This is a genomic window from Gallibacterium trehalosifermentans (assembly GCF_042433055.1).
Lineage (GTDB): Bacteria > Pseudomonadota > Gammaproteobacteria > Enterobacterales > Pasteurellaceae > Gallibacterium > Gallibacterium trehalosifermentans.
Genome location: NZ_JBHLWB010000001.1, coordinates 390,290 through 588,426, shown reverse-complemented (window position 1 = coordinate 588,426; position 198,137 = coordinate 390,290). Strand labels below are relative to the sequence as shown.

159 protein-coding genes, 1 tRNA gene, 1 other RNA gene, 2 CRISPR repeat arrays and 2 riboswitches (1 of these 165 cut by a window edge) are annotated in these 198,137 nt (G+C 37.7%); of the genes, 68 read left to right on the top strand and 93 right to left on the bottom strand.

Annotation, left to right across the window (positions count from 1 at the left end):
- Positions 1-258: 258 nt before the first annotated feature.
- The gene (gene pepA / locus ACFFHK_RS02510) at positions 259-1,764 is read right to left on the bottom strand and encodes a leucyl aminopeptidase (RefSeq protein ID WP_382368801.1); all 1,506 of its coding nucleotides are present in this window, start codon (positions 1,762-1,764) and stop codon (positions 259-261) included.
- Positions 1,765-1,945: 181 nt separating this feature from the next.
- On the opposite strand from pepA, the gene lptF reads away from it, so the two are divergent.
- Together lptF and lptG are read left to right on the top strand one after the other, a co-directional pair.
- Positions 1,946-3,043, top strand: a complete 1,098-nt coding sequence (gene lptF, locus ACFFHK_RS02505) for an LPS export ABC transporter permease LptF (RefSeq protein ID WP_382368798.1) — start codon at positions 1,946-1,948, stop codon at positions 3,041-3,043.
- A 5-nt stretch (positions 3,044-3,048) separates the two neighbouring features.
- Entirely contained in the window at positions 3,049-4,119 is a 1,071-nt protein-coding gene (lptG, locus tag ACFFHK_RS02500) for an LPS export ABC transporter permease LptG (RefSeq protein WP_382368795.1), read from the top strand.
- A 63-nt stretch (positions 4,120-4,182) separates the two neighbouring features.
- On the opposite strand, the gene apbC is transcribed toward lptG, so the two are convergent.
- Positions 4,183-5,301 (bottom strand): iron-sulfur cluster carrier protein ApbC, encoded by a 1,119-nt coding sequence (apbC, locus tag ACFFHK_RS02495; protein ID WP_382368792.1) that lies wholly within the window; start codon positions 5,299-5,301, stop codon positions 4,183-4,185.
- Positions 5,302-5,497: 196 nt separating this feature from the next.
- On the opposite strand from apbC, the gene metG reads away from it, so the two are divergent.
- Together metG and rsmC are read left to right on the top strand one after the other, a co-directional pair.
- Entirely contained in the window at positions 5,498-7,525 is a 2,028-nt protein-coding gene (gene metG / locus ACFFHK_RS02490; RefSeq protein WP_382368789.1) for a methionine--tRNA ligase, read from the top strand.
- 399 nt (positions 7,526-7,924) lie between these two features.
- Positions 7,925-8,929, top strand: a complete 1,005-nt coding sequence (gene rsmC / locus ACFFHK_RS02485) for a 16S rRNA (guanine(1207)-N(2))-methyltransferase RsmC (RefSeq protein ID WP_382368952.1) — start codon at positions 7,925-7,927, stop codon at positions 8,927-8,929.
- A gap of 20 nt (positions 8,930-8,949) precedes the next feature.
- Here the strand turns inward: rsmC and yggU are convergent, their stop codons facing one another.
- From yggU to yihI, 5 genes are read right to left on the bottom strand one after another with little or no spacing between them, the layout of a single operon-like run.
- Positions 8,950-9,243 carry a DUF167 family protein YggU gene (gene yggU / locus ACFFHK_RS02480; RefSeq protein WP_382368786.1) on the bottom strand — a complete coding sequence of 98 codons (294 nt, stop codon included), beginning with the start codon at positions 9,241-9,243 and terminating at the stop codon, positions 8,950-8,952.
- Complete coding sequence (locus ACFFHK_RS02475) at positions 9,243-9,800, bottom strand: YggT family protein (protein WP_382368783.1); 558 nt, start codon at positions 9,798-9,800, stop codon at positions 9,243-9,245. Before ACFFHK_RS02475 ends, yggU begins: the two co-directional genes overlap by 1 nt.
- 15 nt (positions 9,801-9,815) lie before the next feature.
- Positions 9,816-11,183 (bottom strand): oxygen-independent coproporphyrinogen III oxidase, encoded by a 1,368-nt coding sequence (hemN, locus tag ACFFHK_RS02470; protein ID WP_382368780.1) that lies wholly within the window; start codon positions 11,181-11,183, stop codon positions 9,816-9,818.
- Positions 11,184-11,202: 19 nt separating this feature from the next.
- Positions 11,203-11,637, bottom strand: coding sequence for a DUF2489 domain-containing protein (locus ACFFHK_RS02465; RefSeq protein WP_382368777.1), 435 nt, complete (start codon positions 11,635-11,637; stop codon positions 11,203-11,205).
- 2 nt (positions 11,638-11,639) lie between these two features.
- Positions 11,640-12,194: a Der GTPase-activating protein YihI gene (gene yihI, locus ACFFHK_RS02460; protein ID WP_382368774.1), complete on the bottom strand. Its 555-nt coding sequence runs from the start codon at positions 12,192-12,194 to the stop codon at positions 11,640-11,642.
- A gap of 124 nt (positions 12,195-12,318) precedes the next feature.
- Between yihI and ACFFHK_RS02455 the strand changes: the two genes are divergently transcribed.
- Together ACFFHK_RS02455 and gyrB are read left to right on the top strand one after the other, a co-directional pair.
- Entirely contained in the window at positions 12,319-12,816 is a 498-nt protein-coding gene (locus ACFFHK_RS02455) for an HI_0449 family lipoprotein (RefSeq protein ID WP_382368771.1), read from the top strand.
- Positions 12,817-12,944: 128 nt separating this feature from the next.
- Positions 12,945-15,365 carry a DNA topoisomerase (ATP-hydrolyzing) subunit B gene (gyrB, locus tag ACFFHK_RS02450; RefSeq protein WP_382368768.1) on the top strand — a complete coding sequence of 807 codons (2,421 nt, stop codon included), beginning with the start codon at positions 12,945-12,947 and terminating at the stop codon, positions 15,363-15,365.
- 178 nt (positions 15,366-15,543) lie between these two features.
- On the opposite strand, the gene ACFFHK_RS02445 is transcribed toward gyrB, so the two are convergent.
- Positions 15,544-15,633 (bottom strand) — tRNA-Ser (locus ACFFHK_RS02445).
- A gap of 242 nt (positions 15,634-15,875) precedes the next feature.
- On the opposite strand from ACFFHK_RS02445, the gene dinB reads away from it, so the two are divergent.
- The 3 genes from dinB to ACFFHK_RS02430 all read left to right on the top strand — a co-directional run bounded on the left by dinB (position 15,876) and on the right by ACFFHK_RS02430 (position 18,513).
- Positions 15,876-16,940 carry a DNA polymerase IV gene (gene dinB, locus ACFFHK_RS02440; RefSeq protein ID WP_382368765.1) on the top strand — a complete coding sequence of 355 codons (1,065 nt, stop codon included), beginning with the start codon at positions 15,876-15,878 and terminating at the stop codon, positions 16,938-16,940.
- Positions 16,941-17,040: 100 nt separating this feature from the next.
- Positions 17,041-17,904, top strand: coding sequence for a protease HtpX (gene htpX, locus ACFFHK_RS02435; RefSeq protein WP_382368762.1), 864 nt, complete (start codon positions 17,041-17,043; stop codon positions 17,902-17,904).
- Between the two features lie 72 nt (positions 17,905-17,976).
- Positions 17,977-18,513 (top strand): elongation factor P hydroxylase, encoded by a 537-nt coding sequence (locus ACFFHK_RS02430; protein WP_382368759.1) that lies wholly within the window; start codon positions 17,977-17,979, stop codon positions 18,511-18,513.
- On the opposite strand, the gene can is transcribed toward ACFFHK_RS02430, so the two are convergent.
- Entirely contained in the window at positions 18,510-19,208 is a 699-nt protein-coding gene (gene can / locus ACFFHK_RS02425) for a carbonate dehydratase (protein WP_382368756.1), read from the bottom strand. The two genes, ACFFHK_RS02430 and can, sit on opposite strands and share 4 nt — an antisense overlap.
- A 124-nt stretch (positions 19,209-19,332) precedes the next feature.
- Here can and ACFFHK_RS02420 point away from each other — a divergent pair, with 124 nt between their 5' ends.
- The 11 genes from ACFFHK_RS02420 (at position 19,333) to ffs (ending at position 29,770) form a co-directional block, all read left to right on the top strand.
- Entirely contained in the window at positions 19,333-20,274 is a 942-nt protein-coding gene (locus tag ACFFHK_RS02420) for an ABC transporter ATP-binding protein (protein WP_382368949.1), read from the top strand.
- A 1-nt stretch (position 20,275) separates the two neighbouring features.
- Complete coding sequence (locus ACFFHK_RS02415; protein ID WP_382368753.1) at positions 20,276-21,046, top strand: ABC transporter permease; 771 nt, start codon at positions 20,276-20,278, stop codon at positions 21,044-21,046.
- 25 nt (positions 21,047-21,071) lie between these two features.
- Positions 21,072-21,791 carry a molybdate ABC transporter permease subunit gene (modB, locus tag ACFFHK_RS02410; RefSeq protein ID WP_382368750.1) on the top strand — a complete coding sequence of 240 codons (720 nt, stop codon included), beginning with the start codon at positions 21,072-21,074 and terminating at the stop codon, positions 21,789-21,791.
- Positions 21,784-22,851, top strand: coding sequence for a molybdenum ABC transporter ATP-binding protein (modC, locus tag ACFFHK_RS02405; RefSeq protein ID WP_382368747.1), 1,068 nt, complete (start codon positions 21,784-21,786; stop codon positions 22,849-22,851). Before modB ends, modC begins: the two co-directional genes overlap by 8 nt.
- 26 nt (positions 22,852-22,877) lie before the next feature.
- Positions 22,878-23,636: a molybdate ABC transporter substrate-binding protein gene (gene modA / locus ACFFHK_RS02400; protein WP_382368744.1), complete on the top strand. Its 759-nt coding sequence runs from the start codon at positions 22,878-22,880 to the stop codon at positions 23,634-23,636.
- Between the two features lie 246 nt (positions 23,637-23,882).
- On the top strand, positions 23,883-24,836 hold the full coding sequence (locus tag ACFFHK_RS02395) for an ABC transporter permease (protein ID WP_382368741.1): 954 nt from the start codon (positions 23,883-23,885) through the stop codon (positions 24,834-24,836).
- Positions 24,829-25,794, top strand: a complete 966-nt coding sequence (locus ACFFHK_RS02390; RefSeq protein ID WP_382368738.1) for an iron chelate uptake ABC transporter family permease subunit — start codon at positions 24,829-24,831, stop codon at positions 25,792-25,794. Before ACFFHK_RS02395 ends, ACFFHK_RS02390 begins: the two co-directional genes overlap by 8 nt.
- Complete coding sequence (locus ACFFHK_RS02385) at positions 25,785-26,546, top strand: iron ABC transporter ATP-binding protein (RefSeq protein WP_382368735.1); 762 nt, start codon at positions 25,785-25,787, stop codon at positions 26,544-26,546. The genes ACFFHK_RS02390 and ACFFHK_RS02385 overlap by 10 nt, the downstream gene beginning before the upstream one ends.
- Before the next feature lie 35 nt (positions 26,547-26,581).
- Positions 26,582-27,499, top strand: a complete 918-nt coding sequence (locus ACFFHK_RS02380) for a siderophore ABC transporter substrate-binding protein (protein ID WP_382368732.1) — start codon at positions 26,582-26,584, stop codon at positions 27,497-27,499.
- Positions 27,500-27,648: 149 nt separating this feature from the next.
- Positions 27,649-29,571 (top strand): ABC transporter ATP-binding protein, encoded by a 1,923-nt coding sequence (locus tag ACFFHK_RS02375; protein ID WP_382368729.1) that lies wholly within the window; start codon positions 27,649-27,651, stop codon positions 29,569-29,571.
- 101 nt (positions 29,572-29,672) lie between these two features.
- An RNA gene (ffs, locus tag ACFFHK_RS02370) (signal recognition particle sRNA small type) lies at positions 29,673-29,770 on the top strand.
- A gap of 36 nt (positions 29,771-29,806) precedes the next feature.
- On the opposite strand, the gene ACFFHK_RS02365 is transcribed toward ffs, so the two are convergent.
- The 4 genes from ACFFHK_RS02365 to ydiJ form a co-directional block, all read right to left on the bottom strand.
- Positions 29,807-32,455, bottom strand: a complete 2,649-nt coding sequence (locus ACFFHK_RS02365) for a PqiB family protein (RefSeq protein WP_382368726.1) — start codon at positions 32,453-32,455, stop codon at positions 29,807-29,809.
- A 66-nt stretch (positions 32,456-32,521) separates the two neighbouring features.
- On the bottom strand, positions 32,522-33,493 hold the full coding sequence (gene hemH / locus ACFFHK_RS02360) for a ferrochelatase (protein ID WP_382368723.1): 972 nt from the start codon (positions 33,491-33,493) through the stop codon (positions 32,522-32,524).
- Entirely contained in the window at positions 33,493-33,924 is a 432-nt protein-coding gene (locus tag ACFFHK_RS02355; protein ID WP_382368720.1) for a PaaI family thioesterase, read from the bottom strand. The genes hemH and ACFFHK_RS02355 overlap by 1 nt, the downstream gene beginning before the upstream one ends.
- Positions 33,924-36,992, bottom strand: a complete 3,069-nt coding sequence (gene ydiJ / locus ACFFHK_RS02350; RefSeq protein ID WP_382368717.1) for a D-2-hydroxyglutarate dehydrogenase YdiJ — start codon at positions 36,990-36,992, stop codon at positions 33,924-33,926. The genes ACFFHK_RS02355 and ydiJ overlap by 1 nt, the downstream gene beginning before the upstream one ends.
- A gap of 367 nt (positions 36,993-37,359) precedes the next feature.
- Here ydiJ and ompA point away from each other — a divergent pair, with 367 nt between their 5' ends.
- Together ompA and ACFFHK_RS02340 are read left to right on the top strand one after the other, a co-directional pair.
- A complete protein-coding gene (ompA, locus tag ACFFHK_RS02345) occupies positions 37,360-38,385 on the top strand; it encodes a porin OmpA (RefSeq protein ID WP_382368714.1) in 1,026 nt (341 codons plus the stop codon).
- Positions 38,386-38,620: 235 nt separating this feature from the next.
- Positions 38,621-39,052 (top strand): YbjN domain-containing protein, encoded by a 432-nt coding sequence (locus ACFFHK_RS02340; protein WP_382368711.1) that lies wholly within the window; start codon positions 38,621-38,623, stop codon positions 39,050-39,052.
- Positions 39,053-39,112: 60 nt separating this feature from the next.
- Here ACFFHK_RS02340 and ACFFHK_RS02335 read toward each other — a convergent pair whose 3' ends face one another.
- Positions 39,113-40,285, bottom strand: a complete 1,173-nt coding sequence (locus ACFFHK_RS02335; protein WP_382368708.1) for an MFS transporter — start codon at positions 40,283-40,285, stop codon at positions 39,113-39,115.
- A 66-nt stretch (positions 40,286-40,351) separates the two neighbouring features.
- Positions 40,352-41,152 (bottom strand): MOSC domain-containing protein, encoded by an 801-nt coding sequence (locus tag ACFFHK_RS02330; RefSeq protein ID WP_382368705.1) that lies wholly within the window; start codon positions 41,150-41,152, stop codon positions 40,352-40,354.
- 1,092 nt (positions 41,153-42,244) lie between these two features.
- A CRISPR array of direct repeats spans positions 42,245-43,053; the repeat unit is 28 nt; unit sequence GTTTACTGCCGTATAGGCAGTTGAGAAA.
- A 172-nt stretch (positions 43,054-43,225) separates the two neighbouring features.
- Here ACFFHK_RS02330 and ACFFHK_RS02325 point away from each other — a divergent pair.
- Positions 43,226-43,474, top strand: coding sequence for a type II toxin-antitoxin system HicA family toxin (locus ACFFHK_RS02325; protein ID WP_382368702.1), 249 nt, complete (start codon positions 43,226-43,228; stop codon positions 43,472-43,474).
- A complete protein-coding gene (locus ACFFHK_RS02320; RefSeq protein WP_382368699.1) occupies positions 43,471-43,812 on the top strand; it encodes a type II toxin-antitoxin system HicB family antitoxin in 342 nt (113 codons plus the stop codon). The genes ACFFHK_RS02325 and ACFFHK_RS02320 overlap by 4 nt, the downstream gene beginning before the upstream one ends.
- Positions 43,813-43,979: 167 nt before the next feature.
- A CRISPR array of direct repeats spans positions 43,980-45,448; the repeat unit is 28 nt; unit sequence GTTTACTGCTGTATAGGCAGCTTAGAAA.
- A gap of 260 nt (positions 45,449-45,708) precedes the next feature.
- Here ACFFHK_RS02320 and ACFFHK_RS02315 read toward each other — a convergent pair.
- The 4 genes from ACFFHK_RS02315 to ACFFHK_RS02300 form a co-directional block, all read right to left on the bottom strand.
- Positions 45,709-46,101, bottom strand: coding sequence for a cytochrome b562 (locus ACFFHK_RS02315; protein WP_382368696.1), 393 nt, complete (start codon positions 46,099-46,101; stop codon positions 45,709-45,711).
- An 86-nt stretch (positions 46,102-46,187) separates the two neighbouring features.
- Positions 46,188-46,589 (bottom strand): SufE family protein, encoded by a 402-nt coding sequence (locus ACFFHK_RS02310; RefSeq protein WP_382368693.1) that lies wholly within the window; start codon positions 46,587-46,589, stop codon positions 46,188-46,190.
- On the bottom strand, positions 46,590-47,795 hold the full coding sequence (locus ACFFHK_RS02305; protein ID WP_382368691.1) for an aminotransferase class V-fold PLP-dependent enzyme: 1,206 nt from the start codon (positions 47,793-47,795) through the stop codon (positions 46,590-46,592).
- Between the two features lie 8 nt (positions 47,796-47,803).
- The gene (locus tag ACFFHK_RS02300; RefSeq protein WP_382368688.1) at positions 47,804-48,484 is read right to left on the bottom strand and encodes a thermonuclease family protein; all 681 of its coding nucleotides are present in this window, start codon (positions 48,482-48,484) and stop codon (positions 47,804-47,806) included.
- A gap of 87 nt (positions 48,485-48,571) precedes the next feature.
- Between ACFFHK_RS02300 and ACFFHK_RS02295 the strand changes: the two genes are divergently transcribed.
- Together ACFFHK_RS02295 and ACFFHK_RS02290 are read left to right on the top strand one after the other, a co-directional pair.
- Positions 48,572-48,985 (top strand): CidA/LrgA family protein, encoded by a 414-nt coding sequence (locus tag ACFFHK_RS02295; protein WP_382368946.1) that lies wholly within the window; start codon positions 48,572-48,574, stop codon positions 48,983-48,985.
- The gene (locus ACFFHK_RS02290) at positions 48,982-49,674 is read left to right on the top strand and encodes a CidB/LrgB family autolysis modulator (RefSeq protein WP_382368685.1); all 693 of its coding nucleotides are present in this window, start codon (positions 48,982-48,984) and stop codon (positions 49,672-49,674) included. Before ACFFHK_RS02295 ends, ACFFHK_RS02290 begins: the two co-directional genes overlap by 4 nt.
- On the opposite strand, the gene ACFFHK_RS02285 is transcribed toward ACFFHK_RS02290, so the two are convergent.
- The 6 genes from ACFFHK_RS02285 to potA all read right to left on the bottom strand — a co-directional run bounded on the left by ACFFHK_RS02285 (position 49,671) and on the right by potA (position 55,951).
- Entirely contained in the window at positions 49,671-50,105 is a 435-nt protein-coding gene (locus ACFFHK_RS02285) for a GNAT family N-acetyltransferase (RefSeq protein ID WP_382368682.1), read from the bottom strand. The two genes, ACFFHK_RS02290 and ACFFHK_RS02285, sit on opposite strands and share 4 nt — an antisense overlap.
- 119 nt (positions 50,106-50,224) lie before the next feature.
- The gene (locus ACFFHK_RS02280) at positions 50,225-51,394 is read right to left on the bottom strand and encodes an MFS transporter (protein WP_382368679.1); all 1,170 of its coding nucleotides are present in this window, start codon (positions 51,392-51,394) and stop codon (positions 50,225-50,227) included.
- 507 nt (positions 51,395-51,901) lie between these two features.
- Positions 51,902-52,921: an extracellular solute-binding protein gene (locus ACFFHK_RS02275; protein ID WP_382368943.1), complete on the bottom strand. Its 1,020-nt coding sequence runs from the start codon at positions 52,919-52,921 to the stop codon at positions 51,902-51,904.
- A gap of 294 nt (positions 52,922-53,215) precedes the next feature.
- Positions 53,216-53,989, bottom strand: a complete 774-nt coding sequence (gene potC / locus ACFFHK_RS02270) for a spermidine/putrescine ABC transporter permease PotC (RefSeq protein ID WP_382368676.1) — start codon at positions 53,987-53,989, stop codon at positions 53,216-53,218.
- Positions 53,989-54,849, bottom strand: a complete 861-nt coding sequence (potB, locus tag ACFFHK_RS02265) for a spermidine/putrescine ABC transporter permease PotB (RefSeq protein WP_382368940.1) — start codon at positions 54,847-54,849, stop codon at positions 53,989-53,991. Before potB ends, potC begins: the two co-directional genes overlap by 1 nt.
- Positions 54,830-55,951: a spermidine/putrescine ABC transporter ATP-binding protein PotA gene (gene potA / locus ACFFHK_RS02260; protein WP_382368673.1), complete on the bottom strand. Its 1,122-nt coding sequence runs from the start codon at positions 55,949-55,951 to the stop codon at positions 54,830-54,832. Before potA ends, potB begins: the two co-directional genes overlap by 20 nt.
- 270 nt (positions 55,952-56,221) lie before the next feature.
- On the opposite strand from potA, the gene pepT reads away from it, so the two are divergent.
- From pepT to matP, 5 genes are all read left to right on the top strand, one after another.
- Positions 56,222-57,463 carry a peptidase T gene (pepT, locus tag ACFFHK_RS02255; protein ID WP_382368670.1) on the top strand — a complete coding sequence of 414 codons (1,242 nt, stop codon included), beginning with the start codon at positions 56,222-56,224 and terminating at the stop codon, positions 57,461-57,463.
- 588 nt (positions 57,464-58,051) lie between these two features.
- Complete coding sequence (sohB, locus tag ACFFHK_RS02250) at positions 58,052-59,140, top strand: protease SohB (protein ID WP_382368667.1); 1,089 nt, start codon at positions 58,052-58,054, stop codon at positions 59,138-59,140.
- Between the two features lie 16 nt (positions 59,141-59,156).
- Entirely contained in the window at positions 59,157-59,348 is a 192-nt protein-coding gene (locus ACFFHK_RS02245) for a YoaH family protein (protein WP_382368664.1), read from the top strand.
- 80 nt (positions 59,349-59,428) lie between these two features.
- A complete protein-coding gene (locus ACFFHK_RS02240) occupies positions 59,429-60,181 on the top strand; it encodes a YdcF family protein (protein WP_382368661.1) in 753 nt (250 codons plus the stop codon).
- 125 nt (positions 60,182-60,306) lie between these two features.
- Complete coding sequence (matP, locus tag ACFFHK_RS02235) at positions 60,307-60,753, top strand: macrodomain Ter protein MatP (RefSeq protein WP_382368658.1); 447 nt, start codon at positions 60,307-60,309, stop codon at positions 60,751-60,753.
- On the opposite strand, the gene ACFFHK_RS02230 is transcribed toward matP, so the two are convergent.
- The 6 genes from ACFFHK_RS02230 to ettA all read right to left on the bottom strand — a co-directional run bounded on the left by ACFFHK_RS02230 (position 60,745) and on the right by ettA (position 65,659).
- Positions 60,745-61,368 (bottom strand): LysE family transporter, encoded by a 624-nt coding sequence (locus ACFFHK_RS02230; protein WP_382368937.1) that lies wholly within the window; start codon positions 61,366-61,368, stop codon positions 60,745-60,747. The two genes, matP and ACFFHK_RS02230, sit on opposite strands and share 9 nt — an antisense overlap.
- Before the next feature lie 15 nt (positions 61,369-61,383).
- On the bottom strand, positions 61,384-61,893 hold the full coding sequence (locus tag ACFFHK_RS02225) for a phosphatidylglycerophosphatase A family protein (protein WP_382368655.1): 510 nt from the start codon (positions 61,891-61,893) through the stop codon (positions 61,384-61,386).
- A complete protein-coding gene (thiL, locus tag ACFFHK_RS02220) occupies positions 61,865-62,845 on the bottom strand; it encodes a thiamine-phosphate kinase (protein ID WP_382368652.1) in 981 nt (326 codons plus the stop codon). Before thiL ends, ACFFHK_RS02225 begins: the two co-directional genes overlap by 29 nt.
- A gap of 97 nt (positions 62,846-62,942) precedes the next feature.
- On the bottom strand, positions 62,943-63,368 hold the full coding sequence (nusB, locus tag ACFFHK_RS02215) for a transcription antitermination factor NusB (protein WP_382368649.1): 426 nt from the start codon (positions 63,366-63,368) through the stop codon (positions 62,943-62,945).
- Complete coding sequence (ribH, locus tag ACFFHK_RS02210) at positions 63,368-63,838, bottom strand: 6,7-dimethyl-8-ribityllumazine synthase (protein WP_382368646.1); 471 nt, start codon at positions 63,836-63,838, stop codon at positions 63,368-63,370. The genes nusB and ribH overlap by 1 nt, the downstream gene beginning before the upstream one ends.
- Positions 63,839-63,988: 150 nt before the next feature.
- Positions 63,989-65,659 (bottom strand): energy-dependent translational throttle protein EttA, encoded by a 1,671-nt coding sequence (gene ettA, locus ACFFHK_RS02205; RefSeq protein ID WP_382368643.1) that lies wholly within the window; start codon positions 65,657-65,659, stop codon positions 63,989-63,991.
- A gap of 179 nt (positions 65,660-65,838) precedes the next feature.
- Here ettA and ACFFHK_RS02200 point away from each other — a divergent pair, with 179 nt between their 5' ends.
- Both ACFFHK_RS02200 and ACFFHK_RS02195 read left to right on the top strand, forming a co-directional pair.
- Positions 65,839-67,017, top strand: a complete 1,179-nt coding sequence (locus ACFFHK_RS02200) for an ATP-grasp domain-containing protein (protein ID WP_382368640.1) — start codon at positions 65,839-65,841, stop codon at positions 67,015-67,017.
- 11 nt (positions 67,018-67,028) lie between these two features.
- Positions 67,029-67,781, top strand: coding sequence for an esterase family protein (locus ACFFHK_RS02195; protein WP_382368637.1), 753 nt, complete (start codon positions 67,029-67,031; stop codon positions 67,779-67,781).
- Positions 67,782-68,189: 408 nt separating this feature from the next.
- Here the strand turns inward: ACFFHK_RS02195 and ACFFHK_RS02190 are convergent, their stop codons facing one another.
- The 3 genes from ACFFHK_RS02190 to ACFFHK_RS02180 all read right to left on the bottom strand — a co-directional run bounded on the left by ACFFHK_RS02190 (position 68,190) and on the right by ACFFHK_RS02180 (position 69,845).
- Positions 68,190-68,507 carry a HigA family addiction module antitoxin gene (locus tag ACFFHK_RS02190; RefSeq protein ID WP_382368634.1) on the bottom strand — a complete coding sequence of 106 codons (318 nt, stop codon included), beginning with the start codon at positions 68,505-68,507 and terminating at the stop codon, positions 68,190-68,192.
- 86 nt (positions 68,508-68,593) lie between these two features.
- Positions 68,594-69,073 carry a type III toxin-antitoxin system ToxN/AbiQ family toxin gene (locus ACFFHK_RS02185; protein ID WP_382368631.1) on the bottom strand — a complete coding sequence of 160 codons (480 nt, stop codon included), beginning with the start codon at positions 69,071-69,073 and terminating at the stop codon, positions 68,594-68,596.
- Between the two features lie 457 nt (positions 69,074-69,530).
- Positions 69,531-69,845: a hypothetical protein gene (locus tag ACFFHK_RS02180; protein ID WP_382368628.1), complete on the bottom strand. Its 315-nt coding sequence runs from the start codon at positions 69,843-69,845 to the stop codon at positions 69,531-69,533.
- Between the two features lie 181 nt (positions 69,846-70,026).
- Here ACFFHK_RS02180 and ACFFHK_RS02175 point away from each other — a divergent pair, with 181 nt between their 5' ends.
- The 4 genes from ACFFHK_RS02175 to ACFFHK_RS02160 all read left to right on the top strand — a co-directional run bounded on the left by ACFFHK_RS02175 (position 70,027) and on the right by ACFFHK_RS02160 (position 91,575).
- The gene (locus ACFFHK_RS02175; protein WP_382368625.1) at positions 70,027-70,446 is read left to right on the top strand and encodes a type II toxin-antitoxin system HicB family antitoxin; all 420 of its coding nucleotides are present in this window, start codon (positions 70,027-70,029) and stop codon (positions 70,444-70,446) included.
- Positions 70,447-71,547: 1,101 nt separating this feature from the next.
- Entirely contained in the window at positions 71,548-88,611 is a 17,064-nt protein-coding gene (locus ACFFHK_RS02170) for a YadA-like family protein (protein ID WP_382368622.1), read from the top strand.
- Between the two features lie 253 nt (positions 88,612-88,864).
- On the top strand, positions 88,865-90,574 hold the full coding sequence (locus tag ACFFHK_RS02165; RefSeq protein ID WP_382368619.1) for a DUF262 domain-containing protein: 1,710 nt from the start codon (positions 88,865-88,867) through the stop codon (positions 90,572-90,574).
- 89 nt (positions 90,575-90,663) lie between these two features.
- Positions 90,664-91,575, top strand: a complete 912-nt coding sequence (locus ACFFHK_RS02160; RefSeq protein WP_382368616.1) for a LysO family transporter — start codon at positions 90,664-90,666, stop codon at positions 91,573-91,575.
- A 40-nt stretch (positions 91,576-91,615) separates the two neighbouring features.
- On the opposite strand, the gene mrcB is transcribed toward ACFFHK_RS02160, so the two are convergent.
- The 5 genes from mrcB to rplY all read right to left on the bottom strand — a co-directional run bounded on the left by mrcB (position 91,616) and on the right by rplY (position 98,022).
- Positions 91,616-94,006: a penicillin-binding protein 1B gene (gene mrcB / locus ACFFHK_RS02155; RefSeq protein ID WP_382368613.1), complete on the bottom strand. Its 2,391-nt coding sequence runs from the start codon at positions 94,004-94,006 to the stop codon at positions 91,616-91,618.
- A gap of 34 nt (positions 94,007-94,040) precedes the next feature.
- Positions 94,041-95,699: a SulP family inorganic anion transporter gene (locus ACFFHK_RS02150; protein WP_382368610.1), complete on the bottom strand. Its 1,659-nt coding sequence runs from the start codon at positions 95,697-95,699 to the stop codon at positions 94,041-94,043.
- Between the two features lie 183 nt (positions 95,700-95,882).
- Entirely contained in the window at positions 95,883-96,773 is an 891-nt protein-coding gene (gene accD, locus ACFFHK_RS02145) for an acetyl-CoA carboxylase, carboxyltransferase subunit beta (RefSeq protein ID WP_382368607.1), read from the bottom strand.
- An 89-nt stretch (positions 96,774-96,862) separates the two neighbouring features.
- Positions 96,863-97,660 (bottom strand): tRNA pseudouridine(38-40) synthase TruA, encoded by a 798-nt coding sequence (gene truA / locus ACFFHK_RS02140; RefSeq protein ID WP_382368604.1) that lies wholly within the window; start codon positions 97,658-97,660, stop codon positions 96,863-96,865.
- A gap of 77 nt (positions 97,661-97,737) precedes the next feature.
- Positions 97,738-98,022, bottom strand: coding sequence for a 50S ribosomal protein L25 (gene rplY, locus ACFFHK_RS02135; protein WP_382368601.1), 285 nt, complete (start codon positions 98,020-98,022; stop codon positions 97,738-97,740).
- A 334-nt stretch (positions 98,023-98,356) separates the two neighbouring features.
- Here rplY and ACFFHK_RS02130 point away from each other — a divergent pair, with 334 nt between their 5' ends.
- The 7 genes from ACFFHK_RS02130 to ACFFHK_RS02100 all read left to right on the top strand — a co-directional run bounded on the left by ACFFHK_RS02130 (position 98,357) and on the right by ACFFHK_RS02100 (position 106,606).
- Positions 98,357-98,950, top strand: a complete 594-nt coding sequence (locus tag ACFFHK_RS02130) for a DedA family protein (RefSeq protein ID WP_382368598.1) — start codon at positions 98,357-98,359, stop codon at positions 98,948-98,950.
- A 248-nt stretch (positions 98,951-99,198) separates the two neighbouring features.
- Positions 99,199-99,933, top strand: a complete 735-nt coding sequence (bioD, locus tag ACFFHK_RS02125; RefSeq protein WP_382368595.1) for a dethiobiotin synthase — start codon at positions 99,199-99,201, stop codon at positions 99,931-99,933.
- 109 nt (positions 99,934-100,042) lie between these two features.
- On the top strand, positions 100,043-100,810 hold the full coding sequence (locus ACFFHK_RS02120; RefSeq protein WP_382368592.1) for an ABC transporter ATP-binding protein: 768 nt from the start codon (positions 100,043-100,045) through the stop codon (positions 100,808-100,810).
- An 11-nt stretch (positions 100,811-100,821) separates the two neighbouring features.
- Positions 100,822-101,706, top strand: a complete 885-nt coding sequence (locus ACFFHK_RS02115) for an ABC transporter substrate-binding protein (protein WP_382368589.1) — start codon at positions 100,822-100,824, stop codon at positions 101,704-101,706.
- Positions 101,700-103,646, top strand: a complete 1,947-nt coding sequence (gene fhuB / locus ACFFHK_RS02110) for a Fe(3+)-hydroxamate ABC transporter permease FhuB (RefSeq protein ID WP_382368586.1) — start codon at positions 101,700-101,702, stop codon at positions 103,644-103,646. The genes ACFFHK_RS02115 and fhuB overlap by 7 nt, the downstream gene beginning before the upstream one ends.
- Before the next feature lie 27 nt (positions 103,647-103,673).
- The gene (locus ACFFHK_RS02105) at positions 103,674-104,474 is read left to right on the top strand and encodes a DUF4198 domain-containing protein (protein WP_382368583.1); all 801 of its coding nucleotides are present in this window, start codon (positions 103,674-103,676) and stop codon (positions 104,472-104,474) included.
- Between the two features lie 44 nt (positions 104,475-104,518).
- Complete coding sequence (locus ACFFHK_RS02100) at positions 104,519-106,606, top strand: TonB-dependent siderophore receptor (protein ID WP_382368580.1); 2,088 nt, start codon at positions 104,519-104,521, stop codon at positions 106,604-106,606.
- 66 nt (positions 106,607-106,672) lie between these two features.
- Here the strand turns inward: ACFFHK_RS02100 and uspE are convergent, their stop codons facing one another.
- Both uspE and fnr read right to left on the bottom strand, forming a co-directional pair.
- Positions 106,673-107,611 (bottom strand): universal stress protein UspE, encoded by a 939-nt coding sequence (gene uspE, locus ACFFHK_RS02095; protein ID WP_382368577.1) that lies wholly within the window; start codon positions 107,609-107,611, stop codon positions 106,673-106,675.
- Between the two features lie 72 nt (positions 107,612-107,683).
- On the bottom strand, positions 107,684-108,454 hold the full coding sequence (gene fnr / locus ACFFHK_RS02090) for a fumarate/nitrate reduction transcriptional regulator Fnr (RefSeq protein WP_382368574.1): 771 nt from the start codon (positions 108,452-108,454) through the stop codon (positions 107,684-107,686).
- Positions 108,455-108,594: 140 nt separating this feature from the next.
- On the opposite strand from fnr, the gene ACFFHK_RS02085 reads away from it, so the two are divergent.
- The gene (locus ACFFHK_RS02085; protein WP_382368571.1) at positions 108,595-108,750 is read left to right on the top strand and encodes a hypothetical protein; all 156 of its coding nucleotides are present in this window, start codon (positions 108,595-108,597) and stop codon (positions 108,748-108,750) included.
- A 100-nt stretch (positions 108,751-108,850) separates the two neighbouring features.
- Here the strand turns inward: ACFFHK_RS02085 and ftnA (ACFFHK_RS02080) are convergent, their stop codons facing one another.
- The 3 genes from ftnA (ACFFHK_RS02080) to folM form a co-directional block, all read right to left on the bottom strand.
- Positions 108,851-109,345, bottom strand: a complete 495-nt coding sequence (gene ftnA, locus ACFFHK_RS02080; protein ID WP_382368568.1) for a non-heme ferritin — start codon at positions 109,343-109,345, stop codon at positions 108,851-108,853.
- A gap of 23 nt (positions 109,346-109,368) precedes the next feature.
- Positions 109,369-109,854: a non-heme ferritin gene (gene ftnA / locus ACFFHK_RS02075; protein WP_382368565.1), complete on the bottom strand. Its 486-nt coding sequence runs from the start codon at positions 109,852-109,854 to the stop codon at positions 109,369-109,371.
- Positions 109,855-110,027: 173 nt separating this feature from the next.
- Entirely contained in the window at positions 110,028-110,753 is a 726-nt protein-coding gene (gene folM / locus ACFFHK_RS02070; protein WP_382368562.1) for a dihydromonapterin reductase, read from the bottom strand.
- Between the two features lie 281 nt (positions 110,754-111,034).
- On the opposite strand from folM, the gene topA reads away from it, so the two are divergent.
- From topA to moaE, 5 genes are all read left to right on the top strand, one after another.
- Positions 111,035-113,641: a type I DNA topoisomerase gene (topA, locus tag ACFFHK_RS02065; protein WP_382368559.1), complete on the top strand. Its 2,607-nt coding sequence runs from the start codon at positions 111,035-111,037 to the stop codon at positions 113,639-113,641.
- 66 nt (positions 113,642-113,707) lie between these two features.
- Positions 113,708-113,849: riboswitch (molybdenum cofactor riboswitch) on the top strand.
- On the top strand, positions 113,837-114,850 hold the full coding sequence (gene moaA, locus ACFFHK_RS02060; protein ID WP_382368556.1) for a GTP 3',8-cyclase MoaA: 1,014 nt from the start codon (positions 113,837-113,839) through the stop codon (positions 114,848-114,850). It overlaps the preceding riboswitch by 13 nt.
- A gap of 17 nt (positions 114,851-114,867) precedes the next feature.
- Entirely contained in the window at positions 114,868-115,344 is a 477-nt protein-coding gene (gene moaC / locus ACFFHK_RS02055; RefSeq protein WP_382368553.1) for a cyclic pyranopterin monophosphate synthase MoaC, read from the top strand.
- A 2-nt stretch (positions 115,345-115,346) separates the two neighbouring features.
- Entirely contained in the window at positions 115,347-115,592 is a 246-nt protein-coding gene (gene moaD, locus ACFFHK_RS02050; protein WP_382368550.1) for a molybdopterin synthase sulfur carrier subunit, read from the top strand.
- Position 115,593: 1 nt separating this feature from the next.
- A complete protein-coding gene (gene moaE, locus ACFFHK_RS02045; protein WP_382368547.1) occupies positions 115,594-116,061 on the top strand; it encodes a molybdopterin synthase catalytic subunit MoaE in 468 nt (155 codons plus the stop codon).
- A 21-nt stretch (positions 116,062-116,082) separates the two neighbouring features.
- On the opposite strand, the gene yfbV is transcribed toward moaE, so the two are convergent.
- Positions 116,083-116,529, bottom strand: coding sequence for a terminus macrodomain insulation protein YfbV (gene yfbV / locus ACFFHK_RS02040; protein WP_382368544.1), 447 nt, complete (start codon positions 116,527-116,529; stop codon positions 116,083-116,085).
- A 194-nt stretch (positions 116,530-116,723) separates the two neighbouring features.
- On the opposite strand from yfbV, the gene ACFFHK_RS02035 reads away from it, so the two are divergent.
- Both ACFFHK_RS02035 and pta read left to right on the top strand, forming a co-directional pair.
- Positions 116,724-117,932, top strand: a complete 1,209-nt coding sequence (locus ACFFHK_RS02035) for an acetate kinase (RefSeq protein ID WP_382368541.1) — start codon at positions 116,724-116,726, stop codon at positions 117,930-117,932.
- 64 nt (positions 117,933-117,996) lie between these two features.
- Entirely contained in the window at positions 117,997-120,135 is a 2,139-nt protein-coding gene (gene pta / locus ACFFHK_RS02030; RefSeq protein ID WP_382368538.1) for a phosphate acetyltransferase, read from the top strand.
- A 251-nt stretch (positions 120,136-120,386) separates the two neighbouring features.
- Here pta and ACFFHK_RS02025 read toward each other — a convergent pair whose 3' ends face one another.
- The 4 genes from ACFFHK_RS02025 to ACFFHK_RS02010 all read right to left on the bottom strand — a co-directional run bounded on the left by ACFFHK_RS02025 (position 120,387) and on the right by ACFFHK_RS02010 (position 125,177).
- A complete protein-coding gene (locus ACFFHK_RS02025) occupies positions 120,387-120,653 on the bottom strand; it encodes a DUF5339 family protein (RefSeq protein WP_382368535.1) in 267 nt (88 codons plus the stop codon).
- 185 nt (positions 120,654-120,838) lie between these two features.
- Positions 120,839-121,969, bottom strand: coding sequence for a class Ia ribonucleoside-diphosphate reductase subunit beta (gene nrdB / locus ACFFHK_RS02020; protein WP_382368532.1), 1,131 nt, complete (start codon positions 121,967-121,969; stop codon positions 120,839-120,841).
- Between the two features lie 60 nt (positions 121,970-122,029).
- Positions 122,030-124,300, bottom strand: coding sequence for a class 1a ribonucleoside-diphosphate reductase subunit alpha (gene nrdA / locus ACFFHK_RS02015; RefSeq protein ID WP_382368529.1), 2,271 nt, complete (start codon positions 124,298-124,300; stop codon positions 122,030-122,032).
- Between the two features lie 466 nt (positions 124,301-124,766).
- Complete coding sequence (locus ACFFHK_RS02010; RefSeq protein WP_382368526.1) at positions 124,767-125,177, bottom strand: H-NS family histone-like protein; 411 nt, start codon at positions 125,175-125,177, stop codon at positions 124,767-124,769.
- A 159-nt stretch (positions 125,178-125,336) separates the two neighbouring features.
- Positions 125,337-125,516, top strand: a riboswitch (Lysine riboswitch).
- Between the two features lie 85 nt (positions 125,517-125,601).
- Between ACFFHK_RS02010 and ACFFHK_RS02005 the strand changes: the two genes are divergently transcribed.
- From ACFFHK_RS02005 to ilvN, 3 genes are all read left to right on the top strand, one after another.
- Complete coding sequence (locus ACFFHK_RS02005) at positions 125,602-127,146, top strand: Na+/H+ antiporter NhaC family protein (protein ID WP_382368523.1); 1,545 nt, start codon at positions 125,602-125,604, stop codon at positions 127,144-127,146.
- A gap of 212 nt (positions 127,147-127,358) precedes the next feature.
- Positions 127,359-129,077 carry an acetolactate synthase 3 large subunit gene (locus ACFFHK_RS02000; protein ID WP_382368520.1) on the top strand — a complete coding sequence of 573 codons (1,719 nt, stop codon included), beginning with the start codon at positions 127,359-127,361 and terminating at the stop codon, positions 129,075-129,077.
- A complete protein-coding gene (gene ilvN, locus ACFFHK_RS01995) occupies positions 129,077-129,574 on the top strand; it encodes an acetolactate synthase small subunit (protein WP_382368517.1) in 498 nt (165 codons plus the stop codon). The genes ACFFHK_RS02000 and ilvN overlap by 1 nt, the downstream gene beginning before the upstream one ends.
- 44 nt (positions 129,575-129,618) lie before the next feature.
- On the opposite strand, the gene ACFFHK_RS01990 is transcribed toward ilvN, so the two are convergent.
- From ACFFHK_RS01990 to erpA, 4 genes are all read right to left on the bottom strand, one after another.
- On the bottom strand, positions 129,619-130,983 hold the full coding sequence (locus tag ACFFHK_RS01990; RefSeq protein WP_382368514.1) for an L-serine ammonia-lyase: 1,365 nt from the start codon (positions 130,981-130,983) through the stop codon (positions 129,619-129,621).
- Between the two features lie 96 nt (positions 130,984-131,079).
- On the bottom strand, positions 131,080-132,372 hold the full coding sequence (locus ACFFHK_RS01985) for a serine/threonine transporter (RefSeq protein WP_382368511.1): 1,293 nt from the start codon (positions 132,370-132,372) through the stop codon (positions 131,080-131,082).
- Between the two features lie 199 nt (positions 132,373-132,571).
- Positions 132,572-132,946 carry a YacL family protein gene (locus ACFFHK_RS01980; RefSeq protein WP_382368508.1) on the bottom strand — a complete coding sequence of 125 codons (375 nt, stop codon included), beginning with the start codon at positions 132,944-132,946 and terminating at the stop codon, positions 132,572-132,574.
- 63 nt (positions 132,947-133,009) lie between these two features.
- Positions 133,010-133,354, bottom strand: coding sequence for an iron-sulfur cluster insertion protein ErpA (erpA, locus tag ACFFHK_RS01975; RefSeq protein WP_382368505.1), 345 nt, complete (start codon positions 133,352-133,354; stop codon positions 133,010-133,012).
- 148 nt (positions 133,355-133,502) lie between these two features.
- On the opposite strand from erpA, the gene map reads away from it, so the two are divergent.
- Together map and glnD are read left to right on the top strand one after the other, a co-directional pair.
- Complete coding sequence (gene map, locus ACFFHK_RS01970; protein WP_382368502.1) at positions 133,503-134,312, top strand: type I methionyl aminopeptidase; 810 nt, start codon at positions 133,503-133,505, stop codon at positions 134,310-134,312.
- A gap of 99 nt (positions 134,313-134,411) precedes the next feature.
- Positions 134,412-137,042 (top strand): bifunctional uridylyltransferase/uridylyl-removing protein GlnD, encoded by a 2,631-nt coding sequence (gene glnD, locus ACFFHK_RS01965; RefSeq protein WP_382368499.1) that lies wholly within the window; start codon positions 134,412-134,414, stop codon positions 137,040-137,042.
- A 212-nt stretch (positions 137,043-137,254) separates the two neighbouring features.
- Here glnD and ACFFHK_RS01960 read toward each other — a convergent pair whose 3' ends face one another.
- Together ACFFHK_RS01960 and ACFFHK_RS01955 are read right to left on the bottom strand one after the other, a co-directional pair.
- Positions 137,255-138,298 carry a Gfo/Idh/MocA family oxidoreductase gene (locus ACFFHK_RS01960; protein ID WP_382368496.1) on the bottom strand — a complete coding sequence of 348 codons (1,044 nt, stop codon included), beginning with the start codon at positions 138,296-138,298 and terminating at the stop codon, positions 137,255-137,257.
- 14 nt (positions 138,299-138,312) lie between these two features.
- Positions 138,313-139,701, bottom strand: coding sequence for an MATE family efflux transporter (locus ACFFHK_RS01955; protein WP_382368493.1), 1,389 nt, complete (start codon positions 139,699-139,701; stop codon positions 138,313-138,315).
- Positions 139,702-139,775: 74 nt separating this feature from the next.
- Between ACFFHK_RS01955 and ACFFHK_RS01950 the strand changes: the two genes are divergently transcribed.
- Positions 139,776-140,387, top strand: coding sequence for a riboflavin synthase subunit alpha (locus ACFFHK_RS01950; protein WP_382368490.1), 612 nt, complete (start codon positions 139,776-139,778; stop codon positions 140,385-140,387).
- Between the two features lie 76 nt (positions 140,388-140,463).
- Here the strand turns inward: ACFFHK_RS01950 and purR are convergent, their stop codons facing one another.
- The 14 genes from purR to thiI all read right to left on the bottom strand — a co-directional run bounded on the left by purR (position 140,464) and on the right by thiI (position 158,827).
- Positions 140,464-141,474, bottom strand: a complete 1,011-nt coding sequence (gene purR / locus ACFFHK_RS01945) for an HTH-type transcriptional repressor PurR (RefSeq protein ID WP_382368487.1) — start codon at positions 141,472-141,474, stop codon at positions 140,464-140,466.
- Between the two features lie 244 nt (positions 141,475-141,718).
- The gene (locus tag ACFFHK_RS01940) at positions 141,719-143,776 is read right to left on the bottom strand and encodes an AAA family ATPase (RefSeq protein WP_382368484.1); all 2,058 of its coding nucleotides are present in this window, start codon (positions 143,774-143,776) and stop codon (positions 141,719-141,721) included.
- Positions 143,777-143,984: 208 nt separating this feature from the next.
- Positions 143,985-145,826: a DUF262 domain-containing protein gene (locus tag ACFFHK_RS01935; RefSeq protein WP_382368481.1), complete on the bottom strand. Its 1,842-nt coding sequence runs from the start codon at positions 145,824-145,826 to the stop codon at positions 143,985-143,987.
- A 1-nt stretch (position 145,827) separates the two neighbouring features.
- On the bottom strand, positions 145,828-147,162 hold the full coding sequence (locus ACFFHK_RS01930; RefSeq protein WP_382368478.1) for a DUF262 domain-containing protein: 1,335 nt from the start codon (positions 147,160-147,162) through the stop codon (positions 145,828-145,830).
- 60 nt (positions 147,163-147,222) lie between these two features.
- On the bottom strand, positions 147,223-148,053 hold the full coding sequence (locus tag ACFFHK_RS01925; RefSeq protein ID WP_382368475.1) for an SIR2 family NAD-dependent protein deacylase: 831 nt from the start codon (positions 148,051-148,053) through the stop codon (positions 147,223-147,225).
- A gap of 59 nt (positions 148,054-148,112) precedes the next feature.
- Complete coding sequence (locus tag ACFFHK_RS01920) at positions 148,113-148,859, bottom strand: PP2C family protein-serine/threonine phosphatase (RefSeq protein WP_382368472.1); 747 nt, start codon at positions 148,857-148,859, stop codon at positions 148,113-148,115.
- A gap of 89 nt (positions 148,860-148,948) precedes the next feature.
- Entirely contained in the window at positions 148,949-149,935 is a 987-nt protein-coding gene (locus ACFFHK_RS01915) for a helix-turn-helix transcriptional regulator (RefSeq protein WP_382368469.1), read from the bottom strand.
- Between the two features lie 107 nt (positions 149,936-150,042).
- Positions 150,043-150,849 carry a tryptophan synthase subunit alpha gene (gene trpA, locus ACFFHK_RS01910; RefSeq protein ID WP_382368466.1) on the bottom strand — a complete coding sequence of 269 codons (807 nt, stop codon included), beginning with the start codon at positions 150,847-150,849 and terminating at the stop codon, positions 150,043-150,045.
- Between the two features lie 2 nt (positions 150,850-150,851).
- Positions 150,852-152,045, bottom strand: a complete 1,194-nt coding sequence (gene trpB / locus ACFFHK_RS01905; RefSeq protein ID WP_382368463.1) for a tryptophan synthase subunit beta — start codon at positions 152,043-152,045, stop codon at positions 150,852-150,854.
- A gap of 11 nt (positions 152,046-152,056) precedes the next feature.
- A complete protein-coding gene (gene trpCF, locus ACFFHK_RS01900; RefSeq protein ID WP_382368460.1) occupies positions 152,057-153,481 on the bottom strand; it encodes a bifunctional indole-3-glycerol-phosphate synthase TrpC/phosphoribosylanthranilate isomerase TrpF in 1,425 nt (474 codons plus the stop codon).
- Between the two features lie 15 nt (positions 153,482-153,496).
- Positions 153,497-154,498 (bottom strand): anthranilate phosphoribosyltransferase, encoded by a 1,002-nt coding sequence (gene trpD / locus ACFFHK_RS01895; protein ID WP_382368457.1) that lies wholly within the window; start codon positions 154,496-154,498, stop codon positions 153,497-153,499.
- 44 nt (positions 154,499-154,542) lie between these two features.
- Complete coding sequence (locus ACFFHK_RS01890) at positions 154,543-155,124, bottom strand: aminodeoxychorismate/anthranilate synthase component II (RefSeq protein ID WP_382368454.1); 582 nt, start codon at positions 155,122-155,124, stop codon at positions 154,543-154,545.
- A gap of 12 nt (positions 155,125-155,136) precedes the next feature.
- Positions 155,137-156,675 carry an anthranilate synthase component I gene (trpE, locus tag ACFFHK_RS01885; protein ID WP_382368451.1) on the bottom strand — a complete coding sequence of 513 codons (1,539 nt, stop codon included), beginning with the start codon at positions 156,673-156,675 and terminating at the stop codon, positions 155,137-155,139.
- 703 nt (positions 156,676-157,378) lie between these two features.
- Complete coding sequence (gene thiI, locus ACFFHK_RS01880) at positions 157,379-158,827, bottom strand: tRNA uracil 4-sulfurtransferase ThiI (RefSeq protein WP_382368448.1); 1,449 nt, start codon at positions 158,825-158,827, stop codon at positions 157,379-157,381.
- A 132-nt stretch (positions 158,828-158,959) separates the two neighbouring features.
- Here thiI and xseB point away from each other — a divergent pair, with 132 nt between their 5' ends.
- The 3 genes from xseB to dxs all read left to right on the top strand — a co-directional run bounded on the left by xseB (position 158,960) and on the right by dxs (position 162,070).
- Positions 158,960-159,229, top strand: coding sequence for an exodeoxyribonuclease VII small subunit (gene xseB, locus ACFFHK_RS01875; protein ID WP_382368445.1), 270 nt, complete (start codon positions 158,960-158,962; stop codon positions 159,227-159,229).
- Between the two features lie 68 nt (positions 159,230-159,297).
- Positions 159,298-160,185 carry a (2E,6E)-farnesyl diphosphate synthase gene (gene ispA, locus ACFFHK_RS01870; RefSeq protein WP_382368442.1) on the top strand — a complete coding sequence of 296 codons (888 nt, stop codon included), beginning with the start codon at positions 159,298-159,300 and terminating at the stop codon, positions 160,183-160,185.
- A 25-nt stretch (positions 160,186-160,210) separates the two neighbouring features.
- Entirely contained in the window at positions 160,211-162,070 is a 1,860-nt protein-coding gene (gene dxs, locus ACFFHK_RS01865) for a 1-deoxy-D-xylulose-5-phosphate synthase (protein ID WP_382368438.1), read from the top strand.
- Between the two features lie 33 nt (positions 162,071-162,103).
- Here dxs and smrB read toward each other — a convergent pair whose 3' ends face one another.
- Positions 162,104-162,631 carry an endonuclease SmrB gene (gene smrB / locus ACFFHK_RS01860; protein WP_382368435.1) on the bottom strand — a complete coding sequence of 176 codons (528 nt, stop codon included), beginning with the start codon at positions 162,629-162,631 and terminating at the stop codon, positions 162,104-162,106.
- Between the two features lie 103 nt (positions 162,632-162,734).
- On the opposite strand from smrB, the gene prmB reads away from it, so the two are divergent.
- Entirely contained in the window at positions 162,735-163,697 is a 963-nt protein-coding gene (prmB, locus tag ACFFHK_RS01855; protein ID WP_382368432.1) for a 50S ribosomal protein L3 N(5)-glutamine methyltransferase, read from the top strand.
- Positions 163,698-163,789: 92 nt separating this feature from the next.
- Here the strand turns inward: prmB and gloB are convergent, their stop codons facing one another.
- The 6 genes from gloB to mepM form a co-directional block, all read right to left on the bottom strand.
- Positions 163,790-164,488: a hydroxyacylglutathione hydrolase gene (gene gloB, locus ACFFHK_RS01850; RefSeq protein WP_382368429.1), complete on the bottom strand. Its 699-nt coding sequence runs from the start codon at positions 164,486-164,488 to the stop codon at positions 163,790-163,792.
- Entirely contained in the window at positions 164,460-166,418 is a 1,959-nt protein-coding gene (recD, locus tag ACFFHK_RS01845; RefSeq protein WP_382368426.1) for an exodeoxyribonuclease V subunit alpha, read from the bottom strand. The genes gloB and recD overlap by 29 nt, the downstream gene beginning before the upstream one ends.
- Before the next feature lie 3 nt (positions 166,419-166,421).
- Positions 166,422-169,994 carry an exodeoxyribonuclease V subunit beta gene (recB, locus tag ACFFHK_RS01840; RefSeq protein ID WP_382368423.1) on the bottom strand — a complete coding sequence of 1,191 codons (3,573 nt, stop codon included), beginning with the start codon at positions 169,992-169,994 and terminating at the stop codon, positions 166,422-166,424.
- A gap of 64 nt (positions 169,995-170,058) precedes the next feature.
- On the bottom strand, positions 170,059-170,415 hold the full coding sequence (locus ACFFHK_RS01835) for a DsrE/DsrF/TusD sulfur relay family protein (protein ID WP_382368420.1): 357 nt from the start codon (positions 170,413-170,415) through the stop codon (positions 170,059-170,061).
- A 9-nt stretch (positions 170,416-170,424) separates the two neighbouring features.
- Positions 170,425-171,732, bottom strand: a complete 1,308-nt coding sequence (locus ACFFHK_RS01830) for an NCS2 family permease (protein WP_382368417.1) — start codon at positions 171,730-171,732, stop codon at positions 170,425-170,427.
- 148 nt (positions 171,733-171,880) lie between these two features.
- Positions 171,881-173,275, bottom strand: coding sequence for a murein DD-endopeptidase MepM (gene mepM / locus ACFFHK_RS01825; protein WP_382368414.1), 1,395 nt, complete (start codon positions 173,273-173,275; stop codon positions 171,881-171,883).
- 188 nt (positions 173,276-173,463) lie between these two features.
- On the opposite strand from mepM, the gene znuC reads away from it, so the two are divergent.
- Genes znuC through ACFFHK_RS01805 form a run of 4 tightly spaced genes read left to right on the top strand, consistent with a single transcriptional unit; the run spans position 173,464 to position 176,028 of the window.
- Positions 173,464-174,258, top strand: a complete 795-nt coding sequence (gene znuC, locus ACFFHK_RS01820; RefSeq protein ID WP_382368411.1) for a zinc ABC transporter ATP-binding protein ZnuC — start codon at positions 173,464-173,466, stop codon at positions 174,256-174,258.
- A 9-nt stretch (positions 174,259-174,267) separates the two neighbouring features.
- Positions 174,268-175,053, top strand: a complete 786-nt coding sequence (gene znuB / locus ACFFHK_RS01815) for a zinc ABC transporter permease subunit ZnuB (RefSeq protein WP_382368408.1) — start codon at positions 174,268-174,270, stop codon at positions 175,051-175,053.
- Positions 175,054-175,056: 3 nt separating this feature from the next.
- Entirely contained in the window at positions 175,057-175,476 is a 420-nt protein-coding gene (locus ACFFHK_RS01810) for a group III truncated hemoglobin (RefSeq protein WP_382368406.1), read from the top strand.
- A gap of 3 nt (positions 175,477-175,479) precedes the next feature.
- Positions 175,480-176,028: a DNA-3-methyladenine glycosylase I gene (locus tag ACFFHK_RS01805; protein ID WP_382368404.1), complete on the top strand. Its 549-nt coding sequence runs from the start codon at positions 175,480-175,482 to the stop codon at positions 176,026-176,028.
- A gap of 271 nt (positions 176,029-176,299) precedes the next feature.
- Here ACFFHK_RS01805 and nanA read toward each other — a convergent pair whose 3' ends face one another.
- The 10 genes from nanA to ACFFHK_RS01755 form a co-directional block, all read right to left on the bottom strand.
- Positions 176,300-177,181, bottom strand: a complete 882-nt coding sequence (gene nanA, locus ACFFHK_RS01800; protein ID WP_382368401.1) for an N-acetylneuraminate lyase — start codon at positions 177,179-177,181, stop codon at positions 176,300-176,302.
- A gap of 24 nt (positions 177,182-177,205) precedes the next feature.
- Positions 177,206-178,072, bottom strand: coding sequence for a MurR/RpiR family transcriptional regulator (locus ACFFHK_RS01795; RefSeq protein WP_382368398.1), 867 nt, complete (start codon positions 178,070-178,072; stop codon positions 177,206-177,208).
- 16 nt (positions 178,073-178,088) lie between these two features.
- On the bottom strand, positions 178,089-178,556 hold the full coding sequence (nanQ, locus tag ACFFHK_RS01790) for an N-acetylneuraminate anomerase (RefSeq protein WP_382368395.1): 468 nt from the start codon (positions 178,554-178,556) through the stop codon (positions 178,089-178,091).
- A 9-nt stretch (positions 178,557-178,565) separates the two neighbouring features.
- A complete protein-coding gene (locus ACFFHK_RS01785; protein WP_382368392.1) occupies positions 178,566-179,450 on the bottom strand; it encodes an N-acetylmannosamine kinase in 885 nt (294 codons plus the stop codon).
- Between the two features lie 11 nt (positions 179,451-179,461).
- Positions 179,462-180,139, bottom strand: coding sequence for an N-acetylmannosamine-6-phosphate 2-epimerase (locus tag ACFFHK_RS01780; RefSeq protein WP_382368389.1), 678 nt, complete (start codon positions 180,137-180,139; stop codon positions 179,462-179,464).
- A gap of 171 nt (positions 180,140-180,310) precedes the next feature.
- A complete protein-coding gene (gene cysB, locus ACFFHK_RS01775; RefSeq protein WP_382368386.1) occupies positions 180,311-181,282 on the bottom strand; it encodes an HTH-type transcriptional regulator CysB in 972 nt (323 codons plus the stop codon).
- A gap of 18 nt (positions 181,283-181,300) precedes the next feature.
- Positions 181,301-182,203, bottom strand: a complete 903-nt coding sequence (gene rluB / locus ACFFHK_RS01770) for a 23S rRNA pseudouridine(2605) synthase RluB (RefSeq protein WP_382368383.1) — start codon at positions 182,201-182,203, stop codon at positions 181,301-181,303.
- A gap of 41 nt (positions 182,204-182,244) precedes the next feature.
- On the bottom strand, positions 182,245-182,868 hold the full coding sequence (locus tag ACFFHK_RS01765) for an L-threonylcarbamoyladenylate synthase (protein ID WP_382368380.1): 624 nt from the start codon (positions 182,866-182,868) through the stop codon (positions 182,245-182,247).
- Between the two features lie 72 nt (positions 182,869-182,940).
- Positions 182,941-183,789 (bottom strand): PHP domain-containing protein, encoded by an 849-nt coding sequence (locus ACFFHK_RS01760; RefSeq protein WP_382368377.1) that lies wholly within the window; start codon positions 183,787-183,789, stop codon positions 182,941-182,943.
- Between the two features lie 19 nt (positions 183,790-183,808).
- Complete coding sequence (locus ACFFHK_RS01755) at positions 183,809-184,351, bottom strand: hypothetical protein (protein WP_382368374.1); 543 nt, start codon at positions 184,349-184,351, stop codon at positions 183,809-183,811.
- Positions 184,352-184,564: 213 nt separating this feature from the next.
- Here ACFFHK_RS01755 and ACFFHK_RS01750 point away from each other — a divergent pair, with 213 nt between their 5' ends.
- Complete coding sequence (locus ACFFHK_RS01750) at positions 184,565-186,421, top strand: SLC13 family permease (protein ID WP_382368371.1); 1,857 nt, start codon at positions 184,565-184,567, stop codon at positions 186,419-186,421.
- Between the two features lie 60 nt (positions 186,422-186,481).
- Here the strand turns inward: ACFFHK_RS01750 and mukB are convergent, their stop codons facing one another.
- The 3 genes from mukB to mukF are packed head-to-tail and all read right to left on the bottom strand — an operon-like array spanning position 186,482 to position 193,041.
- Positions 186,482-190,957, bottom strand: coding sequence for a chromosome partition protein MukB (mukB, locus tag ACFFHK_RS01745; protein ID WP_382368368.1), 4,476 nt, complete (start codon positions 190,955-190,957; stop codon positions 186,482-186,484).
- Positions 190,957-191,679, bottom strand: a complete 723-nt coding sequence (gene mukE / locus ACFFHK_RS01740) for a chromosome partition protein MukE (RefSeq protein ID WP_382368365.1) — start codon at positions 191,677-191,679, stop codon at positions 190,957-190,959. The genes mukB and mukE overlap by 1 nt, the downstream gene beginning before the upstream one ends.
- Before the next feature lie 21 nt (positions 191,680-191,700).
- Positions 191,701-193,041 (bottom strand): chromosome partition protein MukF, encoded by a 1,341-nt coding sequence (mukF, locus tag ACFFHK_RS01735; protein WP_382368362.1) that lies wholly within the window; start codon positions 193,039-193,041, stop codon positions 191,701-191,703.
- Positions 193,042-193,309: 268 nt separating this feature from the next.
- Here mukF and ttcA point away from each other — a divergent pair, with 268 nt between their 5' ends.
- On the top strand, positions 193,310-194,230 hold the full coding sequence (gene ttcA, locus ACFFHK_RS01730; RefSeq protein WP_382368359.1) for a tRNA 2-thiocytidine(32) synthetase TtcA: 921 nt from the start codon (positions 193,310-193,312) through the stop codon (positions 194,228-194,230).
- Positions 194,231-194,320: 90 nt separating this feature from the next.
- Here ttcA and ACFFHK_RS01725 read toward each other — a convergent pair whose 3' ends face one another.
- The 4 genes from ACFFHK_RS01725 to ACFFHK_RS01710 all read right to left on the bottom strand — a co-directional run.
- The gene (locus ACFFHK_RS01725) at positions 194,321-194,908 is read right to left on the bottom strand and encodes an FtsZ/tubulin family protein (RefSeq protein WP_382368356.1); all 588 of its coding nucleotides are present in this window, start codon (positions 194,906-194,908) and stop codon (positions 194,321-194,323) included.
- A gap of 229 nt (positions 194,909-195,137) precedes the next feature.
- Positions 195,138-196,160: a BspA family leucine-rich repeat surface protein gene (locus tag ACFFHK_RS01720; protein ID WP_382368353.1), complete on the bottom strand. Its 1,023-nt coding sequence runs from the start codon at positions 196,158-196,160 to the stop codon at positions 195,138-195,140.
- A gap of 190 nt (positions 196,161-196,350) precedes the next feature.
- A complete protein-coding gene (locus ACFFHK_RS01715) occupies positions 196,351-197,640 on the bottom strand; it encodes a BspA family leucine-rich repeat surface protein (protein ID WP_382368350.1) in 1,290 nt (429 codons plus the stop codon).
- Positions 197,641-197,834: 194 nt separating this feature from the next.
- Positions 197,835-198,137, bottom strand: the 3' portion of a protein-coding gene (locus ACFFHK_RS01710) for a hypothetical protein (protein ID WP_382368347.1). Its footprint extends 168 nt past the window's final position; 303 of the gene's 471 nt are visible here — the last part of the coding sequence; its start codon lies beyond the right edge, outside the window; its stop codon occupies positions 197,835-197,837.

Here is a 198,137-nt window from a genome sequence, read left to right as displayed (position 1 = left end):
GAGATAGCAAGGCACTAGGGCGTGTTTTTTTTTGCCCACTTTTCTTTGCACGAGCAATAACAAAAAGCATTGCTTTTTGAGCGCTGCTTGCAGCGACCCGTAGGGTGAGCAAGTGAGCTGAGCGAACTTGCGAATAATAGTGGGTCGCCCTTTAGGGCGAAACCTAAATCTAGAGTTAGTTAAGAATAAGATAAAAAAGGTTTATAGTGCTTATCAAAAACTAAGGGAAAGTAATACTTTCCCTTTATTGATATATCGCTACTCAAATTTAATATTGGCACGATTTAATAAGAATTGAACTAAAAGCGAGACTGGACGACCTGTTGCCCCTTTATTGGCACCTTGTTGCCATGCTGTTCCCGCAATATCTAAATGTGCCCAATTATATTTTTTGGTGAAGTTGGCTAAGAAACAGGCGGCAGTAATCGCCCCACCCCAACGTCCACCAATATTTGCTAAATCAGCAAAATTGGATTTTAGCAATTCTTGGTATTCTTCATTCATTGGCAAACGCCATGCTTTGTCAGTTGAAAGATCGGCGGCATTTTGCAGTTCATGAGCTAAGGTATTTGTTGGCGAGAATAGTCCATTATTTACACTACCTAACGCAACAACACACGCACCAGTTAATGTTGCAATATCAATCACCGTATCAGGATCAAAGCGTTCGACGTAGGTTAATGCATCACATAAAACTAAACGCCCTTCCGCATCAGTATTTAGTACTTCCACGGTTAACCCTGACATGGTGGTTAAAATATCCCCTGGGCGATAGGCATTGCCACCTGGAAGATTTTCACAGCCTGCTAATACCCCAATGATATTTAGTGGTAAATTTAACTCCGCAACCGCTTTCATCACACCGTATACCGTAGCCGCACCGCACATATCATATTTCATCTCGTCCATACCATCAGCAGGTTTAATGGAAATCCCACCAGAATCAAAGGTTAATCCTTTACCGACTAAGACAATCGGTTTTGCTTGTGGATTAGGGCTATTTTTAAATTCAATGATGGACATAAAGGCTTCATTTTTTGCACCTTGCGAAACGGCTAAATAAGATTTCATGCCTAATTTTGCCATTTGTTGTTCATCGATAATATGGCTTTGAATGGTGCTGTAACTTTCTGCTAACTCAATGGCTTTATCGGCAAGATAACGCGGAGTACAAACATTAGGAGGGGTATTGGCGAGATCTTTTGTAACTTTAATTCCTGCACTAATTGCTACCGCGTGTTGAATAGCACTTTCTGCTAATGGTAATTCACGGCGAGATGGTACATTAAACACAATTTTGCGTAATTCACGACGAATTTCTGGTTTAATGCTCTTAAAATCATTAAAACTATATAAAGCTTCTTGTGCTGTTTCGACCGCAAAACGGACATTCCAATAAGTATTGCGCCCTTTAATGTGTAACCCAGTAAGATAACAGACAGCCTCCATTGAGCCAGTTTCATTTAAGACTTTAACAGTTTGTTGAATAATTTGTTTATATTGACGATCTGTTAGTTCTCGCTCTTTACCACAACCAACAAGTAGAATACGATCGGCTGAAATATTAGGCACATGATGTAATAATAAGGTTTGTCCAACCTTACCCTCAATATCGCCTCGACGTAATAACGCACTAATGTAACCTTCACTAATATTATCAAGTTGTTCCGCTGAACTTGAAAGACGGCGAGGTTCAAATACACCAACGACTAAGCAAGCAGTACGCTGTTTTTCAATACTGCCATTTTTGACACTAAACTCCATATTCATATCCTTATTATGATTTCTATTGTTGTTAGGCATTGAAACAAGGTATTATATGCCGCTGTAAATAATGTTTTACTGCAAAACAAAACAGCATAATCAAACTAAAATGGTCTTTTAAAGTATCGTTTTTTGTAAAAAAATCAAGTTAAAAATAGAGAGAAAACATAGGCCAAACAACGTGATTTTAACAAAATATCTAATCAGAGAAGTATTAAAAAGCCAACTGGCTATTTTATTCATTTTACTTGTTATTTTTTTAGCGCAACAATTAGTCCGAGTGCTTGGTTCTGCCGTAAATGGTAATGTTCCAGTTGATGTTATTTTACCTTTACTCGGTTTGGGAATGCCAACAATGGCGCAATTAATGTTGCCGCTAAGTTTATTTCTCGCATTATTGCTAACTTTTGGTCGATTATATAGCGAAAGTGAAATTACGGTGATGCAGGCGTGTGGAGTAGGTCCAGCAACCTTAGTAAAAGTGGGGTTATTACTGTCTGTGATTACGGTAAGTGTTGCCGCATATAATTCACTTTACTTAACGCCTTGGGCATTAAAAAAACAGGTGGAAGTGGTGGAAAACGCCAAGGCAAATCCTACTGCTTCGGTCATTATTCCTGGACAATTTATTTCATCAAACAAAGGGGATTTTGTTTTGTTTGTGGAGAAAGTAAAAGGTGAAGCGTTATCTGATATTTATTTGTTCCAAACAAAACAGGTCGGTAAAGTTAAACCTTCGGTAGTGGTAGCTGAACAGGGAAACTTTACGATTGGAGCAGATGGCGGGCAGGTTTTATCACTCAAAAATGGTGAGCGTTTTGAAGGCAGTGCAACTTTGCCAGAATTTCGTATTACTCATTTCACTGATTACTTCGCTTTTTTAGCGTTTAATCAAGCAAAAAGTGATGCGTCCGATTTAGATATGCAAGATAGTTATACGCTCCTGACAGACTCATCAACAAAAGCAAAAGCTGAATTGGTATGGCGTGTTACCTTATTTTTAGCGGTGCCATTAATGATGTTGATTGCGATACCGTTGAGCCGCGTTAATCCGCGTCAAGGACGTTTTGCGAAAATATTGCCAGCGTTGTTGCTGTATTTAATCTATTTCTTATTACAAAGTTCATTAAAAACGGCAGGTATTAATGGCAAACTTGTTGCGCATCATTGGATAATGCTTGTCAATATTGCTTTTTTAGGTTTGGGTATCATGTTAAATATGCCAACATTACGCGCAAGACTCTTTCAACCATTTAAACGTAAAGTCGCAAGAGGGTAGAGAGTATGTTTAATGCCTTAGATCGTTATATAGGTAAAACAATTTTAGCCACTATTTTTGTTACGCTATTTTTATTGGTTGGCTTGTCGGCAATTATTAAATTTGTTGAACAGTTCCGTGCGATTGGTGAAGGGAATTACGATACCTTAAAAGCCATTGCTTATACTTTATTAACGATTCCAAAAGATATAGAAACTTTTTTTCCAATGGCGGCGTTACTTGGCGCATTGATTGGCTTGGGGTCATTGGCGTCAAATAGTGAATTAGTCGTGATGCAAGCGTCAGGATTTTCACGTTTTAGTATTGGTATGGCGGTAATGAAAACTGCAATTCCGTTGATTATTCTGAATATGGCATTAGGGGAGTGGGGGATTCCTCAAACAGAACAATTTGCTCGTGAGATGCGTTATAAATCCTTAACTGGGGGATCATTACTTTCGGTTAAAGGCTCGATTTGGGCAAAAGATGGTAATAGTTTTGTTTATATTCAAAATGTGCCAAAAGAGAATGAATTAACGGGAATCTATATTTATCAATTTGATGCAGAGCGTAATTTGAAAAAATTAAGCCAAGCAGATCGTGCTGTGTATAAAAATAATACGTGGTATTTTACGCGTCTTTCTGAATCACTCTTACATGAAAATCAAGTAACGAATAAAAATTACTTAAATATGCCATGGAAAACAAGTATTACACCAGATAAATTAGGGATTGTTTCTTTGCGCCCAAGTATGTTGTCAATTAGCGGCTTAGCAGAATATATTCAATTCTTAAAAAATACAGGACAAGAGACAAAAACATTTGAGCTTACCTACTGGCGCAAGATTTTACAGCCCGTTTCAATTAGTGTGATGATGTTATTGGCGTTATCTTTTATTTTTGGTCCATTGCGTAGTGTAGCACCAGGAGTGAGAGTTGTTACAGGGATCTGCTGTGGCTTTACTTTTTATGTTTTAGATGAGGTATTTGGTCCATTAAGTTTAGTATATAGCATTCCACCAATTATTGGTGCATTAGCACCAAGCGTCTTTTTTACCGCGATTATTTGGTGGTTAATGGTATATAAACGGCACTAAAATTTAGGTAGCAAATAAAAAAGCTTCATTCTGTGATGAAGCTTTTTTGTTACTAGCCGACAATTATTTCACTTCACGAATCATAATTTCTGCAGGAATGGTTTCACCTTGCCAGTATAGTTCTGCTGCAACAGTTTGCGCTAACTCAAGGAATGCTTGAGTGATTTCATTCTCTGGCGCAGCGATAACCGTTGGCTTCCCTTGATCAAGATCTTCGCGTAAACGGATATGCAATGGCAGTTGTCCTAATAATTTGATTTGGTATTTTTCAGCAACTTTTGCCGCCCCGCCAGTACCAAAAATTGCTTCGTGATATCCACAGTTTGCGCAGATATGCACACTCATATTCTCAATAATACCCAATACAGGAACGGAAACACGATTAAACATTGCTATTCCTTTGATCGCATCAAGTAATGCAATATCTTGTGGGGTGGTAACAACTAATGCGCCCGTTACAGGAATTTGCTGGGAAAGTGTTAACTGAATATCTCCTGTACCTGGAGGCATATCAATCACTAAATAATCTAAATCTGTCCACCAAGTTTCATTGAGTAATTGACTTAATGCACTACTTGCCATTGGACCACGCCAAATTGTCGCGCTGTCTGCGTCCATTAAATAGCCAATCGAATTAGATTGTAAACCGTGCGCCACGATTGGCACGATATGTTGATTATCAGGCGAGGTTGGTCGTTGCCCTTCTGCACCTAACATATAAGGAATAGAGGGACCATAAATATCGGCGTCTAGAATTCCAACTTTCGCCCCTTGTGCTTGTAATGCTAATGCTAAATTTACCGCAGTTGTTGATTTACCTACGCCACCTTTGCCAGAGGTTACCGCAATAATATTTTTCACCCCATTGACTGCAGGCTGATTATTTGCGCGTTTTAGGGTAGCAATTTGGTATTGTATTGACCATTCTACTTCAGAAACTTTTGCTAATTGAGCAAGAGGGGGAGTGAGTGTTTGTTTCAACTCAGCAAAACCACTATTCCAAGCAAATGGCATCGTTAAGGCAATTTTTAAAGTATTCTCTTCAATAGAAAGTTGTTTGATGGCTTTTAGACTTAATAGATCTTTTTGCAAAGTAGCGTGTTGGAATTGCTGGATTTTTTCTGCAATTTGCTGTGCAAGCGTTTCATCTATATTAGAAAAAGTAAAAGTTAAATTACTCATCTATCTATCCTTTTGTAAGTTATTGAGTGAATTTGCTCGCTTATTTAACCACGCAAGCTACCACCTGTTAAGTAAAATATTGTGCGAATTAAGAAAGTTACTCGATAGGGTTAGTATGCTGGAAAAATTAAGGGCAATAGAGTAACATTAGCCGTTATTTTATAAATTGAAAAAAATGATTATAGAAGGAAATTGTATGTTTAGTTGCCGTCAAATACTTGTTACTTGTGCATTACCTTATGCTAACGGCCCGATTCATTTAGGTCATATGCTTGAACATATTCAAGCAGATATTTGGGTACGCTTCCAAAGAATGCGAGGAAATGAAATCTATTTTGTTTGTGCCGATGATGCACACGGCACGCCAATAATGTTAAAAGCCGATCAAATGGGGATTTCACCAGAACAATTAATTGCCGATGTGCAACAACAACATATTTCTTCTTTTGCGGGATTCAATATTAGTTATGACAACTATTATTCAACGCATAGCCCAGAAAACAACGAGTTATCCAACCTTATTTATCATAAATTAAAAGAGAATGGCTTTATTAAAAGCCGCACGATTTCACAATTATTTGATCCTGAAAAAAGTATGTTCTTACCAGATCGTTTTGTGAAAGGAACTTGCCCAAAATGTAAAGCGGAAGATCAGTATGGCGATAATTGCGAAGTGTGTTCAGCAACCTATAGCCCTACAGAACTGATTAATCCTCGCTCGGTTGTGTCAGGTGCAACACCAGTATTAAAAGAATCAGAGCATTTTTTCTTTGATTTACCTGCTTTTGAGGCAATGTTAAAAGCATGGATTAAATCAGGTACATTGCAAGCAGAAGTGGCGAATAAAATGATGGAATGGTTTGAGTCTGGCTTGCAACAATGGGATATCTCACGTGATGCACCTTATTTTGGTTTTGAAATTCCAAATCAACCAGGTAAATATTTTTATGTTTGGTTAGATGCACCAATAGGCTATATGGCATCATTTAAAAACCTTTGTACGCGCCAAGGTATTGACTTCGATCGTTTCTGGAATCAAGCAAGTACTACGGAGCTTTATCATTTCATCGGAAAAGATATTGTCTATTTCCATAGCTTATTCTGGCCAGCAATGTTAGAGGGCGCAGGTTATCGTAAGCCAACCAATATTTTTGTCCATGGCTATGTAACGGTGAATGGTGAAAAAATGTCAAAATCTCGAGGGACATTTATTCAGGCGAAAACCTATTTAAACCACCTAGATCCTGAATGTTTGCGTTACTACTATGCGGCGAAATTGAGCAATCGAATTGATGATTTGGATCTGAATTTGGAAGATTTTGTCCAACGCGTGAATAGCGATATTGTGAATAAATTAGTCAATTTAGCTAGCCGCAACGCAGGTTTTATTCAAAAACGCTTTGCAGGTAAATTAGCAAGCCGTTTACATGACCAAGCATTATGGCAAGCATTCTGTGAGCAAGCCGAACAAATTGCGCAATATTATGAGAATCGAGAGTTTAATAAAGCGATTCGCGAAATTATGAACTTGTGTGATAAAGCGAATAAATATGTCGATGAGATGGCGCCATGGGTAATTGCGAAAGATGAAGAGCGTGTGCAAGAGTTACACGAAATCTGCTCAATGGGTATTCAACTATTTCGTATGTTAATGGGCTATTTGAAACCTGTATTACCGAAGTTAGCGGAACGTGCAGAAGCCTTTCTCAATGATCAATTACAGTGGGCAAATTTAGCGACACCATTACTTGATCATCAAATTGCACCGTTTAAAGCTTTATTTAGCCGTTTAGAGATGAGCCAGATTGAGGCATTAATTGAGGCTTCAAAAGCTGAAAACGCAGCGGTGAATGCTACACCAAGCAAAGTAGTTGATAGTAATATTGATCCGATTGCTGAGACGATTTCAATCGATGACTTTGCAAAAATTGATTTACGGGTGGCAAAAATTGTCAAAGCAGAAGCGGTACCCGAAGCCAATAAATTGGTGAAATTAACTTTAGATATTGGTAATGAAACGCGCCACGTGTTTGCGGGCATTAAATCAGCCTATAAACCAGAAGAGTTGGAGGGACGTTTAACCGTGATGGTGGCAAATTTAGCACCACGCAAAATGAAATTTGGTGTGTCTGAGGGAATGGTTTTAGCAGCAGGACCTGGTGGCAGCGATATTTTCTTATTAACACCAGATCAAGGTGCAACACCAGGAATGCGAGTTAAATAATTGTTTAATTATGATGAAAAATAGCGATCTTGGTGTCGCTATTTTTTAGCTTGTTAACATTATATAAATTAGCATTTATTGTATTCTTAACTAAGTTTAGATTTAGGTTTCGCCCTAAAGGGCGCCCACTTTTTTTTGCTCGTGCAAAGAAAAGTGGGCAAAAAAAAGCACGCCCTAGTGCCTTGCTATTTCCTCATTCTGTCAAGATTTTCCGAGCGGCAAAAAACTGATATTTTTCTGCGAAAAATTAGACGTTTTTTGCCTGAAAATCTTTCCTGCATTCGGGCAAGGCACAAGGGGATCTTTAGCATTTATAGAGATTTATTCTTGAAGTTAGGTTTGTTAGTAGTTTACTCATTTTTTATTTTAATCAAGAAAATATAGAGGAAATATCCCGTGATACTCACCCCAGAAAGCCAAGTATTAGCCCGTCATCTCGATTTATTTGTAAATAAAAAAGTACTATTTCTCGGTAATATACAAGATGATTTTCCTGCAATATGCCAACAAACTGCGCGTGAAGTGCGGGTAGTGAGCAGTTATTTCGATTATGTACAACGTGCAAAATTAGCGTCTATTTTTGCCCTAGAAGCAGAATATCAAGTAGAAGACTTAATCGTCTTTTATTGGGGAAAAAATAAACGAGAGTGCCAATTTCAACTACAACAGATTTTATCGCAAGTGCCAATCGATCAATCAGTGTTGATTGTGGGCGAAAATCGAGGGGGAGTTCGTTCAGCAGAAACGTTCTGCGAAAAATGGGGAAATATTACCAAAATTGACTCTGCTCGCCGTTGTGGTTTATACCATTTGGCATTACAACAACCACCTCATTTTGAGTTAACAGCATGGTGGCGAGAATATACCTTAGCAAAATATGCTGATTTAACAGTTTGTTCGTTACCTGGTGTATTTAGTGCAACAGAATTAGACCAAGGAACAGCGTTGTTATTGAGTACGTTGCAGCAACCCATTCAAGGAAGTGTGCTTGATGTTGGGTGTGGTGCTGGGGTAATCGGTGCTTATTTGAAACACCAAAACCCAATGATTGAATTAACGATGACGGATATTCATGCGATGGCATTGGCATCAGCTCAACAAACATTAGCTAAAAATCATTTAGCGGGAAATGTGATTGCGAGTAATGTATTTTCTGCCATTCCGCAAAAATTTAATTTGATTGTGTCTAACCCGCCATTTCATGCAGGCATTGATACTGCATTTGATGCGGTAGAAGCATTAATTCGTGAAGCAAAAGCGCACCTATATAAAGGTGGTGAATTGCGTATTGTAGCTAATGCATTTTTACCTTATCCAGATGTGTTAGATCGTTATTTTGGGTGTCATCAGGTGTTAGCGAAGACAGGGAAATTTAAAGTATATCAGGTGGTAAACAATAGTTAATTCGAGTTAAGTAATAGTAATTAACCAGTTTCCAGCAGCGTGAGAATTTCGCTAGGAATCACTTTGGGATCAGTAATAAAAATTTGTTTATGTCGAGTTAATTCGCCTTTACGTAATGCAATTTGGCTTTTAGCGACTTTAAATTGTTTACTGAGAAATTTAATTAAATGCGCATTAGCTTGCCCATCAATGGGCGGTGCAGTGATGGTGATTTTTAATTCATCAGCATGTAAACCAACAATTTGATCTTTACTTGCTTTGGGCTGGAGATAAATATTTAGCAACAGCCCATGCGTAGTTTGTTGAACAGCCATTATGCAATTAACCAAAGCTGTCCGAAAAGATCTAAGAATATATTGTTTAATAAAATCAGTAGGATAGCGAGCGCCATAACGGAAAAATCTAACATTCCTGTATTTGGCAAAATGCGACGAATAGGGGCAAGTAGTGGTTCACTAATTTGATAAAGGACATAATCAAGTGGATTATTGCCACGACTAAACCAGCTCATAATGGCACGTAAAAAGATTGCCCAAAAAATCATTTCGCCCCATGTTTTAGCTACTGATAAAATGCCTAATAAGGCAATGAACACAAGATCTAAAGATAACCGCTCAGACATGAGCCAATAGAGGATTGGTAATTTAATAGCCCCTAAAACAAATGCAACCAAGAGCGCAGCAAAATCAATGTTGAATTTCATTGGCACCACTTTGCGCAGCGGCGCTAACACAGGGTGGGTTAATTTGATCAATGTTTGTGAAAGTGGATTATAGGCATTTACACGACAATACTGTAACCATGTTTTGGCAACTAAAATAAAAATATAAATACCAATAATGGTTTGCACGAGAAATTGTAATGTATTCATTAACTCTCCTTTAGATTAAATAATACGTGAAAATTGTTGGCGTTTGGCTTGTTGACGTGAATAGGTGTCAAAGCACATACAGATATTACGAATTAATAAGCGTCCTTTAGCGGATACCGTAATATTATCTGCATTGATGTGTAATAATCCATCTTCAACTAATGGCGCGAGTAATGCTAAATCTTCAGCAAAATGCTGTTTGAAATCAATTTTGTATTGTTGTTCAATCGCAGTAAATGGCAATTTGAAATTACAAATTAACGCTTTAATCACATCACGACGCAAGCAATCTTCATTGGTTAACACTAAGCCTTTATGTAATGCGATACCACGAGTTTCTACATCTGCATAGTAACTTTTGAGCTCTTTTTGGTTTTGTGCATAGGTATCACCGAGTAAACTAATTGCCGAAACGCCTAAACCGAGTAAATCACACTCTTCTTGAGTGGTGTAGCCTTGGAAATTTCGGTGTAATACGCCATTTGCTTGGGCGAGGGCTAATTCATCATCAGGTTTGGCAAAATGATCCATGCCGATAAATTGGTAGCCTGATTGTTGTAAAAATTCAATAGTATTTTGCAAGATAGCAAGTTTTGTTTCAGGTGAAGGTAATTGTTCTTCTTTAACTTTACGCTGTCCTGCAAAGCGTGTTGGTAAATGGGCATAATTAAATACACTTAATCGATCGGGGTTTAGCTCAATCACTTTTTGCAAGGTAAACAGAAAACTATCAAGTGTTTGTAGTGGTAAACCATAGATTAAATCGATATTTGTTGATTGAAAGCCTAACTCTCTTGCGCGTTGCATTAAGGCAAAAATAAAGTCTTCATCTTGCTCACGATTGATGGCTTTTTGTACATTTTTATTAAAATCTTGTACTCCCATACTGATGCGATTAAAACCAATATGGTGTAAATGTTCAAGCATCGAGAGTTCAATCTCACGCGGATCCATTTCAATGCTAATTTCGGCATCATCACTAATCGTAAAATGCGTGCGTAACATCGCCATCAAACGAGCAGATTGTTCTTCCGTAAGATAGGTTGGCGTACCACCGCCCCAGTGAATTTGGGTTACAGTACGTTGCTTGAAGAGTTCTGCACGCGTACTAATTTCTTTTTCTAAATAATCTAAATAGATGTCTGCTTTATGCTGATGACGTGTAATCACCTTATTACAGGCACAGAAGTAACAAAGTTTATGGCAAAAAGGAATATGCACATATAAAGATAATGGGCGAGAAGGATAGCGTTCTGCTGCCATCACAAAATCATCGTTGTTATAAACTTCATTAAACTCCAATGCAGTTGGATAAGAGGTATAACGAGGTCCTGATTGGTTATATTTACGAATCAGGTTATGATCCCAGAGTATTTCAGACATAATTCATTCCCACGATTAATTATTTGATAGCCTCAATGAGTTGAGGTAACTCCAATTTAATTGGTTGTTCTAATTTTGCTTCACTACTTTCACGAGTTAAATCCAATTTACGGCGTTCTTTTTTGGCTAATGCTTGGCGTTCTTCTTTGATTGGCATATCTCGTACTGTGAGATAAAGCTGATACATAGCTGGATAAGCATTCAGTTGAATTTTTCCATAGGCCTCAAGCAGTGGTTTTAAACGTAACACTCCCTCAGAATGATTACATTCATCTGTCATCATTGCTTTTGCAATAATAATAATGCTTTCTTGTAAACGATCTAAGCGCTGTTGATAAGCTGCTTGAATAGTACGTTTTTGTTTTTGAATGGCAAGAAGTAACCAAATGAGATAGCCAACCATGCCAATGACAATTAAACTGCCAACACTAAATAATAAAATAGAAAAACTCATAATTATTTAAATTGGTTAAGATTGATATTTTCAAATTGTTGATAGAGATCTTGCTCTTCATCATCTTCTTCAATACCTAATTCTTGCATCAATTCTTCAATTCTTATTAGGCATTGATCAACAAATTGTTGATCTTGTTTTGATAATGTTTTACCTGCATCTAATTGATCAAGTAATTCATTGAGAGCAAGATTATTTTCTAATTCAAATAACTCTTGTTCTGGTGAAATCACTTTGTTCGTTACTTTTACATTCTGCTCAACAACAACAGTTTGACGATTCACTTCTTCAATAATAAGAGGTATTTTTTTACGGCTACCAACGCGAGGATCTTTAGTGGCTTGAAGATTATTCTCCTGTTTTTCGCTTGCTGGACTATAACGATTTCCTGCTGGGCGACCTTTATGTTTTTTCTTACGTTTTTCTTCCCAAGCTTTGTTATCTAATTCATAACGAGTTGGTTTTTTTCCTTTTTTTGCAGGGGTAACTGCTTTTTGATCTTGCTTTCGAACAGGCATTAAATCACTAATTTTGCGTGTTTTCTTTTGGCGACTCATAGTAAATAGTAATAATAAATGATTATAAAATGATGATTTGGGTTGCGATTATACCATTGAATTGTAAAATTTAGCACCTACTGCTTGAGGTATATTCGTGGAAATCAATTAAATAAAGGAAGAGATGATGAGGAGAAAAATAGGTTATCTGATATTGGTTTTAGGATTAACAGCTTGTACAAGTAAAACTGTCAATAAACCTGTTATTGAATTAGCGCCAGAACAGATTGTACAAACTTCCTATGCACCAGCCTATGAAGCAACGCAACAAACGTATCAAGGGCGTGTAAATAATAAATTTTATGTTGATTCTTTTACGCATGGGGTTATTGATTGGTTTAACGGTAAATATAAGCAACCTATTGCAGAGTTGAAATACCAATTATATGAGCAAGGTAGAGGCTTCGATGCGTATGTCTATGATTATTATAGTGGTATGATTTTTGCTGCAGATTTACAAGCTAATTTCCAATATTTGCATTGCTGGCAGGGTGTGGATATACCAAGTTTACAGCAAGGCATTTATGACGCATTACGTGATTTGCAAGCACAGCGCCCCACAAATAATAGCGATTGGATTGTACAAGGCAGTGAAAAATTTGCAACGCAGTGTCGCCCGTAAAAGGATTTATATGGTGAAAATTAATGGCAAAAAGGTCAGCCTTAACTTGAGGTATTTTCTAGGATTTAATGCCCTTTTCTGCTATAATCTCGCCCAATTTTTTGAGTAAAAACTAGAGAATAAAAATTATGTCAGATCAAACGTCAAATTCTTACGATTCATCAAGTATTAAAGTATTAAAAGGGCTTGATGCAGTACGGAAACGCCCTGGAATGTATATTGGTGATACAGATGATGGTACAGGGCTGCACCATATGGTGTTTGAAGTGGTCGATAATGCGATTGATGAAGCATTAGCAGGATATTGTAAAGATATTATAGTAACCATTCATGAAGATAATTCTGTTTCTGTACAAGATGATGGACGGGGAATTCCAGTTGGTATTCATGAAGAAGAAGGAGTATCTGCAGCTGAAGTGATTATGACAGTGCTTCATGCGGGCGGTAAGTTTGATGATAATTCTTATAAAGTATCAGGTGGCTTACACGGGGTAGGGGTATCTGTCGTGAATGCGTTATCTGATAAATTACAATTAACGATCCGTCGTGAAGGACACGTCCATGAACAGTTCTATTGCTTAGGTGAGCCACAAGCACCGTTAGCGGTTATCGGTGAAAGCGATAAAACTGGAACAAGTGTTCGCTTTTGGCCTAGCCCAAGCATTTTTAGTAATGTTGAATTCCAATATGAAATTTTAGCGAAACGCCTAAGAGAACTCTCTTTCTTAAACTCAGGCGTTTCAATTAAATTATTCGATAAACGGACGGATAAATCCGATCATTTCCATTATGAGGGTGGGATTCAAGCCTTTGTTGAGTATCTCAATCGCAATAAAAATCCAATTCACCAAAAGCCATTCTATTTTATGACTGAAAAAGATGGCATTGGTGTAGAAGTTGCCTTGCAATGGAATGATGGCTTCCAAGAAAATCTCTACTGTTTTACCAATAATATCCCACAACGTGATGGCGGTACGCACTTAGCTGGTTTTCGTGGTGCGATGACCAGAACGCTAAACAACTATATGGAAAAAGAGGGGTATAACAAGAAAACCAAGATTTCGATGGCTGGCGATGATGCACGAGAGGGCTTGGTAGCGATAGTTTCAGTGAAAGTGCCAGATCCAAAATTCTCTTCACAAACAAAGGATAAACTTGTTTCTTCAGAAGTAAAAGGCGTAGTGGAATCGGCAATGGGCGAACGCTTGCAAGAGTATTTATTAGAAAACCCAGCCGATGCCAAAATTATTGTTGGCAAAATTATTGACGCCGCAAGAGCAAGAGAAGCAGCACGTAAAGCAAGAGAAATGACGCGTCGTAAAGGTGCGCTCGATCTAGGAGGTTTGCCCGGTAAATTAGCGGATTGTCAAGAGCGTGATCCTGCACTTTCTGAACTTTATATCGTGGAGGGAGATTCTGCGGGAGGATCAGCAAAACAAGGACGCAACCGTAAGAATCAAGCGATTTTGCCATTAAAAGGTAAGATTTTGAATGTTGAAAAAGCACGTTTTGACAAAATGCTGTCATCACAAGAGGTTGCGACACTCATTACTGCATTAGGCTGTGGGATTGGGCGAGATGAATATAATCCAGATAAATTGCGTTATCACAGCATTATTATTATGACCGATGCGGACGTGGACGGCTCACATATTCGTACACTATTATTGACATTCTTTTATCGTCAAATGCCAGAGTTAATTGAGCGGGGGCATGTTTATATTGCTCAACCACCGTTATATAAAGTGAAAAAAGGTAAACAAGAGCAATATATCAAAGATGATGAGGCGATGACACAATATGAGTTATCGATTGCTTTAGATGGTGCTGCATTATATGCACACCCAGATGCGCCAGCAATGCAGGGGTTACCATTAGAAAATTTAGTGGCGGAATATAATCGTGTGAATAAAATGATTCAACGCGTATCTCGCCGTTATCCAGCAGCAATTTTACAAGCACTAGTTTATCACCCTGATTTAGATAAGGCGTTAATGCAACAAGAAGCGACAGTGCAACAATGGGTTGACAGTTTGGTTGAAACGTTAACGAAGCAAGAATTACATGGCAACCATTATGCCGCGAAAGTACAATATAATGCAGAACGCCATTTATATGAGCCAGTAATTACGGTTCGTACGCATGGTATTGATACAGATCATGCCCTTGATTTTCAATTTGTTGAAGGAAGTGAGTACACCTTAATTCGTAAATTAGGACATCAGTTGCGTAATTTACTGGAAGAGGGCGCTTATGTAATGCGTGGTGAGCGTCGCCTAAATGTTACCAGTTTTGCCCAAGCGATTGAATGGCTGGTGAAAGAATCTCGTCGTGGTTTATCTGTACAACGTTATAAAGGGTTAGGTGAAATGAACCCAGAACAACTGTGGGAAACGACAATGGATCCAGAAGCGCGTCGTATGTTAAAAGTATTAATTCGTGATGCAGTAGCCGCAGATCAAATCTTTACTACCTTAATGGGTGATGAGGTTGAGCCACGCCGCGACTTTATTGAAACCAATGCACTATACGCAAATTTAGATGTTTAGTATTATTGCAAAATAAGTATAAAAGCCGCACATTTATTGTGCGGTTTTTTATTATTCTATTAGCGCTTTGTACTAAATAGGCATCTAGCCTGTATTGTTTGATGATAAATTGAATTGATTTATTCCATAAAAGCAAAAAACCGTAAGTGTAGTAAACTTACGGTTTCTTAGAATTTGATGGCGGAGGAAAAGAGATTCGAACTCTTGGAGGACGTAAATCCTCGCCGGTTTTCAAGACCGGTGCCTTCAACCACTCGACCATTCCTCCGCAGTTGTTGGCTTAACTAAGCGGGGCTAATCATACGGATTTCAGCAGGGGAAGTCAAGCAAGGAAAATACATTTTTTTATGAATGCTTCAATATTAGGCAAAAATTGTTGGTTAAATGATCTGGCAGGTAAAAAATAGAAAAAATATTGGCGGCGCTCTCTTATTTTAGTGTTTTTACTGTATTTATATACAGTATTTTGTTAGACTAATTATCTCTGTAAATTTGTATTATTGAGACAGCATGAGTCAACGAAAAATTATCCATATGGATATGGATTGTTTCTATGCCGCGATTGAAATAAGAGAAAATCCCAATTTAGCTGATAAACCCGTTGCTGTTGGTGGGGCGCCGCAACAGCGTGGTGTCTTGGCGACTTGTAACTATGTTGCTCGTCGCTATGGTTTACATAGTGCGATGTCTTCAGCACAAGCATTAAAACGTTGTCCTCATTTAGTTTTATTACCAGTCAACATGGCATTTTATAAACAAGTCTCACAACAGATTCAGCAGATTTTCCAACGTTATACTCAAATTATTGAACCCTTATCTTTAGATGAAGCTTATTTAGATGTAACAGACTCTCGCCAGTGTTCTGGTTCAGCTACTTGGATCGCGGAGGCTATTCGGCGCGATATTTGGCAAGAGTTACGTTTAACCGCTTCAGCGGGGGTAGCACCATTAAAATTTTTAGCCAAAATTGCTTCAGAACAAAATAAACCTAATGGACAATTTGTGATCCCACCAGAAAAAGTTGCTGAATTTGTTTATCGCTTACCATTATGTAAAATTCCTGGGGTAGGAAAAGTTGCAACCAGTAAATTAGCTGCTATGGGATTGGCAACCTGTGGCGATGTACAGCGTTTTCCTCGTCATATCTTACATGATCAATTAGGCAAAATGGGTGAACGTATTTGGCAATTTAGTCATGCGATTGATGAACGACAAATTCAACCACACCGAGAGCGTAAATCAGTGGGAGTAGAAGAAACATTATTAACTGATTTAGCTGTACCAGAACAAAGTCAGGTGATAATGGACAAGCTTTATCGACAGCTGCAGCAGCGTTTACAAAAGTATTGTTTAAATTTTACTGATCAAACGTTTAAATTAGGGATTAAGTTAAAATTTGTTGACTTTCAAACAACAACAGTAGAAAAAACAGGATTATTGTGTAATTTAGAACAGTTTTGGCAATTATTAGAGATTGCTTGGCAGCGAAGTCGAGGGCGTAAAGTACGCTTGATAGGTTTACATATCTATTTGCCCGAAAGTCAGCAGCAGCAACAAATGTCATTATGGGAATAATAAAAAATTAATCTACAGTAATGCCTTGAAATTGATTGAATAAATACAATATAAAGGAACGTTTTTGCTGAGCATCATTATTAAGGGAGGAAATGATAAAATGATGAGGATTATTCTATTTTTAATCACAAATATGGCTGTGCTATTTGTGTTTAATATTATTTTGACGTTAATAGGGATCCGTTCGCAAGATACTGCAGGATTACTGATTTTTGCTTTACTCTTTGGTTTTAGTGGATCACTCATTTCTTTGTTTTTATCTAAAACCATGGCGAAACGTTCTGTGGGGGCTGAAGTCATTACTACGCCACGCAATGAAATGGAACGTTGGTTAGTGAATACGGTTAAACAACAAACAGAAAAGTTAGGTTTACCAATGCCAGAAGTGGCGATTTATCATTCAGCAGATGTGAATGCCTTTGCAACAGGCGCGAGTAAAAATGACTCTTTGGTCGCCGTTAGTACAGGGCTATTAAACAGTATGAGTCGTGATGAAGCGGAGGCGGTGTTAGCTCATGAAGTGAGTCATATTGCTAATGGGGATATGGTAACCATGACCTTGTTACAGGGGGTGTTAAATACTTTTGTGATTTTCTTATCACGTCTTATTGCAAGTGTGGCAGCACAAAATCGTAGTAATGATGAAGAGAACAGTTCAAATTCAGGAATCTATTTCCTTGTCTCGATGGTACTAGAAATTGTATTTGGTGTTTTAGCAAGTATGATTGCTATGTGGTTCTCACGTTATCGTGAATTCCACGCCGATGCGGGTTCAGCGCATTTAGTTGGAAAAGAGAAAATGATTGCTGCGTTACGTCGTTTACAAGCCATTCACGAACCTGAAGAATTAACTGGGCAATTAGCCGCCTTTGCAATTAATGGCAAAAGAAGTGGTTTGGCAAGTTTATTTATGAGCCACCCACCACTAGAAAAACGTATTGAAGCGTTACAAAACTTAAAATAGTGAATGAGATGATAATGTTTTAATGCCTTAATTATTGCAATTAAGGCATTACTTATTTTTTGGAGTAAGGGAATGGAACACAAAATAGATGATTTAATGGTGATTTTTAATCGCTGTTTTTATGAGGAATATAATACAAAATTAGAAAAGGGGGGAGATGAGCCAATCTATTTGCCCGCAACGGTAGAACGTCCTTATCATGCCATTTATTTTGCACGCGGTTTTTATAGCAGTGGTTTGCATGAAATTGCCCATTGGCTAGTTGCAGGGAAAGCGCGTCGAGAATTAGAAGATTTCGGTTATTGGTATGAACCAGATGGGCGCAGTGAAGCGCAGCAACGGGAATTTGAAAAAGTAGAAGTAAAACCACAAGCATTAGAATGGATTTTGGCGAATGCAGCAGGATTTCGTTATGTTGCGAGTGCCGATAATCTAAATGGCAATCCAGGTGATACCGCGCCATTTAAACAAAAAGTTTATCAACAAGTATGTGAATATGTGGCGAAAGGATTGCCGAAAAGAGCGGAAAAACTGCGCTTAGCATTAGCAGAGTTTTATCAGCGACCAAAAGAGATTGATTTAACGGAGTTTGATTTAACGAAGATTTAATCTTGCGGAAACTCAGGTTGAACCGTAGGCATAGTCTCTAGTTCACTGTACTCCAGTAATAATTTAGCAATCGCTTGGCGATAGGTAATTTCGAGCGTTTCTCGGCTGGTGGCAATCACCCCTTGATCAATCAAGAAACCATCGCTGACATCATAAACCCAACCGTGCAAGGAAAGTTTTTTACCTCGATGCCATGCAGAACGCACAATAGAGGATAAACCTAAATTGTAAACTTGTTCGGCAACATTAATGCGAGTTAAGGCATCAGCACGTTTTTCTGGCGGGAGATTGCCTAATAGATGGCTATGTTTAAACCAAATATCACGAATATGTAATAGCCAGTTATTAATTAAACCTAAATCTTCATTGGTCATCGCCGCGTGAATCCCACCACAGTTGGTATGACCACAAATAATAATATGTTCAATGTCGAGTACATCGACTGCATATTGGACGACAGAGAGGCAGTTTAAATCGGTATGAATCACTTGATTAGCAACATTGCGATGTACGAACAGTTCACCTGGTCCTAAATTGGTGAGTTTTTCAGCAGGAACACGGCTATCGGCACAACCAATCCATAAATAGGTTGGTTTTTGATGTTCGGCGAGCTCAGCGAAATAATCGGCGTGTTGCTCTTTCATCTCCGTAGCCCATTTAAAGTTGTTGGCAAATAATTGTTCGATTTTCTTCATTTGTACACCTCAATCTTGAAGAGATATGCTATATTGTTGCGCGTTTTGCATTATACCGATAAAAACCCTCCTGCCTATGACCTTTTAATTAAATTGATGAAAAAAATAAAATGTAAGGATAATGATGTTTGCATTAGAGATAAATCAATTAACAAAATCGTATAGTAATGGCTTTAAAGCCTTACATGGGATTGATTTGCACGTTAAAGAGGGCGACTTCTACGCTTTACTTGGACATAATGGTGCGGGTAAATCAACAACGATAGGAATTATCAGTTCATTAGTCAATAAAACCAGTGGTGAAGTAAAAGTTTTTGGCTATGACTTAGATACGCAACTCACAGAATTGAAAAAACAGTTGGGCGTTGTACCACAAGAATTTAATTTTAATAACTTTGAAAAAGTGATTGATATTTTGACTAATCAGGCGGGATATTATGGCGTGCCACGTCAGGAAGCCTTGCAGCGAGCAGAATATTGGTTAAAAAAATTGGATCTTTGGGATAAACGTCAGCAAAAATCGATGCGTTTATCGGGCGGAATGAAACGCCGTTTAATGATTGCTCGTGCGTTAATGCATAATCCTCGTCTATTGATTTTAGATGAGCCAACCGCAGGCGTGGATATTGAGTTGCGCCGCACGATGTGGCAATTTTTGCAAGAGTTGAACCAGCAAGGTACAACGATTATTTTAACGACCCATTATCTAGAAGAAGCGGAAATGCTTTGCCGTAACATTGGTATTATCCAGCAAGGGCGTTTAGTGGTGAATACCTCAATGAAAGATCTGTTATCAAAATTAGAAACAGAAACCTTTATTCTTGATTTAGCACAAAATGGCTCAGAGATTAAATTACAAGATTATCGCTTTAAATTGGTTGATGCGATGACGTTAGAGGTTGAGGTCTATCGTGAACAAGGGTTAAATCCGTTGTTTGCTGAATTAACAAAGCAAGGCATTACGGTATTAAGTATGCGAAATAAAGCGAATCGCTTAGAAGAGTTGTTTGTCAGTATGGCATTAAATAAATCAGATGCGGATAACGCAAAACAGGGGGAAAAGTAAGATGTCATCATTAGCATGGGTTGCTTATAAAACCATTTTGCGTAAAGAGATCCAACGTTTTATGCGTATTTGGGTGCAAACTTTAGTGCCGCCAGTGATTACTATGATGTTGTATTTCATTATTTTCGGGCAGTTAATCGGCAGTCGTATTGGTGCAATGCACGGCGTGAGCTATATGGAGTTTATTGTACCAGGGTTGATTATGATGTCAGCGATCACAAATTCCTTTGCGAATGTGGCGTCCTCTTTTTATAGTACAAAATTTGCTCGTAATGTAGAGGAATTATTAGTGTCGCCTACTTCGCCGCATATCATCATTTTAGGCTATATTTCAGGGGGCATGGCGCGCGGGATCTTTGTTGGCTTTTTAGTAACATTGGTATCACTATTTTTTGTGCGTTTTGATGTCTATTCATGGCTCGTTATTTTAGGCATTTTATTAATGACCACTGCAACTTTTTCATTAGGTGGCTTGATTAACGCGGTATTTGCACGATCTTTTGATGATACCTCGATTATTCCAACGTTCGTGTTAACACCATTAACCTATTTGGGCGGTGTTTTTTATTCAATTTCGTTATTACCTGCGTTTTGGCAGTGGGTATCAAAATTGAATCCAATCGTTTATATGATTAATGGTTTCCGTTATGGCTTCTTAGGGATCAGTGATGTGCCTTTACATTATACTTTTGTGGTATTAGCAATATTTATTGCTATGTTATATTGCTTTGTCTATCAACTAATAAAACGTGGTATTGGATTAAGAAATTAATTCTCTAATTGAGGAGTAAATATCCATGACAGATTGGCAACGCTATTTATCATTTACGCCACAAGAGCTGAGTGCATTATGGCTGAGTTTGCAAGTGGCATTAAATGCGGTTTTATGGAGTTTACCCTTAGCGATTTTCGTTGCTTGGTTATTAGCCAGAAAACAGTTTTTTGGTAAAACACTATTAAATAGTGTGATTTATTTGCCTTTGGTATTACCACCAGTCGTTATTGGCTATCTGCTTTTGCTGATTATGGGGCGAAAAGGGGTGATTGGAGAGTATTTATATGACTGGTTCGGTTTCTCCTTTGCGTTTAGTTGGCGAGGGGCAATTTTAGCTTCTGCTGTCGTTGCCTTTCCGCTTGTTGTGCGTTCTATTCGGCTTTCGTTAGAAAGTATTGATGTCAATCTTGAAGCCACAGCTAGAACATTAGGGGCATCGCCTTATCGGGTATTTTTTACGATTACGTTGCCATTAGCCTTACCTGGGATATTGGCTGGAATGGTGCTAGGATTTGCTCGTTCATTAGGTGAGTTTGGCGCGACGATTACCTTTGTTTCTAATATTGTTGGTCAAACCCAAACGATTCCGCTGGCGATGTATTCTTTTATTCAAACACCTGGGGCAGAAGAGCAAGCGTTTAAACTCTGCTTGCTTTCGATGATGCTTTCATTGTTGTCTTTACTATTATCAGAATGGCTGTCCCGTTATATGTATCAAAAATTAGGACAACGCCATGCTTAATTTATACGTTAAGAAAAAGTTTTCCTCACTTACCGTAGAACTGGATCTACAAATCCCCAAGCAAGGCATTACGATGATTTTTGGGCGTTCTGGCGCAGGAAAATCTTCATTATTAAATATGGTGAGTGGTTTAACGACACCAGATCAAGGGCGAGTCATACTACAAGATCGGCTACTTGTCGATACCGCGCAGCAGATTAATTTACCTGTGGAAAAACGTCAAATTGGTTATGTCTTTCAAGAAGCGAGACTATTTCCGCATTATCGAGTAAAAGGGAATTTGCAATATGGCATGCCGAAAATATTGCACAGTAAATTTTTGGCGATTGTTGAATTATTAGGGTTAGCCCCGTTATTAGATCGTTATCCACTCACATTATCTGGCGGAGAAAAACAACGTGTTGCAATAGGGAGAGCGTTATTATCTAACCCGCAATTATTGTTAATGGACGAGCCATTATCCGCATTAGATATGCCTAGAAAACAGGAGTTAATGCGCTATTTATTACGCTTGGTGAAAGAAATTGAGATCCCGATTCTGTATGTTACACATAGCTTAGATGAGCTAAAAATATTAGCAGATCGGGTTGCTTTGTTAGAAAAGGGAAAATTAGTCGAGTTTGCCGATTTACAAACAATTTGGAATAGCGGATTATTGGCGGAATGGCAACAAAATCAGGCAAAACAGTGGATTTATCAAGGCAAATTAGTCGCAAAAGTTGCTAATACCTCACAAGGGATAGTTCAAATTGGGTCGCAGCACTTTCAGGTAAATTTAGCGCGAGATTATGCGCTTGGTGAAGCGGTTAAAATTGCTATTAATCAACAAGATCTCTTTCTTTCATTGCAACCTATACCTCAGAGTAGTATAACGAATCAATATCAAGGGATTATCGTGGATATTTGTGAACAGCAGAAACAGGTCGCTGTTACAGTAAAAATAGATGATCTCCTTGTTGTTACGGCGTTGATTAATCCAATGGTTTATCAGCAGTTACAACTTACGGTTAATCAATCAGTGTATTTGCATCTGTTAAATTTAGCAGCAATAGCAGGTTAGATTGATGCGTTTCATTGGAGAAAATTATGTTTAAAAAATTATTTATTACCTCAGTGATTGGGTTAACAACAACGTTTACCTATGCAGAACAAGTTACCGTTTTTGCAGCTGCATCAATGACCAATGCGTTACAACAAGTGGCAACAGACTATAAACAACACGCGCCACAAGATGAAATTGTCTTTTCTTTTGCTTCTTCTTCAACGTTAGCGAAACAAATTGCCGAAGGCGCACCAGCGAATATTTTTATTTCAGCTAATACGAAATGGCTAGATTATTTGAAAGAGAAAGGGTTGACGGTTGCAGGGACAGAAAAAATCTTAGTTGGTAATGATTTAGTGATGATTGCCAATAAGGAGAGTCAAACCGATAAGATTGATATTGCCGCAGGAGAATGGATTAAACAATTAGAGGATAATTTCCTTTCGGTTGGCGATCCAGATCATGTACCAGCAGGGCAATATATGAAAGCAGCAACAACGAAATTAGGTTTCTGGGAGAAAATCGAGTCTAAATTAGCACGCGGTAAAGATGTACGTGCCGCATTAGCTTTAGTTGAGCGTGATGAAGCACCATTAGGTGTTGTTTATGGTACAGATGCAAAACAGAGTGATAAGGTAAAAGTTGTCGGTATTTTCCCAGCAGATAGTTATCCAAAAATTGAATATCCAACCGCATTATTAAAAGATCACGATAGCAAAGCAGCAACAGCCTTTTTTGCTTATTTACAATCAGATGAAGCGAAAAACGTTTTTGCACAATATGGTTTTAGTGTAGCGGAATAATAGCTAAGTTATTGTATTGTTCTTGATGAGCCCATAACTGATTTTAGGTGTGGGCTTTTTTCCTTTCTTGTATTTTGCTGGCAACCCAGAAAAACACAATATTCATAAATCGAATAAGCATCTTATTGCAGGTGTTTTTCCTGATATAACGTCCGATTTTCTACTTGAAATTCCTTGTTGATAGTGGCACTATTGGCAGCCATCAAAAAATAATAATAATTCTCATTTTGTTTGTTGGGATAAAAAATGATTCAACGGCGGTATTTGTTAATTCTTTTAGCAATCCTATCATGCTTTTCATTACTGATTGGTGTTAGTTCAGTAACGGTAACGGGGTTACTTACTTTTGACACTGAACAATGGCAAGTATTAATGATTAGCCGTATTCCTCGGTTGATAAGTATTTTAATTGCAGGGGCAAGTTTAAGTATTTGTGGTTTGGTGATGCAGCAATTAAGCCGTAACCGTTTTGTATCACCTACAACAGCAGGCACAATGGATTGTGCGAGATTAGGGGTATTAATCGCAATTTTGCTGTTTCCTGAAGCCTCAATGTTGTTAAAATCGGCAGTTGCTATTGTTGCAGCGTTTGCGGGATCATTGCTGTTTATGACATTGTTGGCAAAAATAAAATTTACCGACACCATTTTTGTCCCGTTAGTCGGGATTATGTTTGGCAATATTATCAGTTCAATCACTGCATTTATCGCTTATCAACAAGATTTATTACAAAATTTATTCTCATGGTTACAAGGCGACTTTTCGCTAATTATGAGTGGACGTTATGAGATGCTTTATATCAGTATTCCTACCTTGTTGTTAGCCTACCTCTTTGCACAACGCTTTTCGATTGTTGGCTTGGGCGAGGCGTTTGCCACCAATTTAGGGGTAAATTACCAGCAGGCGTTATATATTGGTTTAGCCATTGTTTCGGTAGTGTCGGCGATTGTGATTGTTACGGTTGGCGTGATCCCATTTCTAGGATTAATCGTACCCAATATTGTTACCCTCTATTTAGGCGATAATTTACGTAAAACCCTGTCGCATACGGCATTACTCGGTGCAATTTTTGTGCTTGCTTGCGATATTTTGGGAAGAGTGGTGATCTATCCTTATGAAATCGCTATTAATGCTGTTGTTGGCGTCTTTGGCAGTGCGATCTTCCTCTATTTGTTATTTAAGAGGTATCGCCATGTGTAAGCAATTTCAGTGTCAATGGAAAGTCGCATTATTAGCAGCCATCATGCTATTGGGGAGTGCGTTATATCTGTTTTATCAACTGCCTACCCGTTGGGAGTATGCGTTAACTCATCGTGCGTTATCGTTGCTGGCGATTGTTGCTACTGGGACGGCGATTGCGTTAGGCACAATGCTTTTTCAACCGTTAGTGAATAATCGTATTTTAACGCCAACTGTTTTAGGGCTGGATTCGTTATACCTATTTATCCAAACAGTGATTATTTTTGTGTCAGGATCTGCCGCACTGTTGGCGATTGACTCGATAGCGTTGTTTTTCTTTTCTACGTTGGTGATGTTGTGCTTTGCGTTATTGCTATATCGCCTTTTATTTCAGCAAGAACAGCAGAGTATGTTTTTCTTGCTGTTAGTGGGGATTGTGTTTGGGACGTTTTTCCAAAGTATGACCACGTTTATGGAAGTACTGATTGATCCCAATGAGTTTCAAATTGCACAAGATATTGGCTTTGCCAGTTTTAATCGGATAAATACCTCTCTTTTATGGATCGCTGTGCTCATTATTTTTGCAGTGGCTGGATTAAGCCTGCGTTATCTTCGGGTGCTTGATGTGCTGGCGTTAGGGCGTGATCACGCGATTAATTTAGGCGTGAATTATCAACGTGTAACGAAACAACTGCTATTGATCGTTACGATTTTAATCTCAGTAGCAACGGCACTCGTCGGACCAATAACGTTTTTAGGGTTGTTGGTGATGAATATTACTTTTGAATTCATGCCACGTCATCAACACCGTTGGTTGATCCCAACTGCCATTTTAATCGCCATCATTATTCTCGTTTTAGGGCAATTTATTGTGGCGCAACTCCTAACGTTTAAAACAACATTAAGTATTTTGGTGAATTTTATTGGCGGTACGTATTTTATCTATTTATTACTGAGGACGAATAAATCATGGCAATAGAACTAAAAAATATTTGCAAAAGATTTGCTCAACAGCAGGTGGTGGATAATGTTTCTCTTACGATCCCACAAGGTAAGATCACGGCATTTATTGGTCCAAATGGTGCGGGAAAAAGTACCTTATTGGCGATTATCAGTCGTTTGCTGCAAGCTGATGCAGGCGAGATTATTTTAAATGGTACACCGTTATCACAACAAAGTAGCGCAAGTATTGCTCAACAGTTAGCGATTTTAAAACAGAGCAATCATATCCATTTACGTTTAAGCGTCGAAGAATTGGTATCCTTTGGGCGCTTTCCTTATAGCAAAGGGCGTTTAACCGCCGCCGATAAAGTCGCGATTGAGCATGCTATTGACTATATGGATTTAACGGAATTACGTAATAAACCAATCCATACACTGAGTGGAGGACAACGGCAACGGGCATATATTGCGATGACGTTAGCACAGGATACGGATTATATTTTGCTTGATGAACCACTGAATAACTTAGATATGAAACACTCCGTGCAAATTATGCAGGTATTGCGTCAGTTGGTAGAGAAATTGGGTAAAACGGTGGTGATTGTAATCCATGATATTAATTTTGCTTCTTGCTATGCTGATTATATTGTCGCGATGCAGCAAGGGCGCGTTGTAGCGGAGGGCGATGTTGAACAAATTATGCAAACGCCTGTATTGGCAACTATTTATGATATGCACATTCCGATCCAACAGATTAATGGGCAACGGATTGCAACTTATTTCCGTTAATGTTTTATGTACGATGATTTGAAGGAGTAGAGTGAATGAAATTTAAAATAAAACTAGCTTTGGGAATATTGGGGTTGGTAGGCAGTTTAGCCCTGTTACCAAGCCAAGCCGCAGAGATGACCGTAAAAACGGCGGTGGGTGAGCAAACCATTCCGCAAGATGCAAAACGGATTGTGGTATTAGACTTTGGTGTGGCAGATACTTTACGTGAATTAGGGGCAACCGATCGAATTGTTGGAATAGCGAAATCCACTGCATTACCAGCCTATTTAGCATCGTTTAAAGCAGATAATTTCACAAATGTGGGATCGTTGCCTGAACCTGCTTTTGAAAAAATTAATGAATTGAAACCCGATTTGATCATTGCTTCTGGGCGTCAACAAAAAATGTTAGATCGTTTTAAAGAAATCGCCCCCGTGTTCTATTATCAAAACGACTTTACGGATTTCTATTCATCATTAACAAATAATATTGAGATTTTAGGCAAAATTGTTAACCAAGAAGCACTAGCTACACAAAAAATAAAAGAGTTAGAAAACAAAATTGCGCAATTATCTACATTGACTAAAGGGAAAACGGCGCTCTTGGTATTGGTGAATGAAAATAGAATTAGTGCATATGGCGATAGTTCTCGTTATGGACTGGTTTATCAAAAATTTGGCTTTACACCAGTGGATAAAAATATTAAATCTTCAACGCATGGAATGAGTGTTGGATTTGAATATATTTTAGACAAAAATCCAGACTATTTGTTAGTGGTTGATCGTACAGCAGCGATTACTGAGAAGAAAGATAATGCGCAAGTGGTATTAGAAAATGCGTTGATCAAGAAAACGAAAGCTTATCAACAACAACATATTATTTATTTAGATGCCGAAAATTGGTATTTGGCGTTTGGTGGATTAAAAGCTACAGAAATGATGATTGATGAATTAGAAGCAGTAATAAAATAATTATTTCTCGTCATTACAATGAGTATTGATGGCTATTCTTCAGTTTTGTGGAATAGCCATTATTATTTTTAACGTTTCTTCATAGGAAAAAGATCAATTTTTGCTACAATAGCCAGCCGAATTAGTGGTAACAGTATTATAGGTAAATTATGGCAATCTTGACCCTTTCTGACGCATATCTCTCATTTAGCGATCACCCTTTACTTGACCATACCAATATGACGATTGAAACAGGCGAAAGAGTCTGTTTAGTAGGGCGCAATGGGGCGGGAAAATCAACACTTTTAAAAATTCTCGCTGGGCAAACAGGATTAGATGATGGACAACTGATTGTTGAAAAAGATCGTATTATTGCCAGATTAGAACAAGATCCGCCTCGTCATATTGAAGGAACGGTATTTGAGTATGTTGCAGAGGGAATCGAAGATTTAGCACAACTGTTAAAAGAGTATCATCAGTTATCGTTGCAGTTAGCGAAAGATTACCAAGACAAAACATTAACTCGTCTTTCTGAAATTCAGGCGCAATTAGAACATTTAAATGGTTGGCGTTTTGAAAATCGTATCCAAGAGATATTGGCAAAATTGGGGCTAAATCCCGATGTTGCGCTATCTGAATTATCGGGAGGTTGGCAGCGTAAAGCCGCGTTAGCGAGAGCATTAGTGAGAGAGCCAGATCTGTTATTACTTGATGAGCCAACCAACCACCTTGATGTCGATACAATTCATTGGTTAGAAACGTTATTACTAGAGTTTAAAGGCAGTATTGTTTTTATTTCGCATGATCGTGAATTTATTAGACGAATGGCAACCAGAATTATTGATTTGGATCGGGGTAAATTGGTTTCTTATCCAGGAAATTATGATCAATATTTAGTTGAAAAGGAAGAAAATCTACGGGTTGAAGCATTACAAAATGAATTATTTGATAAGCGGTTAGCGCAAGAGGAAGTTTGGATCCGTAAAGGCATTGAAGCAAGACGAACACGTAATGAGGGACGAGTGCGTGCATTGAAAGCGATGCGAGAAGAACGCCGTCAACGTCGAGATGTGATGGGAAAAGCGAATATCCAAGTCGATAATGCGGTGCGTTCAGGAAAGATTGTCTTTGAAATGGAAAATCTTAGCTACCAAATTGGTGATAAAGTTTTATTAAAGGATTTTTCCACGACAATTTTACGGGGCGATAAAATTGCTTTAATTGGTCCAAACGGTTGCGGAAAAACAACGTTTATTAAATTGCTATTAGGGGAATTGCAACCAACTTCAGGACGAGTACATACGGGGACGAAATTAGAAGTCGCTTATTTTGATCAATATCGTTCATTGCTCGATCCAGAAAAAACAGTAATGGATAATGTCGCAGATGGTAAACAAGATGTGGAAGTCAATGGGATAAAACGCCATGTTTTAGGCTATTTGCAAGACTTCCTATTTCCACCAAAGCGAGCAATGACGCCAGTTAAGGCGCTGTCTGGTGGTGAAAAAAATCGTTTGTTATTAGCAAAATTATTGTTAAAACCGAATAATTTATTGATTTTAGATGAACCAACAAACGATCTTGATGTAGAAACACTCGAATTATTAGAAGAACTGTTAACGGAATATGCAGGTACAGTGATAATCGTTAGCCACGATCGCCAATTTATTGATAATACGGCGACAGAGTGTTTTATTTTTGAAGGTGGTGGTGTCTTGAATAAATATGTTGGTGGTTATCATGATGCCAAACAGCAGCAAGCTAATGTGTTAGCACAAAAACAAGCAGAATTACCGCTAAATAAAAAAGAGAGTGATGAGAAACAGGATAAGAAGCAAGAGTTTCGTACTAATAAAGTACGTAAAGTGAAGTTGTCTTATAAAGAGCAACAGGAATTAGCTCAGATGCCGACTTTGTTAGAAAATTTAGAGCAACAAATTCAGCAGTTACAAGCAGAAATTAACCACCCAGATTTTTTCACTCAAGCAAATGAAATAACCAGTGCAAAATTACAGCAATTAGCCGAACAAGAGCAGGCATTAGATGATGCGTTGACGCGTTGGGCGGAATTAGAAGAGATTGCGAATGGTTAATAATTAGCAAAAGAAAAAGTAATGATACTTAGCGAGCTTGCATTTCCTATCTATTTATCAGATAATGCGAGCCGTCTTTTCGACAGTCATCTATGGAGTCCTTTTCGGTTCCTCGCAACAAACTCTTGCTCAGCGGGTCAGGTTCGGAAGAAAGCAGCCCAAGTTAGAACTTTGTGTGCCGAGATTCAGCTGGAAAGGACTCCGCCATTTTGTCAGTGATGTATTTATTTCATACTTATTCTGCCGCACTACCTTGATTCCAAGTTTTACTTTCAACAGGTTTCTTCGTTTGTAATAAGAAGTGTTGATAAGGTTTTGCGATAGGTTGTACAACTTTGCCAGATGGCGTAGAGAAAGCGATACCACCACGTAAAAGTTGTTGCGCTGTACCTGTTTCTAAATTTACACCACGCCAGCCAACATCTAAAGAGTAGCCAGAGGCTAACCAAAATTCACTATTTTGACGGACGAGATGTTTATATTGTTGTCCGATTTTTAAATCAACAAATACGCGATCAGCTGTAGTATTGAGTTGAATATTACTAATTTCACCAACCTCAACGCCACGATATAGCACAGGTGCCCCCACAGAAAGTGATGCCGCATTTTCTGTTTCTACAACAAGTGGGAAGCCGTTGCGGTATTTATTGCTGTCAACATTCTGCGTTAATGTAAATTGTGTTTGCTTGGTACCATTTCCAAAACTTACATCAATATAAGGTTTGAAGAGTGCATCTAAATTTTGTACCCCATCTGCTGAAATTTGCGGAGTGATAAGGGTAAAGCGACTGCCTTGTTTGCTTAATTTTCTAAAATAATCACCAATGATCAACGCATCTGCAATAACTTGTTGTTTTTTATCATCAAGTTTGATGTTTTGAATAGAACCAATAGTAACGCCTAGATAACGTAGTGGTAATCCTGTGTTGAGGTTAGTTGCATCATTAGTAATTAATTGAATTTGTTGTCCTGCCGCTAATGCCGAGGTTTGATCTGGATAGAGAATCGTTTGTAACCCACCTTGAGCAATATTATCAAAGCTGATAGCGCCTTTTAATAATCGTGCGACTGGTGCAGCTTTAATATCAACACCTTGTAATGACATATTGACTTGTACCGCACTTTCTGCCCAGAAACGACTTTGTTTAGTAAAAAGATGACGATATTGTTGATTAATAAAGACATCAATGGCAAAGCCTTGTTTAGTTGGCGTAATATTCAAAATTTTTCCTACAGGAAAGCGTCGATAAAGCACTAATGAATTTTGGCTAATATCAGGGAGTTCTTTTGTAGTGAGTACAATAGTTGGATTAATATCATTGGAGGTAATACCTGCTAAAGCATTACTGCTATTTTCATATAGTGGATAGGTTTCTAGTGGTGCAGTTTTTTTATCAGACTGCAATAAGACACTAATTCCACCTTGTAGCCATCTACGAGGTGAAGTAACATTCATCTGAATACCATCACTATTAAGTTCTAAGTTTACATTACTGGCAGCGATGAAACGGGTATCTGCATTGATGAGATGACGATAGGTAGCAAGTATGGCAATCTTGAATGCGGTACGATTAATATCAACATGACGAGAAACAATTTCGCCAATTTTCATACCGTTATAAGTAACTGGCTGCCCCTCTTCAATATTATAGGTTTGTGGTGCAGTCAGTGTCAGTATTAATACGCCTGGTTGTTGTACTAATAATTCTGATTGTTTGGTTACATTGAAAGTGAGAGAGGGATCGCCGCTTCCTTCGACAATTTCAAAATATTTCCCCTGTAAAAATTGGGTAATATTGGTTATTTCAGCTAGTGATGGACGATCGCGTAACACAATTTTTGTCCCTGTTTTTAAATTATGTTGCAAACTTGGATCTACTAATAGTTTAGCTTGAGTTGTTTTGTAGCTATGTAGTTCAGTCTCGTCTTCTTCATCATAATTAATTTCACTGAGAACGCCGACTTGTAAATCACGAAAATAGACGGGAGTTTCATTTTCTTTTAGGCCAGATGTATCTGATGGCAAGGTAATATCAATATTTAAGCCACGTTTGGCCGCTTTAATTGATGAATAGAGAGAAAACTGGCTATTATTTTTAGCTTCTGGACTATCATCAGGTGAATCAAATGCAATCGCACCTTGCAGGATCGCTCTTACACTATCCATATTGACAGAAATGCCATTTAGGTTGGCATCTACTTTAATGCCACTAATATTCCAGAAACGACTGTTTTGTTTTACAAATTTGGCATATTGTTTGTAAATGATAATATCGATAGCGACTTTTTTCTCGTTGGTAAAACTATAATTGTTTACTTTCCCCACAGGGACTTTACGAAAAAAAATACTTGAGCCTAACTCCACTGAACCAAGATCATCAGCAATTAAATGGATTAATAAATCTCCTTCATTTAATTCGGCAATAGGACCTCTATCTTCGGCTATAAAGGTGTCCGCTTCTTCGCCTTTTCCTGGCGATAAGGTGATATAGTTACCCGAAACTAATGTATCTAAGCCAGAAACGCCTGCTAGGGTAGCAGTAGGTTGTACAATCCAAAATTTAGTATCTTCACGCAATACTGTAGCTGCTTCAGGATAAATATTGGCAATGACTTGTACAGATTGCATATCAGAGGTGAAACTGACTTTTTTCACTAACCCAATCTGTAATCCTTGATATTTAATCGGTGTTTTCTCCGCGACTAAACCTGATCCTTCTGAAAAATAGATGGTAATCTGTTCCCCCTGTTCTTTATGTAGTTGGTAGAACAAGATGACACCGACACAAAATGCAATAAAAGGTAGCAACCAAAAAGGAGAAATACGCTTAATAGCTGAAATTTTTGCTGATGTTGAAGTGGTGGCATTATTTATATGCTTCATAATGTTCCTGTTTCGATAATATTTATTAAAGATATACCATTTTCTCAAATTTATTTATGCTGAAAATTATCTTAATTTCTCATTAATAAGCTGATACAACAAATCAATATGTGCTGAATAGACATTTAATGCTGGAATATAATGATAAGATTCACCACCTGCTTGTAAAAAGTATTGTTGATTTTCTTGGGCAATTTCTTCTAATGTTTCTAAACAATCAGTAGCAAATCCAGGGCAAATTACTGCGACTTTGCGAATATTTTTTTCTGGCAATGTCGCCAAAGTTTCATCTGTATAAGGCTGTAACCACGCTTCTTTACCAAAACGAGATTGATAACATAAACGCCATTGTTCTTTATCAAGTCCAAGTTGTGCAGCAACAGCTTCTGCTGTTTGTTGGCAATGCTGGGCATAGTAATCTCCTTCTTGTTGATAACGTAAAGGAATGCCATGGAAAGAGAAGATCAAATGTTCATCTGCAGCGAGGTGTTGTTGAATACTGTGCGCTAATGCATTGATGTATAAAGAATGATGATGATAAGAGAAGATAATCTCAAAAGGTATAATTTTGCGTTGTTTGTGTAGAGCGTTGTGAAACGCATCTAATACTGAAGCAGTGGTAGTACTGCTATATTGTGGGTACAACGGTAGTAAGATTAAACGTTCTATATTTTGTGCGTACAGTTTTTCAAGTGCAGAACTGATTGATGGATTACCATAAGTCATCGCTAACTCAACAACAACATTTTGTTGCTGTTGTTGAAAGCGTTGTTGCAGAGCAGCTTTTTGTTGTTTACTGATTGCGAGCAAAGGAGAGCCATCTGCTTGCCAAATTTTTTGATAAAGTTTAGCAACACGAGGCGCTCGCTTTGGCAAAATAATTAAATTTAATAATAATTGCCATTGCCAGCGAGGGAGATCAATGACACGAGGATCACTTAAAAATTGGCGTAAGTAACGTTTTACTGCTAAAGGAGTAGGCTTATCTGGTGTACCTAGATTAACTAACAATACCCCTACTTTTTGATTAGTAAGCATTATTTTTCCTTTTGATCTAATACCGCAAGGGTTAAACGACTTTGACAACAAAGGCGTTGTTGAGAGTCTGTGATATTAATTTGCCAAACGTGTAGTGTTCTACCAATATGTAGCGGAGTGGCTCGAGCAACAACACGCTCACCCAGCTTCATCGCTCGTAAATGGTTAGCATTGATTTCAACACCGACCACCCCTTTATCTTCCTCACAAGCACAAAATCCCGCATAAGATCCAACCGTTTCGGCTAATAGTGCAGAAGAACCGCCGTGGAGCAGCCCCATTGGCTGGCAATTTCGCTGATCGACCGTTAATGTAGCTTCGAGCCAATCATCACCAAAAGCGATAAATTCAATGCCGAGTTGTTCAGCCGCCGTATTCTTGTTCGCTTGATTAAGTGCATCTAACTGAATATTTTTTTTCCAAATGGACATTAATTTAAAACCTCTAATAATCCTTGTAATGGGTGTTTACTGATTTGCTGTTGCATTCTTTTAATTTGGCTACGACAAGAGTAACCAGAGACCAAACAATATTGTAAATCTTTATCTTGTAATTTCTTCTCCCAAGAAAGTCGGTAAATTTCTTTTGAGGTTTCTTCATGAAGAGTTTCGTGACCAAATGTCCCAGCCATACCGCAGCAACCTACTTGAACGACTTCCAATTTTTCACCCAATTTAGCAAATAATGTTTGCCATGCTTTGCTACTATTTGGCAATAAACTACTTTCCGTACAGTGTGGGAAGAGATACCACGTCCGAGCGGTTTCAGATTGGGGAGGTGAAGGTTCATAGGTAGTTAACACGTCAGATAGCCATTCTTGTGCGGTCAAGACATTAAAATTACCACGTTTTTCACCAAGGACTTGTTTATATTCATCACGATAGGAAAGCACGACTGCTGCATCAACACCCACTAAAGGAACCCCAAGTTTTGCAATACGATTTAATACTTCTGCTTGTTTGGTAGCTGTTTTACTAAAACGAGTTAAAAAACCTTTTATGTGTTGTGCCTTACCATTAGGCTTAAATGGCAACACAACAGGCTCAAAGCCAAGTTTTTGTGTTAATCGTACAAAATCAGCCACTACTTTTGCATCATAAAATGAGGTAAATGGATCTTGCACAATAAAGAGCATCTTTTCACGTTGTTGGAGTGGTAATTGCTCTAATTGTTCTAATGATCGATCACGATAATTGATTTCGACTAATTGTTGTTGTAATGAAGGCACGGAGAGTTGGGGCAGATCGACCATACCAATAACTTTTCTCGCAACTTTTTCCATGACAGGGTGAGTGGTAATAGTATTGAAAAATACAGGTGCTTTTGCCATCAGAGGAGCAACATTTTCGACATTGGCAACCACATAATCTTTAATTGGGCGAGGATAGCGACTGTGATAGAAATATAAAAATTTTGCTTTAAAGTCAGGTACATCAATTTTAATTGGACACTGACTCGCACAAGCCTTACAAGATAAACAAGTATCCATTGCGGCTTTCACTTCATGCGAAAAATCATCTTTATTTTTATTGGAAAAACGATAGCGTAGCTTTTCTATTAAGTCAGTTAATTTGATTTCATTTTTCTTGAAGTCTAACTGTTCGGCGGAGATATTGGCATTAGCTAAGAGGCGTAACCATTCACGCACTAATGCAGCACGTCCTTTTGGTGAGAATACACGATTACGGCTCACTTTCATTGATGGACACATTACACTATCAACATCAAAATTAAAACATAAGCCATTACCATTACAATTCATTGCACCACTAAATTGATCTTTAAGGGCAACAGGAATTTGGCGATCATAATCTGCTCGCATTGGCGAAAGCACTTCAAACAACTTGGCATCGGAGTTTAGAGGTGTACAAATTTTCCCTGGGTTAAGGCGATTTTCTGGATCAAATAGGGTTTTTATTTGCTGTAATACCTGCCAAAGTTCATCACCAAAAAATTGACGACTATATTCACCCCGAACTCCTTTACCGTGTTCTCCCCAAATTAAACCGCCATATTGTTGTGTCAGGTTAGCGACTTGATCAGAAATAGATTTAAATAATTTGACTTGTTCAGGATCACAAAGGTCTAAGGCAGGGCGAACGTGTAATACCCCAGCATCAACGTGTCCAAACATACCATATTCAAGCTGATGCTTATCTAACAAAGCACGAAAATCGGCAATATAATCGGCAAGATTTTCAGGCGGGACACAGGTATCCTCAACAAAAGGAATCGGTTTTGCACGACCTTGAGCATTACCTAATAAGCCTACGGCTTTCTTACGCATTGCATAAATTTTTTCCACTGAAGCTAAATCAGTACAAACTTGATAACCAATCACATCATTTTGCTGATTCGCTATTTCCTGATCTAGCCGTTGGCATAATTGTGCGACTTGCTGTTGCTGATATTTTTCATTATTCCCAGCATATTCCACAATATTAAGCCCAAGAATTGGCGTATTTTCTTCTTCTTTTAGTAGATCAGAAACGGAGTGCCAAATAATATCTTGCTTCGCTAAATTCAGGACTTTTGAATCAACTGTTTCAACTGATAATGCTTTAGCTGCCACCATTGCAGGGGCGTGGCGCAAGGCGGCATCAAATGAACGATATTTTATATTAATTAATGTACGATATTGCGGAATAGGTAATAGATTTAATTTAGCTTCACAGACAAATGCTAGAGAACCTTCTGAACCTGTGAGAATGCGGCTTAAATTAAAGTGTGTAAGATTTTGATCAAATACGTGATTCAGATCGTACCCCGTAATAAAACGATTTAATTGAGGTAATTGTGTAAGAACTTGTTCACGATGTTGACGACAGAGTTGTTCAATCTGTTGATGAAGTTGTTTACCTGTTTTAGATAAATTTGCTTGTTCAATATTTTCGGCAAACTGATCACAGGCAATCGCTTCAGTATCTAGAATATCGCCATTGATTAAGACAGAACGTAACGCAATAACATGATCAGAAGTTTTTCCATACATTAACGAACCTTGCCCAGAAGCATCAGTATTCACCATTCCACCAATGGTTGCACGATTACTGGTCGAAAGTTCTGGCGCAAAAAATAAACCGTGAGGCTTGAGGTAACGGTTTAATTGATCTTTGACTACACCTGCTTGTACACGCACCCAACGCTCTTTGACATTCAGCTCAATAATTTGATTCATATGACGAGAGAGATCAACAATAATGGTACTGTTTAGTGATTGTCCATTTGTTCCTGTACCACCACCGCGTGGCGTAAATTTCAGTGATTTAAATTCATCGCGTTGAGCAAGTTTGGTTAATCGAACAATATCGGCAACTTCTTTAGGGAATAATAAGGCTTGAGGTAGTTGTTGATAGACACTGTTATCAGTAGCGAGAGAAAGACGATCGGCATAATGATAAGCAATATCGCCAAGAAAACCTTGTTGTTTTAATTGGCTAAGATAATGGTTCACTAAAGGATCGAGTTGTTGTTGACTCGCTAAATAAGGAATGATCATGATAAGCCTCTTGATTCTTATATTTGGTTTTAAGCAAATTAAGTGGACGATTATACTAGCATAAAAACATAGAATGTTAAGAATGGCGCTAGAGATTATCTCTTTGCAGAAAGATTCACTGAAAATTATTTTGAAAAACTAAAATTTTTAAGTAATGATTGTTTTTTGAACTTAAAAAGCGTGTTTTTTAAGCAAAAAATAGAATAAGCGTTTGATTTTATCTTGATCAATGGTGATAATATGCGTTACCAAATAGGTGAGTTAATGCTCATTTATTTTGGGGAGAGGTTGATGTTTACGGTATCTTTGATGGTAAATTTAAACCTTAAAATCTAAATATAGATAATAAATTCAAGAGGATTTTATAATGAAAAAGACTGCAATCGCATTAGCAATTTCAGGATTAGCATTCGTATCAGTAGCACAAGCAGCTCCTCAAGCAAATACTTTCTATGCAGGTGCGAAAGCTGGTTGGGCATCATTCCACAATGATGTAAATCAATTTGAAGAAAATGTTGATGTAGTACATCGCAATTCAGAAACCTATGGTGTATTCGGTGGTTACCAAATTACTGATAACTTTGCTGTTGAAGCAGGTTATGATTTTTATGGTAAATTAAAAATGCACTCTCATGACGGAAGTACTCGTGCAAGACATACTGCTCATGGTTTAAACTTAAGCTTAAAAGCAAGTTATCCAGTATTAGATAACTTAGATGTTTATGGTCGTGTGGGTGCTGCGTTAATTCGTTCTAGCTATACAACTCATGAAGATGGTGAAAAAGTAGCTTCTGATCACAAATTAAAAGTGTCTCCAGTTTTAGCGGCTGGTGTAGAGTATGCAATTCTTCCAGAATTAGCTGCACGTTTAGAGTACCAATGGGTTGCTAACGTAGGTAAAGTAAATCAAATTACAAATGCAGATGCAAATTATAGCCCAAGCATTGGTTCTGTTTCTTTAGGTCTTTCTTACCGTTTCGGTCAAGGTCAACAAGCTGTACCTGAAGTGGTTAGCAAAAAATTTGCATTAAGTTCTGATGTATTATTTGCTTTCGGTAAAGCAAACTTAAAACCAGAAGCAGAACAAGCATTAGATAACTTACAACAAGAAATTGCTAAAGTAAGTACTTTATCATCTGTTGAAGTTGCAGGTTATACAGACCGTATCGGTTCAGACAAATATAACTTAAAACTTTCTCAAGATCGTGCTAACACAGTAGCTAACTACTTAGTTTCTAAATCTGTATCTCCAGATGTAATCAAAGCAGTTGGTTATGGTGAAGCGAACCCAGTAACTGGCAACACTTGTGATGCAGTTAAAGGTCGTAAAGCATTAATCGCTTGCTTAGCACCAGATCGTCGTGTTGAAGTTTCTGTAAGCGGTCAACAATAATTAATCGTTGAAACGTTATTATTTGTTTATTTAAACAATGACAAAATCCCAGCCTATGCTGGGATTTTTTATACTAATTTTTAATTTTTGATAAGCTCATAATATGGAGTAGCTCGTTATTATTATTTTTGCAGCAAGCTATATCTGTAAAGTGAAGCTATCTTGAATAAATAATAAATTAAGGTAAATGATAAAATATTTATTTTTATCATAATTATATAAGAGGAAATTTATAATGAATAAAAAAGCGGAAAGTTTTAAAGCTTATTTAGAAAATGCTAAGGTAGAAGCATTTGCTATTGAAGAGATTGCCGATGATGCGTTGAATACTGTTGTATTTCGCTCTCATTTTGATATTGGGGGAAATCAATTACCAACTATCGTCATTTTAGATGATTCTATTTATGCAATGATTCGTGTATTAATTGCACCAAAAGTGGAATCTGAAGAAGCAATCGCCAAAGTACGTGTTTTATTAAATGATTTCAATAAACAATATAAATCATTCAAATACTACCTAGATGATGACAATGCGATTGTCTTAGATACTTGCTTATTGACTGAGGGTGAAGCGATTAATGGTGATTTAGTTTATGCAATGTTTGAAGTATTAGTGAATCACTTAAATGACGCTTATAAAGAAATTATGAAATCAATTTGGAACTAATATTTTCATTTTGATTGGTTTAAATAAACCCTGTAAAGCATAAGTTTTACAGGGTATTTTTTATGTTTTTGTTCTCATTCCCCAAATAAAAATAGGAATAAAACTTAGCAATATAAGGGAGCCAATAATAACACTCTCCCAAGAAAAATATCGCCATAAGAAAATGAGATAGAATCCGACAATACTTGAACCAAAATAGTAGAAAGAGAGATATAAAGCGGAAGCTAAAGCTCTTGCTTGCTGTGCTTGCTTACCAACCCAACCACTCGCTAACGCATGAGTGGAGAAAAAACCAATACTACAAATTAATAAGGCGATAATGATTAAAGGTAAAGAAGATACAGTTAAGAGCAATACACCAATTAATAATATACACCACCCAAAAAACATTCCCCGTAACGAAGAGTAACGTTGTGTTAATTTCCCTGTTAAACTCGCAGCAAAGGTACCACTTAAGTAGCACAAAAAAAGTAACGAAATTTGTGTAGTAGAAAAAGAATAAGGCTCGTTAATCAGGCGTAAGCTGACGACGGAATAGAGGTTAATAAATACACCAAATCCGAGTCCGCCAATAAAATAGGTTCGCCATAATTTTGGATTACGGATATGACCACATAAATTTTTGCGTAGGTTATTAAATTGTAAGGTTTGTAGTTGAAAGTGTTGTTCTTTTGGTAGCCAATAAATAATTAGAAAGACACCAATTACGGCTAGAATGCCACAAAACAACATTGGAGTGTTAAGTTCAAAATGATCTGCTAAAAAACCACCTAATAATCGCCCTGAAATTCCCCCTAATGAATTTGCAGCAATATAGGTTCCCACAACCGAAGCAATAGAGCGTTGTTCAAATTCTTCACTAATATAGGCAATGGCAACAGCAGGTAGCCCACCTAAAGCAATCCCTTGTACGATGCGTAGAAAGATCCACATACTCACCGAATCTGCAAAATAGAGGAGGATACCAATTACTGCTGTAATACCAAGACTAAATTTCATCATTAAACGACGACCAAAACGATCAGCAAATAAAGCCCAAGGAATAAGACTTAAACTTAACCCTAGTGAGGTGCCTGCAAAAATCCAATTCGCTACCGCAATAGATACCTGATATTTTTGGGCAAAATCAGCCAAGATTGGTTGAGCTGAGTAGAGATTGCAAAAAACTAAAAAAGAGGAAAACGCTAAAGCAAAACTTGCTAAATAAAATGCTTTGGATTGCCGAGTAATCATGATTTTACATTAGGTTAAGACAGGAATTTTTCTATCTTATTCCTTTAACAATATTTTTACAATCTTTTATACACGGTACTGTAGTATTTCAACAGGATTACCGACACGTATCATTCCACTGTTTAGCGGAATAAGATTGATACCAAATAGTGGCGCTCCTTTTTCATTTGTATGGATTTTTTTTAACGTACGAAATGGCTCACATTTTGCTTCTAATTCCCCCGTTTTTAAGTTACGAGTGGTTAAAATGCAACGCTCACAAGGTTTAGTTTGTAAAAATTCTACCTCACCAATTTTAATTTTTTGCCAAGTTTCTTCTGCAAAAGCCTCTTTGCCACTAACAATTAGATTGCCTCGAAATTGATCAATGCTGATCGATGTAGGGCAGGCTTGCTGTACGGCAGCAAAAGAACTTTCGCTAACTAATAATAATGGATAACCATCTGCAAAAGAGACACTGTGTGCAGGAAAATGCTTAATAAAACGTTGATCTTTTTCGCCTAACCAACGTAATACGACTTCAATTTGCAGTTTTTCACTAAACCATTGATTAATCTCAGTAGGAGCAATAAATGACGGGAAGTGAGTTCCCCATACTTCGCATTCTTGTTGTTGGCTAAAATCTTGATAGCGTACAATAACTTTACTGCCATCACGGTGAAGAACCATTATGCCGTTTGCAATAGGATATGCCGAAAATTGATATAACCCACCATGCTTTCTAGCCGTAATAAAGGTTCCATTTGGATCAGTCAGCATAAATTCACGATCGAAACTTAAGCCATGTGGTTGCACATAGCTTTGTTGCGTGAAGCAAGGTTGAGCAGATTTTATTGGATAAAATGCAATTTTTTGTAATGTATTCATGTTGGGATAGCTCCTAGCATAATCTTGAATTAGATATTACTGTAACGTATTCAATTCGTAATAGAAATTGTTTTATACAAAATGTAATGAAATAGTAAAAATTAAATATTTAATAATATTCAACGATTAATAGTAATGAAAATAGATATTTAGATTTTGAATAGCATCAAATATGGGAGTTATTACTTTCTAGCTGCCTGTGCGGCAGTAAACTATTCGTTGATCTAATTCATCACGAGAAAAAATTTCTAAGCTGCCTATACGGCAGTAAACCTAATGTGATGAATTTCAGTACGGCTAGTTTGTTTTCTAAGCTGCCTATACGGCAGTAAACCTGCCTTAACATCACCATCAACGAAGCCATCATTTCTAAGCTGCCTATACGGCAGTAAACTGCGAAAGAATTTGGTTACGAAGATGTAGATTTTTCTAAGCTACCTACACGGCAGTAAACAAGAGTTTCCAGCTTCGATGATGAATAATCGATTTCTAAGCTACCTACACGGCAGTAAACAAACCAATGCACCGAAGTTTGCTGGGACAGCATTTCTAAGCTGCCTATACGGCAGTAAACTCGTTACGAGTATATGAAAATGATACTGACGATTTCTAAGCTGCCTATACGGCAGTAAACGCTGGCGAGTGTGGTTATTTTTACTCGCCGTTTTTCTAAGCTGCCTATACGGCAGTAAACTTGATGATTGCCCGCCGTTTCCAGTTTAGGGATTTCTAAGCTGCCTATACGGCAGTAAACTTTTGTGTTTTACAAAGTTAAAGGATCGATATTTTCTAAGCTGCCTATACGGCAGTAAACTGATTATCTTGATATTTTTTACTGTTTTTTGTTTTCTAAGCTGCCTATACGGCAGTAAACATTAAACGTCGCTTCAATGTCGCCTTTGTAATATTTCTAAGCTGCCTATACGGCAGTAAACTAGAGTAAAAACTCACTTTATCATAGATAAGACAAGGATTGTAAGGAAAAATATGTTAATTACCCTTTTTTTTGAAGAAAATAAAAAATAATAAAAATCAAAAAGTTATATTCTATAAAGAAAAAAGGGGGAGTAAAATTCTTATTTTGTGTATCACATTTACTGCCGTATAGGCAGCTTAGAAAAAAGAGCATAACGATTATTCCGTTTTCTTAGTGTTTACTGCCGTATAGGCAGCTTAGAAATAGTAGTTCTTGAGTAGTAAGCCAAGTTTCCATGTTTACTGCCGTATAGGCAGCTTAGAAAATTACCAAGACGTGGACGGTACAAACCCAGGTGTTTACTGCCGTATAGGCAGCTTAGAAAATAATGAGATGCACGTCATCATTTTGTATAAAGTTTACTGCCGTATAGGCAGCTTAGAAAGCAATGCGGGAAGTGGGTTGAGTGTAGGGCAAGTTTACTGCCGTATAGGCAGCTTAGAAAGAGCGGTGAAATTGATTAAAGAGGTATTTGCAGTTTACTGCCGTATAGGTAGCTTAGAAATTTTCTGATTTTGCCGTTTTCATCGACAACAGGTTTACTGCCGTATAGGCAGCTTAGAAATTATTTAAACCGCTTGCATACATAGACCTCTGGTTTACTGCCGTATAGGCAGCTTAGAAATTTATTCAAAAACGTATTGAGAAAAAGGATAAGTTTACTGCCGTATAGGCAGCTTAGAAATAAAATGCGACTGGTGTTGAGGTTACCCTCTTGTTTACTGCCGTATAGGCAGCTTAGAAAGTTTAGCCGGCAGCTTCTCAATCTGCAAGTTAGTTTACTGCCGTATAGACAGCTTAGAAAAATAAACCTTTCTTTATTAGAAAGTTCAACTGGTTTACTGCCGTGTAGGCAGCTTAGAAACGCATCTTTTTCCTTAAATTGTCGGATACCAGGTTTACTGCCGTATAGGCAGTTGAGAAAATTAGTTTCGCTGCAAAAATTTTTGTGTTTTGGTTTATTATTAGTCAGTAACCAGCAAATATTAATGCTGAAAATAAATAAGGATACTATTATAGTATCAAATTTAGTTACTAAAAACTTGATTGCACTATTCTGAGTAACTATAATTGATATCATTTTTGAGGAGGAATGAGTGGGAAAGTCAGAAAAATTATTAGAAAAATTAGCAAATGCAAAAAGCACATTTGTATGGTCTGATTTAGTAACTTTACTTGCTCAGTTGGGATATGAGAAGAAAGAAATGGCGGGTTCTCGAGTACGTTTTTATCATGCAGAATTGAACCATTTAATTTTATTACATAAACCACACCCTGAAAATTATATTAAAGGTGGAGCTTTAAAATCCGTCAAAGAAAGTTTAAAAGGAGTAAGTTTACTATGACATATTTAAAATATAAAGGTTATGTTGGCACAATAGAGGCTGATTTAGAAAATAATGTACTATTTGGTAAGTTAGCCTATTTACGTGATTTAGTAACTTATGAAGCAGAAACATTGCCTGAATTAGAGAAAGAATTTCGAACTTCAGTAGATATGTATTTGCAAGATTGTGAAGCGTTAGGGAGAGTACCTGATAAACCATTTAAGGGTGTTTTCAATGTTCGTATTAGTGAGGAACTACACCGTAATGCTGTGTTAGCTGCAGGAGAGTTAAGCTTAAATGCCTTTGTTGGTGAAGCGATTCGAGAAAAAGTAGAACGTAGTGGTATAAAATTATAAAGTTTTTTATTGCTTTGGTATCAGAATCAGAATTTTATACTCTTTTTTCTTTATAGAATATAACTTTTTGATTTTTATTATTTTTTATTTTCTTCTAAAAAAAGGGTTATTAACATATTTTTCCTTACAATCCTTGTCTTATCTATGATAAAGTGAGTTTTTACTCTAGTTTACTGCTGTATAGGCAGCTTAGAAAATTCTGATATCCACTTAGACCAACTGTTAGAAGTTTACTGCTGTATAGGCAGCTTAGAAAGAGTTAACTAAATTTATCGTCGGCGCAAAAGAGTTTACTGCTGTATAGGCAGCTTAGAAAACAAACGCAATTTACTGGTGATGTTGATATTGGTTTACTGCTGTATAGGCAGCTTAGAAATCGCTTCTTAAATGCTCTGCCATATCAAAATCGTTTACTGCTGTATAGGCAGCTTAGAAATGCAGAAAGAGTAAGTAAATATATTTATCATCGTTTACTGCTGTATAGGCAGCTTAGAAATGACGATAGATCTAGGGATTTAGATAATTTAAGTTTACTGCTGTATAGGCAGCTTAGAAATTCCTTCATTCTATTTAGGCTTAATGAGATTTGTTTACTGCTGTATAGGCAGCTTAGAAAGTAACATTAATTTCTTTCGCTTTTACCCCTTTGTTTACTGCTGTATAGGCAGCTTAGAAAAGGTGCCGATCCAACGGCATTAGTTTCGCAAAGTTTACTGCTGTATAGGCAGCTTAGAAAAACCACAATGACACCAAATGGCGCATTACCGTGTTTACTGCTGTATAGGCAGCTTAGAAAACTTCTCATTGCGCAATAAAAATGCCATTTGAGTTTACTGCTGTATAGGCAGCTTAGAAACGAATGACCCTAATAGATTTTGTGAGCCTAATGTTTACTGCTGTATAGGCAGCTTAGAAAATAGAACTGGAATTGACGAATACCCCACAAGCGTTTACTGCTGTATAGGCAGCTTAGAAACCTAGAAGCTAAGGATAGGCTGTGGCTACTAAGTTTACTGCTGTATAGGCAGCTTAGAAATAAGAGAGGTGGACGGAAAATCAAGGGCAGCGGTTTACTGCTGTATAGGCAGCTTAGAAATGAATTTATAACCCCGCTTACCGTATAAAGCTGTTTACTGCCGTGTAGGTAGCTTAGAAAAGAAAATTACGAGGGAGAGACGTTGCAGCCCTGTTTACTGCCGTGTAGGTAGCTTAGAAAAGAAAATTACGAGGGAGAGACGTTGCAGCCCTGTTTACTGCCGTGTAGGTAGCTTAGAAATTTTAATGGGCAAGTACCGAATGCGTCTTGTCGTTTACTGCCGTATAGGTAGCTTAGAAATTCCGCATTATTGCGTTGCATTTCCCACATCGGTTTACTGCCGTATAGGTAGCTTAGAAATACAGATAAAATAAAAGAAAATCACCGTTCTTGTTTACTGCCGTATAGGCAGCTTAGAAAACCGCACTATCACCATGACGCTTTCCACTTTTGTTTACTGCCGTATAGGTAGCTTAGAAAAGGTGCCGATCCAACAGCATTAGTTTCACAAAGTTTACTGCCGTATAGGCAGCTTAGAAAGTTACACGTTACCGCCCAAGCCTGGAAACTTTGTTTACTGCCGCATAGGTAGCTTAGAAATTAAATATAAGTTCAAATAAACGATTAAAATCGTTTACTGCCACACAGGTAGTTAGGGATTTATTATTATCAATAGATTAATGTGTATTTAAAGGAAATGATTTCAATAATACGGTTTTACGAGTCGAATAGGGGCTGGAACTAATTTAATTAGTTGATGATTGTAGAATAGTTAATTTTTTATTTATTTAAAAAAGTGGCTTAAAGTCTTGAGTTATAAACTTTGAAGCCACTTTTTAATAAGGATTTATCTATAAATATTATTTATATTTTTTATGATAATCGTTGCGAATAGTGAGCAATGCTTTAGCTTTTTCTTTTGCTTGTTCAAGCTCACCTTTGGCTGCAAGTGCAGATGTTTCATCGATCACGGCGATAAATTGCTGCATACCTTGTTGATAATCTTTAAATTCTGCACTTTCTTTCCCTTTTTTCGCTAAGCTTCCTGGGACAAGTTCTAGAGAGCGTTGTGCAGCAGCTTTTAATTCACTTAAATGTTTTTGCATTGTTTCTGCATTATCTGCTTTTAGAACTGGTCCGATATTGTCTTTAAAATAGACCATTTCTTTAGCGACAGTATCAGCAAAAGTTAACGTACTAAAAGCAACTAAGCTACTTAATAAAACCGTTTTAATTAGCGATTTTGTTTTCATTCTCACTCCTTTATTTAATAAATAATAACGTTATGGTTATTTCGCATAATAATTTGCCAGTTTAAGGTTAAACTTGACGGTAATAACTATAACGATTGATTAACGATTTTGCTAATTATTTTTTCAATATTTTTTAACCCATTTAAACGTGTTTCACTTAATCGTTGATCGATTTTTAGCTGTTGTAATAGCGCGGCAATGCTAAAACTCCGCAATTTTTCAGTACTGGCTTCATTGATAGCCGTTTGTAGAATGAAAAGAATACCATTTAAAATTCGCGCATCACTATACGCAATACAGTGCCATTGTTGTTCTTGATAGGATAATTTAAACCATAATTGGCTTTCACACCCCTCGATTAAAGGGAGTGTTGCGAGAATATGCGCTTCTGGTTTTGCTAGTTGTTTTGCCAATAAAATTAGTTGGCGATAACGTTGTTCCCAACTTTGACATTGCGCAAAAAGTGATTCAATCTCAGCGAAAGTCATTTACTCCTCCAATAAAGTCAGTGCGTTGTTTAATGCGTGAAAAAACAAATTGAGATCATGCTGATTATTGTATGGTGCGAGTGATAAGCGTAAAGTACCACGTTGTTGTAAAAAATGGAGATAAGGTTGTGCGCAATGCTGTCCAGTGCGTAAAGCGATCTGTTGTTCGCTTAACAGTGTTGCTAAATCACTATTATCAATATCAGTAAAGATAAAACTAATAATATGGCTTTCGGAAGCGCTAAATAATTTACAACCATAGTACTGGGATAATCGTTGACGGCATTGTTCGGCTAGTTGTTGTGTATGTTGCATTAATTGATGAAAATCATACTGTTGTAACCATTGTAAGACTGCACCGAACCCGATAACCGCCGCAATATTAGGGGTACCTGCTTCCAAACGATAAGGTAATTCTTGAAAAGTAGAATATTGATCTGTTACCTGTTGAACCATTTTGCCACCAAAAAAGAGTGGTGTGAGTTGTTGTAACGCCGATTTTTTTCCTGCTAATACACCCAATCCAGTCGGTCCGAATAATTTATGTGCAGAAAATGCCAAAAAATCCACATCTAACTGCTGTAAAGCAATCGATTGATGTAAAACAGCTTGTGCTGCATCAACGATAATCAATGCTTGAGGTGCTAATTGGCGGATTAAAGCAGAGCATTGTTCTATCGGTTGGCGATAACCAGTTACATTGGAAACAAAATTTAATGCCACAATTTTTGTTTTACTAGATAGTGCAGCAGTTAAAGCCGCTAAATCAATTTGGTAATCTGCCTGTAAAGGGAGTACAGTCAAGGTTAAATTGTGTTGTAATGCAAGTTGTTGCCACACAACAAAATTAGCATGATGTTCTGCCGAGGAGAGGATAATTTGATCGCCTGTGTGTAATAAATGAGCTAATCCATAGGCAATACTATTAATACTATGGGTTGTACCTGATGTCCAAACAATACAGCTTTCATCTTCTGCCTGAATAAATTGTGCTACCTGTTGGCGAGCTTGCTCAAATAATTGTGTTTGCTGCCAATCATATTGACTGCGATGCACTGAACCTGCGGAACAGTAAAATTGTGTTGTCGCCTCAATGAGTGCATTGGGGCGCAATGTGGTTGCAGCAGAGTCCAAATACACGGCAGTGGGGTGTTGTTGGAAGAAAGGAAATGCTGCGCGAAAATGGTCAGGATCAAAACTTAGCATAAATGAATTTAGCGACAGAGTGAATTACAAGGAATACCATCATGATTGCCATCGAGGTAATTTGCGGCACATTGCTGGAAAAAACGTGTTGCTTCCTCGCAAGAAGAAAAACTTTTGCAAGAACGTTTAGTACGACAAGTTGTACTGGTGGTTTTGCTTGGTTTTGGCAAGGCTAATAAAGGCGCTGATGGATTTTTGGCAAGTGGGGCGGACGGATTTTTAGCGTGTTTGCGCCAATTACTCGGGTAAATTGGATCGCTATCTTGCCATAGACCACGGCGTTGTTGGCGAGCATCATTTTCAGCCTGTAGATATTGATTATCGTGCATATATTCACGATAAGCCCAAGCTAATCCTTGTTGCACCATCGTTAAGTTAATATTTTTACCAGCAGAATCAAATACTTGTCCAACAACACGCCCATATTGGTCATATTGGCTTGATTGAATATTGACATTTTTCTTAAAGATGAGTTGTGATAGGCGTTGACGTGCACGATCGCCATAAGGTTGTTTTTTTTCTGGTGCGTCGACTTGTGCTAAACGCACTTTAATCTGTTTGTTGGTTGCTAATAGGCAAGTAAAGGTATCACCATCGCTAACACTAACAACTCGACAAGAAATTGTCCGTGCAGCGAAGCTATTAGCCACAAGTAAGGTAAATAAACAAGCGATAAAAATCTTTTTCATTGGTAATTAAATTAATTTTAAAAATGTAACATTGATCACAAAATAAGAGTAAAATAAGCCCAATATTATTACATATTTCTGTTAATGATGTTTTATAAAATTGTCGCTTTATTTCGTTCACTCGCTATTTTATATGCAATGTTATATCTTGGGGAGGGGATCAACTACCTCTTCCCTATTGGAATTCCAGCAAGTATCTGGGGATTGTTACTGTTATTTGCTTGTTTAGTATTTAAGTTAATTAAAGAAGAATGGGTGATGCCGAGTGGAGCATTGCTGATACGTTATATGTCAGTCCTTTTTATTCCACTAAGTGTAGGCATTATTGATTATTTTGATTTATTAACAAAACAAGCGCTTTTATTATTGATCCCAACTATGATTAGTACTTGTTTGGTACTGGTGTTTACGGCATTGTTAGCGGATTATCTCTTTTCCTATAATTCATTTAGTAAATTACGCAAAAAAGCCAAAAAGCGTAATTTAAGAGGTGCAAAATGATTTATCTCTATTGTGTAATGACAATTTCCGCTTTTTATCTTGCCATCGCAATTAATAAAAGACTTAAATCATTAGTTTTCAACTCATTTGTGATTACACTATGTTTATTGATTGCTATTTTACTGATTTTCCGCATTCCCTATCATGATTATATTGAGGGGAATAAACCGTTAAGTGCATTATTAGGTCCGTCGATAGTTGCCTTAGCATTACCACTATATGAACAACTAAAACAGATTAAGCAATATTGGCGTAGTATTCTGTTTATTACCACAATTTCTTCTGCATTTGCCATGTTGAGTGGTTCATTCATCGCTTATTTATTAGGGGCTGATGAACGTATTATGGCAACTATTTTTGCTAAATCGATTACCACGCCATTAGCTATGGCAGTCTCTGGAACAATTAGTGGTGTCCCGACAATAACAGTTGTATTAGTCATTATCGCAGGATTAATCGGATCGATATTTGGTTATACGATTATTAAATTATTGAAAGTGAAAAATAGTGAAGCCGCTGGATTAGCTATTGGCACAGCATCACACGCACTTGGTACAGCAGCTTGCATGGAAATTGATAAAAAAGCAGGAACATACAGTTCTATTGCGCTTGTTCTATGTGGCGTGATTACCTCATTGATCGCCCCTTTATTGTTCGATCTTTTATTAATTATTAGTAAGATTTTTTAGTTACTTTTCCACATATCAATATGTGGAAGATTATCTTCAAGATAAACTTCTGAGGTTGTAACAAAACCGAATTGCGCATAAAACGCTTGTAGATAGTGTTGTGCTTGAATACTGATAGGTAGATTAGGAAACATTTGCTGAATAAAATCAAGAATATGCGTTAATAATTGTTTGGCAATACCATAACCACGATATGGCGTAATAACCAACACGCGACCAAAATGCACGATATTTTGGTCGAGATAGATTCTGGCATAAGCGACTAATTTTTGTTCATCTGTTAGCCATAAATGCGTCGCACTCAGATCAATGTTATCCACTTCTTGATAAGGGCATTGCTGTTCTACCACAAATACCGCTGTTCTCGCTTGATAAATTTGAAAGAGTTCATGTGTAGTGAGCTGAGCAAACTTCTTACAATGTAACTGCATAAATATCCCTTGTTACTTTACTGCAATAAACGGAAAGAAAAAGATCATTGTAGATTCATACTGATTTTGTGCTTTTAGCATAAGCCAATCAACATGATGCTGATTTTTAGCGTAACTGATTAAATAATTTTATCGGTTTTTTCGATAAACCAAGCAGCGATTGCCATAATAATCACTAAACCTAATAAAATCCAAGTTTGTGGCGTCCAACTATGCCATAAACCATAGCCATAACCAAATGAGATTGGACCACAGGCAGCTAATAAATAACCTCCTGATTGGACAATACCTGATAATCTTGCCGTATTTGTCGGCGAGGTCGTTTTCACTGATAACATGGTTAATAAATAAGGGAATAGTGCACCACCAGCTAATCCAGTAAAAATATTCACCAGTAACCAATAGGTAAAACTGTTGTAATCCAGTAACATCATTGCAATTCCAATAAAGGAAATTCCCATAAAGCTAGCAATCACTAATTGTCGTTTTTCTTTAGACCAGTGAATAAATGCAGAAGGTAAAAACATCATTAAGGGAATAGTTACGAGCATATAAATGCCTAATAGATAGCCAGTAGTGCTGGCAGATAGACCTGCTTGTTGTCCCATCGTTGGCAGCCATGCCAAAGTCGTATAGAAATAAAGGGATTGAATACCGCCAAAGATGACTAAACACCACGTATATTTATTTTTGAATAATGAAGTTTGTGCGACTTGGTTTTGTGGTTTTTCTAAATAGTGATTATGTTTAACATTAGGTAACCAAATCAATAACGCAATCAGTAGCATTGCTGATAATACCAAGATCATCGTTTGCCAATTACTCATTTCAGTAATAGGAATCGCCAGTGATGAACCGATAATAGTTGAAAACGTCATTGCCAACGAATATAAAGAGGTCAATTTTCCAATGCGATTTGGACTATTTGCCATAATGACACTCGGTAGTAAAACGTTTAATACAGCAATGCCGATCCCAATAACGATAGTGCCAGCAACAAGCAATGGAAGAGAAAAAACTCGTATTGTTGAGCCAATAAACATAAACACTAAAACGATGGCAAATAATTTTTCCACTCCCAAGAGTTGACCTAAACGGGTAGCAAAAGGCGAAACTAAAGTAAACATTAATAAAGGTAAGGTGGTTAAAATGCCTAATGCGCTAATCGGAATAGCAAATTCAGTGGCAATTTCATGCAGGATTGGCGGAATTGCAGTAAAAGGTACACGTAGTACAACACCGATCATCATGATGCCAAGAATTAAAAACGTTTGGTTTTGTTTTTTCATTTTTTATTTTTGTAATTGATTACTGCAGTGGGAAATTAATTAACACATAAACAATACACCCTCTAAAAAGAGATAGGTGTTTGTTGATAAAGTCAAATTTATTAATTTTAGGTTCAACTTGAGGTTTAGATTTCGCCCTAAAGGGCGACCCACTATTATTCGCAAGTTCGCTCAGCTTACTTGCTCACCCTACGGGTCGCTGCAAGCAGCGCTCAAAAAGCAATGCTTTTTGTTATTGCTCGTGCAAAGAAAAGTGGGCAAAAAAAAGCACGCCCTAGTGCCTTGCTGTTTCCTCATTCCGTCAAGATTTTCCGAGCGGCAAAAAACTGATATTTTTCTGCGAAAAATTAGACGTTTTTTGCCTGAAAATCTTTCCTGCATTCGGGCAAAGCACAAGGGAACCTATTGAGCATTTTATGAAGATCTTACTTAACTCTAAATTTTTCAACAGTCTGACACCCTCTAAAAAGAGGGTGCATCGCATTAAATAACCAGAGAATAAATAAATTATTCAGCTGCTTTTAATTGTTGATAGTAGTTTTCGTAGTATTGAATTGCATCACCAACATCATCTTGCCAATAACTGTTGTTAAGCACATCTGCTGGTGGGTAAATGCTTGGATCTTCAGTAATTTCTTTTGGCAATAATGCTTTAGATTTTAAGTTAGTTGTTGGATACCCAATTTCTGTTGCCAAGCGCGCTGCAACCTTTTCGCTTAATAAATAGTTAATAAGTTTATGGGCTGCATCTGGGTTTTTAGCAGTTTTTGGAATTGCTAACGTATCAACCCATAATACTGGACCTTCTTTTGGATAAACTGCATTAACTGGCGCACCTTCTTTTTTCGCAATACGCACAGAACCATTCCATAATTGACCTAATTCCACTTCACCCGCAATAAAAGAGTTTGCAGGGTTGTCAGAAGTGAATGCCAATACATTTGGACGTAATTTTAATAGCTCTTCATATGCTTTTTTGATAACCGCAGGATCTTTGGTATTTGGATCTTCGCCAAGTTTTAATAATGCAATATTAAATACTTCACGTGCATCATCTAATAATTGCACTTTTCCTTTAAACTCAGGTTTCCAAAGGTCTGCCCAAGAGTTAAATTGATCAGCTTTGTAGGTATCTGTATTGAAAACAATTTCTGGCGCACCTAAAAGTTGAGGAAGAGAGTATTTATTACCTGGATCATAAGGCTTATTCAACATATCTGGGTCGAGATCTTTAATCACCGGCAATTTACTATGATCTAACGGTAATAACATACCTTCTTTAGCCATTTTTGACACAAAGTAGTTTGATGGTGCAATAACATCATAAGTTGCACTATCACCTAATGTTTTCAATTTAGCATACATAGTCTCATTTGATTCAAGACTAGATACGTTTACTTTAATACCAGTTTCTTTGGTAAAATCGTCCAATAAACCGTCAGGTACATATTCTGTCCAAGTATAAAGATAAACGGTGTCTCCCTCTGCGTGAGCAGCCGCATGAATACCAAGAGCAAGCGTACTAATACCTAATAAAGTAGTGATTTTTTTCACAAAATTCTCCGTTATAGTTAATTAAAGCCATAGCTCGACCAAAGCCAAGCGGATATAAAAATCAAAATGATTTTTTATGGTACTTGTTGATAATACAGGTGTTAAACAGATATATCATACAAGACGAACCATTGTATAAAGTGTTGCTCAATAAGGCAACAATTAATCTGTAATTAGGAAATTTTATATGAGAGGATTTTTGAAAATGGACTATCTCGTTAACGCCATCGTTATCAAGATAGTCCACAAGATACTATTTAGATAAGGTTATTGCGCCTTATCTTTCCTACCAATCATTTGACTTAATATCACCAAAATGAGTGAGAAAATAATCATAATGGTTGCTAACGCATTCACTTCTGGTGTTACGCCAGTTTTTACGAGAGAGAAGATTTTCAGCGGTAACACTTCATAACTAACTCCCGTAACGAATGAGGAAACGACCACATCATCTAATGAAATGGTGAAACTTAATAGCCAACTGGAAATAATGGCTGGTAATGCTAATGGCACAATAATTTTACGTAAAATCGTAGTTTCACTTGCGCCAAGATCACGTGCAGCTTCTAACATTTTGACATCAAAACCTTTTAAGCGTGAGAATACGGCAACAACCACATACGGCAAACAGAACGTAACGTGGGCAAAAAGTAATGACCAAAAGCCTAATGAAATACCAACTAACATAAATAACGCTAAGAGCGAAACCGCCATCACAATATCAGGCGACATCATCACAATAAACAGCATTCCACCAACAAATTTTTTGCCTTTAAATTGGTAGCGATATAATGCAATCGCCGTTAATAGACCGATTAAAGTAGCAACGGTTGCGGCAAAAAATGCAATCGTAATGGAATGAAATGCTGCTTGTAATAACGTATTATTATTGGCTAAACGTTCATACCAGTTAAGACTAAATCCTTTCCAAGAAAGCCCATAACGGTCTAAGTTGAAAGAATTAATCACCAGAATAACAATCGGGATATATAGGTAGGCATAAACCAAAAATAAAAAAAGATTTCGTAGTGTCTTGCGCATTATTCCAACTCCGATTTCTTGTTAAACAATTTACCTGCACGGTAGTAAATGAATAATAGAAGTGCCATTAAAATAGTTAATGCAATACTGATAGATGAACCAAATGGCCAGTTACGTGCAATTAAGAATTCACTCTTAATCACGTTACCAACTAATAGCACTTTTGCGCCACCGAGTAAATCGGCTACATAGAACATTCCCATTGCTGGTAAAAGCACTAATAAACAGCCTGCAATAATTCCAGGCATGGTTAATGGAATAATAATTTTTACAAAACGTTGGAACGCATTGGCACCAAGATCTTTGGCTGCTTCTAATAAACGTTGGTCTAACTTTTCAATAGAAGAGTAAAGTGGAAGAATCATAAATGGTAGTAAGATATAAACTAAGCCGATGATTACCGCGACTTCAGTGTTCAAGATCCGAATAGGTTCATTAATAATACCTAACCATAACAAAGTATTGTTTAATACTCCTTTTACGCCTAAGAAAATTTTCATGCCATAAATACGAATCAACGAGTTTGTCCAGAATGGTAAAATGACCAAAAAGAGCATAATTGGACGAAACGCAGGGCGCATTTTGGCAATCATAAAGGCAAAGGGATAGCCGATAACCAGACAAATAATGGTGGCAATTCCTGACATAGAAAGAGAATTCCACAATACTTGTGCATATAACGGTTCGATTAGACGTTTATAACTATCTAGTGAAAAAGTAAATTCCACCAAATTACTGCTATCTCGAGTTAAGAAACTTGTAATCAGTACCAATAGATTTGGCACTAATACAAAAAAGATTAGCCATGCAAAGATGATGGCGACAGTAAAATTTTGAAATTTACGCGTTGTTATCTTCATCATCGTCAAGTACCACTTCCCAGCTTTCAACCCAAGTTATTGCGACTTTTTGATTTAAAGAGTGATCGACATCAGGATCATCTTCATTGAAAAATTCACTTACCAGTACCCGCTTACCACATTCTAACTGTATTGTTGACTCTAAGGTCATACCTTTATAGTTACGTTCACAAACATAACCGATTAATCCTTCGTGTATTTCTTTATCATGTACTTCTTCAATGCGGATATCTTCAGGGCGAAGTAATACTTTTAATTTTTGCCCTTCCGTAACAGGACGAGTTACATAAATGTCGCAGATACGCCCTTCAACATTGGCTTGCACCCGTTTTTCATCAATACGTTGTAGAACCGTCGCATCGAAAATATTAATTTCACCAATAAATTTCGCTACGAATAAACTTTTCGGATCTTCATAAATTTCACGAGGCGTACCGTCTTGTTCAATTTTACCTTGACGTAACACAATAATACGATCTGACATCGTTAATGCCTCTTCTTGATCATGTGTAACGAAAATAAAGGTAATGCCAAGCTGACGTTGTAAAGCTTTTAATTCATTCTGCATTTGCTGACGAAGTTTATAATCTAATGCAGAAAGGGATTCGTCCAGTAAAAGAACTTTTGGTTTATTCACTACCGCACGAGCAATCGCAACACGCTGTTGTTGACCGCCAGAAAGTTGTGCTGGTTTACGATCTGCAAACTCTTCTAGTTGTACCATTTTTAATGCTTCCAGCACACGAGGTTTGATTTCCTCATTAGGTACTTTTTGCATACGTAAACCAAAGGCGACATTTTCAAAAATGGTCATATGTGGGAAAAGTGCATAGCTTTGGAATACTGTATTGATATTACGTTGCTCAGCTGGAATCGATGTAATATCTTGTCCATCAAGAATAATGCGTCCGGCATTAACTTCTTCAAAACCAGCAATTAAGCGTAAAATAGTGGTTTTACCACAGCCAGATGGCCCTAAAATCGTTAAAAATTCACCATTATTGATCGTTAAATTAACATCTTTAATGATCGTTTTTCCATCATAAGATTTAGTAACAGATTGCAACTCAATAATTGGCTTTTGTTGTACTGGATTTTCCACTAGCTTTATTTTCCCTCCTAAGTCGATAGGCTAAATACCCACGAGAATTACATCTACAAGAAAAGCGCAATGATATAGCGATCTTTCCATAATTAAAAGCCTAGATTGAAAATTTTTTACTTATCTTAAATAACTATCCTACATCTACTAATCTCTTTAGTAGAGAATTTCCCCAAGGCGTTGACTTATATCATATTATTAAACGGTGGGTATGATAACATCTTGGTTCTAAATCACGAGAGTATTTTTAGCAAAATAATGGAAAATTAAATGTACCCAGAAGAAACCTTGCGAGACGGATTATTAGATCGTTTTTTAAATTATATTAGTTTTGATACGCAATCAAAAGCAGGCGTAAAACATTCACCTAGTAGTCGAGGTCAGTGGCTATTAGCAGGGTATTTATGTGATGAATTGAAAAGCTTAGGGCTTGTTCAAGTGGAAATGAATGCACAAGGTATAGTAACCGCATTCCTCCCCTCAAATATTCCCAATAACCGCACGACGATAGGATTTATTGCTCATCTAGACACCCACCCAAGTGTTAAAGGTAAAGATATTAAACCCGAAGTCATTAGCCTGTATCGAGGCGGTGATATTGCCTTGGGGTTAGGAGAGGAATTTATTAGCCCAGTAACCTCACCATTTTTACAAAAATTAGTTGGGCATAGCCTAATTGTTACTGATGGTACAACGCTATTAGGGGCAGATAATAAAGCAGGTATTGCGGAAATTATGACTGCATTGGCAACGATTGTGAGTTACCGATTGCCTAGAGTGAATATTCGAGTTGCTTTTACGCCTGATGAAGAAATTGGGGCGGGAATGCAATATTTCCCTTTACAGCAATTTGCTTGTGATTGGGCGTATACTGTTGATGGTGGGGGCTTAGGCGAAATCGAGTATGAAAATTTCAATGCCGCTACGGCAACTATTACCATTAAAGGTAGAGCGATCCATTTAGGGCAAGCAAAAGATAAATTAATCAACGCATTAGCATTAGCTTGTGATTTCCAGCAATTACTGCCATCTGATGAAGTGCCTGAGAAAACAGCAGATCGACAAGGATTTTTCCACTTAAATAGTATCACTGGCGATATTGAATGCTGCGAAATGAAATACCTGATTCGTGATTTTAGCGAAGAGGGATTTGCACAACGTAAAGCCTTGTTGTTACAGAAAGTAGAAGAATTTACGCAGAGTCGCCAATTAGCAGAGCATGTTAGCATTTCGATTGAGGATAGCTATCGTAATATGCGCAGTGTTGTAGAAAACGTCCCGCAAAGTGTACAAGTGGCGGAGCAAGCGATGAAAAATTGTGGCATTGTGCCAAAACGAAAAATTATCCGAGGTGGGACAGATGGGGCATGGTTAGCGGCAAATGGCATTGCGTGTCCAAATTTATTTACGGGTGGTTATAATTTTCATAGTAAGTATGAGTTAGCCAGTGTAGATGAAATGCAGCAAGCGACGAAGACAATTATTGAAATTGCTAAGTTAGCGAGGCGGTAGGGTATTTGTTTGTTTTTTATAAATACTTTTTATTATATTTTTAATTAGATTTAGATTTAGATTTAGATTTAGATTTAGATTTAGATTTAGATTTAGATTTAGATTTAGATTTAGATTTAGATTTAGATTTAGATTTAGGTTTCGCCCTAAAGGGCGACCTACTTTTTTTTGCTTGTGCAAAGAAAAGTAGGCAAAAAAAAGCACACCCTAGTGCCTTGCTATTTCCTCATTCCGTCAAGATTTTTCGAGCGACAAAAAACTGATATTTTTCTTCGCACAGCTCATAAAAATTAGACGTTTTTTGTCTAAAAATCTTTCCTGCATTCGGGCAAGACACAAGGGAACCTTTTCTTTTTCGTTAATTTTTTGTACGAGCAGAACAAAAAGCGATAGCTTTTTGAGCGCTGCTTGCAGCGACCCGTAGGGTAAGCAAGTGATCTGAGCTAACTTGTGAATAAAATGAGGTCGCCCTTTAGGGCGAAACCTAAAACCAAAAACCAACCCCAAACCTAAATCCGCTTCCCAAAAACAAAAAATCAAGTATCATAAACCGCTTTGACAAATTGAAATGAAAATAAGGATTAAGCGATGTGGGCAGATATTTTACTCAACTATAGTGTGTTTATTTTAGAAGTGATCACCCTTGTAGTCATTATTGCAGTGATTTTTGGGGTGATTTTTACATTAAAACAGAAAAATCAGCATAAAACGGGCGAGTTACGCATTACCAATTTAAATGAACAATATAAAGATCAACAACAAGTATTAAAAGAGTTTCGTTTAGATGAACAACAAGCGAAGCAGCTTGCTAAAAGCCGTAAAAAACAAGAAAAAGCAGAGGAAAAAGCGGCGAAGAAAAAAGCGAAACAACAGGAAAACGGTACCGTAGAACAGAGCGAAGCCGATCTTTTTGCCCAACAAAAGCCTTGTTTATTTGTATTAGATTTTCATGGTGATATTCAAGCGAGTGCGACCAACGCATTGCGTGAAGAATTAAATGCGATTTTAGCGGTGGCACGTCCAGAAAAAGACGAAGTATTATTACGTTTAGAAAGCCCTGGTGGTGTGGTACATGGTTATGGTTTTGCTGCCTCACAATTACAACGTTTACGCGATCGAGGCATTTCACTGACCGTTGCTGTGGATAAAGTAGCGGCAAGTGGCGGTTATATGATGGCGTGTGTGGCAGATAAAATTGTGGCGGCGCCTTTTGCTATTCTCGGATCGATTGGTGTCGTAGCGCAAGTACCGAATATTCATCGTTTGTTAAAGAAACATGATGTCGATGTTGATGTAATGACGGCAGGGGAATATAAACGTACCGTTACGATGCTGGGTGAAAATACCGAAAAAGGAAAACAAAAATTCCAACAAGAATTGGAAGAAACCCATCAACTGTTTAAGCAGTTTGTCGCCGAACATCGTCCGCAAGTAGCGATTGAGCAAGTGGCAACAGGGGAACATTGGTTTGGAAAACAGGCATTATCGCTTGCCTTAGTTGATGACATTAAAACCAGTGATGATGTGATTTTACAGGCATTAGCGGAGAAAGATGTGTTACAAGTGAAATATTGCATGAAAAAATCACTGGCACAAAAATTAGGTAAACAAGCAGAAGAAAGTGCGGCTAATGTGGTAGAAAAAGCATTTTATCAACAACGTAATTTATTTTTCTGATGAAAAAGAGAAAAAAATGCTAGATACATTAAATTTAACTCACGAACAGCAGCAACAAGCGGTGGAAAAAATTCAACAGTTGATGCAGCAAGGTATTAATAGTGGCGAAGCGATTCGTTTCGTCGCCGAAGCGTTACGCCAACAAGCAAAATCACAACAAGATAAGCAGATGGTCGATAAAGCTAATTTCAAGAACAGGGCTATATAAGATAGTTAATGGGTTCCTTGAGTTAATAATGTGGTAAAAGTTAATGGATAACTTTGTTTAATACACTGAGGCAATAACGTATGTTTGCAGTCATTCTAAAAAAAGTCATTGAAGCCGCCATTTTACCGCCATTTAATCTGATTTTATTTGGTTTATTGGCGTTTATTTTGCTATTTACCCGCTGGCAAAAAACAGCCAAAACGTTATTAGCGGGTTCATTATTACTCGCTTATCTCATCAGTACCCCTTTCTTTTCTGATTTATTGCTGCGTCATATTGCGTTAGAGCGACCAAATCCAGCGATTTACACACAAGGACAAGTGATAGTGGTATTAGGCGGTGGCTTGCGTTATAGCGATTACCCAGAATCTTATTCCACAACAGCGGCATTACCATTAGAGAGAATGCGTTATGCGGTCTATTTACAGCAAAAAACAGGCTTGCCGATTGCCATTAGTGGCGGGGTGGATAATGAAGCCAAGGTGATGGGGAGTGAATTACAACGCTTTTTTCAAATTGAAGCCGCATGGCTTGATAATAAATCCAACACGACGGAACAAAATGCGATCTATTTGCGTAAATTGTTTGATCAAACAGCAGCGGGAAAAGCGATTCAGCGCGTGATTTTAGTAACCAATGAATGGCATATGCGACGCGCAGTTGCGGCATTCCAGCGTCAAGGGTTTGACGTCTTGCCTGCACCAACCTTGAGTCAGCGCGCCTCAAGTAGTGGATTACTTAACTTTATTCCCCAACCTGTCAGTTTCTATCAATCGGGATTGGTATTGCGTGAATGGTTAGGGCTGTTGCGAGATAAATTGATTGGGTTATAAATTTAGTCTGAATATTGCATAGCTTAATGACAAAAAAAACTCTATAATCAGCGAGTTACCTTGTAACTGCAATAAAAATGTGAATGTTTTGCGCCTAAAATTTAGGCTAATTTGTGAGGTTCATTATGCGCTACCAAAAACTGGATAACCAAGAAACGCAGTGGAAATGGCTTTATTTAACACGCAAAGCACGTGAGGGTGTAAACATAACACGTTATTTAGAGCAGAGCATGGCAGAAGATAAAATTCAACAACTCACAAAATTAGAACACCAGACGGAAGCGGTGAAACAATGGATTGAAAATCATATGTCGCCTGATTTAGTGGTGAAATTAGATCAGGCAATCCGCGCCAAACGGAAACGCTTTTTTAATGCAGAAAAACAAACCACTAAGAAAAAATCAATCGATCTGGATTATGCCGTTTGGCATCGCCTTTCCCGCTATTCTCGTAAAATGAAAATGACCTTGTCGCAAACCATTATGTATATGATTGATGAGCAAGAAAGCAAGGTCTTATATGAATCGCAAATTCAAGCGATGAAGAAAAATCTCAAAGATCTTCTAAAATAAATAGTGAAACGCAGAATAGACTAAGTATAAGCCAAATGCGATAAAGACAAGCCCTGCAGCATTATCTAACCAACGGCTATATTGACTATAAAAACGTTTTGCAGCTGGACGAGAGAACAGCAGGGCAATCACATAGAAATAAACAAACGTCTCCAGCAAAATAATTGCCAATACCAATAAAATATGCTGGAAGCCCGTTACGTTAGCTAAATAGAGTGATAGCACGCTGCTAAAGTAAATCACCACTTTTGCATTAGAAAGGTTAACCAATAACCCTTTTAAAATTTCTTGCTTAATTGTCGTTTGTGTTTGTATTTGTTGCTGTTCTTTGGCAAAACTGACATTTGCTCGCACATTTAACATTTTATAGCCAATATAGGTTAAATAACCGCCACCAAGTAACACCACAATACCGTGTAATAATTCACTGGTAGAAAAGATGATTGCCAACCCTAACAAGGCAGCAGTTGCCCAAAAGGCAACACCGAGGCTAATACCGATAACTGCACAGATGGCATTGCGTTTAGATTGACTGGCGGCAGTGCGGCTGATATAGAAAAAATCGGGACCAGGGCTCATTAATCCTAATAAATGCACGATCATAATATTCCACAACATAAAACACTCCCTTTATAGCCACCATTGGTAAAGCATGATCAATATAATGGCATAGAGTGCCGCCAGTAAATCATCAAACATAATGCCAAACCCCGTTTTTAAACGGCGATCAAAGTAACGAATTGGTATTGGTTTCAAAATATCGAAGAGTCTAAATAGCACAAATGCCGCTAAACACCACGTCCAAGAATAATTAGGTAAAGCACAAAGCACTAACCAAATCGCCACAATTTCGTCCCAAACAATCGCCCCGTGATCATGTACTTGCATATCTTCTGCGGTTTTATGACATAAATAGATACCTAGCAGAAAAGCAATCACTGTCAGCACAAAAAAGAGCGAAACAGGAAGCCAGTGTAATAGCAATAAACCGACGAGTAACCCCGCTAAGGTTCCCCACGTCCCAGGTGCAGGTGAAATTAAACCAGAACCAAAACCTACGGCAAGAAAATGTACAGGATTGGCAAGTTTAATGTTTTGTAATGCGTTATGCTTATTTTTCGCTGAAGTGGTCGAAGCCATGAGAAACGGTTACCTCTACTGGTTGATGATGTTGCGTAAATTGTAATTGTTTATTTGCCCGAATTTGCCCAATACAGTGGTAAGCAACGCCGAGATATTTTAAAGTGCGCTCCATTTTTTCACGTTGAGGCTCGGATACCGTAAAACATAACTCGTAATCTTCCCCACCAGCAAGGGCAAATTGTAATGCTTGTTCAGGTGGATATTGGCGTAAGAGTTGCTCAGAAAGGGGTAATTTATCAAGTTCAATCACCGCACCACATTGGCTGCGATCGAGAATATGTTGTAAATCAGAAATTAAGCCATCGGAGAGATCAATCGCCGCATTGGCAATACCTGCTAGCTCCATGCCCATTAACACACGAGGCGTTGGGCGTAGATGGCGTTGTAAAAGATATTGCTGATCAGCATTTTCAATAGGCATCTGTTTCAATAACAGATCTAAGCCAGCTGCACTATCGCCAAGCGTCCCAGAAACATAAATCCAATCGCCAACTTTCGCATTATGCCGACATAAAATTTTCTCTTTAGCCACTAAACCATGTGCAGTAATCGTGAGAGAGAGTTTACCTTTTGTCGTGTCTCCACCAATTAACTCCACATTGTAATGATCAAGAATGGCAAAAAAGCTCTGACTAAACTCAGTGAGCCATTGATGATCAATGTTCGGCATAGTGAGGGCTAAACTCAGCCAAGCAGGTTCTGCTCCCATCGCGGCTAAATCACTTAAATTGACCGCAACAGCTTTATAGGCTAAGTCAGCAGGGGAAATTGTCGGCAAGAAGTGCGTACCTTCGACAAGGGTATCCGTTGTCATTGCCAAACGGCGGTTAGGTTTGATTTCAGTAATCGCGCAATCATCGCCGATAGAGAGCAAAACATCACGGCGGGGTTGACGGTTTGAGCACGCAAAATAACGTCGAATAATATCAAATTCGCCATTATCGGTCATAGTTTTACAATCCTTGGTTGGCATACCTTATCTGATTGCTCAGATAAGGCGAAAAGTCCAAAATTATTTATCACCTAAAGTTATTGATAAGCAAAAATTATTTACGCCCTAATTGTGGCGCAACTTTATCTAATACTCCATTGATATATTTATGGCTTTCTTCTGCACCAAATACTTTAGCCACTTCGATCGCTTCGTTGATAACCACTTTATAAGGCACATCAGGTAAAAATTTTAGTTCATACACCGCTACAGAAAGGATCGCACGTTCAATCGTACCAAGTTCTGCAATAGAACGATCTAAATAAGGCGAGAACAACGCTTCGAGCGTGTCTAGATTATTAATGGTTTCACGAAATAACTTGCGAAAATAGGGTAAATCAACGCCTTTCATATCTTCATCAGTGATGAAATCCAGTTCAACTTTTTCTGGCGCATTTTGCGATACAAACCAAGAATAAAGGGCTTGCACAGTACATTCACGAGCGCGACGACGCTTGGTTGGTTTTGCTTGTTGAGTCATTATTCTGAAATTTGTGCTAATAAGTTAACCATTTCTAAAGCAACTAATGCCGCTTCAGCCCCTTTATTGCCTGCTTTAGTACCAGCACGTTCGATAGCTTGCTCAATATTTTCAGTAGTAAGTACGCCGAAAGCAACTGGAATTTCCGCTTGCATTGCTACCTGACCAAGACCGCTGCTTGCTTCGCCAGCAACATATTCAAAGTGTGCTGTACCACCACGAATCACCGTCCCTAATGCTACAATCGCATCAAATTTTTTGCTTGAGGCTAAACGGCGAGCCACTAACGGTAATTCATATGCACCTGGGGCTTTAACGATAGTAATATTTTCCTCGTTAACTTGACCGATACGTGTTAAGGCATCAAGCGCCCCCTCTAATAAACTATCATTAATAAAACTATTAAAACGTGCGATCACGACGGCAATTTTCGCATTAGGCGCAGCGACTTGACCTTCTAAAACTTTCATATTTTCTCCAATAGATCCAAATATAAATGAACAAAAACGGTTGCAAATTCTAGCATAAAAAAGCAGAAAATAAGAGAGGGAAATCACAAAAGGAATAAAGTAAAAAATCCTGTTATTTAATTAAACAACAGGATTTTTTATTAATTAGGATTACTTAGTAATACGCTTATATTTAATCCGTTTTGGTTGCACGGCTTCTGCACCAAACGTCTTTTTCTTCCATTCTTCATAATCTGTAAAGTTTCCTTCATAGAAAGTAACTTTACCCTCATCACCGTAATCAAGAATATGGGTGGCAATACGGTCTAAGAACCAACGGTCGTGCGAAATCACCATAACACAACCTGGAAATTCTAAAATCGCATTTTCTAATGCACGCAAGGTTTCCACATCAAGATCATTGGTTGGTTCGTCAAGCAGTAACACATTTCCGCCGCGTTGGAGCAGTTTGGCGAGATGTAAACGCCCACGTTCACCCCCTGATAGCTCACACACGCGTTTTTGCTGATCGACGCCTTTAAAGTTAAAGCGACCGACATAAGCACGGCTAGGAATTTCAAAGTTACCGATCTTCATAATATCTAAACCACCAGAAACCTCTTCCCAGACAGTTTTGCTATTATCCATAGCATCTCTAAACTGTTCGACAGAAGAGAGTACCACCGTTTCCCCTAAGGTAATTGAACCGCTATCAGGTTGTTCCTGACCAGATAACATTCTAAATAAAGTGGATTTACCTGCACCATTTGCGCCGATAATGCCCACAATCGCCCCTTTAGGAATACTAAATGAAAGGTCATCAATCAGCGTACGATCACCAAAAGATTTTGATAGATTTGCCACTTCAATGACTTTATCCCCTAAGCGTGGACCAGGTGGAATAAAAAGTTCGTTGGTTTCATTGCGTTTTTGATATTCACCAGAATTAAGCTCTTCAAAACGCGCCATACGTGCTTTACTTTTGGCTTGGCGACCTTTTGGATTTTGACGCACCCATTCAAGCTCTTTCTCAATCGATTTTTGACGAGCCGATTCAGTCGCTGCTTCTTGGGCTAAGCGTTTCTCTTTTTGCTCCAACCAAGAGGAGTAGTTGCCCTCCCAAGGAATGCCCTCACCACGGTCTAACTCAAGAATCCAGCCAGCAACGTTATCAAGGAAATAACGATCGTGGGTAATCGCCACTACGGTTCCTTCATAATCGTGTAAGAAGCGTTCTAACCAAGCGACTGATTCAGCATCTAAGTGGTTGGTTGGCTCATCGAGCAATAACATATCTGGTTTTTCTAATAATAGACGGCAAAGCGCGACACGACGACGTTCACCCCCAGAAAGATGTTCAATTTTGCTCTCCCAATCAGGTAAACGTAACGCATCTGCGGCACGCTCTAATTGATTTTGTAAATTATGCCCATCATGTGCTTGAATAATCGCTTCTAATTGCGCTTGTTCCGCAGCAAGTTTATCAAAATCCGCATCAGGATCAGCGTATAACGCATAAACTTCATCTAAACGCGTTAATGCGGTTTTTACTTCGGCAACCGCTTCCTCAATCGCTTCACGCACAGTTTGTTCTGGAGAGAGTTTCGGTTCTTGTGGCAGATAACCGATTTTGATACCTGGTTGTGGACGTGCTTCGCCTTCAAATTCTTGATCGACGCCCGCCATAATCCGTAAAAGGGTAGATTTTCCCGCGCCATTTAAACCTAAAACACCAATTTTGGCACCAGGGAAAAAGCTTAAAGAAATATCTTTTAAAATTTGACGCTTCGGTGGCACAACTTTGCTCACGCGATGCATAGTATAAACAAATTGTGTTGACATAGTTCTCGCTTTGTTTGTGGTTAGATGAAAAGGCGCTATTCTACTTGAAATTCTGCGTTTTGACTATTTTTAGTCGGAAGTTTTCTACACAAAAAAATCGGATTTATGGCACAATACAAAGCAGATCAAACGATCTTCAGCACAACAGCAACATCAACTTTTATTTTGAGGAAACTTGAATGTCAAGACCATTAAATTTTGTGATGATTTCGCCGCATTTCCCGACGAATTTTGAAACGTTCGCCGTGCGATTACGGGAAAATGGCTTTAACACATTAGGCATTGCCGACGCGCCTTATGAATCATTAAGTGAGGGATTACGTAACGCACTGACAGAATATTATCGTGTGGATAATATGGAGGATTATGATCAAGTTTACCGTGCGCTAGGTTACTTTGCCCATAAATATGGACGCATTGATCGGATTGAATCGCATAATGAATATTGGCTAGAACTCGATGCCAAATTGCGCACCGATTTTAATGTGTTTGGTTATAAAACCAGCGATATGAATGCGATTAAAACCAAATCGCAAATGAAAGAAATTTTCCGTGCGACGGGGCTAAAAGTAGCGAAAGGGCGAGTCTTTAACGATGATGACGATGCTCGCCAATTAGCGCAAGAACTGAAATTCCCTGTGATTATCAAGCCAAATTCTGGCGTAGGGGCGAGCGATACTTACAAGATAAAATCCAGCGATGACTTAGCGGCATTTTTTGGCGCTAAAAATCCAAACGTGGAATACATAATGGAAGAGTTTATCGATGGTGATATTGTTACCTTTGATGGCTTAACTGATATTAACGGTAATATTGTGTTCTATTCTAGCCTTGAATATTCCGAAGCAGTACTAGATACCGTTGCCAAAGATGGCGATATGTTCTATTACGTTCCGCGAGAAATTTCTGCAAAATTAATCGAGTTAGGCAAACAGTGTGTAGAAGCATTTAACGTGCGGGAACGTTTTTTCCATTTTGAATTTTTCCGTGTGAAGCAAACTAATGAATTAATGCCACTAGAAATTAATTGCCGTCCACCTGGTGGATTAACGATTGATATGTGGAATTATGCAAATGATTTTGATGTATTTAATGAGTATGCCCATATCGTGAAAGAAAACAAATTTTACGCACAAATTACCCACCCTTGGAATGTGGTTTATATCTCACGCAAAGCCAATAAAAATTATCAACATTCCATTCAAGCAATTTGTGAACGTTTTTCGCATAATATTATTAGCGTGCAAAATGTCCCTGGTATTTTTGCCAAAATTATGGGAGAGGAGGGAATTTTGGCGCGGACAGAAACGATGGAACAACTGCGTGAAATTATTCAATTTGCGCACGCTAAACAGTAAGGGGAAAGAGTATGCACTTTGAAAGAAGAAGCCACTGGAGCGGTGAACTTGGACGTGAAATGTATTTCAATGTTTATGGTCATGCAGGTAAACCGATTATCGTGTTTCCCTCATCAGGTGGCAGCCATAATGAATATGCCGATTTTGGCATGATGGAAGCTTGTCGTACTTTTATTGAGCGAGGTTTAGTGAAATTCTATACCCCCGATTCCTTGGATAAAGAATCTTGGCTAGCGGTCAATAAATCAGGACACGATATGGCATTAGCACATCAAGCTTATGATCGTTATATTGTACAGGAATTAGTGCCATTAATTCGTTATGAATCAGAATGGGGCGGTGCAATGATAGCAACAGGTTGCAGTATGGGCGCATTCCATACCATCAATTTTGCCTTACGTTATCCCGATCTATTTGATATAGCGATTGCATTAAGTGGTGTCTATGATGCACGCTTTTTTACAGGCGAGTTTTATGGCGATCAAACGGTCTATTTTAACTCACCAATCGATTATCTTTGGGGACAATATGATAATTGGTTCTTAGATCGCTATCGACAAAATCATTATATAGTGGCGGTGGGGCAAGGCGCATGGGAAGAACAGCATATAGCGGATACCGCGCGTTTACAGGAAGCTTTTCAAGCGAAAGAGATTCCAGCATGGTTTGATTTTTGGGGACATGATGTTGATCACGACTGGGGTTGGTGGAAAGTACAAATGCCATTCTTTTTAAGCAAACTAGAGGCACAAGGATTAATTTAACTGCGGGCATCAATTTCCATTCTTGACAATGCTAAGCTAACCCCTTATGATTTGAAGCACTGGGGAGTTGGCGCTCCCCAGTAAGTTATCGGATTAGTAAACTGGCAAAGACCAGAGTAATAAAACGATAACTAGGATAATGTGGTTTAACATATTATTATCCTTCTTCATTTTGTAAGGTGAAAGCCTTACGCTCACTTTCAAGCTGTCTCTTGAAAGTGAGAGCATTATAAAATACGGTTACATATGTAACAAATGATATTTCAGAAAAGCCTACAATGTTTCATTGTGGGCTTTTTGTTTGTCAAGTGATTTCTCGTGCAAGATAGAAGCTAATCAAATATATATTATCTATTTCACTTCTCATTTTGCTTTTTGATAGTTTAGCTTTTACTGAAAAAGAAGAAATTAAATAACCAGTGTAGATGAATGTGTAACGGCGACTTTCGCTAAACTTTGTTGAAAGCGTGGGTTATGGTTAAGCTCCCATAAATCCACGTTATGTTGCAAATTAATCCAAAATTCAGGGGTAGTACCAAAGGCTTTAGCGAGTTTCATTGCCATTTCCAGGGTAACACGCGAGCTGTTATTGACAAGACTGCTGGCGGTGTTGCGGTGAACATCAAGAATTTTGGCAAGGTCGCCAATTTTGAGATTTAGCGGCTCAAGAAATTCGGTTTGTAAGATTTCCCCAACAGGGGTTGGTCTGCGTTGTGTCGATAACATAATCACTCCTAAACATCATAACGATGTGGGTCGAGATATAACTGAGAAATTTCGCCATTCTCAAAGTGAAAAATAAGACGAAGATATTAATCAGCATAATCCAGATATATTTTTTCTAGCTTAGTAAAATCGCAGCAAAATTTTTCAAATCCAAAGCGTTTTGTAATGACATTTGTATAAGTTTTTGTTGCAATTTCGTGAATGCGATCTTTGTGCTGATTGATATATAAATCTTCATTGATAAGTAACGCTGTATATTTAAAATCAAGTTTAAATTCTTCGGTATAATCAATTTCGACTAAAGCAGTAGGTACGATTGGAAACATATAAGCAAATCGAATCGTTGCTTTTTGTTCATCTCTAATTTTTACCTTAAAATCGGTTTGTCCTTTCCCAATTTTAGAAGATAAAGGCGCAATATATTTAACACCATTAATAGAAAGTACAATACCTACAAAAGGTCTCTCTTTTCCATTGCATTTATTCATTGGGATTTTAGGTTCTACTTTTCTTAAAAAATTAAGATAACGATCAGTTACCCGATAAAGTCTTAATTTATCACTCATTGTTATTACCAAAAACGAATATCAATATAAAAAAAAAGATGCCATCAGGCATCTTTTCCAGCACTTATGGTAGCTTACACCCAATTAAGTAGCACTTATGGTAGCTTACACCCAATTAAGTAGCACTTATGGTAGCTTACACCTGCAAAAAATATAATCCTTTTTATATCTAATTACAAGAATAAACTTTGGTAAGAATAAAAATTCTCACACATCTACCCATATCAAAAAAATTTCCCACAAAAAGTAGAGCGAGTTAAGACAAAAAAAGCAAATTTTTCAGATTTTTATTTTTTAGTTTTGTATTTGAGGTTTTCTTTTAACAAAAATTTTAGTATTTTTCGATTTGTTTAGTTTTATAACAGACTCTTTTAATCTTAGAATTAACTCCTTTTTGGATTGATCACTGAGAACCTTATTAAAAACTAACTCATTGAAATCATTTGAAAAAGTTAAATTAATCATTAATATAGTCCATTTTCAACAACACTCTTAAATCTTCACCCTTTTTCACTTTTTCAACAATTTCATCAAATTCTTCTTTGCTGAAGTGGTGCATTTCTTTTGTTGAAAAAAACTCATAAGCTTCATTCATAATCTCTTCTTCTTCCGCCGTTAGCGGTTGTACATCGCTATTATATTGCGCAAGTTTCTCCATAGCGAGCTCCTCAAAAAATTCCCTAATCGTCATATTATGTTGCACAGTAAACATCTTAATCGCTTTTTTTAAATCTAAACTTGTTTCAAAATTAATTCTTGCTGTTGCCGTCATAGTGCGCTCCTTTTTTAACTTATTTACTCATTTACGTATTTTATTATTAAGTAGAGCATTAAGCAAATAGTGGATTTCTCATAAAGGTGTAGGGAATTTCTCAGAAAAACACAACAAAAATGTTGCAATGCAACAAAAATGTTGTAGCCTACAACGACCGTATCACATTTAAGGAGTTTTTATGTTACGCTATCCTGTAGAAGTTATCGCTGATGATAACGGCACTTTTCTTGTAACCTTTCCTGACATTCCAGAAGCAGCAAGTGTAGGCGAAGATATTGAAAGTGCATTACTTGAAGCTGAAGAAGGACTAGAAACAGCACTCGAGTTTTATTTTGATGATAGACGCCCTATTCCTTTGCCAAGCCAGATAAAAGAAAATCAGTACACTGTCCCATTATCGTTATTGCGTTCACTAAAAGTACTATTACTTAATGAAATGCTTGCTCAAAATGTGCGAAAAGCGGAAATGGCTCGCCGTCTTGATGTACATATGCCACAAATTGATCGCTTATTAGATTTTCGCCACCCATCAAAAATTGATTTTGTCGAAAAAGCGTTTAAAAAATTAGGGCGAGAAATTAATTTAACTATAAGCTAAAAATAACGTTTAAGGCTTGATTTTATAAGGCAAAAACAACTATACAGCGTATGGTTTACAAGTATCTTACTACTAACCAAACAATTTAGGTGATTAGCTACCGTAAATGCTTACTTAATTTACAGAAACAGGCAAGGTTTTATCCTTGCCTTTTCTATATGTGCTGTTTAGAAGAGTGCTTTTCCCTTGTGCTTGCCTGAATAAGCAAACGCCCCCATCACACTTACAAGTTAAGCTTCCTTCTTTTAACAAAAAGCATTTAAACAACACAAAAAAATACAACTCCCCCCCCCCCCAAAAAATACTTGAGCTAAATCAAAAAATATCCAGAAACTTTATTTGCGTGAAAAATAGGCAGGTTGAGGGGTGATTGCTGAAATAACCTCTTATATAAAGAGGTGGGCAGGAGAAAGGGAAGCAGTAATGTGCGGTGGGTGGCTAATTTTCTCACGCTGAGTGGCGGGTGGGGTGAGATTGACAAAAAGAGTAAAAAAGCAAAAGAAATCAATGTGTTAAGAAAATGTAAATAAATTGATGTGGATCAAGAATGGGTTAATTGTATATTAATGTAAATTTTGGCTTTTACTAAGTGCAGAAAATAACCAAATAAAATAGGTAAAAATGATTAAATTAATAGAAAAAATAGATAAGTTAATGCAGTAAAAATGAATTTCCCCCCCCCCTAAGGATAGCGATATTTACAGTTCTATTTTTATTCAAAGAAAAATACATTATTTGTAACGTTAGTTAAGAAATTTTATTGTAATTTTTCTTTTTTATCAGTTGGTTAGAGAAAAATGTTTTTTGCAAAAATGTAAGAATGAATAAACGAAAGGATATAAATATCATCATATCAATGATGTTATTTTAAGCACTTGAGTAAAGCAAAACGAAAATATTTATAAAAGACTATTTCTATCTTTACGGTGCTTTATATTTCTGCTAAAATCCTGCCCGTTTTTTTGTAAATAGTTTGCAGTTCACAGAAGCAAAAAACAGCAGTCAGCTGGCAAGATGTCATTGCTTTCCTAAAGCAAACAACCGAATTTATTGCAAATTTAGTAAATAGATATTTAATCGTAAAGAAAGGAAGAACCTAATATGAACCATATTTTTAGAGTGATTTTTGATAAAACAAGAAACGAGTTTGTTGCAGTTTCTGAGTTGACAAAAAGTCATGGTAAAGAGAAAGCAGAACAGCTCGGACAAGCAGGTGAAGTCAGTGCTAAAGGAAAAGGATTTTTATTTAGCGCAATTTCAGCAGCCGTCCTCTTTACATTAGGTTTATTAGGTTCACCTAATCTTGCGTTTGCTGATAACGTAGCAACCAGATACGGTACAATCGCACCTTGGAATAATGCAAGTAAATCAGGTGCTAACTCAGTCTCATTAAATATAGAAGAGGGTAAAAATGACGATATATTAGCGGGAACTGGCGATGGCTCCGTTTCGATTGGTTATGCCTCATTAGCCGATGGTAATAATAGTGTGGCGATTGGTAAAGCTGCTACAACAACGTGGCAAGATGGTCAAACTGTTGTGGGATCGAATTCTAAAGGTAAAGGTCAACAAGCAACGGTTGTTGGGGAACGTTCTGCAGCCTCATCACAATCTACTGCATTAGGTTCAAACGTTTTTGCGCAAGGGGAAAGTTCGATTGCAATCGGTAGTGATGACTTGATCGGTTCATCGGATTATAACACTTCAGCTTATGCGGATAAGTTACCTACAGCAACTATAAGTCAGCTCTATTCCAAATTATGGACTGATAATTTTTATTATAAGAATAAAGGTGAATTTGATACCTTTTATAATCAAACGGTAAATGGCAAAGATTATCGCGTTTTCTCGCCAACCTATGCTGCAAAACGTGGGGCGATTGCGATTGGTTCGCGTACTGTTGCGGGCGGTGAAGTATCAACCGCATTAGGTTCACTCTCTTTTGCATTAGCCGATAAATCCACCGCCGTGGGGATTCGTGCGTTTGTTGCTGACGATGCAATAGGCGGTACGGCGATGGGGGAACAATCGCGGGTATTTGCGGCGCAATCTGTTGCGATTGGTAACTTAACTGAATCGACCAGCCAAGGCTCAATGGCATATGGATATAAAGCAAGAGCGGTAGGTGCGCGCTCCATCGCGATCGGTTCGGAAGTCGCTGCCAATGCGGCGTTTAATACAAATAAAACAAGAGTTTTAGTGGGTAAATATGCTGCATTAGCACTGGAAACAAACGATGCTAATTATGCAACAAAATTAGCTGAATTAAATGCAGAATATGATAGTGTTTTACAAAATGGATTACCTTTAAATGAAACAGGTAATGCTTATTTAACGATAGGTTCAACAGATATCAAGAAAACGCAACAACAAATTAGTGATGATCAAGTTGAAAATAATGCGATTGCAATCGGTTCTCGAACCTTTGCGGTTAAACACAACTCCTTAGCGATCGGTTATTCTGCATTAGCTGATGCGAAAAACTCTTTTGCAATAGGTTCTTATTCCTATGTTAACTCTGCAGCGAATAATACGATCGTATTAGGGGTCTCTGCGTATGGAAACGGCTCAGATTCCTTTATTTCAGGAACACGAGCCTATACTAACTCACACAATACCGTTGCAATCGGGACAAAATCAAGAATACTAGGTGATGCTGGTTTTTCCGTTGCGATGGGGACAAATTCATTTATCGGAGAGGGTTCTAGAGGATCTGTAGCGATTGGGAATAACTCAGCGATTAATAACAATAGTAGCTTATCCGTGGTAATAGGGGCGGGCGCTAAAATAGAATCAGCGGCAACAATAGAAAGTGCTCTCGCATTAGGGCAAGGCGCAAGAGTTATTGCAAAAAGTGCTAACTTAACCGATGTTACAAATGTAGCTAATGCGGGAAATGTCCATGCTGATTATCGTGGTAATAGAGCGATGGCGATTGGTCAAGGCGCTACGGCTTGGTTAAATAACTCAATAGCGTTAGGGGTTGGCTCCAGAACAGACTATACCGCAGCAGAACTCCTTAAAGAACCTTGGAAAGCAAAAGGAGCGATTGCGATTCTGACTTCTGTCAATACTGGGGTGGTGTCTGTTGGAGGCAAAGGACAAGAGCGCCGTATTGTTAACGTGGCATCAGGTTATCGCGATACCGATGCAGTAAACGTGGCACAGTTAAAAACCATCGAAGAACGTTTTAATGCACAAATTGCGGATATCAGTAGCGAAGGTGGCGTGCAATATTTATCGATTAATGAAAACGCTACCTCGGAAGCAGGGAAATTAGCCAGCAGCTTAGTGTTATTTGATAATTATGAGCGCTATGTAAAATTAAAAGAACAACTCTTATATATCAAAGCACGGCAGAAATTTGGGAAAGAAAATTTTGATAGACAGGCATTGCAAGACCTAGAGAATAAAATTAATGCCTTAAATACAGACGCAGGCGGTAATAAATATTTAAATACGGCAGACCAGTTAAAAGCACAAGAAGCGGAAATTAATCGTACTGCCGCATCTGGTGGCGCAGAAATGAGTGAAGCCGATCAAACAAACTTAGATAGCTTCTTGGCAGCGATTGAAAGAGCTAGTACAGCCGATAATACCGATGCGAAGAAAGGTCGTTTAGGTACAGTACCAAGTAAAACTGATACCAACTATGAAAATGACGGCGCAAAAGGCGACGACTCGATTGCTTTTGGTTGGAAAGCTGCCACGCTTGAGACAACAGGGACTGCAAATAATCAACTAGGTGGAAAACGTGCGATTGCGATTGGTTTTGAAGCAAAAGCAAATTATGTGAATACGATTGCGTTAGGTACGCAGACCTCAGCATCGAGCTGGAACAGTATTGCGATTGGGGCGTATTCTGTTGCAGATGGCAAGGAACAAGGAAATGCAATCGTACTCGGGGTGAACAGCATTGCCAACAACAGCAAAGCGATCGTAATTGGTTCAGATAATAACCAGCCACCAGCTAATGGATCTTTTACTGCAGGTTCACTATCTATTATTCTCGGGAATAGCAATAAAGTTTCAGGAAATAACTCAGGCGCATTCGGGAATGGGAATACCATTTCTTCAGCTAATACTTTTGTAATAGGAAATGGTGTTGATGTTAACAAAGACGGAGCCGTAATATTAGGAAATGGAAGTGGTGTTGTAACTAATGAGAGATCTCAAGCTACAGGTACTGCATATTCTTCAGTTATAGTAGATGGAACTACATTTGGAAACTTTAGTGGTGCAAATCCTCCAAGTATAGTAAGTATAGGAAGTAATGATACTGCTCGCCGTTTACAAGGGGTTGCGTCAGGCTTAATTAGCGAAAACTCCACTGATGCCATCAACGGTTCACAACTCTATTCTGTTATTAAAAATGGCGCTTACACGTTAGCCGCAGAAACAGGGGCAGACTCAACAACAAGCGGTAAAGCACCATTAGGCTCAACCGTTACCTATAAATCGGATAGTTGGGGAAGAGCCAATACTGATGGACGATATGAAAATATCAACCTGCAAACCTATTATAAGAAAAATGGTAACAATACCGAAATTCTATTTGGGATTAAACAAAATCCATTATTTGGTTCATTGGCATTAGGCACAACCACAATGACAGCGGGTACAAGAGACCCTAATACCAATAACAACATCACGTTAACGCCAGATGCTAATGCAACAACGCTAACCTTTGCGAAGAGCAATTCAACAAATAGTACGATTAAGTTAACAGGATTAACTGACGCGGCACTTAATAGTACCTCTACCGATGCGGTTACAGGGAAACAATTAAATGCCCTCCAAAAAAATACCATTACATTAACAGGTAACACTGGGACAACAAATGGTAAAACGATTGATAGTAACCCATCTTTTGCAATCAAAGGCTCAGGCGCTATTAAAACAGTTGCAGCTACTGATAGTTCGCTAACTATCTCTATAGATAATGATACGTTAGATGATACATTTGCGAAAAATGACTTATCTACTATAAATAACTCAGGTAAAAATGCCATCACTGCATTAATCACAGCAGCGGGTAATGATTACCTCACCGTAACCACTACTGGCGGTACAAATGGTCAAGCGAAAAACTTCACCATTACGCCAAAAGTGGCAACAACAATCGCTAATGAGGCAACAGCAACACAATCAGGAAATCTCAATAAACTCGCTTCAGCGCAAGCGGTACGTGATGCGATTGTTGGTGCAAAACCAACGGTTACCATCGCCAACACAGATACATCAGGCATTTTAAGTCTATCTGGTACAAAATCTAACGATCTCACTGGGAATACATTTAGTTTAAGTATCAATAAAGATAAATTAATAGAATCATTAAAAACTTCTGTAGATCCTAGTGGTAATGATGGATTTACTTTAATAGATGGAACTAATGTCCCTACAAAAACGAGTAATCTAACTGCATACAATAAATGGAGAGAAGCACTCGGCATTGGCGACGGGGTGAATTGGTATAACGTTAATACTCAGAAACCAGCCGAAGATCAATTATCGGGATCAAACTACGATAAAGCCAATTCAGGTGCGACAGGGGCGAACAGTGTCGCTGCGGGTCCTTATGCAAACGCAAAAGGTGAAAGCTCTATTGCTATGGGGTATCAAGTAGTAGCAAATGATAAAAATACTATTGCTATAGGTTCACAAATTACTGCAATAGCAGCAAGTTCATCTAAAGGGAATGAAATATTAATAGGAAATAAAGCAGGTGGTACAGGAACAGATGCTAAAATAGGATATAGTGCAATAGCTATAGGTGCAAATACAATAGCTTCAGGATCAGGAGCGACTACTGTAGGTATTTCTGCAAAAGCAACAGGGACATATGCAACTGCACTAGGTGCACGTTCAACAGCGAAAAGTGCTGAAACTATTGCTATTGGTGGCGGTGTAGCAGGTGATAATGACACTAATGGTACAGAGGCTATTGCTATTGGTAAAGGAGCAACAGCAAGTGGTAACCAATCATTAGTTGTTGGTTCTGGTACAGTTAGTGCAACTAGTTCAGGTGCATTTGGTACAAGAAATACAGTTTCTGCTCCAAGAGCAACAGCTGTTGGTAAAGGTAATACCATAGAAGGTACTGCACAAGATACAGTAGTATTAGGTAATGATATTACAGCATCTAAACCTTCAAGTGTGTATTTAGGTCGTGCTTCAGCATTTGTTGGAACAACAGCATCTAAAGGTGATACTACAGGTTATACTAGCCAAACCGTTGGTAGCTTAAACTTTGCAAATTTTGCTGGTGGTACTAGTTTATTTGGCATAGTAACGATTGGTAGCGACGATAGCACCCGTCGCCTACAAGGTGTTGCACCGGGGTTAATTTCTGCAACCTCAACTGATGCGATTAATGGTTCGCAATTATTTGCAACCAATACGGTATTAAATACCCTCGCAGGCTCAATCCAAACTGCGTTAGGTACAGCAGCAACGTTAAATACTGATGGCAGCTATACCATTACTGATCTTGGTGGTACAGGGAAAACGAATGTACATGAAGCGATTGCTGCGGTGAAAGCCGATGCGGCAAAACATTCCGAAGTTCAAGGTACTGCTGATCAAATTAATGTAACATCATCAGACGCTACTGATGGGCACAAAATTTATACTGTGGCGTTAGATAGCAAAATAGTTGATAAGTTGGATAAAGCTAGTACTGGTAGTTTAAGATTTAAGGGCGATAATAATGATGTTATTAGAAGAGCAGTTAATTCAGAAACACCAGTAACAATCTACGGTACATCTACAACAGAAAATGCTCAAGATGGCTTTACTAAAAACAATATCAAAGTCTTTGGTGGTAAGAATGGTTTATTTATCCAATTAGCGAAAAATATTACAGATTTAGAGAACATCACCTCAACAGGTATCACGACTAACACCTTAAAACTTGGTACGGCTACTAATGCGCCAACTCTTACTGCTGACAACGGTAATATCAAAGTGAGCGATGGGGCGAAAATTACCAACCTAACCAATGGTACCGCTGACAGCGATGCCGCAACTTTTGCGCAAGTTAAAAACAAAGCCGATAAAACTTATGTTGATGACGAGTTAGCGAAAAAAGCTGATGCGACTGCGTTAACTGGTAAAGCGGACACTGGTTTAAGTAATCTTACTGACGCAGGCAAAGGTGTGGTTAGAGATTTAGCCAAAGAGTCAGTTAAAGTGATTGCTGGAACAAATACCACTGTAACAGAGGGTACAGAGAATGACGGCAAGACCAAAACCTATGCAGTCAATATCTCTAACGACACCATTAAAACCGCTGCGGGAACAACAAATCTAGCGACTGATTATGCAAAAGCAGATGCAAGTAATATAACTGGCGATAATGCGACTAAATGGAAAACAGCATTAGGCGTATCTAACCTAGATTTAAGCTATAAATCATCAACTGAGACTGGAAATAGCAAAAAAACAACTCTAAGTACAGGGTTAGTCTTTACACCTACAGATAATTTAAGCATCACAACAGGAGACAATGGTGTTGTTAATTTTGATTTAGCGCAGACTGTAAAAGATAAGTTAGGCTTAATTAATACCACAGATGGCGTAGCTAAGGGCAACCAAACCATTAAATTAGATGGAAATACTAATAGCACAGAAACCCAAGAGTTAAGCAAATCGGGTGGATTATCATTTGGTATTAAAGGTGATGGCACAGATATTACAACCACTGGTGCTAATAGCGATATTACTATCACTTTAAATAAAGATACTACTGTTACTGCAAATGGAACTAAAGCAGTTACTTCAGGCGCCGTACATACTGCGATTGAAGCTGCGAAAAGTGAAATTGGTAATAAAATCTTAACCTTTACCACTGAAAATAATGGAACTGTATCTAAGAAACTAGGCGAAAGTTTAGCGATTGAGGGGCAATCTAATTACTTAACGACGAAAGTTGATAATGGAAAAATTAAGATTGAATTGACAGAGACAGCTAAAAATAAATTAGATAATGTCAATGGTTCAACGGCGAGTGCAGATAAGAAAATCACTATTAGTGGAGACAGTGGCACAACCACAGATCAAACGTTAGGTCAAACTGAAGATATAGTATTTGGTGTTAAACAAGGGGACGCTTCTATAGAAACATCTGTAAATGGAAAAGATGTTAAAGTGAAAGTAGCAGATGGTGGAATTGATTCAACTAAATTAGCAAGCAATGCAGTAACAACTGAAAAAATACAAGACGGTGCGGTAACAGGCGCTAAAATTGCAGATGGTACTATCACTGTTTCTGATTTAGCAGATAATGCAGTAGAAACTGGCAAAATTAAAGATGGTGCTGTTACTGAAACGAAATTAGCTGAGGATTTAAAAACGAAGATCAACAATGCTAATGGATTAACAGATAATACTATTCAATTAGGATCTGATAGTGGTAATACAGATACAAAAACATTATCAACCGAGGCAATTAAATTCGATATTAAAGGCGATGATGGTTTAACCACTGCTGCAACTGGAACAACAGTTACGGTTAAATTAGATGAAGCGACTAAGAAGAAAATCGACGGCTTATCTGAGGACAGTAAATTAAGCTATGCCGCTAATTCAGATGCAGCTAAGAAAACATCATTAACAGATGGATTAAAATTCACTAATGGCACCAATACTAAAGCAGTAGTAGAAGATGGTGGCGTAGTGAAATTTAACCTTAGCGACACCTTAGCAGGCATCACCTCTATTGCGGGTGCTGACAATAAAGCTAAATTAACGTTTGGTGATAATTTAGAATTAAATAGTAAGAAAATTACAGGTGTTGCTAATGGTACAGAGAATAACGATGCTGTTAACTTCTCTCAATTATCTGCATTAGCCAATAAATTAGGCGTAACAGACAATAGTACCTATACACCAGTAAATTCAGGTGGAACAGGAACTGGAACTGGAACAAACACCACCACGCCTACAACGGTAAAAGATGCAATAGATCAATTAACTACCGCAGTGAATAAAGGCTTAATCTTCTCGGCGGATAGTGGTACAGCAACCACACGCCAATTAGGGGAAACCTTAAATATTGCAGGGGCAGCAGGTACAGATAACAGCAAGTATATTAATACCAAAGTCGAAGAGGGCAAAATCACCATTGACCTTAGCGACACGGTAAAAAGTAAATTAGCGAATATTAGTGCTGAAGAGGGCGCAACTGCTGCGAAAGCTTCGCAAAAAATTAAGCTAACCGCTGGTGATAACAAATCAACCACTGCGCAAACATTAGGTCAAGAGAATGATATTGATTTTGGCGTAGTGAATGATGGTAATACTATCGTAACCACTGCTGACGGCAATAAAATTAAGATCAAAGTCGCTGATGGTGGTATTGGTGAAGATCAATTAGCTGACAATGCGGTTACGACTGCAAAAATCAATGATGGCGCAGTAACGGAAGCTAAATTAGGCGAAGACTTAAAAGCTAAGATCAACAACGCTAGCACAACTGCTGCATCACTCGCTGCTAACACCATTAAATTAACTGGTGATAATAATTCTTTAACTGATACACAAAGATTAGATAAAGAGAATGGGTTATCTTTTGCGATTACTGGTGCTAATGGCGATATTACTACGAATGCCTCTGGTGCAGGCGTAACTTTAACGCTAAATAAAGCAACTGGCATTACCGAAAATGAAACAAAAGTCGCTTCTGCAGGAACGGTGTTTAGTGCGATTAAAAACGCTAAAACAAAAGTAACGGCAAAAGCGAGCGAAGAGAATAAAACCAACCTGATTACTGTAGAGACAACTACGGGCGAGGGGATTGCAGCTGATAATGTTACGGTTTCCTTAACCAAAGAAACCCTAGTTACAAACTTAAATGATACTTTTGCTAAGAGAGATGGTTCTAACTTAGCAGATACTGATGTAGCGAAATTTAAAGAAAAATTAGGTTTAAATAATGTATCTAATAGTAACACTATTAAATATACAGCTAATGGAGCGACAGATAAAAAATCAGTAACCTTTGAAAATGGCTTTAATTTCTCTGATGGAACTAATACTACAGCTACAGTAGATGATGCTGGAGTAGTTAAATTTAACTTAAAAGATCAGTTAACAGGCATTAGCAGTATCAGCAAAGGTACAGGTGATAATGCGGTAACCATTACCTTAACCGAGAAAAACGGCACAACACCAGCGAGCGTTGGTTTTGGTGGGGCGAAGTTAACAGGTGTAGCTAAAGGTACATCAGACACTGATGCAGTTAATTATTCACAATTATCTGCATTAGCTAATAGCTTAGGTGCGACGACTGGAAATGACGGAACTATAACAGGACCTACATTTACTACACCAATTAAGGGTTCTACTGATGATAATACAACTGCATCTAACCCGACATCAGCGAAAGACGCAATAGATGATTTAATTGCAGCGGTAAATAAAGGTATTAAATTTGGTGCGGATTTAGAAGATCCTACAACCAAATATCTCGGCGATACCTTAACCGTTAAATCTGGCAATATTACCGATAATGGTAAAACTTATGTGTCAACTAACTTAAAAACAAAAGTTGACAATAACAATATCATTGTTGGATTTAGTGAAAACCCAGAGTTTAAAGACCTTACATTAAAAGATGGTACAAGTGGTGTTAAATTAACACCATCTGACGGTAAATTAACGTTAAGTAAAGCGCCAGCTGCTACTGGTGATAATGCTGATAATAAAGTGGTATTAGAGGGCTTAAAAGACGGCACCACCGCAGATTCCGCAGTAACCAAAGGCACCATTGATAAATTAAAAGAAACAATCGGTCTGCCAAAAGATGGAACAAACGGTATAAACGGCGTAGATGGTCGCGATGGTACTAATGGCGAAGTTACTAACCATTACGGCATACCGAAGAATGGTACTGATGGCGCAACAGGTCCAGCAGGTAGAGATGGCTTAAACGGCACAACTTTTGCGAATAAGGTTCAAGGGCTACGTGATGGCGTGGCGGGAACTGTGGTTTACACCGATGAAAGCGGCAACAGAGTATTAGCAGAAAACGGCAAATACTACACAACTGCAACCGTTGATGGTAAGAAAAAAGCCAACGATGGGCTATGGTATGACGCTGATAAAGTCAATGCAGATGGAACATTAAACGATACAAACGCAATAGGAAGCACGTTAGCGACATTAGCTGGAGCTGATGCAACTAAAGTGTTAACGAATGATAAAGTGATTTTATCTACCGTAAATCCTGATGGACGCACAAATGAGCCAGTACGTTTAGCCAACTTAGCAAGTGTATTAGGCGCACCAACAGAGACGACAGATAATGGCACTGTAACGGTAACTAAAACAGCTGATGCGCAGGCGAAAATTGAGAAATTAATTGCGGGGCAAAATCAAGATGGCGCTAACTTAAACTTATCAAGAGCGGTAACTGCGCAAGACTTACAAACCCTTGCGATCGCTGGAATTAAGTTTAATGCGGATAGCGGAGGCGAAAGAACATTAGCATTAGGCAAAACAGTTACCTTTAAAGGTCATTCAACTGGTAGCGCAGATACAAATAATCTGAAGAAATATATCGAAACCTCAACCGAAGATGGCGTGGTGAATATCAAGCTTTCTGATGAAGTGAAAACGAAATTAGATGGTATTTCAGGCGATGGTAAATTAGTTTACAAAGCGAATAGCCAAACGGATACGCCAGCTAAGAAAGTCTCATTATCTGATGGTTTAGACTTCACCAATGGCACCAATACCACCGCAGCGGTTGAAGAGAATGGCGTTGTTAAATTCAGTTTAAACGACACCTTAACAGGCATTGACAGTATTTCAAGCAAAGCAACTAATGGACAAACTGCCGCGAAAATTAGTTTAACTCCATCTAATGGAACAGCGGATTCTACACCAACCGTTTCCGTAAATGATGCGAAATTAACTGGATTGGCTAACGGTTCGATTGCGAAAGGCTCGAAAGATGCGGTAACGGGTGATCAACTTAATGCCTTAGTGGAAAAAGTGGGCACAGGCGCAATCAATGGCGTAGATGGTCGTGATGGCGCTAATGGCACGACGGCTAAGGATTACGGCATACCGAATAACGGTACTAATGGCTTAGCGGGTCCAGCAGGCAAAGATGGCTTAAACGGCACCACAATGGCGAATAAAGTTCAAGGGTTACGTGATGGCGTGGCGGGAACTGTGGTTTACACCGATGAAGACGGCAACAGAGTATTAGCAGAAAATGGCAAATACTACACAACCGCAACCGTTGATGGTAAGAAAAAAGCCAACGATGGCTTATGGTATGACGCAACGCAAGTTAATGAAGATGGAACGGTGCAAAATGGCGCAACTGGAAAAACGTTAGCGCAATTAGCGAATAACGATACAACTAAAGTGTTAGCGAATGATAAAGTGATTTTATCAAGCGTTAACCCTGATGGCACAACGACTGCACCTGTAACCTTAGGCAACTTAGCGAGCTTGTTAGGTGGTGCTTCTGCTGCTACAACAGGAGACGACGCTAAAACGAAAGAACAAGTGGCGCAAGAGAAAATTGCGACATTATTAGGTAAAGATGCAACCACAGATGCAAATTACTTGAAACGCGTGGTAACTGGCGCAGATTTACAAACATTAGCGCTAGCTGGCTTAGACTTTGTTGGTAATGATGGAGCGATAGTTCATCGAAACTTAGGCACGAAGTTAGCGATTGTTGGTAAATTAAATGAAAATAGTAATGCGGGCGCTACGGTAACGGAAAGCGATTATTCTAGCGATAACTTAGCGACCTTTACTGACGCAGCCAATAACTTAGTCAGAATTGCGATGTTAAAAGCGCCTAAATTTGAAGAGGTTACCTTATCTAAAGACGGCAATGGCGTTAAGTTAACCCCAACAGAAGAGGGCTTAACCTTAAGTAAAGATCCTGCAGCGACAGATACTAATGCGGATAACAGAGTAGTATTAAAAGGCTTAAAAGATGGCGACACTCCAGATTCAGCAGTAACCAAAGCGGGGTTAGAGAAACTCAAAGACGAGTTAGGGGTTAACCCAGCGAATGGTATCGATGGACGACAAGGTACAGGTACAAATACCAGCACTACGATTGTACAACGTGGTGTACCTGGTAAAAAAGGCGACACTGGCGACACTGGTAACACGGGTGCAACTGGCGCAGTCGGACCTGCGGGGTTAGATGGTCAAAATGGCACCACGTTAGCAAACAAAGTACAAAGTTTGCGTGATGGTGTTGCGGGAGCGATGGTTTACACTGATGAAAGCGGTAACCGTCTATTAGCAGAAAATGGTACATACTATAAAACTGAGTTAGTTGGCGATAAAGTCAAAGCGAATGATGGGCTATGGTATGACGCAGCGGACGTGAACGAAGATGGTTCAGTAAAAGCAGGGAAAACAGGTCAAACTCTTGCACAGCTCGCAACTGGTAATAATGCTGATAAAGTCGTGAACAGTAAAGATGTGATTTTATCAAGCGTAAATCCAGATGGTTCAACCACGGCACCAGTTACGATTGCAAACTTAAAAGATAACTTAACCGTTACCCCAACAGATGCGGAAATTACCACAAAAGTGGAAGCAATCCGTGCAGAAAATAACGCAGAAAATAACGGTAAAACGGAAGAAGAGTTAAAAGCGTTAGCGAAACAACAACTGGTTGATGAAAAAGTACAAGCTGCGGTTGGTGGATTATTAACCAAAGATAGCGGTTTAGATCGTGCTGTAACCTTGAAAGATCTACAAACTGTTGCGAAAGCAGGCTTAACCTTTGTCGGCAACGATGAAGTGAAAGTACACCGTTCATTAAGCGAAACCCTAACCATCAAAGGCGAGGGGGTGGCTAAAGATGCGTCAACAGGCTTTGCGAGCGCAAGCGGAAATATTAATGTGAAAGGCAATGCTGATACATTAGAAATCCAGTTAGCGAAAGATTTAGGTAATATCACCTCAATCGGCAACGGCACAGGCGATCAAGCAGCGAAATTTACCTTTACCGCTGGCACCCCAGAAAGCACTGAAAATGGGGTAACAACACCAGAAACCGCACCAACCATTTCTGCTAACAATGCGAAGTTAACAGGGTTAGCCAAAGGTGATGTCGCAGCGGGATCAACTGATGCAGTAACTGGCGATCAATTAAATAGCCTTGTACAAGATATTGGTACTAGCGGAGCGAATGGTATTGACGGTAAAAACGGCAAAGATGGCAAAACGGTGGTAGGACAACGTGGTGTACCAGGGGCGAATGGCGAAAATGGCACAGCGTTAGTTGGACCAGCTGGCAAAGATGGACAAAATGGCACCACGTTAGCAAACAAAGTACAAAGCTTGCGTGATGGTATTGCTGGAACTATGGTTTACACCGATGAAAGCGGTAACCGTCTATTAGCGGAAAATGGTAAATACTATAAAACGGAGTTAGTTGGCGATAAAGTCAAAGCAAATGATGGGTTATGGTATAACGCAACGGACGTGAACGAAGATGGTTCACCAAAAGCAGGGAAAACAGGTCAAACCCTAGATGAGCTTGCGCATGCGAATAATAATGAGCATGCAGATAAAATTGTCGCAAATGACAAAGTGATTTTATCAACGGTAAATCCTGATGGGGCAACCACTACGCCTGTGAAAGTGGCAAATCTTGCGTCAGCGTTAGGCAACTTAACAGGCGCTGATGATGCTGCGAAGAGAACCGACGCAGAAACGAAAGTGAAAACGTTATTAGGCAAAACAGCACCAGCGGATAGCAATTACCTAAGCCGTGCTGCAACTGCCGCTGATTTACAAGTCTTGGCGAAAGCAGGGTTAAGCTTTACGGGGAATAATACAGATCAGTCTGTACACCGTGATTTAGGCACAACCTTAACCATTAAAGGGGACGGTACGCCAGCGGGCGATTTTGCTTCAGCGAAAAATAATATCAATGTCAAAGTTGATAACGATCAACTAATTATTGAGTTAGCGAAACGCTTAGAAAATCTTGAGCAAGCGACCTTTACTAAAGCGGCAACGGCGGCAAATGGTGATACACCAGCGCAACCAGCGGTTACGACAACGGTAAGTGGTGATGGCGTAAGAATTACACCGAAAAATGCAGAGGGTACGGCGGACGATACCGCTAAACAAGTTAGCCTAACTGATAAAGGTTTAGATAACGGCGGTAACCGAATCCAAAATGTTGGGGCGCCAGAAGAAAACACCGATGCGACAACGAAAAAATATGTTGATGACGCAACGGCGAAAGCCACCACAACAGTAACGGGCTCAGGCGCGGCAGTGGTAACTACTACGGTTGATGACACAACAAAAGCCACGACCTACAATGTACACGTGGATAAAACAACGGCGTATGTTGATGAGAATGGCAATGTATTAACTAAAGTAGGTGATACATACTATAACGCTGGAGATAAAGTTTATATTGCAGGCAAAGATGGCGAAGAGGGTAAATGGTATAACAAAGACGATGTTGTCGATGGTAAACCGAAAGAAAATGCAACTGCATTAGCAAATGGTGATATACCAACAGAGGCAACCCCTGCTGGTGCAACATTTGTTGATCAAAATGGAAATGCAAACCCTATTGTGGTCAATAATGTGAAAAGTGTGATTGATCCAAATAATGGCACTGCAACAACAGACGGCGGTACAACAGCTCCATTAACAGGCAAAGCCTTTACCGATGCGTTGAATACGGCAGCGGGTGAGAAACCAAATGCGGCAGTCAATGTTAGCGATCTGAAAGCGGTTAATGATATTGCTAATAAAGGTTGGGTAATTAAAACTGAAGCAGCAGGTGGTGCAGTAGAGAATACTGGCTATACTGATGGCGAAACCATTAATCCTGATAATAACACCTTAACCTTTGCGGCAGGCGAGCATATCAAGCTTACTCAAGAAGCAGGTAAGATCACCATTGCGACGGATAATACCAAAATCGTTAATGAGGTGATTGCTGAGGGTGGTTTACCGATTCGTTATGTTAATGAGGCTGGAGAAACTGTTTATCGCACAGGTGAAAAAGATGGCAAACCAGTCTTTAATACGAAACAAGATGGTTCAGGAACAAATGTTGAGCCAGAAGATGTGAAAACCGCATTAGCTTCACCAGCAGGTGAAAATGGCGCACCTGCAAACTTAACCAATGTGAAAAGTGGTTTAGGCTTGACAGGTAAAGCGAATAATACAGCGCCTACGGCAAATGCTAATACGCCAGATGATACCGTAGAAAAAGCAGCAGCAAGAGCATTAAATAACCCAGAGGCGATTAGTGCTGAGACAGCAAGAACAGTGATTGCTGGCACAGATCACGATGGAAAAGATGGCGAAGATGGTAAAAATGGTGGTTTATTGACCAAGTCAGGTGCAGCATTAAATAATGCTGCGACCGTTGGTGATTTACAAGCCGTTGCCCAAGCTGGCTTGAACTTTGCGGGTAACACTGGTGAAGTACATAGTCCATTAGGTACTAAAGTAACAATTCAAGGTGAGGGAACAGTTGCTGGTAACACAGCAGCGGATAATATTACTGTTGCAGCAGATAAAGACACCAACACCTTAACCGTGAAACTTGCCGAAGATTTACGCAATCTGAAGAGTGCGATTTTTGAAGCGGCTGATGGTAATGATGCAGACACTGATCCAGACTCTATCGTGCGCATTGATGGTAACGGATTGGCGTTTGTGGAAAAAGACGATGATGGTAACTATACCGAGATCACAACTGCACCAACGATTACCAAAGAGGGTATTGATGCGAAAGATACTGAGATCAAAGGTGTGAAGAGTGCGGTAGAGCTTAAAGATAAAGCAGATGGTTCAAAAGAAACTTATCTAGAAGCATTAAAAGAAACGGCAACAGCGGAAGTGGGTACGGATAGCCGAAACAAAGCAGATCGTGCTGTTAATGTAGCGGATCTAAACAGTGCTGTTGAGGGCTTAACGGATAAAGGCTTTGGCTTAACGTCAGATGGCACAACGGGAGATGCGCCGACAGTGAAACTTGGTGATACCGTGAAAGTTGAACACGGACGCAACACGAAAGTGTCAGCTGTGGAAAAAGATGAAAACAACAATATTATTTCTTATCATATTGATGTTGACGGTATCCCAATGGCATATGTCAATGCAGCAGGTGATGTGTTGGCAAATATTGGTGGTAAGTTCTATGTTGTTAACAAAGACGGAACCATTAATCTTACAAATAAAGTAATGAAAGATGGTCAAGAAGTTGAAGCCGATACTAAGATTGCTGGCGTGAAATTAGTCAACCCGCAAGGTGATCAATCTAAAGGTGGCGATGCACAAAAACTTGGCAACGTTGCAGATGGTGCGTTAACTGCGGGTAGCAATGAAGCCGTAAATGGTGGACAAATTGCCGATATTCTTGGGGCTGATGTTACTAAAGAAGAAGTCGAGGAAAATGGTCAGAAAGTTACGAAAACTAAAGTAACCAATAAAAATCCTAATATTACTAAGGGCATTGGTAATACAGGAGAAACTACTATCACTGAAGCGATTGCAGCGTCTAGAAGCACGGTTACTGTTCAAAAAGATGAGAAGAATCTTACTGTTACAGAAGAAAAAGCAGCCGATAAAAGTACCACCTATAAAGTGGGCTTAAGTAGAACACCTAACTTTGATAAAGTTGAGTTGGTTACAAATGCCGATGAAGATGGTAACACGCATAAAGTGGCGTTATCCGCTTCAAGAGATCAGCTCGGTAACGTGTTAAATGTAGGTACGCCTGAGGTGGTTGATCCTGCAACAGGACAAACAACTACACCAGCTAACCTCACCCGTATTGCTGGCGTGGCGAATGGTCAGTTAGATACAGACGCTGCGAATATGGGACAACTACGTGAAGTGGGTAGAACGTTAGAAACGAAGATTATCACGCTCGATAAGAAAGTGAATAAGATGAACAATGAACTACGTGCGGGGATTGCAGGTGCGATTGCAACAGCAAACTTACCACAAGCCGCCGTTGCAGGATCAGGTATGGTCTCTGTGGCAGCAGGTACTTACGGTGGACAAAATGCCGTAGCCGTTGGTTTATCGAAAGTCTCGGATAACGGTAAAGTGGTGTTGAAGTTCAGCAGCTCATCTGACAGCCAAGGCAAAGTTGGCGTCGGCGCAGGGGTTGGTTTCTACTTCAAATAATCCATACTGAGCAATTAATCATAAAGACCAAACAGGCAAGCTTGTTTGGTCTTTTTGTTATTTATTAGGTGATGCCGTTTAAATCTTATTGATAAGTCAATTAAGTGGTGCTTAACCTCAGAATGTTGTTAGTCTAATAAGCTAAGAATAAATTAATATGATGTTGATAAACGGAAGTGCTTTATTAAGTTCTGTGTTATAGAATATTTATAATCAATGCGGTATAGGTAGTCTGATAAAAAAGGTATAGCGAATGGCGGCGACAAATTTTAAAACAGAGAATAATACATTTAGAAAATTAATGGGGAATGGACTTATTTATAAAATTCCTCGTTTTCAGCGAGATTATAGTTGGGACGTTGAACAGTGGGAAGATTTATGGGCAGATATTATGGCAACGTTATCGGAGAGTTCTTCTCACTATATGGGGTATCTAGTGCTGCAATCAAAAGATGATAAGGCTTTTGATGTGATCGATGGGCAACAACGTTTGACAACCTCGACATTGATTGTATTAGCTATTTTAAAAAATCTGCAGCGTTTGATTGATGAGGGGATTGACGCTGAAGCTAATCAACAGCGCCATGCACAAATTCGTCAAACTTATATTGGTTATTTAGATCCCGTTACGTTAATTTCTCGGGCAAAATTAACGTTAAATCGCAATAATGATGAATATTTTCAAACGTATTTAGTGCCATTGAGACCACTACCTTTGCGTGGTTTCCGTTCGTCAGAGCATTTATTGCGTCAGGCATTTGAATGGTTTGACAAAAAAGTACAGGACTATTTGAAACCTATACAAGAGGAAAAAGGACAAGCTTTAGCGCAATTAGTTGAAGATATTAGCGATCATCTCTTTTTTACGGTTATTACGGTAACTGATGAGTTAAATGCTTACAAAGTGTTTGAAACATTAAATGCGCGAGGGGTACGTTTATCATCAACAGATTTATTGAAAAATTATTTATTTGCGGTATTAGATAAATCGATGGAGTCCTCTTTGGAGCTGAAATCGCTAGAAGATCGTTGGGAAAATATTGTGAACCGTTTGCAATCTGAAAAGTTTCCTGATTTTTTGCGTATTTATTGGAATAGTCGATATAAATTTTCAAGACAAGCTGAATTATTTAAAACAATTAGACAGCATATCCGTGATAAAGAAGCGGTTTTTGCTTTGCTTCGTGGTATGGAAGAGGATTTAGATAATTATCTTGCACTTTGCTCGCCAGAAGCTTCCGATTGGTGTCAAACGGATAAGCAACTCGCTGCAATTTTAAAAATGTATCGAGTAAAACAACCATTTTCGTTGTTACTTGCTGCCAAACGTGATTTCTCAGCTGCTGAATTTTCAGAATTGTTACGTGCCATTATGGTTATCTCTTTCCGCTATAATACGATTGGTGCTTATAGCCCGACAGAACAGGAACGAATTTATAATGCGATTGCTGAACAAATTAGCCAGCATAACATTAAATCGCTATCTCAAGTTTGGGGCTTGTTAAAGCCTATTTATATTGATGATGTTCGTTTTTATGCCGATTTTTCGGAAAAAATAATAAAAACAACGGATTCTAGATCTAAAAAAATTGTTCGTTATATTTTATGTGCATTGGAAAAACAACTTTCAGGTAATGACCATGATTTTGTTAGCGATAGTTTTAATATTGAGCATATTTTGCCGCAAAATGCACCTGATGGCTGGGGAGATTTTAGGCATGATGAAAGCAATGCTTTAGTATATCGTTTAGGAAATATGACGTTATTGCAGTCGGGAACAAATAGAGATTTAGGTGTTTTAGACTATGCACAGAAACGTTCTGCTTTACTGAAGAGTAATTTTCTCATTACCCGTAAATTAGCTGAAGATTATCAAGAATGGACAGCTGAAAAAATTGCGAGCAGACAAAAGTGGTTAGCAAATCAAGCAAAAACAATTTGGCGGGTATCACAGTTGACTTAATTTGCCATAGAGTAGAAAAAGGGTAGATATTTTGCTAAATTGACCCCTTTCATTATTTCCAATTATTTTTTCACCAATTTTTACGTCATATGTTAGAAAGTTTAGCGATTATTTTAGTGCCATTATTTTTAGGTTATTTGATTAAAAGTAACAACGTAACATTTATGCACGGGATTAATAAAGGTATTATGGTGTTGTTATACCTTATTTTATTTGTAATGGGTTGTTCTTTGGGGCAATTAGATAATCTTGCACAAACCTTGCCTGATATTGCGGTGAAAGCGACGGTATTTAGTGTGTTGATTCATGGCTTAAATATTGCTTGTTTGGCGTTATATGATCGCTATTATCCCGCCAAAACACTTAAAGCAAACAAAGAGATGCCGTCAAGATTAAAACTGATTTGGGATTCAACCAAAATGTGTAGTATGGTTGGGGTTGGTTTTATCGTTGGGTTATTAAGTAAACATTATTTTCTTATTCCGCATGGTTCAAGCACGTATGTGTTGATTGTGTTAATTTTTCTGGTCGGTATCCAGCTGCGTAATAGTGGCATTAATTTGCGTGAAGTCTTCTTTAATAAACACGGTATTGGGATCTCCATTGTTTTTACGGTCAGTTCATTAGTGGGGGGGATTCTTGCGGCATTATGTTTAAGTTTGCCGATTTCACAAGGGCTAGCGGTCTCGTCTGGTATGGGGTGGTATTCCCTTTCTAGTGTGTTGTTAAATGATGCTTGGGGACCTATTTGGGGGAGTATTGCATTTTTTAATGATCTTTCTCGTGAAATTGCCAGTTTATTTTTAATTCCGTTATTTATGCGTCATTATCGTGCTACGGCAGTGGGATTGGCTGGCGCTACCGCTTTAGATTGCACCTTGCCAATTATCCAGCGTTCTGGTGGGGTAGAAGCGGTGCCATTAGCGTTAAGTTTTGGTTTTATTATCAATTTGTTAGTGCCAGTATTGTTGGTGTTTTTTAGTCGTATTCCGTTGGGATAAGCAAATTTAAGTTTTCAATGTTAATAGGCAATCTCGTATATTAATGAACTGGTATTGCCTCCTCAACAGGCGCATAATTGCCTTGATGATGATATTCCGTAGGTAAATCATCATCTGTTGCTTCATCGACGGAATCGTTGCTGTTTAGCTGTAAAGCGTCCCAAATGCTAGGCTGAGGTTCTGTTACTTGGTATTCTGTTGAAGCGCAAGGGTTGTGATTTATCCACACTGGAATTGTTTGCCCACCACCCTGACAAGCCCAACCACCATAGTTGTTAATCGGTACCCATTTTAAGCTTGAAATAAAGGGTAGTGTTAATGGTTTAACGTCAATATTAGGGAGAAGGGTTTTGTAAATTTGTAATGCTCCTGAAGCGCCAGTGAGCTTGGTTTTGCGGTTGTTATCTAGTCCTGCCCAAACAGTGGTAATATGGTTGCCATCAATGCCTACAAACCAAGTGTCTCGTCCATCATTGGTTGTGCCTGTTTTGCCTGCGAGGTGTAAAGCTGAAAATTTTGGTTGTAAGCTACGTGCCGTGCCACGCTCAACCACTTGTTGCATAGCAAATAAGGTTTCAATCGTCGCTTCTTCTGCGACGACTTGCTCTGGATTCATTGTGCGTTGATAAAACTGATGTCCATCACGGCTAACAATATAACGGATTGTTGTTAATGGAATTTTAGCGCCTTTATTGGCGATCACTTGATATAACTTTGTTACATCATAAGGCGAGATAGCATATGAGCCTAATAGCATAGAGGGAACACGAGGGATTATTGCTTGATCCCAGCCCATACTTTTTTGATTGCGAATAATATTATCTAAGCCAATCGCCATACCAATATTCACGGTTGGAATATTCAGTGATCTGACGAGCGCATCTAAGAGTAATACTGAGCCACTATATTTGCGGTCGTAATTGCGTGGTTGCCATGCAGGCTGACCTTTTAGTGGAATACTAATTGGTTGATTTTTAATTGGGGTGTTGAGAGCAAAGCGTTCAGGATAAGAAAGTGCCGTTAAATAAATGGACGGTTTTACTAAAGATCCAATTTGTCTTTTTGCAGATAAAACACGATTGAATCCTGCATAATGAACGTTTGTCCCTGAAACTAACGCTTGAATTTCGCCTGTGTGATAATTTGCAATGATCATTGCTGCTTCTAAATCAGGCATTTGATGTTGTTGTTTTAATTGTGTTGTACCTTGAATAATCGCAGATTCTGCTTGCTCTTGTAGAATAGGATCTAGGGTAGTAAATATTTTTGCGCCAGAAAGAAAATTGAGCTTTTTATTTCCCAGTAATTGATTAAGTTCTTGACGTACCGCTTGCATAAATCCTGGTTGTGCTTGTTGCATTGGGCGTTGTGATTGTACGCCTAATGGACGCTGACTTAACATTTGATAGAGGGAGTTATCGATAATGTTATGTTGTAACATAAGTTGCAATACGGTGTTACGCCGTTTTTTGGCATTTTCTGGATTACGCCAAGGATTATAAATTGATGGACCTTTTACCATTCCCACCAATAAAGCAATTTGATCAAGACTAATCTCTTGGATTGGGCGACCAAAGTAAAATTGGCTTGCTAGCGCAAAACCATGAATTTGCGTATTGCCACTTTGCCCAAGGTAGATTTCATTTAAGTAGGTTTCTAAAATATGATTTTTATCATAATGTGCATCTAGCATAATTGCCATAATGATTTCGTTGAACTTGCGAGTTAACGTGCGTTCATTACTTAAAAAGAGATTTTTGACTAATTGCTGTGTAATCGTGCTACCACCTTGAACGGTATGTCCTGCTTTTAAGTTATTGACCAAAGCACGCATAATCCCAATAAAGCTAACGCCATCGTGAGTAAAGAAATGACGATCCTCTGTTAGAATTAAAGTATCAATAAGGAAACGTGGATATTGTTGCAATGGAATCGCTAAGCGTTCTTCATTTTCCGAATTTAACATTGCAATCAATTTTGGCGAAAGACGAAATTCAGTAATCACTTTTTGCATCACTAAATCTTCAATGACGGCAAGTTTTTGTTGTTGGAAACGAAGACGTAATACTCGCTGTGGTTCTGCGCGATCAGGAAAGGTAAATGCGCGGCGAATGAGCACGATCGTTTCTTGTTCAATTTTAAAATCGCCAGGTGCGGCAAGCAGAGAAGTTTGCCGATAGCCATTTTCTATTAGTTGTTTTTTTACTTGCGCAAAAGTGGGTTCTGCTGCTTGCGTAATACGCGGAATTTGCCCATAAACCTCAGCAGGTAATTGCCAAATTTGTCCGTCCATTTTGGCGCGAATTTTACCGTCTAAATAAATACCATAAAATGCGATGATAAAAATGACGGTGATGCCAAGTTTTATTAAGAAAGAGAAAAGGCGTTTTTTTACTGATAAATATTTCTTTTTTGCTGCGTTTTTTGCCATATGATGTAACTACAATTTGCGGTTAGCGATGAATTTATTGCTTTTGTTTCTCTAATTTTATGACATAATCCAGTGCCTGCTCAAATTGAGCAAAATAGTGTTGTTCCCCGATTAATTGAATGATACCTGATTTTTTCAATTCACGATCAACACGTTTATTGGCACCAGAAAACATCACGATAACATCACGACGATGTAATGAGCGAATAACATCTTCTAAGGCTTGAATGCCTGTCATATCAATAAAAGGTACCCATTTTAAACGAATAATTAAGCATTTTGCATCAGTATTGGTGCCAGCTAATGCACGCTCAAAGTTTTCGACTGCACCAAAGAAGAAGGGTCCTTCTAACGCAAATACTAAAGCAGATTCAGGTAAGGTTTCTTGTTCGCCTTGACGCGCCAGTTCTTGATTAATTTCTTGCGCACTGCTTGGGGAAATTTCAACACTTGATGCCATTCTTTTCAGAAAATAAAGTGTCGCTAAAATAACGCCAATATTCACGGCGATGACTAAATCGGCAAAGACAGTTAAGAAAAAGGTAATTAAGAGAATGACCACATCTGCACGAGGTGCCCGTTTAATCATATTGAGGAAACGTCTTGCTTCGCTCATATTCCACGCTACAACAAATAAAATCGCTGCTAATGCGGCAAGCGGAATGTGGGCGGCGAGCGGTGCAAGCGCCACTAAAATAATGACTAACGTTAACGCGTGAATAATTCCAGCTAACGGGCTATTGCCACCATTACGGATATTGGTTGCTGTTCGGGCAATCGCACCAGTGGCGGCAAAACCACCAAAAAGTGGCGTGAGAATATTGGCAATACCTTGTCCAATTAATTCTTGATTAGGTTGATGTTTGGTGCCTGCCATGCCATCGGCGACGACAGCGGAGAGCAGGGATTCAATCGCGCCTAACATGGCGATAGTAAAGGCAGGTCCAATGAGCGTGATGATTTGATGCCATTCTAAATGTGGAATGGAGAGTTTAGGCAAGCCTTGTGGAATGCCTCCAAAGACACTGCCGATCGTTTTTACGCCGTCAAATTGCACAACTTGTTGTAGTAAGGTAATGGCAACCAGTGCGATTAATGGAGCGGGAATGCGGTGTAAATATTTAATTTTCGGTGCATATAAGACTACGAGTAATGCGGTAATTGCTAATAGTGTGGTAGCAAGGTGAAATTGCGGCAAAATTTGTAAAAGATGCCAAACTTGTTGATGAAAATGGTCTCCCTCAACGGCGGGTAAACCGAAAAAATTTCGCCATTGTCCAACCCAAATAATCACCCCAATGCCTGCGGTGAAACCAACAATCACGGGCGCTGGAATAAATTTAATAATCGCGCCCATTTTACTGATGCCTAAAGCAAAAAGGATTAACCCTGCCATTAGGGTTGCAATTTGTAAGCCCTCAATCCCGTATTGGGCGGTAATGCCAGATAGAACAACAATAAATGCGCCTGTTGGACCTGCAATTTGTAACCGACTGCCACCAAACAGCGAAACGGCTATCCCTGAAATAATTGAGGTATAAATTCCCTGTTCAGGTTTTACACCCGAGGCGATGGCAAATGCCATGGCTAAAGGTAGGGCAACTACCCCCACAATCACGCCAGCGATAAGGTTATTGAGCCAATATTTCTTTTGTAATAGCCCTGCTTTGTAGGCTTCTTGAATTGCAAACATAGTGATGATTTTTTATGAAAAATGAACAGCTTATTATAGACTAGCTAAAGGGTTTCTCAATAACGATTCCGTCAAAAGCATGTTTATTTTTAGGGTTTTAGTAAGCGGGGAGAGGTATTTTTACGCTTTTGGTAATAAAAAAGAAAAAACGCCATTGAAAACAATGGCGTAACTACAAAAAAATTACTCTACTTCTTCGACTAATTCAGGCGTTTTAAATGGAGAGGGTTGACCTGTTAATTTAGCCAGAATACTTGCCAGCGTTTGACGCATCTCTTTACGATGCACGATCATATCAATTGCCCCTTTTTCTAATAAGAATTCACTGCGTTGGAAACCTTCAGGTAATTTTTCTCGTACAGTTTGCTCAATAACACGTGGACCAGCAAAACCAATTAAGGCTTTGGGCTCAGCAATATTAATATCTCCTAGCATGGCAAAACTAGCAGAAACCCCGCCTAATGTTGGATCAGTCAGTACGGAAATAAACGGGACACCTTGTTCACGCATTTTTGCTAATACTGCGCTGGTTTTTGCCATTTGCATTAAGGAGATTAATGCTTCTTGCATTCTTGCGCCACCACTGGCAGAAAAGCACACAAACGGACAATTATCAGCTAATGCTTTTTCTGCCGCTTTGACAAATTTTGCTCCAACAACGGATCCCATGGAACCGCCCATAAAATCAAAATTAGAGGCAGCCGCCACAATCGGCATATCATAAAGTTTGCCCGAGAAAACGATCAAGGCATCTTTTTCGCCTGTTTGTTTTTGTGCTGCAGAAAGGCGATCTTTATAGCGTTTTAAATCCTTAAATTTTAAGATGTCTTGCGGCTCAAGATCAGCGGCTAATTCTACTGCGCTCTCTTCATCTAATAATGCTAAGAGACGAGTGCGCGCATCAATGCGCATATGGTGTCCACATTTTGGACAAACTTCTAAATTACGGCTAAGTTCTTCACGATATAAAACTTGTTCACAGCCAGTACATTTTGTCCAAATACCTTCTGGTACATTTGATTTACGTGCCCCTGAAATAGGGTTTTTATTAAAAATTCTTTCAATCCAGCTCATAATTTACTTTATCTCCAAAGTGAGAATGATTGCGAATGCGGGCGTTATTAAAGCATAAATTTCACAAATTGAGTATCTTTTCCTGCGTTTTACCCGATACTGTCAGCTAAAAATAGGGGACCCACTGCATTTTTAGGGAGTTGGTACGCTTCTGGATAACAAACCTCCACTAAATATAAGCCTGCTGCTTTTGCGGTGGGGGCAGCGAGCGTACGATCTTTTTGGGCTAATAGCCATTGAATCCATTCTGGCGGCTGTTTTCCTGTGCCAACTTCTAATAAGCTACCAACGATATTTCTGACCATATGATGCACAAAAGCATTGGCTTGAATATCGACGATAATATAGTTGCCTTTGCGTGAGACATTTAAATGATGCACATTACGATTAGGGGATTTTGATTGGCATTGCGCCGCACGAAAGGAACTGAAATCATTCTCTCCCAATAAAAATTGACCAGCAAGGTGCATTTTTTCCGCATCAAGTGGTTGATGATAATGGGTGATGCCTGCTGCTAAAATTGCGGGGCGTTGTGTATGATTATAAATAATGTAACGATAACGACGAGAAAGTGCACTGAAACGCGCGTGAAATTCATCGGGCACGTCTGTTGCCCAACTGACAGCAATCTCAGGCGGTAAATGGACATTGGTACCAAATGTCCATGCTTGGGTTGGACGAGTCGCATTGGTAGTAAAATGAATTACTTGCCCCGTTGCATGAACACCTGCATCAGTTCGTCCAGCGCAAAAAATTTCAATCGGCTCATTGGCGACAATGCTTAATGCTCGTTCAATTTCACCTTGAACACTTTGTACTGATTGTTGTTTTTGCCAACCAAAGTAGCGAGAACCATCGTAAGTGATGCCAAGTGCAATTTTTTTCATAACAGTTATTAAGTCGTTTGTTATCTAAATAAAAAAACACCAACAAAAATTGTTGGTGTCTTTTTTACCACGTTAAATTAAACGCGTTTGAAGTCAATGTGAAGAAGTTTTGGTTTGAAGTGGTGGCGTTGCATTGCTTGCGCTTTTACCGCAACTTCTTTACCTTCAATAACCAAAGTAATGACTTCAGAATAGAAGCTATCTTGAACTTGAGCGTTATTTAATTCATCGTGATTTAACACAATAGATACTGGTGCTTCTTCACCGCCATAAACGATGGCAGGAATTTGACCATTTCTACGCAAGCGGCGGCTCGCACCCTTTCCTTGCGATTGACGAACTTCAGCATTAAATTTAAACATTTTAATATCTCTATTTAATTAAACCTAAAAAGGTTGTTAAACAAAACAAGCTACAGGCGACCCAGCAGCTTGACAAAATAAGTGCTGAAAAAAATCAGCTGGAGAATTATAGATAAACTAATTGAAAAAGCAATATTTTTTCCCGTATATGTTTGATTTTTGATTGGACAAAATGCGAATTTTTTTCGATAAAATGGATTTTTTGTATCTACATCAATAATTGTAACATTTTAGGTAGTAATTCCTTATTAAAGAGGGCAAAATAATACGTTGAAATAAAGAGAGAATCTTACTATTTAGATGAAAAACTGTATTTTTAATTTGGAAGTTTGTTGTGCAATTATTAGTTGAATTTTTTAGTAATTATGGCTATTTCGCAGTTTTATTTGTTTTGATAATTTGTGGGTTTGGTGTACCAATTCCAGAGGATATTACGTTGGTTTCTGGCGGTATTATTGCTGGGTTAGGTTATGCAAATCCGCATATTATGTTGCTTGTCAGTATGCTAGGCGTATTGTTGGGGGATAGTACGATGTATTGGCTAGGCAGAATTTATGGGGTAAAAATTCTTCGTTTTCGTCCATTACGTCGGATTTTAAAGCCAAAAACGATGCGTGCTGTGCGAGAAAAATTTGATCGTTATGGAAATCGAGTATTATTTATTGCACGTTTTTTACCAGGATTAAGAGCGCCAATTTATATGGTGGCAGGTATTACAAGACGAATTAGTTTTATCAGATTTGTGTTATTAGACTTTCTGGCTGCAATCATTTCGGTGCCTGTTTGGGTGTATTTAGGCTATCACGGGGCACACAATCTAGATTGGATCAAAGCGCAGATCAGTAAAGGGCAAACGGGGATTTATATTTTATTAGGTTTACTTGCTTTATATTTAGTCTTTCATTATTTCCGCAAAAAGCGCCAATAAATAGTATTTATTGAATAAACAGCATTTAATCTTGTTAGGTTAAATGCTTTTTTTATGTCATTAATAGCTTTTCTTTTTTCTTATGATAATTATCAGATGCAAAAAAATTTTTACGGTCGCTAATCTAATAGTAAAAATAAAGTGTGTTCTGTTGAGGAGAAATAGGCAAAAAGTTGTGTTAGCTCAAATTCTATTGCTGCAATCTCTTTTATAATTCCTGCCACTTTTTTGTGATAAAGGAAAAAATAATGAGTTGTTTTTTTGTAACGGGTACGGATACGAACGTTGGGAAAACGATTGTGAGTCGTGCAATTATTCAAGCCTTACAAGCACAGGGAATTAAAATTGTAGGCTATAAACCGATTGCCTGTGGTGAAGAAGATAGTATTTATACTGAATCATTAAAAGATGAATTTGAAGTTAACCTCTCAGAAGATAATAAAGATGTTAAAACATTAATGGATAGTACGAATCAGCCTGTAACGTATCAAGAAGTTAATAGTTATACTTTCACTGAAAGTAGTGTACCTGTATTAGCCGCATTAGATGAAGTGAGTAATATTGATATTAATAAAATAAATCAAGATTTAGATTACTTAGCATCACGTTATCAATCGGTGCTTGTTGAAGGGACTTATGGTTGGTTAACACCCATTAATCGAGAGGTAACATTCGATAAGTGGGTTAAGGATCGCAAAATGCCAGTTGTCTTGGTGGTGGGAATTAAAGAGGGTTGTGTGAATCATGCTTTATTGACCGCACAATCAATTATCGCTGCAGGTGTCCCATTAATTGGCTGGGTGGCAAATCGTATTAATCCTTGCTTGCGTCATTATGCGGAAATTATCAAGTTGTTACATCAGGTTATTGATGCGCCGTTATTAGGCGAGATCCCTTATATTCACCGCCCCGAACAGCAAGAATTAGGACATTTTATAACAAATCTTGATCGCTTAACTTATTTGAAAACAGAAATTTGTTAATCTTAAAAAAGCCTCGATTGAGGCTTTTTTTAAATCTCTCTATTGAAATGAGAATTGTTATCAAATAAAATTCGCCAACTTTATTATGGAGAATAGTGTTAGGTGGATTGTGTTCGAATTAAATGCTGTTTCATTTTCGATTGCAGAGAAAGTACTACTACAACCAATTTCATTGCAGTTTTCGACTGGAAAAATTTATGGAATTATTGGACCAAATGGTTCAGGAAAATCCACGCTAATTAAATTACTCGCTCGCCAACAGTCCGCCTCTAGTGGGCAGTTATTGTTTAATCAACGTCCAGTTGCATATTGGAAACCACGAGAATTTGCACAACAAGTTGCTTATTTGCCACAGCACCTACCACAAGCCAGCCATCTAAAAGTTAAAGAGTTACTACAAATGGGGCGTTATGCTTGGCAAGGTTTGTTAGGTCGTCATTCAGAAAAGGATCAACAAGCAATAACTGAAGCATTACAACGCACTAATATGCAACGTTATGCAGATCAATTAGTGGATACATTATCTGGTGGTGAACGTTCTCGCGCTTGGTTGGCGATGTTACTGGCACAACAAAGTCGCTTTTTATTGCTTGATGAACCACTTGCTGCATTAGATATTGCGCATCAAGTGGAGGTGATGCAATTAATTCAACAACTCACACAACAGCTTCAAATTGGTGTAGTAATTGTTATCCATGATATTAATCTGGCAGCTCGCTTTTGTGATCACTTGATTGCCTTGCAAAATGGACAATTATTAATGCAAGGAATACCACAAACGTTAATGACAAATACGCAACTTAAAAAAATTTATCACATTGATTTAAATGTGATTTCTCACCCATTTGTAGATGATACCCCAGTTGCATTTTATTAAAGGAGGTATCAGTGATAGAAAGAATGTTAAAACGCATTTTGCTTTTATTAAGTCTATTAATCATTCATCTTGGTAGTAGTGCGAATCCTAGCCAGTTACGTTTAGCCTCGTTGGATTGGACGGTGAGCGAAACCTTAATTGCATTATCTGCTGCACCGATTGCCGTAGGCGATGCGCTACGTTATCGTCAATGGGTAGCGACTCCTGAATTAGCTGCTGAAACCGTCGATTTAGGATCGCGGTTAATGCCTAATCGTGAATTATTAGCGACATTGCCGTTAGATAAATTTATTAATAGTTCAATGTATGCCAGTTTAACGCCAATATTGGCAACCTATGTCGGGCAAGATAATGTGGTGATTGTTGATTTTTATCGTGTGGGAAATATTTGGCAAAATCAGCTTGCCGCAACACGCCAGATAGCCACTTTAATTGGGCAACCTGAACGAGGCGAGCAGTTAATCCAACAAACAGAGCAATTATTACAAAACTTAAAAACACAAATAAGCGCAATGACAGCTCGCCCTATTCTAATGGTACAGTTTGATGACGCACGGCATTTACGGGTGTATGGGGAAAATAGCTTATTAGGTGCTGTTGCGGCTAAGTTAGGATTACAAAATGCCTGGCAAGATCCTGTCGGTATTTGGGGAACAAGCACAGTTGATATTCATCAGTTAGCGCAGTTAGCAAAAAATAGTCGTTTGGTGGTGATAAAACCTTATCCAATTAATGTACCTAGCGCATTGGCAAAAAATAGTTTGTGGCAGCGTTTACCAATGGCAAAAGATCCGATTATTCTCCCCACCATTTGGACATTTGGTGGATTACCGTCTGCACAGCGTTTTGCGTTAGCGTTAACTCAAGCGTTACAGCAGGGAGGTGAAACGTGGTAGCACGTAAACTGGTTGTCTGGAATAGTAGCTTACTATTGATCGCCTTATTGCTGATTTGGGGGCTATTTGCACTGCAATTACCACAAGAGAATAGCGCAATAGAGGCTAATTCTTTGGCGTGGCTATTAATCCAAAATTATACGTTACCTCGAATGACGATTGCGATTCTTGCAGGGGTAGCGCTTGGTTTGGCAAGTTTATTATTACAACAGATTGTCAATAATCCATTAGCCTCAGATAGCACATTGGGAGTGGGAAGTGGCGCCCAGCTTTTACTCTTTATTGCTACACTATTTGTCCCCAATTTGCTCACTTGGGGAACAACAATCATTGCCTTTTTAGGTGCTTTGCTTGCGTTAGTTACCGTTTTTCTATTAGCGTGGCGACAAACCTTATCGCCGTTATTGCTTATTTTGGCAGGGTTAGTTGTCAATCTCTATTTTGGCGCAATTAGTGCCACACTTATGTTGTTTTATCCTGAAGAATCACGCGGTTTAATGATTTGGGGAGCAGGATCATTAGTACAAGAAAGTTGGCAAGATAGTTGGCAATTATTTGGATTATTGCTGCCAGCAATATTGTTATTAGCAATATTACAGCGTCCATTAGCGATTTTAGGCTTAAACGAAAGTAATGCGAAAAGTTTAGGAGTATCAGTACAAAAAGTACGTGTTTTCGGGTTATTGTTAGCCGCTTATTTAGTTGCGATTGTGGTAAGTCGAGTCGGAATGCTAGGGTTTATTGGTTTTATTGCTGCCGCATTAAGTCGTCAATTAGGTGTCCGTTCATTTAAAATGCAAATGTTGCAAACCGCTTATCTTGCAGCGATGCTATTACTCATCACTGATCTTATTTTGCAGCTTTTATTAGAATATTATCAGCTAAATTTACCCACTGGCGCAGTAACTTCACTTCTTGGTACGCCATTATTGCTTTGGTTGATGTTCAGACATTTGCCTCAAGGTCGATATTTGCAAACCTCGCAGACGCACGCTGTTGTTCGCTTATCACAACGTTATTATACTTGGCTAATTTTATTTGCTTTATTGTTGGTGTTGATATTGGCGTTAATGGTGGGACGTAGTGATCAGGGGTGGCAAATTAACTGGCAACAATCCCTGCTGACACTGCGTTATCCACGTATGAGTTATGCCTTTGTTGCAGGTGTGTTATTAGCGTTAGCTGGCGTATTGTTACAACGTATCAGTTTTAATGCTATGGCAAGTCCCGAATTATTAGGGATTACATCAGGTGTCAGTTTTGGGGTATTAGTAGTTATTTTTCTATTTGCCCAAGCAAATATTGTGGATTTTTGGATCGCTGGCGTGATTGGGGCATTAATCGTTTTGCTGCTACTTATTGGTTTAAATCACCATTCAGGCATGTTAGCCGAACGTATATTACTGACAGGTATGAGTTTAACGGCGTTGTTTGATGCAGTACAACGCATCATCTTGGCAAGTGGTGATTTCCGTTTACAACAATTATTAAGCTGGACATCTGGTTCAACTTACTATGCGGAAAACTCACTCGCCATACTGTTATTACTGATGAGTGGAATCGCTGTTATCGGTGCATTATCTATCGCAAAATGGTTAGATTTATTAGGTTTGCAGGCAGTGATGGCACAATCATTAGGCTTGAATCTTAATTATGTGCGCTGGTGGTTGATTTTATTTAGTGCAGGGTTAACGGCAATCGCAACATTGATGATTGGACCATTAAGCTTTATTGGGCTACTTGCTCCTCATTTTGCAAAATTTTTAGGGTTTTATCATGCACGTTCACAACTTATTAGCAGTGCATTACTTGGCGGTATTGTGATGACCTTAGCGGATTGGTTAGGGCGACAAATTCTTTTTCCTTATGAAATTCCAGCAGGTTTAATGGCAACCTTATTAGGGGGGAGCTATTTCTTATTTTTAGTCAGAAAGTTGTAATTCATTTAATTTAATTAGGAGTCAGTGATGAAAAAATTTCATTTAATTAGTCTATTTTGCAGCGTATCGCTCTCATTTGCTGCTCAAGCACATGATCTTTGGGCTTATGGGCAACAAGTTATGACTGATAAACCGTTACAAGCGGTATTAGGATATGGTGATCGTTTTCCATTAGGTGAGCCTATTGCGGAAAGCCGACTCAATATTCTTGATCCATTGGTATTACATAAGGTTGATGGGAGTAAAGAAACTTTAACGCAGCAAGGTAAGAACTATCATTACGTAACTAAAGAGAACTTATCTGCAAGTGAATATAAGATTTCTGGTAGCTATAAACCAACATTTTGGTCAAAAAATGCAAAAGGGTGGCAACGTGAAAATCTCGTACAAATGCAAGATGCAGAGTATTGTGAAGAATCAAGTATGTTTGCGACAACCTATATTAATACTGGTATTGAGGTCAGTGATTTTGCGATTACTCCAGTCGGCTTACCATTAGAAATTGTGCCATTAGTTGATCCTACGGATATTCGTCCTTTAGAAGCGGTGCCTTTTCAAGTGCTCTATAACGGCGAGCCAGCAAAAGAGGTGGTGGTAATTGGTACTACCAATGAATTTACTAAATTAGATGAAAAAGCAGTTTATGATCATCGTGAACCTCAAGCTTTTTCTGGCAAAACAGACGCACAAGGCAAGATTAATGTTATTCCAGCGTTAGCGGGAACATGGAAGATTAAAGCGACTTATGAAATGCCATATCCTGATCAAAAGATTTGCCAAAAACGTAAGTTATATAGCACCTATACCTTTAGCGTCAATGCAAAATAATTCATTAAATTTTATTCACTTTTTAAGTAATCTAAGGAACTTTTATGCAAAAGAAAATATTTAAATTATCGTTATTATCAACGGCATTGTGCTTATCAATAAATCCAGCAATGGCAGAAGAAACGCAGGAGTTGGAAGCGATTGATGTTGTTGCTGGTTCAATGTACCGTATGGGAGAAGTTCCTGTTTATCAGGCAAAATCAGCAGTAGCGATTACTCGTGAACAGCTTGATCAGCAAAATATTAGCAAAATGGACGAAATCGGTCGTTATCAATCTGGTTTCCAAAATCAAGTATTTGGTGAAGATACCAATACTAACTGGTTTAGAGTGAGAGGAACAGAAGTTACACAAGCAATCGATGGTTTACCTTTGTTTAGTTATGGTTTCTTTACCCCTTATACTAATACTTTTGCTGTAGAAGCGATAGAGATCACCAAAGGAGCGGACGCAATGACTTTTGGTGCTGCGAAATCTGGTGGTTTAATAAATTATGTAACTAAGCGTCCGCATAAAGAACAGATTGGTAAAGGTGAGTTCAAACTGAATATTGGCAATAATACCCAATATGGTTTTGCGGCAGATTATACAGGCGCTATCAATGGTGATGAAAGTTTACGTTATCGCTTAGTAAGTTCATATGGTGCAAAAGATGGACAATGGGAAGGAACTAAAAATAGCACTTTCTATATTGCGCCAACAGTAGAGTGGGACATCAGTGATCGTACTCGTTTAACTTTATTAACCAGTTATCAATTTGATAAAGGGATTCCTAGTTCAAACTTCTTACCACAAGAGGGAAGTTTAGTGGCATTTCCTAATGGAGAATATATCAGTCGTTCCACTAATTTAGGAGATCCAATTAATGATAGAGAATATAACCGTCAGTATAATATTGGCTATGAATTGAGCCACAAATTTGATCATGGATTAAGTCTACATAGTAGTTATCGTTATAGTTATGTGAATAATTATCATCGTGGTTCTTATGCCTATCCTTCAGCATATAATCCTGATTGGTCGCCACTTGCCCCTAGTGCTGTTGGTTATGTATTAGCGAGGGGTGTTGTTTATAACAATGGTATTTCGAGGAGCCATAGTTTAGATAATCATATCAACTGGCAGTTTGAGCAAGATTGGTTTAAAAATACAGTAAGTGTGGGAGTGGATTATCGTCATCAAAAAGTGAATGCACTTTATACTTTGTTTGGTAATACGAGTAACACCAATGTCTTTAATGTCCATTCAGGCTATAACCAAAATCAGAATGTAAGTTCAGCGCCATATACAACGATTACGGCTCGCCAATTAGGACTTTATTTACAAAATCAGAGTCGTTTCTTTGATACGGTGGTATTAAACCTTGGTATACGCCATGATCGAGCTAAACAAGATGAATATACTTCTACGCAAACAGTTAAAAATAATTACACCTCTTATTCTGGTTCATTAATGTATGAGATGCCATTTGGCTTAAATCCTTATTTAAGTTATAGCGAGTCATTTAATTTACCAACAGGATTGAGTGGTAATCAAAAATTATATGATCCTAATATTACACACCAATATGAAGCAGGAATTAAATATTTACCTAGTTGGTTAGATGGTTCGATTACTGTTGCTGGATTTAGAGCCAAAGATAAAGGTGCATTAGTTTCTAATGGTGTAGGAGCAACAGAAAGTAATAAAGATCCTGTTTATCGTAAAGGAATTGAAGTACAAGCAGATGTGAATGTGCTACAAAATTGGAATGTTAGTTTAGCTTATACTTACCTTAAATCGATTACTCGTACCAATACAGGTGATGTACGCAATCCATTATTACCGAAACATACTGTTGCTGCAAAAACAGATTATACCTTTGATAAGGGTATTTTAAGTGGCTTAACCTTAGGTGCAGGTGTGCGTTATATTGGTAAGAGTGTAACAGCACAAGGCTCACTCTATTCGGGTAGAGAAGTGCCATCAACAACATTAGTGGATTTAATGGCTCGTTATCAATTTACGCCAAATTGGAGTACGCAACTTAATGTAGAAAATGTAGGTAACCGCCGTTATCTCGCTGGTTGTGATTACTATTGTTACTATGGTTCAGAACGCAATATTAATGCTTCCATTAGTTATAAATTCTAAAAGAGATAAATACGAATAAACTAAAGGTCTAGCCATCGCTAGACCTTTTCGTTTTTTTAAGAGAAATTAGGTTTCTGATGAGATATTTTTTGCGGGTTTAATTGCTAATAAATTACAGTTTAAATGACTGATAACGTGTTCAGCAGTATTACCTAATAATACCGCAGAAAGTCCTGTGCGTCCGATTGTGCCGAGAACGACTAATTCCGCACCAATTTCTTGCGCCACACGAGGAATTACCTCTTCTGGTAACCCCTCATAGACATGCGTATGATCTTCATCAATAGCAAAATGTTGGCGTAACGCTTTCATATTGATTAGATGTTGCCCACGAATGCTATTACCATAATCAGGCACACTAAATTCAGGTAAATCAAGCGTAATGCCGACAGGCGCCGTCGGGTAGGCCGAAACAAGGTGAATATTGCCTCGATCTAAGCTTTGTGCCAAACTCATACTTAATCCAACTAACTGTTTATTGAAATCATCATGGTATGGTTCATCATCTGAGACATTTACTGCGACTAAAATACGGCGTTGATGTTGCCAATCACCATTTTTAACCATCAGAATTGGACAAGATGATTTACGTAATAATTGCCAATCGGTAGGCGTAAAAATGAGTGAGGAAAAGTCGTCTTCTTGGCGAGTAAATTTAACAACGAGATCGTGATGATGCTTCACAATTTCTTTTTCGATGGCTTCTGCTTCGTTACTTTCCCAAATAATGGTCGTTTTTACTTGAATATTTTGTAAATCATATTCTTTAAGACATTCTGCTAACCAAACTTTTTTATCTTCGATGATGGCGGTAATCATTTCTTCACGTTCTGTTGAGGAATGAGTAACGCTGACAGCATAAGAGAGATCATAAATAGAAAGAAAAGCAGTAAGAGTAACTGGTTGTGAACTATTTTGTTGTTTGATGAGGTGTAAAGCACGCTCTAAGGCTGCTTGTTTTTGATTTTCAGGATCAATCACTACAAGGATATTATTGAAATACATAAAAACCTCCTTATCTAAGTTTTCTTTTATTATAAGGAGGTCAAGAGTGAAAGCAAGTTATTACGGAGTTAATTAGATTGTCAATCTTAATTTAACTTTAGTTGAACCCGCAAGATCGACTAATGCAGGCATATCATTAATTGTAATATATTTGCCTTGAACAGATAACATACCTGTTTTTTGGAAGCGACCAAGCAGACGACTGATAGTTTCTACGGTTAACCCTAAATAATTACCAATATCGCCGCGGGTCATAGTTAAACGGAATTCACGCGCCGAGAAGCCACGTGCAGAATAACGTTTTGAAAGGTTATAAATAAATGCAGCCAGTTTTTCTTCTGCATTCATTTTGGAGAGTAGTAGGATCATCTCTTGATCGCTAAGAATTTCATTACTCATTAAACGGATAATTTGTTGACGTAATTTTGGCATTTTACCCGCCAAATCGTCCAAAATATCATAAGGAATTTCACAAACCATTGAGGTTTCTAATGCTTGGGCAAAGCTTGGGTGGTGCATACTATGAATTGCGTCGAAACCGACTAAATCACCAGGTAAGTGGAATGAGGTAATTTGTTCTTCACCACTTTCACTAATTGTATAGGTTTTGATGGTTCCTGAACGAATCGCATATAAAGATTTTAATTCATCGCCCGCTTTAAAAAGAATTTGAGATTTTTGGATCGGTTTTTTACGTTCAATAATGTTATCTAATTGATCAAGTTCATGCTCATTAAGGGTGAATGGAATACATAATTGACTAATACTGCAATCTTGGCAGTGAATGGCACAGCCTCCCGATTGAACTCTACGACCAACACGGCTTTCAACTAATCCTTTCATCTATAAAACCTCGTACAGAAATAATGTAACAGATGGATTACATTATCTATCTAAAATTTTTGATCTAACGCAATAAATGGTATCATAAAAGAAATTTATTAAGAAGAATAAAATACATCTTTTGAGGTAAAACTTAACGTATGGCAGCAGAAAAGTTAACGAAAAAACGACTAATGCAAATTTTAGTCATGATGGCGATTTTATTGAGTGCATTTTTTTATCGTAGTTGTCATTATCAAAAACAACCATCTATTGAAAAACAAGCAAATATTCTTATTTTATCTTCAAAAGTATAAGAAATTAGTTATATTTTTATGATGCTAGGTAAACAAGTAAATAAAAACCCTCTTCAATATCTGGAGAGGGTTTCTGTTATTATTTTGTGTTGAAAAATAATTATTTTACATTGGTAGAAGATGCATCTTTATCAAAATGATAAAGTCCACGTTGATCTGTGCCTAATAAGTTCAGTTTATCTAAGAAGCTATTAAATAACGTTTCTTCTTGATGTTGTTCAGCCACATACCATTGTAGGAAATTAAATGTTGAGTAATCTTTTTCGTCAAATGTTGCTGAAACTAATTCATTAATTTTTGCCGTTATATGTTTTTCGTGTTGGTAAGCTAACTCAAATACATCTTTTAAACCATTAAATTCATGGGGTACAGCATTGATTTTTTCTAAGCGAGTTGTTGAACCAGTTTCATTCAGGTACGTAAATAATTTACGCATATGTTGTAACTCTTCATCTGCGTGTTGATGTAAGAATTTTGCCGCACCCTCAAACCCGTGATAAGTACACCAAGCACTCATTTGTAGATAGAGATTAGAAGAATAAAATTCTAAATTCATTTGTGCATTGAGCATATCGACAATTTTTGTTGATAACATAATTATTTCTCCTTTTATTCTAATTAAAGTGCAGCAAGTTCTTTATCCACAAAATAAAGACCACGTTGATCTTCACCTACAAGCGTAAATTTTGCCAAAATGCGTTTAAATAAGGTTTCTTCTTCGTGTTGTTCAGCTACATACCATTGGAGAAAATTAAAAGTAGAATAATCTTTTTCAGTAAAACTTACGTCAACTAATTGATTAATTTTTTGCGTGATGAATTTTTCATGTTCTAAAACAACTTCAAAAAGCTGTTTTAATGATTGGAAGTCATGTTGTGGTGCCTCAATTTCACCTAAAATAGGTAAAGCGCCTGTTTCACTCACATAAGCAAATAATTTTTGCATATGTTGTAACTCTTCGTCTGCATGGCGAAGTAAAAATGCACTGGCTCCTTCATAACCGTGCTCATTGCACCATGCACTCATCTGTAAATAAAGATTAGAAGAATAAAATTCTAAATTAATTTGTTGATTTAATTTATCAATCATTGCTGGTGTTAACATAAATAATATCCTCTTATAAATAATTCAGGCGAATTTTAACGAGTTATTCAACAAAAATAAAACAATTTTTTAAATATTATCAGATAAAACAATAGGAATAATTTTTATTTAGAAATTAAAAAAGAATAACTCTCATTTTATTTAAAATAATACTAATTAAATAAGAATTAATATTATTTTAAATGCCGTCCACCAGTAATTTGTAATGTTTCACCAGTAATATATTCACTAGATAAAAGATAATCAACGGCTTTAACGATTTCTGTATATCCGCCGACTTTTTGCATCACTGATTTTTGTATGGCTTTTTTTCGATATTCTTCTGCATCATGATCATGAAAAGCAATCAATACGGGGGCAATGGTATTTACTTTAATCAATGGCGCATATTTAGCGGCAAAGGAGAGGGTTAAATTTTCTAACGCTGCTTTACTAGCGGCATAAGCTAAATGTTTTTGACTCCCTTTTAAGGCAACAAAATCAGTTAAATGCAAAATATCAGCAGGACGTTGCGTTTCTTGTGCATAGTTTTGTAGCAACTCAACTAAATGACGATTTAGTAGATAAGGCAGTTCAGCATGAATATGTAACATTTGTTGGAACAGTTGATGATCTTGTTGCAGGGTACTATTTTCTTGTTCAGCTTGCCAATCAGAAGCATTATGGATAATTGCACGCAGTGATTGACATTGTGATTTCACTTGCTGAATAAAAGCTTCGATACCTTCGAGAGTAGAGAAATCCGCATAAACTTTGCTAACATTGGCGGGCAGTTGATCTACTTCAGGGTAATGTTGACGATAAGAGATAAGTAAATTCTCACCACGCATTGCGAAAGTTTGCGCCAGTGCCAACCCAATTCTACGCCCTGCACCTGTAATAATAATGACGTTTTTCATAATACATTCTTTTTATTAAGGATTAATTGCACATTATCCTAGCAGAAATTCCTATTTTTTGTTGAATTGCTGTGTAACTTTCATCATTTTGTTTTTCTTCATCTTGTTATCTTGGATTTTTACTGTTATTGTTGCCAACTAAAATTTTCCTTTGAACTTCATCGCAATACTCATCAAATACATTATTTAATACAATATCTTATAGATTAAGCTGAGATGAAGCTCAAAAATACTGACATTTTTTATTTTTATATAGAAGAAAGAACAAATCAGGTTTAATTATGGGTAAGTCATTAGTTATTGTTGAATCACCAGCAAAAGCCAAGACCATCAATAAATATTTAGGTAGTAATTATGTCGTTAAGTCTAGTGTAGGTCATATTCGTGATTTACCTACGTCTGGCAGTGCGACAGGCGAAAAAGCGAAAGCGATTTCCACCAAAGGATTAAGTGCGGAAGAGAAAGCCAAAATCAAGCAGAAAAAAGAACATGATGCATTAGTGAAAAGAATGGGGATAGATCCCTATCATCATTGGCAAGCAAATTATCAAATTCTCCCTGATAAAGAAAAAGTCGTTGTTGATCTTAAAGCGCTAGCGAAAAAATCCGATCATATTTATCTCGCAACCGATTTGGATAGAGAGGGAGAAGCGATTGCATGGCATTTGCGAGAAGTGATTGGTGGAGAAGATGAACGTTTTAGCCGTGTCGTGTTTAATGAGATTACGAAAAATGCGATTACCCAAGCATTTAGTAAACCCGAACAACTCAATATGGATCGTGTGAATGCGCAACAAACTCGTCGTTTTCTTGATCGGGTTGTTGGGTTTATGGTCTCTCCATTGTTATGGAAAAAAGTGGCGCGCGGTCTATCGGCGGGGCGGGTACAATCCGTTGCGGTAAAACTTTTGGTTGAGCGTGAACGTGAAATTAAAGCTTTCCAACCTAAAGAGTATTGGGAAATTGCGGTAGATACACAAAATAGCGCACAGCAATCTTTACCTTTTGCGGTTACGCATTATCAAGGTAAAAGCTTACAAATTAGCGATGAACATACGGCAAAACAAGCGGTTGCAAAATTAGAAAAAGCGCATTACGTTGTAACAGAAGTCGAAACTAAACCAACCCAATCTCGTGCAAAAGCCCCATTTATCACCTCGACATTACAGCAAACTGCAAGTACTCGTTTAGGTTTTGGGGTGAAAAAGACGATGCTATTAGCGCAACGTCTTTATGAAGCGGGTTACATTACTTATATGCGTACCGATTCAACTAATTTGAGTCAAGACGCATTAGCAATGGCTCGCAATTATATTTCTACAAATTTTAGTGCAGCTTATTTGCCTGAAAAACCAAATTTCTATTCCAGTAAAGAGAATGCACAAGAAGCGCACGAGGCTATTCGCCCATCAGACATCAATTTAACAGCCGATGATTTACAAGGCATGGAAAAAGACGCTATTCGTTTATACGATTTAATTTGGCGTCAATTTTTGGCGTGTCAAATGACTGCCGCTAATTATGATTCAACGACATTAACGGCGACTGCGGCGGATTATACGTTGAAAGTAAAAGGGCGTGTATTACGTTTTGATGGTTGGACGAAAGTGCTGCCACCAATGAGTAAGAGTGCAGAAGATCGTGTGTTGCCAGAAGTCAAACAGGGGGAAACATTGCAACTCGTTGCAGTGAATCCAAGTCAACATTTTACTAAACCGCCTGCACGTTATACCGAAGCAGCGTTGGTGAAAGAGTTAGAAAAACGAGGGATTGGTCGTCCGTCAACGTATGCTTCTATTATTTCGACTATCCAGGAACGGGGTTATGTGCGTACGGAAAACCGCCGTTTTTATGCAGAAAAAATGGGCGAAATTGTAACTGATCGCCTAAATGAATCATTTGCAGATTTAATGAGTTATGACTTTACCGCCAATATGGAAGATGTGTTAGACCAAATTGCCGAAGGTAAAGCAGATTGGAAACAACAGTTAAATCAATTCTTTAAAGATTTTTCGACTCAACTTTCTCAAGCAGAATTAGATGAACTTGAGGGAGGAATGAAGTTAAATCACTTGGTAGAAACCAATATTCCATGCCCGACTTGTGGGCGTCCAATGGCAATTCGAACGGCGAGTACAGGGGTCTTTTTAGGCTGTACAGGATATGCGCTACCACCAAAAGAGCGTTGCAAAACAACATTAAATCTGATCCCTGAAGCAGAATTATTAAATGTGTTAGATGATAATTCGGAAACTAAGGCATTAATGGAGCGTAAACGTTGTCCGAAATGTGGTACTGCCATGGATAGCTATTTGCTTGATGCACATCGCAAATTACATATATGTGGGAATAATCCAAACTGTGATGGGTATTTGGTCGAAGAGGGACAATTTAAGATTAAAGGCTATGATGGTCCTGTGGTGGAGTGCGATAAATGTGGCGCTGATATGCATCTTAAATTAGGGCGTTTTGGGAAGTATATGGCGTGTACACAATGTGATAATACTCGTAAAATTTTGAAAAATGGGGAAGTCGCACCACCAAAAGAAGATCCGATTCATTTCCCAGAATTAAAATGTGAACATTCAGAGGCGTATTTTGTGTTGCGTGATGGTGCGAGTGGGGTGTTTATGTCAGCACATAATTTCCCGAAATCTCGTGAAACTCGCCCAGCAAAAGTCGCTGAATTAGCACAATATCGGGAACGTTTGCCAGAAAAATTACAATATTTAGCTGATGCACCGCAACAAGATCCTGACGGTAATCCAGCCGTAATCCGTTTTAGTCGTAAAGAAAAACGTCAATATGTAAATTCTGAAAAAGAGGGCAAAGCAACAAAATGGATTGTGGATTATCTTGACGGTAAATGGGTTGAGCGCAAAAAATAAAGGAATAACCTATTGAATAACATCAATAGGTTATTGCAACGCTTTTATTGAACTTCTACAATCTAGTTTTTTAGCATACTCCGAGCTAGTTTACCTAAGTTGAAATTTTTTAATATGGTGGCTATGCCAAACACATAACAGTGTTTCACGGATAGATTGGAAACGGTCTATCCCCTCGTATTTAGAAAGGTGTTTATGCAATCATATAGCCAAGTTATATCCTCAGAAGATCGATTAATTGATAATTTTAATCGGCAATATTTTTATCTTCGTCTTTCCATTACAGATGTTTGCAATTTTAAATGTAATTACTGCTTACCAGATGGATACCAACCACCTAGCCATAAACAGCGCTTTTTAAGTGTTATGGAGATAGAACGTTTAGTACGTGCATTTGCTCAATTAGGTACGGAAAAAGTACGTATTACAGGTGGTGAGCCTACTTTACGTAAGGATTTCTTAGCGATTGTCGAAGCTATTCGTAAACAACCCCGTATCAAGAAGATTGCATTAACGACCAATGGTTATCGTATGGCAAAAGATGTCGCGGATTGGAGAGCTGCTGGCGTTGATTCGATTAATGTCAGTATTGATAGCTTAGATCCTCGCTTATTTCAGTTAATTACTGGTGAAAATAAATTGATTGAAATTCTACAAGGTATTGAACGTGCGTTTGCAGTGGGATATGACAAAGTTAAAGTCAATGCTGTTTTGATGAAAAATCTAAATGCGCAAGGCTTTGAAACCTTTTTGCACTGGATCAAAGATCAACCAATTCAAATGCGATTTATTGAATTGATGCAAACAGGTGATATGGATCATTTTTTTGCCAAGCATCACCTTTCAGGCGCCATTCTTAAACAAAAATTACTCGCTTCAGGCTGGCAATTACAAGCTAAGCATCATACTGATGGACCTGCCCAAGTTTTTAAACACCATGAATATGTCGGCGAAATTGGTTTAATTATGCCGTATGAAAAAGATTTTTGTGCAAGCTGCAATCGTCTCCGAGTGTCTGCATTAGGCAAATTACATCTCTGTTTATTTGGCGAAGCGGGTATCGATATTCGTCAATGGTTACAAGACGACAATCAACAATTTGAATTACAACAACAGTTAATCGAAGCATTACAAGGAAAACGTGAGCATCATTTTCTTCATCAAGGAGATAGTGGTGTGCGTAATCATCTTGCTTCCATTGGCGGTTAATGACAAATGGAATACATATGAATCAATTCACGCATATCAATCACTCTGGCGAAGCCAATATGGTCGATGTTTCAGCAAAAGCCGATACCGTACGCGAGGCGAGAGCCGAAGCGTATGTGTTAATGTCAGCAGAAACATTGGCGATGATTATTGATGGAAAACACCATAAAGGTGATGTCTTTGCTACTGCACGTATTGCAGGCATTCAAGCAGCCAAACGAACTTGGGAACTCATTCCGCTTTGCCACCCTCTCTTATTAAGCAAGGTTGAAGTATCATTAACAGCAGAACCAGAACATAACCGCATTAGAATTGAAAGCTATTGTAAATTAACCGCTAAAACTGGGGTGGAGATGGAAGCCTTAACAGCGGCTTCTGTGGCAGCTTTAACAATTTATGATATGTGTAAGGCTGTACAAAAAGATATGCGGGTTGAGGGGATTCGCTTGTTAGAAAAAGTAGGCGGAAAATCGGGACATTTTAAGGCAGAGTAGTGATGATTAAAGTTGTATTTTTTGCCCAAACACGGGAATTGATTGGTGAAGCAGAACTGACAGTAGCAGCTGAATATCAAGATGTTGAAGCATTACGTCAAGCATTAAGTCAACGAGGTGAACGCTGGGAATTAGCGTTAAATTCAGGGCGTATTTTAGTTGCCGTTAATCAAAATTTGGTGCCGTTATCCTCGCCTTTAAAATCAGGTGATGAGGTCGCCTTTTTCCCACCAGTTACGGGAGGTTGATATGACGGATATCCAGATCCATGTGCAAACGGAACCGTTTGAGCAAAATAAAATTTATCAATGGACAGCAGCATTACCAGAGAGTGGTGCAACCGTTTTATTTATTGGTAAAGTGCGAGATATGAATCTAGGCGATTCTGTTTCTGGTTTATATTTAGAACACTATCCCGCAATGACTGAAAAAGCATTACGAGAAATCGCAGAGCAAGCTGCAGCTCGTTGGCAATTACAACGTATTTATATTGTGCATCGTGTAGGGCAACTTCATACGGGTGATGAAATTGTTGCGGTGGCGGTAAGTTCGGCACATCGTGGTAGTGCTTATCAAGCAAATGAATTTATTATGGATTTTTTAAAGACAAAAGCCCCTTTTTGGAAAAAAGAAACCACTCAACAGGGTGATCGTTGGTTAGAAAGTCGAGTTAGCGATGATCACGCCGCCGAACGTTGGCAACATCATCAAAAATAATGTTTTCTTCTAATCAATTTGTTAAATTTCCTCCCAGAAAGACGCCTCTAAGCGTTTTTCTGCTTTTTGTAATAACAAAACTAAATCATTGAATGTCGGCTTATCAGGCATAGGCAATAATGCTTCGTGGATCAAGAGTTGATAATAAATTTTTTCATACCAATGCAATGTTGCTGTACTTAATATTTTTTGTGAACGTTTACCTAGCCAGTAAAAGCCTTGTAAGGGTAATGAAATAATAAATAATATTGTTATTAACGTTGTGGCAATACTGCCAACAGAATATCCCAGTACAAAATATTGCCAAGCCAAGGTAAAAAGCAATAAAGGCATTAATAATTGTTGCGAGAAATAAGTTGCGCGAATAATACGCGGTTCAGGAAAAATCATATTCAGTTTTTTTACCCGAGAGATCTTTTTCCAAGCATTGGCATAGTGTATGCCTTGATGAATTATTTTGAATAGCATATTGTGTTCTTCAATGTTTAAATAAGGTGTATTAACTTACACTTTTTTTATAAAAATTAAAAAAATTTTTTATTTTTACTCCGTTGGGAAATTTATTTTTTAGTCATAACAGTGTATCCTATCTGCCAATTAAAACAGGTCCTTGTTTAAGCAAAACAGGTTACTATTCATTCAACAAGAGATAGGTTATTTCAATGACACAAAATCTTATTCTTATTCTTAACTGTGGAAGTTCTTCTTTAAAATTTGCAATTTTAAATCCTGAAACTGGAGAAGAGAAGTTATCTGGTTTAGCTGAAGCATTTCATCTTTCTGATGCACGTATTAAATGGAAATTACATGGTGAAAAAGGAAATGCAGATTTAGGTGCAGGTGCAGCACATAGCGAAGCACTTGATTTTATTGTTAAACATATTTTCCCATTGGATCCCTCTCTTAAGGATAGTATTGTTGCGATTGGGCATCGTATTGTACACGGTGGTGAGCGTTTCACAGCTTCAACGATTATTGATGAGAATGTGATTGAGGGTATTCGTGATGCAATTCAATTTGCACCATTACACAATCCAGCGCATTTAATTGGGATTGAAGAATCTTTCAAAATGTTCCCTGAATTAAAAGATAAAAATGTTGCTGTATTTGATACCGCATTTCATCAAACTATTCCTGAAGAAGCATTTCTCTATGCGTTACCTTATTCAATGTATAAAGAACACGGCGTACGTCGTTATGGTGCGCATGGCACGAGCCACTATTATGTAACCAAAGAAGCGGCAAAACAGTTAAATATTGCCGAAGATAAAATCAATGTAATTACTTGCCATTTAGGTAATGGTGGTTCTGTTTCTGCGATTCGTCATGGTAAATGTGTGGATACCTCAATGGGATTAACGCCATTAGAGGGGCTAGTAATGGGAACGCGTTGTGGTGATATTGACCCAGCTGTTACCTTCTTTATGGCAAATACCTTAGGTATGAGCATGGACGAGATTGAACAAACGCTTACTAAAAAATCAGGTTTACTTGGTTTAACTGAAGTAACCAGCGATTGCCGTTATGCAGAAGATAACTATGATACCGAAGTGGCGGCAAAACGTGCGTTAGATGTGTATTGTTATCGTTTAGCGAAATATATTGGTAGCTATATGGCAGCAATCAGTGAACCATTAGATGCGATTGTCTTTACTGGCGGAATCGGTGAAAACTCTGCACTTGTTCGTGAATTGACATTAGCACATCTCAAAGCATTCGGCTATCAAGTAAATAATGAGCGTAACCTTGCGGCACGTTTCGGTAAGGAAGGCATTATTACTGCTGATGGCTCGCCTGTTGTGATGGTTATTCCAACCAATGAAGAACTTGTGATTGCACAAGATACAGCACGTCTTTGTATCAAACAATAATTCTTACGACTGCCGATAAATCTATCGGCAGTTTATTTTTTTATTCCTTAATAAGAAGGTGATTATGTCTAGAACAATTATCCTTATTCCGATTAGTACAGGTGTTGGTTTAACCAGTGTTAGTTTAGGTTTGATTCAAGCTTTGGAGCAAAAAGGGGCAAAAATTGGGTTTATGAAACCCATTTCACAACCGATTAGTGGCGAAGATACATTAGATAGAACAACCTCTATTCTGTATCAAAGCCCAACTATTGATACCGCAAAAACGTTTATGCTTAGTGAAGCGGAAAATATGATCGGGCAAAACCAAACTGATGTTTTATTGGAAAAGATTGTTGAACGTCATCAAATTTTAGCGAGAAATAATGAAATTGTGGTGGTGGAGGGATTAATTCCAACCCGTAAAAACTCATACGCTAATAGCATTAACTACCGCATTGCTCAGGCATTAGACGCAGAAATTATCTTAGTGTCTGCACCTGCAACTGATACGCCAGCAGAATTAAAAGAACGAGTGGAAGCAGCGGCTTCATTGTTTGGTGGTAAACATAATCCAAATTTATTAGGTGTAGTGATTAATAAATTTAATGCACCAACTGATGATAATGGTCGCACTCGTCCAGATCTTGCGGAAATTTTTGACTCTTTCCAACATAGCCGCGTCAATGCGCAAGCAGTCCAAAAATTATTTGATCAAAGCCCTATCCGTTTATTAGCTTGTATTGACTGGAATCCTGAATTAATTGCAAGCCGTGCGATTGATATTGCGCGCCATTTAGGTGCATCAATCCTAAGAGAAGGAGAAATTAATCAACGCCGTATCCGTGGAATTACTTTCTGTGCCAGAAGTTTACCTCATGTCATTGAACACTTGAAACCAGGTAATTTAGTGGTTACTTCTGCAGACCGTCCAGATGTGATTGTGGCGATTGCATTAGCTGCAATGAACGGCATTGAATTAGGCGCAATGTTATTAACTGGTGGCTATCGTCTAGAAAATCATGTTGCCAAACTTTGTGAACGCGCTTTTGAAACAGGATTACCAATTTTCCGCGTAGAAGGTACAACATGGCAAACTGCATTAAGCCTACAAAGTTTTAATCTTGAAGTGCCAATCGATGATAAAGAACGTATTGAAGCAATTAAAGATTATATGGCACAACAATTTAATAAAGAGTTGATCCAATCATTAATTGAAACAACATCAAGAGTACATCGCTTATCACCACCAGCATTCCGTTTCCAATTAACAGAATTAGCGCGTAATGCGAAAAAACGGATTGTATTGCCAGAGGGTGATGAGCCACGTACGGTGAAAGCGGCAGCATTGTGTGCTGAACGTGGTATTGCAGAATGTGTATTATTAGCAGATCCAACAGTTGTGGCGCGTGTCGCTGAAGCGCAAGGTATTCAATTAGGTAAAGGTATTACCATTATTAATCCTGCTGATGTGCGTGAAAATTATGTTGCTCGTTTAGTTGAGTTACGTAAAAACAAAGGAATGACGGAAGTATTAGCTCGTGAACAACTCGAAGATACCGTAGTGCTAGGCACTATGATGCTAGAAGCAAATGAAGTCGATGGACTGGTTTCTGGTGCGGTACACACCACTGCAAATACCATTCGTCCGCCACTGCAATTAATCAAGACTGCACCAGGTAGTTCATTAGTTTCATCAATTTTCTTTATGTTATTACCTGATCAAGTATTGGTATATGGTGATTGTGCGATTAATCCGAACCCAACTGCAGAAGAGTTATCTGAAATTGCAATTCAATCTGCCGACTCAGCAAAAGCCTTTGGTATTGAACCGCGTGTGGCAATGATTTCTTACTCAACAGGCACTTCTGGTAAAGGGGCAGATGTTGATAAGGTGAAAGAAGCAACCCGTTTAGCGAAAGAAAAACGTCCAGATTTAATTATTGATGGTCCATTACAATATGACGCGGCGGTAATGGAAGATGTTGCACGTTCTAAAGCACCAAATTCACCTGTGGCGGGTAAAGCGACCGTATTTATCTTCCCAGATTTAAATACTGGTAATACCACTTATAAAGCCGTACAACGTTCAGCAGATTTAATTTCTATTGGACCAATGCTACAAGGTATGCGTAAACCAGTGAATGATTTATCACGTGGTGCATTAGTTGATGATATTGTGTACACCATTGCATTAACGGCAATTCAAGCAACACAAAACTAATTAATCCGCAACTTTTTATCGTTAAATCAGTCAGTATTATCAAATATTGGCTGATTTTTTATTTTAAACTTTTGTAATGATGGGTAAAAAGTTTTTATTAAAATAATAAAAAATAATGATGTTAATCTGAGAAAAAACAAGAGTGGTATTAAGAAAAGAAGAATTAATAACATTTACTTAGACATTATCCTCCCTCATTAGAGGAACAGCTTTTTCATGCTGAGGGAGGGGATTATTACAGGCATTAAGGATTATTTAATACCCATTGCAGCTTTAGATTGTTTTAATTGATCTAATGCTTGTGTACAAGTTTGCTCTTGTGCAGCAGTAGGTAATGCAGCAAATTGTTGTTTTGCAGCTTCATATTGTTGCTTATAAGCAGCAGCTTGTGCTTCAGGCATTGCTTTTAACATTCCCTCGTACTCATCAAAATATTTTTGGCAAGATGGGGCTAAATCTGCTGCTGAAGCGCTCATTGCTGCACCTAATAAAGCGATAGAAATAAATAATGTTTTCATTATAAACTCCTGTAAATAAATGTTTATTAAAAGTCAAGCCTACAAAATATAGGCGAAAAAATAATAACACAAAAGAGGTGGGGGGGGGGAATATTTATTAATAAATTATTTTTGCAAAGAGAGATAGGAAAAGAGAGTAGGGAATAGGGAATAGAGCATAAAATATTTATGCTCTATAGGTAGTATTACAATTTAAAATCTTCAAAATCATCGACATCAACTTTTGAATCGATTTGTCCAACAAGATAAGAACTCACTTCGACTTCTTGTGGTGCCACTTGTACATTATCCGATACAAGCCAAGCATTAATCCATGGAATTGGGTTAGAACGTGTAGCAAAAGGTAGTGGTAAACCTACGGCCTGCATACGAATATTGGTAATATATTCAACGTATTGACATAAAATATCTTTATTTAAGCCAATCATTGAGCCATCTTTGAATAAATAGTCAGCCCATTCTTTTTCTTGTTCTGCTGCCGCCACAAACAGATCATAAGCTTCTTGCTGGCACTCTTCGACAATTTCCGCCATTTCTGGATCATCTTGTCCTGCCGCCATAATATTTAAGATATGTTGTGTACCAGTCAAATGTAACGCTTCATCTCGGGCAATAAATTTGATGATTTTGGCGTTTCCTTCCATCAATTTACGTTCTGCAAAGGCAAAGGAACAGGCAAATGACACATAAAAGCGAATCGCTTCCAGTGCGTTTACACTCATTAGACAGAGATAAAGTTGGCGTTTTAGGTTACGTAAGGTTACCGTATATTCTTTTCCTTCGACCGTATAAGTACCTTCACCATAAAGCGAGTAGAGTTGTGAATCACGAATTAAATCATCGTAATAAGCGGAAATATCTCGCGCTCGTTTGATAATTTCTTGGTTGGTTACAATATCATCAAATACAATCGATGGATCGTTCACAATATTACGGATAATATGGGTATAAGAACGAGAATGAATTGTTTCAGAAAATGTCCATGTTTCAATCCAAGTTTCTAATTCAGGAATTGAAACTAAAGGTAATAATGCTACATTTGGACTGCGCCCTTGAATAGAATCTAATAATGTTTGATATTTCAAATTACTGATGAAAATATGCTTTTCATGTTCTGGTAAGGCTTGATAATCAATGCGATCTTGCGATACATCGACTTCTTCTGGGCGCCAGAAGAAAGAAAGCTGTTTCTCAATTAATTTTTCAAATGTTTCATATTTTTGTTGATCATAACGAGCGACATTCACATTTTGCCCAAAAAACATCGGTTCTTTGAGTTGATCATTTTTATTTTGTGAAAAAGTGGTATATGCCATCAGTTTTTCCTCAAGAGTAAATTTATACAGTAAAAAGGTCAGTATAACTGACCTTTTTTATTAGATTTTACATGCGCCACCAGCACAGCCATCATCAAGATCTTCTTGACTATCTTCAGCGCCATCACGAGTATTTTGATAGTAAAGCGTTTTTAAACCATATTTATAAGCGGTTAATAAGTCTTTTAATAACTGCTTCATTGGGACTTTACCATCTTCGAAACGTTGTGGATCGTAATTGGTATTAGCTGAAATTGCTTGATCCACAAATTTTTGCATAATTGCAACTAAATGTAAGTAACCATCATTACCAGGAATATCCCAGAGTAATTCATAACGATCACTAAGGTTTTCATAATCAGGGACAACTTGACGTAGAATACCGTCTTTTGAAGCTTTAATGCTGATATAACCTCGAGGTGGTTCAATACCATTGGTTGCATTAGAAATTTGTGATGATGTTTCAGATGGCATTAATGCTGTCAGTGTTGAATTACGCAAGCCGAATTCTTTAATTTCTTTACGTAAGCTTTCCCAATCATAATGCAACGGTTCTTTGGTGAGTTGATCGACATCTTTCTTATAAGTATCAATTGGTAAAATACCTTTTGCATAAGTCGTTTCGTTAAAGAATTTGCAAGGACCAAACTCTTTTGCTAAGCGATTTGATGCTTTTAATAAATAATATTGGATTGCTTCAAAAGTACGGTGCGTTAAATCATTAGCAGAGCCGTCAGAATAACGTACACCATTTTTCGCTAGATAATAAGCATAGTTAATTACCCCAATACCCAACGAACGGCGACCCATTGAACCAATTTGTGCTGCTTTAATTGGATAATTTTGATAATCGAGCAGCGCATCTAAAGCTCGTACCGCTAAATCAGCTAAATCTTCTAACTCATCAAGATTATCAATGGCACCTAAGTTAAACGCTGAAAGGGTACATAAGGCAATTTCGCCATTTTCATCATGAATATGTTGTAGTGGTTTAGTCGGTAATGCGATCTCTAAACAGAGGTTAGATTGACGTACTGGCGCTACTTCAGGATCAAATGGTGAGTGCGTATTGCAGTGATCCACATTTTGGATATAAATACGCCCTGTTGACGCACGTTCCTGCATTAATAAAGAGAATAACTCTACCGCTTTTACGGAACGTTTGCGAATGTTTGGATCTTGTTCATATTGCAAATAGAGCTGCTCAAATTTTTCCTGATTAGCAAAGAATGCTGCGTAGAGTCCTGGCACATCTGATGGGCTAAATAAAGTAATATCGCCACCTTTAATTAAGCGTTGATACATAAGTTTATTAATTTGTACCCCATAATCCATATGGCGTACACGGTTATCTTCCACGCCACGGTTATTTTTTAAGACTAATAAACTTTCCACCTCTAAATGCCAAATTGGATAATAAACGGTGGCAGCACCACCTCGAACGCCACCTTGTGAGCAAGATTTTACGGCTGTTTGGAAGTGTTTGTAGAATGGAATACAACCTGTATGGAATGCTTCGCCATTACGAATTGGACTACCTAACGCACGAATTGCACCAGCATTCACACCAATGCCTGCACGTTGAGAAACATATTTTACGATTGCTGCTGAAGTCGCATTAATAGAATCTAAGCTGTCATCACATTCAATGAGTACGCAAGAACTAAATTGGCGGGTTGGGGTACGAACCCCCGCCATAATTGGTGTTGGCAATGAGATTTTAAATGTTGAAGTGGCATCATAGAAACGTTTGATGTAGTTTAAACGCGTTTCTTTTGGATAGTTTACGAATAAACAAGCTGCAACCAAAATATATAAAAATTGTGCAGATTCATAGATTTCACCCGTTACTCGGTTTTGTACCAAATATTTACCTTCTAATTGTTTTACTGCTGCATAAGAAAAGGTCATATCTCGCCAATGATCAAGATAGGTATCCATCTCGTCCCATTCTTCACGAGTGTAATCAGTGAGTAATGAGGGATCATATTTTCCCATACGCACAAGACGTTTTACTTGTTCATATAGGCGAGGTGGCTCAAAATGTCCAAAAGCTTTTTTGCGTAAATGGAAGATTGCTAAACGAGCAGCGAGGTATTGATAGTCAGGGGTATCCTTACTGATTAAATCTGCGGCTGATTTAATAATCGTTTCGTGGATATCAGAGGTTTTGATCCCTTCATAGAATTGGATATGTGAACGTAATTCTACTTGTGAAACAGACACATTCTCTAAGCCTTCTGCTGCCCAAGTAATCACACGATGGATTTTATCTAAGTTAATTGGTTCTAAACGCCCATCTCGCTTGGTAACTCGTAGTGATGTATTCATTAAAAACACCTTAACACAATATATAGTATCTCTCAAAATTTTCGCACCAATATAATGTGTTTCAGCAAAAACTCAAGTAGAAAAATATGCAGAGAATGAGTGATAGCTAATTGACAAAAAATAACTTATTAATTTACAAAAGGTTTCTGAAGCATTTGATCTGTTTAATAGTTTAAAAACTCTGCAATGGCAAAAAATTAGGCGTTAATTTTTTAAATTGCAAATTAAATCAATGAGTTATGATTTTTTACTATGATGATGAATGGATACCTGTCAATATTGCATTTGAAATCTATACTAAAATGAGGGGAAAGGGGAAAGGGGAAAGGGGAAAGCCTTTGAAGCACATATTGTTATATTCTATGGGGCATATTCAATTTAATAATGGTTGATATAAAAATATAAATCATAAAAAAACCTATTCAAATAATATTGAATAGGTTCTATATAAAAAATTATATTTTAATTAAATTTCAAAACTTTCTAAACTTACACCTTTATCAAGTTGCATTTGAATAGCTTTTGGTGTTCTACCTTGACCAGTCCAAGTTTTTTCTGAACCATCTGAATCAATATAACGATATTTTGCTGGACGAGGTGGGCGTCTTTTATGTTGTGATGGATTAAAACGGTGGAAATTCATCACTTCAAATAATTCTTCTGGTGAAATACCTTCTGATTTTAATAATTCTTTATATTTTTCAATTTTTTCTTTATGAGCAGCTAATTCTTGTTGTTGGGCTTCTTCTTCTAATCGTCTTTCTTGTACAACAAGCTCAAATTTTTTAAAAATAGTTTCTAGTTGTTCTAAAGATATTTCTTTTGCTAAAACACGTAAAGAACGAATATTATTTAATGTTTTTAATAACTCTTCCATTAATAATCTCCTCAGCAATGCCACATTAAGTCTATTGTTAATAAAAAATACTTAATAATTTTAATGAAAATAATTTAAAAGTAAATAGTAATATTAATATTCAATTAAATTTTAATTTAAAAAACTTGCTTTTTTTATTACTTGTTGTATCTTTTAGCCACCTGATGTAGAGGTGCGATTATTATAAGTATCTTCTTTGAGCTGACTGCGTTGATAAGAAGGGAAAGGAATAACCGCCGAAATCAATTAAGCGTCATCTTAATTGGTTGGGATCGTTACCGAAAGGGACGATACTGTCATAGTAATTATTTTGTGTAACTATGGAGTGCTACGAGTTAGGGTGGTTAATCATTTATCCCTCCTTTTGTGAACGTTCTTCGCTAAATAACTCGCTAGACTCTTTCTTTTATTTTTAGGTTAGCGTATGGAACTTGTTGATTATTCTTCTTCTATTTGGTCGATTGTACCGCCATTATTAGCTTTAACATTAGCGATGATTACACGTCGTGTTTTATTATCTTTAAGTGTGGGAATTATTGTTGGGGCATTAATGTTAACGGCTGCTAGTCCATTAAATGCCGCAATATATATTAAAAATAGTGTTTTTTCTTTAGTTTATAGTGAAGAAGGACTTAATCATAATAATTTAAATATTATTATTTTCTTATTAATGTTGGGCGCTTTAACTTCCTTATTAACGGTATCAGGTAGTAATCAAGCCTTTGCTGCATGGGCGCAAAAACATATTAAAGGTAGACGTGGGGCAAAATTATTGACGGCTTGTCTAGTCTTTTTTACTTTTATTGATGACTATTTTCATAGTTTAGCGGTTGGAGCTATTGCACGTCCAGTTACCGATAAATTCCAAGTTTCTCGGGCAAAATTAGCGTATATTCTAGACTCAACAGCTGCGCCAATGTGTGTATTAATGCCAATTTCTAGTTGGGGTGCGTATATTATGACCTTAGTCGCAGGGTTATTAACAACTCATGCGATTACGGGTTATTCCCCAATGAGTGCTTTCGTGGCAATGAGTGCAATGAACTATTATGCGCTTTTTGCATTGTTTAGTGTTTTCTTTGTTGCTTATTTTTCTTTTGATCTTGGTTTAATGGCTCGCCATGAACAACAAGCAATGAATGCGCAACTGCATAATGAGAAGAGTGAAGTTGAAAGCAGTGATAACGGCAGTGTAGGTGGGTTAATTATTCCTATCCTTGTCTTAATTATTAGCACCGTTTCGATGATGATGTATACTGGTTATGAAGCATTAATTGCGGACGGGCAAGCTTTTTCTGTTTTAGGCGCATTTGAAAATACAACGGTTGGTATTTCGTTGGTTGTGGGGAGTTGCGCTGCGTTTATTGTTGCATCATTATTTGTTTTTGGCCGCATCAATTTTGCACACTATATTCAAGCCATTTTGGTAGGATTTAAATCAATGCTAGGTGCAATTACCATTCTATGTTTTGCATGGACCATCAATACGATTGTAGGAGATGTTCACACTGGAAAATATTTAGCGAGCCTAGTAAGTGGCAATATGATGACACAACTATTACCTGCATTATTATTCTTATTAGCGATTGTGATGGCATTTTCAACAGGAACTAGCTGGGGAACATTTGGTATTATGTTACCAATCGCCGCAGCGATGGCAGCCAATGCAGATCCTAGTTTAATGCTTCCTTGCTTATCAGCTGTTATGGCGGGGGCTGTATGTGGTGATCACTGTTCACCTGTGTCAGATACGACTATTTTATCGTCTACTGGCGCAGCGTGTAATCATATTGATCACGTCAATACGCAATTACCTTATGCTGTGATGGTTGCCGTTGCATCATTTATTGGTTTTATTTGTTTAGGATTTACTGGCTCTGCAATGTTAGGTTTTGTAACCACGGCAGGTATTTTGGCGTTCTTATTTTTCATTTTTAGATCACGTCGAGCAAATTTTAGCAATAATTAAAGAAAAAAATTTAATTTTATAAAATACGGCTTATTGCCGTATTTTTTTTATTTTTTATCAATAAATTTTTACTTTGTATTGAAAAAGGGTGTATTTTTAGTATTAAATGCCAAATAATTATGAAATTATCTAAAAAATTACTATAGACAAGAGAACTAAGTTGCAGTAAAACTAACAAGCAATGTAGTTAGTAATCGATGAGAGAGGAAAAAATGAAAAAATTATCTGGCGCCGAAATGGTGGTGCAGTCGTTACGCGATCAAGGTGTGGAATATTTATTTGGCTATCCTGGTGGGTCGGTGCTTGATATCTATGATGCTATTCATACCCTTGGCGGGATAGAACATATTCTTGTGCGTCATGAACAAGGTGCAGTGCATATGGCTGATGGCTATGCTCGCTCCACAGGGAAAGTCGGGTGTGTATTGATTACTTCAGGTCCTGGCGCTACCAATACAATTACGGGAATTGCGACAGCTTATATGGATTCTGTCCCTTTAGTTGTTTTATCAGGTCAGGTTATGGGAAACCTCATTGGTAGCGATGCATTCCAAGAATGCGATATGGTTGGTATTTCACGTCCAGTCGTGAAGCATAGCTTTTTAGTCAAAAATGCAGAAGATATTCCAATGGTAATGAAAAAAGCCTTTTATATTGCTTCAACTGGTCGCCCTGGTCCAGTGGTGATTGATTTACCAAAAGATATTTTAAACCCAAGTATTAAATATAATTATAGTTATCCAGAAGAAGTGCATTTACGTTCTTATAATCCAACCTTACAAGGTCATAAAGGACAGATTAAAAAAGCACTGAAAGCAATTCAAATTGCCAAACGCCCAGTCTTATTTATTGGTGGGGGCGTGATTACAGCAAATTGTGCCGAAAAAGTAACAAAATTTGCTCAGCAATTAAATCTTCCTGTAACTGCGTCATTAATGGGACTTGGGGGATTTCCTGGGCAAGATCCGCAATTTTTAGGCATGTTAGGAATGCATGGAACTTATGAAGCCAATAATGCGATGCACAATAGTGATTTAATCATTGGTCTTGGCGTACGTTTTGATGATCGTACAACCAATAATCTCGATAAGTATTGTCCAAATGCTCAAATTATTCACATTGATATAGATCCAACCTCGATTTCAAAAAATGTGATTGCTAATATTCCTATCGTTGGTGATGCGCAAATGGTGTTAGATGAATTCTTGGCGTTACTCACTAATGAAGATATTGCAAAAGCACAACAACAATTAGCAGAGTGGTGGCAACAAATTCGCCAATGGCAAGAAAAAAAATGTCTAACTTATGCAACAAATAATGAGGTGATTAAACCACAACAAGTCGTAGAAACCCTTTATCGTTTAACAAAAGGGGAAGCCTATATTGCTTCTGATGTCGGACAGCATCAAATGTTTGCAGCCTTGCATTATCCATTTGCTAAACCGCGTCAATGGATTAATTCTGGTGGGTTAGGTACGATGGGCTTTGGTTTACCTGCGGCATTAGGTGTGAAATTAGCACACCCAGACGCTACGGTGGTTTGTATAACGGGTGATGGCAGTATTCAAATGAATATTCAAGAATTATCAACCGCGAAGCAGTATGGCATTCCGATTGTGATTGTCAGTTTGAATAACCGTTTCTTAGGCATGGTGAAACAGTGGCAAGATATTATTTATGCGGGACGCCATTCGCAATCTTATATGGATTCATTGCCCGATTTTGTCAAATTAGCCGAAGCCTATGGACACGTTGGTATACAAATCAATTCACCAGCAGAGTTAGAGGAAAAATTAGCACAAGCCTTAGCCATGAAAGATCAAGTGGTATTTGTCGATATTAAGGTAGATGAGACAGAACACGTTTATCCAATGCAAGTGCGTGGTGGAGCAATGAATGAAATGTATTTAAGCAGAACGGAGAGATCATAATGCGTAGAATTTTATCAGTATTATTAGAAAATGAATCTGGAGCATTATCACGAGTTATCGGATTATTTTCACAACGAGCATTTAATATCGAAAGTTTGACCGTGGCACCAACAGATGATCCAACACTTTCTCGTATGACGATTGAAGCCTATGGCGATGAACAAGTTCTCGAACAAATTGAAAAGCAACTGCATAAATTAATTGATGTTTATCGCGTGATTAATTTAAGTGATGTGGAGCACGTTGAACGTGAAATTCTGCTTATCAAAATTAAAGCACAAGGACAAATTCGAGAGGAAATTAAGCGTATGGCAGATATTTATCGTGGGCAAATTGTCGATATTACGCCAAAAACGTATACAGTTCAGTTGAGCGGAGATAGCGAAAAAGTGAATGCCTTTATTCGTGCGGTTAAAGAGCAGACGACGATTATAGAAGTAGCTCGTTCTGGGTTAATTAGCCTTTCTCGAGGAGAGAAAAACTGTTTATTATCTTAAGCATTAAGAAAAGAGAAGGGAGCAACTGTTTGCTCCCTTAATTTTTAATTACAAATTACTTTTATCGCTAATCCGCCTTGTGAAGTTTCACGATATTTGGCATTCATATCTTTGCCCGTTTCGTACATGGTTTCAATTACTTTATCAAGCGTAACGCGAGGTTGTGTGTTACGACGTAACGCCATGCGACTTGCATTGATCGCTTTTACGGCAGCAATCGCATTACGTTCAATACAAGGCACTTGGACTTGCCCACCAACAGGATCACAAGTTAAGCCTAGATTATGTTCCATTGCAATTTCCGCAGCCATACATACTTGTTCAGGCGTGCCGCCCATAATTTCAGTTAACCCAGCTGCTGCCATGGAACAAGCCACACCTACCTCTCCTTGACAACCGACTTCCGCGCCTGAAATAGAGGCATTCATTTTATATAATGAGCCGATCGCACTGGTGGTTAATAAATAACAATCACGCACCTCATCTGTAATTGGGGCGATAAATTTTTGATAATAAGCGAGTACCGCTGGTACAATGCCACAAGCGCCATTGGTTGGCGCTGTAACCACGCGACCACCAGCCGCATTTTCTTCATTGACTGCCAACGCATACATATTAATCCAATCAATGACTTTCATTGGATCGCTGGAGAGGGAATTATTGGCTTCTAATAGACGGCGTAAACTTGCTGCACGACGAGGTACTTTCAATGGACCAGGTAGTAAACCATCTGTGTATAAACCGTGCTGGATACAGGCTTCCATCGTTTGCCAAACTTTGCTCAAATGTGTATTTAACGCTTCTTTGCTATGTAAAGCGCGTTCATTGCGTAACATCACACCAGAAATCGCTAAACCATTTTCACGGCAATGATGAATAAGATCTGCCGCATTTTGATATGGAAATGGTACATTACTTTCACTAGCCTGTTGTTGATGAAAATGCGCTTCATCAACAATAAATCCACCACCAATAGAGTAGTAGGTCTCACGTTTTAATAATTGCTCTTGATGATAGGCGCTAATCGTCATGCCGTTTTCGTGTAATGGCAAAAATGTTGAATGAAATTCCATATCTTGATAGAAATCAAATGGAATAGTATGCGTCGCTAGGGCTAAAGGAAACTGTTTTTGTTGCTTTAATTGTTCAATAAAAACGGGAATTTGGTCAATATCTACATTATCAGGTAGATAACCTGCAAGCCCCATAATAATTGCAATATCGGTGTTATGCCCACGGCCTGTCATAGAAAGTGAACCATATACATCAATATGTAAATGAGTAACTTGCATTAATTGATTATCAGCGATTAATTGATCAATAAATTGTTTTCCCGCTTTCATTGGTCCAACTGTATGTGAACTAGATGGTCCAATGCCAATTTTGTACATTTCAAACACACTAATCATAAATACTCACAAATTTATTATTATTCGTTATAAAAGATGCCTTAGGTAACATACCTAAGGCAGGGAGATAAATTTTAACGAAAATTGGTACTTTCGTTAAGCAATAAGGTTATAAATAATATTAGAAATTGCGACGAATCCCATAATGACGACAAACACATTACTCCATCTGCCACGATAGCGTTGCATTGCTGGGATATGTCTGATCGCGTACATTGGCATAATAAAGAGAATCATTGCAATAATCGGTCCACCAAGCGATTCAATTAACCCTAAAATGCTTGGGTTAATAATAGCAACACCCCATAAAGAGAGTAGGAAAAATAGTGCTGCGACAAGGTTTAAATGGCGTGAATTTGCATTGACTTGTGATGATTTTTCACCTTTCAATTTTAAATATAAACCTAATAAACCTTCACGTGCTCCCATATAGTGCCCAAAGAATGAGCTGGTGATAGCTAAAAAGGCAACTAATGGGCCTAAATAAGAGATATATGGATTATCAAATTTATTCGCTAAGAAAGATAAAATGGCAATATTCTGTTCTTTTGCTAATGCAAGATCTTCTGGTGTTAAAGTTAATACACAGCTGAAAACAAAGAACATAACAAACAATAATAAAATAGTTGCTGTGCCTTTTAAGGTCTTGCTTGCATGATATTCTGCAATATCCGCAACTTTGTATTGACGCTGTTGTGATAATACAAAAGAAGAAATTGCTGGAGAATGATTGAATGAAAAAACAAGAACTGGAATTGTGATCCAAAGCGTTAAGAGAAATTCTTTTGCAGTTGGTACTTCTTGTAACATACTAGTATTCCATTCTGGAATAAGATAAACCGATAAGGCAAATAGAATAAAAACGAGTGGAAAAACTAGCCATTCAGTTACTTTTAATACGACTTTTTCACCTAATAAGAAAATACCAATTAAGCTTCCAATAAGGATCAATGAAAGTAAGAAACGTGGCGGCGAAGGCATTTGTAATTGATTGACAAGAAAAGAATCAACAGTATTAGTAATACCATTACCATAGATGAGTAGAATTGGGAAAATCGCAAAGAAATATAATAGGGTAATTAATTTTCCAGCTGTTTTGCCAAAGTGTTCTTCTACTACTTCAGTAATATCACTACCCGATTTAGATGAAGAGAGAACAAATCTTGCTAATCCTCGATGTGCTAGATAAGTCATCGGACCAACAATAATTGTCATAATGACCAAAGGCCAAAAACCACCTTTGCCTGCATTAATAGGAAGAAATAAAACACCTGCGCCCACTGCAGTACCGAATAGATTAAGTACCCAAGCAATATCAAATTTATTCCAATGGTTAGATCTTTTTGTTATAGGACATACAGATTCCTTTACAGTTTGCTCATTTAACATACACACACCTTTTTAAATTTAATTTATATTTTTATAAAGCCCTTTGAGGGCGGCGCTATAATAGTTAAATGAATACAAGACTTCAAAATCAAAAGGCAATCAATGTTCAATAATGTGATCGTAATCGCAGAAAAAAATTAATCACGTTACATTTATGCAATATAAGTGCTTAAAAATAAAGCAAATTATCAGTTATTTATTACTCTTGAATAAATTGACGATACGCTTCTAAAAAATGCACAAAATCTTCTATACCACATAAAGCAATATTTTCTTCGTCATAGAACTGTAAATCATCTTCTAAAATGTCTTCAGTATTTGCTTCATCAAAAAGAACATTTGCTTTGACCATTATTTCATCAGCATTAATGTGTAATGAAAATTCTTTACCAGTAATAATCTTATCTACGGTATGAGATTGAAGACGAGATTGTTCAATAACGGCAAGGAGTTGTTCAATTTTGACGACATTACCTTGAATTTCGCTATTTGCCCAACGAGCAACCGCTTCATGCTCCATTGAACAGCTGACATTTACCGTTTGTCGATCAATGCGATAAAATTGGAATTCCATCTTGCCACCTCTCATTGTGAATTTTTTAAAAAAGAAAGGCTATCTAATGATAGCCTTATCGGTTTAGATACTGAAAGAAGAGCCACAACCACAAGTCGTTGTTGCATTTGGGTTATCAACGATAAAACGAGAACCCTCTAACCCCTCGGTATAATCGACAGTACCGCCAATTAAATATTGTAAGCTCATTGGGTCAACAACGAGGGTAACACCTGCATTATCAACTGTTAAATCACCCTCATTTACATTTTCATCAAAGGTAAATCCATATTGAAAACCACTACAACCACCACCAGTAATATACACTCGTAATTTTAAATTAGGATTGTCTTCTCCTTCGATGAGACTTTTTACTTTATTTGCAGCCGCATCAGTAAAGGTAAGAGGAACGGATATTTCTTCCTTCATGTATTTTAAAACTCCTAGTCATAAACCCAAAAAAATTAATTAGGCTATTATCTAATAACCGAGTAAATCGTTCAACAATTTCCTAGAAAGGTTTTTTTCATTAGATAGTAAATAGTGTTATTATATTGCGCTTAAAACAAGAACAAAATTGGAGAAAAAAATGGCTATTCCATTAAGAACAGCAGAAGAAATTGAAAAGTTAAGAGTGGCTTGTAAATTAGCTTCAGATGTATTAGTAATGATTGAACCTTATGTAAAAGCTGGTGTAACTACTGGCGAGTTAGATCGTATTTGTCATGATTATATTGTAAATGAACAAAAAGCCATTCCTGCTTGTTTAAATTATCATGGTTTTCCAAAGTCTGTTTGTATCTCAATCAATGAAGTTGTCTGTCATGGTATTCCTAGTGATGATAAAAAGCTAAAAGAGGGTGATATTTTAAATATTGATGTTACTGTGATTAAAGATGGCTATTTTGGTGATAATTCAAAAATGTACATTGTTGGTGAAGCACCAATTCGTAGTAAAAAATTATGTGAAGTTACACAAGAGGCGCTTTATTTGGCATTGCGCACGGTGAAACCTGGTATTCGTTTGAATGAAATTGGGCGGGTCATACAACAATATGCTGAAAAACAAGGTTTTTCAATCGTGCGTGAATATTGCGGGCATGGTGTAGGAACGGAATTCCATTGCGATCCACAAGTGTTGCATTATTATGCTGATGATGGTGGTGTGGTTTTACAACCTGGTATGGTATTTACGATTGAACCGATGATCAATGCAGGTAAAAAAGAAATTCGTTTAATGGGCGATGGGTGGACGGTGAAAACTAAAGATCGCAGCCATTCCGCACAATATGAGCATCAAATTGTGGTAACCGAAAATGGCTGTGAGGTGTTAACTATCCGAGACGAGGAAATAGGACGTATCCAACGAATAATGGTGAATAACTAATTGCCAGAAAAAAGCGACTTTAACGGTGAAGAAAAAGTCGCTTTTTTATTATAAAAATATCAATTAATTGGATTAAAAAACATCTACAACAGGAATATTATGCAAACACAATTTACTTTACCTGCTTTAGACAGTAAACATCTCATACCTACTGAAATCCGCCAATTATTTAATCAGTTAAAAGAGAAAGAAGCGCAAGCATTTTCCAAACATATCGATATTTATCAATTAATTAAACAACGTAGCCAACTTTGCGATCAACTATTACTGGCTTTATGGAAACATTTTGCCTTTGATCAACAACCAACGCTCAGTTTAATTGCTGTTGGTGGCTATGGTAGAGAAGAGATGTTTCCGCTTTCTGATCTCGATTTTTTAATTTTATCCTCTGAACCATTAACAACAGAAGTAGAACAAAAAGTTGCAGAGTTTGTACAATTCTTGTGGGATTGTCATTTTACAGTTGGACACAGTATTCGTACCTTGCCACAATGTCTGGAAGAGGGGAAAAATGATATTAGTATTGCAACTAACCTATTAGAATCTCGCTTCTTAGTAGGCAATCAAGCATTATTTAAACAACTGACACAATATATTTATCAAGATGACTTTTGGTCAAGCAAAGATTTTTTCGTGGCTAAACAAGCAGAAAAAAATGAGCGTTACCAACGCTATCATAATACAGGCTATAACTTAGAACCCGATATCAAATATAGTCCTGGTGGTTTACGCGATCTGCATTTACTGTATTGGATTGCTTGGCGGCATTTTCAAGCGAAAAACCTTAATGATTTATTAGCATATGGTTTCATTTACCCAGAAGAGTATCAAGCCTTATTCGATAGCCAAACCTTCCTGTTTAAAATGCGTTACGCACTGCATTTAGTGATTAAACGCTATGATAATCGCTTGTTATTTGAGCGTCAGTTAAAAATTAGTGAAATGTTGGGATATCAAGGGGTAGGGAATCAAGCCGTTGAAACGATGATGAAAGCCTATTTCCGTAATTCTCAACAGATCATTCAATTAAGTGAAGTCTTGATGCAGGATTACCAAGAACAATTTCTATCTCCAAGTTGTAGCAAAACAGCAGAAAAAGTAGTAATTAGTCCAGCATTTTGCTTAGTAAATAACAGCATTCAGTTACAATGTAACGATATTTTTAATCGCCAGCCAGAAACGATGGTGGAGTTATTTTTACAACTATGTCGCTATCCTCAAAGTTACATTCATTCTAGTACCTTGCGCCAACTACGTTTAGCATTACTGAATTTTCAAGGGTATCTCAGTCAAAATGCACAAGCACGAGATTACTTTATGCAAATTTTCAAACAACCACAGGCAATCACTCGAGCGATTGCACCAATGCACCGTTATGGCGTGTTAAAGACCTACTTGCGAGAGTGGAAGCACATTGTTGGCTTAATGCAATTTGACCTCTTCCATGCTTATACTGTAGATGAACACACTATCCGTCTCTTATTAAAATTAGAAAGTTTTGCAAAAGCAGATGTTGCAGAAACTCACCCGCTTTGTTATCAGATCTACCCAACATTAACCCAGCGACCACAGCTTTATTTAGCGGCACTGTTTCATGATATTGCTAAAGGACGTTCTGGTGATCATGCAGAATTAGGGGCGATTGATATGTATGATTTTGCTATTTTGCATGGATTTAGTGAGCAAGATGCGGAATTTATGGCTTGGCTTGTATTATCCCATCTACAAATGTCGATTGTTGCACAACGCCGTGATATTCATGATCCAGCAGAAATTAGTCGCTTTGCTAAAGTCGTGAATAACAAAACCCGTTTAGATTATCTCTTATGTTTAACCGTCGCGGATATTTGTGCTACCAATGAAACGTTATGGAATAGCTGGAAGCGCACTTTATTAGCAACGCTTTATCATTATACGAAACAGCAACTAGCACAGGGAATTTCCGTTCCGTTAGATTACAGTATTCAAATTTTGCAAAATCGGATCAAAGCATTGGATCTTATGCAGACCAAGCTGGAAAAATATCAGATTAAGGTAAATGATGTGAATAAGCTCTGGCAACGCTGTCCAGAAGAGTATTTCCTGCGCAATACCTCTAAACAACTGGCTTGGCATGCTGAATATTTATGTCAGATTGACAATTTAGCTAATGAGGTGGTGGTACTGGTCAGTAGTCGATTTTCACGTGGAGCCACTGAAATTTTTATTTATTGTACAGACCAGCCGCAACTCTTTAACAAAGTAGTGCGTACCCTTGACGCAAAAAATTTAAGTATTCATGATGCACAAATTATTACTGCAGCAAGTGGAGAGGTGTTTGATAGCTTTATTGTAACAGAAGCAGATGGTAGTGCCTTACGTAAACCTCGCCGAGATGAAATTTCACAAGTGCTAAAAGCCGTATTAACAGGTGAAAAACGCGTCCCAACGGCTGCCGCACGTCGTAGTAGTAAATTGCAGCATTTTAATGTGCCATTAGAAGTTCGATTTTTAAATACGGAAAAAGCAGAACAAACGGAATTGGAATTAATCACCAAAGATCGTGCAGGTTTGTTGGCGATGATCAGTGATATTTTTACTGAACAGCAATTAAGTTTAATGAATGCCAAAATTACGACTAATGGTGAGAAGGCTGAGGATTTCTTTATTTTAATGAATCAAAAAGGTATTTCTTTAACCACTGAGGAGCGCCGCCTATTACAGTTAAAGTTAGAGTCTAGCTTACAATAGCGATATTCTTTGCTGCTAATATAAAGAAAAACCCCTGCCAAAAAGGCAGGGGAGAGGTTTCAATGAATAAAATAAAAAAACATTTGCTCACGCATTTGTAGGCACTAGCGATTACTAAGACCAACAAGAAAAGAGAAAGTTCAAAAATTTTCAAAAAAATTGAATTTATTTGAGAAATTATTTTTTTCTCTTTTAAAAACAAATAGTTGCTTTTATTTTATTGCGATTTTTTGTCCTGTTTCGGCACTTTGATAAACTTTTTCAATTAGCGCTAATACTTTTGCTGCTTGATGTGCGGTTACTTGGAGTGGTTCATCGGCAGTTAACGCTGCATAAATATTATCGTAATATGCTTGATAGTTTCCAGATACCGTTTCTAGGGCAGTGCGAATATGTACGCCATTTACTTCGGTATTTAAAATACCCCAGTGTTCTTTTTCTTCTTTATTCCACTCGCCTTGAGGAATAACACCAGCCATTAATAAAGCTTCTTGATTATCAACACCATATTTCAAATAGGAACCCAATGTACCATGGATAGCAATCGTTGGACCCTGTTCACGCACATATTTACTAGAAGAAAGGGTTACTTTTTTATCAGGATAGTATAAATAAATTTGGAAATTATCTTCACTTAATACATTTGGGTGTTGATAACGAATATCTGCAAATAAGGCGTCAGGTAAACCAAATAGATGCACAGCATGATCAATAAGATGTACACCTAAGTCATAAACTAAGCCAACACCACGTTCCCCCGTTTCTTTCCAAGCTTTACTATTTTTAGCCTGTGTATAACGATCATGATGTAATTCATAATCGACAATATCACCTAATAATTGACTCGCTAAAATCTGCTTCACCGTTAAAATCCCATTATCCCAACGGCGATTTTGATAAACAGAGAGTTTTACTTGTTGTTTTTCGGCTAACGCGGCTAATTCTTCAGCTTCAGCAGCAGTTACACTCAATGGTTTTTCAACAATAACGTGTTTACCCGCTAAAATCGCCTGCTTCGCCATCGTATAATGGGTTAAATTTGGCGTGGTAATAACGACTAAATCAATATCATCTGTTAAAAGTTCTGCAAACTGACGAACGGTTTGGATAGTCGGATATTTTGTCGCTACGTTATTGCTACTACGAGCAAAAATTTTAACGACTTTAAAACGAGAATCATGCAGCAAAAATGGCAAATGAAAAACATTAGCGGACATACCAAAACCAGCAATCCCAACACGAATAATTTGCGACATAAATTAATGCTCCTTTATTTAATTTTTTCGAGTTTGGAGAATAAAATATCATCGGGTAAACGTTGAATTTGCCGTAAACGATATAGTAATAAACAAGCGGAAACGGTTAAGCAGACCACAAAACCAATCCAAAACCCTTTAGCAACCATATGCGGCACAATCCAGTCAGTTAACCCTAAAATATAACCAACAGGCATTCCAACTAGCCAATAACCGAATAATGAAATCCATAGTACGGATTTTGTATCTTTATAGCCACGTAATGCCCCGCCAATAATGCTTTGTATAGTATCAGAAAATTGATAAATCGCTGCAAACATTAACAACGTGGACGCCATCATAATGACAGTAGGATCATTCACAAAAATACTCGCAATATGGTGTCTAAAGAGCAGAGTAATTGTTGCTGTGAAAAGCGTAATGAATAACCCTAAACTCAAAGCGCAATAAGTAAACTGTTTTGCTTGTAATGTTTTACCTGCGCCTAAGCTTTGTCCGACTAAGATCGTTGTTGCCATGGCAATAGACATGGGGAGCATATAAATAAACGAGCTGGTATTAAGTGCAATTTGGTGGCTTGCAATAATATCTGCGCCAAAAGGTGAAATAAGAAGTGAAATAATACAGAACAACAACACTTCACAACAAATTGAAATCGCAATCGGTAAGCCTAATCGCACCAATTTACTTAATGTTTTAGGATTTGGTTTTTCAATAATTTGGGCAAAAACGTTTAAATCTCGCTGACTTGGTACCTTATAACAGTAGAGAACAATCAATAAAAACGCAATCCAGTTTAAAATCATGGTAGCAATCCCACAACCAATAGCCCCAAAAGCAGGAACACCTAATGCACCATAAATAAAGATATAGTTTAATGGGATATTGAGTAATAAACAGGTAAAGGCAATCACCATTGCGGGTTTGGTTTTCGCAATACCATCATTTAAACAGCGAAAATTGATCATTAATAAATATGGTAAAGTACCGAACGCCATCACTTTTAAGTAACCACTGGTAATTGCTGCCAGTTCAGAATCCATATTCATTAAATCAATAATAAAATGGCTGTTATAAACGATTAATGAGATAGGAATACTAATGGTAACCGCAATCCAAATACCTTGCCGCACTTGATGAGCAATTAACTTACGTTTTCCTGATCCATTTAGATAAGAAATTGTCGGTGGTAAGGCGAGAAGTAAACCTTGTCCGAATAGTAATAATGGAAACCAGATAGATGCCCCCACTGAAATTGCTGCCATATCTTTAGCACTCACTCGCCCAGCCATAATAGTGTCAATTAGCCCCATAGAGTTTTGCGCCACTTGTGCCATTAAGATAGGAGAGGCAAGCTTGATTAACTCAATAATTTGTGTTTTATATCTTTGCCAATTTGTCATAGAATGTCCGACATTTGTGATTTTTTATTTGTTATCTCGTGCAAACAGAGACCAGATTTTAATAAGGAAATATTATGTTTACAGGAATTATTCAAGGTAAAGCTCAAATCCATGAAATTAAAACGAAAGATAATTTTAGAACACACATTATCAAAATGCCACAGGATTTACTTTCTGGGCTGACATTAGGCGCTTCTGTTGCACATAATGGTGTTTGTCTCACTGTTACAGCAATTAATAGCGATTTAATTAGTTTTGATTTAATGCAAGAAACGTTAAAAGTAACCAATCTTGGTGAGTTAAAAATGGGTGATGAAATTAATGTTGAACGCGCGATGAAAATGGGTGATGAAGTAGGGGGGCATCTTTTATCAGGGCATATCTATTGTACGGCGACCGTTGAGGAGATCATTTATTCACCTAATAACTGCCAGATCTGGTTTAGATTACCAAATAAATCCGTGATGAAATATATTTTAACCAAAGGTTATATCGCAGTAGATGGCATTAGTTTAACGGTTGGTGCGGTGAAAGAACAATCTTTTTGTGTGAATTTAATTCCAGAAACGTTACAACGTACCATTATTAGCCAAAAACAAATCAACGATAAAGTGAATATTGAACTAGATTCACAAACGCAAGCTGTTGTTGATACCGTAGAACGCTATCTTAGCCAACAAAAGTAACGTACGAAATAGCATTAAAACATAGTAAATAATTAAAGAATGTTAAAGGCAGAAAGGTTTTCTGCCTTTATTTATATTAGGAAAGTTTTCTTACCGATTTACGAATAATCAATTCTGGACGCATTTCAATGCGGGCAGGTTCTTTATTTTTATCTGTCATTCGTGCAATTAATAGATCGATTGCCATAATTCCTAAACGCATTTTTGATTGATGCACCGTTGTTAAAGGTGGTGCATAAAAACGAGAAGCATGAATATCATCATAACCGATAATGGAAATATCTTCTGGTACAGATAATCCTTTTTCACCAATCGCAGAAATTGCCCCTAATGCCATCACATCATTACAACAAAAAACAGCGGTAGGAAGATCTTTTTGTATGAGAATTTTATTCATACATTCAAACCCATCTTCTGGTTCAAAATGTCCTTCTAAAACCCAGTCTGGATTAATTGATAATCCAGCCTCTTCCATCGCTTTTACATAACCATCATAACGAGTTTTTGCAGTTGTTTTCGCTAAATCCCCAGCAATAATGCCAATTTTTTTATGTCCATAATCAATTAAATGTTTGGTCGCCAAATAGCCACCTTCAAAACTATTATCTTGAATTAAATCCATATTTGAATTGATATTATTTGGTCCCCAATCCATAACAACAATCGGTAAAGTGGTAAATTGAGCAAAGAGATCTTTAGAATCTTGTGTATATTCAGAACACATTACCAAAATACCATCAACCCGCTTTTTAACTAACATATCCAAATGATTACTAATTTTCTGAAAATTATTTTGCGTATTACACAGAAAGAGCGAGTAACCTTGTTGATAGCAATATTCTTCTACTGCATGGACAATTTCTGCAAAATAGGGGGTTTCACTGGTAGTAATGATCATTCCAATCGATTTTGTCGTATTTACTTTTAAACTACGAGCAACAGCGCTAGGCGAGTAATTTAATTGCTTAATCGCTTCCCAAACTAACTTTGTTGTATCTTCAGCAACAAAACGTGTTTTATTAATAACATGAGAAACGGTTGTGGTTGATACACCAGCAAGCTTAGCGACATCTTTAATTGTTGCCATAATAACCTCCAAAAAAATTTTGGCTATTATAAAGAGAAATAGAGGAAATGTGCGCTTTTTTGTGAAATTTGTGCTTAGGTTCACATTTTTTTATAACAACGTCTTATTCTCATAAAATATGAGCGTTTCCTTTTCAGATTGAGTGTAAGATGTTCATATTCTAAATAGGAAACACTCATTTTTTATAATGAATTGTTAGCTTTAGATTGTAAATTCAATGCAGAGAATAACTACTTTTTTTAACTCAAAGTACCCATTTCTCTAAATGGGTATCTACTTTAGGTTTTAGTAATAGCTCGTTTTCTAAAGCATCGAGCCATTCGGCACTTGTTTCAAATGGGGAAAACTGATGACGTCGGGCAATCGCCACAAAATCGCCTAATGTTAAATTATCTAAGTGCTGAAATTGAGCAAGCTCTTGTTGGCTTAAACGGGTTAAACCGAGTTTTTCTACCTGATGGATAGCCACATCTTTTCGCTGTTCTGGCGCTAAATACTCAAAATTTAATTTAAGATCAAAACGGCGTAAAGCGGCAGGATCAAGGTTATCCATTAAATTAGTTGATACGATAAGCAAGCCTTCAAATTTTTCAATTTGAGTTAGCATCTCATTGACTTGACTATGTTCCCAACTACGTTGTCCATTTTCTCGAGCGAATAAAAAAGTATCGACTTCATCAAAAATCAGCACCATATTATTCTCTTTCGCCTGTTGAAAAGCCCGTGCAATATTTTGTTCTGTACCACCGACATACATACTTAATAAATCTGAACCTTGACAAATTAACGGTTTCAGCCCCATTTCTTGTGCTAGCCACGTTGCCCACGCCGTTTTGCCTGTTCCTGGTGGGCCATAGCAACAAATCCGTCCTCTTTTTACACGAATTAATCCTTCACTAATTTTATGCAGATTATTTTTACACGCCACCCAGTCTAAATTATAGGCAATGTTATTTTCAGCAAGCGGTTCGATTTTCTTAAAACCTTGCGAAGTGAGCATTTGATTAAACATTCTTAATGCTTTATCCGCAAAATCTTTCGGGCTTTCTGTAGGCAATACATTTACTATATTTAAAATACGATTTAATACTGCTGGTGATAAATCGGTATGTTGAGCAAAATGTTGAATATAAGCAGCAGAAAGTTTATCACCAACTAGCTCTGTAATAAGTTGTTCTTTATGTTTACTCGGTAACATCGGCATTTCAAACACCATATCAAAACGGCGTAAATAAGCATTATCAATACAAGTCACTGAGTTGGATATCCAAATCATTGGAATAGCATTATTTTCCAAAAAGTCATTTACCCACGCCTTATGCTCTTGTGCAACTGAACGTTCGATTAAGGAACTTGAAAAAATATCTTCCACCTCGTCAAAAATAATGATGGCTTTTCTGCCTGCCAGTAATTTTTGCGCTAAACGGCAGTTTTCTAAACGTGTTTTACCACTTAGTACATCGCCATCTCTATCTTGGCTTACCATTGTATAAGCAGGTAAATTTAATGTTTCGGCAAGTAGCGCTGCAAATTCGGTTTTACCTGTTCCTGCCACGCCATAGAGTAGGATATTGACACCCTTTTTCTGTATTTTTGTCACATTTTCTAAGTAACTTATTATCATTTCACTGTCTTTAGCAATATGTTCATAGTGGCCAAGTTTTAATGTACAAGGCTGTGTTGGTATAGTAGCTTGTCCTATTAATAATTTTTCGGTAATGGGTAAAATGGCAAAATCATCAAAATCTAAAACCTCCCCCCAACCTAAGTAATCAGGAAGTCGATCAGGCTTATAACTACGCTCAATCAGACCATAGCTCGTTAATTTACTTCGTTTAGTTAGTGCAGACTTTACCTCTTTCGGCGGCTGATTGAGTAAATCAGCTAAAATTGATGCTGCTTGGCTTAAATCTACCGTGGGTAAATAGCCCAGTAAATTATTAAAATTTCGTTCTGCTCGTAAATGGAATACAAACTTCATTATCGCTTTCTCACAAGTCGTTAATTCCAGAAATTCAGCAAGCTTATCCAAATTCTCGTATGCAGTTTGCCAACCTTTTGCGTCCTCTTTTTGAACCAAAATAATTTGATAGCGTTGCTTTAATAACTGACGAGCTTGTTGTTTTAACTCAGCATCAGATTCCATTTCTGGGGGTAAACCGATAGCAAATGCTATATCGTCATCGCAATAATTGTTATTACGAAAAAAGGCCGAAAATAAATTATGCTCAAATATCGCTTTTAGCATAATTTTTTCAGAATAAAGCGAAACAGTTGAAGGGTTTAATTGATATTTACTCATAAAATATTCCTTTTGCTAACTTTACATTAGGCATTATATTTATGAGTGCGACAATTTACGTCGTAAAAAAAAGAAATTTATATTTTAAAATAATATAAATTTCTTTGATTATGTGGTTATTTAGGTTTGGAAAGTAAGAAAATGTAGTGATACATTAGTGTACCACTACAATGCTTTTAAACTATTTTTGCCAACTTTGTTGTTCTCTTTAAAAATACTTAATCATTTCTTTATAATGGTCTTCAATTTCTTTCTCTCCCCAAGTTTCATAAGAAAGCATTAGTGCTTGTTTAGGACTAATACACTTTAAACTGCCATTTTCATAACGCATTCTTTTTCCCAATGGTACTTGATTATTTAATGATGAATTCTGATAATGTGAAATCAAACATAGATTACCAAAACTATCTACATTATTCACATCACCAAGCATATCGCTTTTACTTTGAGGTAAATAATGTTCAATAGAATTACGAGATAATGAAAATACAAAATTATTCTTTCTTAAGAAAATATTATCCTTACCAATATTATCCCAATCTTTCCATAACAGATAATCCAAATAATTGAAGATATAGTGTGGTATAGCCTGCCCGCCTTGCTCCAATAATTTCTGTCTATCATCATCTTGATAATATTTATATGCTTCTTGATAATATTTATGTGCTAAAAGCTCTAAAATATTTATATATTTATTAGCATCTAAATCATATTCATTTTTTAATGATTGATTTAATTCGTCTAAAACATCAAACAACCAATTTTTATAGGTCTTCTGCCTAAATGAAATATGAAACATCGATAATAACTGTACTATTTTAGTATGATTTTCAGATAAATCATCTGTATCACCATCTTCATTATCATCATTATTAAGTTGTTCCAAGGCGGTTCCAAAGGTATTAACTTCCCTAAAAGATCCATTTTTATATTTTTTTATACCATTTAAAATCCAACGCTCTTCTTCCTCTTTTGATTTAATAATATATCTATCAAAGATAAGTCGAGTTCTTAGTAAGCAAACTATAAACTTCTTTATCTCTACTTGGTTATCCATTGATTTAAACGCATTAAGAAGATATTTATCATTTAATGGAATATTTTTTAATGGAATATCTTTTTTAGAAAAAATCTTATAGACAATCATTAAAAAATTTGGAAAATCAATAATAGCATTAAAACGCCCTAACATTTCATTAGCTTGCTTAACTTTATTATTTTGATGACTATTCAATAAATCTAAAATCTTACTAAGTGAACTCGCTTTATCACTATCTTCTTGTGTTGAGTTATTATTCATTCCAATCAACATTTCATCAAAATCATTGGGTATTTTATTAACTGAATTATCAAAAAATTCTTTTGAAATCCTTATGTCTTTAGGGAAACGCATAATTGCATATACAGACATATCTGAACAGGCGTCCCAAATTAATGCAAATAGTTTTTTATCATCATCGTCAGTCAGTTTATCCATTAATCTAGCTTTTAGCACTTCATGCTTTTCTAATTGTTCTCCTCGATTATTCATAATCTCAAAATAATGATTGAGATCGGTATCTTCTGGCACTTCTGTTCTTAAAATCACAACTTTTTCTAGTAAAAAATGAAAAAAGTCATTTTCATTAAAACTATTTTTATTATTTTTTGCACTGAAAATATCTAATATAATTTTATACCCTATTTCTATGCTATTGTTATATTGATTATTTTTACCTAAATTATTCAAACTGTGATTAGATTCATCACGATGTTCAAAGGTTAAATTAATATTTTTATTAGTACTATGATAACTTAATAATAACTTTAATGTTGTCAGCCGTTGCTGTCCATCAATCACTTCATAACTATCTTTTCGTTTTGCAACGACTAGGCTACCAATATAATAATTACGGCCGTTATTTTTTGATTTAGCCTCTAAAATATCTTGAATTAATAACTCAATTTCATCTTTACCCCAAGCATAATTACGTTGATAAATCGGTATAATATATTTATCTCCATTACACAACTCACTGACTGTTAATGTCTTTACTTGATTATTGTCCATTTTATTTCTCCAAATCAGATTCTAGTAAGGTAACTAAACCTGTATGATTATCTGTATCAAATTCTTGCTTATATTTATCAATAATAAATTCTAAAAATTCCCTAGGGTTATCAGATTTTATAAGATGAAAAAATAAACTGTTTTCACCATAAACCTGATTTTCTATCGTTCTATAAAATACTCGTCCTTGCATTAAGCGAATGCGATAGCACCATTTAAAGCATTTTTCTATCGCTTGAACAAGATGTTCTTGACCAAATTTATCATAGTAAAGCATAACTAAACATTGAAATAAGTTCTTAATATATCCATCACCTACACGATAAGCGCCTGGGTAGCTGTCGATAAAATGTAATAATCCACCTTTTTCAGTTAATTCCCCATTAAAAATTTCATGATTATTTAAAAAACCACTCTTTTGATCAAATAAGAAAATATAATTTTTCCTATAATGTTCAATATATCTGAAAAATAATTCACCATTGATGATAGGCTGGGTAGATTGAAAGCTCAGTTGGCTAAATCTACGATGCACTAACATAGGATAAGTTTGATAAAACTTATACAATTCAAGGTTAGCCAATTGTTGGTTAATGTAAGGATAATTATCGCTAGCATTAGCCCCTTTAAATATATCTAATTCTTTATTGGTAAACGATTCTGCGTATTGATATTTATGCCAACGGCGTAATCGAAACAATGTCTTACTAATAACTTGTTCTAAATCAGCAAATTCAGCACTTACCGCACTTTCCCAGTTTTCTACACATTGATAAATAGTTGCTTTATCAGCAACTAATTCTCTTAAATGATATGCTTTAAGTAGATCATAGGGTGCAAGTGATTTCCCCCTTGCGTTTTGTGCATCAAAAAATTGGAACGCTTCATCAATATCGGTTAATTCGATATAAACAAACTCACATACCTCCAAAATATATTTAGCAAATTCTGCCTTATCTTTTACTCTATCTTGAATAAATTGCTCGGCAGCATTTTTATTTTTTATTAAATTATCCGCGCTAATGCTATGGCAAAGATTTTGCTGAAGTAACGGTAGGGTATTATCATTATTCAACAAATATAAAATCAACGACAAACTAATTAACCGTTGTTGTCCATCTACAATATCATATTTATTTTCAGTTTCATCGTGATGTATAACAATAGCGCCAACTCGATAAACTTTTTTATCTTTTTCAAAATTAAAATAAAGATCATTTAATAATTGGATAATATTTTTTGTTGTCCATTTATAGGGTCTTTGGTAATCAGGAATAGATAGTTCCTTTTGCACTATTTCACCAATTTTTTGGACTTTTGCAATTTCTTGACTCATTCTATTTTCCTATTTTCTAAAATTTGAAGTGTTGTACATTGGAACAAAATTTCATCAGTTTTAATCTTCTTGTAATAACTTGTCAATCGCTCTCAACGCCTCTAACCCTCCCATTTTTAAGCTCAAGAAGTGCATTTTAGGCACACCCACATCAATTGGGTTAATACGAATTAAGCCACTTTTTTTCTGTTTGGCAATGCGTTCAGAAAAAGCTCGTACTGTTGGAATCACTTTTCCTGCTCCGATTTCAATTACAACTAGGCATTGCGTTTGGCGTAACCATTTACCAAGTAGTGCATATTTACCAAGTTGGTAACTTTCACAATACGTATAGTTATTAAACATCATTACATTTTGTCGTGCTAAACCTCCGCAATTAGGGCAAGTTGGAGATTCGCTAACAACGATACATCGCTCATCATCTGTAACAGGTTTGTAATCATAAGACCACCAAGATTGATTTTGGCAATTATTCATACATTGCAAGCGATCTAATGTACCGTGGCATTCATAAATTCGACTTTCTCTAAACCCTGCCTTACGGAAATGTCCGTCCACATTGCTGGTAAATACAAAATAGCCGTATTGCTTATTTTCAGCCCAGCGTTTTAACATTGTATAACCTTCGTGAGGTTCTGCTTGGCGATATTGATTTAAGCGATGAGCAAAAAACCATTTAGCAAGTTCAGGACGTTGCTTGTAGGCAAGCGGTGTTGCAATATCCATAAATTGCAAATTGAATTGTTTAAGTGGTGGGTAGGCATTCCAAAATCCACCAATACTTCTAAAATCAGGTAGGCCACTATCAACAGACATACCAGCCCCAGCGGTAATTAAAATACCATCAGCTTGGCGAATAAGCTCAACCGCATAATTTAGATCGTTATTCATCGATTCCTCCTTAATTTTTAAATATTGTAATCAAGGAAGTGACGAATTATGTCGCAATATCATAAAAATTCACAAATAATAGTAGAAAGATCATCATACAAGCGGCTTTTTTTTACTATTTTTCTACAAATTTGTAGTCGTTCAATGTTATTAGGATACTGTTTCCAGATTTGGTTAATATGTGTTGGTGTGATGTAATTATATAAACCATCTGAGCAAAGTAAGATGCTTTCACCTCTTATTAGCTGAAATTCTGCAATATGAATACGGAAATCTACGCTATCAAAATCAGCACTAATGTAATCAGATAAAGCTTGATACATTGCAGCATATTCCGTTTGTTCATCAACTAAACCTTGAGCTTGCATTTCAGCAAGAATGGTATGATCAAAACTGAGTTGTTGCCACTCACCATTTATCGTAATTTTATAGGCTCGGCTATCGCCTGTATTAACTATTTTGCCGTATCCATCCTTGTTGAGTTCACAGGCAACAAAGGTGCTACTTGTTCCAAAATAAGATTGTGCATATCGTTCACTCAACTTGTTTTGAATTGTTCTTAGCCAAGCTGAGCTAAGTGTTTGGCAGTAACTTAATTGCTCCATTAAAAATCGACTAGCGAGTTGAGGTTTTGGGCTATTAGAAATACCATCGGCAATGCCAAAAATGACTGCGTTCTTATCTAAAATAATACTTTCAGCATTTTTTAGCTGCCATTGGTAAACGTTCATCCCATTGAATAGGGCATCTTGATTTTGTTTTTTGTTATTACCAGCTTGTTGGCAAAATGTGAGTTGAAATGACATAATGCTTGCCCGAATTAACTAATGACTTAAATGACAAACAGAAGAATACTAAGCCACATAATTTTTATTCAATTATACAGTCTGTAAACTTATGTTAATGGCTCTCGCTCAATATCCCAAATATCCTCGCCAAATTTTAAGAGCCACCATTCCAACATATCATTTTCCGACACAGTTGCCTGAAAGCGGTAATGCTCATCGCTTTCTTCTAAAATTTGTTGATCTTTGGAAATAGGCGTTTCTGTTAAATGGAATCCTGCCCATTTTGCAATAGAAAACGTCAGGCGAATTTTGCGAATATTCTGATTACTGGCAAAACCTAAATACCCTTCTTCTTGATAAACCTGTAAATCAAAATCTTTCGGGCGTTCAAAGCTAAATGTAGAGATTTCTGCTTGGTGAATACGATGTATTGCCAACATTCGGGTATCAGAAAATCCATCAAAACGGCAAATAAGGTAAATGCTTGCACCTTGCTGTGCAATTGCCAAAGGCATAATGGTTGAAGAGAGTTTTTTACCATTTGCATTATGATACTCAATTTTTAGTAATTTATTCTGATACAATGCTTGGCTAACGGCTGAAAAAATATCCTCTTTTATTTTGGCAGGAATTAATGGCAAACTGGTTGGCGTTACACAAACCTTATCAAGCCATTGATGCGCAGGTTTTTCTTTGCCATTTGGATAACTTCCCGAAACCATTCGATCAGCTTGATCAAAAAATGGTTGCATTGAAGACATAATATTTGAAGGTAATAAATATTTAAGTTGTTTTTCAGCGAGTTTTAATAATAGTGACTGCTGTTCATTTAAAATGGGCAGAGCAAATCCTGGTGAGCGTTCTTTCCAGTAATAGGTATAAGGCTTACTATCGTTATTACATTCCAAATCATCAAAGTGCAGGCAGAGCGTTTGTAACGTTCTTTGAATACTGCGTAAATCACGTTTAAAACCTAAATCTATTAGTTTTTTGTGGATCGTTTTTGCTTCTATGTGCGCTGGTAGTCTAGGAATCATTCTTAAAATTTCTAGCTGCAAAAGCGTTGTATCTATATCTTTTGATTGCTTTATCATAATATCCTTTAAGTACGCTTTAATAGAAAATTCAATTAATGTAATCGTCCAAATAATGTAAGAAACAAAGCATAAAGAACAAAGTGTCTCTCTATACTATAATTATATTAGCAAGTTGCCTGCTTCATCTTACGCACAAATTCAGCTAATTCCGCCAAACATTGCGCATGATTATCTAAATTACGCTCAATAATTTTTACTACTGCCGATCCTGAAATCGCACCAGCTGTTCCAGAAGCGAGTGCTTCTTTAACTTGCTGTGGCTGCGCAATACCAAAACCTTGCAAAATTGGTGGGGCATTGTGTGCTTTTAAACCATTAATTAAATCAAGCAAATTAGCCGCATGAGATTGATTTTCCGCACTGGTTACGCCTGCACGAGAAACTAAATAAGTGTAACCCTCACTTTGGCTTGCCACACCTTTAATTGTTGCAGAACTTGCATTTGGAGGGCAGATAAATACTGGTTGAATACTATATTTTTTCGCACTGGCAACATATTCCGCACAAGCAAATAGCGGTATATCAGCAACCAATACCGCATCAACGCCGACCTGTTGGCAACGTTGATAAAAATGATCCAATGTTTGCGCATAAATTAAATTCGCACAAAGTAACAAACTAATTGGTATTGTTGGATATTTCGTGCGAACTTTCGCTAATAATTCAAAACAGGCATCAGTACTAAAACCTGCCGTTAATGCGCGATTATTTGCCGCTTGAATCACTGGTCCATCTAATAAAGGATCGGAAAACGGAAAACCTAATTCTAAGGCGTCCGCACCATTATCTACCAAAGTACAAATAATCTCGAAAGAGCGATCTAATGTTGGGTCGCAGAGCGTAACGAAAGGTACAAATGCCCCTTGTTTTTTGGCTTGTAATTGCGAAAAAAGGTGATCAAAACGACTCATTATTATGCTCCTTTGCCATTTAAGATTTTATCAACGGTGAAAATATCTTTATCGCCACGACCTGAAAGATTAACCACTAAAACCTGTTCCTTATTTGGTTCTTGTTTAATCAATTTTAAGGCATACGCCAATGCGTGCGAGGACTCTAATGCAGGAATAATTCCCTCATGTTTCGCTAGTGCTTGGAACGCATTTAATGCTTCATCATCGGTAATAGATACATAATTAGCTCGCCCTGTATGATGCAAATAGGCGTGTTGTGGACCAACAGACGGGAAGTCTAACCCAGCAGAAACTGAGTAAGACTCTTCAATTTGCCCATCTTTTGTCTGCATGATTGGTGATTTCATGCCAAAATAGATACCGACTGAGCCATGCGCTAATGGCGCGCCATGTTCACCTGTTTCAATTCCTTTTCCAGCTGGTTCAACGCCGATTAATTGCACAGTAGTTTCCTCAATAAAATCAGCAAACATACCGATTGCATTTGATCCGCCACCAACACAAGCGATCACGGCATCAGGTAATCGTCCTTCACGTTCTAATATTTGGCGTTTTGTTTCTTCTCCAATCATTTTTTGGAATTCACGCACAATCGTTGGGAATGGGTGTGGTCCAGCCGCCGTTCCGAGTAAATAATGTGCTTTATCATAATTGGCAGACCAATCACGCATCGCTTCACAGCAGGCATCTTTTAACGAACAGGATCCTTTATTGACCGAAATCACTTCTGCGCCCATTAAACGCATACGGAAAACATTCGGGGATTGGCGCTCCACATCTTTTGCGCCCATATAAATACGGCATTTTAATCCTAACATGGCACACGCTAATGCGGTTGCTACACCATGTTGCCCAGCGCCTGTTTCGGCAATAATTTCTGTTTTTCCCATACGCATGGCTAATAATGCTTGCCCTAGCACTTGGTTGGTTTTATGCGCCCCACCGTGCAATAAATCTTCACGCTTTAAATAAAGTTTTGTTTTTGTCCCTTTGGTTAAATTACGACATAGCGTTAATGCCGTAGGGCGCCCTGCATAATTTTTCAATAAGTCATTAAATTGACATTGAAAGTCGGGATCTTGGCGTGCTTCAACAAAGGCTTTTTCTAGCTGTTGTAACACTGGCACCAGAATTTCAGGTACATACATTCCACCAAATTCGCCAAAGTATGGATTTAATAACGTATCACTCATAATCATTTATCCTAATTTCTCATAATTTTTTGCAAAATAGTTTGTAATTTATTGGCATCTTTTATACCAGGTGCAGATTCCACTCCTGAATTAATATCCAAACCTAAACAATGTTGGGTAAGTGCAGCTTCGATATTATCTAAATTTAGACCGCCCGCTAGCATAATTTTAGCTTTCCATTCTGTTGGAATAATCGTCCAGTCAAAGGTTTTACCTGTGCCGCCGCGTTGATCTTTTAATTGTGTATCAAACACATAACGATCCACATTATCATTCGGTTGAAAATGTACTTTATTGTTCGTTGGATCAACGCCAATTGCTTGCCAAATTTGAATTTTTTCTGGTAGTTGTTGGCGTAATTGTTGAATAAAATGAGCATCTTCATGTCCATGTAATTGCACGGCAAAAAGATTAAGTGCTTTACTGATATTTATCACTTCATCTACAGAAGAATTCTGCAATACCCCTACATAGCGCAAAGGGGCAGCCTGACAAATACGTTTAGCTTGATCTAATGTTACGAAACGAGCAGAGTGTTCGGCAAAAATTAAACCGCCATATAACGCACCTGCTTGATAAGCCTGTTGTGCGTCTTCGGCTCGGGTTAAACCACAAATTTTATTTTCACCATAAATAATAGAACGGATCGCACTATTTAAATCATTACTGCCCATTAAACTACTACCAATTAAAAAAGCATTTACCAAAGGTTTTAATTGCTGGACTTGTTGATGGGTATAAATACCCGATTCACTGATAATAATCCGATCAGTTGGAATTTTGGGGGCTAAATCTAAGGTGCGTTGTAAATCAACGGAGAGATCATGCAAATTACGATTGTTAATACCGATGACTTTCGCATTTAATTTAATTGCACGTTGTAGTTCTTCCTCATTTGAGGTTTCGGTTAAAACCCCCATACCTAAAGAATGTGCTAGATTTGCCAACGTTTGGTAAGTTTGATCATCTACGACAGAAAGCATTAATAAAATTGCATCGGCTTGATAGTAGCGCGCGAGATACACTTGATACTCACTAATCATAAAATCTTTGCAAAGAACAGGTTGACGCACTAAATGACGCACGAGTGGCAAATAAGAAAAACTACCTTGAAAGTATTTTTCATCGGTTAGCACCGAAATTGCACTGGCGTAATGACGATATACATTCGCAATACTGGTTAAATCAAACTCTTGTCTAATCAAGCCTTTTGATGGTGAAGCCTTTTTACATTCTAAAATAAATGCAGGTAATTCGTGGGTACCTTGGGCTAACGCTTGATAAAAACTGCGATCACTTGGTTGAATTTTTTCTTTAAATTCTGCTAGCGGAAATTGCTGTTGTTGCTCGGCAAGCCAAACTAATTTATCTGCAACAATTTTTTGTAATACTGTGGCGGATTGTTGCAATGTTTGCGAAAAATCTTGTGTAATCATACAACTTTACACCTCTTAATAATGTGTTAATTTTTCTAATGTGGTGAAAGCATTACCACTGGTCAAATGTTCTAATACTTGTTGGGTCGTTTGTTGCAAGTTTTGCCGCCCAAATAATTTCAATAATAGAGCAGTATTGGCAGCAACGGCATTTAAATGTTCTTGCTTGCCTTTCCCTTGCAAAATTAAGCGTAAGATCGCCGCATTTTCGGCAGGCTCACCACCACGAATGGCTGCTAATGGTTGTGGTTTTAAACCAAAATCTTCAGCAGTTAGTGTATAACGTTCAATTTTACCTTGATAAATTTCTGCTACTTCGGTTGTACCATGTAGTGCAACTTCATCTAATCCGCTACCATGGACGACAACACTATGTTGATGCCCTAAAGATAAGGCTGTTTCTGCATAAGGTTGCAATAAATCAGCATGATAAACGCCTAACATTTGATGTTTTGGGCGGGCAGGATTAATCAATGGTCCAAGAATATTAAAAATTGTCCGCGTTTTTAACGCTTGGCGTACGGGTATAGCGTGTTTAAAGCCACGATGGTATTGTGGCGCAAAAAGAAAACAAAGCCCAATTTTATCTAACGCTTGACGTGCTGTATTGGCATCAAGATCTAAACGTACATTGAGCGCAGAAAGTACATCACTTGATCCTGTTTTACTGGAAACGCTGCGATTACCATGTTTGGCAATTTTCGCTCCCATGCTGGCGGCAACAATCGCGCTGGCTGTGGAAATATTAATGGTATTTGCGCCATCACCGCCAGTTCCAACAATATCAGCAAAAACATAATCTGGTGTCGGGAAAGGCTCAGCAGCATTTAACAATGCTTTTACCGCACCGCTAATTTCAGCCACCGTTTCTCCTTTAACTTTTAATGCGATTAAGGCAGCAGCCAACTGTTCGTTATTTAATTCTCCTTGTACAATCGCCGCAAAAAGCTGTTCACTTTCAGTAGAGGAGAGCGTATTTCTATTGAATAATTTTTCGAGTATGTGTTGCGTTTCCATAATTATCTTCCCTAAATTTTTATTAATTTTTGTGGTAATGCGGATTATCGGGTTAATAACCAATCAATGGTTTGTTTTAAAAGTTGCCCGCCGTGTACGGTTAAAATTGATTCTGGGTGAAATTGAAAACCGCAAATGGGTAATGTTTGATGACGAAATGCCATCACTATGCCGTTGTATTCTGCATTTACGATCAATTCTTTTGGCAAATTTACTCCCATTAAAGAATGATAGCGAGCAACAGGGAGAGGATTTGTCAAAGCAGTAAACATCGCTTGATTATCATGGGTAATTTTAGATACTTTGCCATGCATTACTTCACCTGCATGGACAATTTCGCCTCCAAAAGCTTCAATAATGGCTTGATGACCAAGACAAATGCCAATCATTGGACAGTGATCTTTTAATGCTTGAATTAATGGCAACATATTACCTGCTTGTTGCGGATTACCAGGGCCAGGCGATAAAGCCAAAATGGTATTTGGTTGTGCCGTTGCTGCTTTAATTAATATCTGTAAATCACAGTCATTACGATACACTGTAACGTTATGACCTAATACACGAAATTGGTCAACCAAGTTGTAAGTAAATGAATCAAAATTATCAAGAAAGAGAATATTAGCCATAAAATATCCTTACTATTGGCAATTTGTTTGTTTAATTGCTTTAATCACTGCCGCCGCTTTGTGGCGTGTTTCATCAGCCTCCATTTGAGGATCTGAATCTAAAACTTCACCACACCCCGCCTGAATATAAGCCATACCATTCTGCACAAAGGCAGAACGAATCACGATACAGGTATCAAAATCACCATGAGAAGAGAGGTAACCAACAGCACCACCATAGCTATGGCGACGTTGTTTTTCAACTTGATAAATTAATTGCATCGCTTTAATTTTTGGTGCACCTGTCAAGGTGCCCATATTCATACAAGCTTGATAGGCGTGCAGCGCATCAAGTTCTGGTTTTAACTGACCAACTACGCGTGAAACTAAGTGCATAATATGCGAATAGCGATCGACCTGCATTAACTCAGCTACACGGCGTGTGCCACTAACACACACTCGAGCAATATCATTACGCGCTAAATCCACTAGCATTAAATGTTCAGATTGCTCTTTATGGTCAAGGCGTAACTCCAATTCAAGGCGAGCATCTAGTTCAGGATCAATTTGCCCATTGCTATCAAAGCCACGTGGGCGAGAACCTGCAATAGGATAAATCTCTAATTGACGAGTTGCTTGGGTATATTTCAACGCACTTTCTGGTGAAGCACCAAATAAAACAAAATCATCATCTTGCATAAAAAACATATAAGGGCTTGGGTTGTTATGTTTTAGTTGATGATAGGTTGCTAATGGGCTAGGACATTCTACGGAGAAGCGACGAGAAGGGACAATTTGAAACACATCGCCAATATTAATGTGCTGTTTTAGTTTTTCGATAATCGCTTTGAAATGTTCATCATCAATATTCACATTAACATCTGTCGACGCTACTTGTTTCGCTAAAATGGTTTCTTTTGCCTGTGTTAATTGATAGAGAATACTGTTAGCTTGCTCGGTAACTGAAATAGACTGTGATTGATCAAAAATATAAGAGTGAAGTTCCGCTTTTTCGGTTTGGTGATCAATGATAACTAATTGTTCAGCAAGGTAAAAACTATAATCAGGAGAAGTTAACCCATCATTTTCTAAAGCCATTCCATTCATTGGGATAAAATTTGCTACTAAATCATAGGCAAATAAACCACCTAAAAAAATAGGGGATTGGTGCTGTTGATAAAGTTGTAATACGGCACGCAATCCATCAAATACGGTTAATGATTGTAATTTTGTATCTTCATCTAATTCATTATTAAGAATAGGGAAGATTACAGTTAAGGCTAATGGTTGTTGAATAACAGTTAGATCTGCATATTGCTTGAAACGGATAGCAAGTTGCTTCAGCACATAAGTTCCATTTGCTGTTAATGCTTGAAAATGCACTTGTTGCTGATCGCATCTAATTTTTATTGCCGCTTTAGCAATTAATAGACTTTTTAAACTGTTTTTACTGCCAATTTCTGCGGAATCTAATAATAGTGTATTTGTTTGACATTGGCATAGACGAGCAAATAGTGAAGTCGTGTCTGCTTGATATGGAATAGGTTGTTGAATGACTGCTAAATATGACACGATAACCTCCTTTTAAACTTCCTAATTTTTATTTTTTCTTACCATTCTTTTGTACTATTTTAATAGTATATTAAAACGTTTTTCTAGATACTACGCTTGTCATGTCAGAAAAGCAAGCGCCATTTTCATTTATTGTCGTAATAATGCAAAAATTACCTTTACGATAAAATAGTGTTGTGCAAAACATTAAACAACATAACTAGAAAGGATTTGTGAATGAGACAAAGGAAAATCAATGTAGATGCAAGATATAAGTTAATAGTGATGTAAAAGCATAAAAAATATAAAAAAGGAAATATCCTACATCAAGCAGGCATCATTTCACGAAGCATCAACAATTTCACGAAGCATCAACAGAGAATGAAGAACAAATAAATATGTTACTTCGATAATTATTATATTTAACATAATATACATTATATCAAGAAAGTGATGTTGTTAAAAATAACGGTTTTTATGTTAAATATATGAAACATATAAAATATTATGCCATTTCTTTTTGTCCTGTAGAACGTAAATATTATTTTTTCTTCATTGTTTAGTTTGTTTAATTTTTTATATTGATGATCGTAGATGACCGAAAATTCATAACCATTACGTTACACTGTCATAAAAATAACAAGCGCATTTGCCACTTCATAAAGAAAAAACTTGTGTGATGCGATAACATGACACAAGTTTTTTGAAAGGATTTTATATTGGATTATCGTCTAAACACGCGAATATTATTAAAACCTTGATCTTTCAGATACAACGCTTGCAAACGACTCATTACCCCTCGTTCACAGAATAATAAATACTGTTTAGTTTGATCTAATTCTGGGAATTGACGAGATAATTTATAGAAAGGAATGTGTAAAACCGTTTGATTCTCTAGTTCTAGCGGTTTTTCATCGGTTTCTTCTGGACTGCGAATATCAATAATCACATCATCTTGTTGTAGCACAGATACCATTTCAACTTCTGGGACTTCTCGTTCTGTCTGTTCTGCAATTTGGCGAATATCTAAATATTGTGCATTCCAAACCGCATCTTCTAATAAAGAAAAATCAAAGTGCGACTCTTCTTCCTCAATTTTGGCTTTAATTGCTTTAACGGTAGGATTTTTAGAAATAACTCCACAAAATTCAGGCATCGATTTGGCAATATCATCAGTACCAATCTCTTTTGCCATCGCAATAATCTGTTCTTTATCGTGTGAAATTAAAGGACGCAACACTAAACAATCCGCAGCTTCATCAATTAAACGCAAATTGGTCAATGTTTGGCTAGATACTTGTCCCAACGCTTCGCCTGTAACAATTGCTTGAATTTGAAAACGCTCTGCAACTTTGCTAGCTGCACGTACCATCATGCGTTTCAAAACAACACCCATCTGCCCGTTGTCAACTTTTTCGAGAATTTCTGCCACAATTTTCTCAAAATTTACTGCTACAAAACGGACTTTATGTGAAGTACCATAACGCTGCCAAATATGATATGCCATCTGTTTTACGCCAATCTCGTGTGCCGCGCCACCTAAATTAAAGAAGCAATAATGCACGCGACACCCACGACGTAACAGCATAAAACTTGATACCCCAGAATCAAAACCACCAGAAATTAACGATAAAACATCTTCTTGCGTACCTATCGGATACCCACCGATACCTGCAAAACGCTGTTTAATCAACATAACATGATCATACTCAATCTCAATTCTGACGGTAACATCTGGATTAGTAAGTTTAACTTTGGCACTCTCAATCTGTTGATTTAATCCCCCACCGATATAACGCTCAGCATCTAATGAGGTAAACTCGTGATTTCCTTTGCGTTTTACTCGCACACAAAAGGTTTTATTTTCTAATTGTTTAGCAATATCTGCATACACAATTTCAAAAATATCTTGTAATGAAGCAAATGGTTTTTCTTCTACTTGTAAGAAATGATGAATTCCTGGAATACGCTGTAATAATTCTATTAATAATGCGTTTTTTTCTGCATTTTTTGTTCTGACTTCAATATAATCCCAATGCTTTACTACCGCAACTTGATCATCATATTTACTTAGAACATTGCGAATATTACTGGTTAATATTTTGATAAAACGTTTACGCACAGAATCACTTTTAATCATGATTTCTGGGAATAATTTAACAATAAATTTCATATGATTAGCTTCTGTTATGCAAAAAATAGGCGTGTATTCTACACGAAAATGAGAAACAACGTAAAAAATCCACCTAAAGTTTCATGAAATTAGGTACAATACGCCACATTGAAAACAAAATGTTTGTCAGTTATGAGAAAAAAAACACAAACTTTAAACTTTGAAAACACTTTAACGGAACTCGAAGCTGTCGTAAATCGCCTTGAACAAGGTGATTTAACTTTAGAAGATGCCTTAGCTCAGTTTGAACAAGGTATCCATCTTGCTAAACAAGCACAAGAACGTTTAACGAATGCAGAACAGCGGGTACAAATTTTATTAGAGAAGAATGCGACTGCGGAATTAACGCCTTTTATAACGAATAATTCCGAACAACAAATTGACGAGGATTCTCCTTTTTAATCCTGCACTGATTTGTACTGCCAAAGAGAATATTTATAATAATCAAAAAAGCCTTTTAGGATTTGACGATGTATCAATTTTCAGACGATTTATCTGCATTACAACAACGTAATAACACATTCTTACATCAACAATTAGACCAGTTAGATAGTGCGCCTGCACCTTTAGCAGAAGCAATGCGTTACAGTCTATTATTGGGTGGAAAACGTGTTCGCCCTTTTTTAGTTTATGCGACTGGAAGAATGTTAAATGTTTCATTGGAACGATTAGATCATCTTGCTGGTGCCATTGAATGTATTCATTGTTATTCCCTTATTCATGATGATTTACCCGCCATGGATAATGATACCCTACGTCGTAATCAGCCTACTTGTCATATTGCTTTTGATGAAGCTACCGCTATTTTAGCGGGCGATGCGCTGCAAAGTTACGCATTTGAATTATTAGCACAAGCGCCTTTAACTGATACACAAAAAATTCAGCAAATAGCTCTTCTCGCTCACGCATCAGGTGCGCAAGGAATGTGTTTGGGACAGAGCTTAGATTTAATTTCTGAAAATAAGCAAATTTCATTAACTGAATTAGAAAAAGTTCATTGCCATAAAACTGGCGCATTAATTACTGCATCGGTATTACTTGGCTTTTATGCGTCGGATTATTACCAAGATCAAGCGCTAAAACAAAAACTTACGCTTTTCGCACAAGCGATTGGTTTGGCTTTCCAAGTACAAGATGATATTTTGGATATTACTTCCAATAATGAAGAGTTAGGTAAAAATGCGGGTTCTGATTTAAAATCACATAAAAGTACTTACCCGCAATTACTTGGCTTGGAACAAGCAAAACAAAAAGCCCACGATCTCTATCAAACAGCACTCCACTGCTTAGATCAAATCGCTTTTGATACCACTGCGTTGCGTGCTTTAGCAGAATTTATTATTCAACGGCGGAATTAACTATTTAACGGATTTTATAACAACTATGTCAAATTATTCACTTTTATCACAGATTAATTCTCCTGATGATTTACGTCTATTAGCCAAAGATCAGTTACCTGAACTTTGCGATCAATTACGTCAATATTTATTAGATTGTGTAAGCCAAAGTAGTGGACATTTGGCTTCTGGTTTAGGTACCGTAGAATTAACTGTTGCTCTGCATTATGTTTTTAATACACCGTTTGATCAATTAATTTGGGACGTTGGGCATCAAGCCTATCCGCATAAAATTCTCACGGGGCGTCGTGATCAAATGCACACTATTCGCCAAAAAGGAGGTATTCATCCCTTTCCTTGGCGCGAAGAAAGTCCATTTGATGTGTTAAGCGTTGGACACTCCTCTACCTCTATTAGTGCTGGATTAGGCATTGCGATTGCCGCCCAAAAAGAAAATGCAGGACGTAAAACCATTTGTGTGATTGGTGATGGGGCGATTACTGCTGGTATGGCATTTGAAGCAATGAATCATGCTGGCGCATTACATACCGATATGCTTGTGATTTTAAATGATAATGACATGTCGATTTCGGAAAATGTTGGCGCATTAAATAATCATTTAGCTCGCCTGCTTTCAGGATCGTTCTATGCATCTTTGCGTGAGGGAGGTAAAAAAATCCTCTCGGGTATTCCGCCGATTAAAGAGTTTGTGCAAAAAACCGAAGAACACGTAAAAGGCTTTATCTCACCAGGTGGGACATTATTTGAAGAACTCGGTTTTAATTATATTGGACCGATTGATGGACATAATGTTGAGGAATTGGTTTCCACGCTAAAAAATATGCGTACCCTCAAAGGACCACAATTTCTCCATATCATCACCAAAAAAGGTAAAGGGTATGAACCTGCGGAACGTGATCCAATTGGTTTCCATGGTGTACCAAAATTTAACCCACGCAGTGGTGAATTACCAAAAAGTAAAAACGCTTCTCCAACCTATTCCGATATTTTTGGTAAATGGTTATGTGAAATGGCGGAGCAAGATAAAAAATTGATTGGTATAACGCCTGCTATGCGAGAGGGTTCTGGTATGGTTGAATTTTCGCAACGTTTTCCAGAACAATATTTTGATGTGGCGATTGCCGAACAACACGCTGTAACATTTTCGGCAGGATTGGCGATTGGCGGTTATAAACCTGTAGTGGCGATATATTCTACATTTTTACAACGTGCTTATGATCAACTCATTCATGATGTGGCGATTCAAAACTTACCTGTTCTTTTCGCGATTGATCGCGCAGGTATCGTTGGTGCTGATGGGCAGACACACCAAGGGGCATTTGATTTAAGTTATTTACGTTGTATTCCAAACCTCATTGTGATGACACCAAGCGATGAAAATGAGTGCCGTCAAATGCTCTACACTGGCTATCATTGTGGCAAGCCAGCCGCTGTGCGTTATCCACGTGGTACTGGAACAGGCGCAACATTAGCCCCTTTAGCAGAACTCGAAATTGGTAAAGCTAAAACCATTCGTGAAGGAAAAAAAGTGGCTATTTTAAATTTTGGGACGTTATTACCAGAAGCTTTACAAGTTGCAGAACAACATAATTATACTGTTGTGGATATGCGTTTTGTGAAACCACTTGATTTAGACTGTTTACAAGTAATGAAACAACATTATGATTTACTGGTAACTCTAGAAGAAAATGCAATACAAGGTGGCGCAGGGGCTGCCGTACTAGAGGAATTAGTCAATTTACCAGGTTCAATGCCTGCTGTATTACTGTTAGGGTTACCTAATTATTTTATTCCACAAGGTACACAGCAAGAAATTCGACAGCAGTTACAATTAGATGCGGAGGGAATTGCGGCGCAAATTGCGACTAAACTTGCGCAGATATAATGAGAGATATAAGGCGGATAATAGGTATCCGCCTTATAACTGCTGCAAATTTTCCTCAACGTCTATTAAGACTAAAAACGCTGCATCACCACCCCACTCTTTTGGCGCGTGATGAAAAGCAACAACTTTAGGGTATTGCACTAACCAACGCGGAATTTGTTTTTTTAAAGTAAAACTACCATACCCAGTCATAATACAAGCACAGGGTAAATTTTCTTTTTCACACGCCAATAGTAATGCAGCTAGCTCCTGCTTTGCTTGTTCTCGTGTTAAACCGTGTAAATCTAAAAAAAGATCGGGGACAAAATCTCCACGGCGTAATCGCTTTAATAAGTAATGATCATCACCCTGACGCAAATAACGCCCGCCATCTTCATCTAATAAAGGTTCATATTCGTCAGAAAAATAAAATAAGGTATCCTCTTTTTCACGTAATGCTTTCATGGCGGCTTGCTGACGTTGACGTTTTTGCTGCGTAGAAAACGTTACAGTGTCTTGTTTTAGCGGTTTGATTCCTTGAACAAACGCTTGAAATAAATTGCGATCTTGTGAATCCATCATTATCCTCATCATTTAAACAGCGCGCCATTCTAACACAACTAACACCTTTTGCTGAAAATATGGTATAAATAGCCATCTTTTTTCACTTATCAACATGAATGCTATGTCAGAACAACAACTTTATAATCAAGAACTTATTGAAGAAATTCAACTCTACTCGCCCCTATCAAATTTGCATACTATTCAAGATTTTCTCCGTTGGACATATAGTTATTTCAACGCAGCGGATATTTTTTATGGGCATGGTTTTGATAATGCGTGGGACGAAACCTTACAACTGGTTTTATCAACATTGCATTTACCATTAGATGTACCAACTGAACTTTATCATTCCCGTCTAACGGATATTGAAAAACAAAAATTACTCGCATTAGTTACAGAGCGGCTAGCAACTCGCAAACCAGTCGCTTATTTAACAAATTCTGCTTGGTTTTGCGGATTGCAATTTTATGTCGATGAACGGGTACTGATCCCTCGCTCTCCAGTTGGAGAGTTAATTCAAAATGGGTTTACAGGTGTTGTGCGGAACGAACCAAAACGTATTTTAGATATGTGTACAGGAAGTGGCTGCATTGCGATTGCCTGTGCCGATAAATTCCCTAATGCTGAAATTGATGCGGTGGATATTTCATTAGATGCGTTAAATGTTGCTGAAATAAATATTGCGCATCACCATATGGAGCAGCAAGTTTTCCCGTTACAGTCCGATCTTTTTGCTAATCTACCGCAAGATGGTTACGATTTAATTGTCAGTAACCCGCCTTATGTTGATGAAGAGGATATTGCTGATATGCCAGTAGAGTTTTCGCATGAGCCGATATTAGGTTTGGAAGCAGGGCATGATGGCTTAATTCTGGTAAAACGCATTATTGCCAATGCCGCAGATTACCTTAACGATAATGGTGTGTTAATTTGTGAGGTCGGTAACAGCATGGTGCATTTAATTGCCCAATTCCCAACGGTGCCGTTTGAATGGATTACATTTAAGCATGGCGGTGATGGTGTCTTTATGTTAACAAAACAACAACTACTTGCTTGCCAAGAACAGTTTGCACAATATAAATAGTAAAATTCTGTTTGTTAACCACGTGATTTTCATTATTTTTCACTCAAATTGAGATTTAGGTCGCCTTAAAGAGCGACCTATTTTTTGCGTTTTTAAAACCGATCCTTTGCTTGGCGTAATGCTGTAAATTGCGCTACGTTTTGGCAACGTAAAAATGGATTTAATGCTTTCTCTACACCTAATGTGGTTGGCACAGTCGGTTGCTGTTGTTGCCGTAACGCTTCTATTTTCGTGGCATAGGTGGCTAATTCTGCAGAATGTTCGATAGATTGTGCAAAACGCAAATTGCTTAATGTATATTCATGCGCAGGGCAAACTATCGTTTCATCTGGTAGTTGTTTTAATTTCTCTAAGGAAGTAAACATTTGTGCATAATCACCCGTAAAAACACGACCACAACCTAGGGAAAATAACGTATCACCACAAAAGAGATGATTATCCACAACATAGCTAATATGTCCCGCGGTATGCCCTTCGGTCGCCAAAATATTTAACGAATAATGTGCGGTATGATAAATCCCCTCCTCCACCTTATGTGTTACAAGGTGAGAATCAACTTCTGCAGGTGCATAAACTGGTACATGAGGATAAGCTTTGCGTAATTGAGCAACGCCACCTGTGTGATCGGCATGATTATGAGTAATTAGAATCGCCTCTAATGTTAATGATGATTTGGCTAAAAATGCCTCAACAGGTGCCACTTCTGCTGGATCAATCAACAAAGCGTGTACATTATCCCGACTGTAACACCAAATATAATTATCATTTAATGCTGGAATGGCAATTAACATTTTCTTCTCCTTGATAAAAATAGCGTTTAATTTGTGTCGCTAATCCACTAGCGCGGAACGTACGACGCTGTACAGCATTGAGCCAAATCATCTCCTCACTAAATACCGTAAATTTATCTTTTGCTCGTGTAATTGCTGTATAAATTAATTCTCTAGTGAGCAACGCATTAAACTCTTGTGGTAACACTAACACAGTATGATTAAATTCCGAACCTTGTGATTTATGTACTGTCATCACATAAGCCGATTCTACACTCGGAACTCGGCTCGGTAATACACCTCGAAAGCCGCTTTCTGTTTCAAACCAGACTTTTAAATTCCCCTGTTCATCAGGTAATACCAACCCAATATCTCCATTAAATAAGCGTACATTATGATCATTTTGCAACACAATTACTGGTTTACCTAAATACCATTCATGTGCAGCACGAAATGTAACGTGCTTCTGCTGTCGCAACATTTCTGCAATCTGTTGATTTAGCTGCTCTACCCCCAATGCTCCACTACGTAAAGCGCTTAATAAACGATTACGCTTAAATAAAGCAAATGCTTGGGCAATTTGTGCTGGCGTCCAGAGTGTTTGCTGTTGCATGAACATAAAATATTCTCGATATAATGTGCAGGCAAACTGTACAACGTGGTGATTTTTTTCACCAATCTGTTGGTTAGATAGCGATAAAACTTGAATATCTTCATAACGAGAAAATAGCTGCCAGCTCTGCTCTGCAGCGCCTTGATTGACAGCATTCGCTAACTGCCCAATCCCTTTATCGGCACGAAAACGATAACTATGTTGCAAATGACATAGGCTATCACGGATAAAATTACATTGCGGTGTTGCCGCTAAAGTTTGTCCACAGACGTGTTGTAAATAATCCGCGTGAGGTTGACTATATGCTAGCGGTAAAAATTGCCCTAATTCCGCCATAATCGCCCCTACCTCCACTGAGGCTAATTGATCTTTATCACCTAGAAAAATCAACCTCGTATTAGGGTGAACGCCACGCAATAATAATGCCATCGTTGCTAAATCAATCATTGATGCTTCGTCCACCACCAACACATCAATATTTAATGGACGTTGTTGATGATATGTAGGTGGACTATTTGGGTGCATTCCCAATAAACGGTGAATTGTTGCCGCCTCTTGTGGCAACTCTGCGGTGAAATCTAGCGGTAATTGAATCTGTTGTACTGCTTGGTGCAAGGATTCTGTTAAACGTGTTGCCGCTTTTCCCGTCGGTGCAGCTAAGCGAATGGATAATGGTGGTTGTTGTTGTAAGCGTTGTAACCATTGCAATCCTAATAATAATTTAGCGACAGTTGTGGTTTTCCCTGTCCCAGGTCCACCTGAAATAAAGGTGATCGTTCTGGAAAATGCCGTGGCTACAGCAATTTTTTGCCAATCAGGTTTAGGTGCCGTGGCGACAAAAAGGGTGGATAAAATGTGTTCAATATAGCTCAGCTGTTGAGCTGTATGAGGTAGCACTTTACTGTTAGCTAAACGTTGCGCAATATAATATTCATCTTGCCAAATACGGTGTAAATAACAAACGGTATCCTGCGCAAACAAACGCAATACAATCGGCGTTACCTGCTGTTGATCACTAGAAAAAGCGGCATGAAGTAATAGTGGTGTATGCCACTCTGTAACAGGTATGGAAGGCAGCGATTGACGCAATTCATGTAGTAATGATTGCCCTTCTGGTAATGACAATAATTCAAATGGATTAGCGAGCAAATCTTCGCTTAAATACAAGCAACTATGCCCGCGTTGATGATGAAAACTTAATAGCGCAGCCAGTAAAGTAGCAAGATTATTGACCTTAGGATCGAGCGTTGTTCCTTGCTGATAAATCAACTGTGCAAAATAGTAATCAATTTGTTCAATAATGGCAGCCTCTCGTAACTGCCGTAAAATGGTTAACATTGTTTATTCCCAAAGCTGATCTAATTTTTCAATTAATTCCGTAGCGGGTTTAGTGAAAAAAATGCCTGTTTGGGCATCATCTGCTACCGCCATGCCCCGTACAAAAAGATAAAACACTCCACCAAAATGGGTCGCATACTGATAATCGGGATCGTGTAATTTTAGGTAACGGTGCAACGCCAACGTATAAATCAAATATTGCAAATCATAACGCTGTGCGGAGATAACTTTTTGCAGATTATCTGATTGATAGCAACTCGATTCTTTACCCAAAAAATTACTTTTATAATCAATGAGATAATAGCGATTATCTCGTCTAACAACAACATCAATAAAACCACGAATAAATCCCTGAATTTCGTCAACTTGGATTGGATATTGTTGATCATACAGTGGGTGATATTGTTGTAAAATTTGATTAAATTGTTGATTATTAAATAATTTTCCAAGTTTAAGATAAAATTGTAACTCCGTTAATTTATCTTTACGGCTAATATGTTGTAATGCCCCCAATTCAGGTAATGGCTTGCTTACTACCTGAGTAAACCAAGTTTGTAGTGGTGCTAGCCAATCATCAGTTAGATTAAGTATTTGGCATAATGGCTTAAAGCTCTCTATGTTGATAGGTTTAGTAAAATCCAATTTTTCCAAATAACGGTGCAAATGTGCGCCGACCGTTGCGCCTTTCGGGAAATCAAATGGCGAAAAATCTGCAGGATAGTAGGTTGTGTTTAGCGGATCTAACTGTGTCGATAACTCGGCAACTTGCATTTCTTGATCGAAATAATCTTGTGCCAAATCGACAAAATGCTCATCATAAATCGTCTGTAATTTGCTTTGTATAGCAGTAAAACTGGTTACTCGCCAATTTTTTTCCACTGGCTGTTTCACATACTGCACTTCGATCGGTTTCTCGACAGTTAAATTAGGACGCCAAGAATCTTGATAGCAAATAGCATTTTCCTGTACTACTTGCCAATTTTCAGGCGACAACGCACGATCAAATAACGCCTGATAACTTGATTCAGTTGCGAGCATTTCTCCTTGTACCAATAAATAATCTAAAGGCGTTAATGTTTCTGTTGTCGTTTTATCCTCAGCAACGGGCAATGATGGCACACCAACGATCAGTTGATATTTAGCCCGCGTCAATGCTACATATAAAAGGCGCATATTTTCCGCTCGATTTTCTAAACCAACCTGCGATTTCTCTTCTTGCGCAATATCCCAAATGAGTTGATTTTCTGTATTATGATAGAAAGAGACTTCTTCAGCTTTTCCTCTACTGGAGCGCGTCATGATAAACGGCAAACAGACTAACGGGAACTCTAATCCTTTTGACTTATGAATGGTGATAATTTTTATCACATCTTGTTCTCGCTCTAAGCGTAAGCGATTTTCTTCATTACTGGCTATATCACTAAGTTGTTGTTGATACCAATTCAACAGCGCTTCTTCATTTTGCTGTTGACTCATTGCCTGTTGCAATAACTCGCTTAAATGCAATAAATCGACGAGGTAACGCTCGCCCAAAGCAAATTGTTGCAAACGCTGTGGAATATTTTCAGTTTGGTACAAGCGATACAACATAGGTAATACACCTTGTGTTTGCCAAATCTGCCGATATTCCAGAAAACGCTCGATCAATGCAGCCCACTGATCTTCATTTTCTTTCAGTTGATGAATCTGATCGGCAGCAAAAGCCCATAACGTTGAGCCTATCGCCGATAAAACAGCCCGCTCATTAAAAGGCGTAAAACAGGCTCGTAGCACCAAATATAAATCCTGAGCAATCACACTATCAAACACATTAGAACGTTCTGATAAATAAACTGACGCTAACCCTTTTTTTGCTAATGCTGTACGAATAAGCTGACTTTCATTCTCATTACGCACTAAAACAGCAATATCTTTAGCAACAACAGCTCGTTGCGTCATTTGAGTTGGATCTTCAACAAAATAGGCTTGTTGCTGTTCGGCTAATTTAAGCAGCTGCTGTAAATAGCTCGCATACATTTCGGCGATTGCACGTTGATATAACTCTTTTTTCTTATACTCTTCTGTTAATTGCAACATCTGCCACGCAGGTTGTTTTTTCTCATTGATGACAAGATAACCTTGGTTATGCGCTTGGATAGGCGGAAATACAATATTGGTTAAGTAAAATGGATTTTCTGCTTGGGTATAAAGTTGATTTAAACTATCAATTAGTCCTGTTGCAGAACGATAGTTATGTTGCAAAGTATAAATATTGGGAATGTGGTATTGACGTTGATTATCCATAATAGACAAATACGTAAAAATATCGGCCCCACGGAAACGGTAAATTGCCTGCTTTGGATCACCGATAACCGTAAGGTTCGCTAATGGGTAATCAGGTTTTGTCATCAGATAAATTTTTTCAAAAATTGCTAATTGAATCGGATCGGTATCCTGAAACTCATCAATCATCGCAAACGGATACTGCTGACGAATTAAACGAATTAATTTCTCGGCTTGTGGCTTATATAAAGCATCACGCAATAAGCGCAGCAGATCATCAAAGCTTTTCTCATTATGCTTATCTTGATAGTTAAAAATACGTTCCCGCAATAGCTGAATATAGAGATAATTCATACTCGCCACATAAGCCTCTTGCGCAAAGTTCGCAAAGAATTTTTCTAACTCAAGAATAAATGGCGGTAACGGCACAGCTTTGCCTTTATAAAATTTAATCTCAGTTAATGCTTTTGCAGTTTTTAACTGTAATTCCGTCTCTTTTTCTGAGGCTAAATAAGTTTGAATCTTTTTTTCACTTGTTTTTTGGATTGCCGCTTTGTTTTGGGTAAACCAATCGACAAACGCAGTGAGGTGCGTCCTTTCAATCGCCGAAAAAGTCGCTAATTGTTGTTGGTAATATGCGATCCCTGAGGTCAAATCATTAAATAACAACGTTTGCGTAATTTGTGGCATATCACCAGATAATAATTTTTTAAATTTTTCAAATAGCTGATCGGGCGAACTAAATATCTGTGTAATGATTGCTGCTTGTTCGTGATCTAACGCATAGAATTGTTCACGCCATAATTGATAATTAATTTGCCGTAAACGCGCCTGATTCTCTTCTCCTACCGAAAACGCAAAGGATAAGCCCGAATCAAACGCATATTGGCGTAAAATGCGTTGGCAAAAACTGTGAATAGTAAAAATTGCTGCTCGATCAATATATTGAGTCGCAAAAGTTAAGCGTTGAATGGCTAATGGTAAATTGTGTTCAATAAAAGGGAGTAAATTTAACAGCTCCTGATCCGTAATCAAAGTTTTGTCTTGTTGCTGTTGATACTGTTGTAGTAGGTTTAGCCACGACTGAATCCGTTGATTGATCCGTTGGCGTAATTCTTTGGTGGCATCTTTGGTAAAGGTTACCACGAGAATCTGCTCAATATCTAATGGTTGTGGAAAATTATGCTTGCCTGCTTGCAGTAATAAACGTAGATACAGTGTTACCATTGTATAGGTTTTCCCTGTACCCGCAGAGGCTTCAATCACATTATTTTGTGCTAAGGGCAGTGAGATTGGATTGAGTTGTGTTTTCATTATTTATCTTATTGTTAGAGAGGAAAACGCCGATCTCTCACAATCGGCGTTTTGATTATGTCATTTAAAAAGTCAGGACTTTATCCGCCCATAATGTCCATTCAGCGACATCGGCTAAGGTACCAAGCGTTACCCCATCAATCAAGGGGTGATGTGATACCGCTCGTGCATTTGAACAAGTGGTACAAAGTTTTACTTCAACCCCTAATCCAGTCAAGATACTTAATAGCTCTTGTACATTTGCCCCCTCTTTTGGGTTTTGTCCTTTTAATCCAGCTAACACCGCATCAGAAAAACAGAAAATTTTCATTTCAACGTCTTTTGAGTATTCTTCTTTTAATGCCAACGCCAAACGTAACGCATTAAATGTTTTCTCCCCGCTATATGGTGAGTCATTTAAAATATAAAGTAATTTTTGCATCATGATGCCTTAATCAACAAAAACAATCTTAAATAAAAATAACAATGCAATTAGCCAAACAGGAACACTGACCTCTTTCGCCTTGCCAGTAAAGAGTTTCATGACACAATAGCTAATAAATCCTAGCGCAATCCCTTCTGTGATTGAATAAGTAAATGGCATCATTGCTGCGGTAATAAATGCTGGCGTTGCTTCAGTTAAATCGTCCCAACGTACTTTAATCAAACTTGATGACATTAAAATGCCCACATAAATTAATGCGCCTGCAGTTGCATATGGTGGCACAATCGAAGCTAATGGTGAAATAAAAATGACTAATAAGAACAGAATTCCCACAACCACAGCGGTTAGCCCTGTACGTCCACCAACAGATACCCCAGTGCTGCTTTCAATATAAGCAGTAACCGATGATGTACCTAAATAAGCCCCCGTTACAGAACTTACACTATCAACATACAATGCTTGTTTCATTTTCGGGAAAGTACCTTGCGCATTGCTGATTCCTGCTTTTTCGGTAACGCCAAGTAGTGTACCTGATGAATCGAAAAGATTCACAAGCATAAAGGAGAAAATAATGCCTAATAGATCACCTTGTAAAGCACCGCTTAAATCCACTTGCCCAACCACAGAAGTAATACTCGGTGGCATAGAAAAGACGCCCTGAAATTGTGTTTTACCTAACAATAACGACAATACCGTAGTAACGACAATAGACACTAAAACAGAGGCATGAATATTTTTAGCTGCTAAAATGACAATGATAAAGAAGCCTAAAATACCCAATAAAACTGTTGGTGAATGTAAATCGCCTAGGGACATTAAGGTTGCTTCATTTGGCACAATAATGCCCGCATTATGGAATCCCATCAAAGCAATAAACAAGCCGATCCCCGCCGTAATACCCACACGCAAACTAAGTGGAATAGAGGAAATTAACCAAGAGCGGATTTGAAATAAGGTTAACGCTAATAGCCCAACGGCTCCCCAGAAAATGGTTCCCATACCAACTTGCCAAGACAGCCCCATTTTACTTACGACGACATACGCAAAAAACGCATTTAGCCCCATTGCAGGCGCTAGAGCAACAGGTAAATTGGCAAATAAGCCCATTAAAATACTACCTAATGCAGCAATTAAGCAGGTAGTAACAAAGACAACTTGAGTATCCATACCAGCCACGCCTAAGATTGACGGGTTAACGAATACAATATAAACCATGGTAAGAAATGTTGTGATCCCAGCGATAATTTCCGTTTTTACATTGGTATTATGTTGTTCCAAATGAAAAAATTTCGCCAAAAGATTTTGATTTTGCATAAAAAAACACCTGTAAAATAAATAAAAAACAAAAGGAAAAGCTATCACAGGCTTTTCCTTTTAATTCTAGCAAAACTCCTCAAATTTTTGGCGGAAATTTTTAGATTTTTATTATTTTAACGCTATTCTCAAGAAACTCGCTTTTTTATTACATCTTCAATTTATTCTGTACCACTTTTGCTTTCGCTAAGAAACGTTGACGTTCCTTGCTTGCCATAGTGTTATTCATTCCTGGTAGTTTTACTTTCATTGGATTAACTGCTACGCCATTAATATGAAATTCATAGTGTAGATGAGGACCTGTTGAGCGCCCAGTGTTACCTGATAAAGCAATACGTTGTCCTTTTTTTACTGACTGCCCTGTTTTTACGAGCGTTTTACTTAAATGCATATACACTGTTTGGTATTCTCGACCATGGCGCAACATAATATAATGCCCAGCTCCGCCTGCTTGATAAGAGACTTTTACGACTACACCGTCTGCTGGTGCAATAATGGGGGTACCCGTAGGCATAGAAAAATCAACGCCTTTATGTGGTGCAATTCTGCCTGTAACTGGGTGCTTTCGGCGAGGATTAAATGGCGAAGAAACGCGGTACTGGCGTTGCATTGGATAACGCGAGAACCCTTTTCCTAATGTTTCACCATAATTATTATAGTAACGACCATTTTCAGCTTGAATCGCGTAATAGCTTTTACCGCGACTAATAATATGAATACCAATCACATTACCCTGCCCTGTCAATTTATCGTTTAAATATTCACGATTGACTAAAACCGCATAGCGATCACCTTTTTGTAATTTAGTTAAACTAATTTGCCACTGTAACGCATTAATTAATTGATAAATTTGCTTCGAATCTAAACCATTTTCCCGTAGATGAGTATAAAGATTGCCATCAATACTGCCTTTTAAAACTTCTTCTTTCCAAATACTCTTCTTCTGAATAATTTTCATGGCGAAATGCCCATCTACTTGACGTTCATAAATACGCTCTTCTTTCCGTGAAACTAACCAATTTAAATATTGTAAATCCCCATCTTTAGATAAAATCCAATAGAATTGTTGACCTGCTTGTAAGTTTTTTAACGTCGGGTCTAATTGATAAAATCCATTGATGATATCTGTGTCTAAACCACCTGATTCTAGTACATCAGTTAGTTTATCTCCCTCTACTACTGTATAGGCAAACTGATTAGTTATTCTTAACGCTTCTCCAGCAGCATCTAATAATCCACTTAGAGCTTCCTTTACTTCTTCAGGTAATTCATCATCGCTGAATATATTTTCATCTGATAGCTGATCATCAAAGTTTTCTGTATTGCTATGACGACGATCATTCTCTGTTTCTATCGTATTTTCTGGTATTGAATTTCCCACTATACTTGTTGATAACTCTGCTGTTTTGCTATTTGGCGCTAAGGTTTGATGTTGTAAAAAATAAAGAATTGAAAAAAAACTAAGTGCAGCAACCACAAAAAGAATTATTCTTATCATTATTTTCTTTTTAATGCGATCTCTTGCTAATTTAATATGTTGCATTCAATGTAACCTAAAATGGATAAAGCTTAATCATTTTTAAAAGAATTTTTATAAGACACAATGTTAACTGAAAAATTCCCAAAATCAGTGATTAATTTTACTGAACGGATAAATATTCAACATTACACTAAAAAATTATTTGATCCCTTAATTGATTTGCATAAAATACAAGCCATTTTTTCAAAAATATGATCATTATGCAGCACTTACCAACGCCTTTAGTGGAATTAAAAAATATCTCAGTACAATTCAATGAGCAAATTGCCTTACAAGATATTTCATTAGCCATTCAACCCCGCTCTATCACGACTATTGTTGGACCAAATGGGGGCGGAAAATCAACGCTTTTAAAAGTGCTATTAAAATTAATTACTCCGCAATCAGGTAGTGTCAATTATGCACCCAATACTAAAATTGGCTATGTGCCACAAAAAATTCATATTGATCCCTCATTTCCGATTACCGTAATAAAGTTTCTCTCGCTAAAGCCCAAAACAAGTAAGCAGGATATTGATGCTGCGTTAAAATTACTCTCAATTAGCCACCTCGCACAACATAGTATGCAAAAATTATCAGGTGGTGAAATGCAACGCGTTCTACTGGCGCGGGCTATTTTAAATAAACCTAATTTATTGGTACTAGATGAGCCAACACAAGGGGTAGATGTGGTTGGACAAAATGAGCTGTATGAACTTATTAATCAAATGCGTGAGCGTTTTGATTGTGCGGTATTAATGGTATCGCATGATCTACATTTAGTAATGGCAAAAACGGATCACGTCTTTTGTATTAATCAACATCTCTGTTGTGAGGGTACGCCAAATTCAATTAGTATCCACCCAAATTTCATAGATTTTTTTAATAATCAGCGTGAGCAAAATGTCGCAATTTACACCCATCATCATGATCATAAACATAATTTGCATGGTGATGTTTGTTGCTCAGCAGAACACCGTTCACCTGATTGCCAACACCAATCATAAGGCATTTTTATGTTTGACATTATTTTTCCTGCCTGGCTTACAGGTATGTTGTTATCCTTAATTACTGCGCCACTTGGTGCGTTTGTTGTTTGGCGTAAAATGGCTTACTTTGGCGATACCCTGTCGCACTCTGCCCTACTTGGTATTGCACTTGGTATTGTGTTAAATCTCAATCCTTATCTTGCCATTATTATGCTTATTATTTTATTGGCATTAGCATTGGTCTGGTTAGAAAACAACACACATTTTGCTGTTGATACGCTGTTAGGGATTATTGCACATACTAGCCTTTCACTCGGTGTGGTAACCATTGGTCTCATTGGTGGAATACGTGTTGATTTAATGAATTATCTGTTTGGCGATCTACTTGCAATTAATTATCAAGATTTACTTTGGATTGGTATTGGTGTGGTCGTTGTTTTCTCTATTTTATGCTACTCATGGTCAGGATTAATTTCTGCTACGGTCAATCCTGAACTAGCACAAATTGAAGGAATTAATGTCAAAAGAAGCCGTTTAATTTTAATGTTACTCACCGCTATTACGATTGGTTTAAGCATGAAATTTGTTGGAGCATTAATTATTACCTCACTGTTAATTATTCCAGCCGCTACCGCTCGCCGTTTTGCTCGTACACCAGAAAGTATGGCACTTATTGCGATTATGATTAGTATGCTAGCTGTTAGTGGCGGTTTATTATTATCTGCATTTTATGATACTGCCGCAGGTCCCTCTGTCGTGCTTTGTTCATCATTACTTTTTATATTTTCACTTTTCAAGAAGCAACAGGATTAACTTATGCCAACGAAATTACTAACTGAACGCGCTGATATTGAGTGTTTAGTCAACACTTTCTATGACAATGTACGAGCTGATCCACGCATTGGCTATATGTTCAATCATCTAAAAGGCAAACATTGGCAAGCCCATTTAGAAAAGATGTATCGTTTTTGGGAGAGTAATATCTTTGATGTAGAAAGTTATCAAGGCAATCCGATGCTCACACATATCAAACTGCATAATCGCCAACCAATGAGTGAAGCAATGTTTTCTGTCTGGTTAGAACATTGGCAAACCACCGTAAAACAACTCTTTCATGGTGAAAATGCTGACAAAGCAATTTTTCGTGCTACCACGATTAAAGATCTGATGCAGCAACGTGTTTTGACTGATGAATTACCTATGTTTATGCAGCGTATCCGCCCTACTAAAGGCTAAGCCATGAGTTATTGTCGCTATGTTAATCAACTGACAGAAGGACAAGATCCCCTGAATCAAGCCTATCATCAGCAGCGTTATGGTTTTCCGATTGAGAACGACAATGAGCTATTTGCCCGTTTAGTGATGGAGATTAACCAAGCTGGGTTGAGTTGGACGCTTATTCTAAAAAAAGAGGCAGGCTTTCGTGCTGCTTATGATCAATTTGATATTGAAAAAGTCGCACAATATACCGACGAAGATCGCCAACGATTACTGGCTAATCCAGATATTATTCGTAATCGTTTAAAGATTAATGCAGCCATTTACAACGCCCAACAAATCCAGAAATTACAACAACAATTTGGCTCTTTTAAGCAATGGCTGGATCAGCATCACCCAAAAACCTTACCTGAATGGATTAAGATCTTTAAACGCCATTTCAAATTTGTAGGTAAAGAAATTGTGCATGAATTTTTGCTGAGTTGTGGTTATTTGCCTCATGCTCATGATCCAGACTGCCCAATTTACCAACAAATTTTACAGACAGATGTCGCTTGGCGGAGAAAATAAGGATTAATGTGCAAAGAAAAATATCAGTTTTTTGCACAAGCAAGACAAAAAGCATTGCATTTTGAGCGCTGCTTGCAGCGACCCGTAGGGTGAGCAAATGAGCCGAGCGAACTTGCGAATAAAATGAAGTCGCCCTGTAGGGCGAAACCTAAATCTCAATTTGAGTGAAAAATAAACTAAAAATTAAATAAATATGACTTTGTCAACAAACTGAACCGATACATCACTGCATCGGTTCATTCTATTTAAATGGTTATAACTTAAGCCAAAATTACGCTAAATATTTCGCTTTTAATTCTTTCGCAACAGCCACTTTCTCTGGAGTGAGTTCTTTCGTCATTGGTTCACGGCAGTAACCTGCATCAACACCATCTAATTTGAGTAATTCTTTGATAGTGAGATAGAGACCATTATTTAAGATACCCTCGATTAAGTCATTAGTAACATGCTGAATTGCGCGTGCTTCAGCAATTTTACCTTGTTGTGCATATTCAAAAATTTGTCTTGCACGCACACCATTCACATTGAAAGTACTTCCGATAGCTCCATCAACCCCTAATACCGCAGCAGAAAGCATCATTTCATCAAAACCAGCCCAAATAAGATGATTTGGGTAAGCTTTTTTCACACGTTCTAATAAATAGAAATCGCCAGCAGTGAATTTCACCCCAATAATTTTAGGGTTTTTATAAAGTTCACCAAACTGTTCTACGCCAATATTCACACCAGTTAAGAATGGAATAGAGTAAACGATCATATTATTACCCGTTTCTGCAATAATGGTATCGTAGTAATTTTTGATTTCTGCAAAGCTAAATTTGTAATAGAACGGTGTTACCGCTGATAAGCAGTCATAACCTAATTCTGTCGCATATTTCCCTAATTCAACAGATTCATGTAAATTAACGCTACCCACTTGCGCAATCAATGCCACTTGCTCTTTTGCTTCATCTTTCGCAATACGGAAAATTTGCTTTTTCTCTTCCGTAGAAAGCATAAAGTTTTCACCCGTACTGCCTCCCACATATAGCCCATCAACTTTCATTTTATCGATGTTATAGCGAATGATTTCACGTAAACCTTTTTCATTAATTGAGCCATCAGCGTTGAATGACACCAATAATGCACTGATAATACCTTTTAAGTTTTTCATATTGTTTCCTTATGACAAAGAGAGTTATTTGATTCGTTGTTCTAAAATGACATTAATTGTTTTTTGTTTTGCCTGAATTGCACGCTGCTCTTCTTTGCGAACTAATAAGGCATAAATTAAATCCATAACAAACAGTTGAGCGATTTTCGTACCGATAGAATCCCCTTGCATTTGTCCTTGGCGATTACCATTAATCAAGACATAATCTGCTACTTCCGTAATTGGTGATCGTAAATTATGGGTTAAAGCAACGGTTTTTGCGCCATTTTTTTGCGCTATTTGTAACGTGCGAACGATTTCTTCCGAATAGCCAGAATGGCTAATACCAATCACAATATCGCCTTTTTTCATTAAAGCAGCTTGCATATACATAAAGTGATTATTGGTTGTTGCATCAACTTGTAGTCCTATACGCATTAATTTATGTTTGACATCTTCAGCTGTAATCCCTGATGATCCAACACCAAATAGGAATATACGTTTTGCTTTCTGCAACTCTTCTACAACACGTTCTAGTTGTGAAAAATCCAGTAAATTAATGGTTTCTCCTACAACATTCACTAATGCCGTTTGTAATTTTTTGGCAATTTCAAAGGTACTATCATTAGGTGAAACATCTGTATCCAATAATGTTTGATTATGTTTTTCTTGTGTCGCAAGTTCTATCGCTAATTCAAGTTTAAAATCGGTATAACCTTTGAATCCAAGAGTACGACAAAAGCGAATAAAAGTTGCTTCTCCAACATTTAATTGAGCAGATACCTCAGATAATGATGATTGACTTAATAAATTTGGCGAAGCAAGAATAGCAGAAGCAATGCGTTTTTCTGTTTTGGTTAAACTATTTTGTAACGCACCAATGGTATCCAAGATTTTTCCGCTTTCTGACATACTGTATTCCTTTTCCTTAAAGCAAGCTAACGGGAATTTTAATCACTAATTTTTTTATATGATGCGATTGTTGCCCAACAAGACAGCCTGGTTTGTGTGGCTCATAAGGCAAAAAGACCGCAAACATTTTTGCTTGTAAAATAATCTCACTTTTCGCATCAATATCAGGTGTTAATTGATAATCATCTTGTTCGTTATACTCAGTATATAAAGACAAATTTGGATATACTGGGCTACATTGAATTGCTTCTGTACCACGAATTAAGACTTGAACATCTACATATTGGCGGTGAATTTCTGCTTGTTTACTTTCTGCTGCACTGGTATCAAATTCCATCACATTCATATAAATTTGTTCAGTGATGTCATGACGACCTAAGGTTAATTCTTCAAGGTTGATTGTTTGGAGATAATCAAGTGCTTCACCAATAACAGCTGGTAAGCCTAATTTATAATCTTGTTTTGTTAAATCACCGATAAACATAGCTAATCCTTATTTTAATTTTGCTAAATTGTGTTCAACCCACCAAGCTGCACCAATTAAACCAGCATCTTGTCCATAGAAAGCGCGCTCCACTTGGCATTGATAGAATTTAGGTTGTTGCTGTAAATACGTTTGCACTAATGGCAAATACCCCTCAGCTAAACCAACGCTGCCGCCAATTACTACTTTTTGCAGATCCAGACTAATCACCAAATCGGCAATCAAATTGGCAATCGCTTGCGCGGAACGGTGTATAACGGCACTCGCTTGCGGATCTTGTTGACGAAAACGTGCAAATACCTCTTTTGGTAAACAAGGGGTGTCCCATAGACTGGCAGCGGATTCAATCGCACGACCAGAAGCAATCGCTTCAACACAACCTCGTCGCCCACAACCACAAACTGGACCATTTGGATCGGCTAATGAGTGTCCAATATGTCCTGCTACCCCATTAGGTTCAGTGAGTAATTGGCGCTGTAAAATAATGCCTCCGCCAACACCTGTTGAGACAGTAATAAAGGCAAAATTTTCAATAAGCGTTGCATCTTGTTCTTTATATTCTGCACACGCAGCAGCTTGCACATCGTTTAATAACCCTATCGGTTTATCAGTATGGCGGGCAATACTCGCTTTTAATGGAAATTCAGCTAAACCACCCAAATTTTTAGGGTTTAGTGCGGTTAAAACACCATTATTAATAATGCCAGTTGAAGCAACCGCTACACAATCAAATTGCCCTTGATACTGCCCTACAATGTGCGCTAAAGCTTGATGCATACCCTCTGCAGCATTTTGTTGCGGGGTAACAAATTGTTGCCGTTGTGTTACCTCACCATCAATAACTAAAGCTGCAGCAATTTTAGTACCACCAATATCTAATGCGAGAACTTGCATAATATTTCCTTTTATTTCTTAGCGCTTTTCACTGCATCGGCAAACCAGCCAACTAAATGTTCTAAACGGGTTAATGCAGATCCTACCGTAACAGAATAAGCTCCAATTTCGATCGCTTTTTGCGCTAATTCTGGTGTGTTATAGCGCCCCTCTGCCATCACACGACAGCCAGCTTTGGCTAAATCAATAACCAGTTGGTAGTCTGGTACGGTTGGTATTTCGCCACCAGTATAACCAGACATTGTACTACCAATTAAATCCACGCCTAATTGATGACAATAGATGCCCTCTTCAAATGTAGAACAATCTGCCATTGATAATAAACCTATCTCTTTGATACGTTTGACAATATCTTCAATAGGTGCTGGACGTGTACGAAATGTTCCATCAAAAGCAATAATATCTGCCCCTGCTTTAGCTAAGGCTTCCACATCTTTTAAAAATGGGGTAATGCGTATTGGGCTATCTGGTAAATCGCGCTTTATAATCCCAATAATTGGAATATCAACAACTTTACGAGTGGCTTTTAAATTATCTATCCCTTCAATACGTAATCCTGCTGCTCCACCAATAACAGCGGCTTGTGCCATTGCAGCAACAATTTTAGGGTGATCCATAGGACCATTATCCACTGGCTGACAAGAAGCAATCAGACCATATTTAATAGCATCTAGTGGATTTTTTGACATATAAACTCCAGTAAATTTAATAAAAAAGAAGTTAGACTTCAGATAATGTGTAATTTACTCTGATGTTGTATTTAGAACAAGAAAAATAATATTTTTTTGCGATCTAGATCATAATTTTTTGAATGGTATATTCAATGGAATATAACAATGTGATTCGACAAATTACTCGACTTATAAATAATCTAGATTGATTTCTGAAAATAAGCGTCGTATCACATTGCTATCTCGAAGTTGTTCAGCTTTTTCAACTTGTGAACGTGATAGGTGGGGCGCAAAGAGATGAATAAAATCATAGGTGTAACGACGTAAAAAGGACCCTTTTTTAAAGGCAATTTGAGTCATACTTGCTTTAAAGAGATGGCTTGCATCAATAGCAACGAGATCGCTATCCTCTGCTGTATATGCCATTGACGCCATAATCCCCACGCCCAAGCCTAAGCGTACATAGGTTTTAATCACATCTGCATCGGTTGCAGTAAATACTGTATTCGGTAAAATACCTTCTCGGCTAAAAGCTTCATCTAAATCAGAACGTCCCGTAAAGCCAAAAATATAAGTTACTAATGGATATTTGCCTAATTCTTCAATGGTTAATTCATCAACTTGTGCTAATGGGTGATCTTTTTTGACAATCACTGAACGGTTCCACATATAACAAGGCAAGAGAATCGCATCTTCAAAGAGATATTGCGCCTCAGTAATAATGGCTAAATCAATTTCACCTGAGAGTAACAATTCATAAATTTGTTGTGGTGATCCTTGATGAATATGTAAACTCACTTCGGGATAACGTTTTACAAATTGATTGACGATATCAGGTAATTTATAACGTGCTTGAGTATTAGTCGTAGCAATGCGTAATGTGCCTACATTCGGTTGTTTATGCTCATTGGCAATCGCTTTAATACTTTGTTCTTTAACGAGTAATTCACGCGCAATAGCAACAATCTTTTCCCCAGTTGGTGTAAGACGTTGAATATGTTTTCCATTGCGTTCAAAAATAGGTAAGCCGAGTTCATCTTCTAATAGTTTCACTTGCTTACTAATACCAGGCTGGGAAGTATAGAGTGTTTTTGCTGCATCAGTAATATTTAAGTTTTGATTTGCAATTTCAACTATATAACGCAGTTGTTGTAACTTCATATCTTCCCCTTTATTTTTCTAGCGCTGTTGATAACGTTTTCTCAACGAATGCTGTTTTACCGCTTTTCTAATTTGATTTGATTTAAATTTTCTTGGATTACGCGTATCTAATTTGCTTTCTGTTTCTAATGGCAAACCAACCAGTTGGCGTAAATAATTCACTTTATCGAGTGATAATTCTTCCCACCCTCCTCTTGGTAAACCACGCATTAATTCAATATTACCGTAACGTGTTCTAATTAAACGACTTACTTGAATACCTTGTGATTCCCATAAGCGACGCACCTCTCGATTACGTCCCTCAGTTAACGTAACGGAATACCATTGGTTCATACCCTCTCCAGCACCTTGCTGGGTTATCTTTTTGAAATTTGCTGGTCCATCTTCTAACTGTACGCCCTTTTTGAGTTGCAATAACATTTTATCTGTTACTTCGCCAAATACCCGTACAGAATATTCTCGCTCCACTTCTTTACTTGGGTGCATAAGACGATTTGCTAACTCACCATCAGTTGTAAATAACAATAAACCTGAGGTGTTAATATCTAAACGTCCCACGGCGATCCAACGACCATTGCTAATCTTAGGCAAGCGTTCAAATACGGTAGCTCGACCTTCTGGATCGTGGCGAGTACACAACTCACCTTCTGGCTTATAATACATCAGCACCCGACAAATCTCTTTACGTGCTGGCGTAAGCGAAACTAACTGCCCATCAACACGAATTTTCGTATCAGTTTTGACTTCAACTCGTTCCCCTAACGTTGCAATAGAACCATTTACACTGACACGACCAGCAGCAATGATGGTTTCAATTTCACGACGTGATCCTAATCCAGTTCTGGCTAATACTTTTTGTAGCTTTTCCCCCACAATTTTTTGCGGCTTATCTTGATTAGTCTTTGTTTTTACTAGTTGCATAAATCCTCTTGTCGTCTTCTCAGACGTCTATTTAAATATCATCAAATAAAAGGTGTAGTATTCCCACTACCTTCACGTAAAATCACTGGCGGCTCAACGGTTAAATCTACTACGGTTGTAGGGTCTTGCCCTAAATACCCACCATGAATAATAAGATCCACTTGATTTTCCAATAAATTTCGAATTTCCTCTGGATCAGATAGCGTAAAATACTCTTCTTCGGGTAACATCAATGAACATGAGAGTATCGGTTCGCCTAAGGTTTTTAATAATGCCAATGCAATATTATTATCAGGTACTCGAATCCCAATCGTTTTGCGTTTTGATGTCATCAAACGTCTTGGTAATTCTTTAGTTGCAGGAAGGATAAAGGTGTAATGCCCTGGGGTATTATTTTTAATTAAACGATATACGCTATTTGTTACTAATGAATAAGTAGATAATTCAGATAAATCGCTACAAACTAAAGTAAAATTATGCCCCTCTGGTAATTGGCGAATCCGAATAATCCTATCCATTGCATATTTATCGCCTATCATACAACCTAGTGCATATCCCGAATCGGTTGGATAAACAATAACACCGCCATTACGCAAAATTTCTACCGCTTGATTAATCAAACGCTGCTGGGGATTATCTGGGTGAATATAGAAGAACTGACTCATAAACACGCCCTCCTTGTTACAACGAAAATGTATCTATTATATAACGCAATATTTCTTAGAATAAGCAAAGATTTAGTGCGATCTCTGCCAAACTGTTTTTATATGATCAGGTATCGTTAAATTACGCCCTAATTCAATCCAACCACAGGGATAGTGAAAATCAGAACCGACTGAAGCCAATAAATCTAACGCTTCTAACCATTTAATCAACATCTTTTGCTGATTATGATCAACGCCTCCTGCAATTTCCACCGCATCACCATGCCATTGTTGGAAATCCTTAATCAAATTATGAATTTTAGTATTTGTCATTTGATAACGCATTGGGTGTGCAACAACAGCTATTCCTCCCGCCTGATGGATCACCTCTATTGCAGTTGGAATATCACACCAATTCGCTTGCACATAACAAGGTTTTCCTTGTGAAAGATAACGCTTAAATGCTTGCCCTTCGTTACTCACTCGCCCAATATTCACTAAATAACGTGCATAATGCGCGCGGGTTACTTCCCCACTCGTCAGTGCTTGCGCTTCAGCAAAGGCATTTGGTAGCCCAAATTTTTTAAATTTTTCGCCAATTTCCATTGCTCTTTCTTGACGTAATCGTGCTTGCCTCGCTAATAATTCACTCATTGCGGTATGTGTTTCATCAAAATCAAGCCCCACAATATGAATGGTTTTGCCTTGCCAAATTGTTGAAATTTCAACGCCTGTAATTAGGGTGATCTGTTGTTGTTTGGCAGCTAAACGTGCTTCAGCAATACCATCAATCGTATCATGATCTGTTAATGCGATAATTTCTAACTGCTTTTCTTTAGCGCGTAGTATTAATTCTGTCGGCGATAATACACCGTCAGACGCATTACTATGTGTATGGAGGTCAATCTTTGTGGCAGTAAGTTGCGCTAATTTTGCTTGCATTCTTCTTATTTTTATCCAATTAAGCGTATTGTTTAAACATCATCTCAGGCATTTCAACTTCAATAATTAAAGCCTCAAGACGATTTACATTGATTCGGAATGGATCACCAAAATAGTAAGTTAATTGTGGCAACATAATATGTTGTTCAAGCAAAATAACACTTGCAATATTGTCCTCAATATTGGTAACAAGCAAAGTTGCCCACGATTGTGTCGCATTAATAAAACAACGAGCTAAACATGGCTCAGTAACAACTTGTTTATTTAATGCAGTAAAAAACCAGTTTTGTGGTTGTTTAGGCAATAAAAAATGCTCACAAGCAATCGCACTGTAAGCCAAACGTTGATTAATCTCTTCAGGAAATTGTAGTGGTTCAAGAACATCCAGAAATGTTGCAACATTATCTAAATCTGCTAATAAGAGATCGCTTGTTGCTAGACCATCTCCATTTAATACACATTTGCTTAATGTTGTTTCAATAATCATGTGATTAGGCAACACCGCCGTAAGACGATCTCGCACAGCGTCATAGCTCCACTTACACGTATTATCAAATAACATTAGCCATTTCCTCAAATCAAAAAGAGAATTCATTTTAACTGTTTGATTATATGCTAAAAAACAAGATAGTGTGATGAAAAAATACTATTTATTCTCTATTTTTTATTCATTGGCAGATGATTTCAATTATTTTCTCATTTGTTAAGCTGTTACATGGTTATTTTATGTTAGGATAACCATTATTTTTTTCTTTTATTATGGAGTGTTATTGCAATGCTGATGGAATGGCTTCCAAGTCAAATAAATCATCAATTACTTACTGTTCTTTTCTTTTTAATCACTGCGATTTGGCTATTTATTTCCAATAAAATTCGTATGGATATAGTTGCTTTATTGGTTCTCGTTGCCTTTAGTCTAAGCGGTATATTAACTATCCCCGAAGTGCTTGCTGGTTTTAGTGATCCAAACGTGATTTTGATTGCATTATTATTTGTCGTTGGTGAAGCACTTTTGCGTACTGGCATTGCTTATCAAGTCAGTGATTGGTTATTACGCATTGCCAACAATAATGAAATTAAAGTTTTAATTTTATTAATGCTTGCAGTATGTGGTTTAGGTGCATTTATGAGTTCGACAGGGATTGTGGCTATTTTTATTCCTGTGGTATTAGCAATTTGTCGTAGTATGAAAATTTCACCAAAACGCTTAATGATGCCACTAAGCATTGCTGGCTTAATTAGTGGAATGATGACGTTAATTGCTACTCCACCAAATTTAATTGCCAATGCAGAATTAATCAAAGCTGGCGTACCTGCATTAAATTTTTTCTCTTTTACGCCTATTGGGGTAATGGTATTAGGTTTAGGAATACTCTATCTATTACTCGCTCGCCACTTATTAGATAATGGAAATCCTGAAGATTTAAAACAAAATTACAATCGCACTTCAATGAATGATTTAATTGAAAGTTACCAACTTGCGACACGTTCACGCCAAGTAATTGTATTACCAAACTCCCCTTTCATTGGCAAAACATTAGATGAATTACATCTTCATTCTCGCTATAAAATTTTAATTGTTGCCATTGAACGTTGGCGTCGTATTCGTCGTATTGTCATTTCCCCCTCTGCACTCACAGAGTTACAAGCGAAAGATATTTTATTATTTGATATTACTAATAATGAACTTGATTGGGACGACTTTTGCCAACAACATCATTTAAAACCGATTGAAGTCAGAGGACATTATTTTAGTGAAAAAGCTAAAAATGTTGGTATGGCAGAAATCTCACCTATTCCAGAAAGTAGCTTACTCGGTAAAACTGTTCGCGATATTCGTTTCCAAAATAAATATGGTTTAACCATCGCAGGCGTAAAACGTGGCCATCAGCTACTACAAACAGCATTAGCTGATATTGAATTTACCGTGGGCGATCAATATGTAGTGATTGGTGAATGGAAACATATCCAAGCACTGCAAAGTAATAATCAAGATTTCTTTTTATTAAACTCGCCTGCAGAAATTGAACAAGTTGCTCCAGCATTAAGCCAAGCGCCACACGCCCTATTTTCGGTTGCAATTATGGTCGGCTTAATGGTTTCTGGTGTCGTTTCTAATATTGTAGCAGCTTTAATTACCTGCATTTTATTAGCCAAATTTCGCTGTATTGATGCGAAAAATGCCTATAATGCCATTCACTGGCCAAGCTTGATTCTGATCGTAGGAATGATGCCTTTCGCCACAGCATTGACGAAAACAGGTGGTATTGCATTAGCTGTTGATACCCTATTAGACCTTGTTGGCGGTTGGGGAATTCACGCTATTTTAGCAAGTTTATTTATCCTTTGTGCCGTCATTAGCTCTTTCATTTCTAATACGGCAACTGCCATTTTAATGGCACCAATTTCGGTTGCAATGGCAGTAAAACTAGGCACATCACCTGTTCCTTTTGTCATTACTATTGCTATTGCCGCCTCAGCAGCGTTTATGACCCCCGTCGCTTCACCAGTAAATACAATGGTGCTAGGACCTGGTGGCTATAAATTTAGTGATTTTTTAAAGGTAGGCGTCCCCTTTACCTTAATTGTTATGCTGGCAACAATTTTTGTGGTACCAATATTATTTGGGTAAGGTTTAAGAGTTTCTATAAAAATAAAAAATGCGGCTTTCACCGCATTTTTTTACTGATATTTAGTGCGTGGCACCAAACCCTTTCAAACCAACGACATGTACAAACTCTTGATTATGTGCAATCTTACGCACTAGCTTATAAGTCGTTCCTTTTTCTGGACTGATATTTTCTGGTGCGGCAATTAATAACTGCATATCAAGACGATCACAGAGTTCAAACAAGGTTGAAATCGATTTTGCGTCCAAACGTGCCGCTTCATCTAAGAATAACAATCGGCAAGGAACAATCTCTTTACCTCGTAAGCGGCGAGACTCCTCTTCCCAACTTTGAACTACCATTAACAAGATCGACATTCCCGTACCAATCGCTTCCCCAGTAGATAATGCCCCACTCTCTGCACGCAACCAGCCGTCCGCACCACGGAACACCTCTACCTCAAGATCTAAATAATGGCGATAATCTAATAATTCTTCGCCAATCGTTTGTGGGCTACGTTGTCCCATATCAAGATGTGGATTTAAACGTTGATACAACTTAGCCAGTGCTTCCGAGAAAGTCAGTTTATTATTATTAAACAGATCTTCATATTCCGCTTGTTTGCCCGATAACGCATCTAGCAACATCGCGTGCGTATCTCGAATATTCACCACTAAACGTACACTTTTTACCTGCCCAAAGGCAATATTTTGTAATCCTTGGTTTAATAAACGAATCCGATTTTGTTCACGTTGAATGGTCTTCCGCATAATATTAGCAACACTATCCGCACTAATCGCCAATTTTTGTTCACGGCTCGTTAACTCTTCTGTTAAACGTGCTAACTCAACTTCCATTTGTTCAATCGCATCAATCGGATCATCAGTTTTTAAAATATCCTGACGAATACGTTCACGTAAATGTTGATACACCGCAATAAAGAATTTCACTTTATATTCAGGTTTAGCGGAATTTTCCGATAAACGCAACGCATCTCTTAAGTATTCATTATCCACGACCGCATTACGCAACGCCCCTAATGCTTTATCCGACATGGAACGTAGCTCTTCAGCCGATAAATAGGCTAACTCACGGCGGTGTAAACGTTTTTCAACATCACTATGGCGAGATAAGCGTTGTACCGCACACCAACTCACTTTCGCCGCCACGACAACTTCACGTTGCGCCTTATAATCTCGCTCTAATTTCCGCAAGCTCTTCGTTAAACTATCCGTTTCGTTCTCTAGCACCGCCAACTGTTTCTCGAGGTAGCTATACCGTTGACGATTAACAGAAAGTTGTTGATAAAGCTCATCACGGCGATTTTTCGCCCGTATTTCGGCATCAGCATCAACTTTTACGCCTAATTGTGCTACTTCATCAAGTAACTCTTGTAACGTTTGTTGCTTAATCTCTTTTGAAGTGGTTAACCCTGTCAATACTTGTTGATATTGGCTGAGTTGATTTTGGGCTTGTTGCAATGCTTGGCGTTTTTGCTCACGTTGTTGTTGCATCTGCTCTAAACGCTCACGCAATTTCACACTCAATTCTGAGGTTTCCACTTCGGCACTTTCACGATAACTAAAGTGTGCTAAACGGCTTACCACATCTGTTACCGCAAACAAACGTTGTTGCAGTTGTTTTTGTAATTCCACTGCACGTTGATATTCAGCTTGTAAACTATCGTGCTGTTCTGGATCACTCTGTAATGCAGTTGCAATCGGTTCTAATTGCTCAATTAAATGCCCTTTTTGCCGCACATACACCGCATTTTCTTCCGCCACTTCCAGTTGTGCTTGATATTCATCAATTTGTTCTAGCAAACTTTCTTCGGCGAGCAATGCCAAATTCGGCAATAATTTATTCAGCTGTTGCAACTGCTGACGAACTTCCGCCAACTGACTGCGTGCTTGTTGTTCTTGATCAGTTAATTTTGCTAATTCACGCTCAACTTCATTACGTTGTTGTTGTGCTTCACGCATTAATTCTTCTGGATCAACTTCAAACGCTAATGCAAGATGTGAGCCAACAAATTGACTGAGTTGTTGATGTAAACGCTGGCATTTCTGGACATCAAATGAAATTTGCGCAAACTGCTCTGCGACTTCATCACGTTGTTGACGTAAGGTTTCTAGATGTTTTTCTCGTGCCGCACGCCCAAATAGCGGAATTTCTGGGAAAGTCGAATAACGTAATTCACGTTGTGAAACCTGTACGACGACACCACACGCTAATTCTTGTGCCGACAACACGCTATCATCAAAGGAGTTTGGATCACCCTCAATCAAATAGAGATCATCTGGACAATCTTGTAACTCTTGTAATAATGGCTTCACTGCCTCTAAATCTCGCACCACAATCGCGTGGCGAGCTGGACCGTATAACGCAGAAAAATAAGGAGCATCGCTAATATCCACATCATCATACAACTCAGATAACAACACACCGCCAAACTTTTCAGCGAGTTGGTTCAAACGTGGGTCTTCTGAACCATCTGGTTGCGTTAAACGTAAAATCTGTTGTTCAAGATCTTGTTTCTTCGCATCAAGCTGATCACGTTGAATAATCAATTCCCGTTCTTTAGTTAATTGATTTTGCATAAAATCCATAACGCTTTGTGAACTGTGGAATTGTTGATTTACTTGCTCTTGAATACGCTCTAATGCCGCTTGCGCCGTTAGCCATAATGGTGCTTTTTGGCTATTTTGTTGGTAAATCGCTTGAAAATGTTCACGTTGTTGACGTAATTCAGAACGCTGTTCAATCAAGGCATTCAACTGTTCCTCTACTGTTTCGCTGCGATCTTCTTGCTGCAACGCATATTGTTCGAGTGCGTCTGCATCTTGTAGCGATTGCCCTGTTTGTTGATTAAATGCCGCTAATTGTTGTTGAACACGTTGTTGTTGATCGGCTTTTTGTTGTAACTCAGCCAATTTAGCTTTCAGTTCATTTGCCTGTTGTTGCTGCAGTTTTTGTGCAGGATAATCACGCAAAATTTGTTTCGCTTGTTGCCACGCTTCACCACGAGCAACATCACCTTGAATCTTACAAACCAACTGATACGCTTTATCAAATTGTGTTTTCGCAATATCGACGACTGACAATTTTTGTTCTAATTCTAATACTCGCTCAGTTAAAGCCTCTGCCTGTTCGCTAAATTCTGCTTGATACTGCTCCGCACTTTCTGGGGTTAAATTAGCAATCCCTGTAATATTTTTGGCTTTTTCTAATGTTTGAATCGCTTGTTGATATTGCACACTGCGGGTTTGCTGTGCATTTAATGCTTGTTGATAATCCGTTAATTGATCACGAATAGACTCAATTTCGCCCTCAATCACTTCAACATTTTCTTGTTGCTCGGCTAAGGTAATTTGTGCCTCTTCAACAATTTCTTGTTGTTCCTCAATTTTTTCACTTAACTCAGCAACATCTTCTTGATAACGTTCGATCTTTTCTTGATGATGTTGTGCATTCACCACCAAATTATAGTGATCGTTCGCACTTTGATAATCGACTTCTAGCGTTTTTTCCGCTTCTTTTAGCTGGCTAACTTCACGACTAAAATCAACAATATTATGTTGTGCTAGATTGAGTTGTTGTTTGGTTTGGAACAATTCGTTACGTTGTCCCAAAAGTAACGAAATATTATTGCGTCTCTCATTAGCATGACGCATATAATCTGCCGCCACATAATCAGTAGATTGTGTAATTAAATGTTTAAACAAATCTCGGTCAGCTTGGGTAACTTTAATCGCTTCCAATGTCATGCGGTTTTCGCGCAATGCTACTTCCATATCTTGGAATGCTTTTTTCACGCCAACATTTTCAGGTAATAAATAATCGCGCAACGAACGCGTAATTGCAGACGAAATTCCCCCATACAGAGAGGCTTCAATTAATTTATAGAATTTATTTCGATCAGAAGAAGAACGTAAGCGTTTTGGAATAATCCCCATATCAAACATAAAGCTATGATAATCCGCGACTGAATGATATTGCTTAAAGCTACCGCCTAATGCTTCTGCTTTGTCTTTGACTTCAGGTAAACCAATCACTTTCGCTTGGGTATCAGAAATTTTATCGGTGAAAACTTCTGTTGGGGAAATTGAAAGTGGTAATCCTTGAATTGAGATCGCTTTAATATCCACTTTTCGATCACGCCCCGCAATTTGCTGCAAACGCACGCCCACCAATGCACGTTGATGGTGAGAGTTTATGGTATCCAAAATGGCATAACAGATACCTGGACGTAACTTACCATATAGCCCTTTATCACGCGAACCGCCTGATGCGCCCGCTTCGGTGGTATTACGGAAATGTAATAAGGTTAAATCTGGAATTAATGCGGTAACAAAGCCTGCCATTGTGGTGGATTTTCCAGCCCCATTTCCCCCTGACAGCGTAGTAACTAACTCATCAAGATCAAAGGTGCGCGCAAAGAAACCGTTCCAGTTAATTAAAGTGAGCGACCGAAATTTACCACGTTCTGCATTCGTTTTTACATTTGTTGCCACCTCAACTTGTTGAGGTACTAATGCGTCCATCTCTAACTCTGCCATTATTCGTTCCCTTCCTCAAAATCATTCTCATCTAGCTCTTCAGCATCGCCTGCATTATTGTCATCAACTTGCAATGAATCAGGTGTCGCAATTTCTCCCTCACGGATTAGGCGTAGCTGTGCAGCTTGTAGATCTTCGCCACTACGCACTTCTGCACCAAAACGAAACACCGCTTCAGAGATCACAAACTTACCACTATGTTGATCACCTATCGTTTGTAACATACCTAAACGGCGTAAACGTCCCACAGCAGCCCGTACTTTCTCAGCTAATTTTTGTTTATCCAAATCTGAACCGCTAGAACGTTGATTGACGATTTTAAGCAATTTACTTTCATCGGCTAAATTCAATAATTCATCATAGACTTCTTGTACAGTAAAAATGCCTTGCTGTGCTAGACGCTCTGGACTTAAATAGAGATAACAAAGTACCTTACCGACCAACATTTCTAATTCCGATAACACACTTCGCGCAATCAAGGTTGTTGCTTTAGGGCGTAAATAGAAGAAGCCCTCAGGCGCGCGGATCAATTCAACATTATAACGACGGTAAAAAAGTTCTAATTCGGTTTGAAAATCTAATAAAAAAGCGTGTTGCTCTAACTGATCAAGACTAATATGACGCCCTGAACGTAATTGGCTATCAACTAATGGAAATAATGGGTTAGCAATCGCTGTTGCTAACGCTTTTGGAATAGGTTCGTAAGACGTGGTTTCACTCATAATTCATTCGCTTAATTAACGTTATTTCTTTGCTTGAGGATTATATTCATCAATCGGGTGTGCTTGTACTTCCGCACCAAACGCATTGATTGCCTGCCATTGTGGGACATGACCGCTAAAATCTTGGCTCGCAATCCCAAGTCGCACCGCTTGATCCACAATAATTCTTGCTACATCAAAATGTTGCGATTGTGGATAACGATCAAGTTGCTCTCGTAATACCGCACTTAATTCTATCGGTTTCTGATCTTGATAATATTGGATCAATAAGCGCTGCATCGTTTCGGTAATTTGTTCATGCACCGTTTGTAGCGATTCAAATTCTAATTCTGCTGGCAATTCGCCTAACGCTTCTTCTTCACGCAATGCCAACTCTTCATCACGCAAATCAATTAAACGTTCGGCTTGCACGTGCCATAAATAGAATGGCGCCGCAAAATAATCCGTTATCGAACGGCGTAAACGTTGCGCAAATACCCGATTTTTATCCAAATCGATTGCCGTACGGATAAATTTATGCACATGGCGGTCATAGCTGATCCACAAGTCAATCGCTTGTTGCCCCCAGCTAATAATGCGATCTAATTTAAGTTGTAAACTAATAATAAGTTGCGCAACAAAATCTAATGATTGTCTACCGAGCAAACAATCTTGAATGCGTAATAACCCTGCTTGCAATTTATCGCCAGCCGCATTTAAAGTATCTTGCAGCTCGCGTAAATTCCCTGAGGTTTCATCTAATAATCGTTCACAACTAGAAATTGCCGCTTGCCAATCTTTACTCAATAATTCAGCAATTTCTTCTTTGGTATGCTGTTGACTTTCGTCCATAATGCGTTGCGATAAATCAATACTGTCAAAAATTTCTGCAACGGAATATTTTAATGGGGCAAAGACTTCTCGCCGCCAATAATAGTCATCACCATCATTTTCTGCGGCTTCAGCAGCACGTTGAATCTCATCTGCGACAATCGATAATTGCACAGAAAGGCGCAAAGCAGAAAATTCACGTTGACGGATATAATAATCAGAAATGCCGACCCCTAATGGCGTTAAACGGTAGATTGCTAAGCCTTCGGTAAATTCGCTACTAAAGCGATTAAGCAGACGCTGCTTGACCAGATCATTAATCGCATTATTCGCACGTTGAACTAAGGTATCTTCCGACTGCCCTAATGCTTTGGAAACATGACGGAAAAGATCGACTAAATCGCTCTCTTCCATCTCACCCGCAAAACGCTCACTATTAAACATCGTGATCGCCAGCAAAAAAGCTAAACGTTCTGTCGTAAGATTTAAATTAAACTCTCGCTCTTTTACCCACGAGATCATTTCAGGAATGGTTTGAGTTGATTCACTCATTATTAATTACCTAGATAACTGAGGTTTATTTTGATCAAATAATTCGCAAAAACAGGCGACATTCTAGCAAAAAAATAGTATTTCTCTAAAGGTTATTTAACAAGATCGCCTCATTTCTCGACGATAATCCGCCTATTCTCCCTATAACAAACAAATTTTTTGTCTCAATGCTGATTTCTCGCCCGCTCCGCAATAAATTTATTGCAAAAAAATCCAAAGTCCTTACCATAGCAAACCGATTTTTTAGCTGAAAAACTGATGATTCATTATGTCTTTAGAAAAAAAACAGATTTATAACCTCAACAAATTGCATAAACGTTTACGTCGTGAAGTCGGTAAAGCGATTGCCGATTTTAATATGATCGAAGAGGGCGATCGGGTTATGGTGTGTCTATCTGGCGGAAAAGATAGCTATACCCTATTAGATATTTTGCTCAACCTCAAACTCAACGCGCCAATCAATTTTGAGATTGTGGCAGTGAATCTTGATCAAAAACAACCAGGTTTTCCTGAAGAGGTGTTGCCAAATTACCTGTCGCAATTAGGCGTGGAATATAAAATTGTTGAAGAAAATACTTATGGCATTGTGAAAGAAAAAATTCCAGAGGGGAAAACCACCTGTTCGCTCTGCTCTCGTTTGCGTCGTGGGATTTTATATCGCACCGCCACAGAATTGGGCGCAACCAAAATTGCCCTTGGGCATCATCGTGATGACATGCTGGAAACTTTATTCCTGAATATGTTCTATGGCGGTAAAATGAAAAGTATGCCACCAAAATTAATCAGTGATGATGGCAAACAGATTGTGATTCGCCCACTAGCCTATTGCCGCGAAAAAGATATTGCACGTTACGCTGAAGCGAAACAGTTCCCGATTATTCCTTGCAACCTGTGTGGTTCTCAACCTAATTTACAACGCCAAGTGATCAAGGAGATGCTACAAGCTTGGGATCGCCAATACCCAGGTAGAATTGAAACAATGTTTAGTGCCTTGCAAAATGTCGTGCCATCACATTTATGTGATCCAAATTTATTTGATTTCCAAAATATTCGCCATGGCAGCACATTAGAAAATATTGAGGGTGATATTGCCTTTGATAAACCTGAGATTCCAACTGCGCCCGTGATGCACGATGAAGATAATGATTTCTTCGCAGAAACGCAGATTAGTTTTCGGGAAGTGAATTAATGAAATACTCAATAATGTAATATTCTTCTACCTAATAAATCTGGCAGGCAAAGGTTGGTTAATAATGGCTGCCAGATTGGGTTTTATATATTATTCGATAATCTTATTAAAATTTAATACAAGCCACATAATTTCCTGATTAACATTATTGAGCATTTGTAAAAATGAAGCATCTTCTGTTTGTTGTAATATAGTATTGTTTATCACTTTTGTTATACAAGATTCATTCAATTTATTTACCGTACTTTCAGCCACCTCATGACGTTTTTTTCCCTCAAAATCAAACGGCATGACCACTATCGCCAAACAAGGAATATTAAGGGATTTCAATTTATCCGCAATCGCAGGTGTAACAATAGAACCTGTCTGACCGCCACCGCCTGAAACAAGAATAACAAAATCACAAGTACCAACCATTTGTTGTAATTTCGTTTCCAACTTTTCTTCAGTTGAAATTTCATCTAATTTATCACTTAAATGCCAACGCATTTGAGCTTTACTTTTATTTAATACCTCTTTATTTCGATCGATAGCATAAAATAAATATTTATTACTGCCATTAGCAACAATAAACGCTTCATTATCAGCGTTCATCTGTATATTATCTATAATATAATTCAGTGCATTTAAACCACAGCCACCAATACCAAGGACACCGATTAATTGATTACTACGCATATTTACTCCTATAAGATAATTCATTTTAAATCTAGTTAACGAACAAATTTAATTTAAATATATTTTTATCTGTACTTTATGCACAAAATCAAAATACAAACCTAGTGTAGTGGATCTTTGAAAATAGTGTGCGACAGGTTGTGTCGGGCTGTAAAAAATTTTTTCTTCTTAAAAAAATAGCATTAATCCTGCTGAATTAATGCTATTTGCTGTTTTGAATCATGCTATTTTACCGTTTACAATCTTCGCGAATATTCCATTCTGAAATATCACCATTGAATCTTGATTCAACAAACATATCCGTCATATCAGTAACATTGCTCACATCCCATTGGGAAATATCGCCATTAAATTGTGATTCAATAAACATTATATTCATATCAGTTACCTGCCAAACATCCCATTGAGATATATCGCCATTAAATTGTGATTTAAAAAACATTCCAGACATATTGGTTACATTACTTACATCCCATTGCGAAATATCACTGTTAAATTGGGAATAAGCAAACATCCCCGACATATTCGTCGCATTACTTACATTCCACTGCGAAATATCCCCTGTAAATTGTGAATAAGTAAATATTCCAGACATATTAATTACATTACTTATATCCCAACTGGAAACATCACTATTAAAGCTAGAAAATGCAAACATTCCTGATATATCAGTAACATTACTCATATTCCACTGAGAGAGATCACCCTCAAATAGTGATTTTTTAAACATTTCTGACATATTAATAACATTACTTACATCCCATTGGGAAATATCATTATTAAATTGAGAACCATAAAACATCCCCGACATATTCGTTACTTGGCTCACGTCCCATTGAGAGATATCACCATTAAATTGAGAACCATAAAACATCACCAACATATTCGTTACATTTCTCACATCCCATTTGGAGATATCGCCCTTAAATTGTGAGGCATAAAACATTCCAGCCATATTGGTTACATGACTGACATTCCATTGGGAAATATCCCCATTAAATGATGAACAAGCAAACATCTTCGACATATTCTTTACGTTACTCACATCCCATTGGGAAATATCTCCATTAAATTGCAAGAGATCATCATTAAATTGAGAAGAGCGGAATACTCCAGACATATCCGTTACCTGACTCACATCAATATGATTTAAATCAGCGTTATTTCCCAATCGGGCTATTTCATCTTTCACAATTTGGTGAATGGTGTCATTGGTGGCAATAATCGTTGGTTGTTTGGTTTGATTAAACATCGCAATTCTCCTAGACAGTTTTTTAAATAAGATAAGTTGTAAATTGAATAAAAGTTCTAGCCTAGTGTAGTGGATCTTTGAAAATAGTGTGCGACAGGTTGTGTCGGGGAAGAAAAATTTTTCACTTTTATAAAAAAATAGCATTAATCCTGCTGAATTAATGCTATTTGCTGTTTTGAATCACGCTATTTTACCGCTTGCAATCTTTGCGGATTTTACATTTAAAAACATCGATTTTTAGTTTAGACAAATAAAACATCTCTCTCATATCAGTAACATTACTCACATCCCATTGAGATATATCGCCATTAAATTTCGAAATTCTAAACATCACTGACATATTGGTAACGTTACTCACATTCCATTGTGAAATATCGCCGTTAAATTGTGATCGCTCAAACATAAAGCTCATATTCCATACATTACTCACATTCCATTGCGAAATATCACCGTTAAATGGTGAAACATAAAACATCCCACTCATATCAGTAACGTTACTCACATTCCATTGCGAAATATCACTGTTAAATGCTGAAACACAAAACATCCCCTGCATATCTGTTACGTTACTCACATTCCATTGGGAAATATCGCCGTTAAATTCTGAGCGCTTAAACATAAAGCTCATATCCGTTACGTTACTCACATTCCATTGCGAAATATCACCGTTAAATTGTGATTCAGAAAACATTCTCTGCATATCCGTTACATTACTGACATTCCATTGGGAAATATCGCCGTTAAATTGTGATTCAGCAAACATAGCACTCATATTCGTTACGTTACTGACATTCCACTGCGAAATATCGCCATTAAATTGTGAGCCAGCAAACATAAAGCTCATATTCATTACACTACTGACATTCCATTGTGAAATATCGCCGTTAAATTGTGATTTAGCAAACATAGCTCTCATATTCGTTACGTTACTCACATTCCATTGCGAAATATCGCCGTTAAATTGTGATTTATAAAACATCCAAATCATATCCGTTACGTTACTCACATTCCAGCGTGAAATATCACCATTAAATTTAGAAGCATTAAACATCCCCTTCATATCCGTTACGTTACTCACATTCCATTGGGAAATATCACCGTTAAATTGTGAGTTAGCAAACATATTATACATATCCGTTACGTTACTCACATTCCATTGCGAAATATCGCCGTTAAATTCTGAGCCAGAAAACATACCCGACATATCCGTTACACTACTGACATTCCATTGGGAAATATCACCGTTAAATTGTGAGTTAGCAAACATCTTATACATATCCGTTACGTTACTCACATTCCATTGGGAAATATCGCCGTTAAATTCTGAGCCAGAAAACATACCCGACATATCCGTTACCTGACTCACATCAATATGATTTAAATCAGCGTTATCTCCCAATCGGGCTATTTCATCTTTCACAATTTGACGAATAGTTTCATCAGTTGCAATAATCGTTGGTTGTTTGGTTTGATTAAACATCGCAATTCCCCTAGACAGTTTTTTAAATAAGATAAGTTGTAAATTGAATAAAAGTTCAAACCTAGTGTAGTGGATCTTTGAAAATAGTGTGCGACAGGTTGTGTCGGGCTGTAAAAAATTTTTTCTTCATACAAAATCGCATTAATCTTTTGAATTAATGCGATTTTATTTCTGCACTTTAATACTTTGATTATTTATTCATAATAATGAATTGAACACTCATCTAATTCTTCTTTAGCAATTTTATAATTCTCAAGATCTTGCAGGGTAATATAAAACGCTATCGGATATTCCATTTCATTATCCTGATATAAAAATGAGCCGCCAACAATCTCGCCGACCGTTTTTGTTTCCGTTGTTCCGCCGATAACACAAGTATAGTAATAAGGTTTAACATGATACCCTTGTAACACTCGCACTATCTCTTGTTTGGTTTCTATTGTTTTACCTGTTATTGGTTCAACTAAGAAACCTTGTTTAATTTCATCGAGGCTAAA

Bases quoted from the DNA above. Each gene is read 5' to 3' on its own strand.
- pepA (WP_382368801.1), bottom strand. From the start codon at position 1,764: ATGGAGTTTAGTGTCAAAAATGGCAGTATTGAAAAACAGCGTACTGCT.
- lptG (WP_382368795.1), top strand. From the start codon at position 3,049: ATGTTTAATGCCTTAGATCGTTATATAGGTAAAACAATTTTAGCCACT.
- apbC (WP_382368792.1), bottom strand. From the start codon at position 5,301: ATGAGTAATTTAACTTTTACTTTTTCTAATATAGATGAAACGCTTGCA.
- metG (WP_382368789.1), top strand. From the start codon at position 5,498: ATGTTTAGTTGCCGTCAAATACTTGTTACTTGTGCATTACCTTATGCT.
- yggU (WP_382368786.1), bottom strand. From the start codon at position 9,243: ATGGCTGTTCAACAAACTACGCATGGGCTGTTGCTAAATATTTATCTC.
- ACFFHK_RS02475 (WP_382368783.1), bottom strand. From the start codon at position 9,800: ATGAATACATTACAATTTCTCGTGCAAACCATTATTGGTATTTATATT.
- hemN (WP_382368780.1), bottom strand. From the start codon at position 11,183: ATGTCTGAAATACTCTGGGATCATAACCTGATTCGTAAATATAACCAA.
- ACFFHK_RS02465 (WP_382368777.1), bottom strand. From the start codon at position 11,637: ATGAGTTTTTCTATTTTATTATTTAGTGTTGGCAGTTTAATTGTCATT.
- yihI (WP_382368774.1), bottom strand. From the start codon at position 12,194: ATGAGTCGCCAAAAGAAAACACGCAAAATTAGTGATTTAATGCCTGTT.
- ACFFHK_RS02455 (WP_382368771.1), top strand. From the start codon at position 12,319: ATGATGAGGAGAAAAATAGGTTATCTGATATTGGTTTTAGGATTAACA.
- gyrB (WP_382368768.1), top strand. From the start codon at position 12,945: ATGTCAGATCAAACGTCAAATTCTTACGATTCATCAAGTATTAAAGTA.
- dinB (WP_382368765.1), top strand. From the start codon at position 15,876: ATGAGTCAACGAAAAATTATCCATATGGATATGGATTGTTTCTATGCC.
- htpX (WP_382368762.1), top strand. From the start codon at position 17,041: ATGATGAGGATTATTCTATTTTTAATCACAAATATGGCTGTGCTATTT.
- ACFFHK_RS02430 (WP_382368759.1), top strand. From the start codon at position 17,977: ATGGAACACAAAATAGATGATTTAATGGTGATTTTTAATCGCTGTTTT.
- can (WP_382368756.1), bottom strand. From the start codon at position 19,208: ATGAAGAAAATCGAACAATTATTTGCCAACAACTTTAAATGGGCTACG.
- ACFFHK_RS02420 (WP_382368949.1), top strand. From the start codon at position 19,333: ATGTTTGCATTAGAGATAAATCAATTAACAAAATCGTATAGTAATGGC.
- ACFFHK_RS02415 (WP_382368753.1), top strand. From the start codon at position 20,276: ATGTCATCATTAGCATGGGTTGCTTATAAAACCATTTTGCGTAAAGAG.
- modB (WP_382368750.1), top strand. From the start codon at position 21,072: ATGACAGATTGGCAACGCTATTTATCATTTACGCCACAAGAGCTGAGT.
- modC (WP_382368747.1), top strand. From the start codon at position 21,784: ATGCTTAATTTATACGTTAAGAAAAAGTTTTCCTCACTTACCGTAGAA.
- modA (WP_382368744.1), top strand. From the start codon at position 22,878: ATGTTTAAAAAATTATTTATTACCTCAGTGATTGGGTTAACAACAACG.
- ACFFHK_RS02395 (WP_382368741.1), top strand. From the start codon at position 23,883: ATGATTCAACGGCGGTATTTGTTAATTCTTTTAGCAATCCTATCATGC.
- ACFFHK_RS02390 (WP_382368738.1), top strand. From the start codon at position 24,829: ATGTGTAAGCAATTTCAGTGTCAATGGAAAGTCGCATTATTAGCAGCC.
- ACFFHK_RS02385 (WP_382368735.1), top strand. From the start codon at position 25,785: ATGGCAATAGAACTAAAAAATATTTGCAAAAGATTTGCTCAACAGCAG.
- ACFFHK_RS02380 (WP_382368732.1), top strand. From the start codon at position 26,582: ATGAAATTTAAAATAAAACTAGCTTTGGGAATATTGGGGTTGGTAGGC.
- ACFFHK_RS02375 (WP_382368729.1), top strand. From the start codon at position 27,649: ATGGCAATCTTGACCCTTTCTGACGCATATCTCTCATTTAGCGATCAC.
- ACFFHK_RS02365 (WP_382368726.1), bottom strand. From the start codon at position 32,455: ATGAAGCATATAAATAATGCCACCACTTCAACATCAGCAAAAATTTCA.
- hemH (WP_382368723.1), bottom strand. From the start codon at position 33,493: ATGCTTACTAATCAAAAAGTAGGGGTATTGTTAGTTAATCTAGGTACA.
- ACFFHK_RS02355 (WP_382368720.1), bottom strand. From the start codon at position 33,924: ATGTCCATTTGGAAAAAAAATATTCAGTTAGATGCACTTAATCAAGCG.
- ydiJ (WP_382368717.1), bottom strand. From the start codon at position 36,992: ATGATCATTCCTTATTTAGCGAGTCAACAACAACTCGATCCTTTAGTG.
- ompA (WP_382368714.1), top strand. From the start codon at position 37,360: ATGAAAAAGACTGCAATCGCATTAGCAATTTCAGGATTAGCATTCGTA.
- ACFFHK_RS02340 (WP_382368711.1), top strand. From the start codon at position 38,621: ATGAATAAAAAAGCGGAAAGTTTTAAAGCTTATTTAGAAAATGCTAAG.
- ACFFHK_RS02335 (WP_382368708.1), bottom strand. From the start codon at position 40,285: ATGATTACTCGGCAATCCAAAGCATTTTATTTAGCAAGTTTTGCTTTA.
- ACFFHK_RS02330 (WP_382368705.1), bottom strand. From the start codon at position 41,152: ATGAATACATTACAAAAAATTGCATTTTATCCAATAAAATCTGCTCAA.
- ACFFHK_RS02320 (WP_382368699.1), top strand. From the start codon at position 43,471: ATGACATATTTAAAATATAAAGGTTATGTTGGCACAATAGAGGCTGAT.
- ACFFHK_RS02315 (WP_382368696.1), bottom strand. From the start codon at position 46,101: ATGAAAACAAAATCGCTAATTAAAACGGTTTTATTAAGTAGCTTAGTT.
- ACFFHK_RS02310 (WP_382368693.1), bottom strand. From the start codon at position 46,589: ATGACTTTCGCTGAGATTGAATCACTTTTTGCGCAATGTCAAAGTTGG.
- ACFFHK_RS02305 (WP_382368691.1), bottom strand. From the start codon at position 47,795: ATGCTAAGTTTTGATCCTGACCATTTTCGCGCAGCATTTCCTTTCTTC.
- ACFFHK_RS02300 (WP_382368688.1), bottom strand. From the start codon at position 48,484: ATGAAAAAGATTTTTATCGCTTGTTTATTTACCTTACTTGTGGCTAAT.
- ACFFHK_RS02295 (WP_382368946.1), top strand. From the start codon at position 48,572: ATGTTTTATAAAATTGTCGCTTTATTTCGTTCACTCGCTATTTTATAT.
- ACFFHK_RS02290 (WP_382368685.1), top strand. From the start codon at position 48,982: ATGATTTATCTCTATTGTGTAATGACAATTTCCGCTTTTTATCTTGCC.
- ACFFHK_RS02285 (WP_382368682.1), bottom strand. From the start codon at position 50,105: ATGCAGTTACATTGTAAGAAGTTTGCTCAGCTCACTACACATGAACTC.
- ACFFHK_RS02280 (WP_382368679.1), bottom strand. From the start codon at position 51,394: ATGAAAAAACAAAACCAAACGTTTTTAATTCTTGGCATCATGATGATC.
- potC (WP_382368676.1), bottom strand. From the start codon at position 53,989: ATGCGCAAGACACTACGAAATCTTTTTTTATTTTTGGTTTATGCCTAC.
- potB (WP_382368940.1), bottom strand. From the start codon at position 54,849: ATGAAGATAACAACGCGTAAATTTCAAAATTTTACTGTCGCCATCATC.
- pepT (WP_382368670.1), top strand. From the start codon at position 56,222: ATGTACCCAGAAGAAACCTTGCGAGACGGATTATTAGATCGTTTTTTA.
- sohB (WP_382368667.1), top strand. From the start codon at position 58,052: ATGTGGGCAGATATTTTACTCAACTATAGTGTGTTTATTTTAGAAGTG.
- ACFFHK_RS02245 (WP_382368664.1), top strand. From the start codon at position 59,157: ATGCTAGATACATTAAATTTAACTCACGAACAGCAGCAACAAGCGGTG.
- ACFFHK_RS02240 (WP_382368661.1), top strand. From the start codon at position 59,429: ATGTTTGCAGTCATTCTAAAAAAAGTCATTGAAGCCGCCATTTTACCG.
- matP (WP_382368658.1), top strand. From the start codon at position 60,307: ATGCGCTACCAAAAACTGGATAACCAAGAAACGCAGTGGAAATGGCTT.
- ACFFHK_RS02225 (WP_382368655.1), bottom strand. From the start codon at position 61,893: ATGGCTTCGACCACTTCAGCGAAAAATAAGCATAACGCATTACAAAAC.
- thiL (WP_382368652.1), bottom strand. From the start codon at position 62,845: ATGACCGATAATGGCGAATTTGATATTATTCGACGTTATTTTGCGTGC.
- nusB (WP_382368649.1), bottom strand. From the start codon at position 63,368: ATGACTCAACAAGCAAAACCAACCAAGCGTCGTCGCGCTCGTGAATGT.
- ribH (WP_382368646.1), bottom strand. From the start codon at position 63,838: ATGAAAGTTTTAGAAGGTCAAGTCGCTGCGCCTAATGCGAAAATTGCC.
- ettA (WP_382368643.1), bottom strand. From the start codon at position 65,659: ATGTCAACACAATTTGTTTATACTATGCATCGCGTGAGCAAAGTTGTG.
- ACFFHK_RS02200 (WP_382368640.1), top strand. From the start codon at position 65,839: ATGTCAAGACCATTAAATTTTGTGATGATTTCGCCGCATTTCCCGACG.
- ACFFHK_RS02195 (WP_382368637.1), top strand. From the start codon at position 67,029: ATGCACTTTGAAAGAAGAAGCCACTGGAGCGGTGAACTTGGACGTGAA.
- ACFFHK_RS02190 (WP_382368634.1), bottom strand. From the start codon at position 68,507: ATGTTATCGACACAACGCAGACCAACCCCTGTTGGGGAAATCTTACAA.
- ACFFHK_RS02185 (WP_382368631.1), bottom strand. From the start codon at position 69,073: ATGAGTGATAAATTAAGACTTTATCGGGTAACTGATCGTTATCTTAAT.
- ACFFHK_RS02180 (WP_382368628.1), bottom strand. From the start codon at position 69,845: ATGACGGCAACAGCAAGAATTAATTTTGAAACAAGTTTAGATTTAAAA.
- ACFFHK_RS02175 (WP_382368625.1), top strand. From the start codon at position 70,027: ATGTTACGCTATCCTGTAGAAGTTATCGCTGATGATAACGGCACTTTT.
- ACFFHK_RS02170 (WP_382368622.1), top strand. From the start codon at position 71,548: ATGAACCATATTTTTAGAGTGATTTTTGATAAAACAAGAAACGAGTTT.
- ACFFHK_RS02165 (WP_382368619.1), top strand. From the start codon at position 88,865: ATGGCGGCGACAAATTTTAAAACAGAGAATAATACATTTAGAAAATTA.
- ACFFHK_RS02160 (WP_382368616.1), top strand. From the start codon at position 90,664: ATGTTAGAAAGTTTAGCGATTATTTTAGTGCCATTATTTTTAGGTTAT.
- mrcB (WP_382368613.1), bottom strand. From the start codon at position 94,006: ATGGCAAAAAACGCAGCAAAAAAGAAATATTTATCAGTAAAAAAACGC.
- ACFFHK_RS02150 (WP_382368610.1), bottom strand. From the start codon at position 95,699: ATGTTTGCAATTCAAGAAGCCTACAAAGCAGGGCTATTACAAAAGAAA.
- accD (WP_382368607.1), bottom strand. From the start codon at position 96,773: ATGAGCTGGATTGAAAGAATTTTTAATAAAAACCCTATTTCAGGGGCA.
- truA (WP_382368604.1), bottom strand. From the start codon at position 97,660: ATGAAAAAAATTGCACTTGGCATCACTTACGATGGTTCTCGCTACTTT.
- rplY (WP_382368601.1), bottom strand. From the start codon at position 98,022: ATGTTTAAATTTAATGCTGAAGTTCGTCAATCGCAAGGAAAGGGTGCG.
- bioD (WP_382368595.1), top strand. From the start codon at position 99,199: ATGAGTTGTTTTTTTGTAACGGGTACGGATACGAACGTTGGGAAAACG.
- ACFFHK_RS02105 (WP_382368583.1), top strand. From the start codon at position 103,674: ATGAAAAAATTTCATTTAATTAGTCTATTTTGCAGCGTATCGCTCTCA.
- ACFFHK_RS02100 (WP_382368580.1), top strand. From the start codon at position 104,519: ATGCAAAAGAAAATATTTAAATTATCGTTATTATCAACGGCATTGTGC.
- uspE (WP_382368577.1), bottom strand. From the start codon at position 107,611: ATGTATTTCAATAATATCCTTGTAGTGATTGATCCTGAAAATCAAAAA.
- fnr (WP_382368574.1), bottom strand. From the start codon at position 108,454: ATGAAAGGATTAGTTGAAAGCCGTGTTGGTCGTAGAGTTCAATCGGGA.
- ACFFHK_RS02085 (WP_382368571.1), top strand. From the start codon at position 108,595: ATGGCAGCAGAAAAGTTAACGAAAAAACGACTAATGCAAATTTTAGTC.
- ftnA (WP_382368568.1), bottom strand. From the start codon at position 109,345: ATGTTATCAACAAAAATTGTCGATATGCTCAATGCACAAATGAATTTA.
- ftnA (WP_382368565.1), bottom strand. From the start codon at position 109,854: ATGTTAACACCAGCAATGATTGATAAATTAAATCAACAAATTAATTTA.
- folM (WP_382368562.1), bottom strand. From the start codon at position 110,753: ATGAAAAACGTCATTATTATTACAGGTGCAGGGCGTAGAATTGGGTTG.
- topA (WP_382368559.1), top strand. From the start codon at position 111,035: ATGGGTAAGTCATTAGTTATTGTTGAATCACCAGCAAAAGCCAAGACC.
- moaA (WP_382368556.1), top strand. From the start codon at position 113,837: ATGCAATCATATAGCCAAGTTATATCCTCAGAAGATCGATTAATTGAT.
- moaC (WP_382368553.1), top strand. From the start codon at position 114,868: ATGAATCAATTCACGCATATCAATCACTCTGGCGAAGCCAATATGGTC.
- moaD (WP_382368550.1), top strand. From the start codon at position 115,347: ATGATTAAAGTTGTATTTTTTGCCCAAACACGGGAATTGATTGGTGAA.
- moaE (WP_382368547.1), top strand. From the start codon at position 115,594: ATGACGGATATCCAGATCCATGTGCAAACGGAACCGTTTGAGCAAAAT.
- yfbV (WP_382368544.1), bottom strand. From the start codon at position 116,529: ATGCTATTCAAAATAATTCATCAAGGCATACACTATGCCAATGCTTGG.
- ACFFHK_RS02035 (WP_382368541.1), top strand. From the start codon at position 116,724: ATGACACAAAATCTTATTCTTATTCTTAACTGTGGAAGTTCTTCTTTA.
- pta (WP_382368538.1), top strand. From the start codon at position 117,997: ATGTCTAGAACAATTATCCTTATTCCGATTAGTACAGGTGTTGGTTTA.
- ACFFHK_RS02025 (WP_382368535.1), bottom strand. From the start codon at position 120,653: ATGAAAACATTATTTATTTCTATCGCTTTATTAGGTGCAGCAATGAGC.
- nrdB (WP_382368532.1), bottom strand. From the start codon at position 121,969: ATGGCATATACCACTTTTTCACAAAATAAAAATGATCAACTCAAAGAA.
- nrdA (WP_382368529.1), bottom strand. From the start codon at position 124,300: ATGAATACATCACTACGAGTTACCAAGCGAGATGGGCGTTTAGAACCA.
- ACFFHK_RS02010 (WP_382368526.1), bottom strand. From the start codon at position 125,177: ATGGAAGAGTTATTAAAAACATTAAATAATATTCGTTCTTTACGTGTT.
- ACFFHK_RS02005 (WP_382368523.1), top strand. From the start codon at position 125,602: ATGGAACTTGTTGATTATTCTTCTTCTATTTGGTCGATTGTACCGCCA.
- ACFFHK_RS02000 (WP_382368520.1), top strand. From the start codon at position 127,359: ATGAAAAAATTATCTGGCGCCGAAATGGTGGTGCAGTCGTTACGCGAT.
- ilvN (WP_382368517.1), top strand. From the start codon at position 129,077: ATGCGTAGAATTTTATCAGTATTATTAGAAAATGAATCTGGAGCATTA.
- ACFFHK_RS01990 (WP_382368514.1), bottom strand. From the start codon at position 130,983: ATGATTAGTGTGTTTGAAATGTACAAAATTGGCATTGGACCATCTAGT.
- ACFFHK_RS01985 (WP_382368511.1), bottom strand. From the start codon at position 132,372: ATGTTAAATGAGCAAACTGTAAAGGAATCTGTATGTCCTATAACAAAA.
- ACFFHK_RS01980 (WP_382368508.1), bottom strand. From the start codon at position 132,946: ATGGAATTCCAATTTTATCGCATTGATCGACAAACGGTAAATGTCAGC.
- erpA (WP_382368505.1), bottom strand. From the start codon at position 133,354: ATGAAGGAAGAAATATCCGTTCCTCTTACCTTTACTGATGCGGCTGCA.
- glnD (WP_382368499.1), top strand. From the start codon at position 134,412: ATGCAAACACAATTTACTTTACCTGCTTTAGACAGTAAACATCTCATA.
- ACFFHK_RS01960 (WP_382368496.1), bottom strand. From the start codon at position 138,298: ATGTCGCAAATTATTCGTGTTGGGATTGCTGGTTTTGGTATGTCCGCT.
- ACFFHK_RS01955 (WP_382368493.1), bottom strand. From the start codon at position 139,701: ATGACAAATTGGCAAAGATATAAAACACAAATTATTGAGTTAATCAAG.
- ACFFHK_RS01950 (WP_382368490.1), top strand. From the start codon at position 139,776: ATGTTTACAGGAATTATTCAAGGTAAAGCTCAAATCCATGAAATTAAA.
- purR (WP_382368487.1), bottom strand. From the start codon at position 141,474: ATGGCAACAATTAAAGATGTCGCTAAGCTTGCTGGTGTATCAACCACA.
- ACFFHK_RS01940 (WP_382368484.1), bottom strand. From the start codon at position 143,776: ATGAGTAAATATCAATTAAACCCTTCAACTGTTTCGCTTTATTCTGAA.
- ACFFHK_RS01935 (WP_382368481.1), bottom strand. From the start codon at position 145,826: ATGGACAATAATCAAGTAAAGACATTAACAGTCAGTGAGTTGTGTAAT.
- ACFFHK_RS01930 (WP_382368478.1), bottom strand. From the start codon at position 147,162: ATGAGTCAAGAAATTGCAAAAGTCCAAAAAATTGGTGAAATAGTGCAA.
- ACFFHK_RS01925 (WP_382368475.1), bottom strand. From the start codon at position 148,053: ATGAATAACGATCTAAATTATGCGGTTGAGCTTATTCGCCAAGCTGAT.
- ACFFHK_RS01920 (WP_382368472.1), bottom strand. From the start codon at position 148,859: ATGTCATTTCAACTCACATTTTGCCAACAAGCTGGTAATAACAAAAAA.
- ACFFHK_RS01915 (WP_382368469.1), bottom strand. From the start codon at position 149,935: ATGATAAAGCAATCAAAAGATATAGATACAACGCTTTTGCAGCTAGAA.
- trpA (WP_382368466.1), bottom strand. From the start codon at position 150,849: ATGAGTCGTTTTGATCACCTTTTTTCGCAATTACAAGCCAAAAAACAA.
- trpB (WP_382368463.1), bottom strand. From the start codon at position 152,045: ATGAGTGATACGTTATTAAATCCATACTTTGGCGAATTTGGTGGAATG.
- trpCF (WP_382368460.1), bottom strand. From the start codon at position 153,481: ATGATTACACAAGATTTTTCGCAAACATTGCAACAATCCGCCACAGTA.
- trpD (WP_382368457.1), bottom strand. From the start codon at position 154,498: ATGGAAACGCAACACATACTCGAAAAATTATTCAATAGAAATACGCTC.
- ACFFHK_RS01890 (WP_382368454.1), bottom strand. From the start codon at position 155,124: ATGGCTAATATTCTCTTTCTTGATAATTTTGATTCATTTACTTACAAC.
- thiI (WP_382368448.1), bottom strand. From the start codon at position 158,827: ATGAAATTTATTGTTAAATTATTCCCAGAAATCATGATTAAAAGTGAT.
- xseB (WP_382368445.1), top strand. From the start codon at position 158,960: ATGAGAAAAAAAACACAAACTTTAAACTTTGAAAACACTTTAACGGAA.
- ispA (WP_382368442.1), top strand. From the start codon at position 159,298: ATGTATCAATTTTCAGACGATTTATCTGCATTACAACAACGTAATAAC.
- dxs (WP_382368438.1), top strand. From the start codon at position 160,211: ATGTCAAATTATTCACTTTTATCACAGATTAATTCTCCTGATGATTTA.
- smrB (WP_382368435.1), bottom strand. From the start codon at position 162,631: ATGATGGATTCACAAGATCGCAATTTATTTCAAGCGTTTGTTCAAGGA.
- prmB (WP_382368432.1), top strand. From the start codon at position 162,735: ATGTCAGAACAACAACTTTATAATCAAGAACTTATTGAAGAAATTCAA.
- gloB (WP_382368429.1), bottom strand. From the start codon at position 164,488: ATGTTAATTGCCATTCCAGCATTAAATGATAATTATATTTGGTGTTAC.
- recD (WP_382368426.1), bottom strand. From the start codon at position 166,418: ATGTTAACCATTTTACGGCAGTTACGAGAGGCTGCCATTATTGAACAA.
- recB (WP_382368423.1), bottom strand. From the start codon at position 169,994: ATGAAAACACAACTCAATCCAATCTCACTGCCCTTAGCACAAAATAAT.
- ACFFHK_RS01835 (WP_382368420.1), bottom strand. From the start codon at position 170,415: ATGCAAAAATTACTTTATATTTTAAATGACTCACCATATAGCGGGGAG.
- ACFFHK_RS01830 (WP_382368417.1), bottom strand. From the start codon at position 171,732: ATGCAAAATCAAAATCTTTTGGCGAAATTTTTTCATTTGGAACAACAT.
- mepM (WP_382368414.1), bottom strand. From the start codon at position 173,275: ATGCAACATATTAAATTAGCAAGAGATCGCATTAAAAAGAAAATAATG.
- znuC (WP_382368411.1), top strand. From the start codon at position 173,464: ATGATCATTATGCAGCACTTACCAACGCCTTTAGTGGAATTAAAAAAT.
- znuB (WP_382368408.1), top strand. From the start codon at position 174,268: ATGTTTGACATTATTTTTCCTGCCTGGCTTACAGGTATGTTGTTATCC.
- ACFFHK_RS01810 (WP_382368406.1), top strand. From the start codon at position 175,057: ATGCCAACGAAATTACTAACTGAACGCGCTGATATTGAGTGTTTAGTC.
- ACFFHK_RS01805 (WP_382368404.1), top strand. From the start codon at position 175,480: ATGAGTTATTGTCGCTATGTTAATCAACTGACAGAAGGACAAGATCCC.
- nanA (WP_382368401.1), bottom strand. From the start codon at position 177,181: ATGAAAAACTTAAAAGGTATTATCAGTGCATTATTGGTGTCATTCAAC.
- ACFFHK_RS01795 (WP_382368398.1), bottom strand. From the start codon at position 178,072: ATGTCAGAAAGCGGAAAAATCTTGGATACCATTGGTGCGTTACAAAAT.
- nanQ (WP_382368395.1), bottom strand. From the start codon at position 178,556: ATGTTTATCGGTGATTTAACAAAACAAGATTATAAATTAGGCTTACCA.
- ACFFHK_RS01785 (WP_382368392.1), bottom strand. From the start codon at position 179,450: ATGCAAGTTCTCGCATTAGATATTGGTGGTACTAAAATTGCTGCAGCT.
- ACFFHK_RS01780 (WP_382368389.1), bottom strand. From the start codon at position 180,139: ATGTCAAAAAATCCACTAGATGCTATTAAATATGGTCTGATTGCTTCT.
- cysB (WP_382368386.1), bottom strand. From the start codon at position 181,282: ATGAAGTTACAACAACTGCGTTATATAGTTGAAATTGCAAATCAAAAC.
- rluB (WP_382368383.1), bottom strand. From the start codon at position 182,203: ATGCAACTAGTAAAAACAAAGACTAATCAAGATAAGCCGCAAAAAATT.
- ACFFHK_RS01765 (WP_382368380.1), bottom strand. From the start codon at position 182,868: ATGAGTCAGTTCTTCTATATTCACCCAGATAATCCCCAGCAGCGTTTG.
- ACFFHK_RS01760 (WP_382368377.1), bottom strand. From the start codon at position 183,789: ATGCAAGCAAAATTAGCGCAACTTACTGCCACAAAGATTGACCTCCAT.
- ACFFHK_RS01755 (WP_382368374.1), bottom strand. From the start codon at position 184,351: ATGTTATTTGATAATACGTGTAAGTGGAGCTATGACGCTGTGCGAGAT.
- ACFFHK_RS01750 (WP_382368371.1), top strand. From the start codon at position 184,565: ATGCTGATGGAATGGCTTCCAAGTCAAATAAATCATCAATTACTTACT.
- mukB (WP_382368368.1), bottom strand. From the start codon at position 190,957: ATGGCAGAGTTAGAGATGGACGCATTAGTACCTCAACAAGTTGAGGTG.
- mukE (WP_382368365.1), bottom strand. From the start codon at position 191,679: ATGAGTGAAACCACGTCTTACGAACCTATTCCAAAAGCGTTAGCAACA.
- mukF (WP_382368362.1), bottom strand. From the start codon at position 193,041: ATGAGTGAATCAACTCAAACCATTCCTGAAATGATCTCGTGGGTAAAA.
- ttcA (WP_382368359.1), top strand. From the start codon at position 193,310: ATGTCTTTAGAAAAAAAACAGATTTATAACCTCAACAAATTGCATAAA.
- ACFFHK_RS01725 (WP_382368356.1), bottom strand. From the start codon at position 194,908: ATGCGTAGTAATCAATTAATCGGTGTCCTTGGTATTGGTGGCTGTGGT.
- ACFFHK_RS01720 (WP_382368353.1), bottom strand. From the start codon at position 196,160: ATGTTTAATCAAACCAAACAACCAACGATTATTGCCACCAATGACACC.
- ACFFHK_RS01715 (WP_382368350.1), bottom strand. From the start codon at position 197,640: ATGTTTAATCAAACCAAACAACCAACGATTATTGCAACTGATGAAACT.